We start from the raw sequence: 223,269 nt of genomic DNA on the forward strand, positions 1-223,269 counted from the left end.
GAACTCCACCTCGTCCGCGTGCAGCGTGTACAGGGTCCAGTTCGGCGCGACCAGATCCGGGTCGAGCGCGATCCGGTGCTGCTGTTGTCCGACCGCGGCGTCGATGTCCGAGCGATTCGCGAGTACGGCGCTCTGTTTGCCGACCAGCGCCTCCGCCCGGGCCGCGACCGGCCGCAGCAGGAAGTCGCGCGCCGAATCCTCCGGCGACGCGGGCGCGACCCGGCCCGACACGCGGACCTGCCGGCCGAGCGGGATCCAGTAGAAGGTCAGAGCGGCGTACGGCGAAGTGGTCAGCTCCTCGCCCTTCCGGCTCGTCGACGTCGAGGCGAACTGCCAGCCGTCGGCGGTGACGTCCTTGAGGATCAGCACCCGCGCGTTCGGCCGGCCGTCGGCGCGGACGGTCGAGAGGGTCGCGGCGCACGGTTCGACGACTGGGTGGTCGATCGCGGTCAGCAGCCAGTCGACGAACAGGTCGTGCGGGACGTCCGGCGCGATCGACGGGTCCCAGGCCGGCGGGGTCCCGGTCAGGGTCGGTACGGCGCGGAGCCGGGTACGAAGGTCGGTCACGCTCCGAGACCCTAGGGCAGGTATTCACATGGCAGCAACAAGTTTTCCCATTAGTATCACCCGATGACCTCCCTGGCCTTCGCCCTGGCCGCCACCATCAAGCACGACGGCCACGGCGGCATCTCCGACCTCCTCGCCACACCGGAGCAGACGGCCGCCTGGCTGCGTGAGTGCCCAACCGATCTGGGGAGGTTTTTGCCCCCGACCGGGACAGAAATCCTCCCCACCCTGGACGAAGGCCGCGTGTGGCGTGAGTTGGTGCGGATGCGGGGGGCGGTACGGGCGTTGTTCGCGCGGGCGGTTGCGCCGGGGGCGCCGAGCAAGGCCGATGCGGATCGGTTGATGAAGGTCGAGGACGCGCTGGAGGTGGTGAACCAGGCGGCGGAGTTGCTCGGGACGACGCGGCTGGAGTGGGACGAGAAGCCGAGCGTGCGGTGGGCGTACCGGACCGACGACCCGGTGGGCCTCCTGATGGGCGCGGTCGGGCGGTCGGCGATCGAGTTCCTGACCGGGCCGGATCGCACCAGGTTGCGGGCGTGTCCGGCGGCGCGGTGTGTGAAGTACTTCCTGCAGGACGATCCGCGGCAGACCTGGTGCTCACCCGCCTGCGGGAACCGGGAGCGGGTGAACCGCCACTACCGGAAGCGGGCCGCCGGATAGCCTTGGCGTTATGACTGTCGCGCGCTTCAAGGACCTGTGTGTGGACGTCGCCTGTCCGAGCGAGATGGCCGCGTTCTGGGGGCGGGTGCTCGGCCTCACCCCGCCCGCCGACAACCCGAACGTGCTGGTCGGCGACGTACCCGAGAAGACCGTCTGGATGTGCCAGGTCCCGGAGCCGAAGACGGTGAAGAACCGCGTCCACCTGGACGTGCACACCGGCGCCGTCGCAGACCTGGAGGCGGCCGGCGCGACCGTCACGATCCCGCAGTCCGACCAGCAGCACTGGAACGTACTCACGGACCCCGAAGGCGGCGAGTTCTGCGGATTCGTCCGCGACACCGACCCGGCGTACCGGCTGATGGAGCTCGTCGTGGACTCGGCCGACCCGGAGCGGCAGGCGCACTGGTGGGCGGACGCGGTCGGCGGCGACGTCGCGAGTACGCCGGACCACCCGTGGTACTGGCTCGAGAACGTCCCCGGCCTCCCGTTCCCGTACTGGGTGTTCGTCCCCGTCCCGGAGCCGAAGACCGCGAAGAACCGGGTGCACTGGGACGTCACCGCACCCGCCCTGCAACCCGTCCTCGACGCGGGTGCGACACTGCTCCGGCCCCGGGACAGCGAGATCGGCTGGCACGTCTGCGCCGACCCCGAAGGCAACGAGTTCTGCGTGTTCCTGCCCCCGGAGGCCTGATGACCAAGCTTGATCTCACTACGAGCGCACCCGACCTGACGGAGGCGCTCGTCAACGTCTCCTCGGTCAGCGGTACCGAGGAGAAGCTCGCCGGCAAGGTGGAGAAGGCGCTCACGGCGTACCCGCACCTGAAGGTGTTCCGGCACGGCAACACCGTGGTCGCGCGGACCGACCTCGGCCGCGCCGAGAGGGTCGTCCTCGCCGGTCACCTCGACACCGTGCCGCTCAACGACAACCTCCCGGCGCGCCGCGCCGACGGGCTGATCCACGGCCTCGGCGCCTGCGACATGAAGGGCGGCGTCGCGGTCGCGCTCCGGCTCGCCGCGACCCTGGACGCGCCGAACCGGGACGTCACGTACGTCTTCTACGACTGCGAGGAGATCGAGGCCGAGCGGAACGGGCTGTTCAAACTGACCCGCTCGAACCCCGAGCTGCTCGAAGGCGTGTTCGCGGTCGTGATGGAGCCGTCGAACGCGGTCGTCGAGGCCGGCTGCCAGGGCACCATGCGGATCGAGGTCAGCACCCGCGGCGAGCGCGCGCACTCGGCCCGCTCGTGGATGGGGTCGAACGCGATCCACTCGGCCGCCGAGGTGCTCGCCCGCCTCGAGGCGTACGCGCCGCGCCGGGTGCCGATCGACGGACTCGAGTACCGCGAGGGGCTGAACGCGGTCGCGATCAGCGGCGGCGTCGCCGGGAACGTCGTACCGGACCTGTGCACCGTGACGGTCAACTACCGGTTCGCGCCGAGCCGGTCGGAGGCGGAGGCCGAGGCGCACCTGCGGGAGGTGTTCGAGGGGTACGACGTGGTCGTCACGGACTCGGCGCCCGGCGGACTGCCCGGGCTGGAGCGGCCGGCCGCGGCGGCGTTCCTGCAGGTGGTGGGCGGAGAGCCGCGGCCGAAGTTCGGGTGGACGGACGTGGCGCGGTTCACGCTGCTCGGCGTACCGGCGGTGAACTACGGGCCGGGGGACCCGCTGTACGCGCACAAACAGGACGAGTTCGTGCCGGAGGCCGAGATCGAGCTGTGTGAACAGCGGCTGAGGACTTGGTTGACAGACCGCGCCTAGCCGGACCGCGTTACCGGTCAGGCAATAATCTGGAGGCATGTCAGAACCATCGATCCACCCCGACCGCCCGGTCGGCCAGCAGCAGCGCGGGCCGATCACGATGCGGCGCAAGCAGGTGCAGCACTCCACCTCCGAGCAGCGGCTGCTGGACAGCCGCGGGCCGTCGGACTGGGTGCACACCGACCCGTGGCGGGTGCTGCGGATCCAGTCGGAGTTCATCGAGGGATTCGGGATGCTGGCCGAGCTCGGGTCCGCGATCAGCGTGTTCGGGTCGGCGCGGACCAAGCCGGACGACCCGATGTACGCGGCCGCCGAGGAGTTCGGGCGGAAGCTCGTCGGGGCCGGGTACGCCGTCATCACCGGCGGCGGACCGGGCGTGATGGAGGCCGCGAACAAGGGCGCGTCCGAGGCCGGCGGGGTCTCGGTCGGGCTCGGGATCGAGCTGCCGTTCGAGAACGGGCTGAACGAGTGGGTCGACATCGGGATGAACTTCCGGTACTTCTTCACCCGGAAGACGATGTTCGTGAAGTACGCGCAGGGGTTCGTGGTGATGCCGGGCGGGTTCGGCACGCTCGACGAGCTGTTCGAGGCGCTCACGCTGGCGCAGACCCGGAAGGTCACGTCGTTCCCGGTCGTGCTGTTCGGTACGTCGTACTGGGGCGGGCTGGTCGACTGGCTGCGGACGACGATGCTCGAGGACGGCAAGATCTCCGCCGCCGACCTCGACATGTTCGTCGTCACCGACGACGTCGACGAGGCGATCAGCTACATCGTCAAGGCCGGCGAACTCGCCGACGCCGCCGCCGACGAAGCCGCCGCGGCCCGCGACGGGAGCTGAAATCCTGGGTGATTGTGCGGGTGACTCGGGCGGCATGGCACGATCGGTCCCGTGATGTGGTTCTTCGGGCTGATCGTGGTGCTGTTGATCGGGGCTGTCGCGGTAGTGGCCTCGGGGCGTTGGGGTGCCATGAGTACGGCGTACGACGACCGTCCCGACATGACGGTGCCGGCGCGCCAGGCGCTGACCTCGACCGACATCGAGTCGGCCAGGTTCGCGGTCGGGGTGCGCGGGTACCGGATGGACGAGGTCGACACGCTGCTCGAACGCGTCGCGAAGGAGGTCGCCGAACGCGACCGCCGGATCGCCGACCTCGAGCGCGCCGTCGCCCCCATCGTCGAGTCCCCCGAGGGCCACGGCTTCACGTCGAACCCGTACAACGCCCCCGACTTCGACGACACCGGCACCCAGAAACCCATCCTCGTCGGCGGCGACTTCCCGGACCCGGTCTCCGAACCGCCCGCCGACCCATCCACCGCAGCGCCCACCACCGTCGACCCGGCCTCCCCAGCCGGAGCCCCGACCGAATCCGGCGCCCCCACTGACCAGCCGGGCGCAGCGGGTGCCGGCGGCGCGTCCACCGGCGCACCGGACGGCACCCCAGGTACCGCGAACGCCCGTACGCCGGAAGACGCGGCCGGTACGCCGTCCGCTGGTGGTGCGGCTGAGGGTGGGGCGGTTGGTGCGGCGTCAGGGGCTGGTGCGGCGGACGGTGGGGCAGCCGGCGCGGCGCCCGCAGGTGGTGCGGCGGCAGGCGGGGCAGTTGGGGCCGCGTCCGCAGGTGATGGGGCAGCTGGTGCGCCGTCCGCGGGTGGTGTGGCTGACGGTGCGGTGTCCGTGGGTGGTGTTGCTGGTGGTGGGGTGACTGGGGGTGCCGCCGGTGGTGGTGCGGGCGGTGTGGTGAGTGATGGTGTGGCTGACGGTGGTGGTTCGGACGTAGCCGCGGGTGGGGCTGAGGCTGCCGGTGGGGGAGCAGTTGCTGGTGCGGCGGATGACGAGCCGGAGACGCGGGAGTTGCCGCGGGCGAGTCAGGCTGCTGCGGACGAGTACGAGCGCCTGCAGGCGGAAGCGCGCGCCGTACTGGAAGCCCAGTCCCAGCCCGTGACCCCGCGCCGCACCCCGGCCCCGCAACAGTCGCACCAGGACGCGCTCACACAGGACGACCAGCCGCAGGCCTCGTACCAGCAGGATGCTTATCACCAGGCTGGGCAGAAGCCGTCGCAGGCGTCGCTTACGCCGGCGCAGCAGTACGACCAGTTGAAGCTCAATCAGCCCGCACCCGTCCGGCTCCAGCAACCGACCACGCCGCCGGCTCCGGCGGATGGAGCCGCTGGTCCGGCGCACTGGACGGCGCAGCCGGCTCCTCAAGCCGAGCAGCCGACCGGGCGAGACGCCCAGCAGCAGGCAGACCCCACGCAGACCCCCGGAGCCGAGCAGGCGCAGCAGCAGGCGGCTGACGGGGCTAACCCGCAGGCGGGGGATGGGGAGGAAGGGTGGCGGTTCTGGCCGCCGGCGGGGTCTGAGGGGGAAGGGGCTTATCAGCGGCCCAGTTGATGAGCGCTTCGGGGAAGTGTCACGCTGCGGCGTCGGTGGAGTTGGGGCTGGCGCCCGAGGCGGCGTGGGCGGTGGTGATGGACTGGGAGCGGCAGTCGCGGTGGATGGTGTTCACGCGGGTGTGGGCGACCGCGAACGACGGCGCCGGGGTCGGTGGGGGAGTCGCGGCGCGTACTTCTGTCGGTGGCGTCGGGTTCACTGACGACATGGTCATCACGCACTGGGATCCACCGCGCGAGTGCACGGTGAAGCACCTCGGGAAGATCGTCCGCGGCACCGGCACGTTCACCGTCGGCCCGGCGAAGAACGGCAGTACGTTCACCTGGTCCGAGGACGTCGTACCGCCGCTCGGCCGGCTCGGCACACTCGCCTGGCCGGTCGTGCGGCCGGCGTTCGAACTGATGATGCGGATCTCGCTCCGCCGGCTCGTCGAGGAGGTCCAGTGACGGTGACAGGCCCGGACGGGCAGCAGCGGTGCGGGTGGGCGACGTCGGCCCCGGAGTACGTCGAGTACCACGACACCGAGTGGGGCAAGGAGATCCGGAACGACGTCGGCCTGTTCGAGCGGATGACGCTCGAAGGCTTCCAGTCCGGGCTGTCCTGGATCACGATCCTGCGCAAACGCGAGAACTTCCGGACGGCGTTCGCGCGGTTCGACCCGGAGGCGATCGCGAAGTACGGCGACGCCGACTTCGACCGGCTGATGGCCGACCCGGGCATCGTCCGGAACCGCCTGAAGATCAACGCGACGATCTCGAACGCCCGCGCCCTGCTCGACCTGGCCGACGGCGAGTTCACCGAACTGCTCTGGTCCTTCAAGCCCGCGAAGCACAAGATCCCGAAGACACTCGCCGACGTACCGGCCACCACGCCCGAGTCGGTCGCGATGTCGAAGGCACTCAAGAAGCACGGTTTCGTGTTCGTCGGACCGACCACGGCGTACGCGCTGATGCAGGCCACCGGCATCGTCAACGACCATCTGAAAACCTGCATCGCACGCTGAATCTCGTGCACGTGCATCTGCAAACGGCAACTGCATAAGGCTTTTTGCCGATTCCCAAAGACAAACGGCTGAACGAGTTGTGCTCCGGGCACAGAACGTGATGTGGTGTTCAGCGGGCTCCCCGACTGTCAGGTGGTTGTCCGGCCGTGACTCGCCCGGCCGGAACGCGGTCGTGGAGCCCACCAAACTGTCTACGGGTGTTTGTTCGTCCCGTCCGCGGTGAAGCTGGTCCGGAACACATCGGTTCCGGTCAGCCCACTCAGTTGCACGCCGTCCGGGCCGGTGCTGAGGTACAGGTTCGCTTCCGCATAAGCATCCGCGGCGTCGTCGTCCGCGGTACCGAACTGCCGCGTCCAGCTGTGCGTGTGATCCGGCGAGTACTTCGCGAGTACGCCGTCGAACTTGCCGAGCGGCGTCTCCAGTGCGCCGTCGGTGAATCCGCCGACGTACAGCGAACCGCCCGCGTCCACAGCGATCGCGGCGCCCTTGTCGTTCCCACTCGTCCCGAACTGGTCGCGCCACGTCAGTACGCCGTCCGCGTCGGCGCGCGCCACGATGATGTCCTTGTCGCCGATCAACGTGCGAGCGAAGTCGCCCGCCGTGTACCCGGTCAGGTACACGCCACCGGCAGGATCCGCCGCGAGCCCCCACACCTCGTCGGACTCCGACGTACCGATCTGCTTGGTCCACACCGCGTCACCCGCGGCCGAGTAGCGCGCAAGCAGCCCGTCGGTGCCGCCCGTCATCCCGCCCAGGTACACCGAACCGCCCGACACCGCGATCGCCATCCCCTTGTCCTCGCCCGCGCCGCCGTTCTGCCGCAACCACACCTGCTTCCCGTCGCCGTCGTACCGCGCGACGAACGCGTCCTTGTCGCCCTGGTTCGTCCCGCCCAGCGCACCCTTCGTGTAACCGCCGACGTACACGTCCGTCCCGTCGACAGCGACCGAATAGCTGCGATCCGCCACCCCCGGTACGCCGAACTGCGTGAGCCAGCGCCGATTCCCGGCACCGTCGTACAGCGCCACGAACGCATCGTCGGTGCTGTTCCCGGGATGGGCCCCGTCCAGGTCGCCGTTCGTGTACCCGGTGACCACGACCCGCCCGTCCGTGTCCACGGCAACGCCGTACGCGCGATCCGTCCCGGCAGACCCGAGCGTCCGCGTCCACGAACGCGAGCCGTCCGGGACGTACTTCGTCAGCGAAACGTCCGTTCCCGCGGCCGCCTGGCAAACGTTGCCGGAGGCATCGGTCGCGATCCCGCCGGAGCGGTCGTCGCCGCCGAGGTCGGTGAGCTCGGCCTGCATCGGCGTGGCCGGCGGCTTCCCGAGGTACTGGAAGACGTACTTCGCGCCCTCGGCGAACGTCGGCCCCCACACGTCCCAGTCGTGCCCGCCGTCGACGACGCGGAACTCCGACGTCAGGGTCGGAACCCGGGACGCCTGGTTGTAGACGACGTGCGCCTCGAAGTCGAGGTCGTGGGTGGCGTCGATCGCCTTCGGGTTCTTGTACTCGTCGTCGCCGACCGCGATGTACAGGTGCGACCGCTGCCCGCTCGCCGCGAACGACTTCAGCGCCGCCGGCCAGTTCAGCTTCAGGTACGCCGCCTCGACGAACGGGTCCTGACCCTTGCCGAAGGCACCGAAATCGCGGGTGCTGGAATCGCTCGGCGGCAACGGGAAGTACACCGCCGGGCTGAGCGCGATGCCCGCGCCGAACACGTCCGGATGCGCCAGCGTGTAGCGCAGCGCGCCGGCGCCGCCCATCGAGTACCCGGCGATCGCGCGCCCGGTCCGGTCGGCGATCGTCCGGTACGTCGCGTCGACCCGCGGGACCAGGTCCTTGACGAACGCGGTCTCGACCGGGCGGCCCGGGTCGGCGCCCCGGTACGCCGAGTCGACGTACCAGCTCGCTCGGCTGCTCCACGGCGCGTCCGGCATGATCGCGATCGCGGGCGGGATCTCGCCGTTGCCGATCAGCTCGTCCAGCCGGCTCTTCACCTGGGTCCACGCGCTCATCGAGTCGCCGCGACCGTGCAGCAGGTAGATGACCGGGTAGCGCCGGGTGGACGTGTCGTACCCGGCCGGGAGATAGACGTTGTAGTTGATGTCCTCACCGAGCGTCGCGGAGCGGACGGCGGCGGACTTGATGGTCCCGGGCTCGGGCGCGGGCGCCGCGCTCGAGCCGGGCAGCACGAGACTCCCGACCAGCGTGGCAGCGGTCAGGACGGGTAGCAGCAGTTTCCTCACACGTCAGTGTGTAATCGCTTACGTAAACGATTACAAGCCCTCGTTCACCGCCCGTGGAAGGTGGGCTTCTGCTTCGCGACGAACGAGGCGACGGCGTTGTGGTGGTCCTCGGTGGCGCCGGTCTGCTGCATCTTGCCGGCCTCGAAGGCGAGCGCCTCGGCGAGCGTGTGACTCGCCGAGTAGCCGAGCGACTGCCGGACCGCGCCGTACGCGACCGTCGGTCCGACGGCGAGCTTGCCGGCCAGTTCGGCGACGGCGTCCGGCAGGTCGGCGGCCGGGACGACGGACGTGGCCAGCCCGAGGTCGAGAGCCTCCGCGGCGGGGACGGTGCGCGGGAAGTACAGGAGCTCCAGTGCGCGGGCGTGTCCGATCAGCCGGGGCAGTGTCCAGGAGATCCCGGTGTCGCAGGACAGCGCGATGCCGGTGAACGCGAGGTTGAACCCGGCCGTGTCCGCGACGACCCGGAAGTCGCACGCGAACGCCATCGAGGCGCCGGCCCCGGCGGCCACCCCGTTCACCGCGGCGATCACCGGCTTCGGCATCTCGGCGAGCGCCAGCGCGATCGGCGCGTAGTGGTCCGGCACCGTGCTCCAGAGCGCGGCCTGGTCGTTGGCCTGCAGCAGCCCGATGTGCTCCTTCAGGTCCTGCCCGACGCAGAATGCCCGCCCGGTCCCGGTCAGTACGACGACGCGGACGGCGGGATCGTCGGCGGCGGCCTGGATCGTGTCGCGGAGCAGCACCTTGGTCGGCGTGTCGAGCGCGTTCATCGCGTCCGGCCGGTTCAGGGTGACGGTCGCGACCCCATCGGCGACGGAATACGTGACGGAATCACTCATCGTGGTCAGCTCCTTGACTGTCAGTAAGAGGATTTTCAGTGTTGCGTCAGGCAGTCATCGACGAAACGCCCGGCCGCGGGACCCAATCGATCGGCGTGGAAATCGAAGAATGCGGCGGCCTTCGTCCCGGCCCAGCCGGCCGGCAGCAGCTCGTCCGGCAGCCCCGGATCCCGGAACAGGAACTTCCGCCATTCGTGCACCAGCTCGGACCGGACCGCGAACGCCTGCTCGTCGTCGCTGCCGGCGGTGCCCACGCCGCCCGCGTCGACCAGCGCCTTCGCCTCGATCAGCCAGGCGTCGTACGACGCGCCGAGCTCGTCCAGCTTCCAGACCCGGCGGGCGAACGCCGGCGCGCCGGCGTCGACCGGGGCCCGGAACCGGTCCGCGGCGATCCCCTCCATCTCGAGGATCTGGTCCACCTCGGCGTCGTTGCGCAGCCCGACCCAGGCGCCGTCGGACAGCGGAGCCCAACCCAGGAAGGCGAGTTGGCTCGCCAGCTGGTCGCGACGCCGGGCGTTCGGGACCTCCCGGAGGACGCCCAGGTGCCAGTGCCGGTCCCAGTCGCCCGGGCCTTCGGAACCGGTCACCACCGGGGTGCCGTCCGGCGCGGTGCGGTAGATCCGCGCGGCGGCGTCGTCGAGCCGGCGACGCGCCCGGGAGGTCAGTCCGTATCCGGGCTGCCCCTCGATCCGGACCGGCTCCAGCCAGCCCTGCCGGACCATCCGGGACACCGCGGTCCGCACGGCCGGTGGATGCACGCCCAGCGGCGCGAGCAGCCGGACGAGGGCCGCGACCGGGGCCTGCGCACCACGCGCGCGCAGGTGGTCGCCGTACAGGTCGAAAAGGGCTGAACGGGCGTGCACAAGACTCGAGTCTGCCGTATGGTGCACGGCCTTGGCCTGAGATCGGGAATAATGGGGTGCGGTACACACCGATTAACACTGCGATACGCGCCGACGGCGCATCACCGCAACGGCGCCGGCCACGGTCCCCCGCGCGGTGTCGTCGCTCAACACCGACACTGGGAAGGGGTGCGCGCATGGCGGCGATGAAGCCGCGGACGGGCGATGGTCCGCTCGAGGTCACCAAGGAGGGCCGCGGGATCGTGATGCGGGTTCCGCTCGAGGGCGGCGGACGGCTCGTCGTCGAGCTGAACGCCGACGAGGCGACCGAGCTCGGCAACGCACTGAAGGCCGTCGTCGGCTGACCACAACCTCCGGGGGTGCCAGCGCCCCCGTCTGTCACTCCGACCCCGGTGGGTGCCTTCGCAGGCACCGGCCGGGGTCGTTACGGTGGTCCAACTCTCTTTGATCAAACACCAGTGAGGTCGTCCTAGTGGCTCGCCGCAGCAGTTCGTCCCCGTTCCCCACTCTTCCCGGTGTCAGCTGGCAGCCCGGTCTGCCGGTGCACGGTTCCGCCACCTGGGTGGTCCTCGTCGGCGACGAGTTGCCGGCCGCCGCGAAGGAGGCGGGGGAGCGGCTCGGGGTCGACCTCGGCCGGCTGCTCGAGGTGCAGCGCGAGACCGGCTTCACGCCGGCCGCCGGCAGTACGGCGGCGTACCCGCTGCTGATCGGCGACGTGACCGAGATCCTGCTGGTCGGAGCCGGTGACGGCGGCGCGAAGGACCTGCGACACGCCGGGGCGGCGATCGCCCGGTTCGGCCGCGGCAAGGACGAGCTCACCACCGTCGTTGCCGAGGGCATCGATGACGCGGCGCTCCAGGCGTTCGCGGAGGGCGTGGTGCTCGGCTCGTTCTCGTACACCCAGAAGACCGTCGACCCGGGCAAGCCCGCGGTCGGCAGCGTGACGCTGACCGACGGTACGGACGCGCCGCGGCAGGACGTGCTGGACCGGGGCGTCGTGGTCGGCCGCACCGGCTGGCTGGCGCGGCAGCTCGCGATCACCCCGTCGAACGAGAAGGACCCGTCCTGGCTGGCCGCGCGGGCGATCGAGATCGCCGCGGCGACCGGCCTGGTGGCGACGGTCTGGGACGAGAAGAAGCTGGCCGCCGACGGGTTCGGCGGGATCCTCGCGGTCGGCCAGGGCTCGGCCCGCCCGCCGCGGTTCATCCGGCTCGACTACGCCCCGGCGGGTTCCGGCAAGGACACGCCGTACGTCGTGCTGGTCGGCAAGGGCATCACGTACGACACCGGCGGCCTGTCGCTGAAGCCGCGCGAGGGCATGGTGTCGATGAAGCGTGACATGACCGGCGGCGGCTCGGTGATCGCGACCATGTCGGCGCTGCGCGACCTCGGCGCGAACGTCCGGGTGACCGGCCTGGTCTGCGCGGCGGAGAACATGCCGTCGGGTTCGGCGTACCGCCCGGACGACGTGATCCGGCACTTCGGCGGCCGCACCACCGAGGTGAAGAACACCGACGCCGAGGGCCGGCTGGTGCTCGCCGACGGGCTCGCGTACGCCGTCCAGGAGCTGAAGCCGGACGTCCTGGTCGACATCGCCACGCTGACCGGCGCGATCAAGGTGTCGCTCGGCGCGATGCTGTACGGCGGCCTGTTCGCGACCGACGACGCGCTCGCCGACAACCTCGCCGACGCCGGCCGGGTGTCCGGCGAGGAACTGTGGCGGATGCCGCTGCCGGCCGAGTACGAGGACCTGATCTCGACCCCGGTCGCGGACTCGGTGAACAGCTCGAAGGGCCCCGGCTCGATCACCGCGGCCCTGTTCCTGAAGGCCTTCGCGGGCGACCTCCCGTGGGCCCACCTGGACCTGTCGTCGATCGCGGAGTCGCCGGGCGAGAACTTCGAGTACTCCACCGGCGCGACCGGCGCCGGCGCGCGGCTGCTCAGCACCTGGCTGTCCTCCGGCGCGCCGACCTCCGGCATTATCTGAACCGCGCGCAGAGGAAGTCGACGATCCGGTCCCGCGCCGGCTTCGCCTGCGGCACGAGGCCGGGCATGCTGATGAAGGCGTGCCCGGCCTTGTCGTACTCGCTGACCTCGACCGGGGTGCCTGCCGCGCGCAGGTGGTCGGCGTACACGCGGCTGTGGTCCGCGACCGGGTCGAGCGCCGGCACCACCATCAGCGTCGGCGGCAGCCCGCTCAGGTCGTCGGCGTACAGCGGCGACAGCTCCCGCGGATCGGTTCCTTCGGGTACGGCGAGACGCCGGAAGAACTCGAGGCCCTCGCGGGTGAGCGTCGGCGTCTCCGGGTACTGCGCGACCGAGTCGTAGTCGAGCGCCGTCGAGGTCACGTCGACGCACGCGTTGACCAGGACCTGCGCGCGCAACGACAGGCCCGCGTCCCGGGCCCGGAGCGCGGAGAGTGCGGCGACCATCGACCCGGCGCTCTCGCCGGCGACCGCCACGCGGGCCGGGTCGATGCCCCAGTCGGCGGCGTGCTGGAACACGTGCCGCAGGACGTCCCAGCCGTCGTCGACGATCGCGGCGAGCGGTGTGTCGTGATCCATCAGCCGGTGCTCGACGGACACCACGACGGCTGACACCCGGGCAGCGAGGTGGCTGTTGATCCAGTCGCACTGCACCGCCGTACCGACGTATCCGCCGCCGTGGACGTGCAGGATCAGCGGGAGCTTGGCCTGGTTGTCCGGGCGGTATACGCGGACCCGGATCGTGCGGTCTGCGAGCTGGACCTGCTGCCAGCCGATCGTCACGCCGCTGTGCGGGAAGCCGGTCAGCAGGTGCGCGAACCGGGACGTGACGATCCGGTGGGCGGCCTCGCCGAACGCGGCCAGTTCCTTGGGCGACATCGTGCGGTAGTCGGGCTCCTTGCGGAGCGAGTAGACCAGGCGAACGCCCAGCGGCGGCTGCTGGGTGGTCGCGGTGGTGGCGGCGGTCTTGAGCATCGGGCACCGTCCTGCGGTTTCGCTACGATTAGTATCGATACCGAAGGTAGCATAACTAGGTAGGGTAGGCCCATGGCTTCCAGTACCCGGCCGCCCGGCCGGCCCCGGTCCAGCGTCGACGCGGAGGTGTTCGCGGCGACGCTGCGGACGATCCACGAGCTCGGGTACACCCGGGCCACGGTGGACCGGATCGCCGCCGCGACCGGGATCGCGAAGACCACGATCTACCGCCGCTGGCCGACGAAGGGCGCGCTGGTGACCGCGACGCTGGTGGACTCGTTCGGCCCGTTGCCGCTGACCGGGCAGAGCCGCGACGCGGACATCGCGGCCGCGGTCCGGTACGGCGTGCGCGCGGTCGCCGAGCCCGGGGTGGCCGCGGCGTTCGCGGGTGTGTTCACGGACGCGATCGGCGATCCCGCGCTGCGGGAGATCCTCGCCGTACAGCTGCAGGACCCGTACCGGAAGGTGCTGATGGAGACGCTCGGGCTGTCCGAGCAGCGGGTGCTGTTCGTGATCGACGTGGTGATCGGGACGCTGCTGCACCGGATGGGCATGACCGGCGAGCCGATGGTCGAGGCCGACGTCGAGGACCTCATCCGGATGCTGCAACGCGAACTGCGCTAGCTTTCCGGAACTTTTCCGTCGCTCAGCGCCGGAAAAGTTCCGCTCAGACCGTGTCGAGCTCCGCGACGGCGTCGGCGGGGAGGACCAGATCGCGGGCGGCGATGTTCTCGCGGAGGTGGTCGAGCGAGGACGTACCCGGGATGACCACGCTGGTCGTGGAGCGCTGCAGCAACCACGCGAGCGCGACCTGCTGCGGAGTGGCGTCCAGGCGGGCCGCGACCTTCGCGAGCGTCTCCGACTGCAGCGGGCTGAAGCCGCCGAGCGGGAAGAACGAGGCGAACGCGATGCCGTGCTCGGCGCAGTAGTCGACGATGTCGTCGTCCTCGCGCGTGACCAGGTTGTAGAGGTTCTGGATCGTCACGAACGGCGCGATCGCCGCCGCCTCGTGGACCTGCGCCATCGTGACCGCGCTCAGCCCGAGATGCCTGATCAGCCCTTCCCGCTGCAGTTCGGCCAGCACGGTGTACGGCTCGGCGATCGAGTCGTGGTTGGTCTCCTCGCGCGCCGCGGTCCGCAGGTTCACCACGTCGAGTACGTCGAGACCCAGGTGCTCGAGGTTCTCGTGCACCTGCCGCTTCAGGTCGTCCGGGTCGAGCGCCACGTCCCACGATCCTTCGGGCCCCCGCCGGGCGCCGACCTTGGTGACCAGGTGCAGGCCGTCGGGGTACGGGTACAGCGCCTCCTTGATGATCTCGTTGACCACGACCGGGCCGTAGAAGTCGCTGGTGTCGATATGCGTGACGCCGAGGTCGACAGCCTCCCGCAGTACGGCGATCGCCTGGTCGCGGTCCTTCGGCGGTCCGAAGACGCCGGGGCCGGCGAGCTGCATCGCGCCGTACCCCATCCGGGTGATGGTGAGGTCGTCGGCGAGGGTGATGGTTGAGTTCGTCATGGCTCCACTGTTCGTCGGTCCGCGCGGAACAGGGAGTACCCCGCCGTTCCTGGTAGTGACAGGGCACAGGCTGTCACGGCGTACCCGGTCTACGGTGGACCCATGGAGAACGCGCTGGGCGACTACCTGCGGGCGCGGCGTGAACAGGTCGGTCCCGAGGAGGTCGGGATCCGCAGCGTCGGCCTCCGCCGGGTCCCCGGGCTGCGCCGCGAAGAGGTCGCGATGCTCGCCGGGATCAGCTCGGACTACTACCTCCGGCTCGAGCAGGGGCGCGACCGCAACCCGTCGGCGCAGGTGCTCGAGGCGCTGGCCGGCGTACTGCGGCTGGACGCGGACGCGCGGAACTACCTCCTCGGCCTCGCCCAGCCGGCGCCGCACCCGCGGACCCGCGCGGAGCAGGCGCCGGAGAGCATCGTCGAGCTGATCGACGGGTGGCCCGACAACCCGGCGTACGTGCAGAACAAGTACACCGACGTACTCGCGGTGAACGCCCTCGCCGCCGCGCTCTCGCCGAACTACCGGGTCGGCGTCAACCTGCTCACCGCCGTGCTGCTCGATCCGCGCGAACGCGACCTGCGCCGGGACTGGGAGGACCTCTCCGAGGAGGGTGTCGCCGTACTGCGTTCCGAGCTCGGGCCGAACGTCGACGACCCGCGGCTGAAGGAACTGGTGGGCGACCTCTCGGTCCGCAGCGAGCGGTTCCGGCAGCTGTGGGCGCGGCACGAGGTCCGCCCGCGCCGCGGCCGCCTCAGCCGGCTGACCCACCCGGAGGTCGGCGACCTCGACCTGCGCTCGGACAAGCTGACCGTGGGTGGGACCGACAACGTCACGCTGGTCGTCTTCCACGCCGTCCCCGGATCGCGCGACGCGGAATCCCTCGCCCTCCTCGGCAGCCTGGTGGCTAGGCCTGTCGAGCGAAGGCCCGAATGATCTCCGGGTATGCCGCGAACGCAGTACCGGTGTGGTCGACCGCGCCCATCGAGTGCACCGTCACGTCCGTGCCGCGTCGTCGCAGCGAGACTGCGCACGAGTCGGCGTTGGCGGCGGCGACGTCGGTGTCCTTGGTCCCGCTGTACAGGTGCACCGGCACGCGCGGCGTCCAGTCCTGGCAGATCTGATCGGCTGCTTGGATCGCTGCGAGGAGCCGCCCGGTCGGATGCTGCAGCTTCGCGGCGAAGTCCGGCGTGAGCAGCTTCTCCGGCGAGTCCGGCAACCCCGCGACGATCTCCTGGTCGCTGTGCGATCCGTCGAACAAGCCCTCGACGGTCTTCGCGTACGGCGCCTGGAACGCCTGCCGCGGGTCGTCGTACAGGCCGACCGTCCGGTTCCAGGCGGTCACGAGGTACGCGAGGTAGAACGTCGCGGTCGGCGGGATCACGCGTCCGTCGAAGGCGGCCGGGAGTTCCTCGCCGAGCAGGTCGTACGGGCCCGCGACCGCACGCAGCGCCCCGAGCCGGAACGGGCCGACCTCGCCGCGGCTCAGCGCGCGACCGAACGCGAGCGACGCCCGGCCGCCCTGCGAGAAGCCGGTGACGAGTACGTCGCGCTTGAAGGCGACGCCGTGCTTGGCGGCGAACGCGCGGGCCGCGAGCAGCAGGTCCGCCGACGCCGAGGTCTCGGTCTTCGTGTCGAGGTACGGGTGCGGGCCGGGGCCGAGTCCGAGGCCGAGGTAGTCGGGGGCGACGCCGGCCAGGCCCTGGCCGGCGAACAGGGCCGTGACCAGGCGATCCGCGGACAGGTCGTCGACGGAGGCGGCGGCCGCTTTGGTCGCGTTCGTGCCGTGCAGGTACTCCGTGACGGTGAGCGCGCCGCGGCGTCCGTCGGGGAGTACGACGATCCCGCTGGCCGTCGTCGGGCGGCCGTGGGTGTCGGTGGTGCGGTAGACGAGGCGGTAGGCGGTGACGGCGTACGACGACGTCGGGGCGCCGGGGAAGTCCGCTGCCGCCGCGTCGAGCTGAGCCGCTGTCAGGTGGGCGATCGGCGTTGCCGAGACGACCGTTCCGCGTTCGCCCAGAACTGTGGAGGGGGTGCGGCCCATACCCGCGAAGGCGGGGGTCGGGTGGGTGGTGGCGGCGAAGGCGGGGGTTGGGTGGGTGGTCGCGGCGAGGGCCGACGCGGGGTAGGCGAGGAGGGCGGCGGTGGCGAGGGTGGCGGCGGCGGTCTTGGTCAGGCGAGAAGTCATATCCCAACCCAACCGTCGCCGGCCTCGGCACAGAATGGTGCGAACTCCCTGATGGCGGTGGGGTTTTGCCTACCCGAGCAGGCTGTTGTACAGCTCCACGGTCCGTTGTGCCACCGCGTCCCAGCCGAACTGCGAGACCGCGCGTTCCCGTCCCGCCTTGCCCATCGCGGCCGCTCGTGCCGGGTCGTCCACGAGCGCGTTGATCCCGTCGGCGAGGCCGCGTTCGAACGTGTCCGTGTCGTGTTCGTCGTACGGCACCAGGATGCCGGTGACGCCGTCGTCGACCACCTCGGGGATGCCGCCGACCGCGCTCGCCACGACCGCGGTCTCGCAGGCCATCGCCTCCAGGTTCACGATGCCGAGCGGCTCGTAGATCGACGGGCAGCAGAACGCCAGCGCGTGCGTCAGGACCTGCCGGACCTCCTCGCGCGGCAGCATCTCCGACACCACGAACACGCCGTCACGGGCCATCCGCAGGTCCTCGATCAGCGCGTCGGTCTCCGCCTTCAGCTCGACCGTGTCGGCGGCGCCGGCGAGCAGCACGAGCTGCACGGACGGGTCCAGCCGCAGGCCCGCGCGGAGCAGGTGCGGTACGCCCTTCTGCCGGGTGATCCGCCCGACGAACGTCACGTATGGGCGGCTCAGGTCGACGCCGAGCCGCTCGAGCACGTGCGTCGACGGGTCCGGGTGGTAGAAGTCGGCGTCGATGCCGTTGGAGATCACATGGACGCGAGCCGGATCCACGGACGGGTAGCAGGCGAGTACGTCGTCGCGCATCCCGCGGCTGACCGCGACGACCGCGTCGGCCGCCTCGTACGCGGTCCGCTCCGCCCAGCTGGACAGCCGGTACCCGCCGCCGAGCTGCTCGGCCTTCCACGGGCGCCGCGGCTCCAGCGAATGCGCCGTCACCACGTGCGGTACGTCGTACAGCAGCTTCGCCCAGTGGCCGGCCATGTTCGCGTACCAGGTGTGCGAGTGCACGAGCTGCGCGTCGCCGACCGCCGCGGTCATGGTCAGGTCGGTGGACAGGATCCGCAGCGCCGCGTTCGCGTTCGGCAGCCGCGGGTCGTCCTCGGAGTGCGCGGTCGCGCCCTGCCGGGGCTCGCCCATGCAGTGCACGTCCACGTCGATCAGCCGGCGCAGCTCGCGGACCAGGAAGTCCACGTGCACCCCGGCCCCGCCGTACACGTCCGGAGGAAACTCACGCGTCAGGATGGCGACCTTCATACCGCCCGACGATAAGTCATCGAGCGAGCTGTGTCGGCACCCAGAAGCGCAGCTTTCCGTGTCGTTCGTCTTCCAGTTCGCCACCAGCTGCCTCGATCACCTTGCGCGATCCGGTGTTGTCCACGTCGCAGGTGACCAGTGCGGGGTCGATCCCGAGCGCGGCCGCGATCGGCAGCGACTGGGCGAGCATCCGGGTCGCGTACCCCTTCCGGCGCGCGGACGGCCGGACCCAGTAGCCGATGTGGCCACCGACCTCGGTGAGCGCGGGCGTCAGGTCGTGCCGGATCGACAGCCGGCCGAGCAGCTCGACGCCGTCGACGAACCACAGCACGGTCTGGTGCACGATGCCGGGCGGCAGCACGGTCTCCGGCTCGGCCTCCCGCCGGATCGCCTCGACCAGGTGCCGGAACCCGGCCGGATCGGCCGCCCGCTCGCGGCTCCACAGCTCGTCGTCCTCGGCCACCGACTTCGGCCCGAGCCAGTGCAGGTCCACCGGGTCGAGCTCGTCCCAGGCCTCGAGGAACGAACGATGAACGGCAACGGTCGGAACGACGAGGATCGGCATCCTCACAGTGTCGCGACGCGCGCAACCGCTTATGCAGCGGGGCATCGAGAGCTAAGGTGCGGTCATGGCAAAGGCGCCCAGAGTTCTCGGAATCGTGCTGGCCGGTGGCGAGGGGAAGCGGTTGATGCCGCTGACGGCGGACCGGGCCAAACCGGCCGTGCCGTTCGGCGGCAGTTATCGCCTGATCGACTTCGTGCTGTCGAATTTGGTCAATGCCGGCTATCGAAATCTCTGCGTACTGACCCAGTACAAGTCGCACTCGCTCGACCGGCACGTCACGCTGACCTGGCGGATGTCCACCTTCCTGGGCAACTACGTGACCTGCGTCCCGGCGCAGCAGCGGCTCGGCCCGCAGTGGTACCAGGGCAGCGCGGACGCCATCTACCAGTCGATGAACCTGATCAACGACGCGGACCCGGAGTACATCGTGGTCTTCGGCGCCGACCACGTGTACCGGATGGACGCCTCGCAGATGGTCGCGGCGCACATCGAGCGCGGGAACGGCGTCACCGTGGCCGGGATCCGGGTGCCGCGGGTGGACGCGACCGAGTTCGGCGTGATCAAGACGGCGGCGGACGGGCACCTGATCGAGGAGTTCCTGGAGAAGCCGGCCGACCCGCCGGGGCTGCCGGACTCGCCGGACGAGACGTTCGCGTCGATGGGCAACTACGTGTTCAGCCGCGACGTCCTGGTCGAGGCGCTCCGCAAGGACGCCGCCAACCCGGCGTCGCGGCACGACATGGGCGGCGACATCGTCCCGATGCTCGTTGCCGAGGGCAAGGCGGGCGTGTACGACTTCCAGGAGAACGACGTACCGGGTGCGCTGGACCGGGACCGTTCGTACTGGCGCGACGTCGGGTCGCTGGACTCGTACCACGAGGCGCACATGGACCTGGTGTCGATCCAGCCGGTGTTCAACCTGTACAACAACGAGTGGCCGATCTTCACCTCGCACCCGCAGCTGCCGGGCGCGAAGTTCACCGACAACGCAACCGTCGGCGAGTCGATCGTCTGCCAGGGCTCGATCGTGTCCGGTGCGCACGTCGACCACTCGGTGCTGGGGTCGAACGTGATCGTCAACGCCGGCTCCGACCTGCAGAACTGCGTGATCATGGACAACTGCAAGATCGGCCGCGACGTCGTGCTGAAGAACGTCATCCTGGACAAGAACATCGTGGTACCGGACGGCACCGAGATCGGCGTCGACCCGGACTACGACCGGCAGCGCGGGTTCACCGTCTCCAAGGGCGGCGTCACGGTGCTCGGCAAGGGCCAGGTGATCGAAGCGGCCGTTGCCCCGGCGGCGGAGGTTGCTGAGGCGTGACGCTCTCCGAGGCGGGTGCGCTGGAACTCGATGCGGCCGACCCGGGGCATCGGGAGCTCTTCGACGTACCGCCGGCGCAGGGCGGCAGCTATCCCGAGGTGGCGTACTTCGCCGGGAACTCGCTCGGCCTGCGCCCGAAGGCGGTGCGGACCGAGCTGCTCGAGGACCTGGACGCGTGGGCCGCGCTCGGCGTCGAAGGGCACCTGGACGCGGCGCGGCCGTGGCTGCCGTACCACGAGCTGCTGACCGATCCGGCCGCGCGGCTCGTCGGCGCGCTGCCGAGCGAGACGGTCGTGATGAACTCGCTGACCGTCAACCTGCACCTGCTGATGGTGTCGTTCTACCGGCCGACCCGGTCCCGGCACCGGATCGTGATCGAGGACGCGGCCTTCCCGTCGGACAGTTACGCCGTACGGTCGCAGGTCCGGTTCCACGGGTACGACCCGGAGGACGCGGTGATCCGGCTCCGCCCGCGGCCCGGTGAGGACATCCTGCGGACGGCGGACGTCGTCGAGCAGCTCGGCGGCGACGTGGCGCTCGTACTGCTCGGCGGGGTGAACTACCTGACCGGCGAGTTGATGGACATCCCCACGATCACGAAGGCCGGGCACCTGGCCGGCGCGGTGGTCGGGTGGGACCTCGCGCACGCCGCCGGGAACGTGCCGTTGTCCTTGCACGACTGGGATGTGGACTTCGCCGCGTGGTGCTCGTACAAGTACCTGAACGCCGGGCCGGGGGCGCTGGCCGGGGCGTTCGTGCACGAGCGGCATCTCGGTGGCGACGTACCGCGGTTCGAGGGGTGGTGGAGTACCGAGGCGTCGACGCGGTTCGAGATGGCGCCGGAGTCCCGGCCGCCGGCGACCGCGGACGCGTGGCAGGTGTCGAACCCGCCGATCTTCTCGATGAGCCCGGTGCGGACGTCGCTGGAGCTGTTCGACAAGGTCGGCATCGGCGTACTGCGGGAACGGAGCCTGCGGTTGACCGCCTGTCTGGCGGACCTGCTCGGGCCCTTCGAGGTCATCACTCCCCGGGACCCGGCGCGGCGGGGTGCGCAACTGTCGGTGCGGGTGCCTGGCGGTGCGGGTGAGCTGTCACGGCGACTACGGTTCGAGTACGGCGTGATCGCGGACGCCCGCGAGCCCGACGTACTGCGGCTCGCGCCGGTGCCGCTGTACTCGACGTACCACGACTGCTGGCGGGCCGCCGCCGCATTGACCGAGGTGATGGGATGAAGGTCGCGATCGTCGGGGCCGGGCTGACCGGGTCGCTGCTCGCCTGTTACCTGGCGCGGCGCGGGTTGACGGTGACGCTGTACGAACGGCGGGCGGATCCGCGGGTGGCGGAGGTCGAGCGCGGGCGGTCGATCAACCTGGCGATCTCCGAGCGCGGGCTGGACGCGCTGCGGCGGATCGGGCTGGTCGACGAGGTGATGGCGGACGCGCTGCCGATGAAGGGCCGGATGATCCACCCGGTCGCGGGCGAGCTGGACTTCCAGGCGTACTCGGCGTCGGGGGAGCGGGCGATCAACTCGATCAGCCGGGGTGCGCTGAACAACGCGCTGCTGTCGGCGGCGTCGGCTGCCCCTGGTGTGACGGTGTCGTTCGAGCATCGCCTGGTCGAGCTGGACTCGGCGGCGGGGGAGTTGGTGTTCGCGACGCCCGCGGGGAAGGTGTCGGTGTCGGCCGATGTGGTGCTGGGCGCCGACGGTGCGGGGTCCGCCGTACGGGAGCAACTGCTTGCCGAGGGCATCGTCGCGGAGAACGTGGAGTTCCTGGACTACGGGTACAAGGAGTTGTCGATCCCCGCTGCCGCCGGGGAGTTCGCGCTGGATCCCGGGGCGTTGCACATCTGGCCGCGCGGTACGTCGATGATGATCGCGCTGCCGAATCCGGACCGGTCGTTCACCTGCACGCTCTTCTGGCCGGCGGGGTCGTTCGACGCGCTCACCACTGCCGGGGCGATCTCGGCGCACTTCGCGGAGCACTACCCCGATCTGTTGCCGCTGGCCCCTGATCTGGTGGACGACTACCTGAACAATCCGGTCGGGGTGCTGGGTACGGTGCACACCTTGCCGTGGCAGGCGCACGGGCGTACGGCGCTGCTCGGGGACGCGGCGCACGCGATCGTTCCGTTCTACGGGCAGGGGGCCAACTGCGCGTTCGAGGACGTGGTCGAACTGGACCGCTGCCTCGACGACACCGGCGGCTCGTGGGCCCGCGCACTGCCCCTGTTCGAGTCCCGCCGCCGCGAGAACACCGAGGCGATCGCAGAAATGGCCCTGGCCAACTTCGTCGAGATGCGCGACAAGGTGGCGTCCCCCGTCTTCCGTCTCCAGAAACAACTCGAACACACCCTCGAACGCCTCCTCCCCGGCCGCTACGTCTCCCGCTACGAACTCGTCTCCTTCACCACCACCCCCTACGCCGAAGTCCAACACCGAGTCCACCGCCAGCACCAGGTCCTCGGTGCCGGCGCGGTGGCAGCGGCAGGTCTGCTGCTGGGTCTCGCCCGGAGGCGACGGAAATGAGCTTGTGGTCGCCTGAGCTGTTGATTGGGCAGCCGTCGGCTGTTGGGGTGCTGCGGCACTTTGTGGATGGCTCGTTTGTGGAGAGTCCGGGGCGGTTTGCGAAGGTTTCGCCGGTGACGGGGGAGCAGATCTTCGACGTCTGTGAGGCTGATGCCGCGACTGTGGATGCGGCGGTGGGTGCTGCACGGGCCGCGTTGAAAGGTCCGTGGGGGCGGATGAGTGAGCAGGAGCGGGCCGTCGTACTGCGGCGGGTCGCGGACGGGCTCGAGCGGCGGTTCGAGGACCTGGTCGCGGCGGAGGTGGGAGACACCGGGAAGTCGATCAGCCAGGCCCGGGCGCTGGACATCCCGCGCGGTGCGGCGAACTTCCGGGCGTTCGCGGACTTCGCGACCACGGTGCCGGCCGAGTCGTACACCACGGTCCTCCCGGACGGGCGGCGCGCGCTCAACTACGCCGTACGGAAACCCGTCGGCGTCGTCGCGATCGTCGTACCGTGGAACCTCCCGCTGCTCCTGCTCACCTGGAAGGTCGCCCCGGCGCTTGCCTGCGGCAACACCGTGGTCGTGAAACCCTCCGAGGAAACCCCGTCCTCGGCGACCGTACTCGCCGAGGTGATAGCGGAAGCCGGCGTACCGAACGGCGTCTTCAACCTCGTCCACGGCTTCGGACCGTCCTCGGCGGGGGAGTACCTCACCGAACACCCGGGCGTCGACGCGATCACGTTCACCGGCGAGTCCGCCACCGGCACCGCGATCGCCAAGGTCGCCGCGGACCGCGTCAAGGCGGTCTCCTTCGAGCTCGGCGGCAAGAACGCCGGCCTGATCTTCGCCGACGCCGACCTGGACGCGGCCGTCGAGGGGTCCGTCCGCTCGGTCTTCACCAACGGCGGCCAGGTCTGCCTCTGCACCGAACGCCTGTACGTCGAACGCCCGATCTTCGACGCCTTCACGTCCCGTCTCGCCGCGCGGGCCGCCGAGCTGACGTACGGCTGGCCTGCCGACGAGGCCACCACGAACATGCCGCTGATCTCGAAACAGCACCGCGACAAGGTCCTCTCGTACTACGCCCTCGCCCGCACCGAAGGCGCCGACGTCCTGACCGGCGGCGGCGTACCCACCTTCGACGACGCCCGCGACGGCGGCAACTACATCCAGCCGACCGTGGTGACCGGCCTACCGCCGGAAGCCCGTACCAATCGTGAAGAGATCTTCGGCCCGATCTGCCACGTCGCACCATTCGACACCGAAGAAGAAGCCTTCGCCCTCGCCAACGACTCGGAGTACGGCCTCGCGGCAACCGTCTGGACCCGCGACGTAGGCCGCGCCCACCGCGCCGGCGCGGCGCTGGACGTCGGCCTGTGCTGGGTCAACACGTGGTTCCTGCGCGATCTCCGGACGCCCTTCGGCGGGGTGAAGCTGTCCGGCATCGGACGGGAAGGCGGGCGGCATTCGGTGGACTTCTACACCGAAACCACCAATGTCTGCGTGGAACTGTCATGACCCTTGTTCCTGGGAAGGCCACGCCGAGAGGCCGGTTTCCGCATGTGCAGGTGCGCGGTGGGTTCGCGTTCGTCTCGGGTACGTCGAGCCGGCGGCCGGACAACTCGATCGCGGGGGCCTCGGTGGATGCCCTGGGGACGGTCGACCTGGACATCCGGGTGCAGACGCGGGCCGTGCTGGAGAACCTCCGGGACATCCTCGGCGCGGTCGGGGCGGGGCTCGAGGACCTGGTCAGCGTGACGACGTACCTGGTGTCGATGAACGACTTCGGGGGGTACAACGAGGTGTACGGCGAATTCTTCGACGAGACCGGTCCCGCGCGGACGACGGTCGCAGTACATCAGCTGCCGCATCCCCAGCTGCTGATCGAGATATCCGGAATCGCGGCGATCCCGCAGAAGGAGTAAGGACATGGCGAACCTGGAGTCGACGAACTTTCCGCAGTGGATCGAGGACAACAGGCACCTGCTGAAGCCGCCGGTCGGCAACAAGCAGATGTTCCCGACCGGGGACGACTTCATCACGATGGTGGTCGGCGGACCGAACCAGCGGACCGACTTCCACGTCGACCCGTACGAGGAGTTCTTCTACCAGATCAAGGGCACCATGCACGTCGACGTGATGACTGACGACGGGCCGGCCCGGGTCGACATCAACGAGGGCGAGATGTGGATGCTGCCGCGCAGCATGCCGCACTCGCCGCAGCGGGACGCGGACTCGATCGGCCTGGTGATCGAGCGGGTCCGCGAGCAGGGCACGCTGGAGAAGTTCCGCTGGTACTGCGCGAACTGCAACGGCATCGTGCACGAGGTCGAGCTGCAGGTGAACGACATCGTCGCGGACCTGCCGCCGGTGTTCACGGCGTTCTACGAGAGCGAGGAAGCCCGCACCTGCCCGAACTGCGGCACGGTGCACCCGGGTAAATGACCGTCGACGTCCACACCCATCTGGTCCCGCACGGCTGGCCGGATCTCGCCGCGGCGTGCGGCGGGGACGGCTGGCCGTGGCTGCGGATCGACTCCGAGCGGGCCGCGATGATCATGGTCGGGTCCACCGAGTTCCGCCCGATCGGACCGCAGGCGTGGGATCGCGGCGTACGGCGTGCCGATATGGATGCCGACGGTATCGATCTGCAGGTGGTGTCGCCGACGCCGGTGTTCTTCTCCTACGAGCGACCGGCGACGCAGGCGGTCAAGCTAGCGGAGATCTTCAACGACCTGACGCTGGCGACGCTGGCCAGCGATCCGCGGTTCGTACCGTTCTGCCAGGTGCCGTTGCAGGACCCGGACCTGGCCTGCGCCGAGCTGGACCGGGCCCGCGCCGCCGGGCACGTGGGCGTGGAGATCGGCAACCACGTCGGCGACAAGGACCTCGACGACGCCGGGATCGTTGCCTTCCTCAAGCACTGCGCGGAGACCGGTACGCCGGTCCTCGTACACCCGTGGGACATGCCGGGCGGTCCTCGGCTGGACCGGTGGATGGCCCGCTGGCTGACCGGGATGCCCGCCGAGACGCATCTGTCGCTGCTGGCGATGATCCTCGGCGGTGCGTTCGACGCGCTGCCCCGGGAGCTGCGGATCTGTTTCGCGCACGGGGGCGGGAGTTTCGCGTTCTGGCTCGGCCGGCTGGACAACGCCTGGCACCGGCGCGGCGACATCGTCCGCGGTTGCTCGCAGCACCCACCGTCGACGTACCTGGACCGGATCCTGGTCGACACGGTGGTGTTCGAATCAGCACCTTTGCGACTACTTGTGGATACCTTGGGGGAAGACCGCGTTCTGGTCGGCAGTGACTATCCCTATCCACTGGGTGAACGGCCGGTCGGGGAGGTGGTACGGAAGTCCGGCTTCCTGACCGCGGAACAGCAACACAAGCTGTTGACGGCCAATGCTCTGCGCTACCTCGGGAGGCCTGAATGAGTGAGGACCGGTCGGTACTGTCACGCAAGGCGCCCGATCCCGATCAGGAGCTGCGGTACGGCGACCACCCGGACCAGGTGATCGACTACTGGCACGCGAAGGACTACCGACCGCTCGTGGTGTTCATCCACGGCGGCTTCTGGCGTCCGGAGTACGACCGGGTGCACGCCCGTTCGCTAGGCGCGGCCCTGTCCGACCTCGGCTGGCCCGTGCTGCTGCTGGAGTACCGCCGCGAGCCCGGCAACCCCGACGCGACCACGGCCGACATCCGTACGGCGCTGGACGCCTTGCCGGACCTGGTCGACGTACAGGCCGGATACGTACTCATGGGCCACTCGGCCGGCGGCCAGCTCGCACTCTGGGCCGCAGCCACGCTCAACCCGGTCCGCCTGCGCGGTGTGGTCGCCCTGGCGCCAGTAGCCAACCTCTTGATGGCGGACCAGCAGAAACTCGACAAGGGCGCCGTACAGGACTTCATCGGCGGCGGCGTCCGCAACGACCTCGACCCGGTCCACCTCCCGGCCCCGATCGCCCCCGTCACCCTCCTCCACGGCGCCAACGACTCAGTAGTCCCCATCTCCCTCACCGAGTCCTACCACTCCGCCCACCCCACCTCCCACTTCCACCGCATAGACCACTGCGGCCACTACGAACTGATAGACCCCCAGTCCGCCGCCTGGCACGACCTAACCACCGAACTAACCCGCCTGACGAGCTAGCGTTCACTCCTCGTCGGCCGACTCTGCGATGAGCTGTTCGAGCGACACCCATCGGCAGACCTCGTACCCGCTGTCGACCAGCAGCACCGGACGGTGCCTCGCCTCGGTCTGGGCTCTCAGATACCGGTCGACGAGCTGGGTGAGGTACTCCGCGGTCCTCGATGCCGGCACCGGCACGAAGCGGACCGCCGTACTGCCGTCCGGTGAGCGCGGTTTCTGACCACAACAGTCCCGCTCTGGATCCGTGCCCGGTGAACGAGCGCGTTGAACCTCCAACCGAACCTACAAACGTACTAATCGAGGTAGAACTTAGTACGTTTGTTGGTTTTATTGGTGGGTATTGCAGGTCTTCGCTACTGATCGTGTCCAGGCGACTGTCGTGCGACTTCGCCTACTTCAGGCGTTTGGCGGCGGTGAGGAGGCCTTCGGAGGTGGGGAGGAGGGCGGAGACCAGGTTGTCGTCGTCGCGGACGGCGCGGATCAGGTCTCGGAGGGCCATCGTGTCGGGGTCGCGGTGGGCGGGGTCGGCGACCTTGCCGCCGGTGAGGATGCCGGCGAAGGCGACCATGCCGCCGGGGCGGAGCAGGCGGAGGGCCTCGTGCAGGTACGCCGTGTTCTCGCGCCGGTCGGCGTCGCAGAAGACCAGGTCGTAGTGGCCGTCGGTGAGCCGGGTGACGACGTCCAGGCCGGCGCCCGCGATCAGCCGGAACCGGTTCGACGCGACGCCCGCGTCCAGGAACGTCTTGCGGGCCAGCCGCTGGTTCTCGGCGTCGATGTCGACCGTGGTCAGGGTGCCGTCGCGGCGCATCCCGCGGAGCAGCGCGAGACCGGAGACACCGGTACCGGTGCCGATCTCGACGACCGCCTTCGCGCCGGCGCCGGCGGCCAGCAGGCTGAGCGCGGCGGCCGTGCCGGCGCCGATCGGGGCGACACCGCTGTCCGCGGCGCTCGCCCGCGCACCGGTGACGACTTCGTCCTCACCGGTGTAGTCCTCGGCGTACGCCCAGGACGTCGGGTCGATGCCGGTGGCGATGGCGTCCTCCCAGTGGTCGGCTGGCTGATGTGCGGCTGCGGTACCCATGCTGCACCGAAGCCTAGCGGTTGGAGGTGCGCTTTCCGTGCTGCACGCGCGGAGGTTGCGCAGTCCTGCTCATAACAACCTTGCCCTGATCAGATATGATCGTCTTATCGAGACGTGGCTCACCTGGTGAGGGAGGTGTGTTGAGTTGGGATCAGGCCCGGATGACGTCGATGCCGGCTTCCTTGAAGACGGCCAGCTGGCTGTCGTCGGCCTGCGCGTCGGTGACCAGGGTGTCGATCTCGCTCAGCTCGCAGATCCGGGCGAAGGCGCGCTGCCCGAGCTTGGAGGAGTCGGCCACCACGACCACCTTCGCGGCCCGGCTGACGATCAGCTGGTTGATGTTCGCCTCGCCCTCGTGGTGGGCGGTGGCGCCGGTCTCGTCGATGCCGTCGACGCCGATGAACGCGATGTCCAGCGACAGGTCGGACAGGATCCGGTGCGACAGCGGCCCGATCATCTCGTAGGACTGCGGCCGCGCGACGCCGCCGGTCAGCACCATCTTCACGTGCGGCCGGACGATCAGCTCGTTGGCGATGTTCAGCGCGTTGGTCACCAGCGTGAAGGCCGGCTCGCCGTGTTCCGCGGACAGCTCCGGCCGGGTCGCGAGCGTGCGCGCCACCTCGGAGATCGTCGTCCCGCCGTTCATCCCGATCACCATGCCGCGGCGCACCAGCGTGGCCGCCGCCTGCGCGATCCGCTGCTTCTCGGACGCGAAACGCGCAGTCTTGTAGCGCAGCGGCAGGTCGTACGACACCGCGTTGGCGACCGCGCCGCCGCGGGTCCGGGTGAGGAGCTGCTGCTTGCCGAGATGGTCCAGGTCACGCCTGATCGTGGCCGCGGACACGTGCAGCTGCTCGGCCAGCTCGTCGACGTCGATGGCGCCCTTCTCGGCGAGCGACTCGAGCAAGGTGTTGAGGCGTTCATAACGCTTCACCCGGGGCTCCTCCTTCACACAATCGGTCAGCCGGGTGGCGGCTGGTTGGCACCATTCGATCACGTTCGAGCAGTTTCGACCATGACAAGTGCGGAGACGACATGACTCAAGAGCCATTTGTGAGCACTGAGATCGCCACTCAGCCGGACCTGTGGCGACAGGTCTCGGAGGGTTTCGCGCAGTACGGCGGTGCACTTCCGACGGCCGGCCAGCGGGTCGCGGCGGTCGGCTGCGGTACGTCGTGGTTCATGGCGATGGCGTACGCCGCACTCCGCGAGGACCTCGGCCAGGGCGAGACCGACGCGTTCGCGGGCTCGGAGTTCCCGGCGGACCGGACGTACGACGCGGTCGTGGTGATCAGCCGCTCCGGCACCACCACCGAGGTGCTGGACCTGATCCGCGACACCGACCTGCCGACCGTCGCGATCACCGCGACCGCGGGGTCGCCGATCTTCGACCTGGCCGACCGGACCATCCTGCTCGACTTCGCCGACGAGCAGTCCGTCGTCCAGACCCGGTTCGCGACCACCACGCTGGCGCTGCTCCGCGCGTCGCTCGGCGAGGACCTGTCGAAGGCCGCCGCGGACGCTCAGACCGCGCTGACCCTCGACGTCGACGACCTGGCGAAGCTCGAGCAGGTCACGTACGTCGGCACTCGCTGGACCGTCGGCCTGGCCCACGAGGCCGCGCTGAAGCAGCGGGAGGCCGCGTCGGCGTGGACCGAGGCGTACCCGGCGATGGACTACCGGCACGGCCCGATCGCGATCGCGCAGCCCGGCCGCGGCGTCTGGATCTTCGGCGAGGCTCCGGCCGGCCTGATCGACGACGTGAAGGCCACCGGCGCGACCGTCGTCCAGCACCCCGAGCTGGACCCGATGGCGTCCCTCGTCGTCGCCCAGCGGGTCGCCGTCGCCAAGTCGCTGGCCCTCGGCCTGAACCCGGACCAGCCGCGCAGCCTGACCCGCTCGGTCATCCTCGACGACCAGCAGTAGTTCCGCCCGACCAGCGAGGGCATGGCGGCTCGAAGCGCTGCAGCCTGAGGCCGACGGGGGACAACCCCTCGCGTCGACCCTTCTCTGTCCTTCATGGCACCAGAGAACCGTCGACACGAGGGGACAACCCCACCTTCGACAGGCCGCCGAGCCCGGCCGCGACGATCAAGCCGAGGCCGACGGCGACGAGCGCGGGACGGGTTCCCGTCAGCGGGACCAGCACCCCGGCGGCGGCCTGGCCGAGGGCGGAGGTGCCGACCCGGAGACTGGCCGCGGTCGTGCTCACCCGGCCCTGAAGTTCCGGCGGGCTGTACCGCTGCCGCGCCGCGAACATGGCCGGCAACGTGGGACCTTCGGCGAGACCCGCGGTGACCGCGAGGACGACCAGCACACCGAAGGACGAGCCGATCGACCACGTGGTCAGGACCAGCCCGTACGCCGCGACCGACAGCATCACGACGTACTCCGGCCGCAGCTTCGACCGGCTGAGCAGGAGGGCCGTGGTGACGCTGCCGATCTCGACCGCCGTCCAGAGGTAGCCGGCCGCTGACCGGGGCTGACCGAGGGACGGCATGTGCAGCGGCAGCGCGATCAGCAGGACGCCGGTGCAGCCCATCAGCAGCGTGGTCGTCACGGTGGAGGCACGCAACGGCGGCGTCCGGGCGAGATGCCGGAGGCCGCCGATCATCGACGCGAGGAACGGTTCTCCGGACGCACCGACGGGCGGGAGGGCGGGCAGGCGGGTGATCGAGGCGATGCTCAGTACGGCGGCGCCGACGATCACCACGACCGCCGCGTCGACCGAGACAGCAGCGGCCAGGGTGGCCGCGGTGGCGGGACCCGCGATCGCGGCGGTGCTGAAGCTGACCGACTCGAACGCGTTCGCCCTCGCCAGCCGCTGCGGGTGGAACAAGCTCGGCAGCATGCTCGTGAACCCGCCGCTGACCATCGGCAGCGTCGCGCCGGCGACCGCGGCGAGTGCGGGAGCCGGCCAGTCGGCGTGGTGCCCGACCACGATCAGCAGGACCAGCATGACGACGGCGAGTGTTGCCTGGTTGACCGCCAGCGCGCTGCGGCGGTGCGGCGTACGGTCCAGCCAGGCGCCGAGTAGGGGACCGGTGACGATCGCGGGCAGCGCGTACGCGGCACCGGTGAGGCCGGCGAGGGCCGGGCTGCCGGTGCGGTCCAGGACCAGCAGCACGAGCGTGAACGCGACCATCTCGTCGGCGAACCGGGCCAGCGTCGCCGCGAGGTAGTAGCTGGGCACGCCGGACCTCCAGGTAACGCGATATGGACTGTTGCGCGTTACGCTAACAAAGGCGTTACGGGAGGAGTCCAGTGGAAATTCAGTCCCCGGACCGGCTGATCCGGCTGGCCGTCGACCTGGTCAACCTGCGGGAGTTGCCGGGGCCGGCCGAGCTGCGCGCCTTCCTGCTCGCGCACGGTGAGCCCGAGCCGGTCGAGGTCGACGAGGACGATGTCGAGGGCGTCCGCGCGGTCCGCGAAGCCTTGCGGCCGGTGTTCGAGGACGACCCGGCGGAGGGTGCGCGGGCGGTCAACGCCCTGCTCGCGCGATACGCCGTACGGCCGTATCTGTCGGATCACGACGGTACGCCGTGGCACGTGCACGTGGCGGAACCCGACGCGTCCTGGGCGGACTGGCTGGCCGCGACGACTGCGCTGGGCCTGGCGACGTTCGCGGCGGGTCATGGCTTCGAGTCGCTGGCCGTCTGTGCCGCGGCCAACTGTGATCGGGTCTTCGCGAACACGGCCGTCAACCGCCCGCGGCGTTTCTGCACTCCGCGCTGCGCCACCCGTACGCGGGTCGCCACGTACCGCGCCCGCCAGGGCTGAAGCCAAATCGTTGCGAAAGCAGTTTCGCTTGAGGTCTGGTATTTGCGAAAGCGCTTGCGCTACCGTGCGGAACGGTCGACCTGTCGACCGACATCCCCGCAGAGGAGTTCCGATGAACAGGTTTGCAATCCGTTGTGCTGCAGGGCTTTCCGTGCCGTTCCTGCTCGTGGCCTGCTCGAGTGCACCGTCCTCGGGCGGTGATTCCGGTACCGGATCAAGCCCGGGCGGACAGGTCACGATCACGGTCGGTGACCGGCCGCCGAGTTCCGACCCGGAGAACCGCAAGCAGTTCGACTCGCGGGTGGCCGACTTCGAGAAGGCCAACCCCGACATCAAGCTGAAGCCGGTCGAGACCATCTGGGACGCGACCACGTTCCAGGCGCAGGCGGCCGGCGGGCAGCTCCCCGACGTACTGAACGTGCCGTTCACCGAGCCGCAGGGCATGATTGCCCGCAAGCAGGTCGCCGACCTGACCAAGGTGCTCAAGGACGACGGCCTGCTGGACCAGCTGAACCCGAACGTGCTGAAGATCGCCCAGGACCAGTCAGGCAACGTGTTCGCGGTCCCGACGGCCGCCTACTCCGTTGGTCTGGTCTACAACCGGGACCTGTTCACGAAGGCCGGGCTGGACCCGAACAAGCCGCCGGCCACCTGGGACGAGGTCCGCGCGGACGCCAAGCTGATCGCGCAGAAGACCGGCCAGGCCGGGTACGCGCAGATGACCACCAAGAACACCGGCGGCTGGATGTTCACCACCCAGACGTACGCGTTCGGCGGGTCGATCGAGAACGAGGACGGCAGCAAGGCGACGTTCAACGACGCGCCGTCGAAGGCGGCGCTGCAGGCGCTGCACGACATGAAGTGGGTCGACAAGTCGATGGGGCAGGCCGTGCTCTACGACATCGACGGGATCTCCAAGGCGTTCGCGGCCGGCAAGATCGGGATGTACATGTCCGCTCCGGACGCGTACCACACGCTGGTCGACATCAACGGCCTGAAGCCGTCCGCCCTGGGCGTCGGCCCGATGCCGCAGCAGGACGGCGACCATGGCACCCTGTCCGGCGGCAGCGTGCAGATCGTCAGCCCGAGCGCGACCGACGCCGAGAAGGCCGCGGCGATCAAGTGGATCCGGTTCAACTACCTGAACAAGTACGTGAACGAGACCGCCGCGGTGACCAGCGCCAAGAACGGTGTGGCGGCCAAGCTTCCGGTCGGCGTACCGGGGCTGCCGGTGGTGGCGGCCGACCAGTACTCGAAGTACCAGTCCTGGATCAAGCCGTACGTCAACGTCCCGCTGGAGAACTTCGCGCCGTACACGAAGGTGGCGGCCGACCAGAAGATCATCCCTGAGCCGCCGGTGAAGGCTCAGGAGGTGTACGCCGCGCTCGACCCGGTCGTGCAGACCGTGCTGGGCAACGAGAAGGCCGACATCCCGGGGCTGCTCAGCAAGGCCGCGGGCACCGTGGACGCGAAGCTCGGGCGCTGAGTTGCTCCGCCGTCTGCGCAACGGAGTACCGGCGGTGCTGTTCGCACTGCCGGTGCTCCTGGTCTTCGTGGTGTTCTCGTGGGGCCCGATCGTCAAGGGCCTCGTGATGAGCCTGCAGCAGACCAACCTGGTCGATCCGGTGAAGTGGGTCGGGCTGGAGAACTTCAAGTACGTGCTGACCGACCCTGGTGTCGGTCAGGCGTCCTTGAACACGCTCTGGTTCACCTTGCTGGCCTTGCTGTTCGGCTTCCCGGTGCCGGTGCTGCTGGCGATGTTCCTGTCCGAGCTGCGTGGCAAGTCGTGGCTGTACTCCACACTGGCGTATCTACCGGTCATCACGCCGCCCGTGGTCGCCATTCTGCTCTGGCGGTTCTTCTACGACCCGTCGCCGACAGGACTGTTCAACAGCATCCTTGGCACCGTGGGGCTCGGCCCGTACCCATGGCTGGACAGTCCGTCGTCGGCGATGCCCTCGATCGTGCTGGAAGCCACCTGGGCCGGTGCCGGCAACGCAGTGATCATCTACCTGGCCGCACTGACCTCTGTACGCGCCGACCTCTACGAGGCGGCCGAGTTGGACGGTGCAGGAGTCGTACGCCGGGTGTGGCACGTCATGCTGCCGCACCTGCGCGGCGTACTGCTGTTGATGCTCCTGCTGCAGGTGATCGGGACGATGCAGCTGTTCACCGAGCCACTGCTCTTCACCGGTGGCGGACCACAGGGGTCGACGATGACGATTCTGTTGCTCATCTACAACTACGCCTTCGTCAACGGGGACTACGGCGCAGCTACCGCGTTGAGCGTCCTCCTGGCGCTGGCACTCGCCGTACTGTCGGCTGTGTTCCAGCTGGCGACACGTGGTTGGAGTACCGAGTGAGTGACGAGCGCGGTGCGCTGTCGGACGCGGACCGCAAGCTCTCACGTGTACGGGTGCCGTTCGTGATCGGACAGGTCGTCGTACTGATCGGGCTGCTCGTTGCCGGTCTCGGACCGATGCTGTGGTTGCTCAAGGCAGCTATCTCGCCGACGCAGGACAGCATCCGCTCACCGCTCGGCTGGTTCCCGTCCGGCCGGGTGGAGTGGCAGAACCTTGCTACCGCCTGGCAGCAGGGTCACATCGGCTACTACCTCACCAACACCGCCTACATCGCAGCGGGTACGGCGGTTGTGTCGCTGATCGTCTGTACGACGGCCGGCTACGTGCTGAGCGTGCTTCGACCGCGTTGGGGTGTGCTGTTGTCGGCACTCATCCTGGCAACGCTGTTCGTTCCGCACATCGTTTCGCTCGTCCCGCTGTACCTGACCGTGCTGAAGCTGCCCCTGGTGCACACCAACCTCACCAACACGTTCTGGGCGGTGTGGCTGCCACCAGCGGCCAGCGCGTTCAACGTGCTCGTCGTGAAGCGGTTCTTCGACAGCATTCCTCGTGAGTACTTCGAAGCGGCGCGCATCGACGGCGCCGGGTCGCTCCGGGTGTTCACGTCGATCGTGCTCCCGCTGTCGCGGCCGATCCTCGGCGTGGTCGTGCTGCTCAGCATCATCTCCTCGTGGAAGGACTACCTGTGGCCCCTGCTGGTGCTGACGAATCCGGATCTGCAGCCGGTCTCGGTGGCGTTGCCCAAGATCGCCAAGGTGACGGAGCTCAACATCCAGTTGGCGGGGCTGTTCCTGGCGCTGCTGATCCCGGTGCTGCTGTTCCTGGTCTTCCAGCGAGCATTTCTGCGTGGCGTGGGCCTGTCTGGGGGAATCAAGGCGTGAACCGCGTCCTGGTCACCGGTGCCGACGGCTCGATCGGCCGGGCCGCGGTCATCGGCCTGCAACAGGCGGGGTACGACGTGACCGGCCTGTCGCTGCGCTACGACCATACGAGTACGGCGGACCGTTCACTGGTCGGCGACGCGCGGTCGGCGACCGACGTGGCCGCCGCACTCGACGGTGTGGACGCGGTACTGCACCTGGCGGCCATTCCGCACCCCAGCCTCGGTACGCCGGAGGAGGTGTTCGAGAACAACGTGGCTGCGACGTTCAACGTGCTGGCACAAGCAGGACAGCAGCAGGTACGGCGTGCCGTGATCGCGAGCAGCATCAACGCGTTCGGTGTACCGATGAATCTGAACGACGTGGTGCCGGCGTACTACCCGCTGGACGAGGACGTGGAGGCTGACATCGCCGACGCGTACTCGTTGTCCAAAAGCGTCGACGAACAGAGCGCACGGATGGCCTGGCGGCGCTGGGGTACCAACGTGATCGCCCTGCGGTTCCCGCTGGTCAAGGACCGCGACCAGCTGCTCAAGTTCGCGGCCATGGCTGACCGGGATCCGTCCATCATGGCCCGGGAGGGCTGGGCGTACCTGGACCTGCGGGACGGCGTACGGGCGATCATCGCCGCGCTGGAGTCACCCGCGGCCGGAGCGCACGTCGTAGGGCTCGCGGCTGACGACATCCTCATCGACAGGCCGACCGAAGAGCTCCTGCGCGAGTACGCGCCGACCGTGCCGCTGCGGAGACCCGTCCAGGGACGTGACTCGCTCGTCGACACCAGCCGGGCGCGCGAGCTGCTGGGATTCGTCCCGCAGTACTCGATCCACGATCAGACGGTGTCCGCCATGACGACGTGAGGCTCGACGTACTCGACGCCGGGCTCGAGGTCGCCCTCGAGGAGGCGGTTCGCGACCCGGCGGCCGATCTCCTCGAGGCCGACGTCGATCGTGGTCAGGTGCCGGGTGCCGCGCTGGTCGTGCATCAGGCTCTCCCAGTTGTCGACGCCGATCAGCGCGACGTCGCCGGGCACCTGCCGGCCGCTGGCCGCGATGACCCGCTCGACGCCGCGGCCGATCGCGTCGCTGCCGCAGAAGATCGCGTCGATGTCGGGGGCCTCGGCCAGCAGCTCGGCCGCGGCCTGCTCGCCCCACTCCTCGCGCCAGCGGCCGAAGCGCACCGGTGCCGCCCAGCGCAGCCCGGCGTCGGCGAGCAGCTGCTCGGCGCCCTCGGCCCGGCGTTGCGCGGCCATGTCGTGCGGCTCCGCGGTCAGGTGCGCGATCCGGCGCCGCCCGCTGGTCAGCAGATGGCTGATCGCCAGCCGCCCGATCGCGTGGTCGTCGGCGGTGATCGTGGTGTCCCGCGGGTCGTCCGGGACCGTGAACGCGTTGATCACCGGGACGTCGAACCGGCTGGTGAACGACGGGGTGCGGAACGACGTGCTGGTGCCGATCACGATCACACCGTCGATCCGGCGGGCCCGGAGCTGCAGGATGCTCTCGTTGACGTCGTCCTGCTCCTCCATCCGGGCGTCGTACAGCAGGATGGCCTGCTCCTTCGCGCCCAGCTCGGTGGCGGCGGTGGCCAGCACCACGCGGGTGAACGGGTTCGACGCGCGGTGCGTCAGCACGCCGATGGTCTGGCTGCGGCCGCGGGCGAAGGAGCGGGCCAGCGCGTTGTGCCGGAAGCCGAGCCGGTCGGCGGTCACCCGGACGTGCTGGCGGGTGGCGTCGGAGATCCGGTCGGTGCCGTTCAGCGCCTTGGACGCCGTCGACAGCGAGACTCCGGCCGCGGCGGCCACATCGGACAGTGTGATCACCTGGTCGGCCATCTTCCCATCGTAGTCAGCAACGAGCCGTTGACACGGGGCGCGCCGGGTATCAGGGTGTGATCTGCGAAACCGCTTTCGCTCACCCCTGAGAGGAGCATTCGATGACCCGTCGCCGCACCGGCGCAGTCAGTCTGCTCACGGCCGGCCTGTTGCTGGCCGCCGTACTTCAGTCACCCGCCCGCGCCGCGACCACCGCGGCGCCCACCCTCACCATCACGCCGGCCACGGTCGGCAACACCTTCACCGTCGGGCAGCAGGTGAAGCTGGGCTTCAGCACCGACGCGGCCACCGTCACCTGGACGGTCCGGAACGCCGACGGCACCGAGGTCGCCAAGGGCTCCGCTGCCGCGTCCGCACTGAACGGCCAGCTGCCCCTGTCGATCAGCACGCCCGGCTGGTACCAGACCGACCTGAGGGCGGTCGCCGCGGACGGTACGACGACCCTTGGCGGTACGGACTTCGCCGTACTGACGCCGCACGACTTCTCCACGTCGACGGACACCCGGATCGGTACGGCGACGGCGTTGGGGTTCGGGGGAGTCGCCAACCCCGGGCTGGACGCCGTACCGCTGCTGGCCAACGGCGGTATCTCGACCGCACGCGACGAGGCGTTCTGGGCGGCGGCTGAGACCACCAAGGGCGTCATCCAGTTCCCGCAGAACGTCAAGAACTACAAGGCCGCGCTGGACGCCAACCATGTCGACTTCTTGAACATCCTCGACTACGGCAACCCGCTGTACTACCCGGACGAGGCGCCGTCGACCGACGAGCAGCGGGCCGCGTTCGCGCGGTACGCCGTCGCCGCGGTGGACGAGTTCGGCACCGAGCACACGACGTACGAGCTGTGGAACGAGTGGAACCTGCGGGACCCCAACGGTGCCGCCAAGGCCAGCCCGGAGAACTACGTCGCGCTGCTGAAGACGGTGAGCGCCGCCGTACGGGCGAAGCACCCGGACGTGAAGCTGACGGGCCCGTCGCTCGCGGTCATCAACGACTGGCAGGGCTGGTTCACCAAGTTCGCCGACCTGGGCGGGCTGGACTACGTGGACGCGGTCACCATCCACCCGTACGTGCAGCCGCTCGACCCTGAAGCCTCGGTGGCGTACGTGAACACCATCCGCAGCATCATGGCCGCGCACGGCTCCACCAAGCCGATCTACATCACCGAACAGGGCTGGGCGACCGGTACGAACCCCAGCGCGGTGTCGGAGCCTGCCCAGGCGCGTGACCTGATCCGGGGGCAGTTGCTGTCGTACGGCAACGGTGTGGCCCGCTACAGCTCGTACAACTTCATGGACTCCGGCAACGACCCGTCGAACGTCGAGCACCGGTTCGGCATGGTCCGCAACCGGCTCGACGCCCGCGGTGCGCTGGTACCCAAGCCGTCGTACGTCGCCACCGCGGTCCTGGCCCGGCAGATCGACGAGCTGCCGCTGACCGGCCAGACCCGGTTCGGCACCAACGGGTACGACGTGGCGTTCAACGCCGGTGGTGGACAGAGCGTGCACGCGGTGTGGTCGACGACGCCGGGCCTGGTGAACCTGGCGGCGCCTGCCGGCTCCCAGGTCCAGATCACCAGCCTGTACGGCGAAACGACCACGCTGACGGCTGACGCCGGCGGGCACGTGTGGGTGAGTGCCGGGCCGGACCCGTTCTACGCGAAGGGTGCGATTACCGGTGTGGCGCCGTCCAACCGGTTCGCGTTGTCTGTGGGGCCGGAGATCGCTGGTGACGCGGCTACGGGCACGCTGACGTTCAGCAACCCGGACGCCGTGGCGCACTCGTTCACTGTCGCCGCTGGTGGCGCTGAGACGAGCGGATCGGCTGCTGCTGGTGCCACGGCGACCGCTGCGGTCACCTACCCGGCACAGGACTCGACCGGAGCGCGCACTTACCGCGCAACCGTCAGCGTTGATGGACAGGCCGTCGGCCTGGTGTCGGCCAGTGGGTCTGCGACGCCTCCGTTGTCCGTGACTGCTTCTCACGTACTCAACGGGAGCGGGAAGGACCTGCTGCGGTTCCGCGTCACCAACGCTTCGTCGCATGCGATCCCGGTTGCGGGGCTGGACTGGCAGTCCGGTACGGCGTCCGGGACCTTGCTGGCTGATTCCACGATTGCTCCGAATGCCACGCAGGAGGCCGACGTTCCGATCGCCCTGACAGGTGCTTCCAGTTGGTCCGCGAGCTTGCGGCGGGTGGGGGAGACGGCGATTGGTGCGTCGGGCACGTTGGCGCTTGCGAGCCCGTTGACTGTCGCCAACCGGTACAGCGTGAAGCTGGACGGAGTGATCGACCCCGCGGTGGCTGCGTTGCCCGCTATCGCGCTCGAAGGGACCGGTACGCCGCCGGTTACCGGCTGGGGCGGGCCTAGCGACCTCTCCGGGAAGCTCTGGCTCACGCACGACGACCAGAACCTGTACCTGTCGGCCCAGGTCACCGACGACGTGTTCTCGCAGCCCAACCGCGGCGGGAACATCTGGGGCGGCGACGGGATCCAGCTCGGCATGACGGCAGGTGCTCCGGGTGAGGCCACCGCGGCGCAGGAGATCGGCGTCGCGTTGACGGACGCCGGCCCGGTGGACACCTGGCGCTGGACACCCACCAGCCAGACCGGTGTGCCGCCGGGCGTCGACGCCAAGGTCGTACGGGACGAGGCCGCGCACACCACGACGTACGAGATCGCGGTGCCGTGGAGCACGCTCGGGTTCGCGGCCAAGGACCGGCTGCTCTCGGCCACCGTCGTCGTGAACGAGAACGACGGCACCGGCCGCCGCGGCTGGCTGAGCTGGGGCAAGGGGGTCGCCGAGACCAAGAATCCCGCCCTGTTCAACGCTATCCGGCTCGACCCGGCTGCCGTTCGGTAGCCGCCCACCGACTCGGCGTGGGTGCCCTCGAACTGCTGCCTAGGGGCACCCACGCCGAGCCTCCGGCGCCCGCCTAGGATCGATTCATGAGTCACACCGTGCTGGCCGAGCTGGTCGCCAACGTGCTGAAGGTCACAGCCAAGGCCGGGGATACGGTGCGTCCGGATGACACGCTGGTCATCCTGGAGTCGATGAAGATGGAGATCCCGGTGCTGGCCGAGGTGGCCGGCACGATCGCCGAACTGAAGGTCGTCGAGGGCGAAGTGGTCCGCGACGGGGATCCGATCGCCGTGATCGAGGAGACCTGATTCAACCGAAATGCCCGTCAACGCGTCTTTACCGGTGAAGGCACCGGCCGGGAACTTCCGGTCGCGGCGCCGCGTTGAGCCGTCGTACGAACAAACCAGGGTCCGACCCGGGTTTTCCCGACGTGCGCAAAGGACGGTGACCGCGGCACCATGGCCTTCACGCTCATTGCCGAGAGGACCCAGGGAGGCGTCGCGGTGAAGCCGTCGACGGTGCAAGCGGTGCCGGAGGTGCTGCCGTCGTGGGACGAGATCGTGCGTACGCACTCCGCCCGCGTCTACCGACTGGCCTACCGCCTGACCGGTAACAAGCACGACGCCGAGGACCTGACCCAGGAGGTCTTCGTCCGGGTCTTCCGCTCGCTGTCGTCGTACACGCCGGGCACCTTCGAGGGCTGGCTGTACCGGATCACCACGAACCTGTTCCTGGACGGCGCCCGCCGCAAGCAGCGGATCCGCTTCGACGGCCTCCCCGAGGACGCCCACGACCGGCTGCCGGCCAAGGGCGAGGGGCCGGCCGAGAAGCTCGACTCCGACCTGTTCGACCACGACGTACAGGACGCGCTCGACGCGCTGCCCGAGGACTTCCGCGCGGCCGTGGTGCTGTGCGACATCGAAGGCATGACGTACGACGAGATCGCGGACGTCCTGGATGTGAAGCTCGGCACCGTCCGGAGCCGGATCCACCGCGGCCGGTCGATGCTGCGCAAGCACCTCGAGCACCGGGCCCCGCGGTCCGGCCAGACCCGCGTCGGCGGCCCGCCCACCGACGGACTGTTCGACGGGGGTGACCTCGGATGACGCACCCGCTGGACAAGCTCAGCGCCGTCGTCGACGGCGAGCTCGACCACGACTCCCGGGACAAGGTCCTCAGCCACCTGGTCGGCTGCGACAGCTGCCGCACCGAGGTCGACGCGCAGCGCCGGCTGAAGGCGCGGATGGCCGCGCTGGACACCCCGGACGCCCCCACCGACCTGATGCAGCGCCTGATGGGCGTCTCGTCGTTCTCGACCGAGCCGCGCGAGGAGGTCCGCCCGGTGCTCACGCCGGCGGTCAGCCTGTTCCCGCAGCGGTCCGCGTTCCCGGCGGGGCGGTCGGGTGGCACCCGGCCGGGGACCACCCGCACGCGTTCCCGCCGCCGCGCCGGCGTGCTCGGGGCGGCCGGCTCGGCCGCGGCCGTCGCCTCCCTGCTCGGTACGGCGTTCGTCGTCGGCGACCCGTCCCGCTCGGAGCAGCCGCCGGCCCTGCAGCCGCCGGTGGCGAGCTTCTCCTCCGACCACGCGACCACGTCCGGCGGAGCGCCGTTCGCGGACCCGGTCGCGCTGATGAGCACGTACAGCCCGACGGGGTATGCCGGGCTCGGCTCCACGCTGCGGCCGGTGGCCCTCGCAGGGCGCTGACCTGTGAGCCTCTCCCGGCTCGCCATCCTGGTCAGCACCGCTCTGATCGGATTCGGCCTGCCCACGTCCGCTGCCGCCGTACCCTCGGTGTCGAAGGCCGATTCACCGACCGCGGTGAGTTGGCTGCGGAGGGCGGCGGCCGCGCCGAACCACGTCTCGTACCACGGCACCCAGATCATCACGTCCTGGGGACCGCAGGGGGCCAGTTCGGCGATGTTCGACATCCTGCACGCGGCGTCCCAGGGGTCGGAGATCAGCGTGCTCGGGTCGTCCGCGCCCGGGGCGAAGGCGTTCGTGCAGCGGGCGACGACCACGGACGCGGCGATCGACGGCGGGCCGCTGGCGTTGCTGCAGTCGACGTACCAGCTGATCGACAAGTGCTGCACCGATCTGATCGGGAGGGCCGCGATCCTGGTGGAGGCGCTGCGGGACGATCGGACGCTGGCCGCGCGGTTCTGGATCGACAAGGCGACCGGGTTGCTGCTGCAGCGGCAGTTGTTCAGCGCCGACGGGAAGACGATGGTGCGGGCGACCGTGTTCACGGAGCTGCACATCGAGAGTTCGGAGTTCCTCGGTCACCTGCCGCCGATGCTGCCCAGCGGTGTGGAGGCCGTCGGGATGGGGAAGGTTGACGACCTGCGGTCCGCCGGGTGGGTTTGTGCGCCGGATCTGCCGGCGTCGCTGAAGCTGTACGACGTGCATCAGGACACGACGAACGGGTCCTTGCAGTTCTCGTACTCCGACGGGCTGTTCAACGTGTCGGTGTTCGAGCAGCGGGGAGCGCTGGACCCGGCCGCTGTGCGGGGGTACAGCACGACGGACAGCCCTGGGGTGTACCTGCGGTACGGGATGCCGTCGTACGTCGTGTGGTCGTCCGGGGGGATCGTTTACACGTTGATCGGGGACCTGCCGGCGGATCAGCTCGGACAGGTGGTCAGGTCGTTCCCGCACGACCTGCCGGAGAAGCTGTCCGCGATCCAGCGGCTGGGGACCGGGCTGGCGAAAATCGCGACCTGGCTCACTCCGATGGGTGCACTGTCCCCGAAGCTGGGATAATCACATCTGGAAGCACCTCCGGTTACCTCCGGCCCGGGCTTCCGACCGACGACCACGACGAAGACGTGAGGCGGGGACCGTCAATGACCGACGACGCCGAGCCGACAGTTCCAACCCCGGCAACCGCGGACCCAACCGCACCCCTGCCACCCACCCCTGCCTCCCTCACCACCACCCCACCCCCAGCCCCAACCGGCAACTCGCCGCTGGCGTCCGGACCGGGCGGCCCCGGCGGTGGAACGGGCGGCGCCGCCGCTGCGGGGGACGGACTCGGCGGTCCCCTCGTCGGCGGTGCTGAAGCGGGCGCGCCCGGCACGCCGGCACCAGCAGCGAGCGGCTCCGCCGCGGGATATCCAGCGGGGAGCTCCGGCGTGCTGGGATCGGGAACGGGTGGCTCCGCCTCCGCAGGGGGCGCGCCCGGGCTGGGTGGGGGGTCGGTGTTGTCGGCGTTGACGCCGCCTCCGTTGGGGGCGGGGGCTGTGCCGCTTCAGACTCCGGGGTCGGATGCGGCTTATCGGCAGACGAACGGTGGGCGGTCGACCACGCAGCGCAGTTTCGGGCGGCCTGAGCCGCAGCAGCAGGGCAGCTTCCGCCCGCTCTACCAAGGGCAGGCCTGGCCGACCGAGCAGCCGCCGTACCGTCCCGCGTACCTCCCGCCGCCACCGGCCGACTGGCACCAGCAGCAGGCCCGCTCGTACACCTCCGAGCCCCCGAAGGTGAACCGCGTCGTCACGATCGCCGCCCTGGTCGCCCTCGTGATCGGCGTCCTCGCCGGCGCCGGCGCCGCCACCGCGGTGGTCGCCCTGGACGGCAACAACGCCCCGATCGCGACCCAGCCCGATCCGCCGATCGGCACCGGCGCGGACCCGCGGATCAAGACCGGTTCGGTCTCCGCGGTCGCCGCCGCCCTGCTCCCGAGCGTCGTCCAGCTCAAGGTCCAGGGCGCCGACAACTCCGACGCCACCGGCTCCGGCTTCGTGATCGACAACCTCGGGCACATCCTGACCAACAACCACGTGGTCGAGGCCGCGGCCAAGGGCGGCTCGATCCAGGTCGTCACCAACGACAACAAAACCGCGACCGCCCGCCTCGTCGGCCGCTCCCCGGCGTACGACCTGGCCGTCGTCCAGGTGGCCGGGCTGACCGCGCCGTCGGTGCAGTTCGGCCGCTCCGAGGCGGCGATCGTCGGCCAGGACGTGGTCGCGATCGGCTCGCCGCTCGGCCTGGCCGGCACCGTCACCTCGGGCATCATCTCGGCGAAGAACCGCCCGGTGACCACCGGCGACGACACCGGCCAGGCGTCGTCGTACATCAGCGCGCTGCAGACCGACGCGGCGATCAACCCGGGCAACTCGGGCGGTCCGCTGGTCGACATGAACGCGCGGGTGATCGGCATCAACTCCGCGATCGCCACCGTGGCCGGAGCCAGTGGCGGCCAGAGCGGCAGCATCGGGCTCGGGTTCGCGATCCCGATCGACCAGGCCCGCCGGACCGCGCAGCAGATCATCGCGACCGGTCAGGCGTCGTACCCGGTGATCGGGGCCAGCGTCGACATGACGTTCGAGGGCGGCGGCCGGGTCAGCGCCGTGACGCCGCGGTCGCCGGCCGCGAAGGCCGGGCTGCGGGTCGGCGACGTGATCACCGCGATCAACAACCAGGCGGTGGACAGCGCCGAGGTGCTGATCGTCGCGATCCGCACGCATCAGCCGGGGGAGGCGGTCCGGCTCGCGTACGAGCGCGGCGGAGCTTCCCGCACGGTTACGCTCGTTCTCGGCCAGCAGATCGGCTGAGGCGCCACAGCCGGCCTGGGGATAGGCTGGTCCGGGAACGTACGGAGAGGTGAGGACATGTTCGGCATCGGGCCGCTGGAACTGGTCGTGATCGCGATCGTCGCCGTACTCGTCTTCGGACCGGATCGGCTCCCGGAGTTCGCCCGGACGGCGGGCCGGCTGCTGCGCCAGGTCCGGCAGATGGTCAACAACGCGCAGACCGACCTGCGCAACGAGCTCGGCCCGGAGTACGCCGACCTCGAGCTGCAGGACCTGAACCCGAAGAACTTCGTCCGCAAGCACCTGCTCGACCCGATCGAGGACGAGATCAAGTCGGTCTCCGAGATGAGCAGCACCGAGAACACCCAGCAGCGCCTCCCGGCCGGCGCGAAGCCGCCGTTCGACCCCGAGTCGACCTGATCACCTCCGCCGGAACAGCAACCCGGTAGCGACCGCACCGGCAACAGCGGGCAGGAGCGCCAGCAGGCCCCACAGCGGCGGGTACGGGTGTACGCCGTACTCCGAGGCCGCGAGCAGCGTGATGCCGAGCGAGGCGGTCAGCAGTACGACGAGTACGCCGACGCCGGCAGCGATCAGGCGGTGGGAGCGGGCCAGTCCCGCCACGAGTAACCAGAGCAGGCCGTTGACGACGGCAACGCCGTACAGCATGCCGTAGAGGGCGCCGGCGGACGCGTGCTTGCCGTACGCCGCGTACCCGTTGGACGCGTGCTCGAACAGGCTGCGGCTGCCGGTCTGGTCGACGATCGCGATCACGCCGATCAGCAGGGAGAGGCCGACGGCGATCAGTGCTGTGCGCTTTTCTGAAAGTGACTGTCTCATGCAAGTGACTGTACGAACGGCGGTGACGCCTGGTCAAGAGTTTTAGAGAGTGACTTGCTGAAGCGCGGAACTGTCTCTAAGGTCGGGACATGGCTACCGGTCTGCGGGAACGCTGGCGTGTGAAGGCGCGGCGAACGATCCAGGAACGCGCGCTCGACCTGTTCGACGAGCGCGGGTTCGGTGCGGTGACGATCGAGGAGATCGCCGCCGCGGCCGAGGTGTCGCCGTCGTCGGTGTACCGGTACTTCGGCACCAAGGAAGGGCTGATCGTCGCCGACGAGTTCGACACGATGAGCGAGGAGGCGTTGCAGGAACTGTTCGACCCGGCGGACCCGGTCGGCACGATGACGCGGATCGTCCGCGACTACGAGGTCGCACCGGACGACCGGGAGCCGATCCCGTGGCGGCGGATCAGGTACTTCTTCAAGGAGCCGTCCGTCCGGACGGCGTTCTGCGCGTCACTGGACCGCGCGAGCCAGCGGATCGCACCGCTGATGACCGGCGGGCACCTCAGCCAGACGCAGGCGCGGGTGGCCGCGAACGCCTTGGTTTTCGGGTACTTCTCGGCGCTCGAGCAGTGGTACCTGGACGGCGGGACCAGGCCGGTCGCGGAGTACGTCGCGGAGGGGCTCGACGTACTCCGGCCGATCTGGTCAGCGACCGGCGGGGGAGAGGCCTAGCTGGCGGCCGAGCAGCCCGCGCGGCTTGCCGCCGAGCGTTGCGGCGATCTTGTCCAGCACCTGCGCGGCCGGGGTGTCCGGGTCCGCCAGGGTGAGCGGCTGACCGAGGTCGCCGCCGGAGCGGAGCCGCTCGTCGAGCGGGATCTCGCCGAGCAGCGGGATCGGGTACCCGAGCCGTGCGGACAGCGTCTCCGCGACCCGGGTGCCGCCGCCGGAGCCGAAGATCTCGATCCGGTGCTCGGGACCGCAGTGCGGGCACGGCAGGTACGACATGTTCTCGACCACGCCGGCGACCCGCTGGTGCACCATCTGCGCCATCGTGCCGGCCCGCTCGGCCACCTCGGCAGCGGCCTCCTGCGGGGTGGTCACGACGATCACCTCGGCGCTGGTCAGCCGCTGACCGACCGAGATCGCGATGTCGCCGGTGCCGGGCGGCAGGTCCAGGAGCAGTACGTCGAGGTCGCCCCAGTAGACGTCGGCGAGCATCTGGACGAGCGCGCGGTCCAGGATCGGGCCGCGCCAGGCGACCACCTGGTCGCGCTTCGGCTTCAGCATGCCGATCGAGATCACCTTCACGCCGTGCGCCGGCACCGGCATGATCATGTCGTCCACGGCGGTCGGGCGCTCGTCCGCGACCCCGAACATGGCCGGCACCGAGTGGCCGTAGATGTCCGCGTCCAGGACGCCGACCGACAGGCCCTGACGGGCCATCGCGACGGCCAGGTTCACCGTGACGGAGGACTTGCCGACGCCACCCTTGCCGGACGCGATCGCGAACACCTTGGTCAGCGAGTCCGGCCGGGAGAACGGGATCTCCTTCTCGGCCACGCCGCCGCGCAACTGGGTCTGCAGCGCCGCGCGCTGCTCGGCCGACATCACACCGAGGTCGATCTCCACGCCGGTGACGCCGTCGAGCTTGCTCACCGCGGCCGTGACGTCGCGGCGCAGCGTGTCCTTCATCGGACAGCCGGCAACGGTCAGCAGGACGCGTACGGCGACCACGCCGTCGTCCCGGACGACGACGGACTCGACCATCCCCAGGTCCGTGATCGGCTTCTTGATCTCGGGATCGAGCACTCCACCGAGCGCCGCGGTCACCTGCTCAGCAGTGGCAGCCATGCCCCAAGGCTACGTGCTCCCCCCACCCCACCCGACCACGGTCCATGTGACGCTCACTTCACAGGCCGGGGGCGCCGTAGATGGGGAACCAGCGGGAGAGGTCTTGTTCGAAGTTCAGGTCGGCGCCTACTACGGACTTGATCTGGAGTTCTTTGGCGTTGTCGCGGCGGTCGGTGCCTACTGGGACGAACGGGTACCAGGAGCCGCGTTTGTACAGGTAGACCAGGCCCAGGGGCTCGGTGCCGTTGGTGAAGGCGACCAGGGTGCACAGGAGCGCGTTGCCGAAGCCCGCGTCGACAAGGGACGTGTTGACGGCGTGCAGGTCGGTGACGAGCGTTTCCAGGTCGTCAGGTGCCGTCTGCCGGACCAGCCAGGTGAAGCCGTACGAGTCCGTCGTACTGGTGAACTTGCCGTTGTCGAGGGCGAGCAGCTTGTCGACCTCGTCCCGCAGCGCGGTGAAACCGCCGCCCTCGGCCGCCTTGAAGCACACGGACCCGCTGCCGGTCGGACGGTAGTCGGCCGCGGTCTCCAACGTGATCGCGGCCGACGGAAGCGAGAACAACTGGTCGAGGTTCGGCGGAACTGCTTTGCTCCTGCCGAGCAGGATGTCGAGAAGGCCCATGTGTCTAAGCTTGCTCGCCCAGCTCACGGGAGAGCGCACCGAGCCGCTCGAGGCGTGTCTCGAGCGACGGGTGCGTGGAGAACAGCGCCGACACGCTCTTGCCGCCGGAGATCGCCGGGGCGAAGAAGAACGCGTTGAACGCCTGCGCCTGGCGCAGGTCGCGCGACGGTATCCGGGCGATGTCGCCGCTGATCTTGGTCAGCGCCGACGCCAGCGTGGACGGTCTGCCGGTGAGCATCGCCCCGGCCCGGTCGGCGGCCAGTTCGCGGTATCGCGACAGCGCCCGGGTGAGCAGGAACGAGATCGCGTACACCGCGACCGACACCGCGATCACGGTCAGCATCACCAGCGCCGCGTTCTGGTCGCGGTTGCCGCGGCCGAGGCCGCCGTACAGCCCGAAGCGGGTGATGAGGCCGGCCAGTACGCCGAGGAACGACGCGATCGTCATCACCGCGACGTCCCGGTGCGCGACGTGCGAGAGCTCGTGCGACAGCACGCCCTCCAGCTCGTCCTGGTCGAGCCGGCGCATGATGCCGGTGGTCACGCAGACGACCGCGTTGTTCGGGTTCCGCCCGGTGGCGAACGCGTTCGGCAGGTCGACGTCGGCGATCGCGACCCGCGGTTTCGGCATGTCGGCGAGCGCGCACAGCCGGTCGATCGTGCCGTGCAGCTCGGGCGCCTCCTCCGGCGTCACGATCCGCCCGTGCATCGCGTACAGCGCGATCCGGTCGGAGAACCAGTACTGCACGAACAGCATGCCGCCGGCGATCACGACGGCCAGTACGGCGCTCCGGGTCAGCGCGATCAGCACGCCGACGAACGCGACGTACAGCAGTCCGAGCAGGAAGCTCGTGATCACCATCCGGCTGGACAGCCCCCGGTCGGGCGCGAATCGAGTCTTCATCCCACGTCCTTCTTCCTCACCTGATAGCGAGGGTAGCTCGGGGTCAAACCCGATCGTCCTCGCGCGTGTCCAGATCCGCCAGCAGCGACCGCAGCTCGGAGCGCAGGAAGTCCCGGGTGGCGACCTCGCCGACCGCCATCCGCAGCGACGCCATCTCCCGGGCCAGGAACTCCATGTCCGCGCGGGTCCGGGCGTCGACATCGCGGTCCCGCTCGTACTGCACCCGGTCCCGGGCCTCCTGCCGGTTCTGCGCGAGCAGGATCAGCGGGGCGGCGTACGACGCCTGCAGGCTGAGCGCGAGGGTGAGGAAGATGAACGGGTAGGTGTCGAAGCGCAGGCCGGCCGGCGCGAAGATGTTCCAGCCGATCCAGAACAGGATCGTCACGGTCATGTAGACGAGGAACTGCCCGGTGCCGAGGAAGCGCGCGATCCGCTCGGACAGCCGGCCGAACGCGTCCGCGTCGTACGCCGGCCGCGGCACGAACGTCCGCCGCCAGTCCCGCGGTACGTCGAGCCGGGTACTCCCGCGCAGCGTCCTGCGGTCGTCACGTGCCATCGTGGCCCACCTCCTGCGGCGTGTCCGGGTGATCGTGCTCCCGCCAGTCGTCCGGGAGCAGATGGTCGAGTACGTCGTCCACGGTGACAGCACCGAGCAGCCTGCCCTCGTCGTCGAGCACCGGTGCGGCGACCAGGTTGTACGTGGCCAGGTACTTGCTGACGGTCTGCAGGCTGTCGTCAGGACGCAGCCCGTCCAGGTCGGTGTCGAGTGCCGCGGACACCAGCTCGGACGGGGGTTCGCGGAGCAGCCGCTGGATGTGGCCGATGCCGATGAACCGCCCGGTCGGTGTCTCGAGCGGGGGCCGGCAGACGTAGATCATGGCGGCCAGAGCGGGGCTGAGGTCGGCGTTGCGTACGTGGGCGAGTGCATCGGCCACGGTGGCGTCCACCGGCAGGATCACGGGCTCCGACGTCATCAGACCGCCGGCTGTGCGTTCCTCGTACGTGAGCAGCCGCCGTACGTCTTCTGCTTCCTCGGGCTCCATCAGCGTCAGCAGGCGCTCGGCGGTCTCGGTCGGCAGCTCGGCGATCAGGTCGGCCGCGTCGTCCGGGGACATCTCCTCCAGCACGTCCGCGGCGCGTTCGGTGTCCATGCCGTCGAGGATCTCCACCTGGATGTCCTCGGGCAGTTCTTCGAGTACGTCGGCCAGCCGCTCGTCGTCCAGCGCCGCCGCGATCTCCTTGCGGCGCTTGGGAGACAGGTCGTGCAGTACGCCGGCCAGGTCGGCCGGGCGCATCGACTCGAAGGCCGCGAGGATGTGGGTCGCGCCCTGGCCCTCTTCCACCTGGGTGAACCCGCTGACGTCGCTCCAGTCGAACACATGCGTCTGGCCGCGCCGCCTGAACCGCTTGGAGCCTTCCCGCACCGCCACCTTGGTCAGCAGCCAGTCCCTGGTTCGCCATTGCTCCATGGCCATGTCGAAGACGACCGCGGTGGCGCCCGTGTCGGCGATGGTGACCGTCCGGTCCAGCAGCTCACCGAGGACGAGTACTTCGGTCGTCCGCTGCTCGAAGCGCCGCATGTTCAGCAGGCCGGTGGTGATGACGTGCCCGACGTCCACGGAGGTCACCCTGGTCATCGGGAGGAAGATGCGGCGCCGGGTGAACACCTCGACGACCAGGCCGAGCACCCGCGGCGGCTGGTTGCCCTGGCGCATCATGGCGACCACGTCCCGGACCTTGCCGACCTGGTCGCCGTTGGGGTCGTACACCGGCAGCCCTGCCAGCCGAGCGACGTACACCCTCGACGGTGATCCAGTCATGCCGGAAGGCTAACCCGCGGAGCCGGAGTCTCGGCTGAGGACGCTTCGTAGACTTTTGACCCTCGGGCGACAACGAAGTGGGGTGCGGATGCCGGCGACCACCGGGCTGGGTGTGGACGAGGAGACCGCGTATCTGGAGCTGGTCCGCCGGGGTGCCGCGGCGCCCGCGGACCTGTGCCGGCGGCTCGGGCGGCCGCTGCCGGACGTCCTGCGGGCGATCGACGTACTGCTGGCCGAAGGGTTCGTGCACCGTACGCCGGCACCGGGCGAGCTGATCGTCGCGGTGCCGCCGGAGCTGGCCGTGGAGCAGCTGATCCGGCGGCAGGAGGAGGAGTTCGAGCGGATCCGGAAGTCGGCGTACCGGCTGGCAGCCGAGGCGACCCGGCAGGGCGGTGCCCGGCGGACCGAGGAGCTGATCGAGATCGTCACCGGCGAGTCCGCGGTCGCGCTGGCGTTCGACCGGGTGCAGCGGACGGCCCGGGCCGAGATGCGCGAGCTGGTCGCCCCGCCGTACGTCGCGACGGCCGAGGTGAACCGGACGCAGCTGGACCGGCAGGTCGCCGGTGTGACGTACCGGGTGGTCTACGACAACTCCGCGCTCGCCGACGCGGTGCTGGCCGCGAGCGCGGTCAGCCATGTCCGGGCGGGGGAGCAGGCGCGGATCGCGGACATGCTGCCGACCAAGCTGGCGATCGCTGACCGCGAGCTGGCGCTGCTACCGCTCGACTGGGCCACTCCTGCACAGGACGCGGCGCTACTGGTGCATGCCTGCAGCCTGCTGGACGCCCTGGTCGCTCTCTTCGAGACCGTGTGGAACAGGGCGAGCCCGCTGAGCGTCACCGACTCGGACAGCCTGGAGCCGGAGGAGGCGATGTCCGCGGAGGACAGGCATCTTCTCTCGTTGCTGGTCGCAGGGCTCACAGATGACGCGGCTGGCGCCCGCCTGGGCATCAGCCGCCGTACGGTCGCCAGACGGGTCCAGCAGCTGATGGAACAGACCCACTCACGTTCCCGTCTGCAGCTGGGCTGGCATGCCCGCGACCGCGGCTGGCTGTGACGATTGCTGCGGGCAACTAGCTGAGCTTGGGGCGGCGGCGGATCGGCCGGTGCAGTGTTGTCGGCGGCTTGCCGCGGGTGGTGGCTCGGGTCGGGGCCGGCGCTTCGGCCCTGGGAGAGTCGTCGGCCACGCCGGTGAAGTCACCGGTCGGCTCGAGGACCAGCACGTCGGCCTGGGTGCGCCAGCGCTCCAGTTGGGTGTCAAGGTCGGCTGCGTTGAGCCGCTCGGTACGTAATACCTGCGCGGCTGCCGTCCACTCGTCGCTGCCGGGCTCCAGGCGCCGTACGGTCGCCGTCCAGCTCGCCAGGCGGTTCATGGCGGGCTTGGCCGGTACGACGACCGTGACGGAGCCGGCCGTTGCGAGTCCGGGGAGCGGCTGCTCGGCGCCGTCCGCCGAGTCGGCGAGTACGACGTACTGCCCGTCGACGTTCGCGAACCAGGCCGGAACCGCACGGCGACCGTCCCAGGCCAGCCACACCAGGCCGGCCTTCTTCATCACGCCGGCGATGTCCTCGATGCTCACAGGACCCAGTGTTTCACGGTGAATCGGGACACACTCGGAGAGGAAGTGAGCCGGGTCACCGGGACGGCGGCGGCGGAGGCCGTACGCTGCCGGTGACCGGTGGGTAACCGAGTGGAGGTCGACCGTGGTGGACAACGTGACGGACAAGGGTTTGCGCAGCCGGCGGTCGTGTCTGGCCACCCCGGGGTCGAACCCGCGGTTCCTGGAGAAGGCGAAGGGGCTGGACGCGGACCAGGTCTTCCTGGACCTCGAGGACTCGGTCGCACCGCTGGCCAAACCGGACGCCCGGAAGAACATCGTCGCCGCGCTCAACGAAGGCGGCTGGGGGAACAAGCTGCGCGTCGTCCGGGTGAACGACTGGACCACCGAGTGGACGTACGCCGACGTGATCGAGGTCGTCGGCGGCGCCGGCCCGAACCTCGACTGCATCATGCTGCCGAAGGTGCAGACGCCCGAGCAGGTGGTCGCGCTCGACCTGCTGCTCACCCAGCTGGAGAAGGTGCACGGGTACGAGCCCGGCCGGATCGGCATCGAGGCGCAGATCGAGAACGCGCTCGGCCTCACCAACGTGAACGCGATCGCGACCGCCTCGGCGCGGGTCGAGACGATCATCTTCGGCCCGGCGGACTTCATGGCGTCGATCAACATGAAGTCGCTGGTGGTCGGCGAGCAGCCGCCCGGGTACGACGTCGGCGACGCCTACCACTACATCCTGATGCAGATCCTGATGGCGGCCCGCGCCCACGGCAAGCAGGCGATCGACGGCCCGTACCTGCAGATCAAGGACGTCGACGGCTTCCGCCGGGTGGCCGGCCGCTCCGCCGCCCTCGGCTTCGACGGCAAGTGGGTCCTGCACCCCGACCAGATCGCCGCCGCCAACGAGGTCTACTCCCCGCGCCAGGAGGACTACGACCATGCCGAGAACATCCTCGACGCCTACGACCACTACACCTCCGCCGCCGGCGGCGCCCGCGGCGCGGTGATGCTCGGCGACGAGATGATCGACGAGGCCAGCCGCAAGATGGCCCTCGTCATCTCCGCCAAGGGCCGCGCCGCCGGCTTCACCCGCACAAACGTCTGGACGCCCTAGACCTGGGACATGATCGCCAGCAGCTGACCGTCGGGGTCGGGGAAGAACGCCATCCATTCCTCGACCCCGTCGTCGTGCTTGTGGATCAGGTGCGGCGCGTTCTCGAACACCACGCCGCGCTCCCGGAGCTCGTCGTACGCCGTGTTGATGTCGTCGACGCGGAAGTACAGCGTCGACGCCGCGCCCTCGCCGACGCTGAGGAACAACCGGGTCCCACCGCAGTCGAAGAACGCGAGATCGCCGAAGGTGTACAGGTGCGGCAGTCCGAGGACGTCGCGGTAGAACTCCACCGCCCGGCCGATGTCGCTGACCGGCCTGGCGATCTGGCCGATCGCTCCTAGCTGCACCATCTCCGTGCCTCCCTGTGCTCGCAGTGCGCTGTCGAAGGGCACGCCGCGCCAGGTCCGCAGCTCGGCCCGGCGATCCAGGCCGAGCTTCAGCAAGGCGTTCGCGACGTGGAACTTGACCGCGTCCACGCTGACCCCGCGGCGCTGCGCGATCGTCCGGTTCGACATCCCGTGCCGCACCATGTCGACCACCCGCCATTCGGCGGGGGTGAGTACGTCGGGATGCCGCGGCCGGCCACGCTTGCCCACACCGTCAAGGTAGCTGCGCGGCCGCGGAATTACCCTCCCCCTAGCGCGTCCACACCTTGAAGATCCGGATCGGCTTCGCGGGTGGGCCGTCCTGATCGGGGTCGGCGATGCCGGCGGCGACCATGCGGTCGAAGGTGGACATGCCGGCGACGACGTGGCCGAGGACGGTGTAGTTCGGGGCGATGTGCGCGAACGAGTGGACGACGAAGAACTCGGAGCCGTTCGTTCCCGGGCCCTGGTTGCCGTAGGCAACGGTGCCGCGGTCGTAGGTCTCCTGGCCGGTGACCTCGTCGGGGAACTTGTAGCCGGGGCCGCCTTCCTCCTGGCGGTAGATGTCGCCGCACTGCAGGACGCCCAGGCGGGCCGAGTTCGTCAGCCGGAAGCACTGCGTGGCGTCGTAGAAGCGGCTCTGCACCAGGTGGACGAAGTTGTGGACGCCGCACGGTGCGTTCGCGCGGTCCATCCGGACCACGAACGGCCCGTAGTTCGTCACGAAGTACACATCCACGGTGCCCTTCGCGCGGGCGTTCGCGGACGGGATCCGGACCGGCTTCGCGGCCGGGTTGTCCGGCGTCGGGGTGAACTCGCACTTCACCACGGGCCGCGGGTGCCGGTCCGGCGCGGCGGAGGCGGTGGTGGTCGTCAGGGTGGTCGCGACCAGTGCGGCCGCGAGCAGGGCGGGTAGCTTCATCCACCCACCGTAGTACTCCGATCGCTGTCCGCAGAGGTTTCTGAAGCTTTTCGCCGCGGACTCGATCATCCGGCGGTTCGCCGCCTAAGGTGATGCGGTCCACTGCGGAAGGTGAATGCGTGAACGGCGAGGTACTGGCAGGTCGGTACCGGTTGCTGACCCTGCTGGGCAGGGGCGGTGCGGGCGAGGTGTGGCAGGCCGAGGACACCGTCCTCGACCGGCAGGTGGCGGTGAAACTGCTGCGCAGCCTCGACGGCGACCCGATGGACGCCGTCGAGCGGTTCCGGGCCGAGGCTCAATCAGCCGCTCGATTGACCCACCCGAATGTCGTGGCGACGTACGACGTCGGCGCCGAGGGCGACCACGTGTTCCTGGTCCTGGAGCTCGTCCAGGGCCCGGACCTGGCCAAGCTGATGCGTACGTCGGGACTCCCGCCCGCGACCCTGGTCGAGAAGATCGCCGTCCAGGGTGCCCGTGCGCTCGACGCCGCCCATGAGGCCGGCATCGTGCACCGCGACGTGAAACCGGGCAACCTGCTGCTGGCGCCCGACGGCACGCTCAAGATGACCGACTTCGGCATCGCGAAGCGCGCCGGCAACGAGACGACCGCCCTTGGCGTCCTGCTCGGTACGGCGTCGTACGTGTCGCCGGAGCAGGTCCGTGGCGAGCCCGCGACGCCGGCCAGCGACTGGTACTCGTTCGGCTGTGTCCTGCACGAGCTCCTGACGGGTACGCCGCCGTTCACCGGGCCGACCGCGGACGTGGTGATGCGCCAGCACCTGGAGGCACCACCTCCGCCTGTGACGCGTACCGACGTACCGGCTGAGCTGGCCGGACTGGTCACGCACCTGCTGGCGAAGAACCCGGCAGACAGGCCCGCCTCGGCCGCTGATGTCACCGCGTTGCTCGCACCGGCCAACCAGACCCAGGTGCTCGCCTACGCACCGCCAGCCGCGGCTGAGGTCGTGGGAGTAGGGAAGTGGCAAGACGACGAGACCCGCGCGCACCGGGCGGCGCCCAGCCGCGGGTTCCCGCTAGTAAAGGTGGGTATAGCTGCAGGCTTCGTGGTGGCTGCCCTGGTTGGAGCGCTGTTGCTCCGTTCAGGCGTGTCGAACGATCCGCCGACAGCACAGGCCGGCGGTACGCCGTCTGCGCCGGTTCAGAAGGCCACGGTCGCGCCCAAGACGACAAAGAGCACCACACCGAAGCCCACACCGACGCCTACAAAGACCACGCCTACCAAGACGCCCACGCAGAACCCGCAGGCTGTCCTGGTGCAGCGGCTGCGGACGCTGGCCGCACAAGTGCGTGCCACGCAGCAGCAGGGGAAGAACAGCAAGGCTCCACGTGAGGCCGCGCGCCAGCTGGACGAGGCGGCGCAGGCTGTGGACCAGGGCAACCTGCAGGCGGCCGCACAGCACTTCTACGAGGCCAGGCAGCGCCTGATCGAAGCCCAGCAGCACCACCGCTGGCAGGCCACCCAGCAGATCGCCACGCTGTTCCAGACGGTCGGGAAGTCGCTGCCCCGCCCGAACGGCGGCGACAACAACGAGTGAGCCACGCGACCTCCCACGGGTGGCCGGTGTCACAGCGGGTGTCAGGCTGGTACCACGATACTCACTGGTACGCAGGCCAAGGAGGCGCAGATGAGCAGGTTGCAGCAGACCGACGGGCTGACCGACATCCAGGAGGAGATCCTGAAGACGGTCCGGGCCTTCGTCGAGGCGGAGATCCTCCCGGTCGCCACCGAGCTCGAGCACCGCGACGAGTACCCGACCGAGATCGTCGAGGGCCTCAAGGAGCTCGGCCTGTTCGGCCTGATGATCCCCGAGGAGTACGGCGGGCTCGGCGAGTCGCTGCTGACCTACGCCCTCTGCGTGGAGGAGATCGCCCGCGGCTGGATGAGCGTCTCCGGCATCATCAACACACACTTCATCGTCGCGTACATGCTGCTCCAGCACGGGACCGACGAGCAGAAGCAGAAGTACCTGCCGCGGATGGCGACCGGCGAGGTCCGGGGCGCGTTCTCGATGTCCGAGCCGGGCTGCGGGTCCGACGTCTCCGCGATCAAGACCAAGGCCGTGCGCGACGGCGACGACTACGTGATCAACGGCCAGAAGATGTGGCTGACGAACGGCGGCTCGTCGACCCTGGTCGCCGTACTCGTCAAGACCGACGAGGGGCAGGAATCGGTCTACAAGAACATGACCACGTTCCTGGTCGAGAAGGAGCCCGGGTTCGGCGAGGTCGACAAGGGCCTCACGGTGCCGGGCAAGATCGAGAAGATGGGCTACAAGGGCGTCGACACCACCGAGCTGGTGTTCGACGGGTACCGGATCGACGCCGGCCAGATCCTCGGCGGCGTTCCGGGCAAGGGCTTCTACCAGATGATGGACGGCGTCGAGGTCGGCCGGGTGAACGTCGCGGCCCGCGGCTGTGGCGTGGCGCGACGGGCGTTCGAGCTGGGGATCTCGTACGCCCAGCAGCGCGAGACGTTCGGCAAGAAGATCGCCGACCACCAGGCCGTGCTGTTCCGGCTCGCCGACATGGCGGTCAAGGTCGAGGCCGCGCACGAACTGATGGTGAAAGCCGCGCGGAAGAAGGACAGCGGCTCCCGCAACGACTTCGAGGCCGGCGTCGCGAAGTACCTGGCCAGCGAGTACTGCGCCCAGGTCGTCGAGGACTCGTTCCGGATCCACGGCGGCTACGGCTTCTCGAAGGAGTACGAGATCGAACGCCTCTACCGCGAGGCCCCGATGCTCCTGATCGGCGAGGGCACCGCGGACATCCAGCGGATGATCATCGGGCGCCGGCTGCTCGAGGACTACAAGCTCTGACCAAGCTCTGAGCTGCCCGGCGCGCTGGGTCGACGGGCGGGGCGGTGCCGGTCGGCCCAGCGCGCATTGGGGCAGGGCTCAAGGGGGGCGGGCTAGGCGGGCGCCCGACCGGGGATGGGAGCCGGGACGCGGCCGGAGCCGTGGCCGGAGAGCAGCCAGATGCCGAGTTGGGTGATCTCGTGCCGGACCGAGGCGCCGGAGCGGCGGGTGGTGATCAGCCCGGCCTCCCGCAGTACGGTCGCCTGGTGGCTGGCCGCGGCCGGCGAGATCTTGCAGCGTTTGGCGAGTTCGGTCGTCGTACAGCCGCTGACGGTCGCTTCCAGCGCGGCGGCCCGGGTCGACCCGAGCAGGGATCCCAGCGGGTCGCTCGACGGCGCAGCCTCCGTCGACGCCTGCCGCAGGATGCCGGGCGCGTGCTGGATCGGGTAGACCAGGATCGGTTTGAGGTCCGGGTCCCGCAGCTTCGTCGGTACCTGCCAGCAGAACGCCGAGGGCTGCAACTCGATTCCCCTGCCATCGAGATACAGATCGCGGTCGTTCATGTCCAGCACCTGCAGCACCGGCGCGACCCACCGGACCCGCGGGTGCAGCGACGACAGCAACCGGTGGACGCCGTGCCGCGCGAGCGTCTCGCCGCGGTGCGCGTGGTCGGCGGACACATGGGTGCCGATCGACTTCCAGTACGGCCGGATCGCCACGTCGTGGTACGTCCGGATCGCCCGGCCGAGCTTCTGCATCGACGTCCGGTCCCCGTGCGCGAGCTCCCGGGTCCACGGCGACGCCGGGCGCCACTTCTGCAGCAGGTCGAGCTGACTGCGGACCTGGTGCCGCGGGGTCGCCAGCGTCTGCTCCAGCGCGGTGTCGAAGTCCGGCGCGGCCTCGGCCGGGGTCAGGAAGTCCGGCGAGTACCCGTGGGCCGGGGTCAGTTCGAGCAGCAGCCGCATCTGGTCCGGGCCGACCGTCGTACGCACGTGCCGGCGCCAGTCCTCGAAGATCAGCCGGCCTTCCGAGTGCTGGAGCATGTGCAGGCTCAGCAGCACCTCCCAGAGCGGTGCCGGCCTGGTGGCCACCGTGACCCGGGTCAGGTCGCGCGGCGTGAAATGGATTCGCAGCATCGCAGTCCCCTCCCGTTCCTCGTTGTCACCACGTCCCCCGGCGCCGATCGCGGAAAGTAATCGTCTCCTGACCGAACGCGACCCCGGAATTCAATCAAGGCAGGGGAGTGGGCGACAACTGTTTGAACAATCCAATCAGGTAGTACTCCTGGCCATGGCAAAAGGTTGCCACCTCACCTCAACGCACCGAGCGGCGCCGGAGGTTCAAAGCCAGTGGTTCCGCTTGAACAGTCGGTAAAGGGTGAAACAAGCGCAGACCATCACGCCAAGCACCACGAAGTACGCGTACTTGAGGCGCAACTCCGGCATGTAGTCGAAGTTCATCCCGTAGATCCCGGCGATCATCGTCGGTACGGCGAGGATCGCGACCCAGGCGGAGATCCGGCGCATGTCCTCGTTCTCGGCCACCTGGACCTGGGCCAGCCCGGCCTGCAGGATCGAGCTGAGCAGCTCGTCGAACGAGATCACCTGCTCCTTGACCCGCTGCAGGTGGTCGTCGACGTCGCGGAAGTAGTTCCTGGTCTCGTCGGTGATCAGCGGATGCCGAACGGTCGCCAGCGCGCGCATCGGCCCGGTCAGCGGCGCGACCGCCCGCTTGAGCTCCAGCACCTCGCGCTTCAGCTGGTACACCCGGTCGATGTTCCGCCAGCCGCGCGGCGTGAACATGTCGGTCTCGATCAGGTCGATATCGGCCTGTACGGCGTCCGCGACCTCCAGGTACCGGTCGACGACATGGTCCGCGATCGCGTGCAGTACCGCGCCGGGGCCGGTGGCCAGCCGGTGCTGCTCCTTCTCCAGGTCCTGCCGCAGTCCGGTCAACTCGCTGTGCTCGCCGTGGCGGACCGTGACCACGAAGCCCGGGCCGCAGAACACCATCACCTCACCGGTGGCCACCACTTCGCTGGTCGCGGTCAGGTCCCGGTGCGGGACGTACGTGACGGTCTTGAACACCGCGAACAGCGTGTCGCCGTACCGCTCGAGCTTGGGCCGCTGGTGCGCCTCGGAGGCGTCCTCCAGCGCCAGCGGGTGCAGCCCGAACTCGGCGCCGACGATCGCCAGTTGGTGGTCGGTCGGCTGGAACAGGCCGATCCAGACGAACCCCTGGCCGCGGCGCGCCCGGTCGAGTGCCTCGGTGTACGAGTCGACCCGGTGGTCGCGGACGCCGTCGCGGTACAGCCCCCAGTCGACCAGGGCGCCCTCGAGCTTGCCGCGGACCACCTCGTCCGACGGGCGCCCGGCAGCGCCGCCACGGCGGGCGAACACTCGTCCCACACGGCGTGTCGCGCCCATGTCCCATCGTCGCCCGGCCATCAACGGCGAGGCTATCAAGACGTGGTAACCAGCCGTCGGCAATGATGGGGGTGCAAGCACGTGGAGAGGAACGACGATGACCGCGCAGGGCATGCCCTCGATGGACCCCAGGCCGACCGGTCTGACGATCGGGACCTACGACACCTACCGGGAGGCGCAGCGAGCAGTCGACTACCTCTCGGACGAGAAGTTCCCGGTCGAGCACACGACCATCGTCGGCAACAACCTGCGCCAGGTCGAGAAGATCACCGGCCGGCTCACCTGGGGCAAGGCGCTGACCGCCGGTGTCGCCAGCGGTGCCTGGTTCGGGTTGTTCGTGGGGCTGCTGCTGGGGCTGTTCACCACCAACAACTGGATCGCCGCGGTGATCACCGGCGTGGTGCTGGGCGCCTTCTTCGGGCTGGTGTTCGGCGGGCTGAGCTACGCGCAGTCGGCCGGCCGACGGGACTTCACCTCGCGGACGGCCGTGGTGGCGACGACGTACGACGTACTCTGCGACTTCAAGTTCGCCGAGGAGGCGCGCAACCACCTGGCGAAGCTGGCGCTCAAGGGTGAGGTGCACCCGCTGCTGCCGCAGCAGCCGCACCCGCAGCAGGACCTGCCGTGACCTATCTCTCCTCGTGGTGAGAGCCAGACCACGGTCCGGAGTGCCCGGACCCGGCAGCATGGGGAATCCAGGAGCTGAGGAGGAACCGGGATGCAGTTCGGGCGGAGCTACGAGGAGTTCGAGGTCGGTGCGGTCTACAAGCACTGGCCGGGCAAGACGGTGACGGAGTACGACGACCACCTGTTCTGCCTGCTGACGATGAACCACCATCCACTGCACCTGGACGCGAACTACGCCGGGGAGACCACCCAGTTCGGCAAGAACGTTGTGGTGGGCAACTACATCTACTCGATCCTGCTCGGGATGTCGGTCCCGGACGTGAGCGGCAAGGCGATCGCGAACCTGGAGATCGAGTCGCTGCGGCACGTCGCGCCCACCTTCCACGGCGACACGATCTACGGCGAGACGGTCGTGCTGGACAAGTGGGAGTCCAAGTCCAAGGACGACCGCGGCGTCGTGTACGTCGAAACCAAGGGCTACAAACAGGACGGCACCGTCGTCTGCCTCTTCCGCCGCAAGGTCATGGTCCCCAAGAACAACTACCTGGAAGCCCGCGGCGGAGAACAGCCAGGCCGCCCGACCCCGCTCGACAGCTGACCCATCCGTCAACGGCCTCGTGGTCAGTCGTGGAGTTCTTCGTGGACGGTGAGGATTGTCAGGGTTGGGGATCCGCCGACCGCGGCGAGTAGGGCGGGGGCGGCGGGTGGCTTGGGTCCGGTGCGCATCGTGTCGAGCGCGGCCCGGTCCCGCCACAGGGTCTGGATCCGCCAGTGGGTGTCGTCCTGCTGGAGGAGCCGCGACTGCAGCAACCCGTCCGGCCTCGGTTCGTGGGCGAGCTTGCGGAAGCCTTCGAGCAGTTCCGGGACCCGATCGGGCTCGACCGTGGCGCTCACCTCGGTAAGGATCATCATCGTTCCCCCTTCGTTGCCAGCATGACGCCCGATCCCGCGGCAGGGAACGGGACCGGGCGCCAGGTCAGGGAGACGTAAGGTCAGCTGAGGAACAGCTCGATCACCGGGACGAGGACGTTCGGCGTCTGGATCGGGAGTTTGAGGGTGAGGGTCTCGGTGGAGACTCCGCCCATGGTGGTGTTCTGGGCCTGCTGGTGAGGGTCGCTGACGATGCGTTTGATCTCCGAGGCGTCGTTCAGGAGCTGGGCGTACTTGACCTTGCCGGCCAGGCCCTGCAGGTGGATGTGGCCCATCGGCCAGGAGAACAGGTGCAGGTACAACCGGTTGCCCTTCTGGGTGAACCGGCAGTCGACCGGGGCGACGTACCCGTCGGCGGGGCGCGCGCCGCGGATCGACCGTTCGTGCAGCCGCATCCACTCGCCGATCGACGACAGCGTCGCCAGCGCCCGCGGGTCGAACTCGCCGCGGCCGGTCGGGCCGACGTTCAGCAGCAGGTTGCCGTCCTTGGAGACCGAGTCGACGAGCATCTTCACCAGCGTCTCGGGTGACTTCCAGTCCAGGTTGTCCCGGTCGTACCCCCAGCTGCCGTTCAGCGTCTGGCACGCCTCCCACAGCACCGGTACGCCGTCCCGCTGCATCGGCCCGTCCGGCTGGTACTGCTCCGGCGTGACGAAGTCGCCCGGGATGTCCAGCCGGTCGTTGATCAGGATGCCCGGCTGCAGTTCCCGGACCATCGCCATCAGCTTCTCCGACTGCCAGTCGTCGCGGCCCTTCCCGTGCCCGTCGCGGCCGTCGTCGTACGTCCGGCCCGGGTACGAGAAGTCGAACCACATGATGTCGATCGGCCCGTAGTTCGTCAGCAGCTCCCGGGTCTGCGCGTGCAGGTACTCCGCGTAGACCTCGATGTCCCGCCCGGCCGCCTTCGCGATCGCCTCCTCGTCGTCACGCTGCGGGTGCACCAGGTCGATCGGGAACTCCGGGTGGTGCCAGTCGATCAGCGAGTGGTAGAACCCGACCCCGAGTCCCTCGGCCCGGCACGCCTCCACGAACGGCCCGACCAGGTCCTTGCCCCAGGCGGTCTTCGCGACGGTGTAGTCCGACACCTGCGAGTCCCACAGACAGAAGCCCTCGTGGTGCTTGGTCGTGAGTACGGCGTACTTCATCCCGGCCTCACGCGCCGCCTTCGCCCACTTGCGCGGGTCGTACAGGTCCGGCTCGAAGTGATCGAAGTACGGCTGGTAGTCCTCGTCGGTGAGCCGCTCGCGGTTCTTCACCCACTCGTGCCGGGCCGGCAGCGCGTACAGCCCCCAGTGGACGAACAGGCCGAACCGCCAGTCGCGGAACTTCTCGACAGAAGCTGCCGGAGGCGTATCAGTCATCAACATTCTCCTTGAAGTGATTTAGCGGCCGCCCAGACCGGTGACGAGCAGGCCGCGGACCAGGTGTTTCTGCAGCAGGACGACGAGCAGCACGGTGGGCACCATTGCCATCACCGACGCGGCCATCATCAGGTTCCACTGGGTGCCCTGCTGACCGACGAACTGCGCCAGGCCGAGCGGGACGGTGCCCTTGTCCTCGACGCTGTTGATGATGATCAGTGGCCACAGGAAACTGCCCCAGAAGCTGATGAACGTGAAGACGGTCAGTACGGCGATGGCCGGCCGCGCGAGCGGCAGCATGATCCGCAGGAAGGACCGGAACGGGCCACAGCCGTCCACCCGGGCCGCTTCCTCGATCTCGGCCGGGACGGTCAGGAAGAACTGCCGCAGCAGGAACGTGCCGAACGCCGTGAACGCCCACGGCAGGATCAGCGCCCAGTAGCTGTCCACCCAGCCGAGCGACTGCATCAGCCAGTACATCGGCACGATCAGCACCTCCTGCGGCACCATCAGCGTACCGAGGAACAGCACGAACAGTTGCTCCCGGCCCCTGAATTTCAGCCGCGCGAAGGCGTACGCCGACATGCTCGACGCGCACACCACCACCAGCGTCCCGGTGACCGCGACGAACAGGCTGTTCAGGAAGTACCTGCCGAACGGCGCGAACGTGAACGCGTCGGCGTAGTTCTGCCAGCGGATCTGCGACCCGAACAGGTGCGGTGTCGGCGTGAACACCTCGTCCGCGGGCTTCAGCGACGTCGAGACGGCGTACACCAGCGGGCCGAGGAAGACGATCGCGACCGCGACCAGCAGTACGTGCGAGACCACCCGGCGGACATTCTCAGACGTCATAGTTGACCCACTTCCGCTGGCCGACGAACTGGATCGCGGTGATGCCCATGATGATCACGAACAGCACCCACCCGGCCGCCGAGGCGAGCCCCATGCTGAGGAACTGCCAGCCCTGGTTGTAGACGTACATGACGATCGTCTGGGTGGACACGCCCGGCCCGCCCTGGGTCAGGATGAACGGCTGCGCGAACACCTGGAACGACGTGATCAGCGTCATCGTGGTGGCGAAGAACAGCGACGGCGTGATCATCGGCCAGGTCACGTACCGGAACCGCTGGAACGGGCCGGCGCCGTCGATCTGCGCGGACTCCAGCTGGGACTGCGGCACCTGGTCGATGGCGGCGGAGAAGACCAGGAAGTTGTACCCGAACCCCTGCCAGATCGACATCGCGACGATCGCCGGCATCGCCCAGTTCGAGGAGCCGAGGAAGTTCGGCGCGTGGATCCCGAACCAGCTGCCGAGGCCCGCGTCGAGCAGCCCGCCGGGCTGGAACAGCAGCCGCCAGACCATCACGTTCGCGACCATCGGCGTCATCACCGGGATGAAGAACAGCACCCGGAACGCCTGCCGGCCCTTGATCTTCGGGCCCAGCCAGGTGGCCAGCCCGAGCGAGACGACCACGTTCAGCGGCACGTACAGCACCACGAACAGCGCGGTGTTCAGTACGACGCGGCGGAACACCGGGTCGCCCAGCAGGTGCGAGTAGTTGCCGAACCCGAGGAACTTCCGCTCGCCGAACACCGGCCAGTCGAACAGGCTGATCGCGAGCGCCATCGCGGTCGGGAACAACGTGAACAGTGCCAGCCCGCCCAGGCTGGGGGCGAGGAACACCGAGGCGTAGCGCCCGTCCCGCCGCAGCGCGGGCCGGCGCCCCGGCCGAACCTTCTCGGCCGGGGCGACGGATTCCTGAACGGTCACCATCAGGACCCAGCGCCCGCCTGGTCCTGGATGGTCTTCAGCGCCTGGTCCGGCGGGATCTCACCGTTCAGCGCCTGGGTGCCGAACCGGGTGAGCAGGTCGTTGACCTGGACCCAGTTCTTCGAGGTGACCAGCGGGACCGAGTTCTGCGACGCGTACTCGATGACCTCCTTGGCCTCCGGGATCTTCGCGGCGGTGAACCAGGCCGGGTGCGCGGCGGTCCGGGCCGGGTACGCGCGGCCCGCCGAGGCCAGCGTGGTGAGCGGGCCCTCGCTGGTCATCGACATGATCGCCTGGAACGCGGCGTCCGGCGTCTTGCAGGACCGGGAGATCCCGAACCCGGAGCCGGCCGTGAAGGTCTTCGAGCCGTCGGGCCCGGCCGGGATCGGCGCGATCCCGAGGTTGAACTTGACCTTGCCGAGGGTGTCGATCAGCGACCACGGGCCGTTCAGCTGCATCGCGGACTTGCCCGAGGTGAACTGGGTGGTCTCGAAGTCGCCGTTGCCGGACGGCACCTGCGGCGCGATCTTGTCGGTCCGGACGAAGTTCGCGTACGTCGTGAACCCGTCGACGAACTTCTGGTCGGTGAGGTTGAGCTTGCCGTCGGCGAGCGGCTCCGCACCGGTCAGCGTCCGTACCCAGGAAGTCACACCGAGATCTCCGGGCGACGTCACCAGGCCGGTCCGGCCCCCGGTCGTGAGCTTCTTCGCGGCGGACTCGAAGTCGGCCATCGTCCACCCGGGCTTCGGGTCCGGTACGCCGGCGGCCTTGAACAGGTCCTTGTTGTAAAAGATCACCATCGGGCCGGAGTCGTACGGGATCGCGACCTGCTTCCCGTCCGACTTGAGGCCGTCCATGATCGGCTTGTCGAAGTCCTCGGTCTTCAGGCCGTACTTCTTCATCAGGTCGTCCAGCGGCAGCATCGCGTTCGCGTACGACGCCAGCCGCAGCGACTGCATGCCGATGATGCACGGCGCCTTGCCGCTGGCCAGCAGGGTGCCGATCTTGGACCAGTAGTTGTTCCAGTCCGTGCCCTGGAGCTTGACGGTGATGCCGGAGTGGTCGGTGTGCGCCTGGTCGGCGACCTTCTGCCAGGCCGCCTGGTCCGCCGTACCGCCGATCCAGAACTGCCAGGTCAGATCGGCCTTGTCGGCCGACCCGGACCCGCTGCTGCCGCCGTTCCCGCCACCGCAGGCGGCCACGGCGGTCAGGGCCAGCACAGCGCCGGCCGCGGTCAGCCAGCGGCGTGCCCGCGCTGGTGTTGCTCTCATCCTGACCTCCAAGGAAAGCTGTGAGTCATCCGATCAATATGTTGCATTGTTCGGGAGAGTCAACAGCTCGCTCCCTTATTTCAGAATGAAAATGAAGGATTCAGACTCTAGCGGATCACCTAGACGTCCGATGTATGGTCCAAATACATCGGATCTATCAGGCGGTTGGGAGGGGTGCTGTGGCGGTCACCGACACCGCGATCGAGGCGATCAAGCAGATGATCGTGAGCGGCGAGCTGCAGCCCGGCGACCGGCTGCCGCGGGAGGCGGACCTGGCCGCACGGCTCGGCCTGTCCCGGAACTCGCTCCGCGAGGCGGTCAAGGCGCTGGCGCTGATCCGGGTCCTCGAGGTCCGCCAGGGCGACGGCACCTACGTGACCAGCCTGGACCCGGCACTGCTGATGGAGACGATGGCGTTCGTCCTGGACCTGCAGCAGGACGCCTCGGTGCTGGAGTTCTTCGAGGTACGCCGGATCCTCGAGCCGGCCGCGGCCGCCCGGGCCGCGCTGCGGATGCCGGACGCCGACGTGGCCGCGATGCGCGCGCTGCTCGACGACCTCGGCGAGGACCCGTCGGCGGACGACCAGCTGGCCTGCGACGTCGAGTTCCACCGGCTGCTCGCGATCGGCAGCGGCAACCGGACGCTGGCCTCGATCATCGAGAGCCTGCGGCAACCGACCTACCGCGCCCGGATCTGGCGCGGGCTGACCCAGACCGGAGCGGTGCACCGCTCGCTGGCGGAGCACCGCTCGATCCTGGACGCGATCGCCGCCCGCGAGCCGGAGGTCGCCCGGGCCTGGGCGACCGTGCACATCGCGGGCGTCGAACGCTGGCTGAACGAGATGGTCAGTCCCGAGCCGGACGAAGCTCCAGCAGTACCGCGGAGGGCATCGGCAGCGTCAGCTCCACCGCCGATCCGTTCCATTCGGCGGCGGTTGTGACCAGTTTGGTGCGCTCGGCCAGGTCGGCCAGCTCCGCGTCCGTCGGCCAGTCGGCCAGTCCCGCGGCCGCGGTGGCCAGGTCCGCCGTGCCGATCGCGAGCGTGGTGGTGCTGAGCTGCCAGGACTGGTCCGCGCCGGGCAGCTGGACACGGACCGTCCTGGTCAGAGCGGGGTCACCGTCGGCCTTGGTCTGATCGAGCGTCAGGTTCCAGACCAGTACGGCGATCCGGTCGCGGTCGCGGGACGCCCACGCCTCGACCAGGCTGCCGCCGCCGTCACCGTCGTACGTCACCGGGAGTTCGACCGGGCCGAGGCGGCTGAGCAGGGTCAGCGCGTGGTACCGCGGTTTGCGCAGGCCGCCGACGGTCTGCAGGCCGAACCCGCCGTGCAGCAACCGCGGCGGCCGGCCGAGCTCCTCGAAGTGGTCGGAGGCGACCCAGTACGAGAGCGCGTCGATCCGGCCGGACGCCGAGCGCATGCCGCGGAGCAGGAAGATCCCGGAGAACACCGAGTCGTTGACCGGGTTGAAGTGCGTCGGAGTCACGCCCCACTCGGTCCACAGCACCCGCGCGTCCGGGAACCCGTGCCGCTCGAGCGACGCCCGTACGTCGAGCGGCGGGCTACCGTAGGTGTGCGTCGACACGAAGTCCACGGGAGTGCCGTGTGCTGCCGCGTGTGCCAGCAGGTCGTCGACCCACCCGGCCGCGGCCGACGACGGTCCGCCGACCTGTAGACGCTGGTCCACGGACTTCACGGCGGCCGCGGACACGTCGTACAGGTGCAGGTATTCGGCCTTCGTGCCGGACCAGAACACCTCGAGGTTGGCCTCGTTCCACACCTCGAAGTCCCAGGTCAGCACCTCTTCCAGCCCGTACCGGTCGACGAGGTGCAGGACGAGGGCCCGGACGATGTCGTGCCAGCGGTCGTACGACGCCGGCGGCGAGATGATCGCGCCGTACGCGAAGACCGTCTTGGACGGATCGCTCGCCAGCTCGCGGGGCATGAACCCGAGCTCGACCACCGGGCGCAGTCCGATCGCCAGCAGCTTGTCGTAGATCTGGTCGACGACCGAGAAATCGTAGGCGTCGCCATCGATCACGTGCGTGTCGTCGTGGAAGATCGCGTGCGCGCGCACGGTCCGCACACCGAGCTCGTCGTGCATCCGTCGCAACGCGTCCTCGAGCTCGACCCCGATCTCGTGACCGCCGGTCAGGTCTTCGCAGAGCAGTTGACTGAGGCGTTCGCTGCCGATCATCGGTGCCCACGGGCGCCGCAGCTCGGTGCCTTCGGCAACCGCGTCGACCGTCACGCCGGTGGTCGGGGCGATGCTTCCGGCCACCAGCGGTACGGCGCCGACGGGCTGGCTCGGGCGCCCGTGGGTCGTCACCTCGGGCACGCTCGCCACCGCGTAGCGGTACGGCGTACCCGGGGTGCACGTGGTGTCGACGTACGGCGGCGACGGCACCGAGAGGACGTCGCCGCTGTGATGATCGACCGGTTCCAGCGGACCGTGCGCGCCGGCTCCGCGGAGGATCAGGTAGCCGGCCGCGCCGTCCACCGGCGACCAGTCGATCGTCACCTGGCCGACGCCGCCGACCGCCCTGACCTCCTTCGGCGGATCGAGGTCCGGGAAGGCGAACTCGCGCTCCTCGTCACTGCGGAGCGCGATCCGCTGGTCCCAGTCGATCTTGGCCTCATCGTGCATCTACAGAACTCCCGATTCGAACTGCTCCATGGCGATCAGCGGCCGGATCCGCTGCTCGACCGTCCGGCTGGCGAAGTTCCGCCGGATCAGGTCGTTGCCGAAGACGTTGCCGATCGCACCCATCACCATCGCCTGGTCGAGCGACAGGTACCGTTTCGCGATCAGCCCCGACTTGGTCGCGACCGAGTCGTAGAACCCGCCGGCGCCGTACGCGTGCAGCGTGTTCTCGATCTTGCTCAGGTTCTCGATCGCCTGCTCCGGCGCGTACGCCATCGCGAGGAACGCCGCGTGCGGGGTGACCACGCCGTCGCCGTACGTCGGGTTCGGGTTGGTGCCCTCGCGGCAGCCCTCGAAGCCCGCGTCGTAGTTCGTGCCCTCGAGGTCGGACGGGTAGCCGCCCGGGTCCATCCCGATCGGCTCGACGCCGTACACCGAGTACCCGCCCTTCGGGTTCGACGCGGGGGAGAAGCCCCAGTAGCCGTACTTCGCGTCGTACAGGCCGTGCTCGATCTGCGCGCGGACCGTCAGCGGGTGGTTGACGCCCCAGCTGCGCGGCGCCCAGGTCGCCTCCGGGACGAACAGGTCCGGCATCAGCGACTCGAACATGTCGCCGCCCCAGGACGGCACCAGCCGCATCCCGCGGTACTCGTACGTGCCCTCGAAGACGTCCAGGCCGAGGTACGTCCGGTGCACGCCCTTCGGCTTCTGCTCCACCCACGACCAGTCGCACGTGTCGGGGAAGGTGCGGTAGGTCGCGAAGTACTGCGTGTGCGGGACCTGGTTGAGCGCGAACCCGACGTACCCGGCGATCCGGGCCTCGGTGTTGCACGTGTCGTAGTGGAACTTGCGGTAGTACACGTCCGGGCCGGTGCCTGCGTGGTTGCCCTTGTCGGTCGCCTCGTCCGGAGGCGGGGTCTCGAAGAACCCGCCCCGCATGAGACCGCCGGGGCGGGCCGCGGGGTTGTAGTAGTACTTGAAGTTCATCCGGTTGAGGAGCAGGTCCGCGAGGGCCCGGGCGCGCGGTTCGGCGTTCCGGACCACCATCAGCGCGCAGGCGAACCACGCGTTGTCGACGCTGGACACGAACGGCGTGATCGGCCGGGTGCCGTCGGGGTCGACGTACCGCACCTCGCCGGTCGCCTCGTCGTACCAGTTGAAGTACATGCCGCTCGGCACGTGGTGGACGGCGTCGCGCATCGTCGTGAGCGTCTGGGTGATCCGCCGCAGCGACTCCTGCGGCGAGATGATCCCGAGATGCCTGGCGACGACCGTGCTCCACAGGTAGCCGCCGATGTTGGTGGGGGAGGTGTAGTTGCTCCGCACCGGGCTCGTGACGGAGTCCCCGATGTTGTCAGCAGGCAGCCCGGTCCGCTCGTCCGTCATCGCAACGATGCTGCGCCACGTATCCCGAGCCCACCGCCCAACCAGAGCCCGGTCGGACGGGCTGGGAACCCACCCGCCTTTCAGTTGCTGGGCCGGCGCGGGCGCTCCTCCGAAAGCGGGTGATCCGACCCCCGCAAGTGCGAGCCCTCCGGTAGCGGCGAGCAATGTACGGCGACTGATGATGGCGGTCATCTGAAACCTCTCCTACTTGAGTCCTGTAATGGCAATGCCCTTGGTGACGTGCTTCTGGAACGCCAGGAAGATCACCAGCACCGGTACGACGACCACGACCGCGCCGGCCATCAACAGGCCGTAGTTCTGCGCGTTCTGTCCGGTCGAGTACAGGGCGAGGGCGACGGGCAGGGTGTACTTGTCCTCGGTCTGGGCGATCACCAGCGGCCAGAGGAAGTTGTTCCAGGAACCGAGGAACGTGAGGATGCCGAGCGTGGCCAGTGCCGGGCGGGTCAGCGGCAGCATGATCCGGGCGAAGATCCCGAGCTCGCTGGTCCCGTCGACCCGGCCGGCGTCCATCAGGTCGTCGGGCAGCCCGAGGAAGAACTGCCGCATCAGGAACACGCCGAACGGCGAGACCAGGAACGGCAGGATCAGCCCCGGGTACGAGTTCGCCAGGCCGGCGTTCGTGACCAGCACGAACAGCGGCACGAACGTGACCATGCCCGGGATCATCAACGTGGCCATGACCAGTACGAACAACGCGTTCCGCCCCTTGAACCGGAGCTTCGCGAGCGCGTACCCGATCATCGAGCAGAACGTCAGGTTGCCGGCCGTCACGACCAGCGCGACGAACGCCGAGTTGAAGAAGTACCGCGGGAAGTTCGCCTTGCTGAACAGGTCTCCGTAGTTCTGCGACGTCGGCTGCTCCGGCCACCAGGTCGGCGGCACCCGCAGCAGCTCGCCCTGGGTCTTGAAACTCCCGAGCACCATCCACAGGAACGGCGCCGCGACCGCGACGAGCCCGAGCACACCGATCAGATAGATCCACCAGGTACGGCGCATCACTTCTCCCTCAGCAGCCGGAACTGGATGAACGTGATCACCGCGATGACGACGAACAGGATGTACGCCATCGACGTCGCCAGCCCGTAGTTGCCGAAGCCGAACTGGTTGTACGTGTACATCGACACCGAGAGCGTGCTGTCCAGCGGACCGCCCTGGGTCATCACGAACGGCTCCTCGAAGAACTGCAGGTAGCCGATGCCGGTGGTCACGCTCGTGAACAGGATCGTCGGCCGGAGCAACGGCACGATCAGGTACCGGAACCGTTGCCAAGGGCCCGCACCGTCGATCTGCCCGGCCTCCTCGACGGTCTCCGGGATGCCCTGGAGACCGGCCAGGAAGATGATCATCGCGGAGCCGAAGTTCCGCCAGACGGCCATCGCGATCAGCGACGGCATCGCCCACGTCTTGGACGCCAGCCAGTTCGGTCCGTGGATGCCGACCCAGCCGAGAACGGTGTTCACGAGCCCGTTGTCGGGGGAGAGTACGAACCGCCAGATCACGGCGATCGCGACGATCGAGGTGACGACCGGGAGGTAGTACCCGACCTTGAAGAGTGCCTGGAACCGCTTCACACCCCGGTCGAGCAGCACGGCCGCCGCCAGCGCCACGATCAACGTCAACGGCACGCCGAGCACCACGAAGTACGCCGTGTTGAAAGCGGCCTTCCGGAACGTCTCGTCCGACAACGCCTTCACGTAGTTGTCGAACCCGACCCCATCCACCGAGAACGGCGTCCGCAGATCCCGCTGCCTGATATCGGTGAAGCTCATCCCGAACGAACCCAGCACCGGGCCCGCCGTGAACGCGAGGAACAGCACGACGAACGGCAGCACAAGCACCCAAGCGGCAACCGTCTGCTGACCGAACGCCCCACCCCGCCGCCCGCTCCGACCGCCCAGAACTGCGGTGGAGGCAGTTGCACCACCGGCGCCGATCCCGGCTGCACCACCGGCGCCGATCCCGGCTGCACCACCGGCGCCGATCCCGGCTGCGGCAACCGCGCGCCCGCCCCCGCGCCCCACCCGCCCGGCCTCCGGCCGGACGTGCTCGCTGGATGCGGTGTTCCCGTCGGAGGTGTTGCCGGCCTCCGTCTGGGTGTGCTCGCTGGATGCGGTGTTCCTGTCGGAGGTGTTGCCGGCCTCGGGCTGGGTGTGCCCGGTGGATGCGGTGTTCCTGTCGGAGGTGTTGCCGGCCTCGGGCTGGGTGTGCCCGGTGGATGCGGTGTTCCTGTCGGAGGTGTTGCCGGCCTCGGGCTGGGTGTGCTCGCTGGATGCGGTGTTCCAGTAGGAGGTGTTGCCGGCCTTTGGCTGGGCGTGCCCGGTGGATGCAGGGTTCCCGGCGGAGGTGTTCCCGGCCTCTGGCCGGGGTGTGGTGGGGGCGCCGCGTTCTGACTCGCCTCCGGCTCCTTCCCCCGCCGGTTCGCCGGGCTGCAGGCCCGGCGGACCGGCGCTTCGTTCGGAGGTCATCAGCTACCGCCGGGGCCGATCGCGGTTGCCTTGGTTTGGATGGCTTTGGCGGTGTCGGCGGGGGACTGGCCGGACTTGGCCATCTTCTCGACCTCGGTGTCGAACGCCTTCGCGACCTGCTCCCAGTTCACGATTGCCGGCGGCGCCTTCGCGTCCTCCAGTTGCTTCCCGAACACCGGCAGCAGCGGATCCGACGCGATGCTCGGGTCCTGCCACGCGCTCTTCACCGCCGGCAGGTCCGACGACATCTTGAACCACGAAGCCTGCGTCTTCGCATCCGACAGGAACTTGACCAGCTTCCAGGCGCTGTCCTTGTTCTTCGACGACTTGAACACCACGAAGTCCGACCCACCCACGAACGACGTCGCGGTCTTGTTCTTCGGGACCTGGAACACCCCGATGTTCGGCTTGATGGCGTCCCCGCCGGCCTTCGCCACCGACCCGGCCATCCACGGCCCGGAGATGAACATCGGCACCTGCCCGTTCACGAACTGCGCCTCGGTCTGGTTCGGCGGCAGGTCCGTGCCGGCCAGCTTCTCGGTGAAGAAGCTCTGGTAGTACTTCAGCCCCTCCTGCATCTCCGGGGTGTCGAACGTGAACTGCTTCTGGTCGTCGTTCGTGATGTTCGCCCCGGCCGACCACGCGAACGGCATCACGGTCTGCCAGGACCCGTCACCACCCGGCTGCAGGTTGATCCCGTACTTCGCGCCGGCCTTCTCCTTCATCGCCTTCGCCATCGCCTTCAGCCCGTCCCAGCCGGTCGGCGGGGTGCTGAAGCCGGCCTTCGCGGCCAAGTCCTTGCGGTAGAACACCAGCCGCGTCTCGACGTACCACGGCACTCCGTACTGCGTCCCGCCGACCTTCGTCGTGTCGAGCGCACCCTCGTAGAACCCGGAGTTGTCGAACCCCTGCGGTGTCGGGTCGAGCGCGCCGAGGTCGGCGAACTCGCCCATCCAGGTGGTGCCGACCATCGCGGCGTCCGGCGGGGTGCCGGCCGCGATCGCGGTGGTGAACTTGTCGTGTGCGGCGTCCCATGGGATCGGGGTCACGGTCACGTTGACGCCCGGGTTTGCCTGCTTGAACTGGTCGAGCAGCTTGGGCAGGTTCTCGCCCTCGGTGCCCATCGCCCAGACGGTCAGATTGCCGGTCGCCGGTCCTTCGCTGACGCTCGTGGTCGGCTGTGCACCGGAGCCGGTGCCGGTGTCGCTCGAGCGGCCACAACCGCCGAGCGCGAGCGCCGCCGCGGTCAGTGCAGCGCTGCCGATCACCAGCCGGCGGCGGATGCTGTGGGTGAACATGTGCTGACTCCTCACTCGGTTACTGCGTGCATCCCCGATTGGTGCCGCAGCTGTCCCGCAGCACCAGTTCTGTTGCCAGTACGTCGTTACGCGCCCGGGTCCGTACCCCGGTCACTCGCTCGTGCAGCCGCTCCGCCGCCGTCCGCCCCAACTCGGCCATCGGCTGCCGCACAGTCGTCAACCCCGGCGACACGTACCGCGCCGCCATCACGTCGTCCCACCCCGTCACCACAATGTCGTCCGGAACCCGCACCCCACCCGCCCCGAACGCTACCAACACAGCCAACGCCAACTCGTCGTTAGCACACACAAGCCCATCCGGCCGCCCACCCACCCCCGCACCGCCGAGCGCTCCCGCGCCGGCAAGCGTTCCCGCGGCGAGCGTTCCCGCCCTGCCTGCCCCGCCGGGCGTTCCTGCGCCGCCTGCCGCGTCGAGCATTCCCGCGCCGCCTGCCGCGTCGAGCGTTCCCGCGCCGCCCGTCTCGCCGGGGGTTCCCGTGCCGACTGCTGCCCCGGGCGTTCCCGCGCCGCCCGTTCCCGCGCCGCTCTCCGCGCCGGGGGTTCCCGCGCCGCCTGCCCCGGTGGGGCGCGGCTGCTCGCCTTCCAGCTCCCCGCCTGCCCCGCGCGCAGCGCGGGGCGGGCGGGTCATTGCCTGGAGCACCTTTTCGGCGACGGCGCGTCCTGCTTCTTCCGTGAGGGGGACGCGGATCGGCTTCGGCACCTGCAGTCCGCGCAGTTCGTGTGCTTTCGCGAACCCGGCGTACCGCTCGGAGACGTCGTACGAACTGGCGGGGTCACCAACGAAGTGAAGGTTCTGCCGCCCGTGGTCGAGCAGTCGGGTAGTGAGTTGCTCGGCGCTCGCGGCGCTCTCGCTCCGGACCGAGTCACACCCGGTGGCCGGCGGATGCGCGATCAGCACCACCGGTACGCCGGCCTTCCGCAGGCTCTGCACCGTCGGCAGGTCCAGAGCGTTGCCGTGGACAACTATCCCGTCGACCCGCCCGGCCAGGTCCATCACACTGCGTCGCGGGTCCGGGTTCCCGTGCGTGACCGTGATCACCACGCTCTGCCCGTGCTCACCGGCCCACCGCTCGTACCCCATCAGCAGATCCCCGTAGAACGGACCCGCGAGGTCCGGCAGCACCAGACCGTGCGCCTCGTGCCGCTGTACGGCGAGACTCCGCGCGGCCCGCAGCGGTACGTAGTTCAGCTCCCGCGCCGCCTGGTCCACCCGCGCCCGCGCCTTCGCCGACACCGGTCCGGTCCCTTGCAGGACACGCGAAACCGTCGCGATCGACAGCTTCGCGCGGGCCGCGACGTCGTAGATCGTCGCCGGCCGGCCGGTGGGTCCGGAAGGCATCGGGTTCACTCCTGGGAAAAGTGGAAGCGCTTACAGTTTGAGTACCCTGCCCTGGATCGTTCGAACGGTCAAGACCTCGCGACCGGTCTGAGAGGATGCGAGCGTGACCACAGAGGAGCGAGTGGACCGGGTGTTCCTGGTCCGGCACGGGGAAACCGAGTGGAGCAGGTCCGGGCGGCACACGTCCGTCACCGACCTCCCGCTGACGCCCGAGGGCGAGCGCGTCGCCGCGGGTTTGAAGGCGCGCCTGGCGGGGGAGTCGTTCGACCTGGTGCTGACCTCACCGCGGCAGCGCGCCCGGCGTACGGCGGAACTCGCCGGCTTCCCGGACGCGCAGGTCGACGACGACCTGGTGGAGTGGAACTACGGCGACTACGAGGGCATCACCACGGCGGAGATCCGCAAGACCGTCCCCGGCTGGACGATCTGGGACAGCCCCGTCCCGAACGGTGAGACCCCCGACCAGGTCGCGGCCCGCCTCGACCGCGTCAACGCCCGCGTGGCCGCGGTCCCCGGCGACGTCCTGGTCTTCGGCCACTCCCACGCCCTACGTTCCCTGACCGCCCGCTGGCTCGACCTCCCCGTCACCGAAGGCCGCCACTTCGTCCTCGACACCGCCACCGTCTCCACTCTCGGCTGGGACCGCGACGCCCCCGCCATCCTCCACTGGAACAGCTGAACCGGAAACTTTCCCGCACTATCCGGCAGAAATGTTCCGTGAAGCGGTGATCGGACAGCTAGGCGAGCACGGTACGGCCCGGAGCGAGGGCTGCGTACGCCGAAGCACCCTGCAGCACCTGCACCGCGGCATCGCACGGCCGATTCGTCACGTCGAACCACCCGTACCGCAGCGTTGCCTCGGCGCGCAGCGTGGCCCGGTTGTCCCGCTCGAGATCCCGCCACCGCTGCTGAGGTACCAGGTGGAGTCGTCCGTCGAGCTCGACGTTCAAGCCGACGTACGACACGTCGGTGAACGTACCGTCGACGGCGCGCTGCCGCCGCCCGCGGGGCAACCCGTGCCGGCGCTCGACATCGCGGAGATAGCGGAGCTCCAGCAGCGAATGCGAGCCGGCGACGACATCGGCGATGATCGGCCGAAGGCTCCCGCGATGCCGCAGCCGCCGTCGACCGGCGAGGGCGTGCAGGAGATCGTCGGCGCCGACCCGTCCGCTCTGGCATGCCTCGGCGACCACGGCGGCCGCCTTGTCCAGCGACGGCATGATCCCGACGATGTCCAGTACGGCGTCCGCCGGCGTACGGCGCGGTGGTGCGACGCCGGCGAGCCGATCCGCCCAGTGCGCGTCCCGCCGGATCACCAGACCGGGCTGTGGGCGGACCCTCCGGTGTTCGGGGATCGTCACGTAGACCGGGCGATCAGGATCCGGCTTGAGCAGCCCGAGCTGTTCCGCCGCGCTGTAGTGGCTCCATGCGGCCTCGGGTCCGGCGTACAACAGGGCCGCCAGTAGTCGTTCGGCGTACCCGATGCCGCCGGCGTGGGCGACGTACACGCCCGGATGAACCGTCCGCCAGCGCTTGGTCCGGAGCGACTTGCGGATCCGTGGCTCGGACCATCCCGCCGCGAGCAGTTGTGCCCGTGACACGACCCGGTCCTGGTCGTCGATCAGCGCGTCCAGCCCGCCCGCGCGCAGGCGCCGTACCCACCACCACTCCATCCACCCCAGCATGCCGGATCGGCCCGGCGCTCGCTCCTCCCTTGTGGACAACCGTCTTTCCGGAAACTAATCGTCGGATAGTGCCGGAAAGTTTCCGGAAAGGCGGGATACGAGTTCGTCTGCGCGAGCACGGGTGTGCGTAGGGCGGAGGCGGCCGGTCCGGTTGAGCGTGGCTTGCCCATGGAGCGAGCTCCACAGAACCTCGGCGAGCGTTTCGGCGTCCGCGGCGGGTTCTACCGCGGCGATGAACTGCTCGAACGCGGACTTCAGCGCCGCGGGGCTGTCCGGCGTACCGAAGGACAAGGCCGTCGGGCGGACGAACATCGCCTCGTAGACGGCCGGGTGGTCGGCGGCGTAGTCGAGGTACGCCTGGGCCAGGCCGCGGAGGCCGCCGGACTCGCGGGCGTCACGTAGTACGTCGGTCAGCTCCGCGATGCCCTGGAGCGCGACGGCGTCGGCGATCGCGTTCATGTTCTTGAAGTGTCCGTAGAGGACGGGCTGGCTGTAGTCGACGGCCTCGGCCAGGCGGCGGGTGGTGACCGCGTCCCAGCCGTCGGTCTCGGCGAGCTCGCGGGCGGTACGCAGGATCAGTTCGCGGCGCTCCTCGCGGGCCCGTTCGCGGCGTGACGTGGTCGGCATAGTCCGGATACTAGCACTGCTAGACAATCTAGCGACGGTAGGGTTAGCATCGCTAGGAAAGTTAGCACTGCTAGTTCAAGGAGTTCTCCGATGCGCCGCTTCACCACCGTCCTGACCGTCCTGCTTGGTGTCTTCCCGCTCACGTTCGGGTCCCAGTTCCTGTTCGCCGGGCACACCGCCGCCCCGAGCTTCGGGATCCCCGAGTGGCCGACCGGCGTCGCCGCCGGGTACTTCGCGGTGAAGGGCATCCGCGACATCGTCCTCGGCCTGAACCTGCTCACGCTGTTCGCGCTCAAGCAGCGCCGCGCCACCGGCATCCTGATGGCGATCTCCGCGCTGATCCCGGTCACCGACATGATCACGGTGTTCACCCACGGCGGCCCGGCCGCCACCGCGCTGGGCGTGCACGGCCTCACCGCGCTGGTGATGCTGTTCGACGCGTTCCTGCTGATCCGCGAACGTCAGCCGGCCGAGGTGCTCGAGCCGGTCCACTCGTAGAGGTCGATCGTGCAGTACGCGCGGAACCCGAGCGACTCGTACACCGGGCGCCCGGCCGCGGACGATCCGAGTACGGCGTACTCCGGCCCAGCCTCCTGGAGTACGCCGTACGTGAGGGCCGCCCCGATCCCGCGCCGCCGCAGCGCGGGGACGGTCATGACGAAGTACAGCCCGGCAACACCCGCGCCGAGGAACACCGTCGCGGTTCCCGCCGGCGCACCGTCCAGCCAGGCGAGGTAGTGCCGCCACGGGTCGTCGTACCCGAGCTTCCGGTACGTCGACGCGACCCACCGCGCCTCCCGCTCGCCCTCGCCGAACCCCTGCCCGAGCGTCCCCTCCCACACGCCCAGCGCCTCGTCGTCCGCGACCCGCGTGATCGTCAGGCCCGGTACGTCGCGCGGCGGTTCGAGCTCGGCGATCCGCACGGCCATGCCCGGCTCCGCGCCGGCGGGTGTGAAGCCGGCCGCGGTCAGCGCCGTACGGTCGATCCGCATCGACGGACCCACGTGCCAGGTGCCCGGTACGTCGTGTTTCGTCAACTCTGCAAGGGATTCCGCGACCACGCCGACGTCGGACGCCCGGACGACGGCGTTGTGGTAGTCGAGCGGCGACCCACCGATCGTCCAGGTCGCGCGGTCGTCGGCGCGCTGCGATCCGCCGCCGGCCGCGCCCATCGCCATCAGGAGTTCGGCCGCGTTGTCCTCGATCGCCCGTACGACGTCCATCCGCCCAGTCTGGCGATCATACGAACGCGGCGCGAGCCCATTCCCGGAAGGTACGCGCGGGCCGGCCGAGGACGCGTTCGACGTCGTCGGTCACGGTCTCCTCGCCGCCCGAGCGGATCAGCTCGGCACCGCGGAGCGCGACGCTCACCACCGCCTCGTCCAGCCCGGCGGCGCGGAGCTGCTCCGCGTAGACCTCCGGCGGTACGTCGACCACGCTCATTGGCGTGCCGAGGACGTCGGAGAGGACGGCGACCTGGTCCGGGACGCTCAGGAGTTCCGGGCCGGTCAGCGTGTAGGTCTGCTCGTGGTGGTCCGACAACAACGCCTCGGCGGCGACGGCGGCGACGTCGTACGGATCCACGAAGGCGTGCCGGCCGATGCCGGTCTGGTTGGGGATCGGCTGTCCGGCCTCGATCGCGGGACGCCAGCGCAAGGCGTTCGACGCGAACCCGGCAGGGCGCAGGATCGTCCACACCAGGCCGGTTTCGCGGACGGCGCGCTCGCCGGCCGCGTGCCAGTTCGCCGGCAGCTCCTCGTCGGTGCTGCCGATCGCGGACAGCTTCACGATCTTCCGTACGCCGACGTCCACCGCCGCATCCACCAACGCGCGGTCGTGCGCCGGGACCCACGGGCCGGGCGCGGTCAGGGCGAACACCGTGTCCGCGCCGTCGATTGCCTTCCGCAACGAGTCGGGATCGTCGAAGTCGCCGTGTACGAAGGACTCGTGGGGCTTCCGCGTCATGCCGCGGACCGGCGCCCCGCGGGCCTCCAGTTGGCGGACGAGTTCACTGCCGATGGTGCCGGTCGCACCCGTAACCAGGATCATGCCCGCCACCTTGCCCATGCTGCATCGGTCCCGGATAGGAACTTTCGGTACTACGGGCCGCGCCCGGCGGGTGGTTACGCTCGAAGCGTGCACCCGTGGATCGAGACCGTCACGCTGGCGCCGGCGACCACGCCGGTCACCGTCCTCCCGCCCGACCCGGCGACCACGGTGGTCTGGCGGATGACGCCGGCCGGGGACAGCGACGTACTGGTAGCAGGTCCGCGGACGACGGCGGCGTACCACAGGACCAAGGACCTTCCGGTCTGCGTACGGCTGCGGATCCGCCCGGGCGGGGTGATCCCGCTGCTCGGCACGCCACCGGACCAGCTGGTCGACCAGGTAGTACCACTCGAGTCCCTCTGCGGCGCCTCGGCAACCGCCCTCGCCGAGCAGCTCGTCACCTACCGCAACCACCCTGCGCGCGCGGCCGACGTACTGTCCGACTACTTGACTGCGCGAGTGCCGACGTACCTTCCTGAGCGGTTGAAGTTGGTTCGCACTGCGGTTGCTGACCTGCCGGGCAGGAGAGTGGACGAGGCGGCTGCTCGGTTGGGGGTGAGTGAGCGGTATCTGCGGCGCGTCTTCCGCCAGGCGGTCGGTGTTTCGCCGAAGCACTTCGCGCGGATCGCCCGCGTACGCAGGGTGATCGGCACCCGGCACTCCTGGGCCGACACCGCGGCGTACGCCGGCTACACCGACCAGTCGCACCTGATCGCCGACTTCCGCGCCCTCATGCACGTCACCCCGAACGCCTACGCAACCGGCAACGTCCCGCTCAGCACCTGCTAACCAGGTAGCGCGTTCCACTGCTCCAACGTGGAAACCAGCAAACTGGCAGTCGGCAGCGACGTGAACTCCGACCGTGTGACGAACCGTGCGTCCGACGCGTCGTCGCCCGCCGTGAGCGTCCCGCCGACCGCCGTCGCCTCGTAGTCGCGGATCACGTACAGCTGCCCCCGCGGCCCCGGCCGCTCCACCTCGCCCACCAGATCGCCGACGACGACCCGCAACCCGGTCTCCTCCGCGACCTCCCGCGCCACCGCGGCCGGATCGTCCTCGCCGGGTTCGACGCGCCCGCCCGGGATCGACCACAGACCCCGTCCCGGCTCGTTCGCACGACGTACGACGAGGAGCCGGTGCTGCTCGTCGTACACCAGGGCACCCACACAGTCGACGCGCTCCATGCACCCCGAGGATAGGGGGTCTGTGTACAAGTGCCAGAGCAGAAGGGCGATCGCGGATAGCATCAGCGGTGACAACCGGCTCTCGGCGAAGGGACTAGGCCAGCTCGTGCGCATCGACCTGCACACCCACTCGAACCGTTCGGACGGCACCGATCCGGTGCCGGTCCTGATCAGGCATGCGCACGAGGCGGGGCTGGACGTGATCGCGCTCACCGACCACGACACCGCCGACGGCTGGGTGGAGGGCCGGCAGGCCGCGGAGGAGCTCGGGATCGGGTTCGTGCCGGGGCTGGAGATCTCCTGCAAGCTGAACGGGATCAGCGTCCACCTGCTCGGCTACCTGCCGGACCCGTCGTACGCGCCGCTGGCCAAGGACCTGCGGATCGTCCGCGAGGGCCGCACCGACCGGATCCCGACGATCGTCGCCCGGCTGAACAGCATCGGCGTACCGCTGACCGTCGGCGAGGTGCTCGCCCAGGCAACCGGTACGCCGTCGGTCGGCCGCCCGCACGTCGCCGACGCGCTGGTCGCGAACGGTACGGTCGCGAACCGGACCGAGGCCTTCGACAAGTACCTCGCCGACGGCCGCGCCGGGCACGTCCCGCACTACGCGCTCGAGCCCGGCCACGCGATCGACCTGGTCCGCGAGGCCGGCGGCGTCCCGGTGATCGCGCACCCGTGGGGCCGGTCGAGCTACAAGGTGATGACCGAGGACACCCTCGGCCGGCTCGTCGAGGACCACGGGCTGGCCGGGATCGAGGTCGACCACCAGGACCACTCGCCCGAGTCCCGCGAGGCGCTGCGCGCGATCGCCCGCAACCTCGGCATCATCTACACCGGCTCCAGCGACCACCACGGCGCCGGCAAGATCGACCACGACCTGGGCGTGAACAGCACCGAGCCGGAGCAGCTCGACCGGCTGCTCGAGACCGCCAAGGCCAACGCCGCCGCCTCGAACGACGCCGCAGTACCCGAGGCCTACCTCCCGTGAACGGCGTCATGAACGTCGGGCTGTTCACGTCGGTCTTCGTCACGCTGTTCGTGATCATGGACCCGCCGGGAACGGTCCCGTTGTTCATCTCGCTGACCGCCGGGCAGTCCCGCGCGGTGCGGAAGAAGGCGGCGTGGCAGGCGGTGCTGGTCGCGTTCGGCGTGATCGTGGTGTTCGCGGCGTTCGGGCAGCAGATCCTGAAGCACCTCGGCATCACGCTTCCGGCGCTGCAGTGCGCGGGCGGTCTGCTGCTCCTGCTGATCGCGCTGCAGTTGCTGACCGACACCGCCGAGGACCCTGTGCAGACCAAGAACGTGAACATCGCCTTCGTTCCGCTCGGAACGCCGCTGCTCGCCGGCCCGGGCGCGATCGTCGCGACGATGGTGTTCGTGCAGCGCGCCAACGGTTCGCTGCCGGACGTGGTCGCGATCTCGGCCGGGATCGTCGCGATCCACCTGGTGATGTGGCTGACGCTGCGGTTCTCCGGCGTGATCATGCGGATCCTCGGCGAGAACGGCGTACTGCTGATCACCCGGATCGCCGGTCTGCTGCTGAGCGCGATCGCCGTCCAGCTGGTCGCCGGGGCCGTCCGCGACTTCATCAAGGCGGGGTGAGCGTGCTTCCTGGAATGCCCACCCGGCTGTTCGTGGCGACGCCGACGAAGCTGCTGACGTTCGCCGACTGCAAGCGGAAGTACCGGTACACGTACCTCGAGACGCCGCGGCCGCCGAAGGGTCCGCCGTGGGCGCACAACACGGTCGGCGCGATCGTCCACGAGGTGCTGGCGGACTTCTTCGGCCGCTGGCCCGCGTCCCGCCGTACGCCGGACGAGGTGGTCGCGAAGATGCGCTCGAGCTGGCGGAGCGAGGGGTTCCGCGACGAGCAGCAGTCGCTGGACTGGCGCGACCGCTCGACCGAGATGGTGCTCGCGTACCTCCGCGATTCCGATCCGTACTACGAACCTCGCGGCGTGGAGCGCACCGTCGCCTTCACCACCGAGCGGGCGTCGCTGCGCGGCCGGGTGGACCGGATCGACGAACGGCCGGCGCGTGACGGCAGCGGTGACACCGAGCTCGCGATCGTCGACTACAAGACCGGCCGCCGCCCGCTGACCTCGACGGATGCCCGCTCCTCGCTGGCGATGGCGCTGTACGTACTCGGCGCCCGGCGGGTCCTGCACAAGCCGTGCACCCGGGTCGAGCTGCACCACCTCCCGACCAACACGATCGCCGCCGCCGACCACGACGACGCCTCCCTGGCCAGACACCAGAAGCGCGCCGAATCCATGGCCGACGACGCAGCCGCCGCCGAAGCCCGCTGGGCCGAAGGCCTCACCCCCGCCGAAGCCGACGAGGCCTTCCCACCCGAACCCTCCCCCCTCTGCGGCTGGTGCGACTTCGCCAAAATCTGCCCCCAAGGCCGCCGCGAGTCCCCCACCCGAGACCCCTGGTCCGCCCTAGACGAACCGCCCCAGCTCCCCCTCGACGAAACAACCTGACCCCCACCCCCTCCACCCTCACCGGCCCCCGGCACCCCCTGGCGCCACCCAGCGGGTCCGCCGCCCGGGGACTTCCACCGCTGCCGCCCGCCTGCCAGCGGCTCGGCTGCACGGGTCGGAGGCTCGCCGGCCGGGGGTTGGTGGTTGGGGGGGGGGGGGGGGGGGGGGGGGGGGGGCGTGTCAGCGGCGTGTGCGTGTGGTGCCAGCGGGTGGGTGGAGGGTGAGGGTGGACGAAAGGGGTCGGAAGCATGGGTGCGAAGACTGTGAACAAGCTGGCGGTGCCGGGGGCGGCGTTGCACTACGAGGTTGCCGGGTCCGGGCCGGTGTTGTTGCTGATCGCCGGCGACGGGGCGGACGCGGGTGTCTACTCCGGCATCGTCGGGCAGCTCGCGGCGGAGTACACGGTCGTGACGTACGACCCGCGCGGCAACTCGCGGAGCCGGTACGACGGGGACCCGGCCGACGAGTCCGTCGCGCAGTCGGCCGCGGACGCGCTCGCGCTGATCGACGCGGTCGCCGGCGACGAACCGGCGGACGTGTTCGGCAGCGGCTCCGGCGCGATCACCGGGCTCGAGCTGATCACCCGGCACCCCGACCGGGTCCGGATGCTGGTCGCGCACGAACCGCCGTGCACCGAGGTACTCGCGGACGCCGCCGACGCGCGGGCCTTCTTCGAGGAGGTCCGCAGCACGTACGACGAGGACGGGCTGACCGCGGCCGACGTGGTGTTCATGATGGGCACCGGCATGGACCGCGACGCGATGCCGCCGCTGGTCGACCTGCTGCCGGAGTACCGCGAACTCGCCGAGCGGATGCAGGCGAACGCGGCCAACTTCTACGAGCACAAGCTGTTGCCGTACACCCGGTACGTCCCGGACCTCGACGCGCTGCGCACGGTCGCGGACCGCGTCGTACCGGCGGCCGGGCTGGATTCGTACGCGCACCTGCCAGGGCGGCCGATCGAGGTGATCGCCGACCACCTGGGCTGGCCGGCGGTGATGTTCCCGGGCGGGCACGGCGGCTACTCCAGCCACCCGGCGCCGTTCGCGACGCACCTCGCGCAGCTGTTGAAGACCGGCACGTTGTAGGTTTCCCCGGCACCGGTCCGGGCGCGGGTCTGAGGGGTCCCGCGCCCGGACCGGTTATTTGTTTGACGATTGCGCGTCGACCGGCGTAGCGTCCCTCCTCTGCCTTGACAACTTCGGCGTGGATCAGCCATGCCGTCACAGTGGTGTCCGAACCCCCGGGTCGTTCTCGAACCGGGGCGGTTCCGCATGCCGCTGGGGCTCTCGGACACCACCTTTGCGGTGCGAGAGGAGGTAGTGGTGGGTGTCTACTGGGCGATCGCCGTACGGTCCTTCCGGCGGTTCTCGACGTACCGGATCGCCACCGTGTCGGGCGTGTTCACCAACTCGGTCTTCGGGTTCATCCTCTGCGGCGTGTACCTGACGCTGTGGCGCGAACGGCCCGGCCTCGGCGGGTACGACGTACCGGACGCGCTCACGTTCGTGTGGCTGCAGCAGGGGATGCTCGCGCCGGTCGGGATCTTCGGCGCGACCACGACGAACGAGCTCGGCGAGCGGGTCCGCAGCGGCGAGATCGCGGTCGACCTGTACCGGCCGACGCAGCTGTTGCTGTGGTGGCTGTCGGTCGACCTCGGGCGTGCGGTGTTCCAGCTGTTCGCCCGCGGCGGGATCCCGATGGTGGTCGGCGCGCTGGTCTTCGACCTCAAGTTCCCTTCCAGTGTGTGGCTCTGGCCGGTGGTCGTGCTCGGGCTGGTGCTCGGGATCGTCGTCAGCTTCACGATCCGGTACCTGGTCGCGCTGTCCGGGTTCTGGATCACCGACTCGCGCGGGATGGAGCAGCTCGCGCTGGTGCTGTCGCTGTTCTTCGCCGGCACGATCCTGCCGCTGGTCGCGTTCCCGGGCTGGATCGGCGTGGTCGCGCGGGCGACGCCGTGGGCCGCGACCATGCAGGTGCCGATCGACATCTGGCTCGGCCGGAACCCGGGCGGCACCGGTCAGGCGCTGCTCTTCCAGCTGGGCTGGCTGCTGGTGCTGGTCCTGACCGCGCAGTTCGTCACCACGCTCGCGACCCGGAAGGTGGTGATCCAGGGTGGCTAGGTCGCGTCTGGCGCTCCCGCGCCTACTGCGGGGCACTCGGCACGGCATCTCGCCGCACGGGTGCAAAGGCCACGATGCTCCGCATCGAGACCTTCGCCCCCGCACGCCGAGCTACCGCACCGGGCACCTCCTCGCTACGGCGCGGGAGCGCCAGACGCGACCTGAACGTGTCCTTCGGGCGCCGGCGCAGTACTGGATGCTGGTCGTGATGTGGATCCGGTCGGTGCTGGCGTACCCGGCGTCGTTCGTGATGATGCTGATCGGGTCGACGCTGGTCAACCTGACCGACTTCCTCGCGGTGCTGATGATGTTCAGCCACATCACCGCGTTCGGCGGGTTCACGTTCGGGGAGATGGCGTTGCTGTACGCGACGGCCTCGATGGCGCTCGGGTTCGCGGACCTGATCACCGGCTCGGTCGAACGGGTCGGCGAACGGATCCGGACCGGGGCGTTCGACGCGTACCTGATCCGGCCGATCCCGGCCCTGCTGCAGACCGCGGCCGACGGGTTCGCGCTCCGCCGGCTCGGGCGGCCGCTGCAGGCCGGGACCGTGCTGGTGATTGCCCTGAGCAAGGTCGACATCGACTGGACGGTTGCCCGAGGCATCGTGTTCGTGGTGTCGATGATCACCGGGGCGATCATCTTCGGGTCGCTGTTCGTGCTCGGCGCCGCGTTCCAGTTCGTGTCGATCGACTCGGCCGAGCTGGCGAACTCGGCGACGTACGGCGGGATGGCGCTGACCCAGTTCCCGTTGACGATCTTCGGCAAGGAGATCGTCCGGGCGGTCACGTTCGTCGTACCGCTTGCCTTCGTCAACTACTACCCGGTGCTGTTCGTGCTGGGCAAGCCGGCGCCGCTGGGGCTGCCGTCCTGGATCGGTCTGCTGTCGCCGCTGGTCGCCGCGGCGATGGCCGGGCTGGCGTCGCTCGGGTGGCGCGCCGGCCTTCGTCGCTATCGCAGTACAGGGAGCTGAGCTGTGTCAGTCATCGAGTTGCAGGATGTGTCACGGACGTTCACGGTCCCGGCGCGGACCGGGCTCCGGCGTACCCGCCGTGAGGTGCGGGCGGTCGACGGGCTGTCGTTCACCGTCGAGCCGGGGGAGGTGGTCGGGTACATCGGCCCGAACGGCGCCGGGAAGTCCACCACGATCAAGATGCTGACCGGGATCCTGGTGCCGTCCGGCGGCACGATCCGGGTGGCCGGCGTCGACCCGTCGAAGCACCGGCTGAAGCTGGCGAAACGGATCGGCGTCGTGTTCGGGCAGCGGACGACGCTGTGGTGGGACCTGCCGCTGAAGGACTCGTTCGCCGTACTGCAGAAGATGTACGGCGTACCGCTCGCGCGGCACCGGGAGAACCTGGCGACGTTCGTCGAACTGCTCGACCTCGGCGACCTGCTCGACGTACCGGTCCGGCAACTGTCGCTCGGCCAGCGGATGCGCGGCGACATCGCGGCCGCGCTGCTGCACGACCCGGAGATCGTCTACCTGGACGAGCCGACCATCGGGCTCGACGTGATCAGCAAGGCCCGGCTCCGCGAGTTCCTCGCCGAGGTGAACGCGGAACGCCGTACGACGATCATCCTCACCACCCACGACCTCGACGACATCGAGGCCCTCTGCACCCGGGTCATGGTCATCGACCACGGCCACCAGATCTTCGACGGCACCCTCGACCAGCTGAAGTCGAGCCAGTCGGCACCGCGCACGCTGGTCGTCGACCTGGCCGCCTCGCTGCCGCCCATCGAGATCGACGGCGCGACCGTGACCAAGGTCGACGGCCCCCGCCAGCACCTGACCTTCCCCACCACGACCAGCGCGGCTCCGCTCCTCACCCAGCTGGCCGCCAACTACCCCCTCGTCGACCTCTCCATCTCCGAACCCACCATCGAGTCCGTCATCACCCAGCTCTACACGGTCAGCAGCACCGCCGACTAGGAGAGGTCAGCGGCTGAGCCCCTTCGGCCGTGTCGCCTTGGTCGCCCTCGTGGCATTGGCCGCGGTGACGTCTGCCGTCCCGGGCTCGGGCACGATCCGCAGCTGCTCACGCATCACCTGGTGGAAGCCGTCCTGGCCGCGCACCATCCCGTCCAGATCGATTGCCTGCGGCAACACCGGCGCGGCGTCGAACACCCGGGCGTGCGCCGCGACCAGGAACGTCCGCATGATCGCGTCGCTGCCGCGCTTGAACTCCGGCCCCTGGACGAGGAAGTACGCCGCGTCCGCGAACGCCCGACGGTGCGCCGGGTTCGCCGGATCGGCCTTCAGCTCCTCGAGCTCCGCCAGCGTCTCGAACGCCGCCCGCCGCAGCACCTCCCGGTCCTCCGGTCCCGCGGTCTGCGTCTGCACCTCGTCCGGGAACAACCGCCGCGTCGCCTCGTCGCCCGGCGCAGGGACGAAATGCAGGATGTTCCCGTTGACCTTGCTGCCGTCCCGCAGCGTGACGACGTTCTGCAGCTCGTGCCGCCCGTCCAGTCGGTCCAGCGCGACCCGCTCGAGCTCGGTCAGGTACTTGAACGCCGGCGACCCCGGCTGCCGTGGCCCGACGGTCGGCGACAACCGGTAGTTCATCCCGTGCCCGATCCGCGCCCGCACATCCTCCGCACTGGCCCCCGGCCGCACCCACTTCCCCTCGACCGCCAACTGGTACCGCCACTGCGCCACATGCCCGTACGCCGCCTCGAACGCGGCCACCCGCTCAGCCCGCGACCCGGCCCCCGCCAAGTCCCGGTCCAGCACCCCCAACGCCGCGCCCGCCTCAGCAGCCTGCACCGCAGCAAACCCCCGCAGCTGATCCGCCACCGCCGGATCAACCGAAGTCATCACCGCCGCCGGCGTAGGAAAACACCGCCCAGAGATCCGCACCATCCCCGCACCCTACAAACCCACCAGCCCACCCTCACCCCAGATCCGCCACCAACGCCGCGAACACCACCTCGGGATCCATACCCTCCGGATCCTCCCGCCACCGCCGCAGCGAGTCGCCGGACTCCACCTCGTCCAAGGTCCCCACCCCCGCCGCGATCAGCCGCTTCGCCTCCGCGATCCCGATGTCGACGTACTGCATCCCGTTGAGGAAGTAGTAGTCATGCCGAGCACCCTCGTTGTAGTGAAACTTCCCGGTGTTCCCGACATACGTCCAAACGTCCTCCTCCAGCAACGCAGCCACCCACAACTCCGTCTCCCCGTCCTTCACCAAGAACAACCGCGTCATCGAGCGACCTACTCGTTCGACCCGGCGGCCATGGCGAGCACGTCGGCCGGAGTCAGCGGACTCGGGTCGGCGCGCCACTTGGTGAGGGCGTCCGGGTGGTCGGTGTCGTTGAGGGTGCCGAGCCCTTGGGAGATCCACCGGCGTGCCTCGGCGGTGCCGATCGGCTCGTAGGTGAAGATGCGGTCGATGTAGAAGTCGTTGCGCAGGGCATTGTTGTCGTGGAACTTCCCGGTGTTCGCGACGTACGCGTACATCGTCTCGTGCGCCAACGCAGCGACCCAGACCGGCTCGTCCTCCTCGTCCTTCACCAGGTAGAGCTTCATCGCGCGATCCCGCCGTTCTTGTCGAGTGTCGTGGAATGTGCAGAGGCCCGCGGCGAGGCGGTCGGTGCGCGCCCCGCGATCGCTGTCCGGGAGTCACTGTAGTTGTTCACTGCCACGCGTTTGCCGCCTAAGCGCGTCATCGCGTCGATGCCCTGAGGCTGCTCGAGCGTGGCGGATGCCTCGACGCATTGGCGCCTCGCCTGGGCGCGATCTTCAGCCGAAGCAGCCGCGCTGCGCTCGATCTTGTACCACGGTGCGGTCTGCTCTTTGACCGCCGCAGAGGCGACTGAGTGGATCTGAACCTCGACGCGCGGGGCGCCCGGCACGACGAGGTTGGTGTGAACGCCCTTGTACCGAGAGCCTTCGGTGTACGAATGCATCGCGTACCGGACCTTCCAGCCTTGCTCGGTCAGTGCGTCGGCGGTACGACGAGCTGCCGCAACCAGTTCCTCGGGTGATTCGGTCAGAACCGTGTAGCGCAGCACGTCGTCGACCGGGAAACGATTCTTCAGGTCGGCCCAGTCGGCGAGCTTGCGGGCGAGGGATTCGGGGGACTTGACGCGGCGGTCGAGTTGGTACGGGGTGGTGCCGGACGGGAGTGAGTCGAGGAACTGGGTGGTCACGGCTGGTTCGACGGTGGTGGCCTGTTCGAGTAGTTCGAGGCTTCGGTGGGTTGCTCGCTCGCCGTGGAGGCGGGTGATCTCGGCGGTGGAGGGCAGTTTGTCGCCCCAGTTGAGGGGGCGCGAGGCCTCGAAGGCCTGGTGGAGGGCGGTGGGGTCGCATGGGGGCGGCATCTGGTTCTCCCTGGGCTGTCGTCCTTCGACGGTAGGGAGTTCGGGAGGGGCTGTGGGGTGGGTTTTGGGATCTGTGGATAACTCGGGTGGGTTACGGAATGGGTTGGGGGGTGACGTGGGGGTGGTGGGGGTCGTTGTGCGGGTAGGACGCGACCGGTGGTGGGGCCTGGGGTTGGCGTGTGGGTGGCGGATGAGTGTGGAGGGTGTGGGATGAAGCCGGTCGACGAGGTGGAGGAGTTGCTCGAACGGGCAGGCGCGCGGTGGCGGCGTGAGCAGCAGTTGCCGCCGGGGCCCGAGGGCGAGCCGGCGTTCGGGACGGGGGCCGCTCCGGTCGTCGAGTCGGTGGTCGGAGCGGAGCGTAGGGTGAGTGGCAGGTGGCGGCGGTGGGTGGTTCCTGCGGTGGCGGCTGTGGGGGTCGGTCTGCTTGCGGCCGGCGTGGTCGCGGTGGTGCCGGAGCACGTCGCGGCCGGGGGAGGTGGTGCGGCGATGGATAGTCAGTTGCCCGCGTCGCAGGCGCAGGGTGGTAACGAGTCCTTGCTGGTGAAGCCGGGGGATCGTGTGCAGGTCAGCGGTCTGGTGATCGCCGCTCCGGGCAGGACGCCGGTGTTCTGTGCGTTCGAGGACGGGTTCGGCGTCGGTTACGCGCCGGAGGACGAACCGGCGCCGACGTGTGCGCCGGAGTTTTCGATCGGGCTGACTGGGGTGGATGTAGATCGGCTCAGCGGCGCGAGGACGACGAAGGGGGTGCGGAGCGGGCGGGCGAAGCTGGTCGGGATCTGGGGCGAACGGACAGGTGCCGGTGGGACGGTCCGGACGATCGACGTACGGGAGCAGTCCGCGCCCGAGGCGCGGGAGCCGTGGGCGTTTCCAGAGCTGCCGTGCCCAGCGCCGGAGGGTGGCTGGGTGTCGAAGCCGAGCAATATCTACTCGCCCGCGGTGACCGCGTTCCTGGCGGCGCACGCCGACCAGGTCTGGGGGCCGGTGATCCACTACCCGAACGGTCACTCGCGGAACGCTCCGGTGGTGGTCATGATCGGTGTCGCGCACGGCGACCTGGACGCGTTCCGGCTGGCGTTCGAGAAGGTCTACACCGGGAACCTCTGTGTCGCTCCGGTGCGACTCAGCCGCGCCGACAACGACCGGATCGTCGACGCGATCGTCGCGCTGACGCCGGACAAGTCGCTCGGCATCCTGGCGGTCGGCGGCTCGGAGCCCGACGGCGGCCGGGCGGGGGTTTCGGTGATCGCGTACACGGAGCGGTTGCGTACCGCGCTGGCCCCGATCGGTCTCGACGACATCAAGGTGACGCCAGTGGTCGAGCCGGCGCCGCGGTAAGAATCTTTCGACCACCGTCGAAACGGCGGACGGTCTCGCCGTCCCGTGTCATCGTGTGAGCATCCGTTCGCCCACGGTGAGGTAGGGATCCATGGCCAAGTTCGCGACCGCGGCTGTCGGAGTCGTCACGCTGGTGGTGTCGGCGTTCCTGCCGCTCACCGGTGACCACGTGGCCGGCAGTACGACGACACCGGAAGCCGCCGACGTACAGCTGCCGGCCCCGCCGAACACCGCGCGGAACCCGGTCCGGGAGAACGCCGCCGACCCGTGGATGGTGTTTGCCGAAGGCAACTACAACCTGCTCTACACGCACGGCGACAAGCTCGTCGGCGTCGCGAGCCCGTCGGTCGACGGACTGGCCGCCGCGCCGGAGCAGACGCTCTGGCAGCCGCCGCCGGGGGAGGCGTGCTGCAACCTGTGGGCGCCGGAGATCCATCAGCTCGACGGCAAGTGGTACCTGTACTACACCGCCGACGACGGCACCGACTCCCACCACCGGATGTTCGTCCTGGAAGCGGACCACCCGATGGGCCCGTACGCGTTCAAGGCCAAGCTCGACACCGGCAACGAGCACTCGATCGACGGCAGCGTGCTGCAACTTCCGGACGGCCGCCTGTACCAGCTCTGGTCGAGCGGCCGCCCCGACGGGCAGGACCTGTACATCGCCCCGATGAGCAACCCGTGGACGATCAGCGGCCCGCCCGCCCTCCTCGCCCGCCCCGACCAGCCGTGGGAGCAGAACGGCCGCAAGGTGGCGGAGGCCCCGAACGCACTGGTCCACAACGGCAAGGTGTACGTCTACTACTCCGGCAGCGCGTGCGAGTCCCCCGACTACGCCCTCGGCGTACTCGAACTCACCGGCACCGACCCGCTCGATCAGAGCGCCTGGACCAAGTCCGGCCCGGTGTTCAAGCGCAACGACGCCAACTGGGTTTTCGGCACCGGCCACAACGGCTTCTTCACGTCCCCGGACGGCAAGGAGACCTGGCTGGTTTACCACGCCGTCACCAGCTCCAGCGGTACGCCGACCGGCAGCTGCAACGCCGGCCGCGCCGTACGGATCGGCAAGGTCACGTACGACGCCGCGGGCAACCCTCAACTCGGTACGCCGAGTGCCGCCTGGCAGACCCTCACCCTCCCGTCCGGCGACCCGGGCGCCGATATCGTTGCCGACGGCATCTACGAGATCTCCCCGAAGAACGCGCCCACGAACCGGCTGGAGGTGGACGCCTGCTCGGCCGCCGACGCCGCGACCGTCCAGGTCTACACCCGGATCGCGGACAGCAGATGCCAGAAGTGGCGGCTCAGCTACCTCGGCGACGGCTCGTACAAGTTCCTCAACAACGACAGCGGCAAGGCGCTCGACGTCGCCGGGTGCTCCGGCGCGAACGGCGTGAAGGTCATCCAGTGGCCGTACTGGGGCGGTGACTGCCAGGAGTACTACCTGGACGCGATCGGCAACGGCTACTACAAGGTGACGTCGAAGGTCGGCGGCCGCACCCTGGACGTCGGCGGCTGCTCCACCGCCCCCGGAGCAGACGTCGACGTCTGGCCGTACTGGCAGGGCGACTGTCAGCAATGGAAGCTGGAGAAGGTCGGATGAAGCGCTGGATCGCGGCAGTCGCCGCCGTCGCCCTGGTCGCCGTCGGCCAGCAGGCGACCGCTCAGGAACACCAACAGCAGCAGGCCTTCCCGGACGTCAAGACGCGGGCCAAGGGCATCATCCCGCCGGGCGGCATGCTCAGCTCGAAGACCGGCGGGAACACGATCGACGCCGAGCTCCGCGAGGAGACGCCGCGCGCGGACGGCCGGCACCACTACGACTCGCGCAAGCTGGTCGAGCGCCTGAAGGCGATGCACGTGAACACGTACCTGTTCGGCATCTGGGAGTCGCCGACCGACTGGGACGACCTGCGCAGCGAGTTCGCGCCGCTCGCCCGCGCGGCCGGGATCGACATCTGGGTGGACCTGGTCCCGCCGAGCGAGTGCCAGACCGACCGTCCGGAGGGCGCGTACCTCGAGGGCTACTGCTCGCGCCCGTTCAAGCTCGACTTCATCGCGTGGGCGCGGAACATCGCCACGCTGTCGCTGCAGTACCCGAACATCAAGGCCTGGCAGGTCGACGACTTCCTGGCCGGCGACAACGCGAAGCTGTTCACGCCTGACTACCTGGGCAAGGTGAAGGCGACCCAGGACGCGATCAACCCGAAGCTGGGTCTGCTCACCACGATGTACCACTGGGACTACAGCGACGCGAACCTCGACCGGCTGGCGCCGTACGTCGACGGCGCGATCTTCCCGTACCTCGGCGGTGCTCTGAGCGCCAGCGACCCGCGGTACGTCGCCACCCAGCTCGACGAGCTCCGCGCGAAGCTGAACCCGCGGCACCTCGACCTGATCCTGCTGCTCTACACCGATCGCTTCCTCGACGGCGCCCTGCCGCCGACACCGGAGGCGGTCGACCAGGAGCTGAAACAGGCGATGCCGTACGCCGCCGACGGCCGGATCGGCGGGATCATCGCGTACGGCGCGCCGGTGAACTACGACCGCCGCCCGACGATCGCCTCGAACAACCTGGCGCAGACCGGCGACGGCCGGCTGAGCTTTGCCCAGGGCAACTACACGACCGCGGCCGCAGGCGGGTACTCCGAGGCGTCGCAGCAGGTCGCGGTCGACCCGAACGCGGGCAGCTGGAAGCTCGACTTCGCGACGTACGACCAGGTCAGCCGTACCCCGTCCAAGTCGGGGAAGCTCTTCAAACAGGTGCTGATCGACGACAAGGTCGTCTGGCAGTCCGACATCGCCGACGAGTTCGGCTTCACCTGGGCGCCGGCGTCGGTCGACCTGACCGCGGCGCTCAAGGGCAGGACGTCGGCGAAGCTCAGCCTCCGCCTCTACACCCAGGCCGCGGCCAACTTCCCGATCGACGTCGGGTTCGACAGCCTGGTGCCGACGGGGTTCACCGTGCAGAACTTCGGCTTCGAGGACGTCAACCCGGCAACGCGCGGGTGGCAGCTCAACCAGCAGAGCGCGAGCATCGTCGGCTCGTTCGAGAAGGTCACCCCGCATCAGGCGAAGGACGTGTACGACGTGATCGCCGCGGCGTACGCCGGCCTGCCCGCGCCCGCCGTACCGACGACGCCGTCGGACCCGATCCCGAGCACCCTGCCGCGCACCGGGACGCCGTACCAGCCTGGCGGTGCGAACACGATCCACAACAGCGCGAGGTACGGCAAGGGACGGTTGAGCCTGTTCGTGCCGGAGCGGACCGCGACCGGGACCAGTACGTGTATCTGGGCCGAGCAGCGGATGGCGGTCGACCCGAACGCGCCGCGGTACGAGATCTCCTGGTGGGACTACGACGAGTACGCCGCGGATCTGTTCGGGTATCACCTGAAACAGGTCCTGATCGTCACCTCGAAGGGCAAGAAGCTGCTCAGCAACGTCGACGCGGCGAGCGCGCCGAAGCTGTGGATGAACGGGCAGGGCGGCTGGGGGCCGATCGACGTCACCGAGTTCGCCCGCGGGGAGAGTTCGGTCGTGATGCAGTTCGCGCTGTGCGAGCAGCAGGGTGTCGGCGACTACATGATCGACGTCGGGTACGACGACATCACCGCCGTCGGCCTGACCGTGACGAACGGCGACTTCGAGCAGGGAACCACCGGGTGGACCATCGTCAGCCCCCATCCGGGCATGCAGGCCAAGGTCGTCACCGCACCCTGACCCATCACACCAGGAGGCACCGCCATGCCGCCCCGCCCCGCACTCCTCCTCGCCGCCGCAGCGTTGGCGCTCCCAACGCTCGCCATCCCCACATCACCAGCGACCGCAGTCGCCTCCGCCCCGCCCGCACCCTCCGCGCCCGCCAGCCTCACCTCGTCCGCCGCGGCAACCAAGGGGACTGTTGGTTGGGAGACTCTGCGTCAGCTCGACCGGCTGCCGTACCTCTCACCCGGCACCAGCACCCGCCAGTTCTCCAGTTTCGCCCGCGACGGCAGCAACGCCGACGGCGGCCCGTCCGCCTGCCTGCGCGAGACCTCCGCGGGCTGCGTGATCGCCGAGGACTCCGGCCCCGGCGAGATCGACTCGATCTGGTTCACCCGGCTGCGCAACGGCGTACCGGACGTGTCCGACACCGGCACCATCACGATCACCCTCGACGGTACGACGATCCTGAACCGGTCGCTGAAGGACGTGACCGACGGCGCGGCCGGCGCGCCGTTCGTCTACCCGCTGGTGGCGAACGCGAGCCAGGCCGGCGGCGGCTTCCAGATCAAGGTCCCGATGCCGTACCGGCAGTCGATGCGGATCGTCGTCCAGCACAACCCGAACTACTACCACGTGAACTACCGGCACTTCCCGGACGCCGACGGCATCACCACGTTCTCCCCGTCCGACCCCGCGAACGACGTCCTCGACAAGCTCCGGGCTGCCGGTACGACAGACCCGAAGCCGACCGCACCCGGTACGACGACCACCGGCGAGACGCATGCCCTGGGCAACGGTCAGGAGGTGGCGTTCGGCAGCCTGCAGGGACCGGGCGCGATCAGTGCGCTGAAACTGCGGTTCGTCGGGGCGAAGCCGTCGGACGCGCAGCTGGCCGGGCTCCGGTTGCGGATCGCGTTCGACGGGCGGACCACGGTGGACTCGCCGGTGGGGGAGTTCTTCGGGACCGGTCTCGGCGCGTACGCCGTGAAGTCGCTGATGTTCGCCGCGGACCCGGCCGCGGGCGGCTGGTTCACCACCTGGTGGCCGATGCCGTACCGCTCGTCTGCGGTCGTCTCGCTGGTGAACCAGAGCGGCGCCGCGATCGGTGACGTCGAGGTCCAGCTGAGCAGCGCGCCGGACGAGAAGTGGGCGACCGACCTGCTGCCGGGCGGCCCGGCGGCGTACTTCACCGCCGTGTCGAACCGCGGCCGGACGTCCTGGGGCGACGACTGGCAGGTCGCGAACCTGACCGGGCGCGGCAAGCTCGTCGGGGTCGCGCAGACGATGTCGATCGGCGCCGAGATGGGGACGAACCGCGGCTACCTCGAGGGCGACGAGCGGGTGTACATCGACGGCTCGCTGTCTCCGCAGCAGCACGGCACCGGGACCGAGGACTTCTACGAGGGCGGCTGGTACTTCGCGGGCGGACCGTTCAGCCGGGCGTTCACCGGCAACACGGCGCACGAAGTACAGGCGGCGGGGTGTGCGCGCGAGTGCGACGCCGTCTACCGGCTGCTGCTGAACGAGTCGATGTCGTACGACTCCTCGTTCCGCTTCGGGATCGAGCACGGGCAGCAGAACGACTGGATCGCGGACTACGGCTCGACCGGCTTCCTCTACACGCAGCCGACGGTCAGTACGCGGGAGACGGACGCCTTCGACGTCGGCGACGGCGCGTCGCGGACGGCGCACGGGTACGGCGACGACGGCGGTACGGAGGCCGCGTTGACGAGCGTGGCCGAGGGCGATCTGGACTACCTGCCGATGACGGACCGGGTGCGGTCGGGGATCAGCCCGATCAGCTTCCGGATGACCGTCGACCCCGCGAATCAGGGCGTACTGCTGCGGCGGATGGCGGACCAGGCGGCGGCGTACCAGGAGGCCGCCGTGACCGTGGACGGCGTACCGGTGGGCACTTGGCGAGAGCCGCTCGGGAACGGGACGATGCGGTGGCTCACGGACGAGTTCCCGCTGCCGGCGTCGGTGACCGCGGGGAAGAGCAGCGTGCAGGTGGTCCTCGCGCCGACCGGTCCCGCGTGGACTGCTGCGCGCTACGTGGCCGCCAGCATCGTTGCGCCCTACCTGCCTGATAGTGCCGAGGTGCCATCCGCTGTTACGGCTACTCCGCGGGTGCATTCGGTGCTGCTGAACTGGAACGCCGCGCTCGGCGCCACCTCGTACCGGATCTACTCCTCGACGAGTGCGGACGTGCCGATCACGGCAGCGAACCTGGTCGGGACGTCGCTGGTACCGGCGTACCTGCACAAGGCGGTCCGCGGCGGCCGGTACTACAAGGTGGTCGCGGTGGACGCGGCCGGGAACGCCAGTACGCCGACGGCCGCGCTTGCGGCTGCTCCTCGACCGGCGACCGTGTCGGACGTCAACGGGGACGGAAAGGACGACGTGGTCACGTTCACGCGCGGCGACACCGCGGATGTATACGTATCCACTTCGACCGGTTCGCGGTTCGACGGTGACGGGCAGCTCTGGCACCCGTCGTTCGCCCCCGGCAACGAGATCCCGCAGACCGGGGACTTCAACGGGGACGGGCGGGACGACATCGTCACGTTCACCCGCGGGACCAAGCACGAGGTATGGGTCGCCTTGTCGAACGGCGTGAACGGGTACCTGCCCGCGGAGCGCTGGCACACGTTCTTCGCGCTCGACGGCGAGGTCCCGATGGTCGGCGACTTCAACGGGGACGGTAAGGACGACATCGTGACGTTCACGCTCGGGACGACGCACGACGTGTACGTGTCGCTGTCCGACGGGACGAAGTTCGTGCAGACGAGCTGGTTGTGGCACGGCGACTTCGGGCTGCCCGGCGAGGTTCAGGACGTCGGCGACTTCGACGGCGACGGGCGGGACGACATCGCGACGTTCACCCGGGGGACCACGGCCAGCGTGTACGTGGCGCTGTCCGACGGGAAGTCGTTCCTCGGCACCGGGTGGAAGTGGCACGGGCACTTCGCGGTCGGCACCGAGACCCCGGACGTCGGCGACTACAACGGCGACGGACGCGACGACATCTCCACCTTCACCGGCGGTACGGCGGGAGACGTGTACGTCGCGACCTCGACAGGTGGGTCGTTCACCGGCGACGGGGACCTCTGGCACAGCTCGTTCGCGTACAACGCCGAAGTACCGGGGTCCGGGGACTTCAACGGGGACGGGCTGTCCGACATCGTCACGTTCACCCGCGGAACGGCCGCCGACGTGTACGTCGCGACGTCCAACGGCCACGACTTCGTACCGGATCCGCAGGCGCCGCTCTGGCACGACCACTTCGCCGCGGGCACCGAATGGCCGGCGCCCTCGGCGCTCAGACCGTCCTGAGGCTCGGGTAGTCGTGGATGAAGTCGACGAGCATCCGGGCGGTCTTCGCCGGCTGGTCGATCGCCGGTGAGTGACCGGCGTCCGGGATCACCTCGGCCTCGACACCCAGCGCGGCAGCCATCGCCTGCTGGGCCGGGATCGGCCAGCCGTCGTCGGTGGCGCCGTGCAGGACCTGCTTGCGGACGGTGGTCTTCGCCAGCAGTTCGGTCTTGTCCTCGGCGTCGGTCAGCCGGCGGGTGATCTCGGCCAGGCTGGTCGGCACGTTGCTGGTGAACCGCTTCCGCAGGAACGCCGCGACGTCCTCGGGCGGAGCGACGTACCCGGGAGCCTGGCTGTCGTGGTCGAGCTTCAGGTCGTACACCTGCTCGATCGGGAGGTTCTCCAGGCCGTACGCGAGCATCTGCAGGCTCTGCAGCGTCGCCTCGTCGGTGAACGCACCAGGGCCCGAGCAGAGCAGGCTGATCGTGGAGAACACCGACGGGTCGGTAAGCACGGCCTCCCGCGCCACCAGCCCGCCGAACGAGTGCCCTACCAGCTGGCTGAATCCACCGAGCGCCTTGCTCATCGCGACCACGTCCGCGCCGAGCTCGGCAAGCGAGTACGCCGACTTGTCGTTCGGACCGGCGGTCTCGTACTGCCCGCGCTGGTCGACGGCGACCGTACGCCAGCCGTAGCGGCACAGGTGGTCGACCAGGGGAGTGAAGTCCTCCTTGCTGCCCGTCCAGCCCGGCACCAGCAGCACGGTGCCCAGCGGCGTACCGATCGACGGCACAGCGGTCAGCGTGGCGAACGAACCCCGCTCGGTCTCGAGTGTCACGGGGTGCACCCCGTCGGGCAGCGTCAACGTACGCGGCGTACTCACAGGTAGAGAGCCTAACCGGTCATTGCGCGGCGTTCGAAGTACGGCACAATGGCCGCGTGCCTCGCACTCTTGCGGTCGCGAATCAGAAAGGCGGCGTGGCCAAGACGACCACCGTCGCCACCCTCGGCGCGGCCCTGGCCGAGCTCGGCCTCCGCGTCCTGCTCGTCGATCTGGACCCGCAGGCCTGTCTGACGTTCTCGGTCGGCATCGACCCGGAGGACCTGGACAAGTCCGTCCACGACGTACTGCTCGGCGGCGTCCGGGCGCGCGACGTACTGATCGAGCTCGACGGCGGCCCGGACCTGCTGCCGGCGACGATCGCGCTGGCGACGGCGGAGGTCCAGCTGGCCCGGGAGAGCGGCCCGGAACAGGTACTGCGGACCGCGCTGCGCCCGCTGCGTTCGGCGTACGACTGGATCATCGTGGACTGCCCGCCGACGCTCGGACTGCTCACGGTGAACGGGCTGTCCGCGGCGTCCGACGTACTGATTCCCTTGCAGTGCGAGACATTGGCGCATCGTGGCGTAGGGCAACTACTCGACACCGTGCACGACGTACAGCGGCTGATGAACCCCGGTCTGCAGGTGCTCGGGGTGCTGCCGACGCTGTACGACGGCCGGACGACGCATGCGCGCGCCGTACTCGAGGGGATCGCGGACACGTACTCGCTGGACGTGCTGCAGCCGGCGATCCCGAAGTCGATCCGGTTCGCGGAGGCGCCGGCGATCGGCGAGACCGTGCTGAGTACGGCGCCGACCTCGCCCGGTGCGAAGGCGTACCGGGCGTTGGCCGGGTCGTTGGCTCACTGACCGGCGGGCTGCTTGCGCAGCTTGTGCCGGAAGCGCCACAGCGGTACGGCGATGATCGCCAGCAGGATCAGGAACGGGAGGAGCGCGCCGACCGCCGTCGCCAACGCGGAGAACGCCGCGGTGAACGCGTGCCAACCGCTCTTCAGGCCGGCCAGGAAGCCTTTGTCCGGCTTCTCGACCTGGACCGGGGGCTTGCCCTTCTCCGTCAGGGTGAGCGTGAGGGTCGCGAGATCGGTCTGCAGGGAGAGGTTCTTCTGCTTGGCCAGCAGGGCTTCGAGGTCGGACTCGCGGCGGGTCAGTTCGCTTTCGACCGAGACGATGTCGCCGATGGTGTTCGCCTTGGTCATCAGGGCGCGCATGCGGTCGAGGCTGGCGCGCTGCGACTCGATCCGGCTCGCGACGTCGACGACCTGCTCGGTGACGTCCTGCGACTCCTGGTGGATCTGAAGGCGTTTGCCGAGGTCGGAGAGTTGCTGGATCGCTGTCTCGAAGGACTTGGTCGGGACCTTCAGGACGAGACTCGACCGGGTGATGTTGCCGTCCGGGTCGCTGCCGGTGTCCTCGGACGCGACCGTACCGTCGAGCCCCGCGACCGCGGTGACCGCCTTCTGCCGCATCGCCGACACATCATCCCCCTCGACCGTCAGCGAACCGGTCTTGATGATCGCCCGCGTGATCGTCGGATCATCCTGCCCCGCGGACTTCCCTTGCGCCGACGCCTGCGGCTTCGCCACCGCCCCCGAATCCTGCTTGACCGGCGCCGCCGCCCCACTACTCGCATGCTCGTCGTTGGAAGCCCCACCACACCCCGCCAACACCAACACCCCCACCACAACAGCAACCACCCTGATCCGCCCCATCACCCAACCCCTCTCATCCGTGATTACCGCCCTAGGACGGCGCACACAGGGGTAGGTGTTGCACCGCCAGATCACCATTAGGAAACGTTCCGAGCTGCACCCAAGTGAGCGGAGTCCAGAGCTTCACCGGGCGAGGTGAGTCCGGGGCTGCACCGGGTGAGGGGAGTTCAGGGCTTCACCGGGTGAGGGGAGTCCAGGGCTTCACCGGGTGAGGGGAGTCCAGGGCTTCAGCGGGCGACGGCGGTCCAGGGCTTCACCGGGTGAGGGGACTCCAGGGCTTCACCGGGCGACGGCGGTCCCGGGCTTCACCGGGTGAGGGGGCTGGGGCTTTACGGGGTGAGGGGGCCGGTGCTGTACCGGGTGAGGTGAGTCCGGGGCTGCACCGGGTGAGGGGAGTTCAGGGCTTCACCGGGTGACGGCGGTCCCGGGCTTCACCGGGTGAGGGGGTTGGGGCTTTACGGGGTGAGGGGGCCGGTGCTGTACCGGGTGAGGTGAGTCCGGGGCTTCACCGGGTGACGGCGGTCCAGGGCTTCACCGGGTGAGGTGAGTCAGGGGCTGTACCGGGTGAGGGGCTGGGGCTGCACCGGGTGAGGGAGGGAAGTGGCTGCACCGGGTGCGGGGATCCGGGTCTGCATCCGGTGAGGGGTACGAGGCTTCGGTGGGTCAAGCGCGGACGCTCCCGCGGGTTCGCCGGCGGGGTGACTCGGGAGGTGCCGGCCGGGTGGGGCCCGGCCGGCGTCACCTCATTCGGGTGCTTTGAAGAGCGGTGCGGAGGCAGCCTTCGTGGCCCGCTTGGCGGGTGCTTTGGTTGCCTTCGCAGCAGCCTTCTTCGCTGGTTTCGCAGCAGCCTTCTTCGCTGGCGCGTCCGAAGCGGCGGCCGCCTTGGCCGTCTTCCGAGCCCGCGTGGCCGGCGCCTCCGCAGCCTCAGCTGCCTTAGCCGCCGTCTTCCGCGCCCGCCTAACAGGCGCCTCGGCAGCCTCGGTCGCCTTGGCCGGAGTCTTGCGGGTGCGCTTTGCGGGTGCTTCCACGGCTGCCTCGGGCTCGGCAGCAGCTGCCTTCCGCGTGCGCGCTCGCTTGACAGGCGCCTCCGCAGCAGGCGCCTCAGCAGCTGATGCCTGAGCCGCAGGTGCTGTGTCGGCGGTGGTCGCCTTCTTCGCTGCGGTCTTGCGTGTCTGCTTGGCGGGTGCTTCCTCGACCTGCTCCGGCGTACTGGCCGCCGCCTTCCGGGTGCGTGTCCGCTTGACAGGCGCCTCCGCAGCAGGCGCCTCAGCAGCTGATGCCTGAGCCGCAGGTGCTGTGTCGGCGGTGGTCGCCTTCTTCGCTGCGGTCTTGCGTGTCTGCTTGGCGGGTGCTTCCTCGACCGGTTCCGGCGTACTGGCCGCCGCCTTCCGGGTGCGTGTCCGCTTGACAGGCGCCTCCGCAGCAGACGCTTCAGCCGCAGACGCCTGAGCCGCAGGTGCTGTGTCGGCGGTGGTCGCCTTCTTCGCTGCGGTCTTGCGGGTGCGCTTGGCGGGTGCTTCCTCGACCGGTTCCGGCGTACTGGCCGCCGCCTTCCGCGTGCGTGTCCGCTTGGCCGGCGCCTCCGCAGCAGGCGCTTCAACAGCTGGTGCCGGGGCCTCCACGGGCTCGGGCTTTGTGGCTGCTGCCTTCCGTGTGCGGGTGCGCTTGGTCGGCCGGTCCGCAGCGACGGCCGGGGTGGTCGACTCGGTCGGTGTGGTCGGCTCGGCGACTGTCGGGCTCGGCTCAGCGGATGCGACCTCGGCAGGGGCCTCCGGCGTGGCCTTTGCTTCTACGACGTCGGCGGGACGGTTTTCGCCGGAGCGCCGGTTGCGGTTGCGTTTGCGGGGCTTGCGGGCCGGGGCCTCGTCCGAGACGACCGGGGGTACTTCGGTCTTCGTCGTGACGTCGGCGAGTTCCTCGACGGGCTGGCCGGCGCGGGTGCGCTTCCGGGTGCGGTTGCGCTTGCGGTTCCTGCTCCGGCCGGAACGCTCGCCGTCGGCCTCCGCGTGGTCGCGCCGGCCGCGCGGCTCGCGGGATTCGCGGTGTTCACGGGGTTCGCGGACCTCGTGCGACTCGCGCGCCGTACGGATCCGGCCCTTGGCCTCGGACGGGATGCCGAGGTCGTGGTACAGCTCCGGCGAGGTCGAGTAGATCTCCTGCGGCTCGTCGTACGGCAGGTCGAGCGCCTTGTTGATCACCTTCCACCGGGTGATGTCCGGCCAGTCGACGAAGGTGACGGCGATGCCGCTCGCCCCGGCGCGACCGGTGCGGCCGATCCGGTGGATGTAGGTCTTCTCGTCCTCGGGGCAGGTGTTGTTGATGACGTGCGTGACGCCCTCGACGTCGATGCCCCGGGCCGCGACATCGGTACAGACCAGTACGTCGACCTTGTCGCCGCGGAACCGGGTCAGCGCCCGCTCGCGCGCCTGCTGGTTCAGGTCGCCGTGGATCGCCGCCGCCTTGAACCCGCGGTCCTGCAGGTCGTCGGTCAGCCGGGACGCCTCGCGCTTGGTCCGGCAGAAGATCATCACCCGGCCGCGGTCCTCGGCCTGAAGGATCCGGGCCACCACCTCGGGCTTGTCGAGCTCGTGCGCGCGGTAGACGAACTGCGCGGTGGTCGGCACCATCTCGGTGTCCTCGTGCGACTCCGCGCGGATGTTCAGCGGGTGCCGCATGTGGGTGCGCGCCAGGCCGATCACGGCCGACGGCATCGTTGCCGAGAACAACATCGTCTGCCGCAGCTCGGGCGTCTTGCGGAGGATCCGCTCGACGTCGGGCAGGAAGCCCAGGTCGAGCATCTCGTCGGCCTCGTCGAGGACCAGGACCTTGATGTGGCCGAGGTCGAGGACGCCGCGATTCGCCAGGTCCAGCAGGCGTCCCGGCGTACCGACGACGACGTCGACGCCGCTCTTCAGGGCGTCCAGCTGCGGCTCGTACGCGACCCCGCCGTAGATGGTCAGGATCCGCACCTCGCGGACGGTGGACGCGGTCTCGAGGTCCTTGGCGACCTGGATGGTGAGTTCCCGGGTCGGGGTGACGACGAGCGCCTGCGGCTTGCCGGGGGCGACCAGTTCGGCGTAGTCGGCCTCGTGCGGCGCGATCGTGCGCTGCAGCAGCGGGATGCCGAAGCCGAGCGTCTTGCCGGTGCCGGTACGGGCCTGCCCGATCAGGTCGGTGCCCATCAGGGCCACCGGGAGGGTCATCTCCTGGATCGGGAAGGGTTCGACGATGTTGACGCGGTCGAGCGCGTCACAGATCTCGGGGAGCACCCCGAGCTCTCGGAAGGTGGTCAGGCTGATCGCCTCTCACATGCTTGTGCGGACAGATGCTCTGTGGCCGGGCGCCTGGGGCCGGACAGCCCCGATCGTGAGGCGCGGGGACACTGTGCAAGCACCTCGCACCAGCTTGCCCATGTGGGCGCGTCACCGGCGAATCGCCCACCAGTGTAACCACAGCGGCTGTCAACGCCGCCTCGTGTGGCATGCACCACTCGCGTAACGGGTGCCCGCAGGGTGCCGCGCGTCACAGTCGCGGACAGATAAGGTGCCGGGCATGGAGCAGACGGCCTTTGACGATCCCGCCTACCGGGCCGCGGCGGTGGACCTGCTGGGTGTGCTCGCGTACGGCGAGCTGACCGCGTTCGAGCGGATGGCCGAGGACGCCAAGCTGGCGCCGACGCTGGACGACAAGGCGGAGCTGGCGGCGCTGGCGACCACCGAGTTCGGGCACTTCCAGCGGCTCCGCGACCGGCTGGTGGAACTGGGCGTGGACCCGATGGACGCGATGCGGCCGTTCGTCACGCCGCTGGACGCGTTCCACGACCACACCGCGCCGTCGGACTGGCTCGAGGGCCTGGTGAAGGCGTACGTCGGGGACGGCCTGGCGAACGACTTCTACCGGGAGATCGCGTCGTTCGTGGACGCGGGCACGCGGGCGCTGGTGCTGGAGGTGTTCGGGGACTCCGGGCAGGCCGAGTTCGTGGTGGACCGGGTCCGGGCCGCGATCGACGAGGACCCGAAGCTCGGCGGCCGGCTCGCGCTGTGGGGCCGCCGGCTGGTCGGCGAGGCACTCAGCCAGGCGCAGCGGATCGCCGCCGACCGGGACTCGCTGGCCGCGTTGCTGGCCGGCAGTGTCGACCGGCCGGGGCTGGACCTGGCCGCGATCGGCCGGATGTTCACCCGGCTGACCGAGGCCCACACCGCCCGCATGACCGCCCTCGGCCTCCAGGCCTGACCCCGGACAGGGCAACGGCCGCCCTCCCCGGGTTGGGGTGGCGGCCGTTTGATGGTGCTGCCTGGATCAGGCTTTCGCTTTGCTGTTCCGCATCGAGATGATGGCGACCACGATCGCAGCACAGATGATCTGGAGCAGATACTGGATCCAGTCCGGGCCGGGCGTGTCCTTGACTCCGAGGAGTTTCGCGATCAGTCCACCGATGAAGGCGCCGATGCCGCCGCCCAGGATGGTCCAGCCGAGGCTGATGTTCTGCTTGCCGGGGAGCACCAGCCGGGCCAGCGGCCCGAAGATGATGCCCGCGATGAGGCTGACGATGAGCATCCAGATCCAGTAACCCACGATTCCTCCTTCGAGGGGGTGGCGACCTGCGCCTGGTTGGTGCCCCGTGACAACCAGACCAGTTCGGACGCAGGTCTCACCGCAATCGTGCCCGCTGAACGCTTCCGTGCAACCCGGACACGCGCGACTGTGTCCGGAACGCGATCTGAACGGATGCCGTCTAGATCGCGCCGAAGCCGACCTTGCGGGTCGAGACCTCGCCGATCTCGACGTACGCGAGCCGGTCGGCCGGGACGAGGACCTTGCGCCCCTTGTCGTCGGTCAGCTCGAGCAGACCGGACTTCCCGCTGAGCGCGTCGGCGACCAGCTGCTGGACCTCTTCCGGGCTCTGATCGCTCTCCAGAACCAACTCACGATTGGCGTGCTGTACGCCGATCTTGACCTCCACGAAACCCTCCGGGCACACGCTCCGACCGGCGACTCTCGCCGGTGACGCTTCGAGCCTATCCGCTCGCCGTCACCGACCCGCACCCGTCCGCCGAGAGCAGAACCCTCAGCCGTCGGTGCGGGGGAAGCCGCGGATGCCGCGCCAGGCGAGGGAGGCGACGAGGTCGGCGGCGTGTTCCTGGGGGAGCGTCGGGTTGCCGGCGCCGAGCCAGTACCGGGCGCTGACCTGGGCCATGCCGACCAGGCTGACGGCCAGCACCATCGACTGCTCCCGGTTCAGGCCGGCGTCGGCGCTGATCACCTCGGAGACGGCTTCGGCGCAGGCGTGCGTGACCCGGTCGACGCGCTCCCGGACGGCCGGCTCGTTGGTCAGGTCGGACTCGAACACCAGCCGGAAGGCGCCCTGCGCGTTCGCCACGTAGTCGTAGAACGCGTGCATGGTGGCGGCGACCCGGAGCTTGTTGTCCTCGGTCGACTTCAGCGCGTCCTGGACGGAGGCGACGATCGCCTCGCAGGACGTGTCCAGCAGCGCCAGGTACAGCTCCAGCTTGCCGGGGAAGTGCTGGTAGAGGACCGGCTTGGACACCCCGGCGCGGTCGGCGATGTCGTCCATCGCGGCGGCGTGGTACCCGTTCGCGACGAAGACCTCCTGGGCCGCCTCGAGCAGTTGCGCGCGGCGCGCCAGCCGGGGCAGGCGGCTGCCACGCTTGGGTGCGGTCTCCGGTGTCGTCGACACGGCGGGCTCCTTCGATGGTGCTCTCCGGCGGCGGTCGGGGTCCGTCACCAGGTCGTTCCACGAATCCTACCCAGCAGTGCTCCCGGCCAGTAGCTTCCCCACCGTCCGGTCTTCCATCGTGGTAGAGCCAGGACGCTCCAACGTGGTAACGATCGGGTCGCTCAGCGGTAGTCGTCCTCGCCCTCGTCGCCGACCTCGCGGCGCTGTTCCTCGACGTCGGCCGGGTCCGCCTCGGCGGGGAGCGGATCCGCCGCGGTCTGCTCGTCCTCGTCGCGCGGGTCCTCGGAATCGGTGGTGGTCATGCCGGCTCGTCTCCTTCCGGTCAGGTCTTCGGCAGTGGTTGCGGGTCGTCGTACAGGCCGTCGAGCACGTCGCCGTACTCCTCGATCCTGGCCAGTACGTCGTGCGGCAGGAACTTCAGGTCCTGCGGTGTCGTGGCGGCGGCCACCTCGTCCCAGTCGATCGGTGTCGACACGCGGGGCTCGTCGGCGCCGCGGAGCGAGTACGGCGCGAGCGTGGTCTTGGCGCTGGCGTTCTGGCTCCAGTCGATGAAGACCTTGCCGGGCCGGAGCGCCTTCGTCATGTTCGCGGTGACGTTCTCCGGCAGGGCCTCCGCCAACTGCTCGGCCAGCTGCTTGGCGAAGGCACTGGTCTCCCTTGACGACGCGGGCTCGATCGGCACGTACAGGTGCATGCCCTTGTTTCCCGAGGTCTTCGGCCAGCCCTCCAGGTCGTAGTGGTGCAGCAGTTGCCGCAGGGCCAGCGCCACGTCGCAGCACTCGACGATCGACGCTCCCGGACCAGGGTCCAGGTCGAACACGATCAGGTCGGCCTGCGGGTCCTTGCCCTGGTCGGACAGCCCGATCCGCCACTGCGGGACATGCAGTTCGAGCGCGGCCAGGTTCGCCAGCCACACCACGGTCTGTACGTCGTCGCAGACCACGAAGCTCATCTCGTCGCGTCCGGTCGAGCTACCGGGAGTCGGCAGCGTCTCCGTCCGTACCCAGGCCGGCGTACCGCGGGGAGCGTTCTTCTCGAAGAAGAACGGCGCATCCGTCCCGTCAGGCCACCGCTTGCGGGTCAACGGACGGTCGGCCAAGTGTGGCAGCAGCAAGGCCGCCACCTGGTGGTAGTAGTCGATCACCTCGGCCTTGGTGAACCCGGACTGTGGATACAGCACCTTGCCGAGGTTCGTGAGCTTCATGGTCTGCCCGTCGACCTCGGTCGTCAGCTGCTGCTGCGCACCCGCCATAAGTCCCAGTTTCCATCAGCGAACCGGCCTACCATGGGTTCTGTGGATAGTTACGGGCCAGTAACCGGGGATGCCGTACCCGTGGAACTGCAGGAGTGGCCGGAGCGGCGGGTGCCGGTCGCAGGGGTGGAACTGCTGGTCAGGGACCTGCCGGCGACCGCACCGGACCTGCCGCCCGCGTTGTTCGTGCACGGCCTCGGCGGTTCGTCGCTGAACTGGACGGCGCTCGGCGTGCTGCTCAAGGACACCATCAGTGGCATCGCGCCCGACCTGCCGGGCTTCGGCCGTACGCCGTTGTCGGGCGTGACCGGGATCACCGAACAGGCCGAGATCCTCGTGCGGTTGCTGGAGAAGGAGTACGGCGACCGGCCGGTGCACGTGTTCGGGAACTCGATGGGCGGGGCGGCCTCCGTGGCACTGGCCGCGCAACGGCCGGACCTGGTGGCGTCGCTGACCCTCATCTCACCGGCCCTGCCGCATCCGCGCGTGTCTGCGAGTGCCCTGTGGTTCACGGCACTCGCAACGCCGCGGCTCGGTCCTGCTGTGCTGGAGCGGACGCAGCGGCGGCCGTTCGACCAGCGCTTCGAGGCGTCGCTGGCGATGGTGTTCGGGGACCCACGTTCGCTGCCGCCGGAGGTGCGTGCGGCGTACGAGGCCGAGCTGCATCGACGCGACACCGACCCGTGGGGCCGGCAGGCGACGGTGGAGGGTGCCCGCAGCATTCTGCGGTCGTCACTGGCCAGACCGCGCCGGTCGTTGTGGGCGGACGCGGCCACGGTGCAATGCCCGGTGCTGTTGATCTACGGCGGCAAGGACCGTCTGGTTGACGCAAAGATCCGTACCAAGGCGCAGCGCACGTTCCCGAACGCACACCTGCTCTATCTGCCGCAGTCGGGACATGTGGCGCAGATGGAACATCCCGGGGAGGTGGCCCGCGCCTTCCGGCAGCTGATCGAAGGGATTCCGAGGCGCCACTGAGACACGACCGAAGGTCTCGTCGGGTCAACTTGGGCGCGTGATTGGCAGAACCGCCCGAAATCTGTCGTTGGGGATCGCCGTACTTCTGGGGGTGGGGTCGCTGCCGGCGACCGCCGCGCCGCCAGTTGTTGCTCAAAGCAACCAATGGGACGTGCGACCGCTCGCAGCGGGCTACCAAGTGACCCTGCACCTCGACGCGCCGGCACCGCTGCGCGCGTCCCTTCCGCTGTTGGAGGCCGACGGTACGCCGCTGGGCGTCGCCAAGCAGTCGCCCAACCGCAGGACGATGACCCTGGTCACCACCGACCCGGCCGTCCTGACAGCACACGACGTACGCCTCGTCTGGTCCGGAGACCTGGGCAAGGAGGCGAGTAAGAGCCGGGGTATTACTGCCGCGGCCGGCCCAACGGACGGCTACTGGTTGAAAGCGCGGCGCGGTCCGCTACTGCCGGCCGACCCGGGCGCCCTGGGCAAGTACAAGGTGGACACCGCCGAGTACAACCTGGGTGACGAGGCCGTGTACCTGCCTGGCCTCGGGCACCGGTCCGAGCTGCTCGGCAAGGTCTACACGCCGCGCGGTGCGTTCGGACCGCGACCACTGGTCGTCTTCCTGCACGGCCGGCACCAGAACTGCTACGGGGATCCCACAGACCCCAACGGCCTCGACAAGCCGTGGCCTTGCCCCAAGGGGATGAAGCCGGTCCCCAGCTACCGCGGGTACGACGGGCCGGCGACGGCACTGGCCAGCAACGGCTACCAGGTCGTGTCGATCAGCGCCAACGCCATCAACGGCTGGGACGGTGACGCGTACGACGCCGGCGCACAGGCCCGGGCCGAGCTGATCCTGGACCACCTGGCCCTCTGGCGGAAATGGTCCACGGTCGGCGGCGGGCCCTTCGGTACTCGCTTCGTCGGCAAGGTGGACCTGCAGAACGTCGGCCTGATGGGTCACTCACGTGGCGGCGAGGGCGTTGCCCGGGCCGCCGTACTCAACGCGGACCGCGGCGGCCTCTACGGCATCCGTGCGGTACTCCCGCTCGCTCCTACGGACTTCGCGCGTGCCACGGTGCCGGGCGTTGCCATGAGCGTCGTACTGCCGTACTGCGACGGGGACGTGTCCGATCTGGAAGGCCAGCAGTTCTACGACGACACCAGGTACTCCGTGACCGGTGACACCGCGCCACGGTCGACCGTCACGGTGCTGGGCGCGGACCACAACTTCTTCAACACCGAGTGGACGCCAGGGCAGTCGGTGGCTCCGTCCAACGACGACTGGGCCGGTGACGAGAAGGAGTCGCCGTGTGGTGCGAAGACTCCGGGCCGGTTGACGGCGAAGCAGCAGCAGGCTGTCGGTACGGCGTACATCGCGGGCTTCTTCCGGCTGCAGTTGGGACATGAGACGCAGTTCCTGCCGCAATTCGACGGCTCTGACTCGCGGGCTGCGTCTGCCGGCAAGGCCGTCGTACGGGTGGTGTCCCAGGCGCCGTTGGCGTCGCGGGAGGATCTGAACCACTTCGACACGGCTCTACCGGCCGGGGCGGTCACCGGGAAGGCTACGGCGACCGTGTGCGCCGGTGTGACCAGTACGGCGGTCAGGGCCGCGCTGCCGACGTGCATGAGTACCGACGACTGGGCCAACGCCCCGCACTGGACCACAGCCTGGTTCGCGTCGAAGACACCGACCACCGCGGTCACCAAGCTCAAGTGGAGCGGCACCAACGGGGTAGTGCGCATTGCTGTCCCTGCCTGGCAGCGTGACGTACGGCGGTTCGCCGCCCTCACGTTCCGCGCCGCACCGGACCCGGCAGGTAAACCGACGACGGACCTGACCGTCCGTGTGGTCGACGGGCAGGGGCGGGCGGTCGCCGTACCTGTGTCCACCGTCAGCGACGCACTGGTACGGATGCCTGGCGCCAACGGCAACGGGCTGCCGAAGAACCTGCTGCGGACGGTACGGATCCCGTTGACGTCGCTGAAGGGCGTGGACCTGAGCGATGTGCGCAGCGTGGAGCTACGGACGGACAGGGTCGCCACGGGGTCGGCGTACGTGAGTGACTTGAGCTTCTCGAGCCCCGGGCTCGGGCTGTCGGCGCCGGCGGTCCTGCTGCCGAAGTTGTCCGCTTCGAACGTCACCGTGAAGGAAGGGGACAAGGGCACGCACACCATGGACTTCTGGGTCCGGCTGTCGCGGCCGAGCATCCGGCCGGTCACCGTGTACGCCGAGACCAACGGGGAGCTGGGGGAGTCTGTAGGCGAGGTAGCGCGCCGGCTGGTGTTCAAGCCGGGCCAGGTACGTCAAAAGGTGACTGTGCCCGTCACAGGGAACACCCGAGACAGCTACGACCTCCCGTTCAGCCTGGTGCTGTCCGCACCGCACGAGGCGCTGCTGAACGAGTCCTTCGGGCACGGCTTGGTTCTTGACGACGACCCAACGCCGAAGCTCACCCTCGGCAACCTGAAGACCGTGGAGAAGGCGGGCGTCGTCAACTTCCCGGTCAAGCTGTCCGCACCGAGCGACAAGTACATCACCTTCTCCGGCGTGCTCAAGGACGGTACGGCGGTGATCCGGAAGGACTACGCCAGCGTCAACGACGACGGCACCGGGCCGGTGAGCCGGGCCGTCGACGGGTACGTCGAACCCGGGACGACGACCGGTGAGCTGCAGGTGAAGATCCTCGACGACAAGGTCAAGGAGCCGACCGAGACATTTAGCGTGGTGATCGACACCGTCGACGGCGCCGTGCTGAAGGTCCCGACCACGCTCACCGGCACGATCACCGACAACGACTGAGACGGGGGTACCGGGATGTGGACTCTGTCGGGGGCTGTTGGGATAGTGCGGGAACATGGAGGCGGGACAGATGGTTGAAAACCGGAGATCCCGTCCGACGTCTTCCTGAGGAGCCGACACGTGTCACTGCCACCGCTGGTCGAACCGGCCGACGAGCTGACGATTGACGAGGTGCGGCGGTATTCGCGGCATCTGATCATCCCCGAGGTCGGGATGGCCGGGCAGAAGCGGCTGAAGAACGCCAAGGTGCTGGTGATCGGCGCCGGCGGTCTCGGCAGCCCCGCGCTGCTCTACCTGGCCGCCGCCGGTGTCGGCACGCTCGGCATCGTCGAGTTCGACACCGTCGACGAGTCCAACCTGCAGCGCCAGGTCATCCACGGCCAGTCCGACGTGGGCAAGTCCAAGGCGCAGTCCGCCAAGGAGTCCATCCTCGAGGTCAACCCGTACACGAACGTCGTCCTGCACGAGACCCGGCTGGACAACGACAACGTGTTCGAGATCTTCGAGCCGTACGACCTGATCGTCGACGGCACCGACAACTTCGCCACCAGGTACCTGGTGAACGACGCCGCGGTGCTGCTGCACAAGCCGTACGTGTGGGGCTCGATCTTCCGCTTCGACGGCCAGGTCAGCGTGTTCTGGGCCGACAACGGCCCGTGCTACCGCTGCCTGTACCCGGAGCCTCCGCCGCCCGGCATGGTGCCGTCCTGCGCCGAGGGCGGTGTCCTCGGCGTGCTCTGCGCGTCGGTCGGCGCCGCGCAGGTCACCGAGGCGATCAAGCTGCTCACCGGGATCGGCGACCCGTCGCTGGGCCGGCTGAACATCTACGAGGCGCTCGACCTCAACTGGCGTTCGCTGAAGGTCCGCAAGGACCCGAACTGCGCCATCTGCGGCGAGCACCCGACCGTCACCGAGCTGATCGACTACGAGAGCTTCTGCGGCGCGATCACCGAGGAGGCGGCCGACGCGGCCGCCGGCTCGACGATCTCGGTCAAGCAGCTCAGCGAGTGGATCAAGCTGAAGGAGAACGGCGAGAAGGACTTCGTCCTGATCGACGTCCGGGAGCCGAACGAGTACGAGATCAACCGGATCCCGGGCTCGGTGCTGATCCCGAAGGCGGACTTCCAGACCGGCGTGGCGCTGGAGAAGCTGCCGCAGGACAAGCAGTTGGTCTTCCACTGCAAGTCCGGCGTCCGCTCCGCCGAGGTCCTCGCCATCGCCAAGGGCGCCGGCTTCGCGGACGCCGTGCACGTCGGTGGTGGCGTGGTCGCCTGGGTCGACCAGATCGACCCGAGCCAGCCTTCGTACTAAAACGGCATCCTGCACGAAGCGACTGCCTCGGTGGCTACCGGATCGCCGGTAACCACCGGGGCGTTGTCGCGTCCGGACAGGGTTCGCATGTAGCCGACCGCGTCCACCGCGGCGCGACCCACCGGCGCACCCCTCCCGAGCTGATAGGTCCCACCTCCCGCGCCCGTCAGTTCCACCTCGACCGCCGGCCGCTCGCCCCACCACGGGCCGTCGATCACGTCGTACATCACCTGCGCGACCAGCTCCTCGCCGTACAGCCCGGTGTCGAACGGGCGGCCCAGCGCCTGGCAGACGTCGTCGCGGTGCATCCACAGGTCCCGCGCCAGCAGGATGTCGTGGATGTACCCGAGGTTCATCCGGAATCCGTTGAACGTCATCGACACCCGCCGCAGCAACCCCGGCTCCGTCGAGATCCGCTCGGTTGCGCGCGACCACACCTCGTCGAACGACGTCCGCAGCCGCGCCGGCGGCGTACCGCGGTGCTCGTCGGCCTGGACCATCATGTGTGCGTCGATCCGCGGCACGTCCGGATAGACCTGCTTCGCCTTCCGGTACCGCCGCGGGAACGACATCAGGCTGTTGACGTCCTCCGCCTGCCCGATCAGGTGCCCGGCGATGTCCGCGACGTCCCACTCGTCGCAGACCGTACGGCGCTGCCAGTCGTCCCCCTCGATCGACGCGAGCAGTTCGTGCCACGCCCGGAGCTCGGCGTCCCGGTGGGTCCGGCACTGCGGGCGCCCGGCCCGCCCGATCCGCTCCGCGAGTACTGCGGTCATCGTTACCCCCTGGTTGGTGCGTAGTACCGGTAGAACATCTCGAGTACGACGGGAAGCAGCCGGCTGAACCGCCCCTCGTCGAACGACGCGTCCGGCTCGTTCGCCAGCTGCTGCGAGAGCACGCCCGCCGTGATCGACGTGAACACCGCCAGCCCCTCCTCGCTCGCGGCGTCCGGATGCAACCGGCCGCCGTCGACCCCTGCCTGGAGCTGCGCGCGTACGTCGGCCAGCGCCTCCTGTGCCGGCGCGTACGCCTCCGGGCTCGGCACGAACCCGGGGATCGTCCGCCAGAACAGCAGCTGCGAGTAGACCGGGTTCCGCATGCTCCAGCGCGCGAACGCGGTGGTTCCGATCCGGTGCAGCTCGAGGACGTCGCCGGTGGCAGCGGCCGCGACCGCCTCCCGCTGCGAGGCGAGGAACAGCTCGGCGCCACGCTGGAACAACGCGTCGTAGATCGCCATCTTCGACGGGAAGTACTGGTACAGCGACGGCGGCCGCATGCCGAGCCGCCGCGCCACCGCGGACAGGCTGAGCGCCGCGACCCCCTCGCTGCTCATCAGTTCGATGGCGACGTCGAGGATCTCCGCGATCGTCCCCTGACGGCGGCGGGTACGGCGGTCCGGCGCGGCAGTGCTCATACCCTGAGGAAAACCTAACGGCATTAGGGATGTCAATACCCCGTAGACTGTCCCTGGTGGCGCGTACTGTCTGAAGGCATGTGCAGAAACATCACCGTGCTCCGGGGACTCGAGCCGTCCGCGACCTCCGAGGAGATCTACGCGGCCGCGTTGCAGTACGTCCGAAAGGTGACCGGCGTCGGCTCGCTGAGCGCGACCACGCGCGGCCCGATCGAGCGCGCGGCCACCGAGGTCGCCCGCATCACCGAGCAACTCCTCGACGAGATGCCGGCCCGCCGTACCCCACCACAGACGGTGCCACCACTGCGCCGCCCCGAGGTCCGCGCCCGCCTCGGCCTGGACTGACCCGGGGGTAGTCTCGCCCACGGGACTCGGTTGCCTCTAGGGAGGGCGCAGATGCGGTTCGCGATCAAGACCAGGCCGGAGCACACCACCTGGCAGCAGATGCGGGACGTGTGGGTCGCGGCGGACCAGTTCGAGATCTTCGAGTCCGCCTGGCACTGGGACCACTTCTATCCGCTCACCGGTGACATGCAGGGCCCGAACCTGGAGGCCTGGACGACGCTCGCCGCGCTGGCGCAGGCGACCTCGCGGATCCGGCTCGGCTGCCAGGTGACCGGGATGATCTACCGGCATCCGGCGGTGCTCGCGAACATGGCCGCGACCACCGACATCATCTCGGGCGGCCGGCTCGAGCTCGGCATCGGCGCCGGCTGGAACGAGATGGAGACCGCGGCGTACGGCATCGAGCTGTACGGGCTGAAGGAGCGTTTCGACCGGTTCGACGAGGGCACCCAGGCGATCATCGCGCTGCTCACCGAGAAGGTTGCGAACTTCGACGGCAAGTACGTCAAGCTCACCGACGCGTACTGCAACCCGAAGCCGGTGCAGACGCCGCATCCGCCGATCACGATCGGCGGCAGGGGCCCGAAACGGACACTCGGCGCGGTCGCCAGGTGGGCGCAGCAATGGAACGCGATCGTCCAGGGCACCGACGACTGGAAGTCGCTCAAGAACGTCCTGGTCCAGCGCTGCGCGGAGGTCGGCCGCGACGTCGGCGAGATCACCTGCTCGGTGAATGTCCGGATCGACCCGGACGCCCCGCTCGACAAGGCGGTCGCCGAAGCAGCGGCGTACGGCGAGGCCGGCGTCGACCTGGTGATCATGAACCTGCCGCTGGACGCGGGCCCGTCGGTCCTGGAGCCGCTCGCGAAGGCGCTCGCCCCACTCGCCTAGATTGTGCGTGTGGATCGGGAGGAGTACGTCGAGGCGGTACTGCAGGCCGTGGAGTCGATTCCGGCGGGCAGCGTCGCGACGTACGGCGACATCGCCGAGTACGTCGGCCAGGGCGGACCGCGGCAGGTCGGCGCGATCATGCGCGAGTACGGCGCGAGCGTGCCGTGGTGGCGGGTGATCCGCGCGTCCGGCGTACCGGCCGACGAGGTCGGTGACGAGCAGCTGCACCGGCTCCGGTCCGACGGCGTCCGGATCACCAACGGCCGGGTGAATCTGCGCGAGACCCGTTGGGATCCGCGTCCGCTTTCCGGCTGACCGGGCGAACGCCGGGGCGCCGGTTCGCGAACTGTCGGTGGCGTCTGCTGGGATGATGCGATGGTCGGCAGACAGGGTTCCCGGTACCGGTTGGTGCGGGCCGCGGGGCGTGCGACGGAGACGCCCGTCCTGGACGCCGACCAGCAGGCTGTGGTGGATCACGCCGGCGGACCGTTGCTCGTGCTCGCGGGGCCGGGGACCGGGAAGACGACGACGTTGGTGGAGGCCGTCGTCGACCGGGTGCGGAACCGCGGGCTGAGCCCGGACGAGGTGCTGGTGCTGACGTTCGGCCGGAAGGCGGCGACCGAGCTGCGGGACCGGATCACCGGGCGACTCGGGCGGACCACGCGGGTGATGCCGTCGATGACGTTCCACGCGTTCTGCTACGCGTTGCTGCGGCGGTTCACGCCCGCCGACGCGTTCGACGTACCGCTGCGGCTGCCGTCCGGGCCGGAGCAGTCGTTGCGGTTGACCGAGGCGTTGTCGGGCAGTCGTGAGGTCGGCGCGGTGCACTGGCCGGGCAGCCTGCATCCGGCGCTGAACACGCGCGGGTTCACCGACGAGGTGCAGGCCGTGATCGGTAAGGCGCGGCAGCTGGGGCTGGACCCGGAGGACCTGTCCGCGATCGGGCGGTCGGCGGAGCGGGCCGAGTGGGTCGCGGTCGGCGACTTCTTCGAGGAGTACCTGCAGGTTCTCGACGCGGAGCAGGTGCTGGACTACTCGGAGCTGATCCACCGCGCGGTGATCCTGGCGCAGCAGCCGTCGGTGCGGGCGAAGCTGCGGACCGAGTTCAAGGCCGTGTTCGTGGACGAGTACCAGGACACCGATCCGGGGCAGACCAAGCTGCTGCAGGCGATCGCGGGCGACGGGCGCGACCTGGTCGTGGTCGGCGATCCGGACCAGTCGATCTACACGTTCCGCGGCGCGGACGTGCGCGGGCTGCTGCGGTTCACCGACGAGTTCCGGACCCGCGACGGCGCGGCGGCGGCGCAGATCGCGCTGGGTACGACGCGGCGCTTCGGGACCACGCTGCAACGCGTCTCGCGGAACGTCGTCAACCGCCTCGGCGTACCGGGGTCGCTGGATCGGGACACGTTCGAGCGCTTCCGGAACCCGGACGCGTCGACGTGTGTCTACGGTCCCGGAAAGGTCGAGGCGAACCTGTACTCGACGGGCGGCGCCGAGCTCGAACACATCGCGGACCTGCTCCGCCGGGCGCACGTCCAGGACGGCATCGGCTGGAACGAGATGGCCGTCCTCGTCCGGTCCGGCAGCCGGTCGATCCCGCCGCTGCGCCGGGCGCTGGCCGCGGCCGGAATTCCCGTCGACGTGGCCGGTGACGAGTTGCCGCTGTCGCGGGAGCCCGCCGTACGGCCGATGCTGCTGGCGCTGCGGGCGGTCGCGGACCCCGAGACGCTGACCGTGGACGTCGTACGGGCGTTGGCGCTGTCGCCGTTGGGGGCGATGGACGCGGGGCAGTTGCGGCGGCTGGCCCGGGTACTGCGGCGGCGCGACCGGGAGGCGGCGGGTGGTCAGCGACTGCCACGGTCGTCGGACGAGCTGCTCCGGGAGGCGCTGCTGAACCCGTTGCTGCTGGACGAGGAGGCGTCGCCGGCCGAGGCGCGGTTCGCGGCGCTGGGCGAGCGGTTGCTCAAGGCAAGGAACATCGTGACCGCGGGCGCGGCGCCGGACGAGGTGATGTGGTCGCTGTGGGCGGACTCGCCGTGGCTGCGGCGGTTGCGCGGTCAGGCGAGCTCCGGCGGCGAGACGGCGCGGACCGCGAACCGGGACCTGGACTCGTTGTGCGCGCTGTTCGACGCGGCCGGCCGGGCCGAGGAACAGGTCGGTTTCAAAGGGGTTTCGGCGTTCCTGTCCGAGTTGGAGTCGCTGGACATCGCGGGCGACAACCGGTTCGACGGGACGTACCGGGAGGCCGGCGTCCAGCTGATGACGGCGCACCGGTCGAAGGGTCTGCAGTGGCGGCTGGTCGTGGTGGCGTCGGTGCAGGAGGGGCAGTGGCCGGACCTGCGGCGGCGCGGGTCGCTGCTGGAGCCCGACCGGCTGGGACCTGACGGGCTGATCGATCCGTTGTCGGCGGGCGCGTTGCTGGCCGAGGAGAGACGGCTGTTCTACGTCGCGATCACGCGGGCGCGCGAGCGGCTGATCGTGACCGCCGTCCAGGCACCCGAGGCGGACGGCGATCAGCCGTCGCGGTTCCTGGCCGAGCTGGACATTCCGTTGAAGCTGGTGGCCGGGCGGCCGCGGCGGCCGCTGTCGTTGCCCGGTCTGGTCGCGGATCTGCGCTGCGTGCTGGCGGATCCGGCGTCGTCGCCGGCGTTGAAGCGGGTCGCGGCGGACCGGCTGGCGCAGCTGGCCGACGCCGTGGACGACCGCGAGCAGGCGCTGGTGCCGACGGCCGACCCGGCGCGCTGGTGGGGTGTGCGGGAGCGGACCGAGTCGGTGCGGCCGATCGCGGATCCGTCCGAACCCGTCCCGCTGTCGGGGAGCGCGTTGACGACGATCGTGGACTGCCCGTTGCGGTGGTTCCTGACCCGGCGCGCGGGCGGGGAGACGCCGAGTACGTCGGCGATCGGGTTCGGCATGGTGCTGCACACGCTGGCGGACGCGGTCGCGACCGGGACGCTGCCGCCGTCGGTGGACGAGCTGAACGGATGGCTCGACAAGGTGTGGACGCAGCTCGAGTTCGAGTCGGCGTGGATCTCGGACCGGGAGCGGGCCGAGGCGGAGCTCGCGCTGCGCCGGTTCGTCGCGTGGCATCAGGGCCGGCCGGACCGGACGCTGGTCGGTACCGAGGTGGACTTCGACGTACTGCTGCCGGACGAGGAGCACCCTTCGGTCCGGGTGAAGGGCCGGATGGACCGGGTCGAAACCGATCCGGAGGGGACGGTCCGGGTGGTCGACCTGAAGACCGGGCGGAACATCCCGACCAAGCCGGCGCTGGCGCGCCACGTACAGCTGGCGATCTACCAGCGCGCGATCAACTCCCGCCAGTTGAAGAACCTCGCCGAGTCCGGCGGCGCCGAGCTCGTCCAGCTGCGCCACGACGACAACGGCGGCTTCCCGAAGGTTCAGCACCAAGGCCCGTTGGAGACCGACGAGGACGGCCGGACCTGGCTCGACGAGGCGGTCGACGACGCCGAGAAGCTGATCCGCTCCGAGGATTTCGTTGCCACCCGCAACGACGGCTGCGCCCGCTGTGAGGCCCGCGCACTCTGCCCCATCCAGCCCGAAGGCCGGGAGATCGTATGACCTGTCAGCCCACGGCCCCGAGCATCCAACTCCCGGAGGTGTGCACACCTCGTGAGGGCGGCGGTCCGCTCCCGGAGGCGTACGCACCCGGTGGGGGCGGCGGCCGGCTCTCGGGGGTGTGGACACTCGGCGGGGGCGGTGAACAGGAAATAGCCTGTGTTGTGCCCCCGGTTCCTGTGCAGCGGACCGGTTGGTGGCTGGTTTCCGGTGGGTTGCTGGTGGGGGAGGGGGCGCGGTGACGGGGGTGCGGCTGGGGTCGACGGCGGAGTTGTGTGAGCTGCTGGGGATTCCGTTCTCCGATCAGCAGCTGGCCGCGATCACCGCGCCGTTGGCGCCGGGCGTGATCGTCGCGGGCGCCGGGTCCGGGAAGACGACCGCGATGGCGGCGCGGGTGGTGTGGCTGATCTGTACCGGGCAGGTGAAGCCGGAGGAAGTGCTCGGGCTGACGTTCACGAAGAAGGCCGCGAACGAGCTCGACGTACGGATCCGCGAGGACCTGACGAAGGCTGGCGTACTCGGCTCGACGCTGCCCAAGGACCAGCACCCGATCCTTGCCGCGCACCTGCGCGGCAACATCCCCAACTGGGAGCCCGAGGAGCCGGGCGAGCCGGTCGTCTCGACGTACCACGCGTTCGCCGGCACGCTGATCGCGGAGCACGGGCTGCGGTTGGGCCTCGAGCCGGACTCGCGTGTGCTGGCGGACGCGACCCGGTTCCAGCTCGCGGGTCGCGTCGTACGGCGGTCCGCCGGGCCGATCCGGTTCGCGTCGCATCACGTGCCGACGCTCGTGAACAGCCTGCTCGCCCTCGACGGGGAGCTCGCGGACCACCTGCTCCGTACGGACGACATCCGCGAGCACGACGACGCCGTACGGCAGGAGGTTGCCGCGGCGCGCAAGCAGACGGTCGAGGTACGGAAGCTGGCCGAGACCGCGTTGAAGCGCGGCGAGATCCTGCAGCTCGTCGAGGAGTACCAGGCGTACAAGGGGGAGCGGGGCGTCGTCGACTTCGCCGACCAGATGGCGCTCGGTGCGCGGCTGGCCGAGGAGTGCCCGGAGGTCGCGGCCGTCGAGCGCGCGCGGTACAAGGTGGTGCTGCTGGACGAGTACCAGGACACCTCGGTGTCGCAGCGGCGGATGCTCACCGCGTTGTTCGCCGCGGGCGACGGGCGCGGGCATCCGGTGACGGCGGTCGGCGATCCGTGCCAGGCGATCTACGGCTGGCGCGGCGCGTCCGTCGCGAACCTGGACGAGTTCCCGGCGCACTTCCCGCGGGCCGACGGCTCGCCGGCGTCGCGGTACGTGCTGAGCGTCAACCGGCGGTGCGGCAGTCGCATCCTCGGGGCCGCGAACGAGCACGCCGCGGAGCTGTACGAGCAGCACCCCGGGGTGATTCCGCTCGAGGCGCCGGTCGACGCGCCCGAGGGTGCGATCACGGTCGGGCTGTTCGAGACACGCTCGCAGGAGATCGAGTGGGTCGCGGAAGCGATCGTCTCCGCGCACCGCACCCGGAACCGCCGCTGGAAGGACATCGGCATCCTGATGCGGACGAACGTCGACCTCAGCGCGGTCCACGAGGCGCTGATCGCCCGCAAGGTCCCGGTCGAGGTCGTCGGGCTCGGCGGCCTGCTCGCGCTGCCCGAGGTCGTCGACGTGGTCGCGACGCTGCAGGCGGTCAACGACCTCACCGCGAACGCCGCGATGCTGCGGATCCTGACCGGCCCGCGGTACCGGATCGGCCACCGCGACCTCGCGCTGCTTGCCAACCGGGCGCGGATGCTCGCCGACGCCGGCGCGCATCCGCAGGCCGAGGACCTGGTGTCCGCCCTGGACGCCGCGGTCGCCGGGATGGACTCGACCGAGGTCAGCTCGCTCGCCGAGGCCGTCGACGATCCGGGGCCGCTCGAGTACGCGCCGGAAGCGTTGGTCCGGTTCAAGGAACTGTCCACCGAGCTTCGCGAGTTGCGCGCGCACGCGGCCGAGCCGCTGCTCGATCTGGTCCGCCGGGTGATCAGCACGATCGGCCTCGACGTCGAGCTGACCGCGACGCCGGACCACGTCGACGCCGGCCGTCGCGATCACTTGGCCGCATTCCTCGATGCCGTCGGCAACTTCGTGTCGACCGAGTCCGACGGGTCGCTGGACGGATTGCTCGCGTACCTGGCGGCCGAGGAGGAGTACGCCGCCGGCCTCGACCTCGCCGTACCGAGTGAGGCCGACTCGGTGAAGCTGCTGACCACGCACCGGTCGAAGGGGCTCGAATGGCCGATCGTGTTCGTGCCGACGCTGGTGTCGAAGGTGTTCCCGTCCGACCGCGGCCGGGACAAGTGGACCACGAACGCGAAGGTGCTGCCGTGGCCGCTGCGCGGTGACGCGGACACGCTGCCGGACATCCACGACCTGACGAACGCCGGGCTCAAGGCGTTCGCCGACGAGTGCAAGGACATGAACGCGCTGGAGGAACGCCGGCTCGGGTATGTCGCGTTCACCCGCGCGAAGGAGCTGCTGGTCGCGACCGGGCACTGGTGGGGCCCGACGCAGAAGCGGCCGCGCGGACCGTCGTCGTACCTGTCGACGTTGAAGAAGCACGCCGGTGAACGGGTGGTGCAATGGGCCGAGCAGCCGGAGATGTCGGACGAGAACCCGGAGCTCGCCGAGCAGACGCAGGCGCCGTGGCCCGCGCCGTACGACCGGGAGGCGTTCGGCCGGCGGCTCGAAGCGGCCGCGCTGGTGCGGCAGGCGCGCGCCGAAGGCCCGTCGACGGACGCCGAGGAGTCGCTGCTGCTCGACGAGCAGGCCACGGTCGCGCGCTGGGACTCCGAGCTCGAGCGACTGTTGTCGGAGGCAAAGGAAAGCCGAAGCCGGAAGGCGTACGACGTGGCGCTGCCGGCGGCGCTGTCCGCGACTCAGCTGATGCGCCTCGCGAAGGACCCGAACGGCCTGGCCGCCGACCTTGCCCGCCCGATGCCGCGCAAACCCAACCGGGCGGCGCGTTTCGGTACCCGCTTCCACGCCTGGGTGGAGAGCTACTTCGGCCAGCAGCTACTCCTCGACCCCGACGACCTCCCCGGCGCCGCGGACGAGGACATCGTCGACGACACCGACCTCACCGACCTGATGGACGCCTTCCGCGACGGCCCCTTCGGCGACACCACGCCGTACGAGATCGAGGCCCCCTTCGCCCTCGCCCTCGACGGCCGCGTCGTCCGCGGCCGCATCGACGCCGTCTACCAGCTCGTCCGCCCCGACGGCTCCCGCGGCTACGACGTCATCGACTGGAAAACCACCCGCGGCGAAACCGCCGACCCCCTCCAGCTGGCGATCTACCGAGTCGCCTGGTCCGAACTCCTCAACATCCCCCTCACCCACATCACCGCCGCCTTCTACTACGTCCGCACCGGCGACATCATCCGCCCCGAAACCCTCCCCGACAAGCAAGGACTCATCGAACTGCTGAACGGCTAGACGACGAGATCCGCCGGAACGATGCGAACTGTGAACGGCAGCTCGGCGTCGAACGCTTCCTTGCCGGTGACAACAGCCCGCTCGACGTAGGTGTCGCCCTCGAGTTCGAGCACGGTGAGTTCTTCGTTGGCCGGATCAAAGATCCAGTACGACGCGACGCCGGCCTGCTCGTACAGCCGCCGCTTGAGCACCCGGTCGGCAAGACTGGTGGACTGCGACAAAACCTCAACCGCAAGCAGCAGCGGTTTCTCCAACGTCCTGCCTTCGATATCCCTCCGGCGGCAGACGAGCACGTCTGGCTGCACCGACCGTGTCGCAGTCGGCCGGAAGTCCAGTGGCGCGACGAACACCTTGAGATCTTCTGGGCAGTTGTTGCGAAGAGCAACCGCGAGCTCGAGAACCGCGGTCTGATGGAGTGGCAGCGGCGCGGGAGTCACCAGCAACATCCCGTCGACCACCTCGTACCGCTTCCCGTCGTCGGGGAACGTTTCGAGATCTGCCACCGTGTATTGACCCGGCTCATGTGTTTCCACGTACACCATGGTGGTGCCTCCTTCTCGATCACACAACCAGCATGGCAGCGCGGCGCGGGTGGTTGGTGCCGTTTCGGCGATCTGCCCCGGGTTGCCCCGCAATGCCCCGGAAATCGCCCGATTTGGCCCGGTTCAGGCTCGTTTGACGGGGTGATCCCCCCGTGGGGCTGCCCCTGGAATCCCCGGTTTGTCAGCAGCACAGGTTTTCGGGGGTGAGGGTCAGGGCGAACGGGTGGGTGGTTTTGAAGGATTCTTCGGCTTGGAGGACGGCTTGGCAGGTGTAGCCGGTGGGGGTCAGGGTGAGGAGGGTGAGTTCTTGGGTGGTGGGGTCGAGGAGCCAGTAGGACGGGATCTGGTGGGTCTCGTAGAGGGTGCGTTTGAGGACCACGTCGGTGGTGCGGGTGGTGGGGGAGATGACCTCGACGGCGAGCACAGGTGGTTCGGTGACGGGCGCGTTGCGGTGGCTGACCATGAGGTCGGGGCGGAGGGTTGTGGTGGGGGTGGGGCGGAACGCGCGGGAGCCGACGGTCACCAGCAGGTCCGGTGGGCAGGTGTGTTTCAGCTGCACCATCAGCGCGATCACGGCCGCGTGGTGGGCGGGTGGCTGGGGTCCGGTGACGAGGAGGCGGCCGTCGAGGATCTCGTAGCGGCGGCCGTCCCGGGTGGCTTCTGCTGTCGGCACCACACCAGCGTGGACCATTCCGGCGTACCGCCGCGGGAGTTATCCACAGGCCAGCGGGTTGTCCAGGGTGCCGGCGAACTGCAGGGATCCGGCGACATCGGTGAGGTCGACCATCTGCTGGTTGTTGCGGAGCTGCAGCCGGTTCAGGCAGGACAGCGCGAACGTCGGCGCGAAGATGTCGTACTTCGCGAACGCTTCGGCCAGCTCCGGCGTCGTCGCCTGGTAGTCGCGGATCGACGACGCCACCACCGCCCAGAACTCGTCGACGGTCAGCACCCCCTCGCGGTCCAGCAGCGGCGCGAGGAACCGGAAGATGCAGTCGAAGACGTCGGTGAAGATCGACAGCAGCTTCTCGTCGTCCGGTACGTCGGCCCGCACCCGCTCGGCCTCGTCCGGCAGGTCGGTCGCCGGGCTCAGGACCGCGATCTCCTCCGCGATGTCCTTCATCACGACCCGGATCGGGATCGCGTCCCGCAGGACCAGGATGAGGTTCTCACCGTGCGGCATGAACACCAGTTCGTACGCGTAGAAGCTGTGCAGCAACGGGATCAGGTACGCGTCGACGTACGCCCGTACCCAATCCGTCGGCGCCAATCCGGATGCGCGCACCAACGCGGCCGCCAGCGACGCACCGTGCCGGTCGACGTGCAGCAGTGACGCCATCGTCGCCAGCCGTTCGCCCGGCTCGAGCGACGGCACCGGGCTCTCCCGCCACAGTGCCGACAGCATCTTCCGGTACGGCGACGTCTTGTCGGTCGCGTTCTCGTAGTACCGGTTGTGGTAGCCGACGGCCGCGATCTCCCGCAGCACGCTGAACCCGTACCGCTTGAAAACAAGGTCGTTCGACACAACCGAGTGCACCCAGTCGTTGATCGCCGGCGTCGCGGCCATGTACGACGGCGACAGCCCGCGCATAAACCCCATGTTCAGCACCGACAGCGCGGTCTTCACGTAGCACCGCGCCGGCTCCGACCGGTTGAAGAACGTCCGGATCGACTGCTGCGGCTGGTAGATGTCGTCGGTCGAGCCGAGCTGCACGATGTGCCGCTGTGCGACGTCCGCCGCGAACGTGATCGAGGTCTTGTTGTCCCACTGCCAGGGGTGCACCGGCATGTATACGTATTCAGCGGGATCGGCCATCGCGGCCCATCGCGCGAGTACGTCCGCGCCCAGCTCCGACCGCTGCAACTCGTCGTACGTCAGCGAGGAACTGCAGGACACCGTCGTCCGGTCCCGCCGCGTCGCGATCCAGGTCAGCCGCACTCCCGCACCGGTCTCGGGCGCATACGCCAGATAGTCCGACCGCCCGAATCCGAGCCGCCCGTTGTTCGCCACGAAACACGGATGCCCCTCGGTCATCGCGGCCTCGATCGTCTGGAAGTCCGCGCCGACCAGGTCCGCCACGGTCAGGTCGGGTTTCGACAGCTTGTACGCCGCCGACGCGAGCGTGCTGCTGATCTCCTCCAGGTACACGGGCAGCATCTCCCGCCCGATCCCGAGCTGCTCGTGGAACTCGGTGACGAACTCCAGCGCATCCACCGGCAGGCCGTCGGCGCGCACCACCGAGGACACGTCCCAGTGGTTCAACGGATACCGCCGCGCCGCGAACCGGTACTGCCCGACGACATATTCATTGCCGTCGGCAACAGGATCCAGAATGCGTTCGTGGGTGAATTCCGACAACGCCTTCCGCACCAGCGCCTCGTTGACCACCGACCAGGTGTCCATCAGCCCGCCTCGTTCATCCGCAGCGCGTCGCCGTACTGGTCCCGGGTGCAGAAGCTCAGCCACGCCTGCTTGTCCGGCAACGTCACGATGCTGTGCTTCCGGAACCCCATCCGCGCGTTGAGCGCCTGGATCTTCGCGTTCCGTACGTCGGGCTCGACCACGACCCGGTCCACCAGCGGATCGCTGAACAGGCTGTCCATGATCGTCTCGAACACGGCGCCGGTGAACCCGCCGATCCGCGCGACCGGCGGCCCGACCAGCACGTGCATCCCGACATCGCCCGGCGCCACGTCGTACACCTGCCCGACCGCGTCGGACGCGGGCGCGTACCGCTCCATCAGGAACGCCGCCCGCCCGTCGTGCTCGCCGAGAAACGCCCGGTGGTGCGCGGTGGACGCGATCCGCAGGTACTCCGCGCGGACGTCGTCAACCGACGCGTCCAGCAGACCCCAGTACCGCGCGTACGGCTGGGTGACCCAGCTGTGCAGCACCTCGACGTCCGTGTCGAGGTCGAACGGCCGGAGGCTGAGGGTGCCGACGCCGGCGACGAACCGCCGGTACGTCGGTTCGGGCACTGCTCTGGTCATAGCGACTCCAAGGGCGGCTGGGGTTAGCTAAGGCTTACCTTACTCGACCGGGAGGTGGATTCATCAAGTAGTCCGCGAGGCGGATGCGTCACACTGCCCGTCCTGCCTACGTTGGTGACATGTTGATCGCAGAGGACCTGCTGCTGCTTCTGTACGACGACCAGACCGGCAAGCCGATCACTGGTGCGCCCGGGCTGGACTTCTCGCTGGCCGGAGCGGTGCTGATCGAGCTGACGCTGCAGCAGAAGCTGGACATCACCACGGACGGCAAGGCCGGTCGGTTGCGGGTGCTGGACGGTGCCCCGACCGGTGACCCGATCCTGGACGAGCGCTTGTCGTACGTGATCGACAGGCCGGGCAAGAAGCCCAAGGACCAGATCAAGCCGCTCTCCAAGCACCTGCGCGACCAACTGCTCGCCAGGCTCGCTCAGCGGGGCGTGCTGGAAGCTGATCAGGGCAAGGTGCTCGGGTTGTTCCCCGTGACGCGCTGGCTGGCCAAGGACGCTCGGCACGAGCTGGAGGTCCGCGCTCAGCTGGAGAGCGTGCTCGTGCAAGGCCTGGCGCCCGACCAGCGCACCGCGGCGCTCATTGCCCTGCTCAGCGCGCTCAACGTCGTACCGAAGGTCATCACCGACGCGGTGGACAACCGTGCACTCAAACAGCGGGCCAAGGAGATCGCCGACTCCGACTGGGCTGCGGCCGCGGTCAAGAAGGCAGTCGCCGAGATGCAGGCCGCCGTAACGGCAGCCATCGTAGTGTCAGCAACCGCCGGAGCGTCAGCCAGCAGCTAGGCGAGCCTTGATATCCGGCTTGACCACCTTGCCGACCTTGGAACGTGGCAGGTCGGGCCAGACCAGCACTTGCTTCGGTGCCTTGACGCTGCCGATGCGGGCCTTCGCGAACGCGATCAGCTCGGCAGCGTCCACCGAGGCGCCAGGCTGCAGCTGTACGACGGCGACGACCCGCTCGCCCCACTTCTCGTCGGGCTGGCCGATCACGGCGCAGTCCTGGACGGCGGCGTGCGCCATCAGCGCCTGCTCGACCTCGGTGGAGTACACGTTGAAGCCGCCGGTGATGATCATGTCCTTCGCCCGGTCGACGATGTACAGGTAGTTGTCGTCGTCGAGGTACCCGATGTCGCCGGTGTGGTGCCACCCGTACGCCGATGCGGCCGCCGTGGCGTCGGGGTCGCGGTAGTACCCCTTCATCACCAGCGATCCGCGGACCACGATCTCGCCGCGTTCACCATGCGGCAGCAGCGCACCGTCCGGGCCCATGATCGCCACCGTGACCAGCGGTGCCGGCCGTCCCGCGGACGACAGGCGATCCCGCGCAATGTTGCCCGAGGCATCGAAGTGCGCGGCCGGCGGCAGCATCGAGATCATCATCGGCGCCTCGGTCTGCCCGAACAGCTGCGCCATCACCGGACCGATCCGCTCCAGCGCCTCCTCCAGCCGGGCAACCGACATCGGCGCGGCGCCGTACCAGAAGCACTGCAGTGACGAGAGCTCTGTGGAGTTGAGCTCCGGCGCTGCCAGCACCATGTAGATCAGCGTGGGTGGGAGGAACGTGTGGGTCACCCTGTGCCGCGGGATGAGCTCCAGGAACGCATGGATGTCGGGGGCGCGCATGATCACGATCTCCCCGCCGGACGCGAGCACGGGGAAGCACAGCACGCCGGCCGCGTGCGTGAGCGGCGCCAGCGCCAGGTAGACCGGCCGCGGGCCGAACGGGTACCCCATGAGCGTCAGCGCGGTCATGGTCTCCAGGTTGGAGTTGCCGAGCATGACTCCTTTCGGGCGTCCCGTCGTACCTCCGGTGCCGACGATCATCGCCAGGTCGTCGGGGGAGGTCAGATCAGGTGCCGGCTGGGACGCGCCCCCGCAGAACGCGTCCCAGCCGACAGTGCTCCGGCCACTGGGGTGGGGGTATGGGCCGGAGCTGGAGGGCTCATCGTCCAGGCACACAAAGGTGTGTACCTTCGGCAATGAGTCCCGTATGCGGTCCACCAAGGGCGCGAACGCCGCCTGGTAGATCAGTACTTCGCAGTCGAACTGGTCGAGCAGCTCCCGGTTCTCGGCGGCCTCGTTGCGCGGGTTGATCGGGCACCAGACCGCACCGGCCCGGCTGATCCCGAACACACAGCTGAACGCCACCGGGTCGTTCGCCGACAGGATCGCGACCTTCCCACCAGGGCGTACGCCGGTTGCCGCCAACGCACCCGCAATGACGTACGAGAGCTGCTGTACGTCGGCGTACGTCAGCGTCTCGCCGTCCGTGGTGAGACAGGCGGCGTCCGGCGCGAGCGAGGCGCCTTTGTCCAAGTACTCGACCAGTCGCATCAGCGTTGGACCGTCAGCTGCGGTTCCGACACCAGCCCGAAGCTCCGCAGTACGCCGAGCAGCTCGCGGTGACCGAATGCCTGGCAACCGCTGGCAAAGCCGACGCGCTTCGGTGGCGTCTGCAGCAGCGAGTACGCCGCGTACGCCTGCAGCAGACCGGTCTGCTGGTAGTTGCTGTTGCCGTGGATGACGCAGTGCGCCCGCCCGAGCGGCCCTGATGCATGGACCGAGTCCAGCGACTTGTTGACGCGCGGGTTCTCGCGAGGCGGCATCTGGTTCATCACCTGACGTGCCGTCTCGGTCAAAGCGGCGTTGCGGTCGTCGGGCGCCATGTCCTTGGTGGCTTCCAGCGCGGCCGCGACGATCTGCGGTACGCCGTTCATGAGCGCGGTGTTGAAGACGCCACCCTGTGCCTTGCAGTTCGCGACCCGTGGGTCCCGCTTGAACCAAACCGGGTGCGACGTACCTCCCCAAGGCAGTGACAGCGCCAGTTCGTGCTGCCCTGGGACCACCAACGGCACCAGGCCCTGCTCGGGGAACTCGACGTACGCGTTCTGCTCCAGGAAGTGTGCCTTGGACGTCGCAGCGTTCACCAGGATCGTGCGGGTCGAGGCAATCGTCGGACTGCCTCCCCAGAACACTGCGATGTCGAGCGTGTCGAGCCCGGGCTCTTCCAGGCACAGCTGGGCCGCGATCTCACCGGTCGTGTACATCTGCGCAACACCAGGCGCCAGCAACAGACCAGCCGCGGCGAACTGTGCGCCGTACTTCTCGTCACAGGTGATAAGCCAGTCCTGCTCGCCGGAGGTGTCCGTGTAGTGCGCACCGGCCGCAAGGGCTGCCTCTACGGCGGCAGGGCCGAGCTCACTGAACGGGCCGACGGTGTTGAGCACCACGGAGGCGCCGTTGAACAGTTCTGTCAGTGCCGCGACGTCATGGTCGACGGCTGCGATCTCGTAGTCCGCGGTCTCGATACCGGGGACGTTCGACTCCATCGACGCCTTGAGTTTGTCCTCACTGCGCCCAGCAGCGACGAACGGCACGTGATAGTGCCTCAGGTACTCACACACCAGCCGCCCGGTGTACCCGGAGGCGCCGTAGACAACAACGGGTTTCGAAGCCATCACATCCCCATTCCGCCGTCGACCGGCAGGCCGATGCCGGTGATGAACCGTGCCTCGTTCGATGCCAGGAAGACGACCGCGTCGGCCATGTCCGAGACCTCGCCGAGCCGGCCGGCCGGGGTCAGCCCGACGACCGCGGCGACGGCCGCGTCCGGCGACTCGAACAGCCCGAGTTGCGCGACGTCGTTCGCCAGGCCGGCGCCCATCGCGGTCGGGACCAGCCCGGGATAGATGCAGTTGACGCGGACGCCGTACCCGAGCTTGCCGGACTCCATCGCGGCGACCCGGGTGAGCCGGTCGACCGCGGACTTGGTCGCGGAGTACACCGCGATGCCCGGGAACGCGATCGTCGCCGCGACCGACGCGACGTTGATGATCGCGCCGCCCTGGCCGGCCAGGCCCTCGGGCCGCATCGTCCGCAGGCCCCACTTGATGCCGAGGGTGGTGCCGAGCACGTTCACCTCGAGCATCTTGCGGATCTGCTCCGCGGTGACCTCGGTGAGCAGGCTGGTGATCTCCACCCCCGCGTTGTTCACCAGGATGTCGAGGCCGCCGAGGATGTCGTTGGCGGCGACCACCGCGTTCTCCCAGTCGCCGTCGTCGGTGATGTCGTGCGCGACGAAACCGTTGCCGCCGCCGTACTCCTGGTCGAGCGCGTCGGCGACCGCCGCGCCGGCGTCCTTCTGGATATCGCTGATCACGACCTTGGCGCCGGCCGCCGCGAGGGCGCGTGCCATGCCCTCGCCGAGGCCCTGCGCGCCGCCGGTGACCAGGGCCTTGCGGCCGGTGAGATCGAGTGCGCCCATCTGAAGCTCCTTTGCTCGCACGGGTTGTTCACACTGTGCTCAGCCTTTTGACACTCGTCAAGACTTTGTTTGACAGTTGTCAAGAAAAATTCGCACGAGGGGACGCGCCCGGTCCCGCGCCGGGGTACTCTGACGCAACCGACCCGAGAGTGAGGTGACTGCGATGGCGTCCACGGCCGAGGAACGGCCCGCCCGCGTCTCCGGGATCGACAAGATCGAGCGCCGCCGCGTCGCGCTCGCGGAGTCCGCGCTGAAGACGCTCGGCGAGCTCGGGTACGCGCGCACCAGCCTGCGCGAGATCGCGAACAACTCCGAGTTCACGCACGGCGTCGTGCACTACTACTTCCGCGACAAGATCGACCTGATCAGCTACTGCGTGCGCTACTACAAGACCAAATGCGCCCGGCGGTACGACGAGGTCGTCGAGACCGCGACCTCCGCCGACGAGCTCGCGACCGGCTTCCTGGGCAAGATGACCCAGACGCTGGTCGAGGAGACCCCGATGCACAAGCTCTGGTACGACCTGCGTGCGCAGAGCATGTTCGAGGACCAGCTCCGCCCGGACGTCGAGGAGATCGACAAGCTGCTCGAGGCGATGATCTGGCGGATCCTGTCCCGGTACGCCGACCTCACCGCGACGGTACCGGCCGTTGACGCGCCGACGGCGTACGCGCTGGTCGACGGCCTGTTCGAGCAGGCCGTCGTGGGCTACGCGGCGAACCCGGACAAGACCCCGGCCCTGCTGACCGACCGGATCATGCAGGTCCTGCCCAAGCTCGTCACGACGTAGCTCTCACTCCGCTCCGCAGTCGACCTTGCAGAGGGTGTCGGTGAGGGTGAGGATGGCGCCCGGCTGGTCGCTGCCGGACTCGGTGGAGTACTCGACGGTCCAAGTGCCGGCGGTGGTGTTGCCGGCGGTCTTGCCGGACTGCTGTTTGAGCCAGTCGACGATCTGACCGCGCGGGTTCACGTGCGCCAGCTCCAACGCCTCCGGTGCGAACTCGGTCAGTGCGGCAGCTGCCTCTGCAGCGACCCCGGTCGCCTGCAACGACAGCACTGCCGGGCGTGGCTGGGTACCGATCAGCACCTGTGCGGAGGTGGTGCCCTTGCTGCAGGTCTGGTACGCCTCGTCGGTGCTGCACTGGTACTGCTTGCCGGTGAACGCGGCCACGACCTGTGTAGGTGTCAGGTCCGGCAGCTTCTCCTCCGGGCCGGAGGGTGTACTGCCACCACTGGCTTGAGCTGACGGCGTACTGGAGGTGCTCGGGCTGCTCCCCGACTCGGGCTTGCTGCCGGAGCAAGCCGTGGTGCCGGCGAGCAGCGCGCAGGCGAGTGCTGCGACGAGCCGGCGGTTCAGACCGGCACCTCGATCGCCGCGTCGAGTGCGATCGTGATCATCTCGGAGAACGTCGTCTGGCGCTCCTCCGCGGACGTCACCTCGTGCGTGATCAGGTGGTCCGACACGGTCATGATGCCGAGCGCGCGGCGGCCGAACTTCGCCGCGAGGGTGTACAGCGCGGAGGCCTCCATCTCGATGCCGAGAACGCCGTACTCCGCGGTCCGCGAGACCAGGTCCGGACGGTCGTTGTAGAACAGGTCGCCGGAGAACACCTGGCCGACGTGCACGTTCAGCCCGGCCGCCTCGGCCGCGTCGACGGCCGCGCGGAGCAGCTGGTAGTCGGCGGTCGGCGCGTAGTCGATGCCGTGGAAGCGCAGCCGGTTCATCTGCGAGTCGGTGCTCGCGGACATCGCCACGATCACGTCCCGGACCCGGACCGACTCGGTGAGCGCGCCGCAGGTACCGACCCGGATCAGGGTCTGTACGTCGTAGGACTCGAACAGCTCGTTCGCGTAGATGGACGCGGACGGCTGGCCCATCCCGGAGCCCTGGACGGAGATGCGCTCGCCCTTGTAGGTGCCGGTGAACCCGAACATGTTCCGGATCTCGGTGTAGCAGATCACGTCCGACAGGTAGGTCTCGGCGATCCACTTGGCCCGCAGCGGGTCCCCCGGAAACAGCACCCGCGGTGCGATCTGCCCCTTCTCGGCGGCGATGTGAATACTCATGCCGGGATGCTCTCACGCGCCCGGGGTAGGTTGTGCGACGTGGCCTACTCCATCGCACCTGGTTCGCTGACCCTGTCCCGGTCCGTTCTGGACCGTGCCGCCGACCGCAGGCGGGACGACGACTGGCTGGAGAAGGCGTGGGGCGCGGCTGACACGCAGGTGGTCGCGGTGGCCGGCGACAAGATCCAGGTGACCGACGACCGGACTGCCCTGCGCTTCGTTCCGCCGTCCGAAGCGCCCGAAGGCCTACGGGTCTTCCTGGGCATCGACCGCGTGTCCGGCGCCGGTATGACGGCAGACGGCCGCGCCGTGTTCGCCGTTCTGGTCAAGGACGAGCCAGACGAGTCGTACGCCGGTCTGCGCGAGGTCGGCGGCGTCCTGGACGACCGGGAGGCCGGGGCCGCGGTCCATGTGATCGGACTGGCCAACTGGCACGCCGTGAACACGCACTGCGCCAACTGCGGCGAGCACACCGAGGTGGTGGAAGAGGGCCACGTCCGGCAATGCCCGAACTGCGGTACGTCGCACTTCCCGCGTACGGACCCCGCGATCATCGTCCTGGTCACCGACGACCAGGACCGCGCCCTGCTCGGCCGCAACGAGAAGTGGCCGGAGGGGCAGTACTCCACACTGGCCGGCTTCGTGGAGCCCGGTGAGTCGCTCGAGGGCGCCGTACGCCGTGAGGTGCTCGAGGAGAGCGGCGTGATCGTCGGGCCGGAGGTCAGGTACGCGGGCAGCCAGCCGTGGCCGTTGCCCGCCAGCCTGATGCTCGGGTTCTACGCGAAGGCGACGGGCTTCGACATCGAGGTGGACGGCGACGAGATCTCCGACGCCCGATGGTTCACCCGGGAGGACCTTCGTGCGCTGATCGAATCCGGCACGATGCGCCTCCCGGGCGCCATCTCGATCTCCCGCCGCCTGATCGAAGGCTGGTACGGCGAGAGCCTCGGCTGACTACTTCCCGACGTTCGACCTGGCTGCGGCGACCAGGATCAGTACGCCCTCCCAGTGCTCGATCGAGCCGTCTTGTTCAAGCTGACGAACCTTGACGCCGACGGCAGCGACATATGCGCTGTGGCTGGGCCAGTTGGCCTTCGCGCTCGGTAGTACGTCGGTCAGCGTGCAGCCGTACGTCAGGAAGCGGTTCTGCACGTGGCTGTCGATGTTGCCGGTCCACACCGTCGGCCGTACGTCGGACTGTGGACACGGGTCCACGGGCGGCGTGTACGACGCCAGGTTGGTCGGGTTGATGTACCCGTCCGGACGCAGCAGCGTGTAGTAGGTGCCGTCCGGCGTCTGGGTGAGCCGGTTGAGGCCGTGGTCACGCAGGATCGTCGAACGGCCGCTCAGGATGTCCAGAACGAACAGCCGCCCACCTGTCACGCCATACAGATAGCCGTCGCGCCAAGAGAGCGCGCCGTCCTGCGAACCGGTCGCTCCGCTGAACACAGGCAGCAGCCGCTGCACCGCACCCGTGGCCGGGTCGACAGCGAACACGATGCCGTCAGCCAGCCCCCACACGTTGCCGTCCGGCCCGTCGATCAGCTCGTTGATGCTGGCCGCGCCCGGCACCGGCACGACGTCGGTCAGCACCTGGCCCGTCGCCGGATCCACCTTGACCAGATGCGCCTCGGTGGCCTTCGGGTCGGTGCCCTGGCCACCCTCGATGCTGGACCCGAGCCAGACGTCGTTCCCGTCCGGCACGATCGACGCGATCGTCTGATCGGCCACGAGGTTGCGGTAGACGGTGTGGACACCCGTTGGTACGTCGTACACGGTCAAGGCGCCGCCGTACTCGCCGTACGCCGGTGTGGTGCCGACGTACACGTGGTCGCCGTCGGGTACTACGGAGACCGGGCGGTTCTGGTGGTCGCTGTCGACGAGGCTGAACAGCTCCTTCGGGTTCGTGGCGCTGTCCGGCTGCGTCGGATCCCAGAGCGAGAGCCTGCCGTACGGGTAGATACCGACGTACATCTTGCCGTGGCCGTCCCATGCCCAGCCCTCCACCTGGCCCTGCCGGGTCGTCACAGCGGACTTGCCCGTGGCTGGGTCGTAGATGGCGGTAGAGCCGTTCAGATAGACGTTGACGAAGACCTTGCCCGTGCTGGCGTCGGCCAGCTCGTGCATGAGCGGCGAGGGCACGTATTGGAACGGGGAGCTCCATTGCGCGAGCGTTCCGTCCGCGGGGTTGTAGCGGAACGTTCCGCCGGAGTAGTTCCCGGCTAGGCCGTACAAGACCGGTACGCCGTTCTCTGTGACCCAGCCGTACCCGATGGACGCTCCACGGGTCAGGGTGCGTGCCGGCGTCACCGGGCCGACCGTGTTGGTGTCCAGGTCGTAGTGCGTGAGCCTAAGAGTGTTGTCGGTGAAGTAGACGCCGCCTGGTCCGGCAGCGGAGACACCGCGGGCAGCGATCGGGTAGTCCATCACCTGTTGGCCCGTGGTTGCGTCGGTGTACTTCACCTGCTCACCGGTGACCGCGTCCACCACGACAAGCCGGCTGCTGGCGTTCGCGAACACCTTCCCGCCCGCGTAGTCCAGGTCGATGAAGTCCTTGGCGGTCGTACCCGGCGGAGTGATGTCCTCGACGGCCTTGGTCGCGACGTCGATCCGGAGCAGCCGGGCGTTGGGAGTGGAGACTCCGACGAACAGCTTGTTGTGGTCGGGGTCGTAGACGGTGGACCGCGCGTACTGCTGCACCGGGTCCAGTGAGCCGTAGTCGGTGACCTCTCCGGTCGTCGCGTCGTACTTGAACGCGTGGGCGTTGGGGTAGGTCCCGGCGTACACGTTGCCCTCAGGGTCGGCCGTGAGGCCGTAGATCTGGGACTGGTTCGGGATGGGCTGCCCCAGGTCGGTTACCTCACCGGTGACCGGGCTGTAGCGGTACAGGTGCGCGTTGGCGTACGTACCGAGGTACACGTCGCCGTTGGGCACCACAACGATCGCCCAGCCGCCGGCGGCCCCGGGCAGCGGGACGGTGCGCAGCAGTTCGCGCGAATGCAGGTCTACGACGTTCAGCCGGGCGTTCTCACCGGCGGGTACGGCGTACACGACGTCGCGGCCGTCCGGCGTACGGCCGACGGCGCCCTCCATGATCGTCAGCGAGCTGACGGGGGAGCCGAGGTTCTTGACGACGTCGGTGGTCGGGGCGAACGGTCTGGTCGCCGGGCCGAGCGGCCAGTTCTCCGAAGGGAACGGATGCGGCAGGTCACCCGGCGGGGAGGCCGTCGCGCGCAGCCCGCCCAGAGCGAGCAGGCCGAGCGCGGCGGCGACAGTGATCAGGGCATGGCGGAATTGACGGCGCGAGAACATGGGCGGACTCCCTGCGACGTGGTTCATCGCAAGGTATAACGGTCATGGCCGTAAAGTCCATAACCCAGGAATTATGGCCTCAGGCCGTAATTACGCGGCGAGCTTCTCCGCGACCTGGGCGAGGGAGGGGTTGGTCATCGCCGTACCGTCCGGGAAGACCACGGTCGGCACCGTCTGGTTGCCGTTGTTGATCTTCTCGACGATCTCCGCGGCACCCGGGACCTGCTCGATGTCGACCTCGGTGAACTCGATGCCGGCCCGGTTGAGCTGGCCCTTCAAGCGGTGGCAGTAGCCGCACCACGGGGTCGAGTACATGGTGAAAGCCGACATCGGCGGACTCCTTCGGAGGTTTCTGTCGGACGACCGGTCTAGGGTTGCCCTCGACGTATTCGAACCATGGTCCAGGTGGTGCTGTTCCCGCATGTCTCAGTCCGTGAGCGACTTCACACGACCCGCCTCCGCCGAGGACCTCCTGGAGGCGCTCGACCCGGAGCAGCGGGCGGTCGCGACCGCCCTGCACGGGCCGGTGGTGGTGATGGCCGGCGCGGGCACCGGGAAGACCCGGGCGATCACGCACCGGATCGCGTACGGCGTGCGGACCGGGACGTTCGACCCGGTCCGGGTGCTCGCGGTGACGTTCACCCAGCGCGCGGCGGGGGAGATGCGCGGGCGGCTGGCCCAGCTCGGCGTCCAGGGTGTGCAGGCCCGCACGTTCCACTCCGCGGCGCTCCGCCAGGCCCGGTTCTTCTGGCCGAAGGTGTACGGCGGGGAGCTGCCGCCGATCGCGGACCGGAAGTTCCCGCTGCTGACCGAGGCCGCGTCGCGCTGCCGGATCCGCGTCGACACCCCCGCGCTGCGCGACCTCGCCGGTGAGGTCGAGTGGGCCAAGGTGAGCAACGTCCGCCCGGACGACTACGCGAAGGTCGCGCCGAAGTCGGGCCGGACGCTCGCCGCCTTCGACCCGGCGACGATCGCCCGGGTGTTCGCGGCGTACGAGGACGTCAAGATGGAGCGCGGACGGATCGACCTCGAGGACGTGCTGCTCTGCGCGGTCGCGCTGCTCGCGGAGGACGAGCGGGTGGCGGCCGAGATCCGGCGGCAGTACCGGACGTTCGTCGTGGACGAGTACCAGGACGTCTCGCCGCTGCAGCAGTCGCTGCTCGACCTGTGGCTGGGCGGCCGCGAGGACGTCTGCGTGGTCGGCGACCCGGCGCAGACCATCTACTCCTGGGCCGGCGCCGAGCCGGAGAACCTGGTGCGGTTCGCGTCCCGGCACCCGTCGGCGACGCTGATCAAGCTGGTCCGCGACTACCGGTCGACTCCGCAGATCGTCGACGTGGCGAACAAGATCCTCGACGCGGCCGGCCCGACCGGGCTGCCCGGTCGGGTCACGCTGCGCTCGCAGAAGGACGCCGGCCCGGTCCCGGTCTATCGGGAGTACTCCGACGAGGTCGCGGAGGCGGACGCGGTCGCGCGCGCCGTCGCCCGGCTGCAGGACGAGGGCGTCGCGCTGCGCGACATCGCCGTACTGTTCCGGACCAACGCGCAGTCGGAGAACTTCGAGCAGGCGCTGGCCGAGCGGAAGATCCCGACCGTGCTGAAGGGCGCGGAGCGGTTCTTCGAGCGGGCCGAGATCCGGCAGGCCGCCGTACTGCTGCGCGGGCAGGTGAAGGCCGGCGAGGCCGGGGACGACCTGCTGTCGACGGTGACCGGCGTTCTGGCGGGAGCCGGCTGGACGGCCGAGCCGCCGACCGGGACCGGTGCGGTGCGGGACCGCTGGGAGTCGCTGAGCGCGCTGGTCACGATGACGGCGGACTTCGCCGCGCAGCACCCCGAGGCGCGGCTGCCCGAGCTGATGGCGGAGCTGGACCGGCGCGCGACGATCCAGCACGCGCCGCTGGCGGAGGGCGTCACGCTGGCGACGCTGCACGCCGCGAAGGGCCTGGAGTGGGAGTGCGTGTTCATCGTCGGGGCGCACGAGGGGACCCTGCCGATCGCGTACGCCCAGACTCCGGCCCAGGTGGAGGAGGAGCGGCGGCTGTTCTACGTCGGCGTCACGCGGGCGAAGCAGCAGCTGTTCGTCAGCTGGTCGACCTCGCGCTCGCCGGGCGGCCGGGGTACCCGCGGCCCGACCCGGTTCCTGGACCCGATCGGCGTCCGTACGGCGCGGACCGAATGGACCCCGCCCTCGTCGGCCGGCTGGGAGCGCCCGGCGCGGGCGCAGCGGTCCGACCGGCCGATCCCGAAGTGCCGGGTGTGCGGCAAGGGGCTGCTCGACCCCGGTGCCCGCAAGCTCGGCCGCTGCGAGGACTGCCCGTCGACGATGGACCAGAAGCTGTACGACGCCCTGATCGAGTGGCGGACCGGGCAGGCGGAGTCCGAGAAGATGCCGGCGTTCGTGATCCTCACCGACGCCACGCTGACCGCGATCGCCGAGACCCGGCCCGCCGACGCCCAGGCGCTCCGGCAGATCCCGGGGATCGGCCACACCAAGATCTCGAAGTACGGCGAGCAGATCATCAACCTCTGCACCCGCTGACCTAGGACCTGTCTGGTGGTCCAGCGCCTACTGCGGGGCACTCGGCACGGCGCCTCGCCGCACGGGTGCAAAGGCCACGATGCTCCGCATCGAGACCTTCGCCCCCGCACGGCGATGCACCGCACCGAGCACCTCCTCGCTACGGCGCTGGACCACCAGACAGGTCCTAATCTGTTGCCAGGCACGCGCGGCCCGGCGCATGCTGGACGACAGGCCGTGTTCTGCTGCCGGCAGACGTGGCAGTTAGGTGACAGAGGCAACGATCCCGGAGCGTGCCGGAAACGTTGCGGTACGCGGTGCGAACCGGTCGCAACAGCCAGATCCGGCCGCCGCGGCGGCAACTTCCGGCCAACTTCGCGAACTGGCGTTAAATAGTTTGCGGGCTCCGCCGGGGACGGCGTACTGTTCTTTCTGCGGCCGAAGCCTGGCCGAAAACTTCGAACCACCATAGCGATCGAGCCAACCGCCCGCTTCGCCACAACGAGAGGAGGTGCCCTGGAAATGATTACCAACACGGTCAAGAAGCCGTTCAGCGACGCTGCCGCGCTGCCGTGCGCCCAGATCCCGGGTGCCTCGCCGCGCCTGCACGTCGCGACCGTTGTGCTCATGGCTTCCGGCGCTGCCCAGTTCAAGGGCGGAGCTGTCGGCGATGTGAAGTACGGCGGTTCGGGTTCTCGAGCATGGAGTCCACCGGTCTGACAAGCGTCAGAGCCGGCACCTCCAGGCCGCGGAACCCACCCAAGGGTCCCGCGGCCCTTTTGTTTGTCAGCACAGTTTTGGCGATTACCAACCGGTAATCGTCGAGGACGACAAGAGATCAGCATCAAACAGTCACTGGGAGGTGACCGGAATGAGCGTGAGCTTCCTCGATGTCTTCACCGAGGTGGCAACGTCGCAGGACCTGCCCTGTCGGTCCTACGCGCCAGAACTCTTCTTCGCCGAATCGCCGGCGGACGTCGAGTACGCGAAGTCACTCTGCACGACCTGCCCGCTGCAGGCCGAGTGCCTGGCCGGAGCGCTCGAGCGTTCCGAGCCGTGGGGTGTGTGGGGTGGCCAGCTGTTCGTCCAGGGTGTGGTGGTTCCGCGCAAGCGGCCCCGTGGGCGTCCCCGCAAGAGCGACACCGTAACCGCTGCCTGACGACGACAACCCCTACGAAAACGAGTCCGAACGATGACTACCCAGACTTTCACCAGGAGCACCGAAATGCATTTACTTCATGAAGATCTCGCCCGTGCTCATTGTCGTACTTCACTGAAGGACGCAGAGCAGAACCGACGCTTCCGCCTCGCCCAGAAAGTTGAGCGGGCGCAGAAGCAGGCCGAGCGGGCAGGCCGGCGAGCGGAGAGGGCCAGCGCACGCGCGCGCCTCGCACTCGCCCGCCTCGTCTGATCCACCAGAAACACAGCCTGACCAGCTGAAACCGAGGGGCGGCACCCGACAAGGGGGTGCCGCCCCTTCAGCGTTCCAGCTGCAGCTGGAGCAGGCCGATCAGCGTGATCCCGCTGACGATCTCGTGCCGGGCGATCATCGCGGCGAGGTCCGCGACCGGGATCCACTCGATCCGGTCGGACTCGTTCCGCTCCGTCGGCTCACCGACGTACGTCGCACTCGTCGCGCGGTACACGAAGTGGCGCGAGTCCATGATCCCGGCGGCCGGCTCCGAGCGGATCAGCTCGGTCAGCCCGTCCGCCCGCCAGCCGGTCTCCTCCAGCAGTTCGCGCCCGGCCGCCGTCTCCGGGTCCTCCCCGGCCTCGATGATCCCCATCGGGATCTCCCACGCCCAGGTGTCGGTCAGGAACCGATGCCGCCACATCAGCAGCACGTGCTCGTCCCGCGTGACGACCGCCGCGGCGATGTCCTTCAGCCGTACGGCGTGGTAGTCGTACCGCTCACCGTCGGGCTGCTCGACGTCCAGCCGCCGTACGCTCATCCACTGGTTTCCCCAGACTTCGCCCTCGCCGTGAACTGTCCATCGCACGACGTGCACACTAGTGGCATGGCAAGTGCTACCTGTGCGTTGTGTGGTGTCCAGGCGGAGTCGGAGCAGGCGCCGCTGACCTGGGCGACGTCGTTCGAGGACGGTCGCAAGCTGCTGTACTGCGACCGCTGCTCCCGCGAGAACGTCCGCAACATCGAGGGCAAGCTCGACACCGTCTACTGGTGATCAGTACTGGTCGGGCACCCGCATCGCCGGGCCGCCGACCTGGAGTCCGAGCGGTTGTGCCCGTCCGGCCGGCTCCTCCCACGCCTCCTGGCGGCCGAGCGCGGTGAGGTCGAGGTACCGGTAGCCGTTGTGGAAGTCCTCGATCCCGCGGCCGAACGTCGAGTACGTGTGGAAGACGTCCTCGCCGACCCGCAGGAACGTGCTGATCCCGGGCATCTCCTCGCCGTTCAGGTCCGCGGTCCACGGCCCGTCCGTCCACGGCGTACTCTTCTCGGTCGCCAGCTCCTGCTGCGTGCGGAAGTGCAGGAGAACGGGCGCGACCCGGTCGTCCAGTCTCAGACAACCCCCACCACTAATCTGTCCCACACACGTGTAGCTGCCGGAAGTTGCCGATCTCGTCGGCCGCCGACGAGCAGCTCGGGCACGCGTCGTCCCAGTCCGGCGCGAACATGAAGTGATGGATCACCAGCTGGTCCCGCCCGGCGAACAGGTCCAGCAGCCCGACCGGCCCGTCCGGACCCTCGAACGTGTACGGCTTCGTGATCCGCACCATCGGCAACCGCCGCCGCTCCGCGTTCAGCCGGTCCCGGGCCCGGGTCACCTCCTTCTCCAGCCGCAGCAGCTCGCGCCGCGCGGCCAGCCACTCGTCGGGTGAAACGACCTCGGGAGTGTCATCACGGTCTCCACTTCCTGGACAGGAATTCCTTTCGAAGATATGTCGACGCCGGGCCGCTCCGATCGACGCGTTGAGTGAAGGAACTTCCCGAAAGGACCCGGATCATGACCGTCACTCTCGAAACGGCGACCGGCAGGCGGCAGTGGATCGCGCTGGGCGTGCTGTGTCTGGCCACGCTGCTCGTCTCGCTGGACCTGTTCGTGATGCTGCTGGCGATCCCCGCCGTCACCGAGGCGCTGCACGCCGACGGCACCCAGCAGCTGTGGATCCTCGACGTGTACGGGTTCATGGTGGCCGGCCTGATGATCACGATGGGCTCGCTCGGCGACCGGCTGGGGCGGCGCCGGCTGCTGCTGATCGCCGCGGCCGTCTTCGGGGTCGCCTCGGTCGTCGCGGCGTACTCCGTGAATCCGGGCATGCTGATCGGTGCCCGTGCGGTGCTCGGGATCGCCGGTGCCGCGATCGCGCCGTGCACGCTGTCGCTGATCTCCACGCTGTTCCCGGACGAGCGGCAGCGCGCGACGGCGCTCGGCGTCTGGGGCGGCTGCTTCACCGTCGGGGCCATCGTCGGCCCGATCGTCGGCGGCGTACTGCTGAACCACTTCTGGTGGGGCTCGGCGTTCCTGATCGGCGTCCCCGCGATGGTTGTGCTGCTGGCGGTCGGGCCGGTGCTGCTGCCGGAGTACCGCAACGAGCAGGCCGGGCGGATCGACGTACCGAGTGTGCTGCTGTCGTTGCTGGCGATCCTGCCGGCCATCCACGGTCTGAAGCACCTGGCGGCGCACGGGGCCGACCTGCAGGCTGCCGGGGCGCTGGTGGTCGGGGCCGTCTTCGGCGCGATCTTCGTACGGCGGCAGCTGCGGCTGGACGACCCGCTGGTCGACGTACGGCTGTTCACGCGTCGTACGTTCAGCGTGACGCTCGGCAGCATGACGGCGTACTCGATGCTGTCCGGCGGCGTGATGGTGTTCGTGGCGCAGTACTTCCAGCTGGTCAAGGGGATGACCCCGCTGCAGGCCGGGCTCGCCCTGGTGCCGGGGATGATCACGTCGACCATCGGGTTCCAGCTGGCGCCGCGGCTGGCGCGGCGGATCCGCCCGGGCGTCCTGATCCCGGCGGGCGTCGCGTTCACCGTCGCCGGGATGATCGTGGTCAGCCTGACGACGTCGACGACCGTCCTGGTGCTCGCGTTCGCGTTCGAGTGCTTCGGGCCGGGCGCGCTGGTCATCCTGGGGACGAACCTGGTGATCGGGTCGGTGCCGCCGGAGAAGGCGGGCTCGGCGGGCGCGCTGACCCAGACCGGGAACGAGTTCGGCTACTCGCTCGGGATCGCGGTCCTCGGCAGCGTGGTGACCGCCGTGTACCGCGGCCGGACCGGCGGCAACTCGCTCGGCGAGACGATCGCCCAGGGCGCCACAGGCGACGTACTGACCCAGGCTCGCGAGGCATTCACGTCCGGCCTGCACCTCGCCGCCGGCATCACCGCGCTGGCCCTGGCCGCAATGGCCGTCCTGTTGGCCGTGACGCTGCGGCGGCTGCCGGCCCTCAGTCGTCGGTGAAACCGGGCAGGAACTCCTCCAGGACCGCCCGGAACGGCGCCTCCGCCTCGAGCTGTGACAGGACGGCGATGCCGCCGATCCACACCCGGTGGATCAGCAGGTACGACGGCGGCATGTTGAGTCGCAGGGCGAGCGACGCGTTCGGCGACCGGAAGTCACCGGTCCGGTTCGCCTGCGCGCGCATCCAGGCCCGGCTGAACTGGAACGTCGCCTCCCGGGCCGGCTCCGCGAACGGCGCCAGATAGTCCATCAGCTGCTCCGGGTCGATCTCCATCCGCGGCTTGATGAAGCCCTCGGCCTTCAGCCCGTCCCGGACCGCGACGCCGTCACCGTTCAGCGAGATCCGCAGCAGCCGCCCGATCGCCGGCGGCAGCCCGTCCGGGAGCCGTGCGCAGAGGCCGAAGTCGACCACGCCGAGGCGGCCGTCCGCCAGCACCCGGAAGTTCCCCGGGTGCGGGTCGGAGTGCAGCAGACCGGCGTACTTCGGCCCGCTGAACATGAACCGGACGTACTTCAGCCCGATCGCGTCCCGCTCCTCCTGGGTGCCGTCGCTGATGAACGACGACAGCGGGCGGCCCTCGATCCACTCGGAGACGATCACCGTGGGGGAGTGCTTCACCACCCGCGGGACGACGAACTCCGGGTGGTCCTTGAAGGCATCGGCGTACTGCTGCTGGGCCTGCGCCTCGCGGTCGTAGTCGAGCTCCTCGCCGATCCGCTCCTGGAGCTCCGCGACCAGCGGCTTCACGTCCAGGCCGGGGATCAGCGTGCCGATCGTGCGGCCGAACCGGCCGAGCTGGCGGAGGTCCGCGCGGAGCGCCTCGGCGGCACCCGGGTACTGCAGCTTGACCGCGACCTCGCGGCCGTCCTTCAGCCGTCCGCGGTGCACCTGGCCGATCGACGCGGCCGCCGCGGGCACTTCGTCGAACTCGTCGAACCGGTCCCGCCAGCGCTTGCCGAGCTCCGCGGACAGGATCTTGTCCACGGTCGCCGCCGGCATCGGCGGGGCGGAGTCCTGGAGCTTGGTCAGGGTGGCCCGGTACGGCGCCGCGAGCTCCTCCGGCATCGCCGACTCCATCAGGCTCAGCATCTGCCCGAACTTCATCGCGCCGCCCTTGAGCTCACCCAGGACGGCGAACAACTGGTCCGCCGTACGCCGCTGGAACTCGGCCAGCACGGCCTCGGCGGGAGCGCCGCCGATGCGCTTGCCCAGGCCGACCGTCGCCCGCCCGGCGGCGCCGAGCGGCAGGCTGGCGAGTTTCGCGGTCCGGCTCAGCGCCTTACGAGGAAGGTCCGACACCCCTCCATTCTGTCCGGTCGCCCAAGCCGGGACGACGGAGGGGCGGTGCCGGACCCGTGTTGCAGGTCCGGCACCGCCCCTACGACTTGGTGCGTCAGGCCTTGCCGAGGATCCGGTTCAGGTTCGTACCGCACTCGGGGCACTTGGCCTTCGCCATGCGCGTGCCCTTGTCGTTGACCTTGACCTCGCCGTCGGCGGTGCGCTTGGCCTTGCACTTGACGCAGTAGAACTCGCCGCTCCAGGTCTCTGCCATGAGGGCCCTCTCCTTGCTCTGAATTCCAGCCCGGGGCCTCGCCCCGGGCAGTCGTTGGATGCTAACGGCAGACCGTCCTGCCGTAGGCCGTTCGGCCCAGTCGGGATTCACCCTACGGCCTCCTGGCGCAGGCTCAAGCGCACCGGGTGGTCCGCGCGCCGCCGGAATCCCCCGAGGAAAGCCCTTACCGAAACTTTCGCCGACGCGGAACAGGCTCCCGGTGATCCGCCTCCGGAACGACTCGGCTTCCCCTCCGAGCAGTCCCGGAAGCGGTCCGGGAGCCTGTTGCAGACGACGCTAGGAGGACCCGGCCGCGGAGGCAAGCCCAGGTTGTCCACGCCTGTGGATAACTCTGTGCGCAACGTGTGGGACGCGCCGCCGGGTGCTGTGGACGGGCGGGGGAACACGGTGTGAACAACGGGGATCGGCGGGATCAAGATCAGGCGTCTGACCTGCGGAAACGCTGATCCACAGGGTGTGCACCGAAGAAAGTTGTCGGATTCGGGGGGTACATTTTTGAGCCATGGCCGACTCTCCACCGCGCCCGATCCCGCCGTACGTGGACATCCGTCGCAGCAAGCGGCGCAAGCGCACGGTCAGCGCCTACCGGGACGGCGAGCGGGTGGTCGTGCTGATGCCCGACCGGCTGTCCGCCGCCGAGGAGGCGCGCTGGGTCGAGACCATGCTGGCGCGGCTCGAGAAGCAGCGCAGCCGATCGCGCGTGTCGGACGAAAAATTGTTGGCCAGAGCACACGAACTCGCGTGTCGCCACCTCCCCGAAGTGCCCGAACCTGCGTCTGTGAGGTGGGTTTCGAACCAAAACAGACGGTGGGGATCCTGTACTCCGGCGGACCGGTCGATCCGGCTGAGCACCCGGCTGCAGTCGATGCCGGGCTGGGTCGTGGACTACGTCCTGGTCCACGAACTGGCCCACCTGATCGAGCCGGCGCACAACGCGCACTTCTGGGACCTGGTCCACCGCTACCCGAAGGCGGAGCGCGCCGAGGGGTACCTCGAGGGCGTCTCGGCCGCCGCCTCCCTGGACTTCGAGGACTTCTGAGGTCCTCGCCGGACATCCGATCACCGGGTGCGTACGGCGTACGGAAAAGGGGTGGGTGGGGTTTCCCCCAGGGGTGGCTCGGGGGCTTCCTGCATGGTCCCCGCAGGGTCCTCCCGGCGAGGCTTTTGTCCCGTAGCCAGCGCCGCGCCAGGTGCGCTGGGTGGGGCGCCGGAGGGGGCGCAGAGGGGCAGGGAACGTATGGCCAGGGGACAGATCACGGTCCGGGCGGCGCGCTGGAGCGCCACCCATCCGTGGCGGGCGATCGCGATGTGGCTGGTGGTCGTGGCCGCCTGTTTCGCGCTCGGCTCGATGACCGGGACCAAGAAGTCGACCGATGAGGGGAACATCGGCGAGGTCACCCGGGCGGACAACATCGTCAAGTCCGGACACTTCGACGACCCGGACGTGGAGAGCGTGCTGATCACGGCACCGTCCGGGCAGCTCGACCAAGCCGCCGCCCGGAAGGCCGCCGGCACGGTGATTCAGCAGATGCGCGCCCTCGGTGGGGTCGCGGAGGTCGCCCAGCCGATGCCGTCGCCGAAGGGCGAAGCCGTCATCGTCCGGGTGACGCTGAAGGACGGCGCCGGGGACAACCGGGTCCAGCCATTGCTGGACACCACGGCGCGGGTCCAGAAGCAGTACCCGGACCTCCGGATCGAGGAGGTCGGTGGACTCTCGATCGGCAAGGCGCTGAACGAGACGCTCGGCAAGGACTTCAAGCGCGCGGAGATGTTCAGCCTGCCGGTGACGCTGGCGATCCTGCTGATCGCGTTCGGTGCACTGATCGCCGCCTCGGTACCGGTGCTGCTCGCGCTGTCCGCCGTCGCGGCCGCCATCGGCCTCTCGGCCGCGGCGTCCCAGCTGGTACCGGCGGTCGACGCGGTGAACAGCGTGATCCTGCTGATCGGGATGGCGGTCGGCGTCGACTATTCGCTCTTCTACCTCCGCCGTGAACGCGAGGAGCGCGCCAAGGGCCGCGGCCACGTCGACGCGGTCGAGATCGCGGCGGCGACCTCCGGCCACGCGGTCGTGGTCTCCGGTACGGCGGTGATCATCTCGATGGCCGGCCTGTTCCTGGCCCGGGACGCGGTGTTCTCGTCGTTCGCGGTCGGGTCGATCCTGGTCGTCGCGGTCGCCGTCGTCGGTTCGCTGACCGTGCTCCCCGCCGTACTGGCGAAGCTCGGCCGCTGGGTGGACCGCCCGCGCATCCCGCTGCTGTGGCGGCTGACCGCCGGCAACCGGCAGCCGCGGTTCTGGCCGACCGTGCTGAAGCCGGCCCTGAAGCACCCGATCGCCACGCTGCTCGTCGCCGTCACCGCGCTGCTCGCGGTCGCGTCGCCGGCGTTGGGGATGACGCTGAAGTTCCCGGGAACCGAGGACCTGCCGCGGACGACGTCGGTGATGAAGGCGTACGACCGGTTGACCGCCGCCTTCCCGAGTACGGGCACGAGCCACGAGGTCGCCGTACGGGCGCCCGCGAACGAGCAGGCCGCCGTACAGGCCGCGCTGGCGGAGCTCATGCGGAAGACCAAGGGCGATCCGCTGTTCGCGTCGGACGGCTTGGAGAAGCCGCGGTTCTCGAAGGACGGTACGGTCGCGACGCTGGAGGTGGCCACGCCGTACGAGGGTGGTAGCCAGCAGGCCCGCGACTCACTCGCCAAGCTCCGCAAGGACCTGATGCCGGAGACCGTCGGGAAGGTGCCCGGCGCCGAGTACGCGGTCGGCGGTTTCGTCGCCGCGGACGTGGACTACGCCGCCCACACCCGCGCCAAGCTCCCGCTGGTGATCGGCTTCGTCCTGCTGCTGACGATGATCGTGATGATGGCGACGTTCCGCTCGGTGGTCGTCGCGGTCACGGCGATCCTGCTCAACCTGCTCAGCGCGGGAGCGGCGTACGGCGTCGTCACGGCCGTCTTCCAGAACACGTGGGCCGAGGGCCTGCTCCACTTCCGCTCCAACGGCTCAGTGGTCAGCTGGCTCCCGCTGTTCCTCTTCGTGGTCCTGTTCGGCCTGTCGATGGACTACCACGTCTTCGTGGTCAGCCGAATCCGCGAAGCGGTCCTCCGCGGAGTCCCGACCCGCCAGGCCGTCGCCGAGGGCATCACAGGCTCAGCCGGCGTCGTCACCAGCGCGGCCGCGGTCATGATCGGCGTCTTCGCGGTCTTCGCCACCCTGAGCACCCTGGACATGAAACAACTCGGCGTAGGCCTCGCGGTAGCAATCCTGATCGACGCAACGATCATCCGCGCCGTAGTCCTCCCCAGCATCATGACCCTCCTCGGCGAAGCCAACTGGTGGGCCCCAAACTGGCTCCGCCCCAAGCCCGCCAAGCACTCCACAACCCCCACCCCCGACCGCGAACTAACCTCCGTCGGCTGACCGACCTGGAACGCGGGGCGTCGGTGGCGACCGACTCCCCGCCGCGGCCCACCCACGTCGTGAACCTGGGTGGGCCGCACCTGCTTCTCCGTGCTTGGGCGATGGAGAATCTGGTCATGGGAGATCGGGCTGTGGTGCTGGTCAAGTTGGCGGCGGAGGTGCTGTCGGTCGAGCGGGGGCATCCGGTGCGGGTGGCGGTGGACGGGTGTTCGGCGGCGGGGAAGACGACGTTGGCCGACGAGTTGGCCGAGGTGCTGCGGGGGCGTACCGCGCGGGAGGTGATCCGCGTCGGGCTGGACTACTTCAAGCGGGCGCCGAAGTTGCGGACGACGTACCCGATCGAGTCGCCGGAGAGCTACTACCACGAGGTGTACGACAACGAGGCGATCCGAGCTCGTCTGCTCGAACCGCTCGGGCCGGGTGGTGACCGCCGCTACACGACCGCGATCCGCCAGGCCAATGCCGCCGACGCCCTCGACGTGCCCGTCCGGACAGCCGCGCCCAATGCCGTCCTGATCGCCGACGGTGCGTTCCTGCAACGCCCGGAACTGAACAACTGCTGGGACCTCCGCATCTACGTCCACGTCAGCTTCGAAACAGTCCTCCAGCGTGGCGCCGTACGTGACGCAGCCTGGATGGACTCCCAGGAAGCCGCCGCTCACCGTTACCGCACCCGCTACATCCCAGGCGAACGCCTGTACGTCGACCACCACAACCCGGCCGCCCGCGCCGACCTGGTGGTGGACAACGAGCACCCAACCGCCCCCGTCCTGACCCGCAGACAAACCAACCGCTAGCCCGCCAACTGCTCCAAGCACGCCTGGTGCACCTCGGCGGCCAGCTCGGGGTCGGTCCGGCTCCACGGCTCGCCCGATTCGATCGCCCACAGTCCGGCCAGCGGCTGCTCGAAGGCTTCGACGGCGTAGTCGTTGGCTTCGACCAGCTCGACGACCTTGTCGACGACCCAGGCCCAGTGGGCCCGGCCGGAGAGATGGAACCTGGCGACGTGGTCGTACGCCACCTTGACCGCCGCCTGTCGCGAGGACGGCACAGCGACGCCAACGTCCGCGAGAGCTGCCGGCAGGAGATCGCGGACCTCGTGGGTGTCCCGTCCGCTGAGGCCCGCCAGCTCGACGAGCGAGCTGCCGTCGTACCCCTGGACGAGCCAGTTGGCGGCCCACATCGGTACGGACTCTGTGCGCAGGGTGCCCAGCACCAGCCAAGCCGCGACCAGGGTCGGCGTCGGCGTCTGGCCGTCCGGAACGATCTGCTCGAACATCGGTCTGTCAGTTGGTGGACTGGCGGGCTCGGTGGGCGGCGGCCTTTACTCGGCTTTGGCATTGGGGGGAGTGGAAGCGGCGTTGGCCGTTCTTTGAGGTGTCTACGAAGACGCGGTCGCAGTGGGGGGCTGCGCAGACGCCTAGGCGGCCGGCTAGGTCGCTGCCTACTGCTAGGGCCAGGCCTGCGGCGCAGCCGGCGGCCCAGCCGTTGGCCAGTTGTTCGTCGGGGCCGTGGAAGTGGAGGCTCCACGGTCGGTCGCGGCCGCGATCCAGCTGGGGGCGGGCATTGGTGTCTCGGAGCAGCGCGTTGATCTCGGTCGCGGCGGAGTCGAGGTCGCCGGTGTTCGCGGCTTCGAACACGATCCGCATCCGGGCCGCGAGGTCGATCAGCCGGCGCGAGTCGCCCAGCGGCGGGCGTTCGCGCGGCGGGTAGCCGATCGCGGTGAGGGCCTCGGCGACCGCGGTGGTCACGGATTCCGGGTCGCCGGCCGGTGCGGAGTACGGCGTACCGCCGGAGTATCCGGGCGTCAGCCGGTTCACGTACTCGACCGACGCGGCCAGCACACTCCGGGCATGACTATCAAAAGAGACTTGACCAGTCACGCGTCACCTCCGTAGGCTCAAGCTTGCGTGACCGATCATAGCCACTTAGACAGTCATGGGGGTTCGGTATGAGCGTCGTCGCCGCGACCAGAGGACTCTCACGCGCCGTGTGGATCCTGATCGTCGCCCGCGCGGTCAACAAGATCGGGGCGTTCACGCTGCCGTTCCTGGGGGTCGTGCTGGCGGTCGAGTTCAAGGCCTCGCTGACCGAGACCGGGGTGATCCTCGCCGTGTTCGGTGCGGCGACGATCCCGTCGCGGTTACTGGGCGGCCAGCTCGCGGACCGGCTCGGCCGGCGGCGGACGATCGTACTCGGACTGGTCGGTTGCGCGGTCTCACAGCTGTGGATCGCGCTCAGCCACGCGCTGTGGTCCGCAGTACTGGCGACTGTTCTGCTCGGGCTCGCGTTCGAGATCTACGAGCCGCCGAGCCAGGCGATGATCGCCGATGTCACCGAGCCCGAGGATCGCCCCGCGGCCTATGGTCTCTACAGCGCGGCCCTTGCCGGGGCAGGTGTTCTCGCCGGCCTGCTCGCCGCGGCCATCAGCCACTGGGACCTCCGCTGGCTCTTCGTCGCCGACGCGATCACCTGCCTCTCCTGCGCCGCACTCGTTGCGCTCGCGTTACCAGCTGACGTACGTCGGGACCCGGCGACCGACCGGCCGGACGTCGGCGACCAGCTGGAGCGGAGCCCGTGGCGGGACGGCCGGCTGTTGTTGCTGCTGGCAAGCGGCACGGTCTTCGCGACGATCTACATGCAGCTCGTCATCGGCATTCCGCTGACCCTGCTCGAGCAAGGCATCCCCAAGTCGGGCACCGGCGTGATTCTCGCGGTCTCCGCCGCCGTCCTGATCGTCGCTCAGCGCCTCCTACGCGTCCAGAAACTCGATGATTTCCGGTCGATCGCGATCGGCTACGTACTCCTCGCCACCGGCCTGCTGGCCTGCGCTTTCGCCCACACGCTCCTGGTCTTCGTGCTGGCAGCCGTCCTGTGGAGCCTCGGCGACCTCTTCCTGCTGACCCGCTATCTCACGCAGGCGTCCGGCCTCGCCCCGGACGTGGCACGCGGCCGCTACCTCGCGATCTTCGGTCTGAGCTGGGGCATCGCGACCACGATCGCCCCACTCACTGTCACTCAGCTGCTCAAAACCTCCGGCCCCACAGGGCTCTGGCTCACCAGCGCCGCAGTGGCCGCGCTGCTCGCCGTACTGCAGCCCTGGTTCAGGAAGCGACTAGTCGCACGGTGATGCCCTTCGCGACCGGCGTGTTGCTGCCCTTCGCGAGGTCATCGGCCGACATCAGCACGTTGGTCTCCGGGTAGTACGCCGCGACGCATCCGCGAGCCGTCGGGTACGAGACGAGCCGGAAGTGCGCGGCCCGCCGCTCGACGCCCTGGAACTCGCTCACGATGTCGACGTACTGCCCGTCCCGCAGGCCGAGCTCCGCCAGGTCCTCCGGATGCACGAACACCACCTCGCGCGTCCCGTGGATCCCGCGGTACCGGTCCTCGAGCCCGTAGATCGTCGTGTTGAACTGGTCGTGACTGCGCAACGTCTGCAGCAGCAGCCGGCCGGGCTCGGTCGGCAACCAGGTCAGATCGTTCGCGGTGAACTGCGCCCGCGCGTCCGACGTCTTGAACTCGCGCCGGTCCCGCGCGGCATGCGCGAGCAGGAACCCGCCGTCCCCGTCCCGCAGCCGGTCCTCGTAGTTCTCGTACCCGTCAGCGACCCGCCCGATCCGCTGCCGGATCAGGCTGTAGTCGTCGGCGAAGTCCGCCCACGGAATCTGCCCGACGTCCGGTACGACGGCCTGCGCCAGCCCGCACACGATCCCGATCTCGGACTTCATCTCCGGCGCCGGCGGGATCAGGTTCCCCTTGGACAGGTGTACGGCGCCCTGCGAGTCCTCGACCGACACGGACTGCGGGCCTGCCGCGGTGTGGTCGTGGTCCGTCCGCCCGAGCGTCGGCAGGATGAGCGCCTCGCGACCGGTGACGGTGTGCGACCGGTTCAGCTTCGTCGACACGTGGACGGTGAGGTCGCACTCGCGCAGACCGCGGTGCACGACCTCGGTGTCCGGCGTCGCGGACGCGAAGTTGCCGCCCATCGCGAAGAACACCCGAACGTCGCCGTCGCGCAGCCGCTGCACGGTCGCGGCCGCGTCGATGCCGTGCTCCCGCGGCGACGTGAACGAGAACTCGTGGTCGAGCTTGTCCAGGAACGCGTCGGGCATCTTCTCCCAGATCCCCATGCTGCGGTCGCCCTGGACGTTGGAGTGCCCACGCACCGGGCACGGTCCCGCGCCCGGCTTGCCGATGTTGCCCTGCAGGAGCAGCACGTTGACGACCTCGGTGATCGTCGCGACCGCGTCCCGGTGCTGGGTCAGCCCCATCGCCCAGCACACCACGGTCGCCTTCGACGCGAGGAACCGTTGGGCCAGCTCCTCGATCTCGGCGCGCCGCAGCCCGGTGGCCTGCTCGACGGCCGGCCAGTCCAGCTCGGCGTTGTGCTTGGCGTAGAGCTCGAAACCGCTGGTGTGCGAGTCGATGAACGACTTGTCCAGCACGGTCCCCGGATTCGCCGCCTCGGCCTGCAGCAGGAGGTGGCCGAGGGCAAGGAACAGCGCCTGGTCGCCGCCGATCCGGATGCCGAGGTGCTGGTCGCTGAGCTGCGTCCCCTTGCCGGCCAGGCCGCGCGGCTTCTGCGGGTTCATGAACCGCATCAGGCCGGGCTCGGGCAGCGGGTTGACCGACACGATCGAGGCGCCGTTGCGCTTGGCGACCTCGAGGTGGGTGAGCATCCGCGGCGCGTTGGTGCCCGGGTTCTGCCCGACGACCACGATCAGCTCGGACTCCTCGAGCATCTTCAGCGTGACAGCGCCCTTGCCGCTGCCGATCACCCGGGACAGCGCCGTACCGGAGGACTCGTGGCACATGTTCGAGCAGTCCGGGAGGTTGTTGGTCCCGTACGCGCGGACGAACAGCTGGTACAGGAAGGCGGCCTCGTTGCTGGTCCGCCCGGACGTGTAGAAGACCGCGTCGTCGGGGTCGACAAGCGCCTTGAGGTGCCGCGCGACGACCTGGAACGCCTCGTCCCAGCCGACCGGCTCGTAGTGTGTGGCGCCCGCCCGGAGCAGCATCGGCTCGGTGATCCGGCCGAGCTTGCCGAGGTCGAACTCGGAGATCCGGTCCAGGTCGGCCACCGAGTGCTGCGCGAAGAAGTCCCGGGACACGCGCTTGCGGGTCGCCTCCCAGGCCACCGCCTTGGCGCCGTTCTCACAGAACTCCGCCGCGTGCTTGTGCTCGGGATCCGGCCACGCGCAGGACGGGCAGTCGAACCCGCGGTCCTGATTCATCTTCAGGAAGACCCGGCCGCTGCGGACCGGTCCCATCTCGCGGAGACCGAACTTGAACGACGACAGCACGGCGGGCACGCCGGCGGCCTTCTGCTTCGGCGGTTCGATGTCGACCATGTTTCAACAATAAGCCTGCCTATCGTGCCGCGCCGCTTTGATAGGCCGGGTTGTGGATAAGTGGCGCACGCCACCACAGTCGAGGCAGCGGATATGTGCTCCCATCCCATAGTCCTTACGGTCGCTGATTCCTACAGTCGTCCGCCATGGAGACCCGTCGAGCCCTAGTCACCGGTGCAGCGTCCGGTATCGGCGCAGCGTGCGCCCAGCGCCTGGCAGCGGACGGTGTGCATGTGGTGGCCGTCGACCTCGACCAGGCCGGTCTTGACGCGCTGGACGGTGTTGAGACGGTGGTAGCCGACCTGTCGGATCTGGAACGGCTCCAGGACCTCCCGACGGACGTAGACATCCTGGTGAACAACGCGGGCGTCCAGCAGGTCGCACCGGTCGAGCAGTTCCCGCCGGAGCGCTTCAGCTACCTCATCCGGCTCATGCTGGAGGCACCGTTCCGGCTGATCCGCCAGACGCTGCCCCACATGTACGGCGCCGGCTGGGGCCGCGTGGTGAACATCAGCTCGGTCCACGGGCTACGGGCCAGCCCCTTCAAGGCGGCGTACGTCGCTGCGAAGCACGGGCTCGAGGGACTCAGCAAGGTGGTCGCCCTGGAAGGTGCTGCGCACGGGGTGACCAGCAACTGCGTGAACCCGGCGTACGTCCGTACGCCGCTCGTCACTGCGCAGCTGGCGGATCAGGCTGCAACACACGGCCTGTCCGAGTCAGAGGTCCTGGACAAGGTCCTGCTCGAACCGGTCGCGGTGAAGCGGCTGATCGAACCGGCCGAAGTGGCGGAGCTGGTCGCCGTACTGTGCGGCCCCGCGTCCGCCTCCATCACGGGGAGCTCGTTCGTACTCGACGGCGGCTGGACCGCCCACTAACTCAGGAGCCCGCCATGACGGCAACACAACCAGTCCAGACACGTACGTCGATCGTCCGGGTGGTCGGCGCGAGTCTCGTCGGTACGACGGTCGAGTGGTACGACTTCTTCCTGTACGGGGTCGCCGCGTCGGTGGTGTTCGGAGACCTGTTCTTCCCGAAGGGAGAACAGCTCACGGGGACGCTGCTGAGCTTCGCCACGTTCGCGGTGGGCTTCTTTGCACGTCCTATCGGCGGTGTGGTGTTCGGGCACTTCGGTGACCGCCTGGGGCGCAAGCAGTTGCTGGTGCTGTCCCTGCTGATGATGGGGCTCGCTACGTTCGCCATCGGCCTGCTCCCGACGTACGCACAGGTCGGTGCGCTCGCTCCGATCCTGCTGACGGTGCTGCGGCTCATCCAGGGGTTCGCACTGGGCGGGGAGTGGGGTGGGGCGGTTCTGATCGTGTCGGAGCATGGTGATCCGGCACGGCGTGGTTTCTGGGCGTCCTGGCCGCAAGCGGGCGCTCCTGCGGGTCAGTTGATCGCCAACGGTGTCCTGGCTGGGCTGGCAGCGTTCCAGTCGGACGCTGACTTCAACCGTTGGGGCTGGCGCATTCCGTTCCTGTTGTCCGCAGTACTCGTGCTGGTAGGCCTCTGGGTGCGGCTGCGGATCGAGGAGTCGCCGGTGTTCAAGGAGGCGCGGGCCAAGCAGGAGCCGGCGGACAAGCTTCCGCTGATCGAGGTGCTGACGCGGTACCCGCGCGAGGTGCTGACGGCGATGGGCGCGCGGATGGCGGAGAACGTCAGCTACTACATCTTCACGATCGTGATCGCGACGTACGCGAAGGAACACCTCGGGATGGGCAAGTCGTTCGCGTTGAACGCCGTACTGATCGGTGCGGCCGTGCACTTCTTCGCGATCCCGCTCTGGGGTGCGTTGTCGGACCGGATCGGCCGGCGGCCCGTCTATCTGGTCGGCGCGATCGGCGTTGGGGTCTGGGGCTTCCTCTTCATCACGCTGGTGGACACCAAGAACTTCGCACTGGCTGCTCTTGCGGTCACGGTCGGGCTGGTGCTGCACGGTGCGATGTACGGGCCGCAGGCGTCGTTCTTCACCGAGCTCTTCGGGACACGGGTGCGGTACTCCGGTGTCTCTGTCGGCTACCAGCTCGCATCGATCATCGCGGGCGGCCTGGCTCCCTTCATCGCGGTCGCCCTGCTCAAGGCGTACGACTCGGGCTATGCGATCGCGGTCTACATCGCAGTCTGCGCGGTCATCTCGATCGTGGCGGTGACGTCGTACTCCGAAACGCACCGCCGGGACCTCACTACGCTGTAGGACCATGGAGGAGCTGCTGCGCCTACTGGCCGAGGACGCGCCCGGGAGCGAGCTGGCCCGGGCGGCGGGCGCGGACGCGGTCGCCCGGGAGCTCGCCTTGCGCATTCGGGCCGACATGGACGCCAGCAAGAAGCGCGAGGCCGAGCTGTCCGCCTTGGTCGACGTAGCGCGGGAGCTGGCGTCAGCCCGCGACCCAGGCGCGGTCCTTGGCACGATCGTCCACCGCACCCGCAGTCTGCTCGGAGTGGACGTCGCCTACCTGACCCTGTACGACCCCGCGCGTGGCGACACGTACATGCGCGCAACGGACGGGTCTGTGTCGGCAGAGTTCCAGCAGGTGAGGCTGCCGCTCGGAGCCGGACTGGGCGGTCTGGTTGCGGAGACTTACAAGCCGTACTGGACCGCTGACTACCCAGCTGACCAGCGGTTCCGGCACACGACCACCATCGACCACGCTGTCGGCGACGAAGGCCTGGTGGCCATCTGCGGAACGCCGCTCATCGTCGATGGCGCGTTCGTGGGCGTCTTGTTCGCCTCCAACCGGACGCGCCGGCCCTTCAGCCGTGACGAGGTCTCGCTGCTCGGCTCGATGGCGGCACTGGCTGCTGTGACGATCGTCCAGGTGCGAGCCGCCGCGGAGACCGCGGCCGCGCTGGAGCAGCTCTCCGCGGCACATGCGGGCGTGGAACATGCAGCGGCCGCGCATGACCGCTTCGCTGAGATCGTGCTGTCCGGTGGCGATGTGGACGCGATCGCTGGTGCGTTGGCCGAGCTGCTGGGCGTGTGGGTCGTCCTGGTCGATGCCAGCGGCAACGAGCTGGCCAACGCCGGACAGGTGCCTGGTACGCCGGTTCCGTGGCAGGAGTCGTCATCCGGTCGTTTGACGCGCAGCGGTGACTGCTGGGTCGTAGCAGCGACGGCCAAGGGCGAACGGCTCGGTGCGCTGGTCATTGGCGGTGCTGACGACCTGTCCGGTGCTGACCAACGCATCGTCGAGCGGGCCGCCGTTGTCACAGCGTTGGTGCTCCTGTTCCGACGACAAGCTGCTGAGCAATCTCAACGTGCACAGGCGGATCTGCTGGCCGACGTACTCAGCGGCAGCGCCGACCCACGCACCCTGACCGAAAGACTCCGGCTCCTGGCCCCTCAGCACCGGAACGACCGCCTGGTCGTCGCAGTGTGCCGCGGCGACCACACCGGCGTACTGGCCCGCCTGTCTGCTCCGTTGGAGGACCGCCTGGTGCTGGCTGGCCCGTACGGCGGAGACCTGGTGCTGCTGTTCGCCCGTACGAAGCCAACGTCAGCAGCACGGGACCTGTCCGAGCTTGCGAAGCGTACGGGCGTCACCGTTGGTGTCACGGGACCTGCGGCGTGGGGAGAGCCGCTGGTGGACGCGCACCGCCAGGCAGCCCGTCTGGTCACCACGATGGTCCGCCTGGGCCGTACGGGCGAATCCGCAACGCCTGACGACCTCGGGGTGGCAGGACTCGTGGGAGCGTCCGAGGTCGACGTACACGCCCACGTGCAACACGTACTCGGCCAAGTGCTCGAGTACGACGCCGGCCGCGGCACCGACCTCATCGGCACGCTGCAGGCCTACTTCGCCGCCGGCCAGAGCCCAACCCGCGCCGCAACCTCCCTCCACATCCACCCGAACACCGTGCAACAACGCCTCGACCGAATCACCGCACTACTCGGCGACGGCTGGCAGTCCCCAACGCGCGCCCTGGACGTCCAGGTCGCCCTGCGGTTGCACTCCGCACTCGGCTGAGTCTGTCGTACGTTCAGCCGACAACAGGTCGGCCGAACGATACGCCCTGTCATCCGTTCACCCGCTGTGACGATCCCGCGGGTGGACACCACTCTTGATCCAGCGTTGCCGCCTGGTGCGGTGACAGAGAGTGGCGCCGGGGGGTGTCGAAATGTCGTGCGGACGCATCATCACGGTCTTCGCAGCCAAGGGTGGCTGCGGAAAGACAACCGTGGCCACGAACCTGGCCGTCACCTTGTGCGCCCTGGGTACTCGGCGCGTCTGCCTGGTCGATCTGGACCTGCAGTTCGGTGACGTCGCGTGCGTGCTCGGCCTGCGCTCCGAACGGGGCCTCTGCGACGCCGTCCGCTGGGCCGGGGCTCTGACCACCGAGCACCTGCCCGGACTGATGACGTCGTTCCGCCCCAATTTCGACTGCCTCCTGGCCCCGACCGGGCCGGGAGCCGCCGCACAGATCCCGCACGCTTTCATCGACGAGCTGCTGCGCGTACTGCCGCAGGCGTACGACTACGTGGTCGTCGACACCCCGGCTCAGTTCGACGCTTCGGTACTGGCGGCGCTCGACGCGGCCGACCACCAGGTGCTGGTCGCGACACCCGAGCGCCCGTCGTTGAAGAACCTGCGACTGACCCTCGACGTCCTCGACGTGCTGTACGACGCGACTGCGCGGTCCGTCGTCGTCAACCGATCGGACAGCCGGACCGGCCTCACCGTCGCCGACGTGGACCAGTTGCTCCGCAGCCCGGTCACGGTCCAGCTCCCCAACTGGACCGACGTACCCGCCTCGATCAACCGCGGCGAACCCATCACCGTCGGCTACCCGGACCACCCCGTCAGCCAGGCGATCCGCGAACTCGCGGACTCCCTGGCCGGAAGCGACGGGAGGTGCAGCCGCGACCCGCCCTCCGCGTAGCACGCCCGCCAACCACCAAATCCTTTGTACAGAAAGAGAAACCACCATGCTCGACCGAATTCGCCAGGCCCGCAAGAACGAGTCCGGCTTCACCCTCATCGAACTCCTGATGGTCATCGTCATCCTCGGCATCCTCGCGGGGATCGTCGTCTTCGCCGTCGGCGGCATCACCGACACCGGCAAGGCCTCCGCCTGCAAGGCCGACGTGAAGAACGTCGAGATCGCATCGGAGGCGTACTACGCCCAGTACCAGAAGTACGCCACCTCGATCGACGGCCTGCTCGTCACGGCAGCTCCGAAGGGCTTCCTGAAAGAGAAGCCGTCGTCGACGAACTACACGATCACCTACAACAGCGCCGACGGCAGCGTCACCGGTGCGCTGACCGGCGGCGGGGCCTGCTGACCACCTGAAGCCCCGGTGGGGAGGGGCGACCCCAAGCGCCTCTCTCCACCGGTTCCATCTACTACCTGGAGAGCACCATGATCAGTCTTGCTCGTGGCAGCCGGGTCGACCTGCTGCTCGAAGAGCTCTGGAACGCGGGCGGCACCGACCTCCTGCTGACCGCGGGCATGCCGCCCCAGATCCGCGTGCACGGCAGCCTGTACTCCGTCACCGGTACGGAGAAGCTGACCCGCGACGACACCGGCAGTCTGCTGAGCGAAGTACTCAACGAAGCCTGGAACAGCCGGCACGAGCACGACTTCGCGTTCTCCTGGCGCGACGAGGCCCGGATCCGCGGCAACGCGTTCACCCAGCGCGGCGACATCGCCGTGGCGCTCCGGATGATCCCGCGCCGCGTACCCACCATGGACGAGCTAGGCCTGCCGCCCGTCCTCTACGACTTCACCCGCCGCCACCAGGGCCTCGTACTGGTCACCGGCCCCACTGGCTCCGGTAAGTCGACCACCCTCGCAGCGATGATCGACAAGATCAACACGGACCGCGCCTGTCACATCATCACGATCGAGGACCCGATCGAGTACGTCCACGACCACAAGCTCTCCGCGGTCAACCAGCGCGAGGTGGGCAGCGACACTGCGAGCTTCCCGGACGCGCTGCGATCCGCGCTCCGCGAGGACCCTGACGTCCTGCTGGTCGGCGAGATGCGCGACCTGGACTCGATCCGGTTCGCTCTCACCATCGCCGAGACCGGTCACCTGGTCTTCGCCACACTGCACACGAACGACACGGCACAGTCGCTGGCCCGCATCATCGACGTCTTCCCGGCTGAGCAGCAGGCACAGGTACGTGTCCAGCTCGCGGCGGCACTCACGGGCGTCGTGTACCAGCGGCTGATCCCACGGATCGGTGGCGGCCTGGTCGCCGCGTACGAGGTCATGGTCGCGGATGCCGCCGTGCGGAACCTGATCAAGGAAGGCAAGACGCACCAGTTGCGCAACTCGGTCGTCACCGGTCAGCGCGACGGAATGCTCACCCTCGAACAGTCGCTGTCGGCACTTGTCCAGAACGGCGTCGTCGCGTACGACGACGCCGTCGCGCGCAGCCTGTACCCGAAGGACGTCGAGGCAAGGCCACGGCTGCGGGCGGGGGTACCGGCATGAAGCTCCGCAAGGCCGACACGCCTGAAGCCCGGCACGCCGCGCCGAACCCGCGCCCGGAGATCGTTCCGGCGGCCACCGAACAGGATCTGCACATCGAGCGGACCCGTGCCCGTCAGCTGGCCGAGCAGCACCACCTCGACCTGGTCGACCTGCGTACGGTCGGTCCGGACCCGGCCGCGGCCACGCTGCTCGACGAACGTACGGCTCGCAATCTGGCAGCAGTCCCGCTGGAGACTCGTGACGACGCGGTCGTCGTCGCGGTTGCCGACCCGTCGGTCGTGGAGGACCTGCGGGCCGCACTCGGCCGTCGAGTTGTCGCCATGGTCGCTGCGCCAACGGACGTGCTGCACGCGATCGGTACGGCGTACCGTGCGCTGAGCGGGATCGACGACCGGGTCAAGGTGTTCGCGGCTCGCGATGCTGTCCGCAAGGATGTCCGCGACGTCGCTACCGGTGCCAGTGACGAGGCTCCCGTCGTCCAGGTCGTGCAGCTGATCATCACCCAGGCGCTGCGGGACCGTGCCTCTGACGTGCACATCGAACCGCACGGTGACCGGGTGCGGGTTCGGTACCGGATCGACGGCGCGCTGCATGACGTACTCGAGCTGCCCGGCTCGATCGGTCCTGCGGTGGTCAGCCGGATCAAGATCGTCGCGGACCTCAACATCGTCGAGCGCCGGCGACCGCAGGACGGCCAGATCAGCATGGACGTCGAGGGGCGTCCGGTCGACATCCGGGTGTCCACGACGGCGGTGGTCGGCGGCGAGAAGGTCGTACTCCGGTTGCTCGACAAGAGCCGGCCGTTGTTCCGGCTCGGGCAGCTCGGGATGCCGGACGAGCAGGCCGCGGCGTACTCGAGCTTGCTGAGAGCGCCGTACGGGATGGTGATCTGCGCGGGGCCGACCGGAAGCGGCAAGACCACCACGCTGTACGGGTCGCTCGGCGAGATCAACAGCCCGGAGCGGAACATCATGACGATCGAGGACCCGGTGGAGTACACCTTCGACTCGATCAACCAGATCCAGATCAACGAGGCGGCCGGCATCACGTTCGCCGGCGGGCTCCGCTCGATCCTGCGGCAGGACCCGGACGTGATCCTGGTCGGCGAGGTGCGTGACGTGGAGACCGCGCGGATCGCCGTGCAGTCGGCGCTGACCGGTCACTTCGTACTGTCGTCGCTGCATGCCACGGACGCCGCGACCGCTCTGCATCGGCTGCTGGACATGGGGATCGAGACGTTCCTCGTGGCGTCGTCGGTGACCGCGGTGGTCTCGCAGCGGCTCGTGCGGCGGATCTGCCCCAACTGCCGTGAGTACTACGAACCGCCGACCGAAGAACTCGCCTTCCTCGCAAGCGCGGGTGGTGTAGCACCGCGCGACGGCTTTGTCCGTGGTGCGGGCTGCAACTACTGCGCGCAGACCGGGTTCCTGGAGCGGACCGGGGTGTACGAGCTGATGCCGATCTCGGACGCGATCCGCGAACTGGTCGTGGACCGGGCCTCGCACGAGGAGATCCGCAAGGCAGCCCGGTACGAAGGCATGCGGACGTTGACCGAGGAAGGTGTACGGCTCGCCGCAGCGGGTGTCACGACCGTCGGTGAGGTCATGCGGTCTATCTATCGGGTTGGGAGCTGACCGATGACGAAGTACGCCTACGTCGCAACCGCACCGAACGGCCAGGTCGCGAAGGGCACCACGAAGGCAGGGAGCCGCGAGGACGCGGAGCTGGCGCTGTACGAACGCGAGCTGCGCGACATCCGCGTCACCGAGAAGCGCAGCGTCCTGCAGCTGGAGATCACCCCGCGCCGGGTGAAGCGCGAAGAAGTCATGCACCTGTCCCGGCAGCTCGGCGCCTTCATCAAGGCCGGCCTGCCGCTGATCGATGCCGTGCACTCGCTCGGAGCGGAGTCCGACAACGCGTCGGTCCGCCGCATGATGGCCGAGGTCGAGCACGGGTTGCGGGGCGGCGAGAAACTCTCGGACTGCTTCGACCGGCACCCGAAGATCTTCCCGGAGTTCTACCGGGGCATCCTTCGCTCGGCCGAGCTCAGCGGTCAGTTGGACACCGTGCTCAGCCGGTTGGCGACATACCTCGAGCGCGACCTCGAGGCTCGGCGCAAGGTCAAGCAGGCGATGATCTACCCGTCCATCGTGGCGGCGATGTCGATGGTCACGGTGGTCGTGCTGGCGGCCTTCGTCCTGCCACGGTTCAAGGACTTCTTCGCCAGCCTGCACGCGACGCTGCCGTTGCCGACCCGGATGCTGCTCGCGGTCACCGACTTCCTGACCGCGTGGTGGTGGGCCCTGGGTGGCGGTGCCGCCGTACTCGCCCTGCTGGTTCTCGGCATCGTGCAGGCGCAGGGCGGCCGCTACCTGCGGGACAAGCTGTTCCTGTCCCTGCCCGTCCTCGGTGGCACGATCCGGTTCGCCCTCGTCGAGCGCTTCTGCCGGGTCCTCGCGTCGATGGTCGGTGCCGGCGTACAACTGCCGGAGGCGCTCCGCGTCGCCACCGGCTCGTTGCCGAATCTCGTCTTCCGTCGCGCGCTGGGTGTGGCGGGCGAGGCCCTGCTCGAGGGAGAGGGCCTCGCCGGTCCACTGGCCGCGACGAGACTCTTCCCGAAGACCGCGGCGCAGATGATGCGCGTCGGTGAGGACACCGGCACACTCGACACCCAACTCGAGGTCACGGCCACCTACTACGAGGGCGAGCTCGACTACAAACTGAAGAAGCTCATCGGCCTGTTCGAACCACTCGTCATCGTCGTCATGGGCATCATCGTCGGCTTCGTGGCGGTCGCCCTGGTATCCGCGATGTACGGCATCTTCCGGCAGGTCCAGACATGACCGGGCCTCGTGACGAGCGCGGCGAGTCGCTGCTCGAGCTGATGATCGCCGTCGCCCTCATGGGCATTGCGGTGGTGGCGATCATGGCCGGTCTGACGACGTCGATCATGGTCTCCGACATCCACCGTAAGCAGGCCGTCGCGGCCGCCACGGTCCGCTCGTACGCCGAGGCTGTCGAGAATTACGTGGCCGGTTCCGGCTACCAGGCATGTGCCTCTGCATCTTCGTACGCACCTTCCACCGTGGGACTGCTCGTACCGGCCGGGTACGCCGCCTCAGCCAGTGCGGCATCCAGCTGGAGCGGATCGACCTGGGTCGCGTGCAGCGGCGACACCGGCCTGCAGAAGATCACGCTGACCGTATCGAACGGCACACGCGCCTCGGAGCAGCTCGACGTGATTCTGCGGAAGCCGTGCCGGATGGCTGACGGGACCTGCTCGTGAGGCGCGGCGAGGAGGGTTTCACGCTGGTCGAGATGCTGGTGGCGGTCGTGATCATCGGCATCGTGATGCTGCCGCTCGCCAACGTCCTGATCGGATTCCTCCGTACCGACGGTCTGGCTTCCGCGCGGATGGACGAGTCACATGACGCCCAGATCGCGGCGGCGTACTGGGCCCAGGACGTCGCCAGCGTCGGGATCAGGCAGTCTTACGACGTCGGTACCAGAACCTTCCCGCTGGCCCAGTCCGTCAACGTGGCGTTCCCGTGTTCGCTGCCGGCCGGTTCGACGACAACCGTCACGCTCGGCTGGGACGAGCTCGATGCGAACGGCAACGCGAGTGCGGTCCGGGTCGCGTACGTGACAAGCGGCCGGAGCCTGATCCGGTTGCGCTGCGATGCCGGTTCGCTCACCTCGACGGCGACCCTTGCCCACGAGCTCGATGGTGTCCCCACGGTCGCCTGCACAGGCTCCGGCGGTACGTCGTGCACCGGCGCGGGCAGCGCCGTACCGCAGAAGATCACGCTCACGTTCAACGTCAAGGACCCGTCCGGGAAAGGACAGTCCTATGCGCTGACCCTGACCGGGCAGCGGAGGCAGTCATGAGAGGCACACGGGGTGAGCGCGGCGCCGCTCTGGTGATCGTGATGGTCATCATCACCACGGCCGGGCTGGTCACAGGTGCCGTGCTGTCGAAGGCCTTCACGAATCAGCGCACCACGATCGGGATGCGGGACCAGGCAGCCACGGTGTACGACGCCGACGGGGCGGCGCAGGCCGCGATCAACCAGTTACGCCGGTCGACCTTCGCGAACGACGTCGGCAGCAAGTGCTTCGGCGGTTCGGACACGCTGGCGCTGCCGGGCTTCTATCCGGCGAGCTACGGCGACTACGGATCCGCCGCGGGTTCGGCGTCGATCGTCTGCAAAGGCGAGGCGGGTACCGGGCAGCAGGGTGAGCCGGTGCCGATCAGCGTCGACAACAAGCCAGGCAACGCGCTGTTGACGCTCGGTACCGACGTCACGGACGGACAGGTGTACGGGCAGAGCAACAAGCAGATCACGATCCACGGCGGAATCGTCTCGAATGCCGGCATCGACAGTTCGCAGGCACAGCTGACGGCCACGGGCGGCGTCCCGATCAAGGCCGTCGGTACTTGTATCGGCCCGATCACGCCTGCCTGCAGCAAGATCACGACACCGGTCAGCGATCCGAACTACCCGTTGGCCGGCGATCCACCGGTGGCGCCGGCGGGAGTTCCTGCCTGCAACAACAAGAACAAGGTGGCGGAGTTCCAGCCGGGTTTCTACAACAACGCGGACCTGCTGAACAACTGCCAGTCGTCCTGGATGCTGTTCGATCCTGGCACCTACTACTTCGACTTCACGTCGGGTGCGTCGCACGTCTGGACCGTCAACGGCACGCTGGTCGGCGGAACGATTCCCGGTCTGACGCAACCCGGTGTACCGGCCAGCTCCGCGGCACCCGCGATCCCCGGCGCCTGCGTGAACCCGATCAACTCGGTCACGGCCAAGGGCGTGACCTTCGTGTTCGGCGGGGACACCCAGCTCGCCTTCGCCAAGGGCTCGTCCGCCGAGATCTGCGCGACCTACGCCGAACACCAGATCCCGACTGCCGTCTACGGGCTCAAGTCCACTGTCGTGAACGGGACCACCACCGTGCGTGGACAGAGCGGATGTGTGATCGCGGTCGCCGGCTGCGATCTGATCTCCGACGGCGGCAACGGTACGAAGCCCAGCTTCTACTTCGAGGGTTTCGTCTACGCGCCGAAGGCAAGTATCAACATCGCGGTCAACAACACCGCGCAGCCGTACTTCAACTTCGGGATCGTCAGCAGAAGACTGTCGCTGACGACGACCGGCAGCGCGACAACGAACCCGCTCATCTACCTGCCGGACAATTCTCTCGGCTACGGGACCGCCAGCACGATCGTCGACCTCACGGTGTACGTCTGCGCCGGCGTGACGACGTCGTACTGTTCGACGGATCCGTCGGGCAGGCTGCAACTGACCGCCCGGGTACAGATCACCGATCCGTCCGGCTCTCCCGTGGCTGGTGATCGGAAGATCACCGTCCTCAGTTGGAGCATGCGGTGATGACGCCGGCCGCTCTTGCAGGCCTGCTAGGGCTGGCTGTTGGTTCGTTCCTGAACGTGGTGGTGTATCGAGTGCCGCGTGGCGAGTCGGTGGTCAGGCCACCGTCGCACTGTCCGCGGTGCTCGCGACCTGTGCGCACGCGGCACAACCTCCCCGTCGCCGGATGGCTGATTCTGCGCGGGCGGTGTGCGGACTGCGGGTTGCCGATCAGCGTGCGGTACCCGCTCGTCGAGTTGACGACCGGACTGCTGTTCGCGGCGGTCGCCGTCCGGCTCGGAACGGTGGCCGCGCTTCCGGCGTACCTCTGGTTCGTCGGATCCGGCGTGGCGCTCGCGCTGATCGATCTCGACGTACGGCGGTTGCCCAACGCAATCGTGCTTCCGTCGTATCCGGTACTCGCGGTACTGCTGGCGGGTGCGGCGGCGTGGCAGCACGACTGGTGGGCCTTGGTTCGCGCAGGCATCGGCGCGGTGGTGTTGTTCGGGTTCTACCTGTCGCTCGTGCTGGTGTATCCGGCCGGCATGGGATGGGGCGACGTGAAGCTCTCGGGGCTCGTCGGCGGCGTACTGGCGTTCCTCTCGTGGCAGACCTTCGTGGTCGGCGCCTTTGCCGCGTTCTTGCTCGGGGCAATCGTTGGCATCGTTGTCCTTGCGAGCAGGCGTGGCGGCCGCAAGACCGCGCTGCCGTTCGGGCCGTTCATGATCGGTGGGGTGCTGCTGGCCGTGTTCGCGGCGGCTCCGCTGGCCTCCTGGTACAGCGCTGCCCTTAGTTGAGTTCGCAACTTGGTAACCAGGTGTTTAGGCCGTTTAGATTAAAAACACCCAGCGTGATCCGCGTAACAACCTGTGACGAGTGCCCGATGATCATTACAGCACGTGATAGTCGTCACGCTGCGCTGGGGCTTCCACGGGGGCAAATCATGAGCGGACCGATCACTGTCGTTGTCGTCGACGGCCACACCTTGACCAGATACGGGCTGGCCGGACTTGTCAGCGCCGACGCGGAGATCAGCGTCGTCGGCGAGTGCGGTCTCGCCGCGGAGGCGCCCGCCCGGATCGCGGCCGCCCATCCCGATGTCGTGGTGCTCGACGTGGTCCTGCCGGACGCCGACGGCCTTCGGCTCGCCCGGGAGTTGCGCGATCGGCACCCGTCGCTCGGCATCGTCGTACTGACATCGCATGACGAGGACGACGTTCTCTTCCGCGCCCTGGAGACCGGGGTGTCGGCGTTCGTGGCCAAGACCGCCCCGAACGCCGAAGTGCTCGGGGCGATCCGGCATGCCGCTGTGGCGGCCGCGTCCTTCACCGCGACAGGCCTCGCATCGGCTCTCGCTCGACGTGGGCAGGCTGCGCTGCCGGCAGTCGCTAACCTCGCGCTCAGCCCTCGGGAGCGGGAAGTCCTGTCGCTGCTGGCGACCGGACAGTCGGTGCCGGCCATCGCCGGTTCGATGTTCGTCAGCCTCTCGACAGCCAAGACCTACGTATCACGGCTCTACGACAAGCTCGGCGCAACGAACCGCGCCAACGCGATCATGACCGCCCTGCGCCTCGGCCTTATCACCACCGAGCAGCCGGCGGCCGTCTAGGGAACCAGTACGAGCCGCCCGCGGACCCCGCCCTCCGCTAGTCGCTTGTACGCCAGCTGCGCGTCGCTGAGTTCATAGGTGTCAGCGACCCTTGTTGAGATCGCCTTGGCTTCTACGAGGCGTGTGAGCTCTGCCAGCTCGTCGCGGTTCACATGGACGAACAGTTGCTCCACCGTGACGCCCCTCAGATGCGGGGGCCGCGGGCCGCCTTGCAGGTGTACGTGCCGCCCGCCGTTGCGGACAGCCTCCTGCGCACCGATTCCCGCGACGGCCGCGTCCACGACACCGTCGACGCCGGCCGGCGCGATCCGCCGTACCGCTGCAGCGAGGTCTGCGGTCCGCTCTACGAAGTGGTCAGCGCCTAGTCGGCGTACGAGCTGCTCGTCGGTTGCTGCTGCGCTGGCGATCACTGTCTTGCCCAGGTGCTTCGCCAGCTCCACGGCGTACCCGCCGACACCGCCTGCGGCTCCGGTGATGAGTACTGACTCGCCTTGGGCAGCCTTGACGGCCTGCAGCGCGGTGAGCCCGTTGAGCCCGTACGTCGCTGCTCTTACGAGTTCCACGCCCTCAGGGGCTCGGGTGACCGTTCCTTCGTCCAGTACGACGTACTCCGCGTGCGTTTTGAGCGTCTGCGCCAGGAGGTCCGCGACGCCGACAACCGGCGTACCTAGCTGCAGTTCAACGCCCGCCCCTGCCGCGTCCACGTGCCCAGCCACGTCCCAGCCGAGGCCGAACTGCTCCCGTGCCGCCGTCAGCCCGAACTCGACCAACGCCCCGCTCGTCACCGCAAGATCCACGGGGTTGACCGCGGCTGCCGCCACCTTGATCCGTACCTGCCCCGCGGCCGGCTCCGCTACGTCGGTCTCGACCAGCTCGATCGCCTCCGGTCCGTCGAGCCGCCGGGCCACCAGTGCGCGCATATCGTTCACTCCTTGATTCGTGGATTTGAACACCACTGTCGGAGAGCTACTCTCTGCTGGGAAGTACGCACTTCGGAGTGCCTAGCGAACGACGAGGAGAGCCATGCCGACCCGCACCGCAGCCCAGCGTCGTGAAGAGGCGGCCCGGGAGTACGACGCGTTCCTGGCGACCTGCCCCGCGCGGCAACTCCTGGACCGGATCAGCGACAAATGGGTGACGCTGATCCTCACGGCCCTCGCCGACGGCCCACAGCGGTACTCCGACCTGTCCCGACGAATCGCCGGCGTCAGCCAGAAGATGCTCACCCAAACCCTGCGCTCCCTCGAACGCGACGGCCTCCTGACCCGCTCCGTCACACCGTCCGTCCCCGTCCGCGTCGACTACGACCTGACCCCCCTGGGCCGCACCCTCATGCCCCTGATCGCCTCCATCAAGTCCTGGGCCGAATCCCACATGCCCGAAGTCACCACCGCCCGCACCACCTACGACCACCAACCTCCAACCCCACCACCCTCACTCCCGTCCCCACCCACACCGCCCCCACCCCACACCCCACCCGCCCCAGCTTCCGCAACCGCCCACCCCGCTTCCGCCCCCGGCTCCGCCGCCACCGTCGCGACCACCGCCGCCCCCGGCTCCGGCTCCGCCGCCCTCGCTCCCGGCTCCGCCAGCCCTGCGTCCGAGTCCGCTCACCGCCCTTCCACTGCCACCGGCCCCGCTGCCACCGTCGCCGCCAGCTCCGCATCCGGCTGCGCCGCGAACGCTCCCGGCTCCGCCGCGAACGCTCCCGGCTCCGCCGCGCCCTCTCCCGGCTCCGCCGCGCCCTCTCCCGGCTCCGCCGCGCCCTCTCCCGGCTCCGCCGCGCCCTCTCCCGGCTCCGCCGGTCCGGCTTCCGCGACTGCTCGCCTCGCTTCCACCACCACCACGAGCGCCACCGCCACCGGCAGCCTCGTTGCCGGATCTGCTGGACTCACCGCCGGTGGTGTTTCCGCATGACCTCGTCTGATCGCCGCGTGGTGGTTGTCGTCGTGCCTGGCACCGGAACGTGGGCTCCCCCCGGCAGGGACGCCGACGCTTGGCGACTCGCGCTGGCCGAGGACACGTACGAAGTACTCGCCGCCCTCGACCGCGTCGACGTCGCCGTAGCGGTCGCCGGCGACGACGCAGCCGTCGCCGAGATGAGCGCATTGACCTGGCCGGGTACACCGACGTACGCCGTCGATCCCGCGCGATCCGTCCTCCACGCAGTGGAACTCGCGGGCCCAGCCGCGGCGGTCGTCGCCGTGTCGTACGACGTGCCCGACCTGCCAGGACTCCTGATCGGCAAGCTGTTCCGCGCCCTCAGCCACGCCGACATCGCCGTGACCCCGGCCGAGGACGGCACCCTGGCGGCGATCGGCGTCAACCTCCCCGTGGCCGGCTGGGTCGCGGACCTTGCCCCATCCTTCGACACCCCGCTCGCCGATCTCGAAGCACACAAGCCCCGCCGCCACGCCGTCGCGGTAGGCCCAGGATGGCACCGTCTGCGATCGAACGCTGACCTAGCGCGACTGGATCCAGGCCTGGAAGGCTGGGACGCAACCCGATCCATACTTCGTCACTCCTGACCCGTCACCTTCTCCCACCCCGCTCGTTCACCATGCAGCAGGGCCTCCGGGGGAAGCCCAGCACCTCGCCGATGCCGTTCAGGGGCGGCACCCGACGAACACCCGCACAGCTACACAACCGCACCACCAACGGGGACCAAACCCACCGAGGAACCGCGCGGCCGGGGGACCACGCAAACCCTGAACACCACCTCAACGGGATGCACCACCAACGGGGGATCAACAAGCTCGGCCGGGGGACCGAGCCCGAACGCGGGGGACCAGTCGGGAAGAACGGGAACGGTCGGGGGACCGAGCCCAAGGCGGTACTGCGGGGAGGCACCGGGACCAATCGGACCGTCGAAGGCCAGTCCAAGCGGGACGCACTGGGACACGATGGCCCGGGATCGACCCGTACGGCGATGCGGCGGGGGAACACGGGGAATGGGAGCGGTCGGGGGACCGGGATCAAGTGGGATTGCGGGGGGATGCACGGGAACGGCCGGAACACCGGGGCCCGGTCTAACGGCGGACCCACTGGCACACGAGTGGCCCGGGGATCGGCCCACACGGGGGGGGATGTGGCGGGGGAACCAGGCGATGCGAGCGGGTCGGGGGACCCGGCCTCAGTGGTTGAGTACGGGCTGGCTCGGGACACAACTGGACCGCCGGGGGGCCGTCCATCCGCGGGAGGGCACGGGGAATGACAGGAGCAGTCCGAGGATCGGACTAAGCCGCGGACGGGGGGATGGAAAACGGTCCGGGGCGGGCCGAGCGGAGGACGTATGGGGGAATGGCGGGAACGGCCGGGGGATCAGGCCAAGTGGGGGAGTGCGGGGAGGCTCGGGGTGCTGGACCGGTGGGGGCCGGTTGGCGTGATGTACGGGGGAATGGCGGGAACGGCCGGGGGGAACGGGTCCAAGCAGGGGGGCAGTGGGGCACGGGGGACTGCTGGACCGGTGGGGGTCGGTCTGAGCGGGAATGTACGGGGGAAGCGGGGATGTACGGGGAAGCAGAGTGGGTGGGGTGCTCTGTTGTGGGGAGGTGGGCCGGCTGACTTGGGTCGGCCCACAGGGTGTGCGTGCGTCGGTGGGCCTGGTTAACGGCGGGGTTGGCGTGCGAGGGCGCGGGTTGCCAGGGCTTGGACGCTTGTGTCTGTGTCAGGCGGGAGGGCGTTCAGGGGGAACCAGGCGAGGTCCTCGGACTCGTCGCTGACGACGTACTGCGTGTCTGTCGTTGCCGTAACCAGGAACTGGACGTCGAGGTGGTATGCGCCTGCACAGCCGCCTGCTTCGAGCAGATGCCGTGAGAGTTGGAGCGGTTGCGGGGTGACTGTTAGGCCGGTCAGGCCGGATTCCTCGGTTGCTTCGCGGAGAGCGGCGCCCGCCAGCGTGGTGTCGCCGGGCTCGCAGTGGCCGCCCAACTGGAGCCATCGGCCTACGGTCTTGTGCAGGGTGAGCAGGGTCTTCTCACCGAGCGCATCAACCACCAGGGCGCTTGCCGTCACGTGCTCGGGGCGGCATGTCCTCCACATGCCGTTCGCATGCTCACTCAGATGCCGTAGATAGTGCTGCCGCAGCTCCTCCTGCTCCTCATCCGGCGCACTCCACCCCTGCAAAACCTCAACAGCATCCGCTAGAAGCATGCCGCCAGTCTCCCGGCCCACGTTGACCCCGTTCCTTCCGGGTCACACCACATCCAATCCCAGACCAACGACCACGTCCCCGCGACCCATGCACCAGAGCGCGCACCAGCCACAGCACCGGCGCGCCGGCGCCACCCAGGCCGCGGGCCGCGGGGGTGCGGTGGTGCCGTGGTGCGCGGATCGGGTGGTTTGTAGAGCCTGTGGGGGTGGTGTGTCGTGGGTGGGGCGCTACTTGGGGGTGTCGGTGGGGGGCTCGGGGGTGTCGTCGGGGGTGGTGGGGGGCTGGTCGTCGAGGAAGTCGGTGATGTCTATGTTGGCCGGTTCGCCGGCGTGTTGGGCGAAGCCGATGGGGTCGTCGAGGTCGCTGGTGCTGGGCATCAGGTCGGGGTGGGACCAGAGGTTGTCGCGGCCATCGGTGCCGCGGGCGTCACGGACGGCGGCCCAGAGGTTGGCGGCGTCGCGGAGGCGGCGGGGGCGGAGCTGGAGGCCGACGAGGGTGGCGAACGTCTGCTCGGCGGGGCCGCCGGCCGCGCGGCGGCGGCGTACGGTCTCGGCGAGCTGGACGGCGGCCGGCATCCGGTCCTTGGTGGCTTCGCGGACGACGTCGTCGACCCAGCCTTCGACCAGTGCGAGGGTGGTCTCGAGGCGGACCAGGGCTGCCTTCTGCTGCTCGGAGTCCTCTGGCTCGAACAGTCCGCCGGCAAGAGCTTCCTGCATGGCTTCCGGGTTCTGCGGGTCGATGTCGACCATGGCGCGCTCGATCTTGCCGGAGTCGACCTCGATACCGGCCGCGTAGTCGGCGACCGAGGCGAGCAGGTGCTGCCGCAGCCACGGCACACCGGCGTACAGCCGCTGGTGTGCGACTTCGCGGAGTGCCAGATACAGCCGGACGTCCTCGTCCGTCAGACCGAGTCCTTCGGCGAACTTGGCGACGTTGTCCGGCAGCAGGATCGCCTGGCCGGTCGGGCCGAGCGGCAGGCCGATGTCGGACGAGCTGACGACCTCGCCGGCGAGCTCGCCGAGACCCTGGCCGACCTGTGCGCCGAAGACCGATCCGCCGAGCTGCCGCAGCATGCCGGCCATCGGGCCGGCGAACTGCTGTGCCTCGGCGGGCAGGGCGTTGCCCATGGCGCCGGCGACGTGCTCGGCCACCGGGTCGACGATCGTCTGCCAGACCGGGAGCGTGTTCTCGACCCACTCGGCGCGGCTCCACGCCTGCGAGGTCGCGGAGACCTCGGGCAGTGTGGTCGCGTCGTCCAGCCAGTGCTCGGCCAGGCGGACCGCGTCGGCGACCCGGTCGCTGTCGGTGCCGGACATCGACCGGTCCCCGGCGGCGGAGACTGTCTTGCGGGCAATGTCCTTGGCCAGGTCCCAGTTCACCGGCTTGCCGTCGGTCGAACCGCTGAGCAGTTGCTGGACCTGGGCGAAGATCGCGTTCAGGTCCGGGGTGCCGCCCGCGCCGGCCGCACCGGAGAACTGCGAGAACATGGCCTCGAACGGCGTTCCCTTGAACGGGTTGTCCGGGTTGTCCGGTTCGTCGCTCATCGATGGGCCTTCCTGTGCGGGTGGGGCGTACTACTCCAAACGTACTGGTTCGCCCCACCAGTTCCGCCCCGGGTGAACGCAGTACTTCTCCTGTTCGCCGCAGGCAGAGCCGGGAGGCGGCCCCGTAACTAGGTGAGCAGGGCAACAGTTCCTCCGGGTGTACGCCGGACCACGCACCGCAGCGCCCGGGACCGCCGAACCGGGAGCGGATGTCGGGGATGTCCGGGCCGGGAGGGAGAATTGCGTGGCGGGGGATGGAATGGTGGGGTGTGCAGGTCGGTGACCCGGCGGGAATGAGGAACGGATGAGCGACGCGATCAGGCTGCTGGACATTCGCGACGGTGCGCTGTCCAGCGACGAGGTGCTGGCCGCCGTCGCCGACCCGACGGCGGGCGGAACTGCGCTTTTCATCGGCACCGTGCGCAACCACGACCAGGACAAGCCGGTCGACCGGCTGAGCTACGAGGCGCACCCGGACGCGCTCGAGCACCTGCGGAAGGTCGCGCAGCGTGTCTGCGACGACCCCGCGGTGACCGCGCTGGCCGCCGTGCACCGGACCGGGGACCTGGTGATCGGCGACGCCGCGGTGATCGTCGCCGTGGCCGCCTCGCACCGGGACGTCGCGTTCGCCGCGTGCCGGCAGTTGATCGACGACCTCAAGGCCGAGGTCCCGATTTGGAAACACCAGCACTTCGCGGACGGTGGCAGCGAGTGGGTAGGAGCGCACTGACACGTACTCTGGGCGCATGAAGGTGGCCGGATGAAGGTTTTGGCGTGGCTGGCGTTCCCGCTGGTCGCCACGCTGCTCGCCATGTGCTGGGCAGGCTGGCGCGGGTGGCGCAGCCGCGAGCCACGCCGGTCCGGGGGTCCGTTCGCCTCGGTGGACGAGTTCCGCCGCTTCAACGCCGCGCTCGCGGCACCCGGTCCGCGGGCCACTCCGGAACGTCGCCGGGGCCTGGGTCGTCGTAATCATCAGCCGGTCTCCGAGGACCGTGGCTCCGGCTCCACCAAGATCGCAGGGCAGGGTTCGTGACACGTCGTACCGCCACATTGGTCACCTCGATCGTCGTGCTTGTCGTCTCGCTGGGACTGGTGACCGCCTTCCCGGTGCCGTTCGTCTCGTTCAGCCCGGGGCCGGTCAAGGACACCCTCGGGTCGGCGAAGAACAAGCCGGTCATCGAGATCACGGGCCACGAGACGTTCCCGACGTCGGGGCAGCTGGACCTGACCACCGTGTCGGTCACCTCGCCCGACCGGCAACTGACCCTTCCGCAGGCGATGCGGAACTGGCTGGACCCGCACCACGACCTGTTCCCGCGCGACATCATCTATCCGCCGAGCCAGAGCGCCGACGAGGTGGAGCAGCAGAACACCGCGGAGATGACCGGATCCCAGGACAGTGCGGTCGCGGCCGCGCTGCAGGCGGCGAACGTCCCGTTCCACACCAAGGTGGCGAGCGTCGCCGACAACTCGCCGGCCCAGGGCAAGCTGAAGGCCGGCGACCTGGTGCTCGCCGTCGACGGCCACACCGTGACGCAGATCCCGCAGGTCGGTGACCTGGTCCGCAAGCACAAGGTCGGCCAGAACGTGGTCTTCCTGATCCGCCGCGGCACCGCCGAGCAGACGGTCGAGCTGAAGACGGCCGCGACCCCCGGCGACCCGACCCGGCCGATGGTCGGAATCACGATCGGCGTTGACTCCTCGGTCAAGGTGACGGTGAACCTCGGCCAGGACATCGGCGGACCGAGTGCGGGCACCGCGTTCGCGCTGGCCATCTATGACAAGCTGACCCCGGGTCCGCTGCTGAACGGGAAGCACGTAGCCGGGACCGGGACGATCGATGCGCTCGGCCAGGTCGGCGCGATCGGCGGTATCCAGCAGAAGATCGCCGGCGCCAAGAACGACGGCGCCACGGTGTTCCTGGTCCCGGCGCCGAACTGCGCGGCCGCACTGCACGCGGACGTCAGCGGCATCCAATTGGTGAAGATCAGCACGCTGAGCGGCGCGATCAGCGCGCTGAAGGCGATCGCCAGCGGCACGGGGGATGTGCCGTCGTGCAGCTGACGAGCCACCTGAACGACCTGAACGAACCGGCCAGCCGAAGGGAAGATCAGCCGGCATGGAATCCGTAGGAACGCTGCCTCCTGACGCACTCAGCAGCGCGGTCGTCGAGATCGAGAAGCACGTGAGCAGCGCGGGCTGGGACCAGCCCGCGCAGCTGTTCGCGCTGGTCCCGACCGCGGAACTGCTCCGGGCCGAACCCCAACTGGCCGCCGAACTCGGCGCCGAGGACGCGTCCCAGCCGCTGACCCCGGTCGCCCAGGGCGAGCTTCCCGGCGGCGTCGACGACGACAACCTGGCCGATGCCCTCGGCCGGATCGAGTGGCCGGACGGAGTCGCCGGCTGTGCGCTGGCGATCGAGCGGATCGTGCTGCCGGCGGCGGCCGAGTCCGGGCTGTCCAGTGTCGAGTCCGACGCCGAGCTGGCCCGGCTGGCGGGCAGTGACCCGCGCCGGCACGAGGTCCGGATGGTCGCGGCGGTGCTCCGCGAGGGTGGCCGGTTCGGCGCCGTCCGGTTGCGCGCGCACGACGAGGACAGTGCGGTGCTCACCGGCGTCGACTTGGTCCCCACGCTGTGCGAAGTACTGTCTTTGACATTCGAACCTTCGGCCGGCAGCCGGTCGGGCGTGGGTTCCGGGGTCGATGGCGACGACGAGGAGAAGCGACCATGAGCGACGGCGTCTACGACATGCCGGACGAGCCGCCTGCCCGGAGGACGCGACGCCCCGGCGGTCGTCCTCGTGCCCTGCTGCCGACGATCGCCACGCTGATCGTCCTGCTGATCCTGTTCAGTGTCTTCACCGACGTCTGGACCCAACGGCTCTGGTACCGCTCGATCGAATTCGGCACGGTGTTCAGCACCGTGCTCGGCACCCGGGTGCTGCTCTTCGTGGTCGTCGGCCTGCTGATGGCCGCGGCCGTCGTTGCGAACATCGTCGTCGCCTTCCGCGCTCGCCCGCGGGTCGCGCTCGCCCCGTCGCCCACCCCCGGATTCGAGCGGTACGGCGATCTGCTGCAGCAGCACGCGAAGATCGCGGTCGGCGTCGTCGCCACGCTGATGCTGATCTTCGGTGGCTCGGCCGCGTCGGGGGAGTGGAAGGTCTTCCTGGCCTGGAAGAACCGGACGTCCTTCGGTGTCACCGACAAGCACTTCAACAAGGACATCTCGTTCTTCGTCTTCGACTACCCGTGGCTGCGGGTGCTGCTCGGCTTCGGGTACTCGATCGTGCTGTTGTCGCTGGTCGCCGCGATCATCACGCACTACCTGTACGGCGGGTTCCGCCCGTCCGCCAAGGGGCAGAAGGCCTCCGGTGCGGCGCAGGTGCAGTTCTCGGTGCTGCTCGGGCTGCTGGTGCTGCTCAAGGCGTTCAGCTACTGGCTGGACCGCTTCGGCCAGACGACGTCCGACGGCAGACTCTTCACCGGTATCTCCTATACCGGCGACAACGCGATCCTGCCCAGCAAGGAGATCCTCGCGGTCATCGCTGTCCTGTGCGCCGGACTGTTCTTCGCGAACGTGGTCCGGCGGACGTGGCTGCTGCCCGGAGTCGGCACGGTCGTGCTGATCCTGTCGGCGATCCTGCTCGGTGCGCTCTGGCCGGCCGCCCTCCAGCAGTTGCGGGTACGCCCGAGCGAGCCGGTGAAGGAAGCGCCGTACATCACCAAGAACATCGAAGCCACGCGGCAGGCCTACGGGCTCGAGAACACTCAGGTCACCGAGTACGAGGCGCAGACCACGGCGAAGCCGAGCGAGCTCACCGCGGACGCCGAGGTCCTGCCCGGGATCCGGCTGATCGACCCGACCGTGATCGGGCCGACGTTCGAGCAGCTCCAGCAGGTCCGTGGGTTCTACTCGTTCCCGACCGATCTGGACGTCGACCGGTACAAGATCAAGGACAAGACCAGCGACACCGTGATCGCGGCCCGCGAGGTCCAGATCGACAAGCTGCCCGCCGGTCAGCGGAACTGGAACAACGACCACACCGTCTACACCCACGGCTACGGCGTCGTCGCGGCGAACGGCAACCAACGGGCCTCGGACGGTACGCCGGTCTGGACCGAGAAGGACCTGCCGCCGAAGGGCGATCTCGGCAACTACGAGCCCCGGATCTACTTCGGCGAGCAGTCGCCGGACTACTCGATCGTCGGCGCCCCGAAGGGGTCCTCGCCGGTCGAGCTGGACACCCCGGAAGGCAAGAACGGCGGAGATCCGACGCTGAACACCTATGAGGGCAAGGGTGGCGTCAAGATCGGCTCCTTCTTCAACCGGTTGCTCTACGCAACCAAGTTCCGGGACGCGAACATCCTGCTGTCCAGCCGGGTGAACGCGGACTCGAAGATCCTCTACGACCGCAGCCCGCGCGACCGGGTCGAGAAGGCGGCGCCGTGGCTGACGCCGGACGGCGACCCCTACCCGGCGATCGTGGACGGCCAGGTGGTCTGGATCGTCGACTGCTACACCACCTCGGACAACTACCCGTACTCCGAGAAGGTGGCGCTGGACGACAGCACCCGGGACACCACCACAGGTCGCGGCACGATCGCGCAGCAGCCGAGCGAGAAGATCAACTACATCCGGAACTCGGTCAAGGCGGTCGTGAACGCCTATGACGGCACGGTCGACCTCTACGCGTGGGACGACAGCGACCCGGTGCTGAAGACCTGGATGAAGGCCTTCCCCGGCACCGTCAAGCCGAAGTCGGACATCTCGCCCGCGCTGATGTCGCACCTGCGCTACCCGGAGGACATGTTCAAGGTGCAGCGCGACCTGCTCGCGAAGTACCACGTCACCGACGCCGGCACCTGGTACCAGAACAGCGACCTGTGGCGCGTGCCCGCCGACCCGACCGCGGTGTCGGCCAGCGGTGATTCGTCGACGCAAATCAGTCAGCCTCCCTTCTATCTCTCGTTGCGGATGCCGGATCAGACCGATCCGAAGTTCTCCCTGACCTCGGTGTACGTGCCGAACGGTGAACGGGAGAACCTGACAGCGTTCATGGCGGTCGACTCCGAGGCCACGTCGCCGGACTACGGCAAGTTCCGGATCCTGCGATTGCCGGGGAACCTGCAGATACCTGGTCCGGGGCAGGTGTACAACAAGTTCCAGACCGACGAAGGCATCAGAACCGCGTTGCTGCCGATCAACCAGCCGAACAGCGGCGCAAGAGCCCAGTTCGGGAACCTGCTGACGTTGCCGCTCGGCGGTGGGTTGCTCTACGTGCAGCCGGTGTACTCGTCGCGGACCAGCGGGCCGGGCAACTATCCCGTCCTGCGGTACGTGTTGGTGTCCTTCGGGGACAACGTCGCCTACGGGACGACGTTGCAGGAAGCCCTTGGCAAGGTGTTCAACACCAACGTCGACACGGGCGAGAACCCGCCGGGAACCAAGACCCCGCCGGCACAGACGAACCAGACGGTCAAGCAGGCCCTCGCTGACGCGGAGGCCGCCTACGAGCGGGCACAGGCTGCTCTCAAGAGGGGCGATCTCGCCGGCTACCAGACGAACGTGAACCAGATGAAGGCCGCGCTCGACCGTGCCTCCGCCGGTGCGGCGGTGACGCCGACGCCGTCGGCGACCCCGTCACCGACACCGTCCGGGAGCCCGTCGGCCTCGACGACACCGTCGAGTCCGCCGAGCTCTCCGACCGGCTGATCGCAGGGCTGCTTCCCGGGGCGGCGACACCGACCGTGCGTCGGCGTCGCCGCCCCGTTCGTCTGTCCGGGTGGTTGCCTACGGCATCAGGACTGCTCGGGACGGAAGCCGGCCGCGGTGTCGAGCACGTCCTCGTCGGTGAAGCGCTCGTGGTCGATCGTCACCTCGGCGGCGACCCCCGGCTCGATGAAGTAGAACACCTCGTCGCCGGCGAACAGGCCGTCGTACCCGCCGACCTTGACCGGGGTGAGCTGCCAGCCCGGATCCTTCTCTTCGTACTCGACGAGGAAGTCCTTCAGGGTCTCGAGGTCGGTGAGCTGCTCGCCGCGGATCGTCTTCACGGTCAGGTCGACCTTGTACGCGTCCTCCGAATCCGGACCGGTCTCCCAGACCCGGCTGTGGAAGGACACGTCGTTCCACTCGTACTCGAAGTCGCTCGGCGTGCCGATGCCGTCGGGAAGGTTCTCGATCACGAAGCCGTCCAAGGTGCCAGCCTTCTGCTCGGTGGATGGTGCTACGGAGGCATACGACGGTGCTGCTGACCCGGTCGTCGTGGACAGCCCCAACGAGGCCAGGACGACCGCGGTCCCGGCCACGATACGACGGGCGGACGGCATGACTCGGGAACCGAAAGATGAACGCGACATGACTGCCTCCTGGGGAAGGACGGCGTCCCGCCTGCTGCGAGACGCCCTTCGTGACCAAGAAGGTGCCGCGATCCACGTGCCCAGGACAGGCGAATCCGAACCTGTGGACAACCGCGATCAGTAGCCGATCAACCGATGCAGCCGATGGAACGTCTGCCGGAACCCGAGCCGCGGCCACGTCCGGGACGACAGCAGGTTCGTCACCCGCCAGTCCGTCACTACCGAGCTGTACCCGGTCTCCGCAGCCCACTGCAGCACAGCCTCACCCAACGCCCGCCCGGCACCGAGCCCGCGAGCAGACGGCAGTACGGCGGCAAACCCGAGGAAGCCCGCGTTGTCCGGCCTCGCCAGCCCGCTGTGCGCGCTCGACCGATCCAGCGAGCACCCGATCGACGACCCGATGACCTCACCGTTGTGCACGGCAACGAACGTCGCGTAGTCCGGATCGTCGATCGACTCCTCCCAGTCCGCGACCGCCTCCTCGTACGTCCCCACTTCCCCGGCCGAGAACACCGGCGAGCGCCCTTGATGCCGCGGCAGTTCCAGGTCGAGCTCCGCGAGTACCGGGATGTCCGCGCGCGTCGCCCGACGTACGACGAGATCGCGAGCAGGCGCCACGCGGTACGACGGCACCGGGCGGATCGCGTGCGCGTGCTGCGACCCGAACCCCAGCCGGAACCACGCGTCCACCAGGTCGGGATCGTCGGGCACCAGCGCGTAATGCGCCGTACGTCCCGCATCGACCCATTGCGCGGCCGCGGCGCCGTACAGGTCGCGGATGTGTTCCGGCTCACGTACGGCGTGACCGGCCGCCTCGACCCAGATGTTCGGGCCCCACACCGCGGCGGGCTTCGGTGCCGCCAGCAAGTAACCGGTCAGCTCGTTGTCCTCGGCCAGGACCGCACCGGACGCGCCCTCGGTCTCCCACACCGCGGTCACCTCGACGAGCGCGAGCCGTTCGTCCTCGTAGTCGGCAGGGAGCAGCGGGTGACGCTTGCGATGTGCCCGATGCCGCTGCGCGAGCAGGCCGGCCGCAGCTGGAAGATCGGCCTCCTCGAACGGGCGGAGGACTGGTCGGGACATACTCGGACGGTACGCCCGGCGCCGCCCCGGCGGAACGAGTTTTCGCCGCTCCGGGAACCGATTTGGTTGCTCGGCCCGGATCCTCTAAACTAAAGACACAACGACGCGGGGTGGAGCAGCTCGGTAGCTCGCTGGGCTCATAACCCAGAGGTCGCAGGTTCAAATCCTGCCCCCGCTACGGAACGAAGGCCCGGACCTGATGGTCCGGGCCTTCGGTTTTATCCGCGGGTGCCGGTCAGGCGGAGGCCGAGGATGAACGGGAGGCCGTTCGGGGTGCCTACTCCGGTCACGGTGTCGTAACCCTTGACGGTGACCTGGTCGGTTTCCGTGCGGTCGTGGGAGTCGAAGACGTCCAGGGACGCGCTGTCGGTGCCGTTGGCCGGGATGAAGGCGGCGCGGTTCTGCTGGGGTGTGGTTGCAGGGAGAGGCAGCACATCGCGGAACGAAGGGGTGCCGTGCAGGCGGTAGATCAGCGGGTTGATGAAGCCGAAGGCATGCCGGCCCTGTTGTGCGTCGGCGACGAGTCCTGCGACCAACGGCGCGGACAGGCTCGTCCCTGCGTTGACCTGTGTCACGTAGCGCTTGCTGTCCGAGTCTGTGTAGCCCGTCAGCATGCCCGTGTCGAGGTCACCGACGGCCGAGATGTCGGGCACCGTCCGGTTCACCACAGTCTTCCCGCCGATCCGGACGTGCGACATCGACGCCGGGACGACGCCCTTCTGGTACGCCGGTTGCGCGTAGCCGAGGCTGGTCCCGCCGCCACCCGACGTCAGCCCCACGCCGCTCCACTTGCCGCCGTCCGGGATCGCGGTCTCGTTCGACCAGCCCGTCTCGAACACGCGCTTGCCCCGCGCGTCGAGGCCCATCGTCGTACCGCCGACGGCTGTTACGAACGGATCCGAGGCGGTGGTCGTCAGGCCGGGGGTGTCGCCGGAGGAGAAGTACAGGCCGACACCTTCGGCGGCTGCGCGGACGGCGAGGGCGTGCACGGTCTTCGGCGGTACGTCGCCGATCGGGATCTGCCAGGAGTTCGAGACGATCGAGGCGCTCGGGCGATGGCCGTCACCTTTCAGTACGGCGGCGACCGCGCTGAGCAGGGCCTGGTCCTCGTCGCAGCCGCCTCCGACAACCATCAGCTGCTTGGCCTCCGGCGCCATCGCGTAGACCGCTTCGGAGTCCATCTCGGCCTCGTCGTTGTACGGCGCCGCGCTCCGAGAGGTCTGGCCGCAGCTGCCACCGAGGTGGATTTCCTTGTACTGGTCGGCCTTCGGCGCCGGCAGGTGGTTCCGCCGCGCGTACTCGCGGAGCGTTCGCAGCATCTCAGTCGGCGCGAGGCTCTCGGTCAACGCCACGGTCTGCCCCTTGCCCGTAAAGGCCGGGCTGGCGCCGTACGCAGTACGCAACTGCGCAGCGGAGTACCCACAGATCGGCAGCGAGGCCTTGGTGAGACCACGGAACGCCGGCTTGACCGTCTGCACGTGCTGGCCCCAGTCCTGCGAGCAGGTCGGCTTCGCAGTGCGCGCCATCCGGGCTGAAGCAGCACTCGTACCACCGAGCCCGGTCATGCCGAGCGCCATCGGTGGCAACGACCGCGCCTTCGCCGACGGGCCGGTGGCTGAGACGTACGAGCGGTCGCTGCTGACCTGCACATCCGTCAGGCCACGCGCTCTCAGCTGGTCGACAACGGTCGCGGCCTCGGCGGGCGACGGGCCGAACCGGGCCGTGTACTCATCAGGACTCAGATAGTGGTGGTACAGAGGACTGCCTGGTGTGGAGACGGCGGTGGCGAACCGCTCGGCACCTGCCAGGTCCGGCGTCAGCCACACCTGGATCGTCTGCCGTGGAGTTGACTCCACCGATGCACCACCGGCCACCAGCGCCGCGCAGCCCACCATCGCACCAACAGTCCTGATCACGACCACTCCCCGTCTCATTCAGTAACAGCTCAGTCACTCCACGCTTCCAGATAGGAGCGACTAGTTCTACTGACGCCGGAGCCGGCCGGTTTGGTTGATCAGACGGCGAGTTCGCCGAGCTCCGACCAGTCGTCCTGCGGGACCTTGAAGTTCACGATGCGCGGAGTCTCGACCAGGTGCGGCGGGAGGTGCTGCTGGGCCGCCTTGAAGTGGTCGGACGTGACGTGGTGCGTGGCGGCCTGGTCGTCGGCGAACGCCTCGACCAGCACGTACTCGTCGGCGTCGTCGAGCGAGCGCGACCAGTCGAACCACAGGCAGCCCGGCTCCGCGCGGGTCGCGGCGGTGAAGTCGGCGGTGATCGACGGCCAGTCCTCGGCGTGCTCGGGCTTCACCCGGAACTTCGCGGTAATGAAGATCATGAGGATCAACCTAGCGGGCCCGCGCGACAAGCACCGTCGCAATCTGAGATCAGCGCAGCACGAACCCGGTGCCGAGCGGGTCGCCCGGGTCGAGCGTGAACGTCGCGCTCCCGGTGCGGTACGCGTTCCCGACGACCTCGGTGATCACACCGTCGGGTGTCTCCGCGACGACCCGGCCGCGGAACGTCGTACCGACGATGGAGTCGTGCCGGAGCGTTTGCCCGGGCCCCAGTTGGCCCGAGTCGTGCAGCAGCGCCAGGCGGGCCGACGTACCGGAGCCGCACGGGGAGCGGTCCGCCTCGCCGTCGGCGAAGACCGCGAGGTTGCGCTGGTGCGGACCCTCCGCCCATGTGCCGAGGTCGTCGTACAGGATCGTGCCGTAGAGGCCGCTGAGCCGTGGATCGGTCGGGTGTACGGCGACCGGGTCGAGGGCCCACTTGATCTCGCGGCCGATCGCGATCAGGTCCGGGTACGACGCCGGCGTCACCGAGAGGCCGACCGACGAGGCGAGCACCGACGCGTAGAACGCCCCGCCGTAGCTGATGTCCGCCGTCACCGCGCTGCGGGACGTCTCCAGGTGCAGCCCGCGGCGGAGCACGTACGACGGAACGTTGCGGAAGGCAACACCGTCCGGCCCGACGTGGGCGGTGACGCGACCGGACGGTACGTCGATGACGACGTCGCCCGGTGCGACCAGGCCCGTGTCGACGGCCCAGGTCGCGAGGGCGATCGTGCCGTGGCCGCAGGCGGTCGAGTACCCGTCCTTGTGCCAGAACACCACGCCGAAGTCGGCGCCGTCGTCGTCGGGGGGTACGACGAACCCGCCGTACATGTCGGCGTGACCGCGCGGTTCGTTGACCAGCAACTGCCGGACGGCGTCGATCGCGTCCGACGACTGTGCTGTGACGCGGCGGTCCGCGACCGTCGTACCTGGGACCTCCACCGAGGTCACGATCCGGAACGGCTCACCGGCCGTGTGGTAGTCCACCACGCTGACATCGTCCACGGACTCACCCTAGACAAACGAAACCGCCGCGTCCCGGGGAGGGGACGGCGGCGGTTCGAGCGGCCTGAGGGGTGGGGTCAGGCGGCTTGCGGTACGCGGTTCCGGGCGGCCCAGACAGCTCGGCGTAGTTGGGCCTTGTCGGGGTATCCCGCCTCGCGGCCGATCACGTAGACGTCGTGGCTGCGCATGTTCACCATGCCGGCGACGTACCAGACCGGGCTGCCCTCGGCGAGCATCGTGATGATCATGTTCCGGGTGTCGGTGGTGGTGTTCATTCTGACCCTCTCCTTTGGTCGCTCTCACTGATACGTCGAAGTGGGAGGGGTGGAATCGACACCCAGCTGAAAGAAAAGAAACCCCGCCCCTCCGCTTCGCTTCGGAGCGGGGTGTGGGGGTTGGGGCGGGGGGTGAGGTCGGGGTGGGGCGGGGTGTGGAGCGCGGGGCGGGGCTCCGGGGCATGGGTGTGGCGTGGGAGTTGGGGGTGGGCTCCGGGGCACGGGCGTGGAGGTTGGGTGTTGGGAGTGGGGGTGCGGGGTTGGTGTGTGGGTGGGCTTGGGGTGTGGGGTGGGCTTGGGGTCTGGGGTGAGGTTGGGGTGGGGGCGTGGGGGTAAAACAGAGCGCCCCGATCGGTGATCGGGGCGCTTGTCCGTGTGGGTCCCGGGGGGAGTGGGACCTCCACACGTTGGGGGGGACTTTGACGTTAACCCGGGCACGGGGTCACACCGCGCGTATTCGGGCTGTGTCGAAAAGTTATCTGGCGGTTCGCCGCCGGTAGAGCGTGGTCGCGAGTGTCACGGAGAACAGGACCAGACCACAACTCCACGCCACTGCGATCCAGCCGTTGTTCCCCATCGGCGTCCCGATCAGCAGACTGCGGACGGTTTCGATCACCGGCGTGATCGGCTGGTGCTCGCTGATCGGCCGCAGCCAAGCAGGCATCGACTCCGGCTGGACGAAGGCACTGCTCAGGTAAGGAAGGAACAGCATGAAGAAACTCAGCGTGCTGGCCGACTCCACGGTCTTGGCGATCACACCGAGCCCAGCCGCGAGCCAGGACAGCGCCAGCACGTAAAGCAGGAGCAGACCGATCGTGGCCAGCCAGTCCAGCACGCCAGCGTGCGGCCGGAATCCCATGGCGAGCGAAGCGAGAACAACGATCGCCGTAGACGCCGCGTTGCGCGCCACACTCGCAACAACGTGCCCCGTGAGTACGGCGAAGCTGTGAATCGGCAGGGAGCGCAGCCGGTCGATCATGCCGCTGTTCATGTCGTCAGCGACCGCCATGGCCGTCGAGGCAGCGCCGTACCCCGTAGTGAGTAAGAGGATCCCCGGTACGACGTAGTTCACGTACTCCGTGCCCGTGTCGATGGCACCGCCGAACACGTACACGAACAGCGCCATCATGAGCAGCGGCATCAAGACGGACGCAAACAACGTGTCGACGTTCCGCCAGGCCAGCCGGACGCTCCGGTCGATCATGGTCGCCGCGTCGGCGAGTGCGTGTGTCATCAGCAACCCCTCAGGCCGTCAGAGCGAGGAAGACGTCGTCCAGTGTCGGTCGGTGCGAGGAGACCCGCTCCGGCTCCAGCCCGTTGTCACGCAGTACGTCGAGCACATGGTGCAGGTGTGCCGCGGTGCCGTCGGACGGGACGTTCAGCGCGAGCTCACTGACCACACCGTCGAGGACACCGGTCGCCTTGAGCACCTGGGCCTCCTCGGTGAAGCGCAGCTCGATCCGCTCGCCGCCTATCTGCTTCTTGAGCGCATCCGCCGTACCGCTGGCCACGATGCCGCCCTGGTCCAGCAGTACGACGCGGTCCGCCAGCCGGTCCGCTTCCTCGAGGTACTGCGTCGTCAGCAGGATCGTCGTACCCTCCCGGACGAGCGCGACGATCGCGTCCCACATCGCCGAACGGCTCGCCGGGTCGAGGCCCGTCGTCGGCTCGTCGAGGAAGATCACCCGCGGCCGAGCGATCAGGCTCATCGCCAGGTCGAGCTTGCGCCGCATGCCGCCCGAGTACGTCTTCACCCGCCGGTCCATCGCGGCGGTCAGCCCGAACTGCTCGAGCAGCTCCGCCGTCCGCCGCTTCGCCGTACGGCGCCCCAGGTGCATCAGCCGGCCGACCATCGCGAGGTTCTCCCGGCCGGTCTGGTTCTCGTCGACCGCGGCGTACTGCCCGGTCAGGCTGATCACGCCACGGACCTTCGCCGGCTCGCGGAGTACGTCGTACCCCGCGATCGTCGCCGTACCGGAGTCCGGGCGGGTCAGCGTCGACAGGATCCGCACCGTCGTGGTCTTGCCCGCGCCGTTCGGGCCGAGCAACGCGAGCACGGACCCCTCCGCCACGCTCAGGTCGACCCCGGTCAGCACATCGGTCGCGCCGTACGACTTCCGCAGGCCGCTCGCCTCGAGGATCATCGTCCCCTCCTTACTGCGTATTGAGTACGCTAAATAGCGTAGCAGCTACGCAGTAAGGTCGGGCAACCCCTAAACTGACCCGGTGACGAACGACGAGTTGCCGGCCGACGTTGCGGCGATGTGGCGCTTGCGGGCCGCACCACGGCGCGGGCCGAAGCCGTCGCTGATGCTCGACGACATCGTCCGGGCCGCGATCGAGCTCGCCGACGCCGAAGACCTCGCCGCGGTGTCGATGGCCAAGGTCGCCGAGCGGCTCGGCAACTCGACGATGGCGCTCTACCGGCACGTGAAGAGCAAGGACGAACTGCTCGTGATGATGTCGGATGCCGCCCTCGAACGGCCGGAGCCGCTGCCCGAAGGGGTCGACTGGCGGACCGGGCTGACGTTCTGGGCGGACGGCGTACTGACGGCGATCCGGCGGCACAAGTGGTACGCGAAGCTGCCGCTGTCCGGGCCGCCGGCCGGGCCGAACAACCTTGCCTGGTTCGACTCCGCGCTCGGTGCGCTGAAGGACACCGGCCTGCCCGAGGCGGCCAAGGTCGGTGTCGTGATGGGCCTGATCACCTTCGTGCAGGGGGAGATCCGGATGGCGTTCGACCTCGCGGCGGGCTACGCGGACAATCCGGCGGCGTTCCTGCAGTTCGGCTCGACGCTGCGCCGGGTCGCGGATCCGCGGGTCTATCCGGCGGTCGCGCGGACGGTCGAGGCGGGCGTGTTCGACGAGGTCGGGAGCTTCGAGGAGGACAGCGAGGCGGACTTCGACTTCGGGCTGCAGCTCTACCTGGACGGCGTCGCCGCGTTCATCGAACGGGTCGGATGATCGCGTCGGCGGCCTGCGCGGTCGCCGCGATCAGGTGCGCGTTGCGTTCGTCGGAGCCGTACGTCCGTTCGTGCGCTTCTTCGGGTGATCTGCCGTACGCGCGGTGCCGTGCTTCGAGCCGTTCGTGCCGCAGGTCCTCGGGTACGTCGACGTACCAGCACTGGTCGAGCAGAGTACGGACCGTAGACCAGGGGGACGCGTCGAGCAGCAGGTAGTTGCCCTCGGTCAGGACGAGCGTGACGTCGGGGGCGACGCCGATGCTCGCGGCGATCGAGTCCTCGATGCCGCGGTCGAACCGCGGCGCCCAGATCTGCTCGTCAGGGGACGCCTTCAGCCGCCGGAGCAGTGCGACGAAGCCGAGGCCGTCGAAGGTGTGCGGCGCACCCTTCACGTCGGCGAGGCCCAGGTCCTCGAGCACCGACTGCGCCAGGTGATACCCGTCCATCGGGACGAGCGCGACCTGGTGCCCGTCGGCGCTCAGCTTCGCGGCGAGTTGCTCGGCGTACGTCGACTTGCCCGCCGCCGGCGCTCCCGTGATCCCGAGCAGCTGCCGCCGTCCGCGCGTCGCCAGCTCGACGGCGCGTTCGTAGGCAGCAGCTGGGTCGAGGGTCTGCACCTGATGGATCCTAGGCCAGGTAGCCGTCGGGGCGGACGAGAATCTCGTCGCCCGGTTGGGCGTGGTAGATCGCGAAGGCCTCCGGCGACGTGATGTCGACGGTGTGCGGGTGCGTGGCCGGGGTGGTGGGGGAGAAGCGCAGCAGGGTCTCGTGCGGGCCGCGGAGTAGCTCGAACAGGCGGATCTGGTTGCCCTCGGCATCGATCACTGGAGCGTCCGGCGCTCGGTCGCCTGGTGCGCGCGGCCTGGGGTCAGCGGGGTCGCGGTACGAGATGTCCAGCTGGCGGGTGTTCTCGCCGCGGTCCAGCGCCGACTCGTCGCCGTCGACGTGTTTCTGCATCAGGTCCTCGCTGATCCCGAGCACGCGTTGCGCGTTGGTACGGCGTTCGGTCTCGTATGTCGCGAGCACCTCCTCGCGTCCGTCGGCCAGCTTCCAGGCGAGGTTGTACGCGTCCTGGACGCCGGTGTTGAGCCCCTGACCGCCCGTCGGCGGGTGGACGTGCGCGGCGTCGCCGGCGATGAAGACCCGTCCGTCGCGGAACTTCGCCGCCAGCCGGACGTTCGGGCGCCAGACGGTCGACCAGGTCAGGTCGCGGAGCTTCGCCGTACCGGGGCCGGCGTACTTGTCCACCAGCGCCTGCAGCCCTTCGAGTGAGGTGTCGCCCTCGATCGGCGCGCCGAACTGGAACTGGTCGCCGCCGGACAGCGGCGTCATCACGATGCCTTCCATCGGGCTGTCCTTCGCCGCGAACCAGTACCCGTAGTCGTGGTCGAGCCCGTCCGCCGCGACGTCGCCGAGCAGCATCCGGATCGACTCGTCGGTGGTGCCCTCGAACGCGATCCCGAGGTGTTTGCGGACGAAGCTCTTCCCGCCGTCGGCGCCGATCAGGTAGTCGATGCTGAGCGACTCGCCGGTGGAGAGCTCGGCGGTCACGGCGTCCGCGGTCTGCGTGAAGCCGGTGATCGCGGTGCCGAGCTCGACGGTCACGCCGTACTCCGCGAGCTTGTCGCGCAGGATCTGTTCGGTGCGGGACTGGCCGAGCATGCAGCCGTTCGGGTACGGGACGTCCGGGGTCGGCTCGACCGGCTCCGCCATCCGGCGCTCGCCCACGAACTTGCCGCTCAGGTGGATCTTGATGGGCGGCATGGGTTGGCCCTGCCGCAGGACTTCGTCGAGGACGCCGAGGTCCTCGAACACCTCGAGCGTCCGCGGCTGGAGTCCGTCGCCGCGGGAGCCCTCGAAGTACTCGGTCGCCTTGTCGATCACCCGGACCGCGATGTCGCGCCGGGCCAGCTCGATGCCGAGGGTGAGTCCGGTCGGTCCGGCGCCCGCGATCAGCACGTTCATCATGGTCTCCTTGGATGAATTATGATTCACTGAATTCAGATTCAGTGTGGGCGGGACTAGGGTTCGCTGTCAAGGAGGTACTCGTGACGGACACGGTGAGCCGCCGGCAGCGGGCGGCCGGGACCGAGGCGGCGCTGAAGCAGGCCGCGCGCGACGTCTTCGCCGAGCGCGGCTACCTGAACACGAAGATCACCGACATCACCGCGGCCGCCGGACGCGCGACGGGGTCGTTCTACAACCACTTCGCGAGCAAGGAAGAACTGCTCGAGGCGCTGCTCCGCGACATGCTCGCCGCCGCGGACGACGCGGTCGTGGACGGCGCCGGCCACGACGCCGACTTCAGCAAGCGGTCAGCGATCCGCTGGCACGTGGCGACGTTCTGGACCTTCTACCAGTCACATCTGCCGGAGATGATCGCGGTCAAACAGGCCGCGATGCTCGACCCGGAGCTGGGCCGCCGGCTGCAACAGATCATGGCCGACGACGACCAGCACATGATCGACCACTTCTCCCACCTGCCGCACCCGCCGGCCGATCCGATGGTCGCGATCTCCGCGATGAACGCCCTGCTGGAGGGCTTCGCCTACACCTGGCTCGTGGTGAACCCGTCGAACGGGCAGACGATCACCGACGAGGCGGCGATCGACACGCTCACCGACCTCCTCCACCACGGGCTGACCGGCTAGTCCTCGGGCGGGGCCTCGGCGCCTTCGCGTTCGTCGCGGTCCGCCCACTCGATCAGGGTGTCCAGCGAGTACGGGTTGTCGTCGATCGTCGCGTGCAGATCGCCGAGCTCGGCGTACCGCTGGGGGACGGTCGCGATCGTGAAGTCCTTCGGGTTCACGTCGTCGACCTCGTCCCAGCGGATCGGGGTCGACACCGTGCCTTCCGGGTTGCCGCGCACCGAGTACGCGCTGGCGATCGTGTGGTCGCGGGCGTTCTGGTTGTAGTCGACGAACACCAGCCGCGGGTCGCGGTCCTTGCGCCACCACGTGGTCGTGACGTCTTCCGGCGTACGGCGCTCCACCTCGCGCGCGAACGCGAGCGCGGCCCGCCGTACGTCCGTGAAGCCGTACGCCGGTTTGACCCGGACGTAGATGTGGATCCCGCTGCCGCCCGACGTCTTCGGGTAGCCGACCGCGCCGAGCTCGTCGAGCACCTCGTGCACGGTGTGCGCGACCCGGCGGACCCGGTCGAACGGGCAGTCGGGCATCGGGTCCAGGTCGATCCGCCACTCGTCGGGCTTCTCGGTGTCGGCGCGCCGCGAGTTCCACGGGTGGAACTCGACCGTCGACATCTGCACCGCCCAGGCCACGTGCGCGATCTCGGTGACGCACAGCTCGTCCGCGGTCCGGTTGTACCGCGGGAACTTCACCCGGACCGTCTCCATCCACGGCGGCGCACCGTGCGGCAACCGCTTCTGGTGCACCTTCTCCCCGGAAACCCCCTCCGGGAACCGATGCAACATGCACGGCCGTTCCCGCAGCGCGTTCACGATCCCGTCCCCGACCGACAGGTAGTACTTCACCAGATCGAGCTTGGTCTCCCCGCGGGCAGGGAAGTACACCCGATCCGGGTTGGAGACCCGGACGGTCCGCTCGCCGACTTCGAGCTCGATCGCCGGAGACTTGGCCGCCATGCTGCCAACCTAACCGGCGCCGGGGACAAACAGCATCAGGCCAGGCGGGTGAGCCAGCCTCGGGTGTCGGGGATGCGGCCGTACTGGAGGTCGAGGAGGGTGCTGCGGATCTTGGCGGTGACCGGGCCGACGCCGTGGTCGACGGAGTGGTCGCCGATGGTGAGGTCGCCGTCGGGCCAGGCGAGGCGGCCGATCGGGGTGATCACCGCGGCGGTGCCGGACGCGAAGACCTCGGTGATCTCGCCGGACCGGACGCCGTCGCGCCATTCGTCGGCCGAGATCCGGCGCTCCTCGACCGGGTGGCCGAGGTCGGCGGCGAGATCGAGGACCGAGGCGCGGGTGACGCCTTCGAGGATCGAGCCGGTCAGCTCGGGGGTCGCGATCCGGCCGTCGGCGTACACGAAGAACATGTTCATGCTGCCGATCTCCTCGAGCCACTTGTGCTCGACGGCGTCGACGAACGCGACCTGGTCGCAGCCGTTCGCGACCGCCTCGGCCAGGCCGGCCAGGCTCGACGCGTAGTTCCCGCCGCACTTGGCCGCGCCCGTACCGCCCGGGGTGGCGCGGATCGTGGAGGTGGTCAGCCAGATCGAGACGGGCTTCGGGCCGGTGTTGAAGTACGGGCCGGCAGGGGAGGCGATGACGCCGAACAGCACCTCGTTGGAGGGCCGGACGGCCAGGGCGGCTTCAGTGGCCATCATGTACGGCCGCAGGTACAGGCTGGTCTCCCCGTCCGCGGCTGACGGGACCCAGGCCTCGTCAACGGTCACCAACGCCCGCAGGGCCGCGACGAACTCCTCTTCCGGCAGCTGAGGCAGTGCCAGCCGCTCCGCGCTGGCGGTGAACCGGGCAGCGTTACGGTCCGGGCGGAAGGCCCACACCGACCCGTCCGCATGCCGGTACGCCTTGAGGCCCTCGAAGATCTCCTGCGAGTAGTGGAAGACAGCAGCCGCGGGGCTGAGTGAGAGCGGTGCGTACGCCGTGACCTTCGGGCTGTGCCAGCCACGGTCGGCCGACCAGTTGGCAACCACCATGTGGTCCGTGAACGACTGCCCGAACGCAGGGTCCTTGAGTACGGCTGCCCGAGCCTCCGCGCTGGCCGGGTCGCTCCGCAGCTCGACCGCGTAGTCCCATGCGTCTGTCACTACCGTTGCCCGCTGTTCACCTGTCACTCACCGCACGCTACCCCTGCCCTCACCTCCACCTCGACCCGCCGCCCACACTCCGACCACTCCGCGCCAGCCACCACGTGAGCTCGGCCGACCCCGGCAGTGCCTGTACGACGTGCAGCACGCGCTCGGCAGCGTCGTACACCAAGGAGTCGTGCCACTCGTCCGGGAGCTCCACCAGCACACGCAGGCCCATCGCCAGACCGGCTGCGGGCTCTCCCGCAACCGCCAGGCACTCGGCGAGGCACAGGTCGAGCCTGGCGCGTTCGCCGACCCAGCTCTCCGGGCAGAGCTCCCGTGCGCGCTCCAGCAGCACACAGCCGGCCACGCCGTACCCAAGGAGAGTGCACACGCGTCCCTCGGCCCAGTGCTGTTGGTACGGCGGTGCGAGCTCGTCGCCGATGCCGATCAGCTCCTGCAACGCGCTGTGTGCGTCTTGACGCCGGCCGAGCTCAGCCAGGACCAGCGCCCGCGCTGCCCGTGGCAGGTAGCTCTGCCGAGCAAGGCCGACCGCTTCCTCCGCCAACTCCAGCAGCTCGGGCAACGCACGACGCTCGGCCAGCCCACAGATGACCTCCCTGGCCCGCACGGTCCCTCCGCTGCCGACACCGTCCGCGGCCGCACGGGCGGCCCACCACCAACGCCGCGCCGTACTGCGGTCGTCCAGCCTCGTCAGCGTCTCCGCGATCAGGGCGCTCAGCTCGGCTGCCTCCACACCGTCCGCACCACGGAGCTGACTCACCAGAGCCGGCAGCAGCGCGGCCGGAGGCGTCGTACGGCATTCGCTGAACAGCTCGGGCGGAGCACCGAGTGTCCCGACCAGGCCGCGCCATGCTGCCTCCAACGGGTCGGTCTGCTGTCGTGCCCGGGCAGGCCTCTGCGCAAATGTGGCAGTCAGCCGCCCGGCGGTGCCGAGCTGCTCGTCGCAGAGCCGCGCCAGGTCGGCAGAACCCGGCCGCTGCCCGCGCTCCACCTGCGACAGATAGCTGTGGTCGTACCCGACCTGTGCCGCCAGTTGCCGCAGGCTCAGCCCGGCCGTCTGCCTGCACTGCCGCAGTAGGGAACCGAAAGTCACAGGACCACCCCGTTCGCGCTTCGAGCTCATGTGGTGCGTGCCGGTAAAGCTACAAGCCCTCGCCGACAAAAACCGTTCAAAACAAGGGCATGGGTGCTGTGGGCTGTTCCCACAGCCCACAGCAAACACCTGTTGTCCGCAGTGCGTTCTGGGCGAGTCTGAAGAGGTGAACCCGCTGCAGCCCCAGGCCCGCCTCTTCCGTCTGGTCCGCCACACCAACCCCACCGCGATCCTCGCCGAGGGCGTGGAGTGGTCCGACGGCGCAGCCACCCTCCGCTGGCGCGGCCCATGGCCCAGCACGGCCACCTGGGACGCCGGCATCCCCGCCCTCCTCGCCACCCACGCCCCCGACGCCCGCACCCAACTCCACTGGACCCCCGCACCCCTACCGCCCCCAACACCCGACCCCACCACCCCCACAACCCCAACCCCCACCATCTGGCTCCCACCCCCAACCCCCGAAGGCCTCTGCACCCACTGCGGCCAACCCTGGCCCTGCCTGAGCTGCGGCCCGTGAACGGATCTGCAACTACCTGCAGTGGGGTTGCCCTGGAAGCCCTTCGAACGATACAAATCAGCCTGACCTTCGCCGGTGTCGCTCGGGGTGCGCCGGATCCGCTGGTGGCGAGACGGGGCCTGCTCCGGCCGCCATCACTCGCCTGTCTGCCTTCTCCTTGGAGGTTCGGTGTCACTCCGACCTGTTCACCTGCTGCGTCTGGTCATGCCTGCGGCTCTCGTCGCTGCCGGCTTGATCGCGCTCACCGGCTCGTCCGGCACTGCGGCACAGTCCGGGCCGTATCGGCCGCCTTCCGCGGTCCCGCGGACACCGGCCGCGCCGCAGTTCGAAGCCAACGCGGCCGTGGTCAAGTTCAAGGCGTCCGCGAGCACGGCCGATCGGGAGGCTGCGATCACGATCCTCGGAGCCACGACCGAGGATTCCCTCGGGGCCGGATTCGTCCGCCTGACCAGTGCCGACACCGCACCGGAATTGGTGAACAAGGCGAAGGCCCAGTCTGCTGTCGAGTTGGCATCGCTGAACTACAAGCGGTGGATCACCGCTGTGCCGAACGACTCCTACTACCCAGTCCTCAACGGGGCAGGCCAGGCGTCGTACCTGAACACGATTCGCATGCCACAGGCATGGGACGTGTCGCGGTCGACCGGAAACCAGGTTGTGGCGGTGCTCGACACGGGTGTCGATGCAGGTCATCCGGATCTCGCGGGCCACCTGGTGCCTGGGTACAACGCGGTGTCGGCGACCCGCCCGAATCCGGTGGACGACAACGGCCACGGCACGATGACGCTCGGCATCATCGCCGCCGCCGCGAACAACGGGTCCGGCGTGGCGGGTATCGGCTGGGCTGCGAAGGCGATGCCGGTCAAGGTTCTCGACGCGAACGGTGAAGGTTACGACGCCGACATCGCGGAGGGTATCGACTGGGCTGTGGCCCATGGTGCGAAGGTCATCAACATGTCCCTCGCCGGCCCGGACGACGATCCTGTCCTGCACGACGTGGTGAAGCGCGCCGTTGCGGCGGGCGTCGTGGTGGTAGCCGCGTCCGGGAACAACGGCGACGCCGTTCCGCAGTTCCCGGCGGCGTACGCCGAGGTGATCGCAGTGTCCGCAACGAATCAAGGCGGAGAGCTGACGAGCTTCAGTTCGTACGGCGACTGGGTGGACCTCGCCGCTCCGGGCTGGGACATCGTGACGACCGGAGTCCGGTCGATGACCCCCGCGGGCCGGGCCCCCATCTGGCTGTGCAGTGGGACGTCGTGTGCGGCCCCGATCGTCGCCGGGGTAGCTGCCCTGGTCAAGAACAAGTGGCCCACGTTCACCCCTGCCCAGGTTGCCGCCCGGCTGCGGACGCTCTCCAGGGACGCCGGTCCTCGGGGTATCGATCCGTACTACGGCGCCGGCATTGTGGATGCTTATGCGGCGCTCGGTGGGCACTGGGCACCGGACTTCCCGATCAATCCGGCGGACGGCAACGATCAGCCCTTGCGCGCGACGAAGATCGCAGGTCCTGCATGGGGACAGCTCGCCGAGGTCACTGCCGACATCAGCACCGAGGGCGAGTCCGACTGGTATGTCGTCGACTGGGGGACGCCTATCGGGTTCCAGACCTGGGTGACCGGCCCGGTGTTCGACGAGGGGCACTCCGCGAACCTCGGCCCTGTGATCGACGTGTATGACGCGAACATGAACCCGCTGAAGCACGCGGAGAAGCCGTTCCCCGACATCGATCCCGCGACCGGTCGTCCGGCGGCGGCCACGCTGGTGGCGGCGGTCGACGTCCCGGAAAGCACGAGCCTGACCTACATCAGGGTCCGCAATGCCAACGGCTCGCGCGACACACGGCCCTACAAGCTCAGTGTCTTCGGACAGGGCGCGGGCGGCGGTCCGACGGCCCCTGTCTACCCGATCTCGGATGTGCTGCCGGCCGACCTCTCCGGCGGGGCGTCGCTCAGCGCGCGACCGACGGTCACCTTCGCCTCGGACGTAACGGCGAGTACCGTGACCGCAAGCACAGTTCGGTTGTACAACGGCAGGTCGGGTGCTGCGGTGCCGGCAGACCTGACCTACGATCCGGCGACGCGCAAGGCAACGCTCGCGCCGTCGATGCCGCTCCTGGATGCAACGCCGTACAAGATCCTCGTCGCAGGCGTGCAACAGGGCGGGCGCGTCCTGCCGACGATCAGTTCGGTGTTCACCACGGTCGACGTGGCTCCACAGAAGCCGAGCACGTTCAGCGGAGCCGGTGCGTACCTGGCGGCGAACCTCGCGTGGACGATTCCTTCGACCCCCGATTTCGATCAGGTGGTGGTCAGGCGGAATCCCGGGAGCAAAGCTCCGACGCCGACCACGGGCACACTGGCGTACGCCGGTGCCGGCACCGCGGTGAAGAACACCGGTTTGGCGCAGGGGACCACCTACACGTACGCCGCGTGGGTGAAAGACCGTGCAGGTCACTACAGTCCGGCGGCGGTCAAGCAGTTGCTGGGAATGAAGTCCGGGATCAGTACCAGTTCGACACTCATCAGCTATGGAGGGTCGATCACGCTCCGGGGAAGCTCGGTGCGGATCGACAACAAGGCGTACGCCGGGCTGCCGGTCAATGTGTATGTGCGGCCGAAGAACTCGTCGAAGTTCGCGTTGCTGGCGGCGTTGAAGACGACGTCGACGGGGACTGTCACGGTGGCGCACAAGCCGTCGGTGTCGTCGGTCTACATGCTGACGTTCCCGGGCAACGCAGACCTTATGGGTACGCGTACGGCGGACATCACCGTGCAGGTCAAGCCGACGATTTCCGCGACGCTTAGTCCGGCCTCGGTGAGGTTGGGGCAGGCCAGTGCGGTGAGTGGGTATGTCGGGCCGGCGCATGCGGGGCAGGTGGTGTATCTGCAGCAGTACGGGAGCAAGGTGTGGAAGTCCGTTGCTTCGGTGAAGCTCAGTGCTTCGGGGAAGTACGCGTTCGGGATCAAGCCGACGGTCCGGGGGCAGATTGCTTATCGGGTCTGGTTCCCGGGGGACGCTGATCATGCGCAGGCGTACACGGTGAACAAGGTCCTCAGCATCAGCTGAAGCCAGCGGTGCGGCGGGTATCCGACGGGGTCGGGTACCCGCCGTTCGTATGTGTTGACCGAGGGTTACGGAACGTCTCTACTTAATGGCCATGCGATGGCTTGCGGTGGTTGTCGGGGTGTTGCTGACCGGTGCGGCGTTGCCTGCTCAGGCGGAGGGGGCGTCGGCCAAGCATGCGTTGATCGGGTATTTGCATGCGAGTTTCGGGAACGGGGCCGGGTATGTGCGGATGGCCGACGTGCCGGACGCGTGGGACGTCATCGACCTGGCGTTCGGGGAGCCGACGAGTCCGACGTCGGGGGAGATTCGGTTCAATCGCTGTCCGGTGAGCGAGTGTCCGGAGATGGAGAGTGATGCGGAGTTCGTGAGTGCGATCCGGGCCAAGCAGGCGGCCGGGAAGAAGGTGCTGATCTCGATCGGCGGGGCCAACGGGCAGGTGCAGCTCACGACGACGGCGGCGCGGGATGCCTTCGTCAGCTCGGTGGGGGCGATCATCGACAAGTACGGGCTGGACGGGCTCGACGTCGACTTCGAGGGGCACTCGCTGTACCTCGACGCCGGCGACACCGACTTCCGGAATCCGACCACGCCGGTCATCGTGAACCTGATCTCGGCGCTGAAGGCGCTCAAGGCGCGGTACGGCGACAAGTTCGTGCTGACGATGGCGCCGGAGACGTTCTTCGTGCAGGTGGGGTACCAGTTCTACGGCGGGTCCAACGACAACCGCGCCGGGTCGTACCTGCCGGTGATCGACGCGGTGCGGGACTTCCTGACCGTGCTGCACGTCCAGGACTACAACTCCGGGCCTGTGATGGGGCTCGACAACCAGTACCACACCATGGGCGGCGCGGACTTCCACATCGCGATGACCGACATGGTCAAGGCCGGGTTCCCGGTCGGTAACACCGGCCGGACGTTTCCGGGGCTGCGCGACGACCAGATCGGTTTCGGGCTCCCGGCGGCGGTCAGCGCGGGCAACGGCTACACCGCCCCGGCAGCCGTGCACGACGCGCTCGACTGCCTGGTGAAGGGCCAGAACTGCGGCGGCTACAGCCTCCGCGGCGGTCCTTCGCCCGGGCTCCGTGGCCTGATGGCGTGGTCGATCAACTGGGACCACTACTACAACTGGGAGTTCCAGGACAGCCACGCGCCGTACCTCGACGCCCTGCCATAGGCCGCCCCTCGCACCCGGTTCGTGTGTCAGCCCCGCGCGGGCCGGGTGTGGGCCTGTGGATTACCGGTCCCGGTTTGTGGGTTGTCGCTGGTATGAAGGAGGCATGACAGCGTCAACGACCCGCGCGGTGATCCTCACCGTGGACGACGATCCCGGCGTTTCCCGGTCGATAGCCCGTGACCTCCGCCGCCGGTACGGCGAGGACAACCGCATCGTCCGGGCCGAGAGCCCGGCGCAGGCGCTCGACGCGCTGAAGGAGCTGAAGCTGCGCGGCGAGCCGGTCGCGCTGCTGCTGGCCGACTACCGGATGCCGCAGATGTCCGGCATCGAGTTCCTCGAGGCCGCGATGGACCTGTTCCCGCTGGCCCGTCGCGTGCTGCTGACGGCGTACGCCGACACCGACGCCGCGATCCAGGCGATCAACGTGGTCGACCTCGACCACTACCTGCTGAAGCCGTGGAACCCGCCGGAGGAGAAGCTGTACCCGGTGGTCGACGCGATGCTCGACCTGTGGAGGGCGACCCCGGAGCCGTCCGGCGACGAGACCCGGGTGATCGGCCACCGCTGGTCGGCGCCGTCGTTCGCGGCCCGCGACTTCCTCGCCCGGAACGCCGTGCCGTACCGCTGGCTGAACGTCGACGACGAGGAGGCCAGGCGGCTCCTGGACGCGGCCGACGTGGACGGTACGACGCTGCCGGTCGTGATCACGCCGGACGCCACCGTGATGGTCGCGCCGTCCGAGGCCGAGCTGGCGCAACGCGTCGGCCTGACCACGGCGCCGGCGCAGGACTTCTACGACCTGGTCGTGGTCGGCGGCGGACCGGCCGGGCTCGGGGCCGCCGTGTACGGCGCCAGCGAAGGCCTCCGGACCGTCCTGGTCGAGCAACTGGCGACCGGCGGCCAGGCCGGGCAGTCGAGCCGGATCGAGAACTACCTGGGCTTCCCCGACGGGGTGTCCGGCGCGCAGCTCACCGACCGGGCCCGGCGGCAGGCGGTCCGGTTCGGGGCCGAGCTGCTGACGACCCGGCAGGTGGTCGGGCTGGAGACGCTCGGGAACGCCCGTCGGCTGAGGTTCGCGGACGGCAGCGAGATCTCGGCGCATTCGGTGATCCTTGCGACCGGCGTCTCGTACCGGACTCTCCAGGCCCCCGGCGTCGACGACCTGTGCGGCCGCGGCATCTACTACGGCTCGGCCACCACCGAGGGTCCGGCGTGCGCGGGCGCCGAGGTCTACATCATCGGCGGGGCGAACTCGGCCGGCCAGGCGGCGGTCTATTTCTCCAGGCATGCGAAACGCGTGCATATGCTGGTCAGAGGACCATCGCTCACCGCGACGATGTCGTCGTACCTCATCGATCAGATCGACGCGATCGACAACATCGAGGTGCACACCTGCACGCAGGTCGTTTCCTGTCTGGGCTCGGAGCACCTGGAACACCTCACCCTGCTGAACAGCGAGACCGGGGAGAAGCGCGAGGTGGACACGGAATGGATGTTCGTGTTCATCGGCGCGGCGCCGCGGACGGACTGGCTGCCCGGTGACCTGCTCCGCGACGAGCGAGGCTTCGTCCTCACCGGGCCAGACCTGCACGGCAGACCGCCGGGCTGGGTGCTGGAGCGGGAGCCGTACCACCTCGAGACGAGCATGCCGGGCGTGTTCGCCGCGGGCGACGTACGGGCCGAATCGGTGAAGCGGGTCGCGTCGGCGGTCGGCGACGGGGCGATGGCCGTGACACTGGTGCACCGATACCTGGAGATGCTCTGATGACTGACCAAGCTGTGGAGCCGCGGCGGCTGACTCCGGACGAGCTGCGCACGCTGTTCCTGTTCGAGAGCCTCACCGACGAGCAGCTGCGGTGGCTTTCCGAGGCCGGGTACGTCGAGGAGGTCCACGACGGCATCGTCTTCAACGAGGGCGACGAGGCGACCTGCTGCTACGTCCTGCTCACGGGTGAGATCCGGCTCTGCAAGCTCTCGCACGGCGAGCTGGTGGAGATCAACCGGACCGCCCAGCGCGGGGTGTACTCGGGCGCCTTCAACGCGTTCTTCGGCGCCAACGACCACAAGTCGTACACCGCGACCATGCAGGTCACGCAGCCGTCGGAGTTCTTCGTGATCGGCGCCGAGACGATGGCGACGATGATGAACACCTGGTTCCCGATGGCGGTGCACCTGATCGAGGGCTTCGTGATGGGGATGCGGCGGACCAACGAGACGCTGGGGGAGCGCGAGCGGCTGCTCGCCCTCGGCTCGTTGTCGGCTGGGCTGACGCACGAGCTGAACAACCCGGCGGCCGCGGCGGTCCGGGCCGCGGCGACGCTGCGGCAGCGGGTCTCCGGGATGCGGTCGAAGCTCGCGATGCTCGCCGACGGCACGCTCGACGCGACCAAGCTGCACCAGATCGTCGCGCTCCAGGACGACGCGGTCGAGCGGCTGGAGAAGAACAAGGACAAGGACGTGCCGCCGCTGGAGCTGTCCGACCGCGAGGACACGCTCACCGACTGGCTGGACGACCACGACGTGCAGGCGAGCTGGGACGTCGCGCCGGTGCTGGCGCAGGCCGGCCTCGACGTGCCGTGGATGGAGGAGGTGCTGACGGCGGTCGGCCCGAAGTACCTCGAAGGTGCCGTCCGGTGGCTGATGTACACGATCGACACCGAGTCGCTGATGAACGAGATCGACGACTCGGTCACCCGGATCTCCACCCTCGTCGGTGCCGCCAAGCAGTACTCGCAGATCGACCGGGCGCCGTACCAGACCGTGGATCTGCGGGAACTGCTCAAGTCGACGCTGGTGATGATGTCGGGCAAGCTCCAGGGGTACCAGATCGTCAAGGAGTTCGACCCGGAGTTGCCGGCGATCCCGGCGTACGCCGCGGAGCTCAACCAGGTGTGGACGAACATCATCGACAACGCGGTCAGCGCGATGGGCGGTTCCGGCACGCTGACACTGCGGACCCGGCGGGACGGTGCGTACGCCGTGGTCGAGATCGGCGACACCGGTCCGGGGATCCCGGAGGAGATCCGGCGGCGGATCTTCGAGCCGTTCTTCACCACGAAGCCGATCGGCGAGGGGACCGGCCTCGGGCTCGACATCTCCTGGCGGATCGTGGTCAAGAAGCACCACGGCGACCTCCGGGTGGAGTCCGAGCCGGGCCGCACGGTCTTCAAGATCGTCCTCCCACTCGAGCCGGAACGCGAGCTGGAGTCCGACCCGGCGCTGCTTGCTTAGGGCAACCAGTCGGTGATGATGGTGACGACTGCCGGGTCCAGGTTTCCGGGGAGCTGGTAGTCGGCCATCGTGGATGGGCCGGTGCCTCGGAAGAACAGGTGGTTGTCCTCGTCGAGGACCTTGATCGTGGCGTCGGGTAGTCCGGTGCGCCAGCCGGGGAGGTCGTCGGCGACGGTGACCTGGTAGTCGCGACCGCCTTGCAGGACGAGGATCGGTACGTCGAGTTTCGCGGCCGTGGCGACCGGGTCGTACGCGCGCTGGTCCAGCCAGAACGACGCCGGCATACCGAACGGCAGGTCCGACGCCGGGGTGTCCGGGGTGACGGTGTCGGCCGCGATCGCCTGGCGTTCGAAGAGTTCGACGGTTCCGGGTGGGACGGCCTCGGGGTTCGTCCGCGCGAGGTGGCGCATCACCCGCACGGCGCCGTACTGCATCGGCTGGGTGTCGCCGGCCATGATCACCACGCCGGCCACGAGCGGCTCCTCGGTGGCGATCCGCGGGGCGATCTTGCCGCCCATGCTGTGCCCGGCGAGGACGACCTGGTCGACGTGTTCGGCGAGCAGCCGGACGGCGGCGAGCCCGTGCGGGACGTACTCCGACGTCATCGTGTAGCCGGGTGCCGCCATCGCTTCCGGGCGGTTCGAGGTGATCTTGTCGAAGCGCAGTACCGCGACGCCGTGGGTCGCGAGGCCCCACGCGAGGTCCTTCAGCGGCTTGTTCGGTCCGCTGGTTTCGTCGCGGTCCCAGGGGCCGCCGCCGGTCAGCAGGACGACGCCGCGGCCGGTCGGTTCCGCGGGCAGGGTCAAGGTGCCGGGGACGGTGCGGCCGTCCGCGTCGAGGGTGATGTCGCGTTCGGTGAAGGTGGCCGGGTCGGCGTACGGCGGGGGAGTCCAGGCAGTCATCGCATTACCTTTCTCATGGTTTGAGAAAGGTAGCACGACGTGAGATCGTTACGCCATGGGTCCGTTGGAACTGCTGGGACATCCGGTGCGGTTGCGGATCGTGCACGCCTTGCGCGGCGGCCGCGAGCTGACGACCGCCGAGCTCGGCGAGCGGATCGCGGACGTGTCGAAGGCGACGCTGTACCGGCATGTCGAGCTGCTCGCGGAGGGCGGGATCCTCGAGGTCGCGGAGGAACGGCGGGTCCGCGGCGCGGTCGAGCGGCGGTTCCGGCTGCGCTCCGAGCGGGCCTCGATCACGCCGGAACAGCTCGCGGAGTTGACGGTCGACGACCACCGGCGCGGGTTCGCGACGGCGATGGCGGCGCTGCTCGCGGAGTTCACGGCGTACACCGAACGCGACGGGGCGGACCCGATCGCCGACCTGGTCGGCTACCGGCAGCACGGGATCTGGCTGACCGAGGCCGAACTCCACCAGCTGATCGAGGGCCTGCGGGCCGCGATCCTGCCGGTGCTGTCGCACGAGGCGACGCCGGAGCGCTCGCGCTACCTGCTCAGCCCGATCCTGTTTCCGGCCGCGGATCAGTAGAGCTGGGCGTCCAGGACCTCCGGACGGTTGCGGGCCTCGATCGACTCCAGCGATTCGCCGCGGCGCCACAGGGCCTGGGCGATCTCGGCGTACGGGCGGACCGCCTGGGGCTGCCAAGCCCCGGGTTTCCAGGTCTTCGAGCGGGCGAACGCCTTGGCGCAGTGGAAGAAGACTTCCTCGACGTGTACGACGAGGGCCAGCCGCGGGCGGTGGGAGCGGACGATCATGTCGTCGAAGAACGGCCCGTCGGTGACGAGCCGGGCGCGGCCGTTGACGCGCAGGGTCTCGGGGCGGCCGGGGATCAGGAAGACCAGGCCGGCGTGCGGGTTCTCGAGGATGTTGCGGAATCCGTCCATCCGGCGGTTGCCGGAGCGTTCCGGGATCGCGAGGGTGGTGTCGTCGAGCACCTTCACGAAGCCGGGCGGGTCGCCCTTCGGGGAGACGTCGCAGCTGCCGTCGAGGGCCGACGTACCGACGAAGACCAGCGGTGATCCGCCGATCCATTCCCGGTGTACGTCGTGCAGTCGCGGCTCGACCTTGTCGCGGACGATCGGGTCCGGCGTACCGAAACCCTCCAGCTCGTCGACGCTTCGTACCGCGGGCAACTCGTCCCACCTGCTCAACACACACCTCCGCACTCGACCATCTCGTGTGTACTAAGACGTCCCGGCCCCTCAGGCTGTGACACCCAACGTGGTGGACAGGAACGCGAGGATCTCGTCCCGGGCCCGCACCGTCGGATGACCGGCTTCGTCGACGAGGTGGGCCGTCACCACGCTGTGCGCGCACCCGACGACGTCGCGGAAGAACGGCGGCGGCTCCGGATTCGCGACCTCCGCCGGCAGGACGCGTCCGATGAACGCGCCACCCAGCAACCGCTGGTACGCCGCGAACCGCCGGCCGGTGCACCACCGATCGCCCTCGAACCGGTACGCCAGCACCCGCAGGTCCTCGCGCCGGAACCGTTCCGCGAGCGACGCTGCATCCGCGGCCGAGAGTTCGAGCTCACCCGGCGCGTCCAGCGGAAGCGACGGGTGGTTGACGACCGGCGCGATCACCGCCGGTTCCACGGCCATGGTGAGAGCGAAGTTGCCGGTGAAGCACAGCCCGATCGCGCCCACTCCGGGTCCGCCCGCTTCGGCGTGGGCGATCCGGGCGAGACCACGGAGCCAGCTGCTGACCGGACTCGTGCCACCGCCGGCGAAGGCGCGGAACTCGGCGCTCACGCAGGCTCGCCGGACGACCTTCTCGCCCGCCGCGGCCGTCGGATAGGCGCCGTCGACCCCGAACAACGACGGTACGAACACGGTGAAGCCGGCGTCGCGCACCCACCGCGCGAGCCGCGCGACGTCGGGGCTGATGCCTGGCATCTCCGGCATCACGACGACGGCCGGTCCGGTCCCGGTGACGTGCACCGTCTTGGCGACGCCGTCGACCTCCACGACCCGATGGGCGAAGTCCTCCAGGGGATCGTCACGCGTCATGCTCCGAGACTGTCCGGCCCAGGCCTTGACGACCACTGGCGAGATCGCCAAGAAGCTGGCTAATCTCGCCACATGCTCCGGCTCTCGGTCCTCGCGTACCCGGGCTGCTTCGCGTCCGAGGTGTACGGCGTCCCCGATCTGCTCACGATGGCGACCCGCGTCGCACAGGTGCGTGGCGCGTCCGATCCGGCGTACGACGTGCGGATCGTCTCGCCGCGGCACCGGGTACTCGCTTCGGGGGGCGTGCGGATCCCTGTGTCCCCGCTGCCGGCGTCGGACGTCCTGGTCGTGCCCGGCTTCGAGGTCGGGCCGGCCGTCGACGTCGACCGGGTGCTGTCCGGTCTGGGGCCGGAGTTCGCGGCGATCCGCGCTCACGTGGCCCGGGGCGCTGCTGTCGTTTCCCTTTGTCTGGGGGCGTTCCTGCTGGCAGAGGCGGGTGTGCTGGATCGTCGTACCGCCACCACCTCCTGGCTGTACGCCGACCGGCTGGCGCGCCGGTATCCGGAGGTCGACGTGCGCGCCGATCAGTTGGTGGTGACCGACCGGGGCGTGACGACGGCCGCGGCGTTCAGCGCGATGTACGACTTCGCGCTCACGCTGATCCGGTGGCACAGCGGCGAGTCCGTCGCGCGGACCACCGCGCGAATCGCGCTGATCGACGACTCGCGGACCTCGCAGACGCCGTACGTCGACCACTCGGTGCTGCCGGCCGGGGGCTCGATGTTCGCCGATGAGGTGAAGCGATGGCTGGAGCAGCACCTCGATGACGCGTACGACCTGCAACGGCTCGCCGATGAGGTGAAGGTCAGCTCCAGGACGTTGCTCCGGCGGTTCGGTGAGACGACCGGGATGACGCCGCTCGGGTATCTGCAGACGGCTCGGGTACGGCGGGCCGGGCACCTGCTGGAGACGACCGGCCGGACCGTCGCGCGTATCGCCGGGGAGGTCGGGTACCGGGACCCGGCGTCGTTCAGCCGGCTGTTCCGACGCCATACCGGCAAGGCACCGGGGGAGTACCGGGCTCAGTTCCGCCGCGTGGTCTAGCGCAGTGCGGTGCCTTGCGCGTGGGACAGGAGCGTGAGGTCCTCGCGGGTCGGGAGCGATTCCCAGTCGCCGTACGCCGTGACGCAGAAGGCGCCGGAGGTGGTGGCGCGGTCGAGGCGGGCCTCAGGGGAGAGGTTGTCGAGCGTCGCAGAGAGGTAGCCGGAGACGAACGCGTCGCCGGCGCCGATGCTGTCGACGACGGTGACGGGGAGCGCGGGGCGGTGGATCGTGAGCGGTTCAGGTGTACGGGTGTGGGACCAGGCACCCTTGCCGCCGGCGGTGACGACGACGGTGTGCACTGTCCGCAGCAGATCGGCGATCGGGTCTTCGGCGTCGGTGAGCAGGTCGAGTTCGTCGTCGGAGGCGAAGACCGTGTGGACGTGGGGGAGGAACTCGCGGAGCGCCGCCGCGGCCTCGGGGCGGGACCAGAGGCGGGCGCGGTAGTTCACGTCGAGCGAGACCTGGGCGTCGGTCGTCCGTACGGCGGCCAGCGCGGCGGCCCGCGCCGTCTCCGAGAGCGCCGGGGTGATGCCCGTGATGTGGATCAGGGTCGGCGAGAGCGCGGCGATCGCGGCGGTGGTCTCGTCGGGCGTGAGGGTCGAGGCGGCGGAGCCGCGGCGGTGGTAGCTGACCCGGGTGATGTCGTGCGACGGCTGGTCGAACGCGATGAACCCGGTGAACGCGTCGTCGGCGAACCGGACCCGGACGTCGACGTTCTCGGCGCGCAGCGTGCGCTGGATCAGCCGGCCTGGTTCGTCGTTGCCCACGGCACTCAACCAGGTGACGTCGTGCCCGAGCCGGGCCACGCCGATCGCCACGTTGCTCTCGGAGCCCGCGATCGACAGTTGCGCGTCGCCGCCCAGCCGCATCGGCCGCGCGGTCCGCACCGACACCATCGTCTCGCCGAGCGTCAGCAGATCAGTCATTGGAGGGCCTCGTCAGATGTTGAGTTCGGTGCGGAACGTGCTTGCTCGGATCGCCAGTTCCGCGAGGGGGCTGCCGGTGGCGGCGTCGCCGAGGAGTGGGGAGCCGACGCCGACCGCGAGCGCGCCGGCTGCCAGGTACTTCGGGGCCGACTGGGCGTCCACGCCGCCGACCGCGATCAGCGGGGCGTCGGGGAGCGGGGCGAGGAGCTCGGAGAGGTACCCGGGTCCGTGCAGCTTGGCGGGGAAGATCTTGACCGCGGTCGCGCCGAGGTCGAGCGCGGCGACCACCTCGGTCGGGGTGAGCGCGCCGCAGAGCAGCGGCAGGCCGAGCTCGACCGAGCGGTGCGCGCCGCGGGTGATCGCGGGCGTGACGCTGAAGTCGGCCCCGGCGCCGGCCACCTTCTCGGCCTGCTCGGTGGTGACGACGGTGCCGGCCCCGATCAGGATGTGCGGGTCGTACAGCGAGCGCGCCTTCGCGATCGCCTCGACACCGCCGGGGGTGGTGAGCGAGATCTCGAGCGCGGTGACGCCCGCCTCGACGAGGGTCTCGACGCAGTCCAGCGCGGTGTCCGCGCGGTCGGCGCGGATGATCGCGAGCAGTTTCCGGCTCCGGAGTTCGGCAAGCAGATCCATGGTCCCCAACCTATGATACGAGTTAGACATAGGACGTCCCATGACCTCTGGCGTGGACGCCCGATCTGTGGCTGAATTACCTAGTGAACAACCGCCCCGTTGTTTACTTTCAGGAGGCATCCGCTCATGCCCAGGTTCACCGCCCTGGCGACGGCGCTCGTGCTGGCCCTCGCCGTACCGCTTCCATTCGTTCAGGCAGCCGTCACCACCACCGTCCTGTTCACCAAGGGAGATGCGGGCTACGGCTGTTACCGCATCCCCGCGATCGTGAAGACCAAGACCGGCGCGCTGCTCGCGTTCGCCGAGGCCCGGCGCGCCTGGTGCGCGGACTCCCAGGAGATCGACCTGGTGATGCGCCGCTCCGACGACGACGGCCGTACCTGGTCGGCCACCCAGACCGTCCTGTCCGGTACCGACTCCGACCCGAACGCGGTCGCCACCCGCGGCAACCCGGCCCCGATCGTCGACTACGAGACCGGCCGGATCGTGCTGCTGTCGACGATGGACCCCGGTACGACGAGCCGCCCGCGGACGCCGTACGTGCAGACCAGTGACGACGACGGCCGGACGTGGTCCGCGGCGAAGAACATCGGCGGCCAGATCGACGACCCGGCCTGGGGCTGGTACGCGACCGGTCCCGTGCACGGCATCCAGCTCACCCGCGGCGCCAACGCCGGCCGGCTGGTCGCGGGCACCAACTACGACAACGGCGCCGGGCAGAACGCGGGTCAGCTCGTCTACAGCGACGACCACGGCGTGACCTGGCACAAGGGCGCGACCGATCTGCGCTCGGACGCCACCCCGCAGGAGATCAGCGTCGTCGAGAAGGTCGACGGCGGTGTGTACGCCGGCGCCCGGAACAACGCCGGTACGTCGGGCGCGAGCCGGATGAGTGCCGTGAGCAACGACGGCGGCGAAACGTTTACCGCACCGTTTTCCACGATTGCCGGGCTGATCGCACCTGTTGTTCAGGGCTCGTTGCAGCGGCTCCGTGCGGTCGATCAGGGCGACAAGTACAACCGGATCCTGTTCGCGGCGCCGGCTGATCCGGATCGTCGGCGGTACCTGACGATCCGGTCGAGCTTCGACGAGGGCAAGACCTGGCAGAGCGTCGACGAGGGGACGCGGATCACCGACGACTGGTCCGGGTACTCGGACCTGGCGATCCTCGACACGGGTGAGATCGGCCTGCTGTACGAGGGCGGTACGGTCGACGCCCGCGACCAGATCAGGTTCGCCCGGTTCACCGAGAACGACATCGGCCACCCGGACGCTCCGCTCGGTACGACGACGCCGGACGTGTCCGGCCTGCACAACGACAGCTACCTGCACGGCGCTCCGGTCAGCGTCACCGGCAAGTTCGGGCAGGCGCGGGACCTCGACGGGGTCGACGACGCGATCCAGTTGCCGTACGCCGAATCGCTCGCGGTCGGCGCCGGCGACTTCACCGCGATGGCGTGGATCAGGTACGGCGCGTCGACCACGCCGCAGGCGATCCTCTGGGGCTACGGGATCAACGAGTTCTCGCAGTTCTGGCTGCGCGCCGAACCGGCCGACGGGCGGATCCGCGGGCTGATCACGACCGGTGGCAAGACGACTGCTGTTCAGACGGCCGGTGCGTACAACAACAACGCCTGGCACCACGTCGCGCTGCAGCGGAAGGCCGGCACGTTGTCGGTCTGGGTCGACGGCACGCAGGCCGCGAGCGTCGCCGCCCCGACCGGATCGGTCAGCCCGGGCCGGCCGTTCAAGATGTACGTCGGTCAGCGGCTGGACGGAGCGCATCACTTCGACGGGTCGATGGACGAGGTACGGCTCTACAAGCGGGCGTTGACGTCGGCGGAGCTCAACAGCATCCGCACCACCAACAGCACGTCGGTGCCCGGCGCTGTACTCGATCTGCCGCTCGGGTGACATCAGACTGACCTGGCGGAGAGCGTCAACCGCCAGGTCAGTTCGCCGGTTGGCGGGACTACCGCGGCGTCGGTGGGACCGGCTTCGGCGAGGTCGAATACCTTGCCCAGCATCGGCTCGACGCCGAGGCTCCGGTATGGCGTGCCGGCCGGGAAGCCGCCCTGGTTGCGCCACAGGGCGATGGAGGTCGGTTGCCCTGGGCAACTCAACGTCATCGTGAGCTCGGCGCCGCGGTCGCGCACCGAGACCGTTGGGCAGTCCACCAGTACGGCGCCGACCGCGGTGCCGTCGGTGGGGCCGTACGTCGTGACCGCCGACCAGTCGCTGAGGGTCCAGGGGCCGTCGTCGGGGTAGAGGCGGCATTCGGTGAAGTCTGCGGAGATGGTTGCGCCGGGCATGCAGTCGAGTAATGCGTGGGCAGCCCACACGAACCGATAGCCCTGAACTGCTCTCAAGTGGTAGTCGACGGTGACCGTGTTGGGGCCGGTTGAGAAGGTTCGGGAGAGGACGGTGCCGTCCCAGGGCTGGTTCCAGAGGGTGCCGTGGTCCGGCGTACCGCGGACGGTCGGGAAGCATTCGTCGACACCGCCCGCGTCGACGAAGGTCGTCATACCGGTCCGCGGGCCGTCGATCAGACCCGGGCCTGCCCACAACCACTCGCGCCCGGCGAGTCGGAGCGAGGTCCAGCGGCCGCCGTCGGTGAGGTCGACCTCCACGGCCGCGGTCACCATTCGGCGAAGGATCCGTCGTCGTGGGTCCAGACCGGGTTCCGCCAGGCGTGGCCGGTCCGGTCCGCGGCGCGGACGGCCTGCTCGTCGACCGTGATTCCCAAGCCCGGCAGGGGATTCCACTCCGCGTGCCCGTCGACCCAGGCGAACGGCGCCGGGTCCACGACGTACGACGTGAGGTCGCTCGTCACGTTGTAGTGGATGCCGCGGCTCTGCTCCTGGATGAGGAAGTTCGGCGTACTGAACGACACCTGCAGCGACGCCGCCAGCGAGATCGGCCCGAGCGGGCAGTGCGGCGCGAGCAGTGCGCCGTGGGCGTCGGCGAGTACGGCGATCCGCCGCAGCTCGGAGATCCCGCCGGCGTGCGAGACGTCGGGCTGTACGACGGCGACGCCCGCGTTCAGCGGAGCCAGGAAATCGGCGCGGTGGTACAACCGCTCGCCCAGCGCCACCGGCACCGTCGACGTCGCGACGACCTCGGGGAGATGCGCCATCTGCTCCGGCAGCACCGGCTCCTCGACGAACATCGGCTGCAGGCCCTCGACCGCCCGCAGGATCCGCCGCGCACCCGCGACGCCGACCCGTCCGTGCAGGTCGATCGCGACGTCCCGCGTATCACCGAGCACGGCCCGCGCGGCGGCAAGCCTGGTGACGATGTCGTTGATCTCGGCAACGGACGGGGAGACCTGGAGCAACCCGGCGGCGTTCATCTTCACGGCCGTCATCCCGGCGTCGACCTGCTCCGCGACGGCGTCGGCGATCGACGACGGTTCGTCGCCGCCGACCCACGCGTACACACGGACCCGGTCGCGCACCCTTCCGCCGAGCAGCGCCGCCACCGGAGCGCCGTACACCTTGCCCGCGATGTCCCACAGTGCATGGTCGATCCCCGCGACGGCGCTGCTCAGCACCGGTCCGCCGCGGTAGAACCCGCCCTTCGTCAGCACCTGCCAGTGCCGCTCGACCTGCAGCGGATCCTGGCCGATCAGGTATTCCGCGAGTACGTCGATCGCGGCCCGGACGACCTCGGCGCGGCCCTCGACGACCGGCTCGCCCCAGCCGACGACGCCGTCGCTCGTCTCGATCCGGCAGAACAGCCAGCGCGGTGGAACCAGGAACGTCTCGATCCGCTCGATCTTCACCGGCGCCCCTTCGAGCCGCGGACTTCGGTGAGGTCCTCGGCCGCCTTCGCCAGCAGCTCACGCATCGCGAGCTCGGCGCCCTCCGGGTCGTGGGCACGAACCGCGTCCACCACCCGCCGATGGCTCGGCACCGGGTCGTCGGACGGCTTGACCTTGTGCACGAGCCGATCGCGGTCCGCGAGCCCGGTCTCCATGATCACTTCCATCTTGGTCAGCAGCTCGTTCCCCGTTGCCGCGAGCAACGCCCGGTGGAACGCGAGGTCGGCGGCCACCGCGGCCAGGTCGTCGCCCGCGGACTCCATCGCCGCGAGCGCCTCGTCCAGCGCGGCCAGATGCGAGTCGTCACCGCGTACGGCGGCCAGCCGGGCGGCGGCCGGTTCCACGATGCCGCGGACCTCGTGCAGCTCCTCGAGCAACTCCGGGCGGGCGTCGGCGTCCTTGAAGTGCCAGCGGATCATGTCCGCGTCGAGCAGGTTCCAGTCCGCGCGCGGGCGGACGAACGTACCGCGCTTCTGCCGCGCGTCGACCAGCCCCTTCGCGGTCAGCACCTTCAGCGCCTCGCGGACCGCGGTCAGGCTGACGCCGAGGTCGGCCTGCAGCTCGGTGACGTTGATGGTCGCGCCCTCCGGGATCGTCCCCGACAGGATGCGTTGCGCCATCTCCTCCACGATCTGACCGTGCAGCCCGCGCTGGATCCCCGTCACTCTGCTCTCCCTCACGCCGAGTCCTTCACTGCCGACCATCCACCGTCGACCACCAGGCTGGCGGCGGTCACGAACGACGCCTCCGACGACAGCAGGAACGCCACCGCCTGGGCCACCTCGTCCGGCTGCCCGAGGCGCTTCAGCGCGGTCGCCTGCGCACTGCGCTCGCGGCCCTCGGCGTCGACGCGGTCCCACATCGCCGTCACGACCGGGCCTGGGAGCACGGTGTTCACGCGGATGTCCCGACCGTACTCGACGGCCAACTGGCGCCCGAGCGACACCAGCGCACCCTTCGTTGCCGCGTACGCCGGATGCCCGGGCAGCCCGGCGATCGCGTGCACCGAGGACACCAGTACGACGGAGCCCGCGCCCGCGACGAGGTCGTCGTACAACGCCTGGAAACCGAGGAATGTGGCGGTCAGGTTGACGTCGAGCTGACGTTGCCAGGACGGCGGGGAGAGTTCGTGCGCCGGCTTCACGTCGACGAAGACCGCGTTGCTGACCAGTCCGTCGATCGGCCCGAGCTCGTCGCGACCACGGGACCGCACCTCCGCCCAGGTGTCCGCCGACGCGACGTCACCGACCACAGTGATCGCCTTGCCCGGCAGCTCCGGACAGGGCCGGATGTCCACCCGCACAACCTGCGCCCCCTCGGCCAGCACCCGCTCGGCACACGCCGCCCCGATCCCCGACGCGGCCCCGGTCACCACGATCACCCGCCCAGCCAGCCGCATCCGCACTCCTCGATTTGCTCGTAATTTACGAATTAATATTGACAGCTTAGGCGGTCCGCAGCAAGATCCTTCGCAACACATCACTCACGACCGGCTGGCGCGACCGGCGGGCGGATCTCAGGAGTTGTGCATGACGGGTCTGGCAGCGGATCGGCGGACTTTCCTCAAGGGACTCGGAGTACTCGGGGCGGCGACGCTTGTCCCCGGGTGCGGGGCGTCGACGAGTCCCGGCAGCACGGACACCGGAGCGCAGCGGACTCCGGGCCAGAAGGTGCAGCTCGTCTTCTGGTCGTGGGTGCCCGGCGTGGACAAGGCCGTGGACCTGTGGAACTCACAGAACCCGGACGTCCAGGTCACGCTCGAAAAGATCCCGGCCGGCAGCAACGGCGGGTACGCCAAGATGCACGCCGCGCTGCAGGCCGGCAAGGGAGCACCGGACCTCGCGCAGGTCGAGTACCAGAACATCCCCGAGTTCCTGCTCGACGACGGTCTGGTGGACCTGTCGAAGTACGGCGTCAAGGACAGCCAGAGCAAGTTCGTCGACTGGCAGTGGCACCAGGTCGCGTACGGCGACGGCGTGTACGCCGTACCGCAGGCGTCCGGGCCGATGGGTTTCTTCTACCGTGCGGACCTGTTCAAGCAGTGGGGCATCAACCCGCCGAAGACCTGGGCCGACTACAAGAGCGCCGCGGCGACGATCCGGCAGAAGGATCCGAAGGCGTACATCGGGACGTTCCCGCCGGGGAACTCGGCCTGGTTCACCTCACTTGCCTGGCAGGCCGGAGCCCAGTGGTTCTCGATCGACGGCGACACCTGGGTGGTGAAGATCGACACGCCGGAGACGGAGAAGGTCGCGAGCTACTGGGACGGTCTGGTCCGCGACGAACTGGTCGCGACCGAGCCGGACTTCGCGAACGCCTGGTACAAGCATCTGCAGGACGGTGAGATCGTCGGCTGGGTGAGTGCCCAGTGGGGCGACGCGATCCTGTCGGGCAATGCGCCGAAGACGGCCGGCAAGTGGGCGGTGGCGCCGATGCCGCAGTGGGAAGGATCGCAGTTTGCGTCCGCGAACTGGGGTGGCTCCTCGACGGCCGCGCTGAAGGGCGCGAAGTACCCCACCGAGGCCGCGAGGTTCGCGGTCTGGCTGAACACCGACCCGAAGAGCATCGACCTGCTGATCCAGGGCGGGTACGGCTGGCCCGCGGCCAAGGACGCCCTGCATGGATCCGCGCTGGACAAGCCCTATCCGTTCTTCGGCGGTCAGAAGATCAACGACGTGTTTGCCGCCGCCGACAAGGCGATCAACAAGGACTGGGCGTGGCTCCCGACCACACCGGCCGTGTACCAGCACCTGAACGACGGCTTCCAGCGGGCGATCACGGGCAAGGGAACGTTCGTACAGGCGGTGAAGGACGCGCAGGACGCGACTGTCGCCGACCTGAAGGCCAAGGGCCTGAAGGTCCGTGCCGACTGACCACCACGACGTGCGGAGAATCTCCATGACGACGACGACCAGCGGCACGCGGCGGCGCGCGGTAGCCGGCTTCCTCGCGCCGTTCCTCCTGCTGTACACGGCGTTCTTCATCCTGCCGATCGGCTACGCGGTCTACCAGAGTCTGCTGAAGGTGGAGCGCTCCGGACCACTGGGCCTCGGCGGCTCGCACCGGGTGTTCGCCGGACTCTCGAACTACACGGAGGTCCTGACCGATGCGGGTTTCCTCCACAGCTTGGTCCGGGTGCTGGCGTTCGCCGTGATCCAGGTGCCCTTGATGATGGTGATGGCGACCGCTCTGGCGTTGTTGCTCGAGACGGCCTCGGCCCGCGGCGTGCGCTTCTTCCGCAGCGCCTATTTCCTCCCGTACGGCGTCCCCGGCGTGATCGCCTCGATCCTGTGGGGATTCCTCTACATCCCGGGCGTCAGCCCGATCGTCGACATCCTCGGCAGCGTCGGCATCCACGTCGACTTCCTCGGCTCCGGATCCGTCTTGTGGTCGATCGTGAACATCGTCACCTGGGAGTTCGCGGGCTACAACATGCTGGTCGTGGTCGCCCAGCTCAAGGCCATCGACACCGACCTCTACGAGGCGGCGCGCATCGACGGCGCGAACGCCTGGCAGGTCGTCCGGCACGTCAAGCTCCCGTTGATCCGGCCGGCGATCGTCCTCACCACGGTCTTCACGATCATCGGCAGCCTGCAGTTGTTCGCCGAGCCGTTGGTCCTGCGGCCGATCAGCACCGCGATCAACACGTCGTACACGCCGAACCTCGCCGCCTACACGCAGGCCTTCGTCAACAACAACTACGGCCTGGCCGCGGCACAGGCAGTCATTCTGGCGGCGGTCGCTTGTGTGCTGTCCTTCGGCTTCCTGCATCTTGTCGGACGACGGGGTGACGGCGCATGACCACGGTCGCCGAGAAGCGCACGCCATCTGCAGGATCCGCGACCCGGCTGGGTGCGGAGCGTGGCACGCGAGCAGGACGGCCGGCGCTGGGCTGGCGCATTCTGGTCGTCGGACTGCTCACGGTGTTCGCGTTGTACTTCCTGCTGCCGGTGTACTGGCTGGTCGTTGCCGCGACCAAGAGCACCGGAGATCTGTTCGGCAGCTTCGGGTTGTGGTTCACGCGGCCGCAGCTGCTCGAGAACCTGCGCAACGTGTTGACCTACGACCACGGGATCTACCTGCGCTGGACCTTCAACAGCGTCCTGTACGCCGGGGCCGGCGCTGCGATCGCCACGGTGCTCGCGGCGATGGCCGGCTATGCCCTGGCGAAGTACGAGTTCCGTGGTCGCGAATCGGTCTTCAACCTGATTCTCGCCGGGGTGCTCATTCCGGGTACCGCGTTGGCGTTGCCGTTGTTCCTGCTGTTCTCGCAGCTCGGTCTGGCCAACACGTACTTCGCGGTGCTGCTCCCATCGGTGGTCAGTCCGTTCGGTGTGTACCTCTGCCGGATCTACGCCGCTGCCGCCGTACCCGACTCGCTGGTGGAGGCCGCCCGTATCGACGGCGCCGGCGAGGCACGCATCTTCGGCGTGCTCGCGTTCCGGATCATGGCGCCGGCGCTGGTCACGATCTTCCTGTTCCAGTTCGTCGGGATCTGGAACAACTACTTCCTGCCGCTGGTCATGCTGTCCGATCCGAAGCTGTACCCGATCACGCTCGGCCTCACGTCCTGGCAGTCGTTCGCCGATCGCCAGCCGGATCTCTACCAGCTGACTGTCGGTGGCGCGTTCCTGTCCGTCATACCGCTCATGATCGCGATCCTCGTCCTGCAGCGTTTCTGGCGCAGCGGCCTGACCGAGGGAAGCGTCAAGGGCTGATCCGCCTCATCCCATCGGAGTCACCATGCCCTCTCGCAGAACCGTCCTGAAGGCCGGCGTTCTCACCGCGGCCCTGCCAGGTCTCGCACTCCCGCGTGCGTACGCCGGTACGACGCCTTCGCTGCCACCCCACGGCGACCGTGAACCCGCGGGCACGCGGATCGAGCAGATCGCGGGGACCGGTGTGCTGTTCCAGTACGACGAGGTCGTGCCGTCCTTCGACGGATGGGCGCACGAGGAGCCGACGCGGTCCTACCGCAGGCTCGACGGGTCCTGGGCGTTCCGTTTCGACCCGGACGACGTCGGCCTGTCGGACGGTTGGCAACTGCCCGGCGCCGGTACGTCGGGCTGGGACCGGATCGCCGTACCTTCCTCGTGGGATCTGAAGGACCGGCCCGACTGGGGCAGCTACGACGGAGCGGGCTTCGGCAGCGGTACGGCGTTCCAGGACGGGTACGCGTGGTACCGCACCGAGCTCCGCGTGCCGGGCGCCTGGGTGGGGAAACAGGTTCGGCTGATGTTCCTCGCGGTGAACTACCGCGCGGACGTGTGGGTGAACGGCCACTTCGCGGGCGCGCACGAGGGTGGGCACACGCCGTTCGCGCTGCCGGTCGGCGCCGCCCTGCAGCCGGGTTCCACGGCGGCGATCGCGGTCCGGGTCCACCGTCGCGCCGACTTCACGGACTACCGGGCGGGCACCGGGCCGCTGAACGATCCGCTCGCCGTACCGTGGAAACCCGTCGACTACTGGCCCTACGCCGGTATCACCCGGTCGGTCTGGCTGGAAGCCGTTCCGGCGGTGACGATCGCCAAGGTGCTCGTCTCCGCGCAGGGCAGCCGTTTCGACGCCCGAGTGGTGGTCGCCAACCACGGCACCCGGCACTTCAGCGGGCAGGCGGTGGTGCGTCCGGGCTACGGTTCCGCGGCGGAGGCGGTGCCAGTGAGCCTCGCACCGGGGGAGACGGCAGTCGTCACGTCGACCGCCGACATCGCCGGAGCGTCACAGTGGCGGACCGACCGACCGCAGTTGCTCAGGGCAACTGTGCAGCTGCGGGCACCGGGCCTCGTCGATCAGTTGTCGACGACGTACGGCGTACGCTCGGTGGACGTCGACGGTTCGTTGCTGAAGGTCAACGGTGAACCGCAGTTCCTGAAGGGTTTCAACTGGCACGAGGAGACGGCGGCTCACGGCCGGTCGATGACGCCGAAGGAATACGACCACGAGCTCGGCCACGCCCTGGAGACCGGCGCGAACCTGCTCCGCAACTGCGTCTACAACCGGCACCCGTACGCGTACGACTGGGCGGACCGGCACGGCGTGTTCGTGATGGACGACATCGACAACATGTGGATGAACACCGATCAGGAACGCACGCAGACTGAGCGCTACGGTCTGTCCCGCGCGCTGGCTGCGTCGATGGTGTGGAACCAGCACAACCGGCCGTCCGTGATCCTGTGGTGCCTGCAGAACGAGTCGGAGATCGATGCGAACGGCGCACCGGTCTACCGGGCCTGGCTGCAGGACATGAAGGATGCGGTGAACGCACTCGATCTGCACAAGCGGCCCGTCACCTGGGCCTCGGCCACCTCCTGGGACCCGGCCTTCGACATCGCGGACGTGGTCGGCTTCAACGAGTACTTCGGCTACTTCTACGGCAAGAACGAGGACCTCGGGCCGACCATCGACGCCGTACACAAGAACCACCCGGGCAAACCGATCCTGATCACCGAGAACGGGTCCTGGTCGTTCCTCGGGCAGCACGGCCCGGACACCGAGCAGGGCAACGAAGAATGGCAGGCGGCAGGGTTCCGTGCGCACTGGAGACAGGTCACGGATCGTCCGGAGTACGTCGCCGGCTATCTGTTCTGGGTGCTGAAGGACTACAAGGAACGCCTCGGCTACAACCAGCAGTACAACGGAATGTCGACAATGGGCATGCTCGGTTTCGACTCGACCACCCGGCGGCTGGTTTTCGACGACTTCGCCGCCGCCACTGTTCCGGAAGGCCGATAACTGTGACTCCTTCGCACCTGCCTGACCGGCTCACGATCACCCTGTGGGACTTCACCTGGTACACGCAGACCACCGATGGCGAGCCTTTCCACAATCTCGACGCCGCCTTCGACGAAGCCGTCGAGCGCGGGTACAACACCGTGCGCATCTGTGCGATGCCGTACCTGTTGTTCGGCGACCACGGCATCGACACCACCCGGCTGCGGCTGGCCGGAATGGGCGGCTCGGTGGGCGCTCGCACCCGCTGGTACGACGTCCGCGGTGGCGCCCTCGTCGACGGGCGGCGGCGTTTGCGGGAGTTGTTCGAGGCCGCGCGGCGCCATGACTGCTACGTGATCCTCTCGTCCTGGGAGTATCAGCAGAGTCCCGCGTTCCTCGAGACCCGGGAGTGGTACGACGCGTTGGCCGGGATCCCACCGGAGGAGCGCCACCGGACCGTGGCGCTCGCGATGTCGGATCTCGTGCAATATCTCAAGGACTGCGACCTGGCCGACCGGATCGCCTACGCGGAGTTGCACAACGAGGTCGACCTCAGCCGGCTGCGCGACGTCGGCGACGACCCGTACTGGGGCCAACGCGGCCACGTGGCGGAGGCCGTGGACCTGATGCGCCGGCGACACCCCGACATCGTGTCCACCTTCTGCTACGGCATCACGCCGTACCTGGACATGGACGCCGTACCGGACAACGGGCAGGTCGGACACTTCCACGTCTACGTGTACGGCGTACTCGCGGCCATCGAGGAGTGGGCCGGGGTGCGGGTGCCGCCGCCGGAGTTCCCGCGCGGCGCGTTGCGGTCGCTGTTGCGCGACGACGCTCCGGACTTCGACGCGTACGCGAAGGCGGCGGAGCCGTGGCGGCTGGAGGCGACCGGTGTCTCGGCGAGCATGTTCTACAGCTACGACTGGGTCGATCCGGTCAAGTGGGACCGCTGGCTCTACGAGAAGTACGGTGACTATCGCGTCGCGATGCGGCAGGCAATCGACGACCGGCTCGACGTCATTGCCCGCTGGGCCGCGCGCCACGACGTACCGGCTGTCATCGGCGAGGGGTGGATCGGCTACACGCCACTGCTCGCCGAGTTCGAGGACGGACCGGTCGGACAGGGGATCGCCGAGCATGCCGTCGAGAGATGCATCGAGCACGGGTTCTGGGGCACGGTCCTTGGCTCCAACTCTGCGCCGCACCACCCCGGTTGGCGGAACCTCGAATGGCAGCGCCGCTGGAACCAGCGCATCCTGACAGCGTGATCACCTCCAGTTGACCTCGGTCGACTGGAGGTAGGTCCAGGCTCGGGTGCGCCAGGCGGGGGATTGTTCGGCCAGGCGGGTGGCGTACTCGGGCCAGTGGGTGGTGGTCCGGTGGGACCACGCCTTCTCGGCGAGGCCGGGGAGGCGGGGGAGGAGTAGAAGTTCGAGGTCGTCGGCGCTGGTGATGGTTTCGCACCAGATGGCGGCCTCGACGCCGGCGATCCGGTCGGGGGTGACTACGTCGGCGGGGTCCCAGGAGATGCCGTGTTCGAGGGAGGCGGCGCCGTAGAACTCGAGGCCGAGGCGTGCGCGGGCCTGCTCCTGGGCGGGGTCGGCGGAGGCGTCGGCGTGCGGGCGGTCGAAGTACAGCCAGGTGACGGGGGAGACGATCAGCCGCGCGCCCTGTTCGAGGGCTTTCGGGGCGTCGAGTTTGGCCTTGCGGAGGGCGTCGACCAGGACCGGGAGGAGTTCTTCGGGTGGGGTCGGGGCGTCGGGGTTGTCCGCCATCGCGTCGATGTCGAGGTCCAGCCAGTACTGGACGACGTCGGCCGGGTCGAGCTTCGCGCGGGCGATCTCCTGCCAGCCGACGACCCGCTTGCCGCGGTCTCGTACCAGCGCCGAGGCCTTCTCGACGAAGGCGGCGTGGTCCTCGTCGGACATGCCCCAGGTCTCGTCGCCGCCGATGTGTACGTATTCACTCGCCGGGAACTGCGGGATGACCGCGTCGAGGACGTCCTCGACGAAGGTCCAGGTCTCCGCGCGGGCCGGGTCGAGGGTGCCGAGGTGGAGCTGGTCACCGTTGCCGAGCTCGACGGTCTTCGGGTCGGCCGGGGCGAGGTCCGGGTACGCCTTGAAGACGGCGGCCGTGTGGCCGGGCATGTCGATCTCGGGTACGACGGTGATGAACCGGTCGGCGGCGTACGCGACGAGGTCGGCCAGTTCTTGCCGGGTGTAGTACCCGCCGGGGCGGTCGCCGATCGCGCCGGTCGCTCCTACCTCGGTGAGTGCCGGGCGGGACGGTACTTCCACTCGCCAGCCCTGGTCGTCGGTGAGGTGGAGGTGGAGGACGTTGAGCTTGTAGAGGTCGAGCATGTCGATGACGCGCCGTACCTCGTCGGGGCCGTGGAACGTCCGTACGACGTCGAGCGACAACCCGCGCCAGGCGAACCGCGGGCCGTCGACGAGTCTGGTGGCCGGAAGAACCGCGGTACCGTCCTGCAACCGTGCGGAGATGAGTTGCCGCAGGGAGGTCAGCCCCCGATGGACTCCCTCCGCTGACGCCGCCCAGACCCGGACGCCGTCGGTGGAAACCTCCAACCCGTACCGCTCATCCCCTTCGGCGCCGTCGGCGCGCAGGCCGGCGGTGGCTGGTACGCCGTCCACCGGGGCGAACCCGACGGTGATGCCGGAATCGCCGGTCAGGGTGAGGCCGGTGTCGCCGTGGACCGCCTCCACGAAGCGGGCCGCAGGCCCCGCCAGCTCGGGTGGGGCGGTGACGCCGGTGGTGGCGGTGAGGGTGTAGGTGCCTTCGGCGGAGGCGGTGGTCGCGGGTGCGGGGATCATTGGACGAGTTTGCGGCAATACAGGGCGTCCGGGGTACCACTTGAACCAACTCGGGTGGTGAACGCGACCCCGGCGACGTACTCGTCGTCCGCGCACTGCCCCTTGTAGTTCCCGTTCGCGAAGTCCCCGCCGCCTCCGCCGCGGTTGTCGCCGCGGTCGAACCACACCGTCCGCCCGGCCGAACCGAGCGACGACGTACCGGCACACACGACCGAAGACACCCGCGCGCCCCGCACGCTGTACCCGATCGCGAAGGACCCGGCGGCACATTGGTACTTCGTGTACCCCGACGCCCAGTCCTCCGACACATGGCTCTCGTCGTGAACCACGTCGTACGACCCCGACCCTGCCGGTCCGCCGGACCGGCAGAACCCGCGATTGCCGGTATGACTCAGCCCCACCAACCGCAGCCCGTCCGGGCAAGCAGCCTTCCGCGCACCGTTGTCCCAGTCGCCGGCCGCCCGCATCCGCAGTGACTCGACGAAGTCCCCGTGATCCGGGCTGAGCATCTTCCACACCGTCGCCGGCGCGACCTGCCCGGTCTTGCTCGGCGCGTTCATCAGCCGTGTCCACGCGGACGCCCGCCAGTCGTCCCCGTCGTACAGCCCGATCCGCTTCCCGTTGACGTCCCACGCGAGCAGCGCCCAGCCGTTGTCCGGGCCGCTCAGGTTGTGCCAGCCGACCAATGGCCAGTACGCGAAGTCGGCGTCGGTCCGGATCAGCTGGTCGACGAAATGCTCCCACCAGGCGCGCTGCAAGGTGCCGGTCTCGTCCCGCCCGATGCCGAACTCGCTGATCCACAGCGGCGCGGTGAAGTGCCCTTTCTCGCCGGTGACGAAGAACGCTTGCCGGTTCAGCTCGCTGATCAGCTCCTCCGGCGAGAGGTCGCGGTACCTCGGGTCGTGCGTCTCGCCGGTCCCGGTCGCGCCGCTGTGCCGCGGACCGGTGTAGTCGTAGAAGTGCGCCGAGTACACCAGCTTGTCCGACGCGACCAGCGTGTGCGACAGGTACCGCGCCGGCGTCAGTGTCGGCCGGTCGTGCGGCAGGCCGTCGGCCGGGATGCCGGTCCAGTTGATGCCTTCGACAACGATCAGCAGGTTCGGGTTCGCCTCGGTGAGGATCCGGTCGCCGAGGTGCTGGGAGGCGGCGAACCAGTCGTGCTGGTCGCCGAGGCCCCAGTTCGGGTCGTCCAGGAGGTCCCGGCGTACCTCGTTGTAGAGGTCGGCGCCGACGACGCGCGGGTTGTCCTTGTAGCGGTTCACCATGAACAGCCAGTCGTTCTCCCACGTCTCGGTGGACTGGCTCGCGTTCCACCGCTCGTTGCCGTCCAGGCCGCAGCACCAGCGGGTGGTGTTGGTGTGGTTGTTCAGGATCACCGCGAACCCTGCGTCGGTCAGCTGCCGTACGACGACGTCGTACACCTCGAGCGGCGTCTTCCCGGCCAGCCCCGGGTTGGCGGCGACGGCGGCGGCCGGGACCGGCGTACTGTCGTGGATCATCTCGTTGGAGAACTGCAGCCGCACACTGTTCAACCCCAGCTCGGCGAACCCCGCGACGATCTCCGCGATCGGCGCCCGATCCAGCCCGAGCGGCATCCGATTGCTGTTCTCACCGGCGTGCTGGTTGGCGTCGGCACCCGGATCCCCGGACCCGTTCCACGTCCCACTGGCGCCATGCCAGTTTCCCGACTTCAACCGAAACCGATGGCCGTTGGCATCGACGACGTACCGCCCGCGAGTACTCAACGGCGGCGTCCATCCAGTCACCAACGGCGCCGCCCGCGGCACCTCCGCGACCGCGGGCACACCAGGCACCAACAACGCGAACAACATGACAACAACAGCAGACGGGGCGATTCTGCGCATACCCCGATCGTCCCGTCTCCGTGGTGCGATGACAACACTTTGTCCGTCGACTCCGTAAGTATCAGTGACGGAACGAGCAAGAGGAGTTGTATGTCGACACGGGACGCCGAGTTCAGCGCGTACGTCGCCCAGCGGCGGACACACCTGCGACGGATCGCGTACCTGGTCTGCGGCGACGTGCACCGGGCGGAGGACCTCGTCCAGACCGCGTTGATGAAGCTGTACCGGCCGGCTGACCGCTAGGTGCGCCGGTGCTGTTCGGCTAGCTCCTTGAGGTAGAGGGCGCTGGCTTTGGGGGTTCTTTGCTGGGTTTCGTAGTTGACTCGGACTATGCCGAAGCGTTTGACGTAGCCGTAGGCCCATTCGAAGTTGTCGAGGAGGGACCAGGCGAGGTAGCCGCGGATGTCGGCGCCTTGGGTGATGGCGTCGGCGACCGCGGTGAGGTGGGAGGTGAAGTACGCCGTGCGGTCGGTGTCGTCGACGTAGTCGTTCGCGTCGGGGAGGTCCTCGAAGGCGGAGCCGTTCTCGGTGATGACCATGGGGAGGCCGGGGTAGTCGCGGGCGATACTCACCAGCAGGTCGGTGAAGCCTTCGGGGACGATCTCCCAGTCCATGGCGGTGCGGGGTTTGCCGAGCGGTACGTCGCGGCTGACGGGGTTGCCGTCGGCGTCGGTGGTGCTGCCGTCCTCGGCGTACCCGGTGAACTTCTGGCTGAAGTAGTAGTTGACGCCGAGTACGTCGATGGGGGCGGAGATGACGTCGAGGTCGCCGTCGAGGACGGGGAGCGTCACCCCTTCGCGGGCGAGGTCTGCCACGACGTCGGCGGGGTAGCGGCCGTGGACCAGCGGATCCAGGTAGAGGCGGCGGCCCATCCCGTCGGCCCGGCGGGCGGCGTCGACGTCGGGGGCGGCGTCGGAGGCCGGGTAGGCGGTGGCGACGTTGAGCGTGATGCCGATGTCGAGCTTGCGGGGTGACGCCTCGCGCATCGCCTGCGTCGCGAGGCCGTGGCCGAGGAGCAGATGATGTACGGCGGCCAGCGCCGCCGGGTACTCCCGCCGCCCCGGGGCGTGCACGCCGTACGCGTAGCCGAGCATCGCCGAGCACCACGGTTCGTTCAGCGTCGTCCAGGTGTCGACGCGGTCCTTCAGCGCGTCGAACACCAGCATCGCGTACTCGGCGAAGCGGTACGCCGTGTCGCGCACCGGCCAGCCGCCCGCGTCCTCCAGCTCCTGCGGCAGGTCCCAGTGGTACAGCGTCACCCACGGGTCGATGCCCTGGGCAAGAAGTTCGTCGACGAGCTTGTCGTAGAAGCCGATGCCGGCCGGGTTGACCGGGCCTTTGCCGCGCTGCTGCACCCGCGGCCAGGCGACCGAGAACCGGTACGTGTCCAGGCCGAGGTCCTTGATCAGGGCGACGTCGGCCGGCATCCGGTGGTAGTGGTCGCAGGCGACGTCGCCGGTGTCGGCGTTGTCGATCGCGCCGGGGACCTGGCAGAAGGTGTCCCAGATCGAGGGGGTGCGGCCGTCCTCGTCGACGGCGCCTTCGATCTGGTACGCCGAGGTGGCGACGCCCCAGCGGAAGGTGGCGGGGAGGCCCGGGGGGAGGGTCATAGGTGCCTTTCTAGGCGGTGCGGCCGGGGAGCCAGCAGGCGACGGAGCGGTTGGGGTCGTTGCGGGAGGTCGGGATTCCCAGTACAGGAATGTCTACGGAGCATCGGTCGAATGCTTGCGGGCAACGGGGATGGAACGAGCACCCAGAAGGCATGCCACGAAGATCAGGTGGTGAACCTGGGATTCCGGCGAGTTCCCGGCGGGCGCCGCGTAACGCGGGGAAGGACTTCAGCAGGCCTTCGCTGTAGGGGTGGAGGGAGTCGCGATACAGGTCTGCGGAGCGGGCCTCCTCGACGATGCGGCCGCCGTACATGATCGCGATCCGGTCCGAGAACTCGACCAGCAGCGACAGGTCGTGGGTGATGAAGAGGACCGAGAAGCCCAGGCGTTCGCGGAGTTCGACCAGTTGGGCGAGGATCTGGCGTTGCATGACCACGTCGAGGGCGGTGGTCGGCTCGTCCATGATCACGACCTGCGGCTCGAGGACGAGTGCCATGCCGATCATCACCCGCTGGCGCATGCCGCCGGACAGCTGGTGCGGGTACGCGTCCATCCGGTCCGCGGAAATGCCGACCAGCTTGAGCATTTCCTGCGCCCGGGCGATCCGGGCCGGAGCGGTCAGGCCGGGCTCGTGGGCCTTGATCACGTCGAGCATCTGCGTCGAGACCTTGTGCACCGGGTTCAGCGAGTTCATCGCGCCCTGGAACACGATCGACGTCTCCGCCCAGCGGAACCTCCGCAGTTCCGCGTCGGTCAGCGCCATCACGTCGTACGGGTCGCCCGACGGCGGGTGGTAGACGACCGACCCGCCGCTGATCACGCCGGGCGGCGGCAGCAGTCGCGTCACGCCGTACGCGAGCGTCGACTTCCCGCTGCCGCTTTCCCCGGCGAGGCCGAGCACCTCGCCGCGATGCAACGTGAGCGTCACGTCGCGCACGGCCTGCACCGCTTCCGACCCCAGGCCGTAGTCGACATGGAAGTTCTTGATCTCCAGCACCGGCGTCTTCACGCCACCTCCTCCTCGGCGCGGGCCCGTACGACGGGAGTCACCGGTTCACGCGACGAGAGCACCGGCGTGAACCCGACCCGCATCCGTACCGACCGCCCGTCCTTCGTCTTGACGCGGGTATGACCGCTCGACCGCAGCCGCGGGCTGACGAACTCGTCGATGCCGAAGTTGACCAGCGACAACGCCGTACCGAGCACTGCGATCGCCAGACCGGCCGGGACGAACCACCACCACGCGCCCTGCGCGAGGGCCTGCTGCGACTGTGCCCAGAACAGGATCGTGCCCCAGTTCCACTCGGAGATCGTCGAGATGCCGATGAACGCGAGCGTGATCTCGGACATCACCGCGAAGATCACCGTGCCGACGAAGCCGGACGCGATGATCGCGGTCAGGTTCGGCATGATCTCGAACGTGATGATCCGCCAGGTACTCTCACCGGTCGCCCGGGCGGCTTCCACGTAGTCGCGGCGGCGCAGCGAGAGCGTCTGCGCCCGCAGTACCCGCGCACCCCACGCCCACGAGGTGAACCCGATGACCAGGGCAACCATCAGGTCGCCCGCGGACGGGATCGTGGACGCCACGATGATGATCAGCGGCAACGCCGGAATCACCAGGAAGACGTTCGACAGCGCGGACAGCCCGTCGTCCGCCGCACCGCCGAGGAAGCCGGCGCTGACGCCGATCAGGATCGACAACGCGGTCGCGACGAGCCCGGCCAGCAGCCCGACGAACATCACGCCGCGGGTGCCGACGAGCACCTGGCTGAAGATGTCCTGGCCGAGATGCGTGGTCCCGAACCAGTGCTTGCCGGACGGCGCCTGGATCAGGTCGCTGCTGCGCGCGGACGGGTCGTACGGCGCGAT

General features: G+C 69.1%; 216 protein-coding genes and 1 tRNA gene (2 of these 217 only partly in view). 113 read left to right on the forward strand and 104 right to left on the reverse strand.

Translation table 11 applies throughout. The features are described 5' to 3' along the window. Window positions 1-567, reverse strand: the 5' portion of a protein-coding gene (locus ACQHIV_RS39865) for a pyridoxine/pyridoxamine 5'-phosphate oxidase (RefSeq protein WP_427889593.1). It extends 84 nt beyond the left edge of the window; 567 of the gene's 651 nt are visible here — the first part of the coding sequence; it begins with the start codon at window positions 565-567; its stop codon lies off the left edge, out of view. 63 nt (window positions 568-630) lie between these two features. Here ACQHIV_RS39865 and ACQHIV_RS39870 point away from each other — a divergent pair, with 63 nt between their 5' ends. From ACQHIV_RS39870 to ACQHIV_RS39900, 7 genes are all read left to right on the forward strand, one after another. Further along, window positions 631-1,227: a CGNR zinc finger domain-containing protein gene (locus ACQHIV_RS39870; RefSeq protein ID WP_427889595.1), complete on the forward strand. Its 597-nt coding sequence runs from the start codon at window positions 631-633 to the stop codon at window positions 1,225-1,227. Window positions 1,228-1,237: 10 nt separating this feature from the next. Beyond that, entirely contained in the window at window positions 1,238-1,918 is a 681-nt protein-coding gene (locus ACQHIV_RS39875) for a VOC family protein (RefSeq protein WP_427889596.1), read from the forward strand. Beyond that, entirely contained in the window at window positions 1,918-2,985 is a 1,068-nt protein-coding gene (gene dapE / locus ACQHIV_RS39880; protein ID WP_427889598.1) for a succinyl-diaminopimelate desuccinylase, read from the forward strand. The genes ACQHIV_RS39875 and dapE overlap by 1 nt, the downstream gene beginning before the upstream one ends. 100 nt (window positions 2,986-3,085) lie before the next feature. Beyond that, window positions 3,086-3,823: a TIGR00730 family Rossman fold protein gene (locus tag ACQHIV_RS39885; RefSeq protein WP_427896657.1), complete on the forward strand. Its 738-nt coding sequence runs from the start codon at window positions 3,086-3,088 to the stop codon at window positions 3,821-3,823. Between the two features lie 54 nt (window positions 3,824-3,877). Next, complete coding sequence (locus ACQHIV_RS39890; RefSeq protein WP_427896659.1) at window positions 3,878-5,377, forward strand: DivIVA domain-containing protein; 1,500 nt, start codon at window positions 3,878-3,880, stop codon at window positions 5,375-5,377. A 35-nt stretch (window positions 5,378-5,412) separates the two neighbouring features. Beyond that, window positions 5,413-5,823: an SRPBCC family protein gene (locus tag ACQHIV_RS39895; protein WP_427889600.1), complete on the forward strand. Its 411-nt coding sequence runs from the start codon at window positions 5,413-5,415 to the stop codon at window positions 5,821-5,823. Further along, window positions 5,820-6,380, forward strand: a complete 561-nt coding sequence (locus ACQHIV_RS39900; RefSeq protein ID WP_427889602.1) for a DNA-3-methyladenine glycosylase I — start codon at window positions 5,820-5,822, stop codon at window positions 6,378-6,380. The genes ACQHIV_RS39895 and ACQHIV_RS39900 overlap by 4 nt, the downstream gene beginning before the upstream one ends. Window positions 6,381-6,571: 191 nt before the next feature. On the opposite strand, the gene ACQHIV_RS39905 is transcribed toward ACQHIV_RS39900, so the two are convergent. From ACQHIV_RS39905 to ACQHIV_RS39915, 3 genes are read right to left on the reverse strand one after another with little or no spacing between them, the layout of a single operon-like run. Continuing rightward, a complete protein-coding gene (locus tag ACQHIV_RS39905) occupies window positions 6,572-8,629 on the reverse strand; it encodes an alpha/beta hydrolase-fold protein (protein WP_427889604.1) in 2,058 nt (685 codons plus the stop codon). A 44-nt stretch (window positions 8,630-8,673) separates the two neighbouring features. Further along, window positions 8,674-9,465, reverse strand: a complete 792-nt coding sequence (locus tag ACQHIV_RS39910; protein ID WP_427889605.1) for an enoyl-CoA hydratase/isomerase family protein — start codon at window positions 9,463-9,465, stop codon at window positions 8,674-8,676. Between the two features lie 35 nt (window positions 9,466-9,500). Then, the gene (locus tag ACQHIV_RS39915) at window positions 9,501-10,328 is read right to left on the reverse strand and encodes a PaaX family transcriptional regulator (RefSeq protein WP_427889607.1); all 828 of its coding nucleotides are present in this window, start codon (window positions 10,326-10,328) and stop codon (window positions 9,501-9,503) included. Between the two features lie 176 nt (window positions 10,329-10,504). Here ACQHIV_RS39915 and ACQHIV_RS39920 point away from each other — a divergent pair, with 176 nt between their 5' ends. Continuing rightward, complete coding sequence (locus tag ACQHIV_RS39920; RefSeq protein WP_012923066.1) at window positions 10,505-10,672, forward strand: DUF3117 domain-containing protein; 168 nt, start codon at window positions 10,505-10,507, stop codon at window positions 10,670-10,672. A gap of 197 nt (window positions 10,673-10,869) precedes the next feature. Further along, window positions 10,870-12,315, forward strand: coding sequence for a leucyl aminopeptidase family protein (locus tag ACQHIV_RS39925; protein ID WP_427889610.1), 1,446 nt, complete (start codon window positions 10,870-10,872; stop codon window positions 12,313-12,315). On the opposite strand, the gene ACQHIV_RS39930 is transcribed toward ACQHIV_RS39925, so the two are convergent. Continuing rightward, window positions 12,308-13,288, reverse strand: a complete 981-nt coding sequence (locus tag ACQHIV_RS39930; RefSeq protein ID WP_427889612.1) for an alpha/beta hydrolase — start codon at window positions 13,286-13,288, stop codon at window positions 12,308-12,310. The genes ACQHIV_RS39925 and ACQHIV_RS39930 overlap by 8 nt on opposite strands. A 72-nt stretch (window positions 13,289-13,360) precedes the next feature. Between ACQHIV_RS39930 and ACQHIV_RS39935 the strand changes: the two genes are divergently transcribed. Further along, window positions 13,361-13,912: a TetR/AcrR family transcriptional regulator gene (locus tag ACQHIV_RS39935; protein WP_427889614.1), complete on the forward strand. Its 552-nt coding sequence runs from the start codon at window positions 13,361-13,363 to the stop codon at window positions 13,910-13,912. A 43-nt stretch (window positions 13,913-13,955) separates the two neighbouring features. Here ACQHIV_RS39935 and ACQHIV_RS39940 read toward each other — a convergent pair whose 3' ends face one another. Beyond that, entirely contained in the window at window positions 13,956-14,804 is an 849-nt protein-coding gene (locus tag ACQHIV_RS39940; RefSeq protein WP_427889616.1) for an oxidoreductase, read from the reverse strand. Between the two features lie 102 nt (window positions 14,805-14,906). Between ACQHIV_RS39940 and ACQHIV_RS39945 the strand changes: the two genes are divergently transcribed. After that, window positions 14,907-15,734 (forward strand): helix-turn-helix domain-containing protein, encoded by an 828-nt coding sequence (locus ACQHIV_RS39945; RefSeq protein ID WP_427889618.1) that lies wholly within the window; start codon window positions 14,907-14,909, stop codon window positions 15,732-15,734. Here the strand turns inward: ACQHIV_RS39945 and ACQHIV_RS39950 are convergent. The 3 genes from ACQHIV_RS39950 to ACQHIV_RS39960 form a co-directional block, all read right to left on the reverse strand. Further along, a complete protein-coding gene (locus ACQHIV_RS39950) occupies window positions 15,706-16,986 on the reverse strand; it encodes a hypothetical protein (RefSeq protein ID WP_427889620.1) in 1,281 nt (426 codons plus the stop codon). The two genes, ACQHIV_RS39945 and ACQHIV_RS39950, sit on opposite strands and share 29 nt — an antisense overlap. A 69-nt stretch (window positions 16,987-17,055) precedes the next feature. Beyond that, window positions 17,056-18,213 (reverse strand): glycogen synthase, encoded by a 1,158-nt coding sequence (gene glgA / locus ACQHIV_RS39955; protein WP_427889622.1) that lies wholly within the window; start codon window positions 18,211-18,213, stop codon window positions 17,056-17,058. Between the two features lie 16 nt (window positions 18,214-18,229). Then, window positions 18,230-18,778, reverse strand: coding sequence for a GNAT family N-acetyltransferase (locus ACQHIV_RS39960; protein ID WP_427889624.1), 549 nt, complete (start codon window positions 18,776-18,778; stop codon window positions 18,230-18,232). 64 nt (window positions 18,779-18,842) lie between these two features. Here ACQHIV_RS39960 and glgC point away from each other — a divergent pair, with 64 nt between their 5' ends. Genes glgC through ACQHIV_RS40000 form a run of 8 tightly spaced genes read left to right on the forward strand, consistent with a single transcriptional unit; the run spans window position 18,843 to window position 26,766 of the window. After that, window positions 18,843-20,102, forward strand: a complete 1,260-nt coding sequence (glgC, locus tag ACQHIV_RS39965) for a glucose-1-phosphate adenylyltransferase (protein ID WP_427889626.1) — start codon at window positions 18,843-18,845, stop codon at window positions 20,100-20,102. Further along, window positions 20,099-21,334 (forward strand): kynureninase, encoded by a 1,236-nt coding sequence (kynU, locus tag ACQHIV_RS39970; protein ID WP_427889628.1) that lies wholly within the window; start codon window positions 20,099-20,101, stop codon window positions 21,332-21,334. The genes glgC and kynU overlap by 4 nt, the downstream gene beginning before the upstream one ends. Further along, on the forward strand, window positions 21,331-22,629 hold the full coding sequence (locus ACQHIV_RS39975; protein WP_427889629.1) for an FAD-dependent oxidoreductase: 1,299 nt from the start codon (window positions 21,331-21,333) through the stop codon (window positions 22,627-22,629). Before kynU ends, ACQHIV_RS39975 begins: the two co-directional genes overlap by 4 nt. Then, window positions 22,626-24,128, forward strand: coding sequence for a 2-hydroxymuconic semialdehyde dehydrogenase (locus ACQHIV_RS39980; protein WP_427889631.1), 1,503 nt, complete (start codon window positions 22,626-22,628; stop codon window positions 24,126-24,128). The genes ACQHIV_RS39975 and ACQHIV_RS39980 overlap by 4 nt, the downstream gene beginning before the upstream one ends. Next, window positions 24,125-24,535: a RidA family protein gene (locus ACQHIV_RS39985; RefSeq protein ID WP_427889633.1), complete on the forward strand. Its 411-nt coding sequence runs from the start codon at window positions 24,125-24,127 to the stop codon at window positions 24,533-24,535. Before ACQHIV_RS39980 ends, ACQHIV_RS39985 begins: the two co-directional genes overlap by 4 nt. Window positions 24,536-24,539: 4 nt before the next feature. Next, window positions 24,540-25,055 carry a 3-hydroxyanthranilate 3,4-dioxygenase gene (locus tag ACQHIV_RS39990; RefSeq protein WP_427889635.1) on the forward strand — a complete coding sequence of 172 codons (516 nt, stop codon included), beginning with the start codon at window positions 24,540-24,542 and terminating at the stop codon, window positions 25,053-25,055. Further along, window positions 25,052-26,047, forward strand: a complete 996-nt coding sequence (locus ACQHIV_RS39995; RefSeq protein WP_427889637.1) for an amidohydrolase family protein — start codon at window positions 25,052-25,054, stop codon at window positions 26,045-26,047. The genes ACQHIV_RS39990 and ACQHIV_RS39995 overlap by 4 nt, the downstream gene beginning before the upstream one ends. After that, window positions 26,044-26,766 carry an alpha/beta hydrolase family protein gene (locus ACQHIV_RS40000; RefSeq protein WP_427889639.1) on the forward strand — a complete coding sequence of 241 codons (723 nt, stop codon included), beginning with the start codon at window positions 26,044-26,046 and terminating at the stop codon, window positions 26,764-26,766. Before ACQHIV_RS39995 ends, ACQHIV_RS40000 begins: the two co-directional genes overlap by 4 nt. Window positions 26,767-26,769: 3 nt before the next feature. On the opposite strand, the gene ACQHIV_RS40005 is transcribed toward ACQHIV_RS40000, so the two are convergent. From ACQHIV_RS40005 to ACQHIV_RS40015, 3 genes are all read right to left on the reverse strand, one after another. Further along, window positions 26,770-26,937: a hypothetical protein gene (locus tag ACQHIV_RS40005; protein ID WP_427889641.1), complete on the reverse strand. Its 168-nt coding sequence runs from the start codon at window positions 26,935-26,937 to the stop codon at window positions 26,770-26,772. A 220-nt stretch (window positions 26,938-27,157) separates the two neighbouring features. Then, entirely contained in the window at window positions 27,158-27,847 is a 690-nt protein-coding gene (locus ACQHIV_RS40010) for an O-methyltransferase (protein WP_427889643.1), read from the reverse strand. 151 nt (window positions 27,848-27,998) lie between these two features. After that, window positions 27,999-28,781 (reverse strand): DeoR/GlpR family DNA-binding transcription regulator, encoded by a 783-nt coding sequence (locus ACQHIV_RS40015; protein WP_325040459.1) that lies wholly within the window; start codon window positions 28,779-28,781, stop codon window positions 27,999-28,001. A gap of 119 nt (window positions 28,782-28,900) precedes the next feature. Here ACQHIV_RS40015 and ACQHIV_RS40020 point away from each other — a divergent pair, with 119 nt between their 5' ends. Continuing rightward, entirely contained in the window at window positions 28,901-29,773 is an 873-nt protein-coding gene (locus tag ACQHIV_RS40020) for an SIS domain-containing protein (protein WP_427889645.1), read from the forward strand. 91 nt (window positions 29,774-29,864) lie between these two features. On the opposite strand, the gene ACQHIV_RS40025 is transcribed toward ACQHIV_RS40020, so the two are convergent. Next, entirely contained in the window at window positions 29,865-31,040 is a 1,176-nt protein-coding gene (locus ACQHIV_RS40025) for an MFS transporter (RefSeq protein ID WP_427889647.1), read from the reverse strand. Window positions 31,041-31,111: 71 nt separating this feature from the next. Here ACQHIV_RS40025 and ACQHIV_RS40030 point away from each other — a divergent pair, with 71 nt between their 5' ends. From ACQHIV_RS40030 to ACQHIV_RS40050, 5 genes are all read left to right on the forward strand, one after another. Beyond that, window positions 31,112-31,627 carry a CGNR zinc finger domain-containing protein gene (locus ACQHIV_RS40030; protein ID WP_427889648.1) on the forward strand — a complete coding sequence of 172 codons (516 nt, stop codon included), beginning with the start codon at window positions 31,112-31,114 and terminating at the stop codon, window positions 31,625-31,627. 112 nt (window positions 31,628-31,739) lie between these two features. Beyond that, window positions 31,740-33,113: an extracellular solute-binding protein gene (locus ACQHIV_RS40035; RefSeq protein ID WP_427889650.1), complete on the forward strand. Its 1,374-nt coding sequence runs from the start codon at window positions 31,740-31,742 to the stop codon at window positions 33,111-33,113. Between the two features lie 34 nt (window positions 33,114-33,147). Next, window positions 33,148-33,990, forward strand: a complete 843-nt coding sequence (locus tag ACQHIV_RS40040; protein WP_427889652.1) for a carbohydrate ABC transporter permease — start codon at window positions 33,148-33,150, stop codon at window positions 33,988-33,990. Then, complete coding sequence (locus tag ACQHIV_RS40045; protein ID WP_427889654.1) at window positions 33,987-34,871, forward strand: carbohydrate ABC transporter permease; 885 nt, start codon at window positions 33,987-33,989, stop codon at window positions 34,869-34,871. The genes ACQHIV_RS40040 and ACQHIV_RS40045 overlap by 4 nt, the downstream gene beginning before the upstream one ends. Next, complete coding sequence (locus ACQHIV_RS40050; RefSeq protein ID WP_427889656.1) at window positions 34,868-35,731, forward strand: NAD-dependent epimerase/dehydratase family protein; 864 nt, start codon at window positions 34,868-34,870, stop codon at window positions 35,729-35,731. The genes ACQHIV_RS40045 and ACQHIV_RS40050 overlap by 4 nt, the downstream gene beginning before the upstream one ends. Here the strand turns inward: ACQHIV_RS40050 and ACQHIV_RS40055 are convergent. Beyond that, window positions 35,704-36,702, reverse strand: coding sequence for a LacI family DNA-binding transcriptional regulator (locus ACQHIV_RS40055; protein ID WP_427889658.1), 999 nt, complete (start codon window positions 36,700-36,702; stop codon window positions 35,704-35,706). The genes ACQHIV_RS40050 and ACQHIV_RS40055 overlap by 28 nt on opposite strands. Before the next feature lie 101 nt (window positions 36,703-36,803). Between ACQHIV_RS40055 and ACQHIV_RS40060 the strand changes: the two genes are divergently transcribed. The 7 genes from ACQHIV_RS40060 to ACQHIV_RS40090 all read left to right on the forward strand — a co-directional run bounded on the left by ACQHIV_RS40060 (window position 36,804) and on the right by ACQHIV_RS40090 (window position 44,516). Further along, a complete protein-coding gene (locus tag ACQHIV_RS40060) occupies window positions 36,804-39,566 on the forward strand; it encodes a sugar-binding protein (protein ID WP_427889660.1) in 2,763 nt (920 codons plus the stop codon). A gap of 86 nt (window positions 39,567-39,652) precedes the next feature. Then, complete coding sequence (locus ACQHIV_RS40065; RefSeq protein WP_427889662.1) at window positions 39,653-39,874, forward strand: biotin/lipoyl-binding carrier protein; 222 nt, start codon at window positions 39,653-39,655, stop codon at window positions 39,872-39,874. A 150-nt stretch (window positions 39,875-40,024) separates the two neighbouring features. Next, window positions 40,025-40,672 carry an RNA polymerase sigma factor SigE gene (gene sigE / locus ACQHIV_RS40070; RefSeq protein WP_427889664.1) on the forward strand — a complete coding sequence of 216 codons (648 nt, stop codon included), beginning with the start codon at window positions 40,025-40,027 and terminating at the stop codon, window positions 40,670-40,672. Next, entirely contained in the window at window positions 40,669-41,271 is a 603-nt protein-coding gene (locus tag ACQHIV_RS40075; RefSeq protein WP_427889666.1) for an anti-sigma factor family protein, read from the forward strand. The genes sigE and ACQHIV_RS40075 overlap by 4 nt, the downstream gene beginning before the upstream one ends. A 3-nt stretch (window positions 41,272-41,274) precedes the next feature. Further along, a complete protein-coding gene (locus ACQHIV_RS40080) occupies window positions 41,275-42,327 on the forward strand; it encodes a sigma-E factor regulatory protein RseB domain-containing protein (RefSeq protein WP_427889667.1) in 1,053 nt (350 codons plus the stop codon). Window positions 42,328-42,806: 479 nt separating this feature from the next. Then, a complete protein-coding gene (locus tag ACQHIV_RS40085) occupies window positions 42,807-44,117 on the forward strand; it encodes a S1C family serine protease (RefSeq protein WP_427889669.1) in 1,311 nt (436 codons plus the stop codon). Between the two features lie 57 nt (window positions 44,118-44,174). After that, window positions 44,175-44,516, forward strand: coding sequence for a sec-independent translocase (locus ACQHIV_RS40090; protein ID WP_427889670.1), 342 nt, complete (start codon window positions 44,175-44,177; stop codon window positions 44,514-44,516). Here the strand turns inward: ACQHIV_RS40090 and ACQHIV_RS40095 are convergent, their stop codons facing one another. Then, complete coding sequence (locus ACQHIV_RS40095) at window positions 44,517-44,936, reverse strand: hypothetical protein (protein ID WP_427889671.1); 420 nt, start codon at window positions 44,934-44,936, stop codon at window positions 44,517-44,519. It lies immediately after the preceding gene. A gap of 89 nt (window positions 44,937-45,025) precedes the next feature. Between ACQHIV_RS40095 and ACQHIV_RS40100 the strand changes: the two genes are divergently transcribed. Next, window positions 45,026-45,616, forward strand: a complete 591-nt coding sequence (locus ACQHIV_RS40100) for a TetR/AcrR family transcriptional regulator (protein WP_427889673.1) — start codon at window positions 45,026-45,028, stop codon at window positions 45,614-45,616. On the opposite strand, the gene ACQHIV_RS40105 is transcribed toward ACQHIV_RS40100, so the two are convergent. Genes ACQHIV_RS40105 through ACQHIV_RS40125 form a run of 5 tightly spaced genes read right to left on the reverse strand, consistent with a single transcriptional unit; the run spans window position 45,590 to window position 50,081 of the window. Next, a complete protein-coding gene (locus ACQHIV_RS40105; RefSeq protein ID WP_427889675.1) occupies window positions 45,590-46,735 on the reverse strand; it encodes an Mrp/NBP35 family ATP-binding protein in 1,146 nt (381 codons plus the stop codon). The two genes, ACQHIV_RS40100 and ACQHIV_RS40105, sit on opposite strands and share 27 nt — an antisense overlap. A gap of 58 nt (window positions 46,736-46,793) precedes the next feature. Next, window positions 46,794-47,357, reverse strand: coding sequence for a PspA-associated protein PspAB (gene pspAB / locus ACQHIV_RS40110; RefSeq protein ID WP_427889677.1), 564 nt, complete (start codon window positions 47,355-47,357; stop codon window positions 46,794-46,796). A 4-nt stretch (window positions 47,358-47,361) separates the two neighbouring features. Beyond that, the gene (gene htpX, locus ACQHIV_RS40115) at window positions 47,362-48,261 is read right to left on the reverse strand and encodes a zinc metalloprotease HtpX (RefSeq protein WP_427889679.1); all 900 of its coding nucleotides are present in this window, start codon (window positions 48,259-48,261) and stop codon (window positions 47,362-47,364) included. Between the two features lie 43 nt (window positions 48,262-48,304). Next, window positions 48,305-48,817 carry a DUF1003 domain-containing protein gene (locus ACQHIV_RS40120; protein ID WP_427889680.1) on the reverse strand — a complete coding sequence of 171 codons (513 nt, stop codon included), beginning with the start codon at window positions 48,815-48,817 and terminating at the stop codon, window positions 48,305-48,307. After that, window positions 48,807-50,081, reverse strand: coding sequence for a magnesium transporter MgtE N-terminal domain-containing protein (locus ACQHIV_RS40125; RefSeq protein WP_427889682.1), 1,275 nt, complete (start codon window positions 50,079-50,081; stop codon window positions 48,807-48,809). Before ACQHIV_RS40125 ends, ACQHIV_RS40120 begins: the two co-directional genes overlap by 11 nt. 88 nt (window positions 50,082-50,169) lie before the next feature. Here ACQHIV_RS40125 and ACQHIV_RS40130 point away from each other — a divergent pair, with 88 nt between their 5' ends. Then, window positions 50,170-51,138, forward strand: a complete 969-nt coding sequence (locus tag ACQHIV_RS40130) for a helix-turn-helix domain-containing protein (protein WP_427889684.1) — start codon at window positions 50,170-50,172, stop codon at window positions 51,136-51,138. Window positions 51,139-51,154: 16 nt separating this feature from the next. Here the strand turns inward: ACQHIV_RS40130 and ACQHIV_RS40135 are convergent, their stop codons facing one another. Continuing rightward, the gene (locus ACQHIV_RS40135; protein ID WP_427889686.1) at window positions 51,155-51,661 is read right to left on the reverse strand and encodes a hypothetical protein; all 507 of its coding nucleotides are present in this window, start codon (window positions 51,659-51,661) and stop codon (window positions 51,155-51,157) included. Window positions 51,662-51,788: 127 nt separating this feature from the next. Here ACQHIV_RS40135 and ACQHIV_RS40140 point away from each other — a divergent pair, with 127 nt between their 5' ends. Next, on the forward strand, window positions 51,789-52,751 hold the full coding sequence (locus ACQHIV_RS40140; protein ID WP_427889687.1) for an HpcH/HpaI aldolase/citrate lyase family protein: 963 nt from the start codon (window positions 51,789-51,791) through the stop codon (window positions 52,749-52,751). Here the strand turns inward: ACQHIV_RS40140 and ACQHIV_RS40145 are convergent. Then, window positions 52,748-53,347 carry a VOC family protein gene (locus tag ACQHIV_RS40145; RefSeq protein ID WP_427889689.1) on the reverse strand — a complete coding sequence of 200 codons (600 nt, stop codon included), beginning with the start codon at window positions 53,345-53,347 and terminating at the stop codon, window positions 52,748-52,750. The two genes, ACQHIV_RS40140 and ACQHIV_RS40145, sit on opposite strands and share 4 nt — an antisense overlap. A gap of 40 nt (window positions 53,348-53,387) precedes the next feature. Further along, a complete protein-coding gene (locus ACQHIV_RS40150) occupies window positions 53,388-54,038 on the reverse strand; it encodes a peptidylprolyl isomerase (RefSeq protein ID WP_427889691.1) in 651 nt (216 codons plus the stop codon). Window positions 54,039-54,157: 119 nt separating this feature from the next. On the opposite strand from ACQHIV_RS40150, the gene ACQHIV_RS40155 reads away from it, so the two are divergent. Next, window positions 54,158-55,594: a serine/threonine-protein kinase gene (locus ACQHIV_RS40155; RefSeq protein WP_427889692.1), complete on the forward strand. Its 1,437-nt coding sequence runs from the start codon at window positions 54,158-54,160 to the stop codon at window positions 55,592-55,594. 90 nt (window positions 55,595-55,684) lie between these two features. Further along, entirely contained in the window at window positions 55,685-56,875 is a 1,191-nt protein-coding gene (locus ACQHIV_RS40160) for an acyl-CoA dehydrogenase family protein (RefSeq protein WP_427889694.1), read from the forward strand. Between the two features lie 92 nt (window positions 56,876-56,967). On the opposite strand, the gene ACQHIV_RS40165 is transcribed toward ACQHIV_RS40160, so the two are convergent. Both ACQHIV_RS40165 and ACQHIV_RS40170 read right to left on the reverse strand, forming a co-directional pair. Further along, on the reverse strand, window positions 56,968-57,990 hold the full coding sequence (locus ACQHIV_RS40165; protein ID WP_427889696.1) for an ArsR/SmtB family transcription factor: 1,023 nt from the start codon (window positions 57,988-57,990) through the stop codon (window positions 56,968-56,970). 204 nt (window positions 57,991-58,194) lie between these two features. After that, a complete protein-coding gene (locus tag ACQHIV_RS40170; RefSeq protein ID WP_427889698.1) occupies window positions 58,195-59,301 on the reverse strand; it encodes a magnesium and cobalt transport protein CorA in 1,107 nt (368 codons plus the stop codon). Between the two features lie 76 nt (window positions 59,302-59,377). Here ACQHIV_RS40170 and ACQHIV_RS40175 point away from each other — a divergent pair, with 76 nt between their 5' ends. Together ACQHIV_RS40175 and ACQHIV_RS40180 are read left to right on the forward strand one after the other, a co-directional pair. Next, window positions 59,378-59,908, forward strand: coding sequence for a general stress protein (locus ACQHIV_RS40175; protein ID WP_427889700.1), 531 nt, complete (start codon window positions 59,378-59,380; stop codon window positions 59,906-59,908). 90 nt (window positions 59,909-59,998) lie between these two features. Next, on the forward strand, window positions 59,999-60,505 hold the full coding sequence (locus tag ACQHIV_RS40180) for a MaoC family dehydratase (RefSeq protein ID WP_427889702.1): 507 nt from the start codon (window positions 59,999-60,001) through the stop codon (window positions 60,503-60,505). Window positions 60,506-60,528: 23 nt separating this feature from the next. Here the strand turns inward: ACQHIV_RS40180 and ACQHIV_RS40185 are convergent, their stop codons facing one another. The 5 genes from ACQHIV_RS40185 to ACQHIV_RS40205 form a co-directional block, all read right to left on the reverse strand. Next, window positions 60,529-60,819 carry an antibiotic biosynthesis monooxygenase gene (locus ACQHIV_RS40185; RefSeq protein ID WP_427889704.1) on the reverse strand — a complete coding sequence of 97 codons (291 nt, stop codon included), beginning with the start codon at window positions 60,817-60,819 and terminating at the stop codon, window positions 60,529-60,531. Window positions 60,820-60,899: 80 nt separating this feature from the next. Next, entirely contained in the window at window positions 60,900-62,198 is a 1,299-nt protein-coding gene (locus ACQHIV_RS40190; RefSeq protein ID WP_427889706.1) for an alpha-L-fucosidase, read from the reverse strand. Between the two features lie 21 nt (window positions 62,199-62,219). Next, complete coding sequence (locus tag ACQHIV_RS40195; protein ID WP_427889708.1) at window positions 62,220-63,050, reverse strand: carbohydrate ABC transporter permease; 831 nt, start codon at window positions 63,048-63,050, stop codon at window positions 62,220-62,222. Next, window positions 63,040-63,969, reverse strand: a complete 930-nt coding sequence (locus ACQHIV_RS40200) for a carbohydrate ABC transporter permease (protein WP_427889710.1) — start codon at window positions 63,967-63,969, stop codon at window positions 63,040-63,042. Before ACQHIV_RS40200 ends, ACQHIV_RS40195 begins: the two co-directional genes overlap by 11 nt. A 2-nt stretch (window positions 63,970-63,971) precedes the next feature. After that, window positions 63,972-65,240 (reverse strand): ABC transporter substrate-binding protein, encoded by a 1,269-nt coding sequence (locus ACQHIV_RS40205; protein ID WP_427889712.1) that lies wholly within the window; start codon window positions 65,238-65,240, stop codon window positions 63,972-63,974. A gap of 179 nt (window positions 65,241-65,419) precedes the next feature. Between ACQHIV_RS40205 and ACQHIV_RS40210 the strand changes: the two genes are divergently transcribed. Continuing rightward, complete coding sequence (locus ACQHIV_RS40210; RefSeq protein ID WP_427889714.1) at window positions 65,420-66,181, forward strand: FadR/GntR family transcriptional regulator; 762 nt, start codon at window positions 65,420-65,422, stop codon at window positions 66,179-66,181. Here the strand turns inward: ACQHIV_RS40210 and ACQHIV_RS40215 are convergent. Genes ACQHIV_RS40215 through ACQHIV_RS40240 form a run of 6 tightly spaced genes read right to left on the reverse strand, consistent with a single transcriptional unit; the run spans window position 66,087 to window position 74,413 of the window. Next, window positions 66,087-67,886 carry a GH39 family glycosyl hydrolase gene (locus tag ACQHIV_RS40215; RefSeq protein ID WP_427889716.1) on the reverse strand — a complete coding sequence of 600 codons (1,800 nt, stop codon included), beginning with the start codon at window positions 67,884-67,886 and terminating at the stop codon, window positions 66,087-66,089. The genes ACQHIV_RS40210 and ACQHIV_RS40215 overlap by 95 nt on opposite strands. Next, on the reverse strand, window positions 67,887-69,461 hold the full coding sequence (locus ACQHIV_RS40220) for a glucoamylase family protein (RefSeq protein ID WP_427889718.1): 1,575 nt from the start codon (window positions 69,459-69,461) through the stop codon (window positions 67,887-67,889). 12 nt (window positions 69,462-69,473) lie between these two features. Next, on the reverse strand, window positions 69,474-70,286 hold the full coding sequence (locus tag ACQHIV_RS40225; RefSeq protein ID WP_427889720.1) for a carbohydrate ABC transporter permease: 813 nt from the start codon (window positions 70,284-70,286) through the stop codon (window positions 69,474-69,476). After that, a complete protein-coding gene (locus ACQHIV_RS40230) occupies window positions 70,286-71,755 on the reverse strand; it encodes a carbohydrate ABC transporter permease (protein ID WP_427889722.1) in 1,470 nt (489 codons plus the stop codon). Before ACQHIV_RS40230 ends, ACQHIV_RS40225 begins: the two co-directional genes overlap by 1 nt. Continuing rightward, window positions 71,755-73,053, reverse strand: coding sequence for a sugar ABC transporter substrate-binding protein (locus tag ACQHIV_RS40235; protein WP_427889724.1), 1,299 nt, complete (start codon window positions 73,051-73,053; stop codon window positions 71,755-71,757). Before ACQHIV_RS40235 ends, ACQHIV_RS40230 begins: the two co-directional genes overlap by 1 nt. A gap of 19 nt (window positions 73,054-73,072) precedes the next feature. Continuing rightward, complete coding sequence (locus ACQHIV_RS40240) at window positions 73,073-74,413, reverse strand: LacI family DNA-binding transcriptional regulator (RefSeq protein ID WP_427889725.1); 1,341 nt, start codon at window positions 74,411-74,413, stop codon at window positions 73,073-73,075. Window positions 74,414-74,516: 103 nt separating this feature from the next. Here ACQHIV_RS40240 and ACQHIV_RS40245 point away from each other — a divergent pair, with 103 nt between their 5' ends. Continuing rightward, entirely contained in the window at window positions 74,517-75,092 is a 576-nt protein-coding gene (locus ACQHIV_RS40245; RefSeq protein WP_427889727.1) for a histidine phosphatase family protein, read from the forward strand. A gap of 58 nt (window positions 75,093-75,150) precedes the next feature. Here the strand turns inward: ACQHIV_RS40245 and ACQHIV_RS40250 are convergent, their stop codons facing one another. Further along, complete coding sequence (locus ACQHIV_RS40250; RefSeq protein WP_427889729.1) at window positions 75,151-76,086, reverse strand: hypothetical protein; 936 nt, start codon at window positions 76,084-76,086, stop codon at window positions 75,151-75,153. 66 nt (window positions 76,087-76,152) lie between these two features. After that, entirely contained in the window at window positions 76,153-76,725 is a 573-nt protein-coding gene (locus ACQHIV_RS40255; protein ID WP_427889731.1) for a TetR/AcrR family transcriptional regulator, read from the reverse strand. 90 nt (window positions 76,726-76,815) lie between these two features. Between ACQHIV_RS40255 and ACQHIV_RS40260 the strand changes: the two genes are divergently transcribed. Beyond that, on the forward strand, window positions 76,816-77,223 hold the full coding sequence (locus ACQHIV_RS40260; protein ID WP_427889732.1) for a DUF4267 domain-containing protein: 408 nt from the start codon (window positions 76,816-76,818) through the stop codon (window positions 77,221-77,223). Here the strand turns inward: ACQHIV_RS40260 and ACQHIV_RS40265 are convergent. After that, window positions 77,187-77,948 carry a GNAT family N-acetyltransferase gene (locus tag ACQHIV_RS40265; RefSeq protein ID WP_427889734.1) on the reverse strand — a complete coding sequence of 254 codons (762 nt, stop codon included), beginning with the start codon at window positions 77,946-77,948 and terminating at the stop codon, window positions 77,187-77,189. The two genes, ACQHIV_RS40260 and ACQHIV_RS40265, sit on opposite strands and share 37 nt — an antisense overlap. A 16-nt stretch (window positions 77,949-77,964) precedes the next feature. After that, window positions 77,965-78,774 (reverse strand): NAD(P)H-binding protein, encoded by an 810-nt coding sequence (locus tag ACQHIV_RS40270; protein WP_427889736.1) that lies wholly within the window; start codon window positions 78,772-78,774, stop codon window positions 77,965-77,967. Between the two features lie 87 nt (window positions 78,775-78,861). Here ACQHIV_RS40270 and ACQHIV_RS40275 point away from each other — a divergent pair, with 87 nt between their 5' ends. After that, the gene (locus tag ACQHIV_RS40275; protein WP_427889738.1) at window positions 78,862-79,563 is read left to right on the forward strand and encodes a helix-turn-helix domain-containing protein; all 702 of its coding nucleotides are present in this window, start codon (window positions 78,862-78,864) and stop codon (window positions 79,561-79,563) included. On the opposite strand, the gene ACQHIV_RS40280 is transcribed toward ACQHIV_RS40275, so the two are convergent. After that, on the reverse strand, window positions 79,560-79,958 hold the full coding sequence (locus ACQHIV_RS40280; RefSeq protein ID WP_427889739.1) for an NUDIX hydrolase: 399 nt from the start codon (window positions 79,956-79,958) through the stop codon (window positions 79,560-79,562). The two genes, ACQHIV_RS40275 and ACQHIV_RS40280, sit on opposite strands and share 4 nt — an antisense overlap. 106 nt (window positions 79,959-80,064) lie before the next feature. Between ACQHIV_RS40280 and ACQHIV_RS40285 the strand changes: the two genes are divergently transcribed. The 7 genes from ACQHIV_RS40285 to ACQHIV_RS40315 all read left to right on the forward strand — a co-directional run bounded on the left by ACQHIV_RS40285 (window position 80,065) and on the right by ACQHIV_RS40315 (window position 86,506). Further along, window positions 80,065-80,949, forward strand: coding sequence for a PHP domain-containing protein (locus ACQHIV_RS40285; protein ID WP_427889741.1), 885 nt, complete (start codon window positions 80,065-80,067; stop codon window positions 80,947-80,949). A gap of 8 nt (window positions 80,950-80,957) precedes the next feature. After that, window positions 80,958-81,563 carry a MarC family protein gene (locus ACQHIV_RS40290; protein ID WP_209696011.1) on the forward strand — a complete coding sequence of 202 codons (606 nt, stop codon included), beginning with the start codon at window positions 80,958-80,960 and terminating at the stop codon, window positions 81,561-81,563. Continuing rightward, window positions 81,560-82,447 carry a RecB family exonuclease gene (locus ACQHIV_RS40295; RefSeq protein ID WP_427889744.1) on the forward strand — a complete coding sequence of 296 codons (888 nt, stop codon included), beginning with the start codon at window positions 81,560-81,562 and terminating at the stop codon, window positions 82,445-82,447. Before ACQHIV_RS40290 ends, ACQHIV_RS40295 begins: the two co-directional genes overlap by 4 nt. Window positions 82,448-82,695: 248 nt before the next feature. Further along, window positions 82,696-83,535, forward strand: a complete 840-nt coding sequence (locus ACQHIV_RS40300) for an alpha/beta hydrolase (RefSeq protein WP_427889745.1) — start codon at window positions 82,696-82,698, stop codon at window positions 83,533-83,535. A gap of 237 nt (window positions 83,536-83,772) precedes the next feature. Continuing rightward, window positions 83,773-84,570, forward strand: a complete 798-nt coding sequence (locus ACQHIV_RS40305) for an ABC transporter permease (protein ID WP_427889747.1) — start codon at window positions 83,773-83,775, stop codon at window positions 84,568-84,570. A 196-nt stretch (window positions 84,571-84,766) separates the two neighbouring features. Continuing rightward, window positions 84,767-85,543 carry an ABC transporter permease gene (locus tag ACQHIV_RS40310; protein WP_427889749.1) on the forward strand — a complete coding sequence of 259 codons (777 nt, stop codon included), beginning with the start codon at window positions 84,767-84,769 and terminating at the stop codon, window positions 85,541-85,543. Window positions 85,544-85,546: 3 nt separating this feature from the next. After that, entirely contained in the window at window positions 85,547-86,506 is a 960-nt protein-coding gene (locus tag ACQHIV_RS40315) for an ABC transporter ATP-binding protein (protein ID WP_427889751.1), read from the forward strand. A gap of 6 nt (window positions 86,507-86,512) precedes the next feature. Here ACQHIV_RS40315 and ACQHIV_RS40320 read toward each other — a convergent pair whose 3' ends face one another. The 4 genes from ACQHIV_RS40320 to ACQHIV_RS40335 all read right to left on the reverse strand — a co-directional run bounded on the left by ACQHIV_RS40320 (window position 86,513) and on the right by ACQHIV_RS40335 (window position 88,728). After that, entirely contained in the window at window positions 86,513-87,394 is an 882-nt protein-coding gene (locus tag ACQHIV_RS40320; protein WP_427889753.1) for a hypothetical protein, read from the reverse strand. Window positions 87,395-87,467: 73 nt separating this feature from the next. After that, on the reverse strand, window positions 87,468-87,782 hold the full coding sequence (locus ACQHIV_RS40325) for a hypothetical protein (protein WP_427889755.1): 315 nt from the start codon (window positions 87,780-87,782) through the stop codon (window positions 87,468-87,470). 8 nt (window positions 87,783-87,790) lie between these two features. Continuing rightward, window positions 87,791-88,105: a hypothetical protein gene (locus ACQHIV_RS40330; RefSeq protein WP_427889756.1), complete on the reverse strand. Its 315-nt coding sequence runs from the start codon at window positions 88,103-88,105 to the stop codon at window positions 87,791-87,793. After that, the gene (locus ACQHIV_RS40335) at window positions 88,102-88,728 is read right to left on the reverse strand and encodes a hypothetical protein (RefSeq protein WP_427889758.1); all 627 of its coding nucleotides are present in this window, start codon (window positions 88,726-88,728) and stop codon (window positions 88,102-88,104) included. The genes ACQHIV_RS40330 and ACQHIV_RS40335 overlap by 4 nt, the downstream gene beginning before the upstream one ends. A gap of 381 nt (window positions 88,729-89,109) precedes the next feature. Between ACQHIV_RS40335 and ACQHIV_RS40340 the strand changes: the two genes are divergently transcribed. From ACQHIV_RS40340 to ACQHIV_RS40355, 4 genes are all read left to right on the forward strand, one after another. After that, window positions 89,110-90,234, forward strand: coding sequence for a hypothetical protein (locus ACQHIV_RS40340; RefSeq protein WP_427889760.1), 1,125 nt, complete (start codon window positions 89,110-89,112; stop codon window positions 90,232-90,234). 91 nt (window positions 90,235-90,325) lie between these two features. Beyond that, the gene (locus tag ACQHIV_RS40345) at window positions 90,326-91,837 is read left to right on the forward strand and encodes a family 43 glycosylhydrolase (protein ID WP_427889762.1); all 1,512 of its coding nucleotides are present in this window, start codon (window positions 90,326-90,328) and stop codon (window positions 91,835-91,837) included. Next, window positions 91,834-93,957 (forward strand): hypothetical protein, encoded by a 2,124-nt coding sequence (locus ACQHIV_RS40350; protein ID WP_427889764.1) that lies wholly within the window; start codon window positions 91,834-91,836, stop codon window positions 93,955-93,957. The genes ACQHIV_RS40345 and ACQHIV_RS40350 overlap by 4 nt, the downstream gene beginning before the upstream one ends. 24 nt (window positions 93,958-93,981) lie before the next feature. Then, complete coding sequence (locus ACQHIV_RS40355) at window positions 93,982-97,278, forward strand: DUF2961 domain-containing protein (RefSeq protein WP_427889766.1); 3,297 nt, start codon at window positions 93,982-93,984, stop codon at window positions 97,276-97,278. On the opposite strand, the gene ACQHIV_RS40360 is transcribed toward ACQHIV_RS40355, so the two are convergent. Then, window positions 97,265-98,140: an alpha/beta fold hydrolase gene (locus ACQHIV_RS40360; protein WP_427889768.1), complete on the reverse strand. Its 876-nt coding sequence runs from the start codon at window positions 98,138-98,140 to the stop codon at window positions 97,265-97,267. The two genes, ACQHIV_RS40355 and ACQHIV_RS40360, sit on opposite strands and share 14 nt — an antisense overlap. Before the next feature lie 56 nt (window positions 98,141-98,196). On the opposite strand from ACQHIV_RS40360, the gene ACQHIV_RS40365 reads away from it, so the two are divergent. Beyond that, the gene (locus ACQHIV_RS40365) at window positions 98,197-98,949 is read left to right on the forward strand and encodes a ParA family protein (RefSeq protein WP_427889770.1); all 753 of its coding nucleotides are present in this window, start codon (window positions 98,197-98,199) and stop codon (window positions 98,947-98,949) included. On the opposite strand, the gene ACQHIV_RS40370 is transcribed toward ACQHIV_RS40365, so the two are convergent. Then, window positions 98,943-99,809: a DUF4349 domain-containing protein gene (locus ACQHIV_RS40370; protein ID WP_427889772.1), complete on the reverse strand. Its 867-nt coding sequence runs from the start codon at window positions 99,807-99,809 to the stop codon at window positions 98,943-98,945. The genes ACQHIV_RS40365 and ACQHIV_RS40370 overlap by 7 nt on opposite strands. A gap of 743 nt (window positions 99,810-100,552) precedes the next feature. Next, window positions 100,553-103,078: a DEAD/DEAH box helicase gene (locus tag ACQHIV_RS40375; RefSeq protein WP_427889774.1), complete on the reverse strand. Its 2,526-nt coding sequence runs from the start codon at window positions 103,076-103,078 to the stop codon at window positions 100,553-100,555. Between the two features lie 283 nt (window positions 103,079-103,361). Here ACQHIV_RS40375 and ACQHIV_RS40380 point away from each other — a divergent pair, with 283 nt between their 5' ends. Next, window positions 103,362-104,042 (forward strand): ferritin-like fold-containing protein, encoded by a 681-nt coding sequence (locus ACQHIV_RS40380; protein WP_427889776.1) that lies wholly within the window; start codon window positions 103,362-103,364, stop codon window positions 104,040-104,042. Window positions 104,043-104,108: 66 nt separating this feature from the next. On the opposite strand, the gene ACQHIV_RS40385 is transcribed toward ACQHIV_RS40380, so the two are convergent. The 5 genes from ACQHIV_RS40385 to ligD (ACQHIV_RS40405) form a co-directional block, all read right to left on the reverse strand. Further along, the gene (locus ACQHIV_RS40385) at window positions 104,109-104,384 is read right to left on the reverse strand and encodes a GlsB/YeaQ/YmgE family stress response membrane protein (protein WP_427889778.1); all 276 of its coding nucleotides are present in this window, start codon (window positions 104,382-104,384) and stop codon (window positions 104,109-104,111) included. 160 nt (window positions 104,385-104,544) lie between these two features. Continuing rightward, a complete protein-coding gene (locus tag ACQHIV_RS40390; RefSeq protein ID WP_209693502.1) occupies window positions 104,545-104,772 on the reverse strand; it encodes a DUF3107 domain-containing protein in 228 nt (75 codons plus the stop codon). Between the two features lie 105 nt (window positions 104,773-104,877). Continuing rightward, a complete protein-coding gene (locus ACQHIV_RS40395; RefSeq protein ID WP_209693503.1) occupies window positions 104,878-105,507 on the reverse strand; it encodes a TetR/AcrR family transcriptional regulator in 630 nt (209 codons plus the stop codon). A gap of 161 nt (window positions 105,508-105,668) precedes the next feature. Continuing rightward, complete coding sequence (locus ACQHIV_RS40400) at window positions 105,669-105,809, reverse strand: hypothetical protein (protein ID WP_427889780.1); 141 nt, start codon at window positions 105,807-105,809, stop codon at window positions 105,669-105,671. Window positions 105,810-105,829: 20 nt separating this feature from the next. Then, window positions 105,830-106,759, reverse strand: coding sequence for a non-homologous end-joining DNA ligase (ligD, locus tag ACQHIV_RS40405; RefSeq protein WP_427889782.1), 930 nt, complete (start codon window positions 106,757-106,759; stop codon window positions 105,830-105,832). 42 nt (window positions 106,760-106,801) lie between these two features. On the opposite strand from ligD (ACQHIV_RS40405), the gene ACQHIV_RS40410 reads away from it, so the two are divergent. The 3 genes from ACQHIV_RS40410 (at window position 106,802) to moeZ (ending at window position 111,839) form a co-directional block, all read left to right on the forward strand. After that, entirely contained in the window at window positions 106,802-107,737 is a 936-nt protein-coding gene (locus tag ACQHIV_RS40410) for an alpha/beta fold hydrolase (RefSeq protein ID WP_427889784.1), read from the forward strand. A 151-nt stretch (window positions 107,738-107,888) separates the two neighbouring features. Next, entirely contained in the window at window positions 107,889-110,528 is a 2,640-nt protein-coding gene (locus ACQHIV_RS40415) for a Calx-beta domain-containing protein (protein ID WP_427889786.1), read from the forward strand. Between the two features lie 120 nt (window positions 110,529-110,648). Next, window positions 110,649-111,839: an adenylyltransferase/sulfurtransferase MoeZ gene (gene moeZ, locus ACQHIV_RS40420; RefSeq protein WP_427889788.1), complete on the forward strand. Its 1,191-nt coding sequence runs from the start codon at window positions 110,649-110,651 to the stop codon at window positions 111,837-111,839. On the opposite strand, the gene ACQHIV_RS40425 is transcribed toward moeZ, so the two are convergent. Beyond that, window positions 111,836-112,615: a maleylpyruvate isomerase family mycothiol-dependent enzyme gene (locus tag ACQHIV_RS40425; RefSeq protein ID WP_427889790.1), complete on the reverse strand. Its 780-nt coding sequence runs from the start codon at window positions 112,613-112,615 to the stop codon at window positions 111,836-111,838. The genes moeZ and ACQHIV_RS40425 overlap by 4 nt on opposite strands. 2 nt (window positions 112,616-112,617) lie before the next feature. Further along, window positions 112,618-113,253, reverse strand: coding sequence for a TetR/AcrR family transcriptional regulator (locus tag ACQHIV_RS40430; protein ID WP_427889791.1), 636 nt, complete (start codon window positions 113,251-113,253; stop codon window positions 112,618-112,620). A 78-nt stretch (window positions 113,254-113,331) separates the two neighbouring features. On the opposite strand from ACQHIV_RS40430, the gene ACQHIV_RS40435 reads away from it, so the two are divergent. From ACQHIV_RS40435 to ACQHIV_RS40455, 5 genes are all read left to right on the forward strand, one after another. After that, on the forward strand, window positions 113,332-113,598 hold the full coding sequence (locus ACQHIV_RS40435; protein ID WP_427889793.1) for a DUF2277 domain-containing protein: 267 nt from the start codon (window positions 113,332-113,334) through the stop codon (window positions 113,596-113,598). A 51-nt stretch (window positions 113,599-113,649) separates the two neighbouring features. Beyond that, on the forward strand, window positions 113,650-114,489 hold the full coding sequence (locus ACQHIV_RS40440; RefSeq protein WP_427889795.1) for a TIGR03560 family F420-dependent LLM class oxidoreductase: 840 nt from the start codon (window positions 113,650-113,652) through the stop codon (window positions 114,487-114,489). Between the two features lie 9 nt (window positions 114,490-114,498). After that, window positions 114,499-114,804, forward strand: a complete 306-nt coding sequence (locus ACQHIV_RS40445) for an MGMT family protein (protein WP_427889796.1) — start codon at window positions 114,499-114,501, stop codon at window positions 114,802-114,804. Window positions 114,805-114,864: 60 nt separating this feature from the next. Continuing rightward, window positions 114,865-118,074 (forward strand): ATP-dependent helicase, encoded by a 3,210-nt coding sequence (locus ACQHIV_RS40450; protein ID WP_427889798.1) that lies wholly within the window; start codon window positions 114,865-114,867, stop codon window positions 118,072-118,074. 235 nt (window positions 118,075-118,309) lie between these two features. After that, window positions 118,310-121,537: a UvrD-helicase domain-containing protein gene (locus tag ACQHIV_RS40455; RefSeq protein ID WP_427889800.1), complete on the forward strand. Its 3,228-nt coding sequence runs from the start codon at window positions 118,310-118,312 to the stop codon at window positions 121,535-121,537. On the opposite strand, the gene ACQHIV_RS40460 is transcribed toward ACQHIV_RS40455, so the two are convergent. From ACQHIV_RS40460 to ACQHIV_RS40475, 4 genes are all read right to left on the reverse strand, one after another. Next, window positions 121,534-122,079 carry a Uma2 family endonuclease gene (locus ACQHIV_RS40460; protein WP_427889802.1) on the reverse strand — a complete coding sequence of 182 codons (546 nt, stop codon included), beginning with the start codon at window positions 122,077-122,079 and terminating at the stop codon, window positions 121,534-121,536. The two genes, ACQHIV_RS40455 and ACQHIV_RS40460, sit on opposite strands and share 4 nt — an antisense overlap. 181 nt (window positions 122,080-122,260) lie before the next feature. Beyond that, the gene (locus tag ACQHIV_RS40465) at window positions 122,261-122,752 is read right to left on the reverse strand and encodes a Uma2 family endonuclease (RefSeq protein WP_427889804.1); all 492 of its coding nucleotides are present in this window, start codon (window positions 122,750-122,752) and stop codon (window positions 122,261-122,263) included. 39 nt (window positions 122,753-122,791) lie between these two features. Next, window positions 122,792-124,480: an IucA/IucC family protein gene (locus ACQHIV_RS40470; protein ID WP_427889806.1), complete on the reverse strand. Its 1,689-nt coding sequence runs from the start codon at window positions 124,478-124,480 to the stop codon at window positions 122,792-122,794. After that, window positions 124,480-125,067: a GNAT family N-acetyltransferase gene (locus ACQHIV_RS40475; RefSeq protein ID WP_427889808.1), complete on the reverse strand. Its 588-nt coding sequence runs from the start codon at window positions 125,065-125,067 to the stop codon at window positions 124,480-124,482. Before ACQHIV_RS40475 ends, ACQHIV_RS40470 begins: the two co-directional genes overlap by 1 nt. Before the next feature lie 119 nt (window positions 125,068-125,186). On the opposite strand from ACQHIV_RS40475, the gene ACQHIV_RS40480 reads away from it, so the two are divergent. Further along, window positions 125,187-125,858, forward strand: a complete 672-nt coding sequence (locus ACQHIV_RS40480) for a GOLPH3/VPS74 family protein (protein ID WP_427889810.1) — start codon at window positions 125,187-125,189, stop codon at window positions 125,856-125,858. On the opposite strand, the gene ACQHIV_RS40485 is transcribed toward ACQHIV_RS40480, so the two are convergent. The 3 genes from ACQHIV_RS40485 to ACQHIV_RS40495 are packed head-to-tail and all read right to left on the reverse strand — an operon-like array spanning window position 125,844 to window position 129,339. Continuing rightward, complete coding sequence (locus ACQHIV_RS40485) at window positions 125,844-127,409, reverse strand: acyl-CoA synthetase (RefSeq protein WP_427889812.1); 1,566 nt, start codon at window positions 127,407-127,409, stop codon at window positions 125,844-125,846. The genes ACQHIV_RS40480 and ACQHIV_RS40485 overlap by 15 nt on opposite strands. Beyond that, on the reverse strand, window positions 127,409-128,533 hold the full coding sequence (locus ACQHIV_RS40490) for a DUF5938 domain-containing protein (RefSeq protein WP_427889814.1): 1,125 nt from the start codon (window positions 128,531-128,533) through the stop codon (window positions 127,409-127,411). Before ACQHIV_RS40490 ends, ACQHIV_RS40485 begins: the two co-directional genes overlap by 1 nt. Next, the gene (locus ACQHIV_RS40495; protein WP_427889816.1) at window positions 128,533-129,339 is read right to left on the reverse strand and encodes an SDR family NAD(P)-dependent oxidoreductase; all 807 of its coding nucleotides are present in this window, start codon (window positions 129,337-129,339) and stop codon (window positions 128,533-128,535) included. Before ACQHIV_RS40495 ends, ACQHIV_RS40490 begins: the two co-directional genes overlap by 1 nt. 163 nt (window positions 129,340-129,502) lie before the next feature. On the opposite strand from ACQHIV_RS40495, the gene ACQHIV_RS40500 reads away from it, so the two are divergent. Continuing rightward, complete coding sequence (locus ACQHIV_RS40500) at window positions 129,503-130,129, forward strand: TetR/AcrR family transcriptional regulator (protein WP_427889818.1); 627 nt, start codon at window positions 129,503-129,505, stop codon at window positions 130,127-130,129. A gap of 3 nt (window positions 130,130-130,132) precedes the next feature. Here ACQHIV_RS40500 and ACQHIV_RS40505 read toward each other — a convergent pair whose 3' ends face one another. Continuing rightward, window positions 130,133-130,510, reverse strand: a complete 378-nt coding sequence (locus ACQHIV_RS40505; RefSeq protein WP_427889820.1) for a hypothetical protein — start codon at window positions 130,508-130,510, stop codon at window positions 130,133-130,135. A 182-nt stretch (window positions 130,511-130,692) separates the two neighbouring features. Beyond that, complete coding sequence (gene deoD / locus ACQHIV_RS40510) at window positions 130,693-131,406, reverse strand: purine-nucleoside phosphorylase (protein WP_427889822.1); 714 nt, start codon at window positions 131,404-131,406, stop codon at window positions 130,693-130,695. A 39-nt stretch (window positions 131,407-131,445) separates the two neighbouring features. Here deoD and nudC point away from each other — a divergent pair, with 39 nt between their 5' ends. Continuing rightward, window positions 131,446-132,360 carry an NAD(+) diphosphatase gene (nudC, locus tag ACQHIV_RS40515; RefSeq protein ID WP_427889824.1) on the forward strand — a complete coding sequence of 305 codons (915 nt, stop codon included), beginning with the start codon at window positions 131,446-131,448 and terminating at the stop codon, window positions 132,358-132,360. Here the strand turns inward: nudC and ACQHIV_RS40520 are convergent, their stop codons facing one another. Together ACQHIV_RS40520 and ACQHIV_RS40525 are read right to left on the reverse strand one after the other, a co-directional pair. Next, the gene (locus tag ACQHIV_RS40520; protein ID WP_427889826.1) at window positions 132,361-134,718 is read right to left on the reverse strand and encodes a hypothetical protein; all 2,358 of its coding nucleotides are present in this window, start codon (window positions 134,716-134,718) and stop codon (window positions 132,361-132,363) included. It lies immediately after the preceding gene. Between the two features lie 90 nt (window positions 134,719-134,808). After that, window positions 134,809-135,048, reverse strand: a complete 240-nt coding sequence (locus ACQHIV_RS40525) for a mycoredoxin (protein WP_427889828.1) — start codon at window positions 135,046-135,048, stop codon at window positions 134,809-134,811. A 91-nt stretch (window positions 135,049-135,139) separates the two neighbouring features. Here ACQHIV_RS40525 and ACQHIV_RS40530 point away from each other — a divergent pair, with 91 nt between their 5' ends. The 3 genes from ACQHIV_RS40530 (at window position 135,140) to ACQHIV_RS40540 (ending at window position 138,395) form a co-directional block, all read left to right on the forward strand. Further along, a complete protein-coding gene (locus ACQHIV_RS40530; protein WP_427889830.1) occupies window positions 135,140-137,257 on the forward strand; it encodes an ATP-dependent DNA helicase UvrD2 in 2,118 nt (705 codons plus the stop codon). A 501-nt stretch (window positions 137,258-137,758) separates the two neighbouring features. Beyond that, window positions 137,759-137,956 (forward strand): hypothetical protein, encoded by a 198-nt coding sequence (locus ACQHIV_RS40535; protein ID WP_344193297.1) that lies wholly within the window; start codon window positions 137,759-137,761, stop codon window positions 137,954-137,956. Window positions 137,957-138,107: 151 nt separating this feature from the next. Further along, complete coding sequence (locus ACQHIV_RS40540) at window positions 138,108-138,395, forward strand: WhiB family transcriptional regulator (RefSeq protein ID WP_130383944.1); 288 nt, start codon at window positions 138,108-138,110, stop codon at window positions 138,393-138,395. Between the two features lie 319 nt (window positions 138,396-138,714). Here ACQHIV_RS40540 and ACQHIV_RS40545 read toward each other — a convergent pair whose 3' ends face one another. After that, window positions 138,715-139,236: an NUDIX hydrolase gene (locus tag ACQHIV_RS40545; RefSeq protein WP_427889833.1), complete on the reverse strand. Its 522-nt coding sequence runs from the start codon at window positions 139,234-139,236 to the stop codon at window positions 138,715-138,717. A gap of 18 nt (window positions 139,237-139,254) precedes the next feature. On the opposite strand from ACQHIV_RS40545, the gene ACQHIV_RS40550 reads away from it, so the two are divergent. Continuing rightward, a complete protein-coding gene (locus ACQHIV_RS40550) occupies window positions 139,255-139,422 on the forward strand; it encodes a hypothetical protein (protein WP_427889834.1) in 168 nt (55 codons plus the stop codon). On the opposite strand, the gene ACQHIV_RS40555 is transcribed toward ACQHIV_RS40550, so the two are convergent. Both ACQHIV_RS40555 and ACQHIV_RS40560 read right to left on the reverse strand, forming a co-directional pair. Beyond that, window positions 139,423-139,788 (reverse strand): DUF899 family protein, encoded by a 366-nt coding sequence (locus tag ACQHIV_RS40555; protein WP_427889836.1) that lies wholly within the window; start codon window positions 139,786-139,788, stop codon window positions 139,423-139,425. Continuing rightward, window positions 139,775-140,161, reverse strand: a complete 387-nt coding sequence (locus ACQHIV_RS40560) for a DUF899 family protein (protein WP_427896661.1) — start codon at window positions 140,159-140,161, stop codon at window positions 139,775-139,777. Before ACQHIV_RS40560 ends, ACQHIV_RS40555 begins: the two co-directional genes overlap by 14 nt. A 41-nt stretch (window positions 140,162-140,202) precedes the next feature. On the opposite strand from ACQHIV_RS40560, the gene ACQHIV_RS40565 reads away from it, so the two are divergent. Beyond that, window positions 140,203-141,657, forward strand: coding sequence for an MFS transporter (locus ACQHIV_RS40565; protein WP_427889838.1), 1,455 nt, complete (start codon window positions 140,203-140,205; stop codon window positions 141,655-141,657). On the opposite strand, the gene ACQHIV_RS40570 is transcribed toward ACQHIV_RS40565, so the two are convergent. Next, window positions 141,644-142,957 (reverse strand): ABC1 kinase family protein, encoded by a 1,314-nt coding sequence (locus ACQHIV_RS40570; RefSeq protein ID WP_427889840.1) that lies wholly within the window; start codon window positions 142,955-142,957, stop codon window positions 141,644-141,646. The genes ACQHIV_RS40565 and ACQHIV_RS40570 overlap by 14 nt on opposite strands. Before the next feature lie 94 nt (window positions 142,958-143,051). After that, complete coding sequence (locus ACQHIV_RS40575; protein ID WP_012922897.1) at window positions 143,052-143,210, reverse strand: DUF5679 domain-containing protein; 159 nt, start codon at window positions 143,208-143,210, stop codon at window positions 143,052-143,054. Between the two features lie 523 nt (window positions 143,211-143,733). On the opposite strand from ACQHIV_RS40575, the gene ACQHIV_RS40580 reads away from it, so the two are divergent. The 3 genes from ACQHIV_RS40580 to ACQHIV_RS40590 all read left to right on the forward strand — a co-directional run bounded on the left by ACQHIV_RS40580 (window position 143,734) and on the right by ACQHIV_RS40590 (window position 147,446). Beyond that, window positions 143,734-144,270 carry a YgjP-like metallopeptidase domain-containing protein gene (locus tag ACQHIV_RS40580; RefSeq protein WP_427889843.1) on the forward strand — a complete coding sequence of 179 codons (537 nt, stop codon included), beginning with the start codon at window positions 143,734-143,736 and terminating at the stop codon, window positions 144,268-144,270. A 198-nt stretch (window positions 144,271-144,468) separates the two neighbouring features. After that, the gene (locus ACQHIV_RS40585) at window positions 144,469-146,649 is read left to right on the forward strand and encodes an MMPL family transporter (RefSeq protein WP_427889845.1); all 2,181 of its coding nucleotides are present in this window, start codon (window positions 144,469-144,471) and stop codon (window positions 146,647-146,649) included. 116 nt (window positions 146,650-146,765) lie between these two features. Continuing rightward, window positions 146,766-147,446: a uridine kinase gene (locus ACQHIV_RS40590; protein ID WP_427889847.1), complete on the forward strand. Its 681-nt coding sequence runs from the start codon at window positions 146,766-146,768 to the stop codon at window positions 147,444-147,446. Here the strand turns inward: ACQHIV_RS40590 and ACQHIV_RS40595 are convergent. Both ACQHIV_RS40595 and ACQHIV_RS40600 read right to left on the reverse strand, forming a co-directional pair. Beyond that, window positions 147,443-147,928, reverse strand: coding sequence for a hypothetical protein (locus ACQHIV_RS40595; protein ID WP_427889849.1), 486 nt, complete (start codon window positions 147,926-147,928; stop codon window positions 147,443-147,445). The two genes, ACQHIV_RS40590 and ACQHIV_RS40595, sit on opposite strands and share 4 nt — an antisense overlap. 7 nt (window positions 147,929-147,935) lie before the next feature. Next, window positions 147,936-148,532: a CGNR zinc finger domain-containing protein gene (locus tag ACQHIV_RS40600; RefSeq protein WP_427889851.1), complete on the reverse strand. Its 597-nt coding sequence runs from the start codon at window positions 148,530-148,532 to the stop codon at window positions 147,936-147,938. Window positions 148,533-148,600: 68 nt separating this feature from the next. Between ACQHIV_RS40600 and ACQHIV_RS40605 the strand changes: the two genes are divergently transcribed. Continuing rightward, window positions 148,601-149,779: an MFS transporter gene (locus ACQHIV_RS40605; RefSeq protein ID WP_427889853.1), complete on the forward strand. Its 1,179-nt coding sequence runs from the start codon at window positions 148,601-148,603 to the stop codon at window positions 149,777-149,779. Here the strand turns inward: ACQHIV_RS40605 and ACQHIV_RS40610 are convergent. Beyond that, window positions 149,754-152,003, reverse strand: a complete 2,250-nt coding sequence (locus ACQHIV_RS40610) for an FdhF/YdeP family oxidoreductase (protein WP_427889855.1) — start codon at window positions 152,001-152,003, stop codon at window positions 149,754-149,756. The two genes, ACQHIV_RS40605 and ACQHIV_RS40610, sit on opposite strands and share 26 nt — an antisense overlap. 146 nt (window positions 152,004-152,149) lie before the next feature. On the opposite strand from ACQHIV_RS40610, the gene ACQHIV_RS40615 reads away from it, so the two are divergent. The 13 genes from ACQHIV_RS40615 to ACQHIV_RS40675 all read left to right on the forward strand — a co-directional run bounded on the left by ACQHIV_RS40615 (window position 152,150) and on the right by ACQHIV_RS40675 (window position 165,425). Continuing rightward, complete coding sequence (locus ACQHIV_RS40615; protein ID WP_427889857.1) at window positions 152,150-152,878, forward strand: 3-hydroxybutyrate dehydrogenase; 729 nt, start codon at window positions 152,150-152,152, stop codon at window positions 152,876-152,878. Window positions 152,879-152,892: 14 nt separating this feature from the next. Then, a complete protein-coding gene (locus ACQHIV_RS40620; protein WP_427889859.1) occupies window positions 152,893-154,194 on the forward strand; it encodes an MFS transporter in 1,302 nt (433 codons plus the stop codon). Window positions 154,195-154,198: 4 nt separating this feature from the next. Further along, on the forward strand, window positions 154,199-155,965 hold the full coding sequence (locus ACQHIV_RS40625) for a helix-turn-helix domain-containing protein (RefSeq protein ID WP_427889861.1): 1,767 nt from the start codon (window positions 154,199-154,201) through the stop codon (window positions 155,963-155,965). 151 nt (window positions 155,966-156,116) lie between these two features. Beyond that, on the forward strand, window positions 156,117-156,878 hold the full coding sequence (locus ACQHIV_RS40630) for an AAA family ATPase (protein ID WP_427889863.1): 762 nt from the start codon (window positions 156,117-156,119) through the stop codon (window positions 156,876-156,878). Window positions 156,879-156,924: 46 nt separating this feature from the next. Continuing rightward, window positions 156,925-157,281: a type II secretion system protein gene (locus tag ACQHIV_RS40635; protein WP_427889865.1), complete on the forward strand. Its 357-nt coding sequence runs from the start codon at window positions 156,925-156,927 to the stop codon at window positions 157,279-157,281. Window positions 157,282-157,358: 77 nt separating this feature from the next. Continuing rightward, window positions 157,359-158,441, forward strand: a complete 1,083-nt coding sequence (locus tag ACQHIV_RS40640) for a type IV pilus twitching motility protein PilT (RefSeq protein WP_427889867.1) — start codon at window positions 157,359-157,361, stop codon at window positions 158,439-158,441. Beyond that, window positions 158,438-160,075 carry a GspE/PulE family protein gene (locus ACQHIV_RS40645; RefSeq protein ID WP_427889868.1) on the forward strand — a complete coding sequence of 546 codons (1,638 nt, stop codon included), beginning with the start codon at window positions 158,438-158,440 and terminating at the stop codon, window positions 160,073-160,075. The genes ACQHIV_RS40640 and ACQHIV_RS40645 overlap by 4 nt, the downstream gene beginning before the upstream one ends. Before the next feature lie 3 nt (window positions 160,076-160,078). After that, entirely contained in the window at window positions 160,079-161,284 is a 1,206-nt protein-coding gene (locus ACQHIV_RS40650) for a type II secretion system F family protein (protein WP_427889870.1), read from the forward strand. After that, window positions 161,281-161,727 carry a type IV pilus modification PilV family protein gene (locus ACQHIV_RS40655; protein WP_427889872.1) on the forward strand — a complete coding sequence of 149 codons (447 nt, stop codon included), beginning with the start codon at window positions 161,281-161,283 and terminating at the stop codon, window positions 161,725-161,727. The genes ACQHIV_RS40650 and ACQHIV_RS40655 overlap by 4 nt, the downstream gene beginning before the upstream one ends. Next, window positions 161,724-162,329, forward strand: coding sequence for a PulJ/GspJ family protein (locus ACQHIV_RS40660; protein WP_427889874.1), 606 nt, complete (start codon window positions 161,724-161,726; stop codon window positions 162,327-162,329). Before ACQHIV_RS40655 ends, ACQHIV_RS40660 begins: the two co-directional genes overlap by 4 nt. Further along, complete coding sequence (locus tag ACQHIV_RS40665; protein WP_427889876.1) at window positions 162,326-163,840, forward strand: hypothetical protein; 1,515 nt, start codon at window positions 162,326-162,328, stop codon at window positions 163,838-163,840. Before ACQHIV_RS40660 ends, ACQHIV_RS40665 begins: the two co-directional genes overlap by 4 nt. Next, window positions 163,840-164,613, forward strand: a complete 774-nt coding sequence (locus ACQHIV_RS40670) for a prepilin peptidase (RefSeq protein ID WP_427896663.1) — start codon at window positions 163,840-163,842, stop codon at window positions 164,611-164,613. The genes ACQHIV_RS40665 and ACQHIV_RS40670 overlap by 1 nt, the downstream gene beginning before the upstream one ends. Before the next feature lie 146 nt (window positions 164,614-164,759). Then, complete coding sequence (locus tag ACQHIV_RS40675; RefSeq protein ID WP_427889878.1) at window positions 164,760-165,425, forward strand: response regulator transcription factor; 666 nt, start codon at window positions 164,760-164,762, stop codon at window positions 165,423-165,425. Here ACQHIV_RS40675 and ACQHIV_RS40680 read toward each other — a convergent pair. Then, window positions 165,422-166,345, reverse strand: coding sequence for an NADP-dependent oxidoreductase (locus tag ACQHIV_RS40680; protein WP_427889879.1), 924 nt, complete (start codon window positions 166,343-166,345; stop codon window positions 165,422-165,424). The two genes, ACQHIV_RS40675 and ACQHIV_RS40680, sit on opposite strands and share 4 nt — an antisense overlap. A gap of 103 nt (window positions 166,346-166,448) precedes the next feature. Here ACQHIV_RS40680 and ACQHIV_RS40685 point away from each other — a divergent pair, with 103 nt between their 5' ends. Beyond that, the gene (locus ACQHIV_RS40685; protein ID WP_427889881.1) at window positions 166,449-167,342 is read left to right on the forward strand and encodes a winged helix-turn-helix transcriptional regulator; all 894 of its coding nucleotides are present in this window, start codon (window positions 166,449-166,451) and stop codon (window positions 167,340-167,342) included. After that, complete coding sequence (locus ACQHIV_RS40690; protein ID WP_427889883.1) at window positions 167,339-167,953, forward strand: DUF2064 domain-containing protein; 615 nt, start codon at window positions 167,339-167,341, stop codon at window positions 167,951-167,953. Before ACQHIV_RS40685 ends, ACQHIV_RS40690 begins: the two co-directional genes overlap by 4 nt. 1,078 nt (window positions 167,954-169,031) lie before the next feature. Here ACQHIV_RS40690 and ACQHIV_RS40695 read toward each other — a convergent pair. Further along, window positions 169,032-169,577 (reverse strand): NUDIX hydrolase, encoded by a 546-nt coding sequence (locus ACQHIV_RS40695; protein ID WP_427889884.1) that lies wholly within the window; start codon window positions 169,575-169,577, stop codon window positions 169,032-169,034. 228 nt (window positions 169,578-169,805) lie between these two features. Further along, window positions 169,806-171,122, reverse strand: coding sequence for a zinc-dependent metalloprotease (locus ACQHIV_RS40700; RefSeq protein ID WP_427889885.1), 1,317 nt, complete (start codon window positions 171,120-171,122; stop codon window positions 169,806-169,808). Between the two features lie 304 nt (window positions 171,123-171,426). Between ACQHIV_RS40700 and ACQHIV_RS40705 the strand changes: the two genes are divergently transcribed. From ACQHIV_RS40705 to ACQHIV_RS40725, 5 genes are read left to right on the forward strand one after another with little or no spacing between them, the layout of a single operon-like run. After that, window positions 171,427-171,852, forward strand: coding sequence for a molybdenum cofactor biosynthesis protein MoaE (locus ACQHIV_RS40705; protein ID WP_427889887.1), 426 nt, complete (start codon window positions 171,427-171,429; stop codon window positions 171,850-171,852). A 30-nt stretch (window positions 171,853-171,882) separates the two neighbouring features. Continuing rightward, window positions 171,883-172,155, forward strand: a complete 273-nt coding sequence (locus tag ACQHIV_RS40710) for a hypothetical protein (protein WP_380194208.1) — start codon at window positions 171,883-171,885, stop codon at window positions 172,153-172,155. Continuing rightward, entirely contained in the window at window positions 172,152-173,186 is a 1,035-nt protein-coding gene (locus ACQHIV_RS40715; protein WP_427889889.1) for a YlbL family protein, read from the forward strand. The genes ACQHIV_RS40710 and ACQHIV_RS40715 overlap by 4 nt, the downstream gene beginning before the upstream one ends. A gap of 55 nt (window positions 173,187-173,241) precedes the next feature. Next, window positions 173,242-173,853: a PPA1309 family protein gene (locus ACQHIV_RS40720; protein WP_427889890.1), complete on the forward strand. Its 612-nt coding sequence runs from the start codon at window positions 173,242-173,244 to the stop codon at window positions 173,851-173,853. Then, on the forward strand, window positions 173,850-176,834 hold the full coding sequence (locus ACQHIV_RS40725) for a UPF0182 family protein (RefSeq protein ID WP_427889892.1): 2,985 nt from the start codon (window positions 173,850-173,852) through the stop codon (window positions 176,832-176,834). The genes ACQHIV_RS40720 and ACQHIV_RS40725 overlap by 4 nt, the downstream gene beginning before the upstream one ends. Before the next feature lie 86 nt (window positions 176,835-176,920). Here the strand turns inward: ACQHIV_RS40725 and ACQHIV_RS40730 are convergent, their stop codons facing one another. Together ACQHIV_RS40730 and ACQHIV_RS40735 are read right to left on the reverse strand one after the other, a co-directional pair. Further along, window positions 176,921-177,481: a hypothetical protein gene (locus ACQHIV_RS40730; protein WP_427889894.1), complete on the reverse strand. Its 561-nt coding sequence runs from the start codon at window positions 177,479-177,481 to the stop codon at window positions 176,921-176,923. A gap of 117 nt (window positions 177,482-177,598) precedes the next feature. After that, window positions 177,599-178,564 carry an N-acetyltransferase family protein gene (locus ACQHIV_RS40735; RefSeq protein ID WP_427889896.1) on the reverse strand — a complete coding sequence of 322 codons (966 nt, stop codon included), beginning with the start codon at window positions 178,562-178,564 and terminating at the stop codon, window positions 177,599-177,601. A gap of 104 nt (window positions 178,565-178,668) precedes the next feature. On the opposite strand from ACQHIV_RS40735, the gene ACQHIV_RS40740 reads away from it, so the two are divergent. Continuing rightward, window positions 178,669-178,742 (forward strand) — tRNA-Met (locus ACQHIV_RS40740). A gap of 40 nt (window positions 178,743-178,782) precedes the next feature. On the opposite strand, the gene ACQHIV_RS40745 is transcribed toward ACQHIV_RS40740, so the two are convergent. The 6 genes from ACQHIV_RS40745 to ACQHIV_RS40770 form a co-directional block, all read right to left on the reverse strand. Further along, window positions 178,783-180,480, reverse strand: a complete 1,698-nt coding sequence (locus tag ACQHIV_RS40745) for a S53 family peptidase (RefSeq protein WP_427889898.1) — start codon at window positions 180,478-180,480, stop codon at window positions 178,783-178,785. 98 nt (window positions 180,481-180,578) lie between these two features. Beyond that, window positions 180,579-180,899 (reverse strand): putative quinol monooxygenase, encoded by a 321-nt coding sequence (locus tag ACQHIV_RS40750; protein ID WP_427889899.1) that lies wholly within the window; start codon window positions 180,897-180,899, stop codon window positions 180,579-180,581. 49 nt (window positions 180,900-180,948) lie between these two features. Then, entirely contained in the window at window positions 180,949-181,905 is a 957-nt protein-coding gene (locus ACQHIV_RS40755; protein ID WP_427889901.1) for a proline racemase family protein, read from the reverse strand. 77 nt (window positions 181,906-181,982) lie between these two features. After that, the gene (locus tag ACQHIV_RS40760; RefSeq protein WP_427889903.1) at window positions 181,983-182,180 is read right to left on the reverse strand and encodes a hypothetical protein; all 198 of its coding nucleotides are present in this window, start codon (window positions 182,178-182,180) and stop codon (window positions 181,983-181,985) included. A gap of 475 nt (window positions 182,181-182,655) precedes the next feature. Continuing rightward, window positions 182,656-183,414, reverse strand: coding sequence for an ABC transporter permease (locus ACQHIV_RS40765; protein WP_427889905.1), 759 nt, complete (start codon window positions 183,412-183,414; stop codon window positions 182,656-182,658). Window positions 183,415-183,424: 10 nt separating this feature from the next. After that, the gene (locus ACQHIV_RS40770; protein ID WP_427889907.1) at window positions 183,425-184,324 is read right to left on the reverse strand and encodes an ATP-binding cassette domain-containing protein; all 900 of its coding nucleotides are present in this window, start codon (window positions 184,322-184,324) and stop codon (window positions 183,425-183,427) included. A gap of 82 nt (window positions 184,325-184,406) precedes the next feature. On the opposite strand from ACQHIV_RS40770, the gene ACQHIV_RS40775 reads away from it, so the two are divergent. Then, on the forward strand, window positions 184,407-185,144 hold the full coding sequence (locus ACQHIV_RS40775) for a TetR/AcrR family transcriptional regulator (protein ID WP_427889909.1): 738 nt from the start codon (window positions 184,407-184,409) through the stop codon (window positions 185,142-185,144). Here the strand turns inward: ACQHIV_RS40775 and ACQHIV_RS40780 are convergent. Further along, entirely contained in the window at window positions 185,125-185,760 is a 636-nt protein-coding gene (locus ACQHIV_RS40780; RefSeq protein ID WP_427889911.1) for a nucleoside/nucleotide kinase family protein, read from the reverse strand. The two genes, ACQHIV_RS40775 and ACQHIV_RS40780, sit on opposite strands and share 20 nt — an antisense overlap. Window positions 185,761-185,770: 10 nt before the next feature. Continuing rightward, window positions 185,771-187,108, reverse strand: coding sequence for an FAD-dependent monooxygenase (locus ACQHIV_RS40785; protein WP_427889913.1), 1,338 nt, complete (start codon window positions 187,106-187,108; stop codon window positions 185,771-185,773). Window positions 187,109-187,191: 83 nt separating this feature from the next. Here ACQHIV_RS40785 and ACQHIV_RS40790 point away from each other — a divergent pair, with 83 nt between their 5' ends. After that, window positions 187,192-187,794, forward strand: a complete 603-nt coding sequence (locus ACQHIV_RS40790) for a TetR/AcrR family transcriptional regulator (RefSeq protein ID WP_427889915.1) — start codon at window positions 187,192-187,194, stop codon at window positions 187,792-187,794. Here the strand turns inward: ACQHIV_RS40790 and ligD (ACQHIV_RS40795) are convergent. The 3 genes from ligD (ACQHIV_RS40795) to ACQHIV_RS40805 are packed head-to-tail and all read right to left on the reverse strand — an operon-like array spanning window position 187,791 to window position 190,991. Continuing rightward, the gene (gene ligD, locus ACQHIV_RS40795) at window positions 187,791-188,747 is read right to left on the reverse strand and encodes a non-homologous end-joining DNA ligase (RefSeq protein WP_427889917.1); all 957 of its coding nucleotides are present in this window, start codon (window positions 188,745-188,747) and stop codon (window positions 187,791-187,793) included. The genes ACQHIV_RS40790 and ligD (ACQHIV_RS40795) overlap by 4 nt on opposite strands. Before the next feature lie 35 nt (window positions 188,748-188,782). Then, a complete protein-coding gene (locus tag ACQHIV_RS40800; RefSeq protein WP_427889919.1) occupies window positions 188,783-189,892 on the reverse strand; it encodes a branched-chain amino acid aminotransferase in 1,110 nt (369 codons plus the stop codon). A gap of 49 nt (window positions 189,893-189,941) precedes the next feature. Then, window positions 189,942-190,991 carry a helix-turn-helix domain-containing protein gene (locus ACQHIV_RS40805; RefSeq protein ID WP_427889921.1) on the reverse strand — a complete coding sequence of 350 codons (1,050 nt, stop codon included), beginning with the start codon at window positions 190,989-190,991 and terminating at the stop codon, window positions 189,942-189,944. Between the two features lie 166 nt (window positions 190,992-191,157). Between ACQHIV_RS40805 and ACQHIV_RS40810 the strand changes: the two genes are divergently transcribed. The 5 genes from ACQHIV_RS40810 (at window position 191,158) to ACQHIV_RS40830 (ending at window position 198,979) form a co-directional block, all read left to right on the forward strand. Then, window positions 191,158-191,508 carry a hypothetical protein gene (locus ACQHIV_RS40810; RefSeq protein ID WP_427889922.1) on the forward strand — a complete coding sequence of 117 codons (351 nt, stop codon included), beginning with the start codon at window positions 191,158-191,160 and terminating at the stop codon, window positions 191,506-191,508. Window positions 191,509-191,712: 204 nt separating this feature from the next. Further along, the gene (locus tag ACQHIV_RS40815; protein WP_427889924.1) at window positions 191,713-194,574 is read left to right on the forward strand and encodes a S8 family serine peptidase; all 2,862 of its coding nucleotides are present in this window, start codon (window positions 191,713-191,715) and stop codon (window positions 194,572-194,574) included. Window positions 194,575-194,665: 91 nt separating this feature from the next. Continuing rightward, entirely contained in the window at window positions 194,666-195,748 is a 1,083-nt protein-coding gene (locus ACQHIV_RS40820; protein ID WP_427889926.1) for a chitinase, read from the forward strand. Window positions 195,749-195,851: 103 nt separating this feature from the next. Then, complete coding sequence (locus tag ACQHIV_RS40825; RefSeq protein ID WP_427889928.1) at window positions 195,852-197,513, forward strand: FAD-dependent oxidoreductase; 1,662 nt, start codon at window positions 195,852-195,854, stop codon at window positions 197,511-197,513. Continuing rightward, window positions 197,513-198,979: an ATP-binding protein gene (locus ACQHIV_RS40830; protein WP_427889930.1), complete on the forward strand. Its 1,467-nt coding sequence runs from the start codon at window positions 197,513-197,515 to the stop codon at window positions 198,977-198,979. The genes ACQHIV_RS40825 and ACQHIV_RS40830 overlap by 1 nt, the downstream gene beginning before the upstream one ends. Here ACQHIV_RS40830 and ACQHIV_RS40835 read toward each other — a convergent pair. Next, window positions 198,976-199,881 (reverse strand): alpha/beta hydrolase family protein, encoded by a 906-nt coding sequence (locus tag ACQHIV_RS40835; protein ID WP_427889932.1) that lies wholly within the window; start codon window positions 199,879-199,881, stop codon window positions 198,976-198,978. The two genes, ACQHIV_RS40830 and ACQHIV_RS40835, sit on opposite strands and share 4 nt — an antisense overlap. 55 nt (window positions 199,882-199,936) lie before the next feature. Here ACQHIV_RS40835 and ACQHIV_RS40840 point away from each other — a divergent pair, with 55 nt between their 5' ends. Then, window positions 199,937-200,467 (forward strand): helix-turn-helix domain-containing protein, encoded by a 531-nt coding sequence (locus ACQHIV_RS40840; RefSeq protein ID WP_427889934.1) that lies wholly within the window; start codon window positions 199,937-199,939, stop codon window positions 200,465-200,467. Here ACQHIV_RS40840 and ACQHIV_RS40845 read toward each other — a convergent pair. Beyond that, entirely contained in the window at window positions 200,461-201,090 is a 630-nt protein-coding gene (locus tag ACQHIV_RS40845; RefSeq protein ID WP_427889936.1) for an MSMEG_1061 family FMN-dependent PPOX-type flavoprotein, read from the reverse strand. The genes ACQHIV_RS40840 and ACQHIV_RS40845 overlap by 7 nt on opposite strands. 51 nt (window positions 201,091-201,141) lie before the next feature. Beyond that, entirely contained in the window at window positions 201,142-201,951 is an 810-nt protein-coding gene (locus ACQHIV_RS40850) for a dienelactone hydrolase family protein (RefSeq protein ID WP_427889938.1), read from the reverse strand. A 72-nt stretch (window positions 201,952-202,023) separates the two neighbouring features. Here ACQHIV_RS40850 and ACQHIV_RS40855 point away from each other — a divergent pair, with 72 nt between their 5' ends. Then, complete coding sequence (locus ACQHIV_RS40855; protein ID WP_427889940.1) at window positions 202,024-202,995, forward strand: GlxA family transcriptional regulator; 972 nt, start codon at window positions 202,024-202,026, stop codon at window positions 202,993-202,995. Here the strand turns inward: ACQHIV_RS40855 and ACQHIV_RS40860 are convergent. Together ACQHIV_RS40860 and ACQHIV_RS40865 are read right to left on the reverse strand one after the other, a co-directional pair. Next, window positions 202,992-203,921, reverse strand: a complete 930-nt coding sequence (locus ACQHIV_RS40860; RefSeq protein ID WP_427889941.1) for a sugar kinase — start codon at window positions 203,919-203,921, stop codon at window positions 202,992-202,994. The two genes, ACQHIV_RS40855 and ACQHIV_RS40860, sit on opposite strands and share 4 nt — an antisense overlap. Window positions 203,922-203,933: 12 nt before the next feature. Then, window positions 203,934-204,554, reverse strand: a complete 621-nt coding sequence (locus tag ACQHIV_RS40865) for a bifunctional 4-hydroxy-2-oxoglutarate aldolase/2-dehydro-3-deoxy-phosphogluconate aldolase (protein ID WP_427889943.1) — start codon at window positions 204,552-204,554, stop codon at window positions 203,934-203,936. Window positions 204,555-204,680: 126 nt separating this feature from the next. On the opposite strand from ACQHIV_RS40865, the gene ACQHIV_RS40870 reads away from it, so the two are divergent. Then, entirely contained in the window at window positions 204,681-206,468 is a 1,788-nt protein-coding gene (locus ACQHIV_RS40870; RefSeq protein ID WP_427889944.1) for an exo-alpha-sialidase, read from the forward strand. A gap of 2 nt (window positions 206,469-206,470) precedes the next feature. On the opposite strand, the gene ACQHIV_RS40875 is transcribed toward ACQHIV_RS40870, so the two are convergent. The 4 genes from ACQHIV_RS40875 to ACQHIV_RS40890 are packed head-to-tail and all read right to left on the reverse strand — an operon-like array spanning window position 206,471 to window position 209,776. Continuing rightward, on the reverse strand, window positions 206,471-207,199 hold the full coding sequence (locus ACQHIV_RS40875) for a hypothetical protein (protein WP_427889945.1): 729 nt from the start codon (window positions 207,197-207,199) through the stop codon (window positions 206,471-206,473). Next, the gene (gene dgoD / locus ACQHIV_RS40880; RefSeq protein WP_427889947.1) at window positions 207,193-208,338 is read right to left on the reverse strand and encodes a galactonate dehydratase; all 1,146 of its coding nucleotides are present in this window, start codon (window positions 208,336-208,338) and stop codon (window positions 207,193-207,195) included. Before dgoD ends, ACQHIV_RS40875 begins: the two co-directional genes overlap by 7 nt. Then, window positions 208,335-209,057, reverse strand: a complete 723-nt coding sequence (locus ACQHIV_RS40885; protein WP_427889949.1) for a FadR/GntR family transcriptional regulator — start codon at window positions 209,055-209,057, stop codon at window positions 208,335-208,337. Before ACQHIV_RS40885 ends, dgoD begins: the two co-directional genes overlap by 4 nt. After that, the gene (locus ACQHIV_RS40890) at window positions 209,054-209,776 is read right to left on the reverse strand and encodes an SDR family NAD(P)-dependent oxidoreductase (protein WP_427889951.1); all 723 of its coding nucleotides are present in this window, start codon (window positions 209,774-209,776) and stop codon (window positions 209,054-209,056) included. The genes ACQHIV_RS40885 and ACQHIV_RS40890 overlap by 4 nt, the downstream gene beginning before the upstream one ends. Window positions 209,777-209,906: 130 nt before the next feature. Here ACQHIV_RS40890 and ACQHIV_RS40895 point away from each other — a divergent pair, with 130 nt between their 5' ends. From ACQHIV_RS40895 to ACQHIV_RS40915, 5 genes are read left to right on the forward strand one after another with little or no spacing between them, the layout of a single operon-like run. Beyond that, window positions 209,907-211,250: an ABC transporter substrate-binding protein gene (locus tag ACQHIV_RS40895; RefSeq protein WP_427889953.1), complete on the forward strand. Its 1,344-nt coding sequence runs from the start codon at window positions 209,907-209,909 to the stop codon at window positions 211,248-211,250. Window positions 211,251-211,275: 25 nt separating this feature from the next. After that, window positions 211,276-212,178, forward strand: a complete 903-nt coding sequence (locus ACQHIV_RS40900) for a carbohydrate ABC transporter permease (protein ID WP_427889954.1) — start codon at window positions 211,276-211,278, stop codon at window positions 212,176-212,178. Then, window positions 212,175-213,095, forward strand: a complete 921-nt coding sequence (locus ACQHIV_RS40905; protein ID WP_427889956.1) for a carbohydrate ABC transporter permease — start codon at window positions 212,175-212,177, stop codon at window positions 213,093-213,095. Before ACQHIV_RS40900 ends, ACQHIV_RS40905 begins: the two co-directional genes overlap by 4 nt. 25 nt (window positions 213,096-213,120) lie before the next feature. Then, a complete protein-coding gene (locus tag ACQHIV_RS40910) occupies window positions 213,121-215,109 on the forward strand; it encodes a glycoside hydrolase family 2 protein (protein ID WP_427889958.1) in 1,989 nt (662 codons plus the stop codon). A gap of 2 nt (window positions 215,110-215,111) precedes the next feature. Further along, window positions 215,112-216,359, forward strand: a complete 1,248-nt coding sequence (locus ACQHIV_RS40915) for a cellulase-like family protein (RefSeq protein ID WP_427889960.1) — start codon at window positions 215,112-215,114, stop codon at window positions 216,357-216,359. Here ACQHIV_RS40915 and ACQHIV_RS40920 read toward each other — a convergent pair whose 3' ends face one another. Together ACQHIV_RS40920 and ACQHIV_RS40925 are read right to left on the reverse strand one after the other, a co-directional pair. Beyond that, the gene (locus tag ACQHIV_RS40920) at window positions 216,360-217,922 is read right to left on the reverse strand and encodes a beta-N-acetylhexosaminidase (RefSeq protein ID WP_427889962.1); all 1,563 of its coding nucleotides are present in this window, start codon (window positions 217,920-217,922) and stop codon (window positions 216,360-216,362) included. Then, entirely contained in the window at window positions 217,919-219,787 is a 1,869-nt protein-coding gene (locus ACQHIV_RS40925; RefSeq protein WP_427889964.1) for a glycoside hydrolase family 5 protein, read from the reverse strand. Before ACQHIV_RS40925 ends, ACQHIV_RS40920 begins: the two co-directional genes overlap by 4 nt. Window positions 219,788-219,877: 90 nt before the next feature. Between ACQHIV_RS40925 and ACQHIV_RS40930 the strand changes: the two genes are divergently transcribed. After that, window positions 219,878-220,030: a sigma factor gene (locus ACQHIV_RS40930; RefSeq protein WP_427889966.1), complete on the forward strand. Its 153-nt coding sequence runs from the start codon at window positions 219,878-219,880 to the stop codon at window positions 220,028-220,030. On the opposite strand, the gene ACQHIV_RS40935 is transcribed toward ACQHIV_RS40930, so the two are convergent. The 3 genes in view from ACQHIV_RS40935 to ACQHIV_RS40945 are tightly spaced (at most 10 nt apart) and all read right to left on the reverse strand, a layout consistent with a single transcriptional unit that may run on beyond the window. After that, window positions 220,027-221,397, reverse strand: coding sequence for a GH1 family beta-glucosidase (locus tag ACQHIV_RS40935; protein WP_427889968.1), 1,371 nt, complete (start codon window positions 221,395-221,397; stop codon window positions 220,027-220,029). The genes ACQHIV_RS40930 and ACQHIV_RS40935 overlap by 4 nt on opposite strands. A 10-nt stretch (window positions 221,398-221,407) precedes the next feature. Then, complete coding sequence (locus ACQHIV_RS40940; RefSeq protein WP_427889970.1) at window positions 221,408-222,406, reverse strand: ABC transporter ATP-binding protein; 999 nt, start codon at window positions 222,404-222,406, stop codon at window positions 221,408-221,410. After that, on the reverse strand, window positions 222,403-223,269 hold the 3' portion of the coding sequence (locus ACQHIV_RS40945) for an ABC transporter permease (RefSeq protein ID WP_427889972.1). 144 nt of this gene lie beyond the right edge of the window; the window shows 867 of its 1,011 coding nt (coding positions 145-1,011); its start codon lies off the right edge, out of view — the gene reads right to left on this strand; the stop codon is at window positions 222,403-222,405. The genes ACQHIV_RS40940 and ACQHIV_RS40945 overlap by 4 nt, the downstream gene beginning before the upstream one ends.

It is taken from the genome of Kribbella polygonati, assembly GCF_050320105.1.
Lineage (GTDB): Bacteria > Actinomycetota > Actinomycetes > Propionibacteriales > Kribbellaceae > Kribbella.

Excerpts from the sequence above, each read along its gene's own strand:
- pspAB (WP_427889677.1), bottom strand. The coding sequence starts at position 47,357 with ATGGGCCTTCTCGACATCCTGCTCGGCAGGAGCAAAGCAGTTCCGCCG.
- ACQHIV_RS40850 (WP_427889938.1), bottom strand. The coding sequence starts at position 201,951 with ATGACGCGTGACGATCCCCTGGAGGACTTCGCCCATCGGGTCGTGGAG.
- ACQHIV_RS40495 (WP_427889816.1), bottom strand. The coding sequence starts at position 129,339 with ATGGGCGCACTCGATCTCACCGGCCGCAAGGCCCTGGTCACCGGCGGC.
- ACQHIV_RS40150 (WP_427889691.1), bottom strand. The coding sequence starts at position 54,038 with ATGAAGCTACCCGCCCTGCTCGCGGCCGCACTGGTCGCGACCACCCTG.
- ACQHIV_RS40910 (WP_427889958.1), top strand. The coding sequence starts at position 213,121 with ATGCCCTCTCGCAGAACCGTCCTGAAGGCCGGCGTTCTCACCGCGGCC.
- ACQHIV_RS40665 (WP_427889876.1), top strand. The coding sequence starts at position 162,326 with ATGAGAGGCACACGGGGTGAGCGCGGCGCCGCTCTGGTGATCGTGATG.
- ACQHIV_RS40355 (WP_427889766.1), top strand. The coding sequence starts at position 93,982 with ATGCCGCCCCGCCCCGCACTCCTCCTCGCCGCCGCAGCGTTGGCGCTC.
- ACQHIV_RS40930 (WP_427889966.1), top strand. The coding sequence starts at position 219,878 with ATGTCGACACGGGACGCCGAGTTCAGCGCGTACGTCGCCCAGCGGCGG.
- ACQHIV_RS40595 (WP_427889849.1), bottom strand. The coding sequence starts at position 147,928 with ATGTTCGAGCAGATCGTTCCGGACGGCCAGACGCCGACGCCGACCCTG.
- ACQHIV_RS40550 (WP_427889834.1), top strand. The coding sequence starts at position 139,255 with ATGGCAAGTGCTACCTGTGCGTTGTGTGGTGTCCAGGCGGAGTCGGAG.
- ACQHIV_RS40840 (WP_427889934.1), top strand. The coding sequence starts at position 199,937 with ATGGGTCCGTTGGAACTGCTGGGACATCCGGTGCGGTTGCGGATCGTG.
- ACQHIV_RS40725 (WP_427889892.1), top strand. The coding sequence starts at position 173,850 with ATGAGCGACGGCGTCTACGACATGCCGGACGAGCCGCCTGCCCGGAGG.
- ACQHIV_RS39950 (WP_427889620.1), bottom strand. The coding sequence starts at position 16,986 with ATGACTTCTCGCCTGACCAAGACCGCCGCCGCCACCCTCGCCACCGCC.
- ACQHIV_RS39960 (WP_427889624.1), bottom strand. The coding sequence starts at position 18,778 with ATGCCGATCCTCGTCGTTCCGACCGTTGCCGTTCATCGTTCGTTCCTC.
- ACQHIV_RS40565 (WP_427889838.1), top strand. The coding sequence starts at position 140,203 with ATGACCGTCACTCTCGAAACGGCGACCGGCAGGCGGCAGTGGATCGCG.
- ACQHIV_RS40095 (WP_427889671.1), bottom strand. The coding sequence starts at position 44,936 with ATGAGACAGTCACTTTCAGAAAAGCGCACAGCACTGATCGCCGTCGGC.
- ACQHIV_RS40350 (WP_427889764.1), top strand. The coding sequence starts at position 91,834 with ATGAAGCGCTGGATCGCGGCAGTCGCCGCCGTCGCCCTGGTCGCCGTC.
- ACQHIV_RS40580 (WP_427889843.1), top strand. The coding sequence starts at position 143,734 with ATGGCCGACTCTCCACCGCGCCCGATCCCGCCGTACGTGGACATCCGT.
- ACQHIV_RS40625 (WP_427889861.1), top strand. The coding sequence starts at position 154,199 with ATGGAGGAGCTGCTGCGCCTACTGGCCGAGGACGCGCCCGGGAGCGAG.
- ACQHIV_RS40440 (WP_427889795.1), top strand. The coding sequence starts at position 113,650 with ATGCGGTTCGCGATCAAGACCAGGCCGGAGCACACCACCTGGCAGCAG.
- ACQHIV_RS40900 (WP_427889954.1), top strand. The coding sequence starts at position 211,276 with ATGACGACGACGACCAGCGGCACGCGGCGGCGCGCGGTAGCCGGCTTC.
- ACQHIV_RS40815 (WP_427889924.1), top strand. The coding sequence starts at position 191,713 with ATGCCTGCGGCTCTCGTCGCTGCCGGCTTGATCGCGCTCACCGGCTCG.
- ACQHIV_RS40250 (WP_427889729.1), bottom strand. The coding sequence starts at position 76,086 with ATGGAGTGGTGGTGGGTACGGCGCCTGCGCGCGGGCGGGCTGGACGCG.
- ACQHIV_RS40585 (WP_427889845.1), top strand. The coding sequence starts at position 144,469 with ATGGCCAGGGGACAGATCACGGTCCGGGCGGCGCGCTGGAGCGCCACC.
- ACQHIV_RS40680 (WP_427889879.1), bottom strand. The coding sequence starts at position 166,345 with ATGCGCGCACTGGTGGCCCGGCGGCTCGACGGACCGGAGGCGATCGAG.
- ACQHIV_RS40920 (WP_427889962.1), bottom strand. The coding sequence starts at position 217,922 with ATGATCCCCGCACCCGCGACCACCGCCTCCGCCGAAGGCACCTACACC.
- ACQHIV_RS40325 (WP_427889755.1), bottom strand. The coding sequence starts at position 87,782 with ATGACGCGGTTGTTCTTGGTGAAGGACGGGGAGACGGAGTTGTGGGTG.
- ACQHIV_RS40475 (WP_427889808.1), bottom strand. The coding sequence starts at position 125,067 with ATGACCAGAGCAGTGCCCGAACCGACGTACCGGCGGTTCGTCGCCGGC.
- ACQHIV_RS40620 (WP_427889859.1), top strand. The coding sequence starts at position 152,893 with ATGACGGCAACACAACCAGTCCAGACACGTACGTCGATCGTCCGGGTG.
- ACQHIV_RS40705 (WP_427889887.1), top strand. The coding sequence starts at position 171,427 with ATGAGCGACGCGATCAGGCTGCTGGACATTCGCGACGGTGCGCTGTCC.
- ACQHIV_RS40730 (WP_427889894.1), bottom strand. The coding sequence starts at position 177,481 with ATGTCGCGTTCATCTTTCGGTTCCCGAGTCATGCCGTCCGCCCGTCGT.
- ACQHIV_RS40170 (WP_427889698.1), bottom strand. The coding sequence starts at position 59,301 with ATGGCCGGGCGACGATGGGACATGGGCGCGACACGCCGTGTGGGACGA.
- ACQHIV_RS40340 (WP_427889760.1), top strand. The coding sequence starts at position 89,110 with ATGAAGCCGGTCGACGAGGTGGAGGAGTTGCTCGAACGGGCAGGCGCG.
- dapE (WP_427889598.1), top strand. The coding sequence starts at position 1,918 with ATGACCAAGCTTGATCTCACTACGAGCGCACCCGACCTGACGGAGGCG.
- ACQHIV_RS40425 (WP_427889790.1), bottom strand. The coding sequence starts at position 112,615 with ATGACCGCAGTACTCGCGGAGCGGATCGGGCGGGCCGGGCGCCCGCAG.
- ACQHIV_RS40710 (WP_380194208.1), top strand. The coding sequence starts at position 171,883 with ATGAAGGTTTTGGCGTGGCTGGCGTTCCCGCTGGTCGCCACGCTGCTC.
- ACQHIV_RS40655 (WP_427889872.1), top strand. The coding sequence starts at position 161,281 with ATGACCGGGCCTCGTGACGAGCGCGGCGAGTCGCTGCTCGAGCTGATG.
- ACQHIV_RS40480 (WP_427889810.1), top strand. The coding sequence starts at position 125,187 with ATGTTGATCGCAGAGGACCTGCTGCTGCTTCTGTACGACGACCAGACC.
- ACQHIV_RS40240 (WP_427889725.1), bottom strand. The coding sequence starts at position 74,413 with ATGCCTTCCGGACCCACCGGCCGGCCGGCGACGATCTACGACGTCGCG.
- ACQHIV_RS40935 (WP_427889968.1), bottom strand. The coding sequence starts at position 221,397 with ATGACCCTCCCCCCGGGCCTCCCCGCCACCTTCCGCTGGGGCGTCGCC.
- ACQHIV_RS40490 (WP_427889814.1), bottom strand. The coding sequence starts at position 128,533 with ATGGCTTCGAAACCCGTTGTTGTCTACGGCGCCTCCGGGTACACCGGG.
- ACQHIV_RS40605 (WP_427889853.1), top strand. The coding sequence starts at position 148,601 with ATGAGCGTCGTCGCCGCGACCAGAGGACTCTCACGCGCCGTGTGGATC.
- ACQHIV_RS40260 (WP_427889732.1), top strand. The coding sequence starts at position 76,816 with ATGCGCCGCTTCACCACCGTCCTGACCGTCCTGCTTGGTGTCTTCCCG.
- ACQHIV_RS39885 (WP_427896657.1), top strand. The coding sequence starts at position 3,086 with ATGCGGCGCAAGCAGGTGCAGCACTCCACCTCCGAGCAGCGGCTGCTG.
- ACQHIV_RS40760 (WP_427889903.1), bottom strand. The coding sequence starts at position 182,180 with ATGAACACCACCACCGACACCCGGAACATGATCATCACGATGCTCGCC.
- ACQHIV_RS40230 (WP_427889722.1), bottom strand. The coding sequence starts at position 71,755 with ATGACCTCCGAACGAAGCGCCGGTCCGCCGGGCCTGCAGCCCGGCGAA.
- ACQHIV_RS40590 (WP_427889847.1), top strand. The coding sequence starts at position 146,766 with ATGGGAGATCGGGCTGTGGTGCTGGTCAAGTTGGCGGCGGAGGTGCTG.
- ACQHIV_RS40860 (WP_427889941.1), bottom strand. The coding sequence starts at position 203,921 with ATGACTGATCTGCTGACGCTCGGCGAGACGATGGTGTCGGTGCGGACC.
- ligD (WP_427889917.1), bottom strand. The coding sequence starts at position 188,747 with ATGGCGGCCAAGTCTCCGGCGATCGAGCTCGAAGTCGGCGAGCGGACC.
- ACQHIV_RS40290 (WP_209696011.1), top strand. The coding sequence starts at position 80,958 with ATGAACGTCGGGCTGTTCACGTCGGTCTTCGTCACGCTGTTCGTGATC.
- ACQHIV_RS40270 (WP_427889736.1), bottom strand. The coding sequence starts at position 78,774 with ATGATCCTGGTTACGGGTGCGACCGGCACCATCGGCAGTGAACTCGTC.
- ACQHIV_RS39875 (WP_427889596.1), top strand. The coding sequence starts at position 1,238 with ATGACTGTCGCGCGCTTCAAGGACCTGTGTGTGGACGTCGCCTGTCCG.
- ACQHIV_RS40895 (WP_427889953.1), top strand. The coding sequence starts at position 209,907 with ATGACGGGTCTGGCAGCGGATCGGCGGACTTTCCTCAAGGGACTCGGA.
- ACQHIV_RS40785 (WP_427889913.1), bottom strand. The coding sequence starts at position 187,108 with ATGAACGTGCTGATCGCGGGCGCCGGACCGACCGGACTCACCCTCGGC.
- ACQHIV_RS40610 (WP_427889855.1), bottom strand. The coding sequence starts at position 152,003 with ATGGTCGACATCGAACCGCCGAAGCAGAAGGCCGCCGGCGTGCCCGCC.
- ACQHIV_RS40615 (WP_427889857.1), top strand. The coding sequence starts at position 152,150 with ATGGAGACCCGTCGAGCCCTAGTCACCGGTGCAGCGTCCGGTATCGGC.
- ACQHIV_RS40010 (WP_427889643.1), bottom strand. The coding sequence starts at position 27,847 with ATGGGTACCGCAGCCGCACATCAGCCAGCCGACCACTGGGAGGACGCC.
- ACQHIV_RS40195 (WP_427889708.1), bottom strand. The coding sequence starts at position 63,050 with ATGACGTCTGAGAATGTCCGCCGGGTGGTCTCGCACGTACTGCTGGTC.
- ACQHIV_RS40090 (WP_427889670.1), top strand. The coding sequence starts at position 44,175 with ATGTTCGGCATCGGGCCGCTGGAACTGGTCGTGATCGCGATCGTCGCC.
- deoD (WP_427889822.1), bottom strand. The coding sequence starts at position 131,406 with ATGAGTATTCACATCGCCGCCGAGAAGGGGCAGATCGCACCGCGGGTG.
- ACQHIV_RS40830 (WP_427889930.1), top strand. The coding sequence starts at position 197,513 with ATGACTGACCAAGCTGTGGAGCCGCGGCGGCTGACTCCGGACGAGCTG.
- ACQHIV_RS40450 (WP_427889798.1), top strand. The coding sequence starts at position 114,865 with ATGGTCGGCAGACAGGGTTCCCGGTACCGGTTGGTGCGGGCCGCGGGG.
- ACQHIV_RS40470 (WP_427889806.1), bottom strand. The coding sequence starts at position 124,480 with ATGGACACCTGGTCGGTGGTCAACGAGGCGCTGGTGCGGAAGGCGTTG.
- ACQHIV_RS40065 (WP_427889662.1), top strand. The coding sequence starts at position 39,653 with ATGAGTCACACCGTGCTGGCCGAGCTGGTCGCCAACGTGCTGAAGGTC.
- ACQHIV_RS39980 (WP_427889631.1), top strand. The coding sequence starts at position 22,626 with ATGAGCTTGTGGTCGCCTGAGCTGTTGATTGGGCAGCCGTCGGCTGTT.
- ACQHIV_RS40645 (WP_427889868.1), top strand. The coding sequence starts at position 158,438 with ATGAAGCTCCGCAAGGCCGACACGCCTGAAGCCCGGCACGCCGCGCCG.
- ACQHIV_RS40255 (WP_427889731.1), bottom strand. The coding sequence starts at position 76,725 with ATGCCGACCACGTCACGCCGCGAACGGGCCCGCGAGGAGCGCCGCGAA.
- ACQHIV_RS40865 (WP_427889943.1), bottom strand. The coding sequence starts at position 204,554 with ATGGATCTGCTTGCCGAACTCCGGAGCCGGAAACTGCTCGCGATCATC.
- ACQHIV_RS39930 (WP_427889612.1), bottom strand. The coding sequence starts at position 13,288 with ATGCTCAAGACCGCCGCCACCACCGCGACCACCCAGCAGCCGCCGCTG.
- glgC (WP_427889626.1), top strand. The coding sequence starts at position 18,843 with ATGGCAAAGGCGCCCAGAGTTCTCGGAATCGTGCTGGCCGGTGGCGAG.
- ACQHIV_RS40435 (WP_427889793.1), top strand. The coding sequence starts at position 113,332 with ATGTGCAGAAACATCACCGTGCTCCGGGGACTCGAGCCGTCCGCGACC.
- ACQHIV_RS40280 (WP_427889739.1), bottom strand. The coding sequence starts at position 79,958 with ATGGAGCGCGTCGACTGTGTGGGTGCCCTGGTGTACGACGAGCAGCAC.
- ACQHIV_RS40225 (WP_427889720.1), bottom strand. The coding sequence starts at position 70,286 with ATGCGCCGTACCTGGTGGATCTATCTGATCGGTGTGCTCGGGCTCGTC.
- ACQHIV_RS40650 (WP_427889870.1), top strand. The coding sequence starts at position 160,079 with ATGACGAAGTACGCCTACGTCGCAACCGCACCGAACGGCCAGGTCGCG.
- ACQHIV_RS40330 (WP_427889756.1), bottom strand. The coding sequence starts at position 88,105 with ATGAAGCTCTACCTGGTGAAGGACGAGGAGGACGAGCCGGTCTGGGTC.
- sigE (WP_427889664.1), top strand. The coding sequence starts at position 40,025 with ATGGCCTTCACGCTCATTGCCGAGAGGACCCAGGGAGGCGTCGCGGTG.
- ACQHIV_RS40720 (WP_427889890.1), top strand. The coding sequence starts at position 173,242 with ATGGAATCCGTAGGAACGCTGCCTCCTGACGCACTCAGCAGCGCGGTC.
- glgA (WP_427889622.1), bottom strand. The coding sequence starts at position 18,213 with ATGAAGGTCGCCATCCTGACGCGTGAGTTTCCTCCGGACGTGTACGGC.
- ACQHIV_RS40530 (WP_427889830.1), top strand. The coding sequence starts at position 135,140 with ATGTCTCAGTCCGTGAGCGACTTCACACGACCCGCCTCCGCCGAGGAC.
- htpX (WP_427889679.1), bottom strand. The coding sequence starts at position 48,261 with ATGAAGACTCGATTCGCGCCCGACCGGGGGCTGTCCAGCCGGATGGTG.
- ACQHIV_RS40165 (WP_427889696.1), bottom strand. The coding sequence starts at position 57,990 with ATGCTGCGAATCCATTTCACGCCGCGCGACCTGACCCGGGTCACGGTG.
- ACQHIV_RS40690 (WP_427889883.1), top strand. The coding sequence starts at position 167,339 with ATGACCTCGTCTGATCGCCGCGTGGTGGTTGTCGTCGTGCCTGGCACC.
- ACQHIV_RS39985 (WP_427889633.1), top strand. The coding sequence starts at position 24,125 with ATGACCCTTGTTCCTGGGAAGGCCACGCCGAGAGGCCGGTTTCCGCAT.
- ACQHIV_RS40870 (WP_427889944.1), top strand. The coding sequence starts at position 204,681 with ATGCCCAGGTTCACCGCCCTGGCGACGGCGCTCGTGCTGGCCCTCGCC.
- ACQHIV_RS40175 (WP_427889700.1), top strand. The coding sequence starts at position 59,378 with ATGACCGCGCAGGGCATGCCCTCGATGGACCCCAGGCCGACCGGTCTG.
- ACQHIV_RS40835 (WP_427889932.1), bottom strand. The coding sequence starts at position 199,881 with ATGACTGCCTGGACTCCCCCGCCGTACGCCGACCCGGCCACCTTCACC.
- ACQHIV_RS40890 (WP_427889951.1), bottom strand. The coding sequence starts at position 209,776 with ATGCGGCTGGCTGGGCGGGTGATCGTGGTGACCGGGGCCGCGTCGGGG.
- ACQHIV_RS39975 (WP_427889629.1), top strand. The coding sequence starts at position 21,331 with ATGAAGGTCGCGATCGTCGGGGCCGGGCTGACCGGGTCGCTGCTCGCC.
- ACQHIV_RS40105 (WP_427889675.1), bottom strand. The coding sequence starts at position 46,735 with ATGGCTGCCACTGCTGAGCAGGTGACCGCGGCGCTCGGTGGAGTGCTC.
- ACQHIV_RS40120 (WP_427889680.1), bottom strand. The coding sequence starts at position 48,817 with ATGGCACGTGACGACCGCAGGACGCTGCGCGGGAGTACCCGGCTCGAC.
- ACQHIV_RS39910 (WP_427889605.1), bottom strand. The coding sequence starts at position 9,465 with ATGAGTGATTCCGTCACGTATTCCGTCGCCGATGGGGTCGCGACCGTC.
- ACQHIV_RS40520 (WP_427889826.1), bottom strand. The coding sequence starts at position 134,718 with ATGTTCTCGCGCCGTCAATTCCGCCATGCCCTGATCACTGTCGCCGCC.
- ACQHIV_RS40575 (WP_012922897.1), bottom strand. The coding sequence starts at position 143,210 with ATGGCAGAGACCTGGAGCGGCGAGTTCTACTGCGTCAAGTGCAAGGCC.
- ACQHIV_RS40430 (WP_427889791.1), bottom strand. The coding sequence starts at position 113,253 with ATGAGCACTGCCGCGCCGGACCGCCGTACCCGCCGCCGTCAGGGGACG.
- ACQHIV_RS40100 (WP_427889673.1), top strand. The coding sequence starts at position 45,026 with ATGGCTACCGGTCTGCGGGAACGCTGGCGTGTGAAGGCGCGGCGAACG.
- ligD (WP_427889782.1), bottom strand. The coding sequence starts at position 106,759 with ATGGCGGGTGCGCAGCAGCAGCTGACGACCGAGGTCGACGGGCAGACC.
- ACQHIV_RS40055 (WP_427889658.1), bottom strand. The coding sequence starts at position 36,702 with ATGGCCGACCAGGTGATCACACTGTCCGATGTGGCCGCCGCGGCCGGA.
- ACQHIV_RS40925 (WP_427889964.1), bottom strand. The coding sequence starts at position 219,787 with ATGCGCAGAATCGCCCCGTCTGCTGTTGTTGTCATGTTGTTCGCGTTG.
- ACQHIV_RS40695 (WP_427889884.1), bottom strand. The coding sequence starts at position 169,577 with ATGCTTCTAGCGGATGCTGTTGAGGTTTTGCAGGGGTGGAGTGCGCCG.
- ACQHIV_RS40400 (WP_427889780.1), bottom strand. The coding sequence starts at position 105,809 with ATGACCACCACCGATTCCGAGGACCCGCGCGACGAGGACGAGCAGACC.
- ACQHIV_RS40485 (WP_427889812.1), bottom strand. The coding sequence starts at position 127,409 with ATGCGACTGGTCGAGTACTTGGACAAAGGCGCCTCGCTCGCGCCGGAC.
- ACQHIV_RS39920 (WP_012923066.1), top strand. The coding sequence starts at position 10,505 with ATGGCGGCGATGAAGCCGCGGACGGGCGATGGTCCGCTCGAGGTCACC.
- ACQHIV_RS39940 (WP_427889616.1), bottom strand. The coding sequence starts at position 14,804 with ATGACGAACTCAACCATCACCCTCGCCGACGACCTCACCATCACCCGG.
- ACQHIV_RS40000 (WP_427889639.1), top strand. The coding sequence starts at position 26,044 with ATGAGTGAGGACCGGTCGGTACTGTCACGCAAGGCGCCCGATCCCGAT.
- ACQHIV_RS40875 (WP_427889945.1), bottom strand. The coding sequence starts at position 207,199 with ATGGTGACCGCGGCCGTGGAGGTCGACCTCACCGACGGCGGCCGCTGG.
- ACQHIV_RS40035 (WP_427889650.1), top strand. The coding sequence starts at position 31,740 with ATGAACAGGTTTGCAATCCGTTGTGCTGCAGGGCTTTCCGTGCCGTTC.
- ACQHIV_RS40540 (WP_130383944.1), top strand. The coding sequence starts at position 138,108 with ATGAGCGTGAGCTTCCTCGATGTCTTCACCGAGGTGGCAACGTCGCAG.
- ACQHIV_RS40635 (WP_427889865.1), top strand. The coding sequence starts at position 156,925 with ATGCTCGACCGAATTCGCCAGGCCCGCAAGAACGAGTCCGGCTTCACC.
- ACQHIV_RS39990 (WP_427889635.1), top strand. The coding sequence starts at position 24,540 with ATGGCGAACCTGGAGTCGACGAACTTTCCGCAGTGGATCGAGGACAAC.
- ACQHIV_RS40765 (WP_427889905.1), bottom strand. The coding sequence starts at position 183,414 with ATGACACACGCACTCGCCGACGCGGCGACCATGATCGACCGGAGCGTC.
- ACQHIV_RS40630 (WP_427889863.1), top strand. The coding sequence starts at position 156,117 with ATGTCGTGCGGACGCATCATCACGGTCTTCGCAGCCAAGGGTGGCTGC.
- ACQHIV_RS40820 (WP_427889926.1), top strand. The coding sequence starts at position 194,666 with ATGCGATGGCTTGCGGTGGTTGTCGGGGTGTTGCTGACCGGTGCGGCG.
- ACQHIV_RS40750 (WP_427889899.1), bottom strand. The coding sequence starts at position 180,899 with ATGATCTTCATTACCGCGAAGTTCCGGGTGAAGCCCGAGCACGCCGAG.
- ACQHIV_RS39935 (WP_427889614.1), top strand. The coding sequence starts at position 13,361 with ATGGCTTCCAGTACCCGGCCGCCCGGCCGGCCCCGGTCCAGCGTCGAC.
- ACQHIV_RS39945 (WP_427889618.1), top strand. The coding sequence starts at position 14,907 with ATGGAGAACGCGCTGGGCGACTACCTGCGGGCGCGGCGTGAACAGGTC.
- ACQHIV_RS40525 (WP_427889828.1), bottom strand. The coding sequence starts at position 135,048 with ATGTCGGCTTTCACCATGTACTCGACCCCGTGGTGCGGCTACTGCCAC.
- ACQHIV_RS40190 (WP_427889706.1), bottom strand. The coding sequence starts at position 62,198 with ATGACTGATACGCCTCCGGCAGCTTCTGTCGAGAAGTTCCGCGACTGG.
- ACQHIV_RS39995 (WP_427889637.1), top strand. The coding sequence starts at position 25,052 with ATGACCGTCGACGTCCACACCCATCTGGTCCCGCACGGCTGGCCGGAT.
- ACQHIV_RS40855 (WP_427889940.1), top strand. The coding sequence starts at position 202,024 with ATGCTCCGGCTCTCGGTCCTCGCGTACCCGGGCTGCTTCGCGTCCGAG.
- ACQHIV_RS40670 (WP_427896663.1), top strand. The coding sequence starts at position 163,840 with ATGACGCCGGCCGCTCTTGCAGGCCTGCTAGGGCTGGCTGTTGGTTCG.
- ACQHIV_RS40180 (WP_427889702.1), top strand. The coding sequence starts at position 59,999 with ATGCAGTTCGGGCGGAGCTACGAGGAGTTCGAGGTCGGTGCGGTCTAC.
- ACQHIV_RS40310 (WP_427889749.1), top strand. The coding sequence starts at position 84,767 with ATGCTGGTCGTGATGTGGATCCGGTCGGTGCTGGCGTACCCGGCGTCG.
- ACQHIV_RS40370 (WP_427889772.1), bottom strand. The coding sequence starts at position 99,809 with ATGGGGCGGATCAGGGTGGTTGCTGTTGTGGTGGGGGTGTTGGTGTTG.
- ACQHIV_RS40770 (WP_427889907.1), bottom strand. The coding sequence starts at position 184,324 with ATGATCCTCGAGGCGAGCGGCCTGCGGAAGTCGTACGGCGCGACCGAT.
- ACQHIV_RS39890 (WP_427896659.1), top strand. The coding sequence starts at position 3,878 with ATGTGGTTCTTCGGGCTGATCGTGGTGCTGTTGATCGGGGCTGTCGCG.
- ACQHIV_RS40220 (WP_427889718.1), bottom strand. The coding sequence starts at position 69,461 with ATGACCGCCATCATCAGTCGCCGTACATTGCTCGCCGCTACCGGAGGG.
- ACQHIV_RS40130 (WP_427889684.1), top strand. The coding sequence starts at position 50,170 with ATGCCGGCGACCACCGGGCTGGGTGTGGACGAGGAGACCGCGTATCTG.
- ACQHIV_RS40675 (WP_427889878.1), top strand. The coding sequence starts at position 164,760 with ATGAGCGGACCGATCACTGTCGTTGTCGTCGACGGCCACACCTTGACC.
- ACQHIV_RS40460 (WP_427889802.1), bottom strand. The coding sequence starts at position 122,079 with ATGGTGTACGTGGAAACACATGAGCCGGGTCAATACACGGTGGCAGAT.
- ACQHIV_RS40235 (WP_427889724.1), bottom strand. The coding sequence starts at position 73,053 with ATGTTCACCCACAGCATCCGCCGCCGGCTGGTGATCGGCAGCGCTGCA.
- ACQHIV_RS40160 (WP_427889694.1), top strand. The coding sequence starts at position 55,685 with ATGAGCAGGTTGCAGCAGACCGACGGGCTGACCGACATCCAGGAGGAG.
- ACQHIV_RS39870 (WP_427889595.1), top strand. The coding sequence starts at position 631 with ATGACCTCCCTGGCCTTCGCCCTGGCCGCCACCATCAAGCACGACGGC.
- ACQHIV_RS40125 (WP_427889682.1), bottom strand. The coding sequence starts at position 50,081 with ATGACTGGATCACCGTCGAGGGTGTACGTCGCTCGGCTGGCAGGGCTG.
- ACQHIV_RS40345 (WP_427889762.1), top strand. The coding sequence starts at position 90,326 with ATGGCCAAGTTCGCGACCGCGGCTGTCGGAGTCGTCACGCTGGTGGTG.
- ACQHIV_RS40640 (WP_427889867.1), top strand. The coding sequence starts at position 157,359 with ATGATCAGTCTTGCTCGTGGCAGCCGGGTCGACCTGCTGCTCGAAGAG.
- ACQHIV_RS40075 (WP_427889666.1), top strand. The coding sequence starts at position 40,669 with ATGACGCACCCGCTGGACAAGCTCAGCGCCGTCGTCGACGGCGAGCTC.
- ACQHIV_RS40185 (WP_427889704.1), bottom strand. The coding sequence starts at position 60,819 with ATGATGATCCTTACCGAGGTGAGCGCCACGGTCGAGCCCGATCGGGTC.
- ACQHIV_RS40300 (WP_427889745.1), top strand. The coding sequence starts at position 82,696 with ATGGGTGCGAAGACTGTGAACAAGCTGGCGGTGCCGGGGGCGGCGTTG.
- ACQHIV_RS40735 (WP_427889896.1), bottom strand. The coding sequence starts at position 178,564 with ATGTCCCGACCAGTCCTCCGCCCGTTCGAGGAGGCCGATCTTCCAGCT.
- ACQHIV_RS40685 (WP_427889881.1), top strand. The coding sequence starts at position 166,449 with ATGCCGACCCGCACCGCAGCCCAGCGTCGTGAAGAGGCGGCCCGGGAG.
- ACQHIV_RS40060 (WP_427889660.1), top strand. The coding sequence starts at position 36,804 with ATGACCCGTCGCCGCACCGGCGCAGTCAGTCTGCTCACGGCCGGCCTG.
- ACQHIV_RS40215 (WP_427889716.1), bottom strand. The coding sequence starts at position 67,886 with ATGCACGATGAGGCCAAGATCGACTGGGACCAGCGGATCGCGCTCCGC.
- ACQHIV_RS40825 (WP_427889928.1), top strand. The coding sequence starts at position 195,852 with ATGACAGCGTCAACGACCCGCGCGGTGATCCTCACCGTGGACGACGAT.
- ACQHIV_RS40380 (WP_427889776.1), top strand. The coding sequence starts at position 103,362 with ATGGAGCAGACGGCCTTTGACGATCCCGCCTACCGGGCCGCGGCGGTG.
- ACQHIV_RS40905 (WP_427889956.1), top strand. The coding sequence starts at position 212,175 with ATGACCACGGTCGCCGAGAAGCGCACGCCATCTGCAGGATCCGCGACC.
- ACQHIV_RS40265 (WP_427889734.1), bottom strand. The coding sequence starts at position 77,948 with ATGGACGTCGTACGGGCGATCGAGGACAACGCGGCCGAACTCCTGATG.
- ACQHIV_RS40500 (WP_427889818.1), top strand. The coding sequence starts at position 129,503 with ATGGCGTCCACGGCCGAGGAACGGCCCGCCCGCGTCTCCGGGATCGAC.
- ACQHIV_RS40700 (WP_427889885.1), bottom strand. The coding sequence starts at position 171,122 with ATGAGCGACGAACCGGACAACCCGGACAACCCGTTCAAGGGAACGCCG.
- ACQHIV_RS40535 (WP_344193297.1), top strand. The coding sequence starts at position 137,759 with ATGATTACCAACACGGTCAAGAAGCCGTTCAGCGACGCTGCCGCGCTG.
- ACQHIV_RS40205 (WP_427889712.1), bottom strand. The coding sequence starts at position 65,240 with ATGAGAGCAACACCAGCGCGGGCACGCCGCTGGCTGACCGCGGCCGGC.